Raw genomic sequence first — 230686 nt, 5'->3', positions numbered from 1 at the left:
CAGGATCAGCGCGGCGTTGGTCGCCGAGACGTCCGTGCGGATGGGCACGAGGGCGAGCGCCACGAGTGCGGGGGCCGCGAGGCCGGCGAGCAGGGCGGCGGGATCGCGGAGCCGGAGCCGGTAACCGGACATGTGGGGCCTCCCGTCCGGACGAGCCGATGCAACCAGCTTGCCCCCGTGCGCACACGGCGCAACGCTCGACGGCCCCTCTTGACGGACTTCATACGCTGGCGCCCGGCGTGGGCCGGTCTTGCCTCCGGCGGCGCCTCAATCGCCGGCGAGGCTGCTTTGCCCCTTCAGCCCCGCCGGCGTTTGAGGCGCCCCCGGAGGGAAAACGGCCCGCGCAGCGCACTCTGCCCGTATGAAGCACGTGAAGAGTGCCCGGGCGGGCGTATAGAACGCGCCAAGAGCGCTGTCCGTACGCCCGCGCGGCTTCGACGCTGTCTGGACTTTGCCCACTCGGAGGGACCGGCGACATGGCCATTCACGCAGGAAAACCGACCACAGCCGCCCAGGGGCCGGGCCAGGAGCAGCCCCCCGATCCGGGCGCCCCCGATCCGGGCGCCCCCGGGACGGGTGCGGCAGGGACGGGCGCTCCCGCGGCGGGCGACCGGCACCGGCTGACCGCCCTCCAGGGCCTGGCCGCGCTGTCGCTCGATGCGATGGCGTCCGTCGCATACGGCCCGGAGTCGGTCGTGCTCGTGCTGGCCGCGGCAGGCGCCCACGGCATGGGCTTCACCCTCCCGGTCACGCTCGCCATCGCCGCTCTGCTGGCGGTCCTGGTCGCGTCGTACCGCCAGGTGATCGCTGCCTTCCCGGACGGCGGCGGGTCGTACGCCGTGGCCAGGAAACACCTCGGCCGACGCACGAGCCTGGTCGCGGCGGCCTCGCTCATCCTCGACTACGTCCTGAACGTCGCGGTCTCCGTCACCGCGGGCGTGGCCGCCCTGACCTCGGCCTTCCCCGGCTTCCACGGCAGCCGGGTCTGGATCTGCCTCGCCGTTCTCGCCCTGGTCACCGCCGTGAACCTGCGCGGGCTGGTCGATTCCGCCAAGGCCTTCCTCCTTCCGACCGCGCTCTTCGTCGGATCGATCCTCGCGATGATCACCGTCGGGCTCTTCCGCGACGGCCCGGTCAGCACGGCGTCCGCCGCGGGACACGCCTCCGCGCTCGGCGAGGGCGCACTGGGGGACGGGGCGGGGGCCGTCGGCGCGCTCCTGTTGCTGAAGGCCTTCGCCGCCGGGTGCTCGGCGCTGACGGGGGTCGAGGCCGTCGCCAACGCGGTACCGTCCTTCCGCGCCCCGGCCGTGCGCCGCGCTCAGCGCACCGAGGTGGCCCTCGGGGCGCTGCTGGGCGTGATGCTGATCGGCCTGTCGGTCCTGATCGGACGCTTCCACCTCCAGCCCGTCGAGGGCGTCACTGTCCTCGCCCAGCTCGCGGATGCCTCGTTCGGGCACAACTGGGCTTTCTATGTGGTCCAGTTCGCCACCATGGTGCTCCTGGCGCTCGCCGCGAACACCTCCTTCGGCGGGCTGCCGGTCCTGATGAGCCTGCTGGCGCGGGACAACCACCTGCCGCACGTCTTCGCCCTCAAGGGCGACCGGCAGGTCCACCGGCACGGAGTGGTCTGGCTGGCGCTCGTCTCCGCCGTCCTGCTGGTCCTGTCGGGCGGAGACACCAACACCCTCGTCCCGCTCTTCGCCATCGGCGTCTTCGTCGGCTTCACCTTCTGCCAGGTCGGCATGGTCCGCCACTGGCACGGCGAACGCCCCAAGGGGTGGCGGGCCAAAGCCGCGCTCAACGGCTTCGGCGCGCTGCTGACCGGCGTCAGCGCGGTCGTCGTCACCGCCACCAAGTTCACCGAAGGCGCCTGGCTGATCGTGCTGGCCCTGCCGCTGATCGTCCTCGCCTTCGAGAGGATCCACCGCGCCTACGCCGAGATCGGCGAGCGCCTCGAACTGGGCCGTGTCCCGCAGCCGCCGCACCGGGCGCACTCGCTCGTCGTGGTCCCCGTCTCCGGTCTGTCCCGGCTGACCTGCCAGGCCCTCACCGCCGCCCGCTCCCTGGGCGACGAGGTCCTCGCCGTCACCGTCACCCACCCCACGGCCGAGGACCGGCAGGCCGCCGAAGCCCTGCGCCGGGACTGGGAGTTGTGGGATCCAGGCGTGGAACTCATCGAAGTCGCCTCGGAGAAGCACGCGGTGGGCCGCCCGGTGTCGGCGTACGTACGGAAGCTGGCGGACACCCACCCGGACGCCTAGGTGACCGTACTCATCCCGGAGACCGAACCCGCCCGTCTGTGGCAGCGGATGCTCCAGAACCAGCGTGGCTCCGTCGTCGCCCACGCGGTGCGCCGTGACACCGACGCGGTCATCTGCCGACTGCGTTTCCGCATCACCGGTGACGTGCGTTGACGTGCCCTTGGCGGCGGCTTGACGCTTCCCGTGCGCCGCCGTCAAGACGACGCCAATTCCCGCGCGCACAGGCGTGCCGGGCAGGCAACGGGCAGTAGTTTCCTGCCTGTTGCGCCGCCGGGGACCCCGCACGCTCACATGACGGCCGAGGGGGTCCATGGAGTGCGGTCCCCGGCGGCGACACCCCACTCCCGTACCGTCAGAAGGTCCCGCCATGCCTCCCGCCGCCGCGCAGCACGTCCCTCCGGGTCTCGGCACTCCTCCCGGGGCTCCGGTCAACCGGCCCTCCCGGAGACGTTGGGGGCACGCCCCTGCTGGTGGCGGTCCACGACTGGGACGGCCCGCGGGTGCTGGGCATCGTCCACCTCAAGGACGTGGTCAAGGAGGGCATCCGCGAGCGCTTCGCGGAGCTGCGCAGCATGGGGATCCGTACGGTCATGGTCACCGGGGACAACGAGCTGACGGCCCGCGCCATCGCCGCCGAGGCGGGCGTCGACGAATACCTCGCCGAGGCCACCCCCGAGGACAAGCTCGCGCTCATCAAGCGGGAGCAGGCGGGCGGCAAGCTCGTCGCGATGACCGGCGACGGCACCAACGACGCCCCCGCCCTCGCCCAGGCCGATGTCGGCGTCGCCATGAACACCGGCACCTCGGCCGCCAAGGAAGCCGGGAACATGGTGGACCTGGACTCCAACCCCACCAAACTCATCGACATCGTCGAGATCGGCAAGCAGCTCCTGATCACCCGGGGAGCGCTCACCACCTTCTCGATCACGAACGACGTGGCGAAGTACTTCGCGATCATCCCGGCCATGTTCACCGCGGCCTACCCGGGACTCGAAGCCCTCAATGTCATGGGCCTGAGCAGCCCGACCTCCGCGATCACCTCGGCGATCATCTTCAACGCCCTGATCATCGTCGCCCTGATCCCCCTCGCCCTGCGCGGCGTCCGCTACCGGCCCGCCTCCGCCCACGACCTGCTCCGGCGCAACCTCGGCGTCTACGGCCTCGGCGGGCTGATCCTGCCCTTCGTCGGCATCAAGCTCATCGACCTGCTGGTGTCCGCGATCCCCGGCCTCGGCTGAGGTCCTACAGGCCCGCCGAGTCCGCTGAGTCCGCCGGGTCCGCCGGGTCCGCCGGGTCCGCCGGGTCCGCCGGGTCCGCCGGGTCCGCCGGGTCCGCCGGGTCCGTGCGGTCCGTGCGGTCCGTCACTCCAGTCCGGACACCCGGAAGACCGTGTGGGCCGTCTCGCGGTCGATGCGCCCGGCGAGCCGGCGCAAGGCGGTCGCGCCGCACAGCAGCGTGCCGCGCTCGACGGAGGTGCGCGTATCGGCGTCGAGCCGCCGCCACATCGCCGGATTGCGGACGAGGACGGCCGGGTCGATCTCGACCCGGCCGCCCTGGGTGTCCCGCAGGACCATCCGCTGCGCCACCCCGTCGGACCATCGGACGGAGACGAGGCGGTCGGTACGGACGCTGCGCTCCACCAGCAGTCCGCGGGCGCTCAGCAGACCGGGGCGGGTCGAGACCCGGGGCGGCAGCAGGACCACGAAGAGGAGGACGGCCAGGCCGGACCAGAGGGCGCCACGGGTCACGTCGAGCCGCCCGGCACCCGCGTCCAGCACCAGCAGGGCGCTGAAGAGCAAAGAGGCCACGCCGAGCGCCGAACGCCGCTCACCGGCCCAGTGGGTGTCCTGTGCGGTCGGTCCGAGGGGCTCCGCGTGACCGGTCCGCGCGCCGTTCGCGGACGGATTGATGGGTCGGTTCATGCGGCCGACGTTAGGGCGGCCGGGGCCGGTTCCGGCCACCCCTGATGGATCGCTGACGCCGTACAGACGACATCCTGACGGGGCTCTGCCGGGGTGCTGGCGGGATTCTGACGGGCGAGACGTCATTTATGCTTCAAGGCGGCCACGGGGCGGTGGCGCGTCGGGGCCCGGGCCCGGACGTGGACCACATGACGCTGATCATGAAGATCTTGGGGAATCGAGTGCCTTCCGGCCTGCGTCTCTGTGGTGTGGGGCGCCCGGCCCCCGCCCGCCAACAGAAAACCCCCAGGGAGAAGTGAGGTATGTCAGTGATCTGCGTCGGAGGCATGATCGGGATCGGCAAGACGAGCGTCGCCGAGCTGCTCGCCAAGGAGCTGGGCAGCGAGGTCTTCTACGAGAGCGTGGAAGACAACCCGATCCTGCCGCTCTTCTACACGGCGAGCCCCGAGGAGATCCAGGCGAAGCGGTACCCCTTCCTGCTCCAGCTCTACTTCCTGCAGACGCGGTTCGCCTCGATCAAGGAGGCGTACAAGCAGGGCGACAACGTCCTCGACCGCTCGATCTACGAAGACTGGTACTTCGCCAAGGTCAACCACGATCTGGGCCGCATCAGCACCCTTGAGATGGGCGTGTACGAGGGACTGCTGGGCGAGATGATGCGCGAGATCGACGGCCTGCCCTACCGCAAGGCACCCGATCTCATGATCTACCTCAAGGCCGACTTCGAGACGGTGCTGCACCGCATCGGTCTGCGGGGCCGCGACTTCGAGCAGGACGACAGCCTCGTCGAGTACTACCGGGTGCTGTGGTCCGGCTACGACGACTGGGTGCACAAGCACTACTCGGCCAGCGAAGTCCTCGTCGTCGACATGAACCACACCGATGTCGTGAACAACCCCGAGGACGCGGCCCGCGTGGTGCAGGAAGTCAAGGACGCTCTGGCGGCGGCGCGGCGCCGGGACTGAACTCGTTCCGGGACACCGGGGCCGCCCTTAGCCGCTCCGGTGTTCCGTGAACATCACCGGGCGGTTACGCCTTGGGTCCCCACCCCGGACGGGCCGACAACTCGTCGTCTCCGCGGGCCGATTGGGAGTCCTTCTGTCGATTGTGGCGCGGGTCACGCGGTAAGAGAGTGGCCGCCTTCCCATCGGCTACCCGCCGCCAGCGCGAGAGGACGTCCATGTCCCACAGTCCCAGCGGTCAGGTCCATCGGCTCAAGGCGAACTCGGTCGGTCTGGTCGGGGTGGTCTTCATGGCCGTCGCCACGGCCGCGCCGATCACCGCGATGACCGGCAACCTGCCCATCGCCGTCGGTTTCGGCAACGGCACCGGAGCCCCCGCCGGCTATCTCTTCGCGACCGTCGTCCTGACGGTCTTCGCCGTCGGCTACGTCGCCATGGCCAAGCGGATCACCGCCGCCGGCGCCTTCTACGGGTACATCTCGCACGGCCTCGGCAGGATCGCCGGGATGGCCTCCGGGATGCTCGCCGTCCTCGCGTATATCGTCTTCGAGGCCTCCATCGTCGGCGTCTTCTCGTACTTCGCCAAGACGACCGTCCACGACCAACTCGGCATCGACCTCCCCTGGATCCTGTACGCGGCCACGATGCTGGCCGTCACCGCGGTCCTCGCGCACTTCGACATCAACCTCACGGCCAAGGCGCTCGGCGTGATGCTGGTCGGCGAGATAGCCGTCCTGTTCGCCGTCGCCACCGCCGTGCTGCTCGCGGGCGGCGGCCCGGACGGTATCCCGCTGGAACCGGTCAACCCGAAGAACGCCTTCACCGGAACCTCGGCCGGGCTCGGCCTGTTCTTCGCCTTCTGGTCCTGGGTCGGCTTCGAATCGACCGCCATGTACGGCGAGGAATCCCGCGACCCCAAGAGGGTGATCCCGAAGGCCACCCTGATCTCGGTCGTCGGCGTCGGTCTCTTCTACATCTACGTCTCCTGGATGACCATCGCGGGCAACGGACTGTCGAAGTCCGTCGAACTGTCCGCCTCCGCCAGCCCGTTGGACCTCTTCTTCGCGCCCACCCGGGAGTTCATCGGCACGTGGGCCGTGGACTCCTTCCAATGGCTGCTCCTCACCGGCTCCTTCGCCTGCGGCATGGCCTTCCACCAGTGCGCCGCCCGCTACCTCTACGCGATCGGCCGCGAGGGCTTCCTCCACCCGGCGCTCGGCCGTACCCACGCCAAGCACGGCTCCCCCCACGTCGCCTCCGTCGTGCAGAGCGTCATCGCCGTCCTCCTCGTCGCGGGCTTCTGGATCACCGGCCAGGACCCGTACATCCACCTCTACACGCTGCTCGCGATCCTCGGCACGATGGCGATCCTCATCGTCCAGACCCTGTGCTCCTTCGCCGTGATCGGCTACTTCCGCAAGAACCATCCCGAGGACCGGCACTGGTTCAAGACGTTCACCGCGCCGCTGCTCGGCGGGATCGGGATGAGCGCCGTCGTCATCCTGCTCGTCCTCAACATGAAGACCGCGGCCGGGCTCGCCGCAGACTCCCTCGTCTTCACCCTCATCCCCTGGATCGTCGCCGCCGTCTTCCTCGGCGGCCTCGGACTCGGCGTCTACCTCAAGTTCAGGGCCCCCGAGCGTTACGAGGTCATCGGCCGGATCGTCCTGGAGGACGCCGCCGAACGGAGCGACCCGAGTGACCCCGGCCCCGAGAGCGTTTCCCCCTCCGCCGCGAACGTCTGACACCCGAGGAGCCACCACCATGGCCCGAAGTTCCGTCATGCACGCGCTCAAGCAGTTCGCCGCCGAACACGCGGCCGCCCGCCAACTCGCCCTCCCCGTCTCCGATGTGCGGGGCCTGAGCCGCCGCGCCCTGCTGGAGCGTGCCGCGGCACTCGGCCTCGGCACCGCACTGGCGGCCGCCGCCACCACCGGCCCCGCCCGCGCCGAAGCGCTCCCCGACGGCAAGACGCCACCAGCCGGAAGCCCCCGCGTGGCCGTCGTGGGCGCCGGGATCGCGGGCTTGACCGCCGCCCTCACCCTCCAGGACGCGGGCATCGCCTGCACCGTCTACGAGGCCAACCCCGCGCGCGTCGGCGGCCGCATGTGGACCCAGCGCGACCACTGGGCGTACGGCCAGACCTCCGAGATCGGCGGCGAGCTGATCGACACCAGCCACAAGAAGATCCTCGAACTGTGCCGCCGCTTCAACCTCCCCACCGAGGACTTCCTCGGCGGCGGGCCCAACGGGGCCGAAGAAGTCCTGTGGTTCGACGGCGGCTACTACGCGCGCGCCCAGGCCGACGAGGACTTCAAGGCCGTCTACCAGGCACTGCGCCGGGACCTGCAGGACGCGGGCGAAGTCACCTGGAACTCCACCACCCCCGCCGGCACCACCCTCGACAACATGACCCTCTACGAATGGATCGAGACCCGGGTTCCCGGCGGTCACACATCGCGCCTCGGCCGGTTCATCGACGTCGCCTACAACGTCGAATACGGCGCGGACACCGTCGACCAGTCCGCACTCGCCCTGGTCCTCCTCATGGGCTACCAGCCCAACCCCGGCAATTTCAACGTCTGGGGTCTGTCCAACGAGCGCTACCACATCACCGGTGGCAACGACCGGCTTCCCCACGCCATCGCACAGGCCCTGCCCTCCGGCTCCCTGCTGATGGGCCGCGAACTCACGGCCGTCAGAGCCAACTCCGATGGAACACAGACCCTCACCTTCGACGACTCGGGCACCCTGCGCACCGTCATCGCCGACCACACCATCCTGTGCGTACCCCTGCCCGTGCTCCAGCGCATCGACCTCACGGCAGCCGGCTTCGACCCGCTCATGCGGAACCTCTTGCGCGACGCCCGCATGGGTTACTGCACCAAACTCAACATGCAGTTCACCAGCCGTCCGTGGCGCGGCACCGGCCCGTGGCCCGGCGTCACCGCCGGTGAGTGCTTCACCGACTCCGACGTCCAGCAGACCTGGGACACCACCAAGGTCCAGCCCGGCAACGGAGGCATCCTGCTCCAGTACGGGGGCGGCGCCCTGGCCGGCTCCCTCACGCCCGGGACTCCCTTCGCCACCGAGACCGACCCCTACGTACGGACCCTCGCGGCCCGGATGCTGACGGGCATCGATGCCTTCTTCCCCGGCACCAGGGCCGCATGGAACGGCCGTGCCCAGTTGTCGGCCTGGCACCGCAACCCGTACTCCCTCGGCGCGTACTCGTACTGGCCCACCGGCTACCTGCACCGGTACGCCCGCTACGAGGGCGCCGCGCAGGGGAACGTCCACATCGGCGGCGAGCACTGCAGCTATGACTTCCAGGGCTTCATGGAAGGCGGCGCCACGGAGGGCGAACGGGCGGCGAGGGAAGTCATCACGGCGGTGCTCTAGCCGGTGCGGGTGCGGTGCGGGTGCCGGTACGGGCGTGGCCGACGGTGGCGCCGCCCGCACCCGCACCCGCACCGGTCCGTCAGACGACCAGGCTGAGGGCCGCCGCCACCGCGAATCCGGCAACCGACAGGACGGATTCCAGGACGGTCCACGACTTGAGGGTGTCGCGCTCCGAGATCCCGAAGTACTTCGAGACCATCCAGAACCCGCCGTCGTTGACGTGGGAGGCGAAGATCGAGCCCGCCGAGATCGCCATGATGACGAGGGCGAGGAAGGGCTGGGAGTGGCCGCCGCCCTCGACCAGCGGGACCACGATGCCCGCCGTCGCGACGATCGCCACGGTCGCGGAGCCCTGGGCCACGCGCAGGACCACCGAGATCAGGTACGCCAGTACGATCACCGGCAGCCCCATCCCGTCGAAGGTGTCCGCCAGGGCCGCCGCGATGCCCGAACCCTTCAGGACCGCGCCGAAGACACCGCCCGCACCGACCACGAGCAGGATGTTGCCGACCGGCTTGAGGGAGGCGGTGGAGACCGTCTCCAGCGACTTGCGCGACCAGCCGCGGCGGATGCCGAGCATGTAGTACGCCAGCACCAGCGCGATCGTGAGCGCCACGAAGGGGTTGCCGAAGAACTCGATGCAGGACCGCGGGGTGGACGGGTCCAGCATGATCGAGGAGAAGGTGGCGGCCAGGATCAGCAGCAGCGGCGTACCGATGATGAGCAGGACGGTGGCCAGCGGGACCGGGTCCTCGCGCGGGGTGACCCCGGCGGCCCGCTGTTCCGCGGCGACGGCGGCCTTCGCCTCGTCGGCGGCGTCGACCATGTCCTGCGGTACGGCGACGAAGACGCGCCTGCCGATCCAACCGGCGTAGGCCCAGGCGGCGAGCACGGCGGGCACGCCGCAGACGATGCCCATCGCGATGACCCAGCCGAGGGAGACGTGGAACAGGCCCGCCGCGGCGACCGGTCCGGGGTGCGGCGGCAGGAAGGCGTGCGTCATCGAGAGCGCGGCCAGCAGCGGCATCGCGTAGAGCAGGATCGATTTTCCGGAGCGCTTGGCGGCCGCGTAGACGATCGGCGCGAGGACGAAGATGCCGACGTCGAAGAAGACCGGGATGCCGAAGATCAGACCGGTGAGACCCATGGCGAGGGGTGCGCGCTTCTCGCCGAAGAGGTTCAGGAGGCGGCTGGAGAGGACTTCGGCGCCACCCGAGACTTCGAGGATCGCCCCGAGCATGGTCCCGAGACCGATGATGATCGCGACGTGCCCGAGTATGCCGCCCATGCCGCTCTCGATCATCGAGACGGCGGCGGACTTCTGTACGGTGCCGAAGAGTTCGGTCACCGAGAGGCCGGCGCCCAGACCGACCGCGATGGAGACCGCCAGCAGCGCCACGAACGGCTGCAGACGGGTCTTGATGATCAGGACGAGCAACAGGGCGATGCCGAGGGCGGCGACGGTCAGGAGACCGCCCGTACCGCCGATGAGCGTCAGCATGCCCCCGGTGTGCGGTGTGGCGGGGGGTGTGGCGGCGACAGACAGCATGGGAACTCCGGTGTTCGCATGGGTGGGGCCCCGGCCCCGGTGACGGGCGTCGCGGGGCGGGGCGTCGCGGGGCGCGTGCCGTCAGCCGAGGACGGCGAGCGCGTCGATCTCGATCAACAGGCCGGCGGGCAGGCCGACATACACCGTCGTACGGGCGGACGCCGGGGCGGTGAGGCCCTGCTCCTCGAAGTAGGCGTTGTAGAGGGCGTTCATCTCCGCGAAGTGGTCCACGTCGGTGAGGTAGACCCGCATCATCATCACGTCGTCCCAGGTGGCGCCGCCCTCTTCGAGGATCGCGCGGACGTTGGCGAAGGTTTGCAGCGTCTGTTCGCGCAGGGTGGGGCCCGCCGGGGTCGGTGCCCGGCCCGCCACGGCGGGCAGGAAGCCGACCTGGCCCGCCACCTGGAGGATGTTCCCCTTGCGCACCCCGTGCGAGAACTTCGCGGGCGGGGCGGTGTGCGTGGCCGGGGTGATCGCGGTCTTCACGAGAGCGGTTCCGGTGGTGGCGGTGGTGGTGGCGGCGGTGGTGCTGTCGTTCATGGTGTGTGCCGTTCTTCCTTCTGGGAGTGGTGCTTCCGGGGGTGGTTCTTCTGGGGGTGGTCTTTCTGAGGGTGGGCGCCGAGGTCGGCGGCCCAGCCCGCCGCGAGGCGCAGCTCGCGCCAGGCCGGGGCGTCCAAGGCCGCCAGCCGGTCGGCCAGTTGGCGGGGCGGCGGCGCCGCGAGGTCCTCGGGGGAGGTCAGGACGGACGCGGCCGTGAGGTGGCCGTGGCGTATCCGCTCCGGTACGGGCAGCCCGCGCAGCCCGGCGGAGAGGAACCCGGCGGCGAAGGCGTCGCCCGCCCCGACGGAGGCGACGACGGCGACGGCGGGCGCGGGCTCGTGCACCACGAGGTCCGAGCCGTCCGGGCCGTCCGTTCTGTCCTTGACCGTGCGGGTGAAGACGGTGGCGCCGTCGGCGCCCTGCTTCACCACGAGCACCTTCGGTTCGGGCAGCAGGCGGCGGACCGCCTCCAAGCCGCCGCCCGTGCCCCACAGCACCTCGGCCTCGTCCGCGCCGACGAAGACGAGGTCGCTCGCGCGGGCGAGGGCGAGGAGCACCGGGCCGGCCGTGGCGGCGTCGGGCCACAGGTTCATCCGGTAGTTGACGTCGAAGGAGATGAGGGGGCGGCCGGGCCGTGGGGCGGTCAGGGCCCGCAGGAGGTCCAGGCAGCCGGGGGAGAGGGCGGCGGTGATGCCGGTGAGGTGCAGCACCCGGGTGGCGTCGAGCACGGTCGTGTCCACGGTGTGCGGGGACATGGCAGATGCCGCGGAGCCCTCCCGGTAGTAGGCGACCTCGGCCAGGTCCTGCGGCGGCAGATCCTGCCCCGGCTCGGCCACCGCTCTGGTGGCGCGCTCGCCGACGGTGCGGAAGTAGATCCCGGTCGGACGGTGCCGGTCCCGCGTCACGTGGGACGTGTCCACGCCCCGGGCGGACATCTCGCGCACCAGGTAGTCACCGAAGCCGTCCGCCCCGACGCGGCCGACCCAGCGGGCGCTGTGTCCCGCACCGGCGACACCGCAGGCGACGTTCGATTCGGCGCCGCCGAAGCCCCGGGTGAAACCCCCCGCACCGGCGAGCGGGCCGGGGGTGGTGGGCCGCAGCGCGACCATCGACTCACCGAGACAGGTCACATCGACGGCCCGGCCGTCCGGGGTTGTGGACACGCTGGACACGCTGGACTCCCTTGCGCTTCATGCCGGATCGCGCTGGTTGCCCGGTTCGCGGGCTCTGTTGACCTGGCGTTGATCGGGATGTTAGGCATCATGTAGCAAGTTACGCAATGAGCGTTGCAGAGGATGCAACGCAGGTCATTCGAGACCTTCGAGACTCTCGAGACCTTCGAGACTCTCGAGACCTTCGAGACCAGGGAGCGCCGCATGACTGCCGAGCACGTGACCGCCGAGGACGTGGCCGCCGCGCACGCCGACCCGACCGCGCGGATCACGGCCCTCGCCGACGAGCGCGTCGATTTCCGTTTCAAGGGGCTGCCGCCGGACGCGGAGGGGCTGACCGTCGGTGAACTCGCCGCCCAGCGCCGCAACCTCTTCACCGGCGGGTTCACCACCCCCGTGATGGCGCTCTCCGCCGAACGCGTCGAGCACAACCTCGCTCTCATGGCGGCCTACGCCGACCGCCACGGACTCGTCTTCGCACCCCACGGCAAGACCTCGATGGCCCCCGCCCTCTTCGCCCGCCAGATCACCCACGGAGCGTGGGGCGTCAGCCTCGCCGCCCCCCACCAGGTGCGCGTGGCGCGCGCCTTCGGCATCGAGCGGGTGCTCCTGGCCAACGAACTCGTCGACGCACCCGCCCTGCGCTGGATCTCCCGCGAGCTGGACGCCCACCCGTCGTTCCGCTTCGTCTGCTACGTGGACTCCGTACGCGGGGTCGAGCTGATGGACGAGGCCCTGCGCGCCGCCGCCGCTGTGCGCCCGGTCGATGTCGTCGTCGAACTCGGCGCCGGCGCGGGTGCCCGTACCGGCGCCCGTACGGAGGCCGGGTGCGCGGCCGTCGCCGACGCGGTGGCCGCCACCCGGACCCTGCGCCTCGTGGGCGTCAGCGGCTACGAGGGCGAGGTCCCCGGGGCCGACCCGGACAGCGTCCGGGCCTGGCTGCGCCGCCTCGTCGGCCTCCTCGCCGACTTCGATGCCGCGGGCCGGTTCAGCGCCCTGGACGAGATCCTGGTGAGCGCGGGCGGCTCCGCCTGGTTCGACGCGGTGGCCGAGGTCTTCGCCGAAATCCCCGGACTGTCCGCGCCGGTGCTCAAGGTGCTGCGCTCGGGCGCGTACCTTTCCCACGACGTCGGCCACTACCGGCGCATGACCCCCTTCAACCGCGTCCCCGGGGAGGGCCGTCTCGAACCCGCGTTCCGCCTGTGGGCCCAGGTCGTCTCCCGCCCCTCCCCGGAGCAGGCGTTCGTCAACGCGGGCAAGCGCGACGCCGCCTACGACCTGGACCTGCCCGAGGTACAGGCGGTGCGCTCGGCCCGCGACGGAACCCTCCGGGACGCGACGGGCATCACCCTGACCGCCCTCTCCGACCAGCACGGCTGGGTGAGCACCGCACCGGACGCCGCACTGGAGGTCGGGGACTGGCTGGGGCTGGGACTGTCACACCCCTGCACCACCTTCGACAAGTGGCAGCTGATCCCCCTCGTCGAGGAGGACGGGACGGTCCGGGACTTCGTACGCACCTATTTCTGACCACTCCGCCCCCGCCCCCGCCCCGGACACCCCCGCCCCGCACACCCCCAGGAGCAGCCCCCCATGGACCTGGTCATCCGCAACGCCCGCGTAGTCGACGGCTCGGGAGCGGACTCCGACCGCGCCGACGTAGCCCTCCAGGACGGCCGCATCCAGGAGATCCGGAGGGAGGGCGAGGGCCCCAGGCCCTCCGCCCGCAGGACGCTCGACGCCGACGGGCTCGCTCTGGCACCCGGCTTCATCGACATGCACGCCCACAGTGACCTCGCCCTGCTGCGGGACCCCGACCACAGCGCGAAGGCCGCGCAGGGCGTCACTCTGGAGGTCCTGGGCCAGGACGGCCTGTCCTACGCGCCCGTCGACGACCGGACCCTCGCCGAGGTGCGCCAGGCCATCACCGGCTGGAACGGCGACGGCGGTGACATCGACTTCGACTGGCGGACCGTCGGCGAATACCTCGACCGCCTCGACCGCGGATTCGACGGACAGGGCATCGCGGTCAACGCCGCCTACCTCGTCCCGCAGGGCACCGTCCGCATGCACGCCATGGGCTGGGAGGACCGCGCCCCCACCCCCGAGGAGCTGGACCGGATGCGCCAACTGGTCGCCGAAGGCCTCCAGCAGGGCGCCGTCGGCATGTCCTCCGGCCTCACCTACACCCCGGGTATGTACGCCCAGGACGGCGAACTGACCGAACTCTGCCGGGTGGTGGCCGCGTACGACGGCTACTACTGCCCCCACCACCGCTCGTACGGGGCCGGAGCGCTCCAGGCCTACCAGGAGATGGTGGACCTCACGCGCGAGGCCGGATGCGCCCTCCACCTCGCACACGCCACCATGAACTTCGGGGTGAACGAGGGCAAGGCGCCCGACCTGCTGGCCCTGCTGGACCGGGCGCTGGAGCAGGGCGCCGACATCACGCTGGACACCTACCCCTACACACCCGGCTGCACCACCCTCGTCGCGCTGCTCCCCAGCTGGGCGGGCGAAGGCGGGCCCCGGGCCGTACTGGACCGCCTGGCGGACGACGCGACGGCCGAGCGCATCCGCCGCGTTCTCGAAGACATCGGATCCGACGGCTGCCACGGCGTCCCCATCGCGTGGGACACGATCGAGATCTCCGGAGTATCCGACCCGGGCCTGGCCTCGTGCGTGGGCAAGACCATCGCCGAGTCGGCCCGTATGCGCGGCGAAGCCCCGTGGACCACGGCCCGGCGGCTGCTGATCGGCGACCGCCTCGGATCGACGATCCTGCAGCACGTCGGACACGAGGAGAACGTCCGCCTCATCATGAAGCACCGCGCCCACACGGCCGGTTCGGACGGCATCCTCCAGGGCTACAAACCCCACCCGCGCGCCTACGGCACCTTCCCCCGGTACCTCGGGACGTACGTCCGCGAGCTGGGCGAGCTGTCCCTGGAAGAGTGCGTGGCCCACATGACCTCCCGCCCCGCGGCCCGCCTGCGGCTGCCGGACCGGGGCCTGGTCCGTGAGGGCTACCGCGCCGACCTGGTCCTCTTCGACCCCGACACGGTCGCCGCGGGCTCGTCGTTCGAGGCGCCCCGCACCCTCCCGTACGGCATCCCGCACGTCCTGATCGACGGCCGCTTCGTCATCGAGGACGGCAAGCGGACACAGGCGCTCGCCGGGAAGTCGGTCCGCCGTACGGCATGAACCCGGCGCGCCCTCTCGCCCCTCCCAACCCCCTCACCGACGAATCCGGAGCCCCGCATGACGTGCCACCCCTACGCCGTGATCGCTTCCCAGCGCCTGCTGCCCGTGCTGCGCAACGCCGACGCCGACGAAGCCGTGCGCCAGACCACCGCACTGCTCGCGGCGGGCTGCCGCGCGGTCGAGCTGACCACCAGTACCCCGGGCTGGGCCGAGGCCCTGGCCCGTACGGTCCCCCTCACCGACGGCCGGGGGCGCCCGGCGGCCATCGGCCTCGGCACGGTCACCACCGCCGCGCAGGCGCACACCGCCCTCGACGCCGGAGCGGCCTTCCTCATCTCCCCGTACCCCGCGCCCGAGGTGCGCCGGGCCGCCCGGGAGCGCGAGGCCGTCTTCATCGAGGGCGGGTTCACCCCGGGCGAAGTGGCCGCCGCCGTCGGCGCGGCGGGCGCCGCCAAGGTCTTCCCGGCGCATGTGGGCGGACCCCGGTTCATCCGCTCGCTCAGGGCCGTCCTGCCCGAGGCCGTCATCATCCCCACCGGCGGCATACGCCCCGACGCCGTACAGCCCTGGTTCGACGCGGGCGCCACCGCGGTCGGCGTCGGCAACGGCCTGCCAGCCGACCCCGCCGACCTCGCGGCCCTCTTCGCCGAACTCGCCCGGCCCTGCTGCCCGGAGTGCGCCGAAACGGTCATCAGTTGATCTGAAAACGACAACTGCGAAGGTTTCCCGCGGTGGGTGGGCATTCGCTGGGACGATGTCGAGGACTTCGCTGTCCCGGTTGCCGGGCGGGGTCGGAAGGCTGTCGCGGCCAGGACGACGCCGTGACGGTGTGCGAGGGACGCGCCTGTGTCTGTGCGGTGCGTCCTGTGTGACCGCGCCACCGCCGGTTCCCGGGGGCCTCCGCTTCCCGCCGTCGTGCCGCGGCTCCTGAGGGGGGATCCAGCGTGTCCTCGATCAACCAGTTACGTCCGCACCCCATCCGCATGCGCAGACGGCGCCGCACGGCCGTGGCCGTCGCGTTCGCCCTCGCCGCGACCGGCCTGAGCGCCCTGGCGGCCACCCCGGCGGCCGCGGACGCGCCGACCGTGATCGCCACCGTGCCGCTGGGCGCGAACCCCGAGAACCTGGCCGTGGCACCGGACGGCAAGCACGTCTACGTCAGCAACTCCGGCGTCTACATGGGCACTCCAGGCAACACCGTCACCGTGCTGGACACCGCCACCAACACGGTCGGTGCCACCATCCCCGTCGGCAACGGCCCCGGCGGGCTCGCGGTCACCCCCGACAGCGCGCACCTGTACGTGGTCAACCGCGGCGCCGCCACGGTCAGCGTCGTGGACACCGCCACCAACACGGTGACGTCCACCATCACCGGGATCCACGACCCGAACGCGGTGGCGGTCAACCCGGCGGGCACCCGGGCCTACGTCGTCGACTCCGCCGGCCCCAACGGGTCGATCCGGGTCGTCGACACCGCCAGCAACACCGTCACCGCGTCGGTCACCGTCGGCCCGTTCCCGCGCGACGTCGCCTTCAGCCCCGACGGCGCGCGTGCCTACGTCACCAACCTCGGCGACAAGACGCTGGGTGTCATCGACACCGCCACCCTCACGGTGACCGCGAACGTGGCCCTGAGCAACCAGCCGTTCGCGGTCACGGTCAACCCCGTCACCGGAGCGGTGTACGTCAGCCACGGCCGCGACGACTCCCTCTCCGTGGTGGACCCGGCCACGCTCACCGTCACCAAGACCGTCACCACCGGGAGCAACCCCGGAGGCGCGGCGGTCAGCCCCGACGGCACGACCGCGTACGTGCCCAACATCGGCAGCAACACCCTGTCGGTGATCGACACCGCGACCAACACCGTCACCGGGAACGTGGCGGCCGGAGGCGGCCCCGTCGATGCCGGGCTGAGCCCGGACGGCACCCTGGCCTATGTCGTCAAGAACGGCAGCCAAACCCTCGACGTGCTGAGCGTGGGCGCGGCCGCGCCGGCCGTGACCGCCCTCAGCCCGGCCTCCGGCCCGGCATCCGGGGCCACCGTCGTGACGGTCACCGGCACCCACCTGACCGGCGCGACCGCCGTCACCTTCGGCGCCGCGCCCGCCACCGGCGTCACCTGCACCGCCACCGCCTGCAGCGTCACCGCCCCCGCCCACGCGCCCGGCACCGTCGACGTGCGGGTCACCACCCCGGGCGGCACCAGCCCGGTGACCTCGGCCGGCCAGTACACCTACCTCGCACCGCCCGCGGACATCGACGTCCGCCTCACCGCCCAGCCGCAGCTGAGCCTCCTGGTGCCCTACCTGACCTACACCCTCACCGCGCACAACACCGGCCCCGGCGCCGTCACCTCGGCGACACTGACCGCCGCGCTCCCGCCCGGCGCCTCCGCCACCAGCCTGTCCGCCGGATGCACGAGCGCCGCCGCCACGGTCACCTGCGCCTACGGGACCATCGCCGCCAACGCGAGCGCGAGCAAGACCTTCCGCGTCCCCCTGCACCTGCTCACCCTCGGCCCGGTCAAGGTCACCGGAGCACGCACGGCCTCCGCGCCCACCGACCCCAACCCCGCGAACGACACCGCGGCCGTCACCTGCACCGCGATCTCCATCGTCCTGGTGACCTGCCCCTGACCCATGGGGCGGGCTCCGTGCGCCGTTGAAACGATTCTGCCGTGGCGTTGGAGTGAACACCCGTTCCTGACAGTGCCCTTCGGGGGTTGGACAGGACGTCGCACCCATTCAAGGGGGCGTCGTTCTGTGCATCAATAGGAGAATCATGCGTATTCGTTCCGCTGTGACCGCGTCCGTCCTCGCCGCCGGCATCCTGCTGGGCGGAGCCGGCGCGGCCCTGGCCCACGACGGTGTCGACCTCGACTACTTCTCGGGCGGCCACGGCACCTTCTCGTCCAACTGCTCCTCCGCGGCCGCGATCCCCGCGCACTTCGGACCCGTCTGGACCTCGACCTGCGCGAACGACGGCGAGTTCGAGTGGATCAAGGGCGCCCACCTCGGCGCACGCTGACGGTCTGACAGACACCGCTGCCGCCACCGACCTCCGGTCGGTGGCGGCAGCGGCAGTCGTGGGGTCAGCAGGAGATCGTGACCCACGTGTGCCCGGGGTAGGTGCGGGTGGAGCTGTCCCGCACGCTCGACAGGATGTCCAGCTCGGCGCCGGTGGGCGGGGCGATCATCCGGAACGTCAGCCAGGTCTCACCGGTGGAGTCGGCGGTCGCGGACACTCCCGAGGTGTAGGCCTTGTGGCCGGGGATCCAGTAGTCGGCCCAGACCGGCCGTCCCGCGAAGGCGGCGGTGTCGACGGCGTCGTGCGACAGGTGCACGGTCACGTCCTCCGCGCGGACCCACAGCGGCCGGGTCCCGCTGCCGAGGTTCACGCTGGTGCACTGCTGGAAGACGGTGGTGTAGGTGTGGTCGTTCCACCGCACGGCCGCGCCGGTACTGTCCGGCGTGCAGTGGAGCAGGGCCTGGGTCAGTGTGTTGTTGTAGTAGGTGCCGTCGGTCCAGACGACCTCGTAGCTGAGGCTCAGTGTCGCGCCCGGGGGAGGGGAGCCCACCGTGTAATTGAAGGTGACGTTTCCCCTGGCCGGGTCGAACTGGCCGAAGAGGGTGCCGTATCTGCTCGTGCCGGGGATGGTGTAGACAGCGGTGATCTTGGAGTTGGCGGGGTCGTGCCCGACGGCCTCCAGGTTCAGGGTGACCCGGTCCACGGGTACGGCGATGGTCGTCGTACCGCTCCCGATGGTGTCCGTACCGCAGTGCTGGTCAAGGTAGGCCGCCACCGGCCCGTTCAGACCGGCGAAAGCGGGCGAGGTCGCGGCCGCGGTCAGGCCGATGAGTACGGCCAGACTCGCGACCAGCGCTCTGCAGGTTCTCCAAGTTCTCCAGGTTCTCCCGGCCATTGCGTGCTCCCCCAGTCGGTCGGTGCGTGACGGCACTCACTCCTGCGGCGGGAGAGACGCGGGCACGGCGCATCCGGTTCCGGCCCGGCCGGCGGGGGAGGGCGGCGTCCCTCAGTCCAGGCAGAATTCGTTCCCCTCGGGGTCGGTCATCATGATCATCCCCTCGTCCGTGTCATTGCCCTCCAGCCGGTACTCCCGCTTCGCGCCCAGCCGCTCCAGCCTGGCGCACTCCTCCTCCAGCATCGCCATCCGCTCGTCCCCCCTCAGGCCGGGCGCGGCGCGCACGTCCAGGTGCAAGCGGTTCTTCACCGCCTTGCCCTCCGGGACCCTCTGGAAGAACACCCGCGGCCCCTTGCCGTCCGGATCCGTGATGGCGGCCCGGTGGTTGTGCTGCTCGGGCGGAATGCCCCGCGCGGTCCATGCGGCCGTCCAGTCGGCGAAGCCCTCGGGCGGCGGCTGGGTGCGATAGCCCAGCGCCTCGGCCCAGAACGCCGCTTGCGCGCCCGGGTCGGCGCAGTCGTACGTCACTTGGAATTCCTTGGCCATGCCGCCTCCGACCACTCGAAACCTGCTCGTGTCCGCGCCCCGGGTGTCCCCGGAGCGCGTCGCCATCGTAGGCGGCCCGGTGCTGCGCCAACCGTTGTTCTTGAATGGTCGCTCATGTATGTTTTCCCCATGCCGAGACCTCGCGAGTTCGAGCCCGACGCCGTCCTGAACGTGGCCATGCTGCGGTTCTGGGAGCGCGGGTACCGGGCGACGTCCATCGAGGATCTGGTGAAGGCGACCGGGGTCAAGCCCGGCAGTCTCTACGGCGCCTTCCCGGGCGGCAAGCACGCACTGTTCCTGAAGTCGCTGGAGCGTTACTCCACGCTGGTCGTCCCCCAGAAGCTGGGCGAGCTGGAGGCTTCGGGCGCTTCGGTGGCCGAGATCCGCGGCTACTTCGACGGGCTGGTGCGCGACCTGCTCAGCCCTGAGGGGCGGCAGGGCTGCCTGCTCGTCAACACCGCGATCGAGAACGCCGCCGAGGACGACGAGGCGGCCGCCGTCGTGCGGGGCCACCTGGCCCGGCTCGAACGGTGCATGACGCACGCGCTGCAGAACGCGGCCCGCAGGGGCCAGGTGCGCGCCTCGCTGGACTGCGCGGGCAGCGCCAAGCTGCTGGTCGCCACCTGCCAGGGGCTGATGGTCGTAGGGAAGGCGAACCCCGACGAGGCGCTCCTGCGGGCGATCGTCGACAACGCCTTCGCCGCTCTCGCCTGACGGCCACAGCACCAGGCGCCGGGGCCGCACGCCCACGGGCCACCCACGCGGTGGCCCTTTTCTTCGCACCAATACTTGAATGACCCCTCAAGAACGGAGCTGGGACATGAAGGCCATAGTCATCTCCGCCCACGGCGGCCCCGAGGTCCTCACCCTCACCGAACTGCCCGATCCGGTACCCGCCGACGGCGAAGTGCTGATCCGGGTCAAGGCGTTCGGCCTCAACCACGCCGAGGCGTACATGCGCAGCGGCGCCTGGGGGAAGGTCGCCGACGTCCCCGGGATCGAGTGCGCCGGGCTGGTGGAGGCCGACCCGTCGGGCGAACTCCCCGTAGGGACAGCCGTGGTGGCGATCCTCGGCGGCATGGGGCGGACCCGTAACGGAAGCTACGCGGAGCTGGTGACCGTGCCGGCGACCAACGTGGTGGCCGTGCGCGCGTCGTTGGACTGGGCGGATCTGGCGGCGGTGCCCGAGGTGTACGCCACGGCGTGGAGCGGCCTGTTCGGCAATCTGGACCTCCGGCCGGGCGAGACCGTCGTGGTGCGGGGCGCGACCTCCTCGCTCGGCCAGGCCGCCGTCAACCTGGCGGTCGATCACGGGGCGACCGTGCTCGCCACGACCCGCGACCCGCGGCGAGCGCCCCTGCTGAAGGAACTCGGGGCCGCCGACGTGCTCATCGACGACGGCGCGCTCGCCGCCCAGGTCGCGGACCGGGAACTCGGGGTCGACGCGGTGTTCGATGTCGTCGGCAACAGCGTCCTGCGTGACTCGCTGGCGCTGGTCCGGCCGCGCGGCCGGGTGTGCCAGCTCGGCTTCCTGGGCGGATTCGAGCCGGTGCGGGACTTCGACCCGATCGCCGACCTCCCCAGCGGGGTCCGGCTCAGCTTCTTCGGCAGCGCCTTCGTCCTCGGCACCCCCGCGTTCCCGCTCACCGACGTGCCGTTGGACGCGATCTACGCCAAGGTCGCCGCCGGTGCCCTGCGGGCCCGGCCCACCCGGGTCTTCCCGTTCGAGGAGATCACCGAAGCCCACCGGGTCATGGAAGCCGGGGAAGCGCTCGGCAAGATGGTCGTCACCCTCGACTGACCAGGCAGCTCTTCGCGCCGCTGTTTCTGCCGGGCGGGTGACGGGAAGGGGTTTCGGGAATGTCGGCCCGGCCGGTGAGTGCGCGGTGTGACGTAGTCGTTCCATGATCACTTCTCCTCGCGTCAGGCGAGCAGGACTAGCCGTGCTCTGCGCGAGCGCACTCGCCTTGCCCCTGGCCGGGACGGCCCCGGCTGCCGCCCGCCCCGCCGCCGCTCCGCCGTACGGCGAGGACGTCGTGCGGTCCCGGACGATCGACCTCGACGCGGACGACTACCTGTGGCTGTGCGCCGAGCAGCCCTTCGGTGTCCCGAGGGAGCACACCTTCGACCTCTTCTCCGACGTCAAACTGCATGTGGTCGAGGACCGGCTGGACCGCGACGGAGCCTCCCTGACGTGGACCGGCCACCTCAGGGACGAGGCCTCCTCCAATGCCGTGCTGTCGGTCACCGGAGTGTGCGGTCCCGGCGCGGCCACCACACCGGCCTCCGTCGAGGGCCACTTCGACGTCGGGAAGCGCGTCTTCCGCCTGGCCGTCCCGCAGAACGAACCCGGCCGCCTGCGGATCACCGAAGAAGACCCGAGCCGCCGCAAGGAACCGGTCGGCGACGATGTCGGCCCCCTGTCGCGCTCCGACCCCAAGCTGCTCCGCGAAGGCCTGGAGCGGCTGAAGAAGCGCGCCGCGGTATCCGATCCGGTCATCATCGACATGATCGTCGGCTACACCCCGGCCGCCGTGCGCCGCGTCGGCGGCGAGCCGGCCATGCAGACCCGGATCAGGCTCGCCGAGTCCTACCTCAACCAGGCACTCGCCGACAGCAACGTCCGCGCGAGCGTGGACGTCATCGGCACCTACAACACCGACTACGACGGGGACCAGACCGCCTCCGTCATGCTGCCCAAGCTGTCCGCCCCCTCAGACCTGCAGCTCGGAGCCCGCGCGGCCCAGCTCCGCGAGGACTACGGCGTCGACCTCGTCTCGGTCGTCAACGACGTTCCCCAGGGCTCCTCCGGGCAGGCGAGCCTGCCCGTGCCCTTCCTCAAGCCGGGCGGCGTGGCCAACGACGGCGAGGCGTTCTCCGTCGTCGACGTCTCCTCGATCGTCAACTGGTACAACTTCGGCCACGAGATCGGACACAACCTCGGTCTGTGGCACGACCGCGCCACCCTCGACGAGCAGTCGGGCGGCCAGGACTACACCCCGTACCTGACCACCCCCTACAGCACCGGCTTCGTCACCCGGAACCGCGACTTCCACACCCTCATGGCCTACTCCAGCGCCTGCGGACGCCCCTGCTCGGCGGTGAACCAGTACTCCAACACGGAGAACACCGTCAACGGGCAGCCGCTCGGCAACGCCGACAACAACAATGCGGCCGTGGCCCGCCTGACCACCCCCATCGTCGCCGGCTACCGCGACCTCAAGATCGCCCGGCAGCGGTACCGGCTCACGGTCGAGGCGTCCCAGGGGGGTACGGCGCGCCCCAGCACCTTCGGCCCCTACCGGGCGGGCACCACCCTCAGCGTCAACGCCTACCCCGCGCCCGGCTACCGCGTCGCGTGGTGGGAGGCGGACGGCGTCCGCTACAACGTCACCAGCAGCCAGGTCACCGTCACCATGAACACCGACCACGCCGTCAAGGCGGTCTTCACCCGCACCTGATCGCTGATCGCGGTGGCAGTCGGGATCTTCACCTGCTCGGGCCAAGCGACGGCGGCCGGCTGCCGCGAATGGCCCACTGGCGGGGCACCGGGCAGGCCGGATGCCGGATGTGATGTCTAACGTCGCTGACGAAGACATCGGTTCGCGAAGCCTGTGGAGACGAGATGTCCCATCGACGCCGCCTGCTGGCGGGTGCCTGCGTGAGTACGGTCGTCGCCGCCCTGCTCGTCACCGGCGGCGTCGTCGCCGCGCCCGGGCCGCAGCGGGCGGCGTCCCATCGTGACGACGGGCCCGGGACCGCCGTCGGCGCCTATCTCCACTACGGCTCGCCCGGTGTCGACAAGATGGAGGAACTCTCGCGCTGGCTCGGGGGCACCGAGCTGCGCGCGGGGCACACCTATCTGCCGGGCGACACCTGGGCGAACATCGAGGGCGCACCCGATTCCCTGCGCAGTTGGGCCCGTTGGCGGGGCGAGAGGCCCGATCGGCTGTTCGTCCTGAACGTGCCCATGCTGGAGCACAACGAGGCGCACGTCCCCGACGGCCGGGTCGCCGAGCTGCTCCGCACCGGTGCGCGCGGTGCGTACGACCACCATTTCCGGCGGCTGGCCGAGCGCCTGGTGCGCCTCGGGGTGCCGGATACGGTGATCGTGCTCGGCTGGGAGATGAACGGCTTCAACTACACCCATCGCTGCCGGCCCGACCCCGAGAGCTGGAAGACGTACTGGCGCCGCATCGTCACCGCCATGCGCTCGGTGCAGGGGGAGCGGTTCCGCTTCGACTTCGCGCCCAATCGCGGCGGTGACGCGATCGCCTGGACCAGGTGCTACCCCGGTGACGACGTGGTCGACATCGTCGGCATGGACTCCTACGACCAGCCGCCGGGCCACAGTTTCGAGGACCAGGTCACCCAGCCCTACGGGCTCCAGCACCAGGTCGACTTCGCGCGGGCGCACGGCAAGCGGATCTCGTATCCGGAATGGGGGCTCTTCCGCAACGGCGACAACCCCGAGTACGTACGGAGCATGCTGGGGTGGATCTCCGAGCACGAGCCGGTCTACCACAGCATCACCGACTACTGCCCGCACGGCGTGTGGCAGTGCGGCCGCAACCCGCGCTCCTCACAGGTGTTCCGTGAGGTCCTCTCCACCGGCCGACGGTGATCAGTCGTGGGGGGCTTCGCCGCTGACCCGGTGGTCCGCGTGGCTGAGGGCCTCCTGGACCAGGCGGCGCAGGTGCCCGTCCCGGAGCCGGTAGTGGACGTACCGCCCTTCCCGGCGGGTGTCCACGAGCCCCGCCAGGCGGAGCTTGGCCAGGTGCTGGCTGACCGCGGTCCGCGAGGCGGCGCACCGCTCCGCGAGCGAGCCGACGTCCGACTCCTCCTGCGCCAGGAGCCACAGCAGGTGCAGCCGGGTCGCGTCCGACAGCATGGCGAAGACCTCGGCGGCCTCGGTGAGGCGGGCGGCGTCAGGTGCGCCCAGGTGCGCATCTCTCGCAGGTGGGACTGATTCGCTTATGGGCATGGGGACAGGGTAGGTCCCCGGGCCCGCGGAGCCGCAGTACCGGCACCCGTCCCGCCATCATGTGCACACATGCGCACATGATGTGTAATCTGGTGTGACCAGCCGCTGGAGTGACCAGCCGGCCAGCCCGCACCGGAAGGACGATCCGATGCTGTCCGTCCTGCGCAACCGCACCTACCGGCACCTCTTCCTGGCCCAGGTCATCGCCCTGATCGGGACGGGCCTGGCCACCGTCGCGCTCGGTCTGCTCGCCTACGACATCGCGGGCGCGCGGGCCGGGTCCGTGCTCGGTACGGCGCTGGCGATCAAGATGGTGGCGTACGTGGCCATCGCACCGGCGATCAGCGCGGTCGCGGACCGCATCCCGCGCCGGGCCCTGATGGTGGGCGCCGACCTGACCCGTGCCGGTGTCGCGCTGTCCCTGCCGTTCGTCGGCCAGGTCTGGCAGGTCTACGTCCTGATCTTCGCGCTCCAGGCCGCCTCCGCCGCCTTCACCCCGACCTTCCAGGCAGTCATCCCCGACGTGCTCCCCGAGGAGCGCGACTACACGCAGGCCCTGTCGATGTCCCGCCTCGCCTACGACCTGGAGAACCTGTTCAGCCCGGCACTGGCCGCGGCCCTGCTCGCCTTCATGAGCTACAACTGGCTCTTCCTCGGCACCGTCGGCGGATTCATCGCCTCCGCCGCACTCGTCGTCTCCGCCCTCCTGCCCACACCGGTCCCCGCCGCGAAGCGGGAAGGCAGCGCCTACACGAAGGCCACCGCCGGAAGCCGCCTCTTCTTCGTCACCCCGCGCCTGCGCGCGCTGCTGGCCCTCAACCTCGCCGTCGCCGCCGCGAGCGCCATGGTCACCGTCAACACCGTCGTCTACGTACGCGACCACCTCGCCCGCTCCACCACGGACGTCGCCCTGGCGCTGGGCTCCTACGGAGCGGGCTCCATGACCGTCGCCCTGCTGCTGCCCCGGATCCTCGACAAGGTCACGGACCGCGCGGTCATGCTCCGGGGCGCCCTGCTCCTCACCGTGGTCTTCGCCGCCCTCGGGATCGTCACCGCCGCGGGGGGAGGGGGCTGGCGCTGGCCCGCGCTGCTCGGTACGTGGGCCGCGTTCGGTGCGGCGTGCTCGATGGTCCTGACCCCGACCGGCCGCCTGATCCGCCGGTCGGCGCCGCCGCAGGAGCGGACCTCCGCCTTCGCCGCGCAGTTCTCCCTCTCCCACGTCTGCTGGCTGCTGACCTACCCGCTGGCCGGCTGGCTCGGCGCGCAGGCCGGACTGCAGGCCGCCGTGATCGCCCTGGGGGCCATCGCCTTCATCGCCGCGGTCACCGCCGTACGGCTGTGGCCCGCCGACGACACGGACGGGCGGCCGCGGGTCCGCTCCGGCCTCGACCCCGCCCCCTTCCACCGCGAACCGGCCCGCTCCGCCCGCTGAGCGACGGCGTGCGGGAGCGGGGGCGCCGGTTCGCCGCCACCCCTCGGTTGACTGAATGTTCAGTCAGTGCCAGAGTGGCGACACGTGGCCGCCCCGCCTCCGCGCTGAGCGGCCGTTCGCGGTGCGGAGCGCGCACGATGGTCCGTAGAGCCCGGTTCGTCGGTCTACGCGACACTCCCGCGCCCGCCCCGGCCCGGATGCACCCCATCCGCCGGCCCACGATCGGAGTCCTCCCGTGTCCTTCCTGCCCCACACCCGTCGGACCGCCCTTCGCACCCTCGCCGGAATCGGCGCCGTCGTCGCGGGCGCCTCGGCCTACGGCGCCTCCGCGTCCGCTGTCCAGCCGGACGCCACACCCGGCCGCGCGGCGGCGGGTGGCGGGCGCCGCCTGGGCGCCGAGTGGGAGAGCCACACCCGCACCTTCATGGCCTGGCCCGCCCTCAGCTCCGTCTGGAAGGGCGACCTGCGGTATGTGCGCGAGGACATCGCACGCATAGCCCGGGCGATCGGCGATTACGAGGCGGTGGTGATGATGGCCCGGCCGGACCAGGTGGACGCGGCCCAGCGGGCCTGCGGATCCCGGGTCGAGGTCGTCCCGCTGGCCGTGGACGACCTGTGGGCGCGCGACACCGTGCCGGTCTTCGTCGAGGAGGGCGGGGAGGTCATCGGCGTCGACTTCAACTTCAACGGCTGGGGCAACAAGCAGAAGCAGCACGCGAACGACGCGCTCGTCGGCCGCACCCTGCTCCAGAAGTACGGGCTCGCCCGGATCCAGGCCCCTCTCGTCGCGGAGGGCGGTTCCTTCGAGACCGATGGTGAGGGCACCCTGCTGATCACCGAGAGCTCGATCGTCAACGACAACCGCAACCGCGGCAAGAACCGGGACGCGGTCGAGGCGGACCTCAAGGCCACCCTGGGCGTGGAGAAGGTGGTCTGGCTGGCCGGAGTGCGCGGCCAGGACATCACCGACGCCCATGTCGACAGCCTCGTACGCTTCACCGCCCCCGGCGTCGTCCTGCTGGACCGCGCCCACCCCGGCACCCCGCCGGACTCCTGGTCCCGCTCCGCCGACCAGGCCAAATCGGTCCTCTCCACCGAGACGGACGCCCGCGGCCGCCGCTTCGAGATCATCGACCTGCCCCAGCCCGACCTCAACCGGATCAGGGGTGAGGGCGACGACTTCGTGTCGACCTATGCGAACTTCTACGTGGCCAACGACGCCGTGTTCATGCCCAAGTTCGGGGACCGCAAGGCCGACGACCGCGCCCGCGGCATCCTCCAGGACCACTTCCCCAAGCGGGACGTCGTCCCGGTCTCCATCGACACGATCGCCTCCGGAGGCGGCGGCATCCACTGCTCCACCCACGACCAACCCGGCAAACCCGCCGCCTGATCAACCCCACCCGCGCACCACCGGAGCCACCGTGTCCCAGTCCAGCCGCCCCTCTCCCACAGGTCGTCGCATCCCGCTGCTGCCGGGGCTGGTCCTGCTCGCCATCGTGGCGGCGGTCACCGTGGGGGCGTGGCTCCAGTTCGGTGAACGTCAGGCGCTGGACACCGTGTACACAGCGGGCCGGGCCGATTCCGACCGGGTGGACGTCGACGCGAGCGTCCAGCGCGTCGACGCCGCCGGGCGCGAGATGGTGCTGCGGATCCAGGTGAGACCACGGGGAGCGCTGGCCGAGGCCGGCGGGATCTCTCCCGTCGAGGACCTGACGCTCCAGACGTCGACCGCGACCCGGGGCGACCTGACGTTCAAGGCCCACCAGCGCATCTCCACCCTGGACGTACCGGTCGCGCTCACGGGCGGCTCCATCACCGACTACCCCTTCGACGCCTACGAGGCACCCGTCGAGTTCGGCGCGGTGCTCGGCGGCGACAAGGTTCCGGTCCGCGTCCAGCTCTCCAACAACGACGTGCTCTTCACCGCCTCGGTGGACACCGCGACGGCGAAGGACGGCACCGCCCTGCTCGACATCGGGCTGGCCCGTTCCAACAGCGTGCTCGTCTTCGCCTGCTTCATGATGGTCGCGATGTGGGCACTCGCCGTGTCCGTCCTGATCGGCGGATGGTTCCTCGTCACCCGCCGCAAAGGCCTCACCTGGCCCGCCCTCGGCTGGATGGCCGCCACCCTGTTCGCCCTGGCGGCCTTCCGCAACGCGGCCCCGGGCACCCCTCCGATCGGCTGCCTGCTCGACTACCTCGCGTTCCTCTGGGCCGAGACCATCGTCGCGTTCTGCCTCATCACCGTCGTCATCATCGGCATCCGGGCCGAACCCCGCCGCCCTTCCGCCCCACCGACGGACCCCGAACCCGCGCGGGACCCCGTCGGCCAGCCGTAGCCGCGGAACGGCCCACGGTGGCCGGCGCCCTCTCAGGACACGGGCATCTCATCGTCCCAGTCGGGCGGCGTCGTCTCGCCGGACAGCCAGTCACGACGCAGGATCGCGTATCCGACCGCGTCGTGGACCCGCCCCCGTGTACCTGGCCAAGCGTCCCGGTAGTGCGCTTCCTTGGCGTACCCGCCGGACAGGAACGTGCGGCGCATCGCGCGGTTGTCCTGGCGCGTGGTGCCCTCGATCCGCCCGAGGCCGGGGAACTCGGTGAACAAATACCCCGTCAGCCATGCGAGGCCCTGCCTGCCGAGACCTCGACCGCGGTGGGCGGACGCGATCCGGAGGTCGAACATCGGAGTGCCACCTTCCGGCACGTCAGCCAGATCGAAGAGACGGATCAGCCCGACCCTCCCGCCGCCCTCGACCATCCAGAAGGTCCGGCTTTCGCGACCCTCGTAGAAGCCGTCCTCGACCCGTCGCCGGACGACGTCGCGGTCCATCGCCGCCGGGCCGTGAAACGGCCACGCACCGTTGACCAGAAAGTCGGTCAGGAGGTCGGCGTCGGCGACGACGAGTCGCTGGTATCGGGTGTCCACGGACCGCACCTTATGGACTGAGCGCTCTGCCCGGAAACGATTTTTCGGAGCTGTCCGGCGTTCCCCACGAGCGCGGGCGCGCTGAATTCCCGGGCCGGGCCGGCCCGGCCCGGGACGGTGGGTCAGGACACCAGGGGAGGCGCGTCCGATTCGGTCAGCTTGACCGTGCACAGACCGCCGCGCTCGCTCTTCACGTCCGTCACCTTGAGCTGCGTGCCCGGCGCGAGGATGTATTCCTCCTCCCCGGTGAAGGCGGAGAACTTCCTGATCCCGACGGCCTTGGCGGACGTCACCTCGAAGAGCGTGCGCTTGCCGCGGCCGCCCAGGAAGGAACGGGCCACCTTCAGCTCGGAGGTGCACGAGGAGACGCCCCACCAGGTCACCGTCCGGCCCACCGGGTACTGGGCCCGCAGGTCCAGCGAGACACCGCGCCACAGCGGCTGCGTGTGACCGGGCAGCCCCGATACCGCGGAGAACAGCAGCCGCAGGTACGGCAGGTAGGGCGTGAGCCTGGCGCGGTCCGGGGAGCGCAGGACGGCGTTTATCTCGCGGTAGAACGCGGACTCGCAGGTGTAGAGGTACAGCGCGGCGATCGCGTCGGCGGACAGGCCGCCGGACATCTCGTCCGCCCGCCGCTTGCCGAAGTCGCGCGAGCGGTCGATGTGTCCGGCGAGCCCGGACAACGCGGCGGCGACCGGCGCGACGGCGCCCTGGAAGTCCATCAGCGGGGTGTCGAACACCCCGGTGATCGCGGGGAGGACCAGGCCCTCGTCCTTGACACTGGTGAGCCGCTCCAGGTACAGCTGGTGCAGGTTCATGGTCGACTCGATGAAGGCGCCCATGCGTGCCGCGACACCCCCGTCCCCACCGCCCGGTCCGGCCGCCGCGCCCTCGTTCCACCCCTTGCTCGGCAGCCAGTCGATCCCGTCGGCCCCCAGCGACGCGAGGGCCTCGTTGACCATGGCGAAGTGGTCGCCCTCGCAGAAGATGTCGCCCTGCGCCGCCGGGTTCGCGTGGTCGATGTGCCGGACGTCGACGTCCGGGTACTTCTCCTGGAGGCGCAGGACGATGCGCTTGAGGTTGCGGGCATGGGCGCCCCACCAAGCGAACACGACCCCGCGGTCCTCTTCGTCGGCGTCCTGCTTGCCCTTGAGGATCTCCTCGACGATCCGTTCGGCGACGGGACGCCAGAAGGCCGTGTGCTGGTCGGTGCCCATCGCCCCGTCGCCGCTGGCCGTCAGCGAGGCGTTCAGCAGCAGCACGCCCTGCGTGAGCATCGCCTGGAACCACTCCGGAGGCTGGACCGTGTCCCGCTCCTTCAACAGCGCGCGGACGTCGGCGATCGGCGTCTTCTTGGCGATGCCGTACTTCCACATCGCCGCCGCCTTGATGATGCAGCGGATGCTGACGACCCGGCCGAACTGGCTGTCCTTCCAGTCGTTGAAGGCGTTGTCGAACATGGCTATCCCGGTCGCGCTCTCCGGGCGCGGGTACGGGTTCTGGCCGAAGACGACGACCTTCCACTTGTGCGGCGGGTGGGGCTTGAGCGCCTGGAAGGTCAGCTCACGGACCGGGACGACCTCGGGGCTGCGGCCCTTCCCGATGAACCGGGCGGCATCCGGGTGCGCCTCGATGACAGGCTTCAGGAGCGGGAGCCAGGGCTCACCGCCGCCGTCGAACAGTCCGGCGAGGGCCAGGGGGTCGTCCGCGTCGGGCTGGTCCGAGGCGGGGGCGGGGGCAGGGGCAGAGTCGGGGGCGGGGGCAGGGGCTGCCGACTTCGGCGGCACGATGCGCACCCGCTCCTCGACCGGAGCGTCCTCGATACCGTTCAACTGCGTGATGATCGTGGCGCGCAGTTCGTCGTCGTCCTCGAAGCAGTGGTCGTGGAAGAGGGTGTAGCCGGTCCACATCAGGTTGGCGCACACCCTGGCCGGTACCCGCCCGGTCTGCGCACCCATCCCGACCAGCGCCACGGAACGGATGCTGCCCGGCACCTTCCGGTTCTGCCGGTGTACGGCCTGGAACGCGGCGGCGCACGCCAGGGCCACGTTCAGCGTGGCGCTCACGTTCTGCGAGGACTGGACCATGGTCGGCGTCGATATCAGGTACCGGGGGACGGCCGCCCCCGAAGGGACACACACCGCGCTGCCCACCGGGAGGGCCCCGGCGAACTGGTCGCGGATCGCCCGCTGTACGCGTACCTGGATGCCGGATCCGAGGTGCCGCTTGATGACGGCGTCGACCCCGCCGTCCATCCGGCCCAGGGAGTTGGTCGGGGTGACCCAGGCATCGACATCCTCGTCGAGGATCGAGCCCTGGCGGATCTCGATGCCGGGAGTGTCCGCGAACGCCGCCCGCCATGCCTCCACGACACGCTCGTTGACGTCTGTCACCACCACTCTGAGCGCGGGCTGCTCAATGCTCTCGGTCATCGTCCACTCCTGTCGGAATACGGTCCTTGCAACCCCTTGAACGTATCCGCAGCCACTGACAACGCCGCCCCGTGAAGGCGGCGTTGTTGCATTGCACACGCCGCATGGCTTACCGTGAACGCATTGTTCACTGGTTAACGATTGATGGGGCGTGGGTGTGGGTGTGCTTCCTTCCGTAGAGGACATGCGTGCGCAGTGGACAGCGCGGCATCCGGGCGTCGATACCTCCCCGATGGAGGTGATCGCGCTGATCCGGCGGGTCCACCTGCTGCACGAGCGGGCTTTGCGCCCGCTCCACGAGGCGGCGCCGGTGACCGCGCCGGAGCTGGATCTGCTCATTCCGTTGCGGCACGCCTCGGGGCCGGTGATCGCCAGCCGCCTGGCCGCGCATCTGGGGATCTCGCGCGTGGCGGTGAGCAAGAGCCTGGCCCGTCTGGAGGACCGTGGTTACATCCGGCGCGCTCCCAGCGCGGCGGACCGCAGAACGGCGGAGGTCGCCATCACCGAGACGGGCGCGACGGCCATCGACACGCTCTTGCCCCGCCTGCTGGAACGTGAGATCGAGCTGCTGGCCGGCCTCGGCGAGGACCGGGAGCAGGTTGTGGCCGCGCTGACCCGGCTGGCCGAGGTCCTCCAAGCCGCCGACCCCGACCGGTGAACCCCGACCGGTGAACCCCGACCGGTGAACCACGACCCGGCACGCACCCACCACTCGGCACGCCCCCATCACCCGACAGAGGGAGACAGGAACATCATGTCGAAGGACCGATTCATCAAGCTGCTGCCCGGCGAGCGCAGGCCCGGCCGCGTCACCCTGCCCCCGCCCATGGAGATCAAGGCGCGCACGGAGGACACCGAAGGCCGCCTCTCGCTACTGGAGGTCACCTTGGCCCGTGACATCCCGCGGCACACCCACCACCTCGCGGACGAGATGATCTACGTTCTGGAGGGCGAACTCGGCGTGCACTTCGACGGCGAGGACCTCACCTTCCCCGCCGGCTCGTTCGTCCTCCTGCCCAAGGGGGTTCCGCACGCGCTCAGCCGTGCCACCGACATATCGCCCCGCGTGCTGCAGATCTCCTCACCCGGCGGCTGGGAGTGCTACCTGGAGGACCTGGCCGAAGCCGGACCCGCCTCCCTCAACCCCGACGGGACCTTCAGCCCCGAGGCACTCAACCTCATCGCCTCCCGCCACGGCATCCGATACGAGGAATGACGCGGCTCAGCCGGAGGCGGCAGCGGATGACGCGAGGGCGGCGGGCCGGTCAGGGCTGACCGAGCGCCAGATCCGGTCGGGCAGTACCCGGGCGGCTTCGTCCATGTCGATGTCGCCCACGGTGAGCCAGCGGCGTACGACCGCGACGACCGGTCCGAGGACGAGGGACTCGATCATGGGGGCGGACAGGTCCGCGAGTTCACCGGCGTCCTGGTGTGCCTGGATCCAGAGGGCGATCGGCGCCAGCCGGGCCTCCTGGGAGTCACGGATCTGCCCGGCCTGTGCCATGCCCTCGCGATCCGCGGTGGCGGAGTGGATGAGGCGGGCCTCGGTCGGCTGGGTCCGCGCGAAATCCAGGTAGGCCAGGATGACGGCCCGGATGCCGGAGCGGGCGTGTGTTGTCTGGATCAGCGCCGTTCCGAGCGTGTTCAGGAGCTGGCCCAGCGAGCGCAGCGTGAGCGCGGTGACCACGCCGTCGAGACTGCCGAAGTGGTGGTAGATGCTTCCCGAACTGACCCCGCTGGCCTGGGTGATCGCGCTGAGGGTGAGGCCGCCTTCGCCCGACGAGGCGTAGATGCCGAGTGCCGTGTTCAGCACTTGTTCGACCGTGGCCTCGCCGCGTTGTTGTTTCGGGCTCATCGAGCAGTCGTCCTCGGTCTCATAGCGGCTGATCCACTTGTTTCCCGTTGCTTCCCGTCAAGGCCAGCCTAGAACATCGGTTCTGGACGCATTTTCCGCAGAGCGCGGCGCGCGGGCCCGTGGGCTCCCGCCAGGGGCCGGACGGCGGGCGTAGCCTGGGCCGCCATGCGGCAGATCATCCTCATGATGTCGATGTCCCTGGACGGATACGTCGAAGGGCCCGACCGGCAGATCGACTGGCACCGCGTCGATGACGAGGTGCACCGGCACGCCAACGACGAGGTCCGTGCCATGGGCGGCCTCCTCGAAGGGCGCGTGACCTACGAGCTGATGGAGAGCGTCTGGCCGACGGCCGATGCCGACCCCGCGAACGCCGGGCCGACGGCCGATTTCGCGCGCATCTGGCGGGACACCCCCAAATACGTGTACTCGCGCACCCTCCAGCGCGTCGGTGACAACGCCACGATCGTGCGGGACGTGGTCCCGGCGGAAGTGGCCGCCCTCAAGGCCGCCCCGGGCGGTGACCTCGGACTGGGCGGGGCCGGGCTGGCCACCGCGTTCCTGGCCCACGACCTGGTCGACGCGTACCGCATCTACGTACACCCGGTACGGATCGGCCGGGGCACCCCACTGTTCCCCCAACTGGGCGGCGGACCGGTGCCGCTGCGCCTGGAGGGTACGCACACCTTCGGCAACGGCGTCGTGCAACTCCGCTACGCCCGCCCGTGAGCCCCCGGCGCGTGCACGGGGGAGGAGGGGCCGGCGTCAGCTGAAAGTACGGCGGTAGGTGTGGGGGCTGACGCCCGTGGTCCGCTTGAACCGGTCGCGGAAGGCGGTGGGTGAGCCGAAGCCGACCTGGGCGCCGATCCGTTCGACGGAGTGGGGAGTCGTCTCCAGGAGGTGCTGGGCCTGGCGGACACGGGCGCGGTGGAGCCACTGGAGCGGGGTGCTGCCGGTCTGTTCGCGGAAGCGGCGGATCAAGGTCCGGGTACTGGTTCCCGCCTGGGCGGCGATGTCGGCGAGGCTGAGTTCGGAGCCGAGGTTCCCCTGCAACCAGAGCAGCAGCGGTTCGAGGGTCGAGCCCCGAGGGGTGGGCGCGTGGTTCTGCACGATGAACTGCGCCTGCCCGCCCTCACGTTCCAGTGGCATGACGGACAGCCGCGCGGCGTCGGCGGCGACGGCCGAACCGTAATCGCGGCGGATCATGTGCAGGCACAGATCCAGCCCCGCGGCGGCGCCGGCCGAGGTGAGCAGCCGGCCGTTGTCGACGTACAGGACGTTCGGGTCGACCTCGATGTCCGGGTACGTCGCGGCGAGGAGGTCGGACGCCATCCAATGGGTGGTGGCCCGCAGGCCGTCCAGGAGCCCGGTGGCGGCCAGCGGGAAGGTGCCCACGCAGAGGGAGGCGATGCGCGTGCCGTCGTCGGCCGCCGCTCGCAGCGCGTCGCGGACAGCGGGGGCGAGCGGAGCGGTGGGGTCGGCGGTACCGGGCACGATGATCGTGTCCGCACCCTTGAACCCCTCCAGTCCCCAGGGCGCGCGCAGGGTGAAGGAACCGGCATCGACCTCCGGCTGCTCGGCGCACACGCGGATCCGGTAGCCGGGGCGTCCGTCCGGGAGACGGGTGCGGGTGAAGACCTCGATCGGGGTGGACAGATCGAACGGGATCACCCGGTCCAGCGCGAGGACGGCAACGGTGTGCATGGCGAGAACATACCCGCTCCCAGCCGCCTCGGCTCGACCACGGAACCACGTGCAGGCGCTTGTTCCTACAGGTCATGGCCATGGCCGTGGCCATTCTCCTGTGATGGCGAGAATCCGTTGGCAGGTGTCATTAGTGCCACTGGGAGACGGGCCGGCAGTTGGTTAGCGTCGGGACCGTGACCAAACTCCTCCTCTCCCTGCACGTCCTGGCCTCGGTGCTGGCCGTCGGCCCGGTCGCCGTCGCCGCGAGCATGTTCCCGAAGGCGCTGCGCGGTTTCCACGGCGATCCGGACGACCGGGAAGCCCTCGCGACCCTGCGGACGCTGCACCGGATCTGCCGCGTCTACGCCGCGATCGGCGCCGCGGTTCCCGTCCTCGGGTTCGCCACGGCCAGCAGTCTCGGCGTCCTCGGCAGCGGCTGGCTGATCACCTCGATCCTGCTGACCGCCGCCGCGGCCGCCACCTTGGCCCTGCTGATCCTGCCCGCCCAGGACCGCGCGCTGGAGGCCGCCGATGCCCGTGGGGCCGCCCCGGACCGCCGCGTCGCCACCCGACTCGCGATGCTCACCGGCGTCTTCAACCTGCTGTGGGCCACCGTCACCGTGCTGATGATCATTCGCCCCGGTTCCACGACGGCTGCATGAGTCGACGGCGCTGAGCGGTCCGCTCAGGGGGTGAGCATGCGGTCCTGTTCCACCGGGGGAGTGCCGCCGCGCCAGTCCAGCGGCTTGCCGAAACGGATCAACTCGCCGTACAGGGAGGGGTCGAGGTGTTCGGCGAACACCACGTCCAGCACGGCCCGGGCGGCCTCCGCGGGCGACTGGGCGCCGCTGTAGCCGCTGAACCACGGGCGGGAGGTCGCGGTGTCCACCATGCCGGGACACACGGAGGCGATCAGGGTGCCGGTCGTGAGGTCGGTCTCGCGGCGCGCCGCGGCGACCGCGCGCACGGCGGCGACCTGGGCCACCTTCGAGGGCACGTTCAGCCAGCGGGGCCAGCCCGCCTCTTCGGCGGTGTGGTGGTGGACGGCGGCGCGCCAGGACTCGACGGCGTACTCGACTTGGTCGAGGCTCGCTCCGTCGAACAGGTGACGCAGGCCGGGCGTGAGGTGGCCGAGGGTGCCCAGGCTGCTGGCGACCACGAGCAGTCGGCCGCCCGGACGCAGGACGGGGGCGAAGGAGCGCAGGACCGCATGGGTGGCGCTGTTGGACACGTCGATGAACTCGTCGGCGCGCTCGGACTGTGACTCGTCCGGCAGCAGGCGGGCGACGGCGTTGGACAGCACCACGTCGACCCCGCCGTACCGGCTCCGCAGCTCCTCGGCGATGGCGGCGATGGCGTCGGTGTCGGTGACGTCGAGGACCCGCCCCCGCACCTGGGCGCGGGTGCCGGGCAGTTGTGCCACCTCGCGGGCGGCATCGGTGACGCGCCGTTCGTTGCGTCCGGTGAGCAGGACCAGGTCGCCGGGCCCCAGGCGGGCCGCGAGTCCTTCGGCGAGGGCCCGGCCCAGGCCCTGGTTGGCGCCGGTGACGAGGGCGATGCGGGGAGTGTTCATACCCGCAACGGTAGGAACACCGTGACCCATGAGTCCAACGAAACTTCCGCACGAGTGGTATGCGTAAACGTCATGGACTTCACGGATGTGTCGTTGACCGCGCTGCGGGTGCTGCGCGCGGTGTCCGAGCAGGGGACCTTCACCGCGGCCGCGGCGTCGCTGGGCTACACCCAGTCGGCGGTGTCACGGCAGATCGCCTCGATCGAGCGGGCCGCGGGCACGGAACTGCTGGAGCGTCGGCGTGGCGGCGTACGGCTGACCCCGGCCGGGCGGATCGTCATGACCCGGGCGACGGTCGTGCTCGACGAGATCGATGCCACGGCACGCGAACTGTCCGGACTTCCCGGGCAGGGGGGAACCGTGCGCCTCGGCTGGGTCCCCAGCGCCGGTACGACCCTGGTGCCCAACGCCCTCGCCGCACTGCGGCGCACGGATCCGGGCCTGCACGTGATCAGCCGCGAGGGAGGAACCGCCTCCCTCGTGCGCGCCCTGCGGGCGGGCAGCATCGACCTCGCGCTGCTGGCCTCCGGACCGCCGTTTCGCGCACCGGACGCGGAGTCACCGCCGCTGGCCCTGCAGACGCTCACCGAGCGCGCCCTGTGCCTGGCCCTCCCGGCGGCGCACCCGCTGGCCCGGGGAGACTTCGTGGACGTCGCCGACCTGCGCGGCCAGCGGTGGATCGCGGGTCCGCCGTCCGGCACGGAACAGCTCCTGGGCGTGTGGCCGGGCCTGGACGAGCGGCCCGAGATCGCGCACACGGCCCGGGACTGGCTGGCCAAACTGCATCTGGTGGCCGCGGGCTGCGGCCTGACCACCCTGCCGGGCGCGCTGGCCTCCGCCGCTCCGCCCGGCGTACGCGTCCTGCCGGTACGCGGCGGCCCGCAGGAACTGCGGCGCCTCCTCCTGGCCCGGCTGCCGCAGCCTCCGGCCGAACCCGCCGTCCGCCTCGCGGCGGCCCTGCGGGCCGCCGCCCTCGATGCCGATACCGTCCCGGACCCGTGACCTGTGACCTGTGACCCGTGACCCGTGACCCGTGACCCGTGACCCGTGACGATCGTGCGGGGGTTCTGGCAGCGGCATCGGGGAACGCCCGTGCCCGTGCGGGGTGTTAGCTTCTTTCCCGTGGTGGAACACCAGGACGAAACCAGAGCGGCCTACGACGGGGTCGTCGAGCTGTACGCGTCGATGTTCGCCGACCGGCTGGAGACACGGCCGTTCGCGCGGGCCATGATCGGTACCTTCGCCGAGCTGGTGCGCGGGACGGGCAACGCGCGGGCGGCCGACGTCGGGTGCGGGCCCGGACATCTGACGGCCATGCTGCGGGACCTGGGCCTGGAGGCCTTCGGGCTCGATCTCTCCCCGAGCATGATCGGTCATGCCCGGCGGGCCCATCCGGCGCTGCGGTTCGACGAGGCGAGGATGGAGGCCCTGCCCGTCGAGGACGCCGCGCTCGGCGGGGTGCTGGCCCACTACTCGATGATCCACACGCCCCCCGGCGAACTGCCCGCGCTGCTCGCCGAACAGGTGCGCGTCCTGGCGCCGGGTGGCTTGCTCCTGGTCTCGTTCTTCGCGACCGACGGACCGGATCCGGTCCGCTTCGACCACAAGGTGACGCCTGCCTACAGCTGGCCGGTGGACCGGTTCGCCGAGCTGCTGACCGAGGCCGGGCTCGTCCCGTTCGCCCGGCTGCTCCACGACCCGGCCTCCGAACGGGGCTTCCTCGACGCCCACGTGCTGGCCCGCCTGGCACCGTAGGCCGCCGCTTGCGCTAGCGTCCGTCCCGTGAACGCCCCCGATGCCATCGACGCCCTCGTCCGGCTGTGCCCGCCGCCCGCCGATCCGCCGCCCGCGGTGGACTGGGCACGGGCCGAGCGCGCCCTGGGCACGGCTCTGCCCGCCGACTACAAGCGGCTCGTCGAGACCTACGGCGACGGCGTCTTCGACGAGACGGTCTGGCTGCTCGTCCCCGACTCCGCCCACGGCGACTGCGACCTGCGGGCGCGAAAGGCGGAGCGGGACGAGGACCTGGACTACCTGTGGGAGGCGGGCGAGGCGAAGCCCGCCGCCCTGCTGGAGGCCGGGGCGCGGGTCCTGCCCTGGGCGAGCGAGGAGGGCACGGGGGCCTTCCTGTACTGGCTCGCGCGGCCCGGTCAGCACCCCGACGAGTGGACCGTGCTCTACAACGAGGGGCGCGGCCCACTGTGGGAGCACCACCCCATGGGGTGCGTCGCCTTCCTGCTGGCAGTGCTCACAGGGACCGCGGAGACGGCCTACTTCGGCCACCTCCACGAAGTGCTGAAGCCGGCGGAGCACCGCTTCGAGACGGCTGACCACACCCTCGGGGCGTCCCGGGACTGAGGCCGTCGGCCCCACCGGTGGCAAGGCCCGGGCGCGCGCCTTCTCAGCGCGCGGCGGCGAGTGCGGACACGTCGACCTTGTACGGCGCGAACCCGGCGTTGTTCTTGCAGCCGAGCTCCTCCCAGGTGCTGACCTTGGTCTGCGGGTCGGTGTGGGTGAGGTGGTACTTGCAGGCGCCCTTGATGTACTGGCCCTTGACTCCGCCCGCGAAGTCGATCTCCTTGTTCCACAGGTACGGCGAGTTGTAATTGTTCAGGCGTGCGGTGGCGTTCACGTCGATGCCGCCGGGCGCGTAGATCTCGTAGACCCAGCCCGTCTTCTCGGTCCCGTAGGTCGCGAACTTCTGGGCCACCCACTTCTCGCAACTGGTGCTCAGGTGGGCGCTGTTCTGCCCGCCGCCCTTGACGATGTACTCGGCGAGCGGGGTCAGCACATCGCCGCGCGGGGTGAAACCGGCCTTGAAGATCTCCTCGACGGTCTCCCGGGTGTCGCCGCGCCACAGGACGTTGGTGTCGTTGCGCCACTGCCACCGCTCGTCCGCCGCCCCCGCCGCGACGTCGAGGTCGATCCTCTTGTTGGTCGTGGTGCGGTACCAGTCCCAGGGCCGGTACTCCACGGTCGGCCCACAGGGCTTGGTCAGTTCGTCGTCGAGCGCGACGGGAGCGGTGGGAGTGACCTGAGCTGTGGGGGCGGCGGTCGCCGGGGCGATGGCGGCGACGGAGACGAGGGAAACGGCGGCGAGGATCCGGAGAGCTGCTTGCAACATGGTGAACATCCATCAGTTGACCGACATGACGGCCCTTTTATAGGCGTCAGCCGGCTCCCCGGTCGCCCTCGCGCCGGACTGTTCCACCCGCCCGGGTGGAACAGTCATACCGGGTAAAGGATTCGCCGATGACGGTGCGAGGGGACGAAGGGGTGAAGGGTCAGCTCATCAGCAGCAGCCGGGTGTTCGGTACGAGCTTGCGGTTGACGCTGGTGCTCTGTACGAAGATCGTGAAGTCGTCGTTGTGGTCGGGCTTCACGCGGGCCTCCGCGGCGGGCAGCCCGAGCAGGGCCCGGGCCTGCGGGCCCGTGTACACCCGGTCCGTCTTCTTCTCCAGCACCGCGATCTGCTTCCGCGCCTGGATCTTCTCCGTCTTGCTGAGCTGGTAGTACGCGCCACCGGTGCGGTAGGTGTGCCCGGATTCGACCACCCACTCCCGGATCGCCGCGTCACGGGCCACCGGGATCAGGTGGTACCCGGACGGATCCACCGGAGTGAGGCCGGCCGCCTCGATGGTGTCCTTGTTGACCGCGTCCGCACCCGTGGAGAACACCGTCCGTGACCCCCGGATGCCCTTGGACCGGCCGATCATGAACTTCTCGGTGGCCTCCTTGATGACCTGCCCGGCCTCCTCCAGACCCCGGGTGCTCGTGGCGTCCCAGACGGCGATGTTCTCCTTCGGGAAGCCGCACTGCATGGCCTCGCGCTTGCCCATCTGGTCCGGCACGAGGACGGCCAGCGTCCAGTTGTCCTCCTGGGTCGCGATCATCTCGGCGACCGCCTTGACCAGTTCACGCTGATCCCTGGCAGGGGCGTCCGGGCAGCGGTGGCTCGCGTTCTCCTGCCCGTCGGTCAGCACGAACGTCAGGAAGCTGTGGTCGCCGTACAGCTGGGCCGTCTGCGCCAGCTCCCGCTGCGACTTCAGCGAGGCCGCCAGCAGCGCCGTCATCCCACCGGCCCGGTACAGCTGCTTCAGGGACGGCATCCGCAGCACGTCCTTGTCGTAGATGACGCACTCCACCGTGTCGGCGAACACGTACACCGTGACACGGGTCTCCTGGTCCAGTTCCCCCGAACGGCGGGCGAGGTAGGCGATCTGCTGGTCAGCGACCTCGACCACCTTGCCGCTCAGGTGCGACATGGACGAACTCGCGTCCAGCACAAGAGCGACGTGGTTGATGTAGTTCTGGCTTCCGGACATGGCAGCTCCCCCTCGTTCCGAGCGACTTGATGTACCTACCGTCTCACCCACCACTGACAATCGATCTCGGCTCCCGAGCGGTGCGGCGCTGTGCGGTGCTGTGCGGCGCTGTGCGGTGCTCCGAGGCGCGGCGGCGCGACGCGGCGCACCATTTGACCCGGGGTGGTCTTCATCGCCCGATGATCTTACGTAAGCTCAGGAATGTTCGCCGTGTCCGGGGTTGTCTCCCGCGGCGGCCGCGCTTCGGCATGTCGTGCCGTTGCCCAGTCCTTGCCCCTGCCCTTGCACCTGCCCATTGAGTTGAGGAAATCCGTGCGCCTGTCCCTTGAGCGACGCCTGTTCGTGAGTGCTGCCCTGCTCGCCGTGGTAGCCGGCGTCGTCCCGGCCACAGCGGCCACCGCCGCGCCGGTCACCCCGCCCGCCCCCGCGGAGCCGGCCCAGCAGGCCACCCCCGACATGGAGGCCTTGACCAAGGCCCTCCAGAACACCCTGGACGCGGGAGCGCCGGGCGCCCTGGCCCGCTACACCGGTCCGGACGGGGTGAAGAGCAAGACCCTGGGCGTACAGGACACCGCCTACGGCACCCCGATGGACGTGCAGTCGAGGTTCCGGATCGGCAGCGTCTCCAAGACGTTCTCGTCCGTCGTGCTGCTCCAGCTGGTGAACGAGGGCCGCGTCGACCTCGACACCCCGGTCAACCACTATCTGCCCGGGCTGCTGCCGGACGACCGGATCACGGTGCGTCACCTGATGACCCACCGGAGCGGTCTGTCGGACTACACGAACGCCATGTTCGAGAACACCGTCCCCGGCTTCGAGGCCGTGCGCAACAAGGTGTTCAGCTACCAGGATCTGGTCACGCTCTCGCTCGCCGAGCCGCGCACGACCGAACCCGGCGTGTCGTACAAGTACTCGAACACCAACTTCGTGGTCGTCGGCATGATCATCGAGAAGGTGACCGGGAAGCCGGTGGAGAAGGAGTACGACCGCCGCATCATCAAGCCGCTGAAGCTGCGCAACACCTCCTACGTGCACCCGTCCACGGCCATCCGCGGCGAGCACGCCCACGGATACCTGCACCCGGACGAGGACGGGCAGCCGCTGGTCGACTCCACCGAACAGACGGTGTCGTGGGCGCAGACCGCCGGAGCGGTGATCTCCAACGCGGCCGACCTGAACACCTTCATGTCCGGGCTGGCCGGCGGCAAGCTGCTGCCCGCGCGCATGCTCGACCTGATGACCACCATGACCCCGACGGACGCGACGAACACCCGCTTCTACGGTCTGGGCCTGCGGCGCTACGACCTCTCGTGCGGCACGCAGGTGTTCGGCCACACCGGCACCGTGCAGGGCTTCTACACCTATGCCTTCGCCACCCGCGACGGCAAGCGCAGCCTCTCCGCCATGGCGAACACCTCGAACGACGGAGCGGCCAACACCGCCCTCGGCGGCACGCTGGAGGCCGCGTTCTGCGGCAAGCCGACGACGGCCCCGGGCAACACGAACGCCAAGGCGCGCAGCCTGACATCGAACCAGACCCCGGCCCCGGTCCTGGCCCCGGCCGAGAGGGACCTGCCGGAACGCCGCTGATCCCCCTAGGCTTGCTCGACCGCTCGCCGCAGGGCGTCCGGGCCGAAGTCGGCGTAGGCGAGGAGGGGACATGACACGACGCGAGAGCGCGGCAGAGGTGTTCGACGCACTGGGTGAGCGGTACGAGTCACTGTTCGGGCCGGTGCCCGGGCAACTGGCGGCCTTGGAATGGCTGGTGGAGCGGCTGCCCGCCGGTGCCCGGGTGCTGGACGTGGGCAGCGGCACCGGCCGGCCCACCGCGGAGGCGCTCGCCCGGGCCGGGCACGCCGTGACCGGCATCGACGTCTCGGGCGCCATGGTCGAGGCGGCCCGGGCCCGGGTGCCGGGGGCGCGCTTCGAGCAGGCCGACGTGCGGACGTACGCACCGGAGGCGAGCGGCGGCTTCGACGCCGTGTGTTCCTTCTTCCCGCTCCTGGTGATGGACCAGCCGGACATCGAGGCCGCCCTCGACCGGATGGCGTCGTGGGTCGCGCCGGGCGGTTACCTCGTGCTGGCCACGGTCCCGGGAGACATCCGGGGGCTGGACATCGAGTGGATGGGCCACCCGGTGACCGTCAGCAGCCTGTCCGCGGAGCAGCACCTGCGGCGGCTGGCGGAGGCGGGCCTGGAGGTGCTGCACCAGCACACCTCGTCCTTCGTCCCCGCCGACCCCCTCGCCGGACCCGAGGAGCACTTCTTCTGCTACGCGACCCGGCCCGCCTGAGCCTCCGGCGGACCGGGGAGTCGTCCTCGTGTGCGGTCAGCAGTGCACGTCGTACGGGCCCCAGAGCGAGCCGCCGTCAGCGTAGTTGTGGTCGGTGCCGTACGCGTAGCGGCCACAGCCGTCACTGACGTACGCGGTGGCGTACCACTCGTCCGGATTGGAGTCGTGGATGTTCCGGGCCCAGGTGAAGACGTCCTTGGAAGGGGTGCCGCCGGAGCCGTTGACGTAGTGGCCGTCCGCGCCCTGGGCGGTGATGTAGACGCTGGCGTTGGGGTGGTTGCTCTGGTAGCCGGAGGCCCACTGCCAGTGCGCCATGACATTGCCGTTGCAGGTGTTGTACTCCTGCTCGACCTGGCCGGCGTACTCGTTGTTGTAGCTCCAGTACGAGCCGGGAAGGCCGATGTTGATCCAGCCGCAGCTGAGGGTGCCGGTGGTCCGCGCCGGGGCGGCGGCGCTGGCGGTGGGTGCCGCGACGACGGCTGCGGCGAGCGCCGCCGTGGCGCCGACGGCGACCGCGATGGCTCGCGCCCGGCCGGTCCGGGAACTGGTTCGAGGTGTTCGCATCACGCGTCTCCTTCATCCGTGGCCCGCGAACGCGGGTCATCGACATGCGGGTCATGGGCAGGGGTGGCTCCGGCCGGACGGACCTCCGGGGCGGGCGGCCCACTCCTTCAGGCCGCGCGAGGGGGACTTCCGGCCCGAACCAGAGAACCGGGGCGCCACCTCCCCGGTCGAATGATTCGATGACGTTCGAAGGCCAGGGGCCAGGGGCCAGGGGCCGGGGGCCGGGGTCAGGGGGCTGACGTGCTGCGGTTGGACATGAACGGGTCGGCGCTGGCGAACACGCGGTTCGCGATCTCGCCGCTGCACACCGCGGTCGACGCGCTCTGCCTGCTCCGCGCCGACGTACGGTCCGGCGGAGGCGGCTGGGGCGCCCTGGTACGGGAGACGGTCCGTGACCGCAAACTCGCCCTGCTGGCAGCGCTGTTCGCCGGGTCGTGGGACTACGTGCCCGATCTCATCAAGCCCGAACTCCAGCGCGAGGAAGGCCACATCCAGGACGAGCTGCACGCGGTGGCCACCGTCAGCGCCGAGCGGCTGCGTTGGGAGATCGCGTCCATGATCCAGGGCAATCCCAGCGGGCACCTCTCGGGCCGCCCGGCCCCCCGGGTCCTCCTGGACCTCCTGGAGCGGGGCGAGAGCGCGGTCGCCGAACGGTTCGCCGCCGAGCTGCACCAGCTGTGGCGGGCCGTCGTCGGGCCGCACTGGGCGACGATGCGCGGGCGGATGGAAGCGGACATAGCCCACCGGGCCCGGACCACCGCCCGCCAAGGCCTGTCCGCCACGCTCGCCGGCCTGCACCCGCGGGTCGTCTGGAGCGACGACCATGTACGCCTGCTGACCCCGTTCGAGGGGCACATCCCGGGGACCACCAGGCTCGTGCTGACGCCGACGGTGTTCGAGGTCGACCTGCGGATCTCCATCGACCCCTTCCCCGGCCCGTTGCCCCGCCAGCCGATGCTCACCTACCCGGCCCGGCCCACGACGGACACCGGCCCGGCCGCCGCCCCGCCCTCGCACGCACTGCTCGGGGTCACGCGCGCGCGGCTCCTCTCGGACCTGCACGTCCCCCGGAGCACCGCCGAACTGGGCGAACGCCACTTCCTCGCGTCCAGCACCGTCTCCTACCACCTGGGCATCCTGCACCGCGCCGGCCTGGTGTCCCGCACCCGCACCCGCCGCCAGGTCCTGTACGCGCAGACCCACCGGGCCACCGGCCTCCTCGTCGGGGCGCCGGAGCCGCAGTGACCGGCTGCCCGGGCCCGGAAGCCGCCGCTGATGGGGGCGGCGGCGGCTTCCGGCGGTTCACTTGGACTACTTGGACTGCGTGCTGACGCTCACACCGCTGAAGTCCTGCGCGGCGGCGAGGCTGAAGTAGACCCAACCGGACGGCGGGTTGTCGATCGTAAGGGTCTCGCTGTTGCCGGCCTTGGCGGACTTCGCCTGGTAGCTGGTGGTGGTGGCGAAGCCGCGGCTGTCGTAGTACAGGTCGGCGTTGCCGGTGCCACCGGCACTGGTGATGGTCAGCTGCTTGGTGCCGGCCGGCAGGTACACGAAGTGGTAGCTGTAGTTGCCGGCGGCGGCCGCGAGGTTGTCCCGGCGGCAGTTCTTGTCGAACTGACGCGGGTCGCTGCTCGTGCAGAGCGGGGCGGACGTGGCCGGGGCGTCCGGCAGCGGGCCGCAGTCGCTGGTCGCGCAGGTGGTCGTCAGCCAGGTGTCGAATCCGGCGTCGTAGCTGGTGCCGATGGTCTGCTTCAGGAAGGTGCGGGCACCGTTCCAGTCACCGGCGCGGTACTTGTCGAGCACGGTCTGCATGTCGGCGGGGTGCGCCTGGAGCATGTAGCGGACCGCGAGCCAGCCCCAGCGGTAGATCCGGTTCGAGTTGACGTCGGGGTCTTCCGCCTGGTTGTAGACGGTGTCGAACAGGTCGCTGAGCTTGTAGGTCTTCTTGGCGGCCTCGTTGATCGCGTCGGTGTTGCGCACATTGCGGTAGCCGAAGGAGATGTTCTCGGCGATGCCCTCGACCCACCAGATGGTCGGCGTGGTCATGCCGGCCTCGAAGTCGCCGGCCATGTTGTAGCGGCCGTCGAGGTAGTGGGTGTACTCGTGGTTGAGGTTCCAGATCTGGAAGTCCGGACGCAGCCAGCTGGCCTCGTGGGCGATGAAGCGGGCCTGGTTGCCGGCGGCGGCCGGGTTGCCCTCTTCGTACATGCCGCCGTTGTCGACGTCGATGTTGTAGATGGCCCAGGCGTACAGCGAGTACTGGGTGTAGTCGTCGAAGACGACGACCTCCAGGTTGGTGTTCACGTCACCGGGGAGCGAGCCCTTGTCGCCGATGATCCGGTGGAAGTAGGCGTCCTCGCCGACCAGGCTGGTGCAGGTGGCGGCCAGCTGGCCGGGGGACATGTCCTGGGCGCGGATCTTCAGGGCGGGGTTGCAGGTCTGCTGGATCGGCAGGATCGCCGGGAGCACCCGCTCGCCCAGGTCGCAGATGGCGTAGGCCGCGCAGTTGTTCTTGTCGTACTGGCGCGTGTACCAGCCCAGGTTCATGGTGATCGGCGCGGTGGGGCCGACGTTCGGGTACCGGTTGATCAGGTCCTTCAGCAGCGGCCGGAGCCGGTCCTTCAGCTCGGGGACGTCAAGGGCGTAGCCGAGGAAGCGGCCGACGTTGCTGACGACGTCCAGGCGGTTCAGCTGGTCGCTGTTGCGCGTGATGAAGCCGGCCCAGGTGTCGAGGATGGCGGGGTCGGCCTTGAGGGCGGCCCGCCAGCCGCGGTCGTCGTTCTTGGCCTTGAAGCCGTTCTCGACGACCCACTCGACGTGCTGCATCGCGAGGTTCATCTGGCCGGGCCAGGTGCCGTCGTAGGTGCCGAGCATCCACTTGACGACGCCCGCGTAGCGGCCGGCCGCGTGCGTGCTGTCGATCAGCGTGACGACCTCGTTGAAGATCTCGCCGTTCGCGTCGGTGACGTCCTTGCTGTGAGGGGCGGCGAAGAACGCGTCCAGCGCGCCCTTCGCCGCACTGTCCAGCGCGGTGCCGTAACTGCCGACGTCGTTCGCGTGGTTGTCCTGCACGTAGTAACCGGCGCGCAGGAACATCACCAACTGCCCCACGGAGGCGCTGTTGTTGCCGGAGTAGGTGGTGGAGGCGTCGCGCAGGGCGTTGGCGACGGTCACCATCTGGGCCTCGCGGAACGCCTTCTGGGCGTTGTCCCCGGTGAGATTGAACAGCGGGTAGGTACAGCTGATCTGGGGGAGTGCCTTGAGCTGCTGGACCAGCGCGCCGCCCGTGGCGTTGATCACGCCGGAGAGGTCGCCGCACTCGCTCCCGGCGGCGGCCGAGGACAGGCTGTCGGCCCTGGCGGCCTTGTCGGGCTTGACGGCCGGGATGCTCGGGGCGGGCGGCGGGGTGGACAACGTGGCGCTGTCCTGCGAGGAGATCCGGAAGCGGGAGCCGTTGCTCATCGCGTCGGGCGACTTGGGGACCGGGATCGACCGCGGCGCCGGGGCCGCGGCTCCCCGTGCGTGCGCACCGGCAGGGGCTGTGGCGCCGGCGGAGGCGGCCTGGCTCTGCGGCGCGAACAGGCCGAGCGTGATGAAGACGGCCGCGCCGAGTGCAGGAAGTCTGCGCGCGTTGGCCTTCGATATCCGGAACGGATGCATCTGTGGGGGCCTCCGGGGCCGTTGTGGCCGCGTGTTGGGGATGCGGCGCATTGATGTGTGACATGTAAAATTGCACAAGTGGCCATCTTCGGGAAGAGTTTTGGCCAGATTGCGTGAAGGCCCTTGCCGCCGCACGGCTACGCCAGGGCGGCCGGGGCGCTCCGGGCCCACCTAGCACGTCCGCGCCGCCACATGGCCGGAAGTTCCGCCAAATCCGACTGACGTTCGCCTGGCGTATCCGCCGACGTCACGTCAGGCTCCCTGTCCGGTACCCCGCGCACGATGTCCTGGGGGCGCTCCACCACTTCTCGATCGAAGCAGAGGTCCCTCCCGCCATGGCAGATCTGAACCGCCGTCGTTTCCTCCAGCTCACCGGCGGCGCCGCCGCCCTGACCATGCTCAACGAGAGCATCGCGCGCGCCGCCGCCATCCCCGCGCAGGGGACGACCGGCAGCATCGCCGACGTCGAGCACATCGTGGTCCTGATGCAGGAGAACCGGTCCTTCGACCACTACTTCGGCGCGCTGCGCGGCATTCGGGGCTTCGGCGACCCGCGCCCGGTGACCCTGCCCAGCGGCAAGTCCGTATGGCACCAGACGGACAACGCGGGCAAGGAGACGCTGCCCTTCCGCCCGCCGTCCGACGACCTCGGCATGGAGTTCCTCCAGGGCCTCAACCACGACTGGGCGGGCGGCCAGAGCGCCTTCAACAAGGGCAAGTACGACAACTGGGTGCCCGCCAAGACGCCCGCGACCATGGCACACTTGACGCGCGACGACATCCCGTTCCACTACGCCCTCGCCGACGCGTTCACCCTCTGCGACGCCTACCACTGCTCGTTCATCGGCTCGACCGACCCCAACCGCTACTACCTCTGGTCGGGCCACACCGGCAACGACGGCAAGGGCGGCGGGCCGGTCCTCAACAACGCCGAGGCCGGGTACGGCTGGACCACGTACCCCGAGCGCCTGGAGGCGGCCGGGGTCTCCTGGAAGGTCTACCAGGACATCGGCAACGGCCTCGACGCCGCCGGTTCCTGGGGCTGGATCAGCGATGCCTACCGCGGCAACTACGGCGACAACTCGCTGCTCTACTTCAACAACTACCGCGGCGCCCAGCCCGGTGACCCGCTCCACGAGAAGGCCCGCACCGGCACCGACGCCCGGACCGGGGAGGGCTACTTCGACCGGCTGCGCGCCGACGTCACCGCGGGCACCCTGCCCCAGATCTCCTGGATCGCCGCCCCCGAGGCCTTCAGCGAGCACGCCAACTGGCCCTCCAACTACGGCGCCTGGTACATCGCGCAGGTGCTGGACGCGCTCACGTCCAACCCCGACGTCTGGGCCCGTACGGCCCTGTTCATCACCTACGACGAGAACGACGGCTTCTTCGACCACGTCGTGCCGCCCTACGCCCCCGCGAACGCCGGCCAGGGCCTGTCGACCGTGGACACCGCACTCGACGTCTTCCCGGGCACGGCCGGCTACGTCGCCGGACCGTACGGGCTCGGCCCGCGCGTGCCGATGCTCGTGGTCTCACCCTGGAGCACGGGCGGCTACTCCTGCTCCGAGACCTTCGACCACACCTCCGTCATCCGCTTCATGGAGCAGCGCTTCGGTGTGCACGAGCCCAACATCTCTCCCTGGCGGCGCGCCGTCTGCGGTGACCTGACCTCCGCCTTCGACTTCGCCCGCAAGGACACCGCTCCGGCGCCGCTGCCCGACACCGGCCGCTGGCAGCCGCAGGACCGCGACCGGCACCCCGACTTCCCGGCCACCCCGCCCGCCGTGGCGGCCATGCCGCGCCAGGAGAAGGGGGTGTGCCCGACGCGTCCGCTGAAGTACGCCCCGTACGTCGACGGCACGGCACTGACCGGCGAGGGCAAGTTCCGGCTGACGTTCAGCGGTGGCCAGGAGCTGGGCGCGCAGTTCTACGTCACCTCCGGCAACCGGACCGACGCCCCCTGGACCTACACCACCGAGGCGGGCAAGTCGGTCACGGACACCTGGAACACCGCCTACTCGGCCGGTGTCACCGACCTGACCGTGCACGGCCCCAACGGCTTCCTGCGCGGCTTCCGCAACCCCGGCACCACCGCCGGCCCCGAGGCCACGGCCCGCCACAATGCCAAGACCGGCAACCTGGACCTCACCCTCACCAACGCGGGAGCCTCGACCGCGACCCTCACGGTCACCAACGCCTACGGCGGCGGCCCGAAGCGGATCACGGTCGCCAAGGGGGCGACCGTGACCTACAGCGTCCCGCTGAAGAACACCCGCCGCTGGTACGACGTGACGGTCACCGCGTCCGGGACCGCGGACTTCGCCCGCCGCTTCGCGGGCAAGGTCGAGACCGGCGCGGCAGGCCTCTCCGACCCGGCCATCCTGACCAGCCAGTCCTCCTGACCGACCGCCACGCCTCCGCGGGCCTTCCCGGTCCTGCCCGCGGAGGCGTGCGGAGGCGTGCGGCGCGCCCGTGGGATCCCGTCAGTAGGCGCGCGGGCCGTCCTCGGTGGCGCGCATCGGCTGCGGGTAGTAGACCTGCCCGTCCTTCATGACCTGCTGGCAGGTGTACGTGGTGGGACCCATGGGCACCGTCACGGCCTCGGGTATGTCGTTGCAGAGGATGTGGTCCACGGAGTCGCCGCCGTTGCCGAAGATGATCCGCTGGACGCCTTCCTTGGACATGATCCCCTTGCGGGCGGTCGCGGTGAAGGTCACGTAGTTCTTGGACCAGGCGGGTGACTCGCCGATCGCGACGTCCCACTCCACCTCCGCTCCCTTGTAGCGGGAGGTGCACACGACCGTGGTGCCCTTCTTCGACGCCACGTCCTCGGGGCACTTGGCGGTGACCTCCCCCGTGGCGTTCGCCAGGGCGAGGGTCTTCTTGCGGAGCTCGTACTCCAGGTTCGCCGCGAACGGCGCGTCGGCGGCGGGCGACGGCTGCAGCTCGCCCTCCGGGCGCGGGGCCGGCCGGTCCAGCCTGTTCGGCAGTCGGCTGACGGACGGTTCGGGCTTGGCGGTCTTCGTGGCGGTGCCCCCGCACCCGGTGGCCAGCAGGCCCACGCTCACGACTCCCGCTATGCCGATGATGTTCATACGCATGATCGAATATTAGTGGGGATCCGTCGCCCTGCTGGTCACACCCCGTGCGGCGGGACCGGCCGCGCCCGCACGCGCGGTGGGCCGAAGCGACCGCCGCCGCGCCCATATCGTATGGGCGCCCGGGATGCCACTTCCGAACAAAGCGCATGCGGCCGAAAATTGACGGAATGACAGTTCGAATTCTCCTTCCGCATACGGGTCGACAGGCCGTCGACCTGCCACGACACCGCCGTCCGGTACGGGAGCACCCCGCTCCGGACGGAAATGCGCAGTCGTCAATGGCGGATAGCGGGTCCTCCGGTCCGATGAACTCCAACGAAAGTGCGCGTGAGGATAGTTGCGCGTAGTTAAGCTCCCGCCCACCGGTCAGAAGATTGCTTATACCGATGGTTCGAGGACGCCGATGGAGCAAAAAGACATTCCCCCCGAAGCCGTGCACCCGGAGGCGGGCACGAGCCCGATGCTCGCCGTGTTCGCGACCGTCACGGCCGCCTGCCTGATCGGGGCGCTGGCTTCCTCCTCGGAACCGGTCCGTACCGGCTGGATCGCCGCGGGCGCCGTCTGCACCGCCGCGGTCCTCGTCGAGGCGTTCCGGCGCAGCCGCGCGCTCACCGCCCGGCACGCCGAACTCGCGGCCCTGCGGCACACCCTGTCCCGGCAGGAAGCCGAGGTCGTGCGCCTGTCCGAGGTGGTGCTCACCGAGGCCATCGAGCGGCTGCGCAGGGGTCAGCTGCCCGAAGACGTACTGACCTCCCTGGGCGGGCGCGGCGGACAGGGCACCCGGTGGGGTGACGACAGAGCCCTGACCCCGACCTTCAGGGCCGCCCTCCAGGCGGTGCTGGCCCATGTGATCGACGCCGTCGACAACGAGGAGAGCCTGCGCGACTCGGCCCAGCGGGCCTTCGTCAACATCTCCCGCCGCGTCCAGGCGATCGTCCACCAGCAGGCGCACGAGATGCGGGAGATGGAGGACCGGCACGGCCGCAACCCCGACGTCTTCGGCGACCTCCTGCGCCTCGACCACGGAAACGCCCTGATCGGGCGGCTCGCCGACTCCATCTCGGTCCTCGGCGGATCGCGCCCCGGCCGCCAGTGGAGCCGGGCCGTCACGCTGTACAGCGTGCTGCGCGGCGGGATGTCGAGGATCATCGACTACCAGCGGGTGGAACTCCACTCGGTCACCGAGGTCGCCGTCGTCGGCCCGATCGTGGAACCGCTGATCCACATCCTCGCGGAGCTGCTGGACAACGCCACCCGGTACTCGCCGCCGCACACCCGGGTCCACCTCACCGCCGTCGAGGTGCAGTCGGGCGTCGCCGTGGAGATCGAGGACGGCGGCCTGGGCATGAGCGACGAGGCCCGCAGGCGCGCCGAGAGGGTCCTCGCGCAGGCACAGGCCGGCATCGACCTCAACGACATCGGCGAGACACCGAGGCTCGGCCTCGCGGTCGTCGGCCGACTGGCCCAGGCGTACGGGTTCCAGGTCTCCCTGCGCTCCTCCGCGTACGGCGGCGTCCGCGCCGTGGTCGTCGTGCCGCAGCACCTGATCACCATGGCGTCCGCGGCGACGGGGCTCGCCCACGGCATCGGCTCCTCCTCGGGGCCCAGGGCCCTGACCCCCGCACGGCGCGGGCGGTCCGCGGACCGCCATTCGTTCGACGGGCCGATGCCCTGGCCGACCGAGACCCCGGCCACGGCCCCGGCCCCCACGCCGGCGCCCGTCGTCGGCGGCCCGGCCGCCGAACGCACCGCCAGCGGCCTGCCGCAGCGGCGCCGCAAGGACCGCGCCACCATCTCCGACACCTGGCAGTCCGCACCGCCGCAGCCGAAGCAGGACGCCGGTCCCGGCATGTGGCTGGAGGCGTTCCACAGCGGACTGAACGGCGAGTCCGGACACGACATCGAGGGCCCCCAGGACGCGTCGGGCTCAGCGACCAGAGGGGCGTAAACGATGATGACTCAGCGAACCAGCATGGACTGGATGCTCAAGGACCTGGCCAGCGGAGTGCCGCAGACGCGGCACGTGATCGTACTGTCCGCCGACGGGCTCTGCGTCGCGCAGCACGGGGCCGAGACCGACACGGCCGACCGCCTGGCGGCGGCCTGCGCGGGCCTGCAGAGCCTCGCCGGAGCGATCGCCGCCGAACTGCCCCAGTCCGGCTCCGGGGGCAGGATGCGCCTCGTCGTGATCGAGATGGACGGCGGGTTCTTCTACCTGATGGCCGCCGGAGACGGCTCGTACCTCGCGGTCCTCGCCGACGAGGGGGTCGACGCGGGCCTGATGGGCGCACAGATGCGCGGCCTGGTGGCCCGGATGGGCGAGCACCTGAGCAGCCCACCGCGACATGACGGGCTACCCGAGTGAGTGAACCGCCCACACACTGGGACCACGCGAAGCCCGAACGGCTCTACGTCATCACCGGGGGACGCAGCGGACCTTCCACCGCCGCCGAGCTGGATCTCGTGACCCTGGTGGTGGCCAAGGAGCCCGCCCGGCCCGAGATGCAGCCCGAACAGGCGGCCATCCTGCGGATGTGCCAGGCACCGCTGTCAGTGGCCGAGATCGCCGCGTACGCCGGTCTGCCCGTGAGCGCGGTCACCGTGCTGGTCGGGGACCTGATGGCCGCTCGCCGTGTGCGGATCCGGCCGCCCGTTCCCGCCGCGCACCTCCCCGACCTTGCTCTGATCGAGGCAGTGATCGATGGACTTCAGAAACTCTGACGCGCCCGCCGGGCCGCGCGACGCGGACATACTGCCGCAGACGGCCGTGGCCGCCGTCAAAGTCGTCATCGTCGGCGGCTTCGGCGTCGGCAAGACGACGATGGTCGGCGCGGTCAGCGAGATCAAACCGCTGACCACCGAGGAGACGATGACGCAGGCCGGCATCGGCGTCGACGACACCCGGGGCGTGGCGCGCAAGACCACCACCACCGTGGCCATGGACTTCGGCCGCATCAGCGTCAACGACGAACTCGTGCTGTACCTGTTCGGCACACCGGGACAGGAGCGCTTCTGGTTCCTCTGGCGCGGGCTCTTCGAAGGCGCGCTCGGCGCGGTCGTCCTCCTCGACACCCGGCGGCTGGAGATCAGCTTCGACGTCATCGGACGCCTCGAAGAGCGGGGCGTGCCCTTCGTCGTCGCCGTCAACTCCTTCCCCGGCGCCCCCGACCACCCCCTGGAGGACCTGCGCCAGGCTCTCGATCTGCCCCCCGCCGTCCCCATCGTCGTCTGCGACGCCAGGCGCCGGGACTCGTCCCGCGACGTCCTGCTGACCCTCATGCGCTACCTGTACTCGCAGGCAGCGACCCAGGAGGCAATGTGAGCACCCACCCCACCCCTCCGCCCGAGTGCCCCGCCCACGCGGCGGGAGCCGGGAACGGCCTGTACCGCCTGCACGGCCCGGAGGCCCAGACCGACCCCCTGGGCCTGTACGAGAAGCTGCGGGCCGAGTACGGGCCGGTGGCCCCCGTACTGGTCAACGGCGACCTCCCGGCCTGGCTGGTCCTCGGCCACCGGGAGAACCTGGAGGTCGCGCGCACCCCCTCCCGGTTCGCCCGCGATCCCCGCGGCTGGCGCGACATGAAGGAGGGCCGGGTACCGCCCGACACCCCGCTCGGCCCCATGGTCACCTGGGTGCCCGTCTGCAACTTCACCGACGGCACCGCCCACGAGCGGCTGCGCGGAGCGGTGGTGGAGTCCCTGAACCGCTTCGACAAGCGCGGCATCCGCCGCTATGTGACCCGCTTCGCCAACCAGCTCGTCGACCAGTTCGCGGGCGACGGGTACGCCGATCTGGTGACCTCCTTCTCCGACCAGCTCCCCATGCTCGTGATGACGCAGCTCGTCGGGGCGCCCGACGAACACGGGCCCATGCTGGTCAACGCGGCCCGCGACATGCTCCAGGGAACCGCGACGGCCCTCCAGAGCGACCGTTACGTCACGGCCACGCTGGAGCACCTGGTCGCGCAGCGCAAGATCCTCCCGGCCCGCGACCTCGCCTCCTGGCTGCTCGAACACCCCGCGGAGCTGAGCGACACCGAAGTGCTGATGCACCTGCGCGTGGTGCTGATCGCGGCGTACGAGACCACCGCCAACCTGATCGCCAACTCGCTGCGGACCGTGCTGACCGACCCGCGCTTCCGGGCGAGCCTCTCCGGAGGCCACATGACCCTGCCCGACGCGCTGGAACAGGTCCTGTGGGACGACCCGCCCATCAACACGATCATCGGGCGCTGGGCCACCGGGGACACCCTGCTCGGCGACCAGCAGGTGAAGGCCGGTGACATGCTCCTGCTCGGCCTGGCCGCGGGCAACGTCGATCCGCAGATCCGGCCCGACCGCGCCGTCTCCGTCCACGGCAACCGCTCCCACCTGGCCTTCAGCAGCGGGCCGCACGAATGCCCCGGCCAGGACATCGGTCGGGCCATCGCGGACACCGGCATCGAGGTCCTGCTGGACCGGCTGCCCGACCTGGAGCTGGCGGTCGACGTGAGCGAACTCCAGTGGCGGGGGACCCTCATGTCGCGCCATCTGCTGTCGCTGCCGGTGGGGTTCGCCCCGCGCCCGGTGCAGGAAGCACCGCCCGGGCCCGAGGAGGCGGCCGCGCAGCCCGTACACCCGCCGCGGCACGCGCTGATCCCCCCGCAGCCGACGCGGGCACCCGCGGTCTCCGCCCGGCGGCGCGGCGTCAGCTGGTGGCGCCGGCTGTTCGGCCGCGGCCGCGCCTGACCCGTGCGCCCCCGGTCCCGGCCGCACACGCGGCCGGGACCGGCGGCGCTCCGCTCAGTCGCGCAGCTGCCGCCACCAGGAGGCGAGGGCCGGCAGGTCCGGCGGCCCGGTCCGGGTGTCACTGGGCCCGTCCGCGTACCGGATGTCGAACCGGGCCTCCGCGAGCGGGAGTTCGTACCGGTTGCGCGGGCTCGCGTACCGCGGGGCCCGGCTCTGCCACGCGATGCACCCGGCCACGTAATGCCCCAACGCCGCGAGGTGGCGGCGCAGTTCCTCGTCCGCGCCCTGCTCCAGCCGCGCCCGCAACGAGGTGAAGAGGACCATCACCCGGTCCCGCAGGGCCACCGCGAGCGGAACGGCCTCGGCGGGGGAGCAACCCTCCTGGTGGGCGAGGACGTTGACGAGGTTCACCTCGCGCGGCTCCAGGTGGTCGTCCTTGTCGTAGGAGAACAGGTCGTTGTCCGCGCTGACGACGAACCCCGCCGCATCCGTCAGCGCCGTCAGGGCGGAGGAGCGGAGCAGGTCCGCCGGCAGCCGGTCCCCGCGGGCGGCGTCGGACCACGTCAACGAGAAGCGCGTGCCGTTCGCCAACGGTCCCATCGCGACGAAGTCGTTCAGCGTCGGCATGGCCCCCGTCTCGGCCTGCGCGGCCCGCCAGGCCGCCCCCAGCAGCCAGTCCCGCGTCCCCTCGGTGAACCGGCGCAGCTCGGAGGGGGTGAGCACGGCATGGGTGCGCCGCACCAGGTCCACCAGCGCACGGGTCATGGGGCCCGCGGGCAGGAGGGACACCCCGGGGTCCTCGATGGTCCGCAGGAGCCGGACACCGTGCTCGACGACGGCGCCCGTTCCCACCTCGTCGGAGCCCGAATCCTGCCAGTCGTCCACGGCGTTGGCCCAGTGGTTCCACTCGGTGAACAGCAGCACGGCCTCCTCGCTCCCGGCGGGCACGATGCGGCAGGAGAAGTCGGCGCTGTGGGTGGCGAGACCCCATGCGCGCTCCACCGGATCGGGGTACAGGCCGAAGGCGTCCAGCCACTCGACCGCCCGGGCCTCCACCCGCTTCGCGCCGGGGTGGACGAGGTCGCGCTCCAGGGGGCAGTAGAAGGCCGGCAGGCGCGGACCGAGCAGGGAAGGACGCACGGCGGGTGGGGCGGGGCGCGGGTGCGCGGTCATCGGCCGCCCCCGATCCGGAAGCGCAGCAACCGGGTCTCCACCGCGTGGTCACGCCAGAGCCGGAAGAGCCTGCTGTGCGCGATCGTCGACTGTTCCAGCCGTTCCGTGCTCCAGGCGCCCGGCGCCCCGCCCCCGCCTACGCTCCCGCCCCCGCCTACGTCCCCGCCCGTCCGGAGACGGTCGAGTTCGGCGGTGTTCCATGCCATGGACTGCACCCAGAACTCCGCCACCGAGTCCGTCACGTCCTCGTCCTGCACCAGCTCGAATCCGGCCGCCTCGGCCGCGACCAGGTAGTCCTTCCGCGTGGCCAGCCGGGTCCGGTAGTAGCCGTCGAGGAAGTCGGAGTACGCCGTATCGCACAGGAAGTGTTCCTGGATCCCGAACCATCCGCCGGGTTCCAGCGCCCTGGCGACGACCTCGAAGAGACGGGCCCGGTCGGTGTATCCGCTGCTCTCGTTGGCGTAGGCGGCGTCGTACGCGCGGACGTCGTCCAGGTCGTGTACGTCCGCCAGCAGGGGCCTCACCCGGTCCCCGACCCCGGCCTGACGGGCGAAACGCCGGACGAGGGGGACGTGTTCCGCCGCGATGGTGAGACCGGTGACCGAAGACCGGTGCTCCTGCGCCCAGTAGAGCGAGGTGCCGCCCAGGCCGCAGCCTATGTCCAGGACCCGGCGGGGCGGGGAATCGTACGCGCCCCACGAGCGGGCCGCGTGCCCGACTATGCGTTCCTGTGCGTCGACGAGCCGCTGCTTCAGGGTGCTCTGCGCGAGGGTGGCGGGAGCCGGGGGCCCGTCCGGGTACAGACCCACGTGGAAGTGGACGCGCGGGCCCGGACCGTACTTCTGCAGGATCTCGTCGGTCTTGCGGCTGTAGTAGAGCCGCACCGGATCGTCGGCGGCCGAGCCCTGGTCGCCGGCTAAGGACGACGCGAGTGGTGTGACGCGCATGAGTGTCCGCCCTTTCGTGGGGTAGGGCTGCTCTCCGTGACGCGCTGGCGCCGCTCTCATCGCGTCCGGACCCGCAGACTGTTGAAGCCCGGATCATCGTGGCACCTGCTGCGCCGCACGTCAGCCCGCCGGACACGAGTCAATGGACCGAGTTGCTCCGGCGGACTCGCGGGCGCCACGGCGCGCGGAGTTCACACCTCGGTGATTTCACGCCCCCGCATTGCGCCCCGTCGCAGGTGGGGCGTGGCGCGCCCCGCGCACGGCGCAGCCCCGCGCCCCCCGGCGCAGCGGCGCGCGGGAGGAGGGGGACGCACACCGGAGCGCCCCCTCCGGCCGTTGCTCTCGCGCAGGTCCGGCTCGCCGGGGGAGCGGGAACGTACGGTACCAACGCGGCACCCGGGCCCGTTACTTGAAGGGGACGGCGTCCTTCGGGGCGGTGTGCCAGTTGGTGACGACCGGCTTGTCGACGGTGATGGCGGGGACCGGCAGGGAGACCGGGTTGGGGTCGTTGTCGCCGACGGCGACGATGATGCTCTCCAGTTCCTTGCCCCCGTTCGCCTTGGTGCTCTTCGGGTTCACCCCGGCGTAGGCGGTGGTGTTCCCGGTCAGCGTGATCTGCTTGCCGACGGCCTGCTCCGCGGGACCTGCCTGCGTGCCGTCCGAACCGAAAGCCACGGTGGGCAGCGCGGCCGGCAGGACGCAGGTGATCCCGGGCTTCGCCTTCGCGATGACCAGGATGTATCCACCGGCCTGGCTCTCGGACCGGGTGCTCCAGGCGATGTCATTGGCGCCGCAGACCTGTCCGACCGGCTTGCCGTCGCCGGCGCCCGTCCCGTCCTTGGTCCCCTTGTCCGTGCCGCCGGAGGCCTTGGCGGTCGGCTTCGGCGAACCGGACGGGGTGGCCGAACCGGCGGCCGGACCGGAGGCAGAACCGGCGGGCGAAGAGCCCTGCGCGGCGCCGGCGCCCGGCGCCGCGCTCGTGTCCTGGCATGCCGTCATCAGCATCCCTGCGCCCATGAGGGCCGCGGTGACGAGGAAGGCCTTGCGGCGGTTGCCAGACATGAGATGGGTCCCCTTGGGTGCGCGTCGTGGTCGTGGTCGTGGTCGTGGTCGCCGTCGGAGCGGTCGGGCTCCGGCGCCGCATGATCACTATGGGGGACTGCCGTCCGAGGGGACATCGGTGTCTTCGTTCCAGGACAACGCTGTCGCAGATCGGTGACATGACCCGTTGTCTCGTGGAGGGCGTCCGCGAGGCTCCGGTGGGCGCCCCCAGGTCGACGCGGACGGTCCCGCCGCGACCGCCATCCTCCGCCGGGGAATCGAAGCGTGGCTGAGCGACCTGAAGGCCGCCGCCGAGGTGGGTCAGGCCTGCTGAGCGTCGGCGCCGCCCACGGCGCTCTCGCCGACGGCGGCCGCGTCGAGGGCTTCCGTCAGGCGGCTCAGGCGGGTCTGGAGGTCGCGGATCTCCTCCAGTTCGAACCCCGTCGCCCGCGCGATCCGGCGGGGCACCTCCACCGCGCGGGCGCGCAGTGCGGCGCCCTCCCCGGTCAGGACGGCGTGCACCGAGCGTTCGTCCTCGGTGCTGCGCTCGCGGCGGATCAGGCCGGCCGCCTCAAGCCGCTTGAGCAGCGGTGACAGGGTGCCCGAGTCGAGGCGCAGGTGCTGACCGAGCTGCTTGACCGGCATCTCGCCGTGCTCCCAGAGCACCAGCATCACCAGGTACTGGGGATAGGTCAGGCCGAGGTCCTTGAGGACGACGCGATAGAGGCCGCCGAAGGCGCGGCTCGCGGCGTTGAGCGCGAAGCAGATCTGCCCGTCCAGGCGGAGGAAGTCCTGGTCGTGGAGGGGGTCGCTCTGCTGCTCGGTCATGGTGCCCAGTGTACCCGGAGAGACTTGCAAGCGATTGAGTTGTGCACAACTTAGTTGCGTCACATTCAACTGTGTGCTTTATTTATGGAGCGCGGCCGGGCACCGGCCGCAACGGTTCACCCCTCCGAGAGGACCCCCCGATGGACGCGCTGTACACCGCTGTCGCCACCGCCAACGGCCGAGAGGGCCGCGCTGTCAGCTCCGACGGTCAGATCGACCTGGCGCTCGCCATGCCCCCGGCGCTGGGCGGCAACGGCCAGGGCACCAATCCCGAGCAGCTCTTCGCGGCCGGTTACGCCGCCTGCTTCGCCAGCGCGCTCGGACTGGTCGGCCGCCAGGCCAAGGTCGACACCAGCGACGTGTCGGTCACCGCCGAGACGTCCATCGGGCAGGACGCCACGGGCTTCGGCTTGGCCGTGACCCTGCGCATCGAGCTTCCGGAAGCCCTCGCGGGCGAGACGGGCGCCCTGCTGGTCAAGCAGGCCCACGAGGTCTGCCCGTACTCGAAGGCCACCCGCGGCAACATCCCCGTCGAGCTCGTCATCGAATAACACCGCTGACGCCGCTGACGCCGCTGACACCGCGCGTCCGGCGCAGGTGGTAGGCACGGGTGACCACGGCGAGCAGCGGACCCCACGCCAGGACCGGGATGTAGCAGGCCCACAGCGCCCAGGCGCCCGGTCCACTCGTGGGGAACGCCTCGCCGGTGTCGTTCAGCGGCGGGACGAAGTGGAAGAAGTAGTTGAGGGTGCCGTAGGCGGACAGCGCCGTGGCGAGGAAGGCGCCCACCGAGGCGGGCACGACGACGGCGCGGACCGGCAGCGCGCGGCCGCCGACGAGCGGGACCCAGCCGGGGAGCCGCTCGCCCCACGGCCTGACCAGCCCGAGGGTGAGCAGCGCGAGGCATTCCGAGATCAGCGAGAGCGAAACGACGTAGGGGCGCTCGCCCGGAAGCCATGCGTGGCCCCCGTACCAGTCGGGCCATCCCGAGACGAGAGCGATGCGCCACAGCCCCGACGGCAGGGCGCAGAGCGGAACCGCGTGCGCGGCCCACAGGACCGCCCGTGACACCTGCGGCGTGCGCACTTCGGCGTCCACGCCGGTCGGGGCACCGGCCGTGACACCCGCCTCGGGCCGTGTCTCGCTCACGCTCATCGTGGTCGTCCGTTCGCTCGGGGGAGACCCGGGGAACCGGAGGAGCCCGGGAGTTGCTGACGTCTCCATCCTCGGGCGCCCGGCCGTGACTCGGCGTCGGCCCTCGGGTCGTGGCTCTCTCCCCCGTCCGGGGGAGAGAGCCACGACCTGCGACCGACCCGCAGGTCACCCGGTTGCCGCGCGGCTGTGACGGCGGACCTGTGCGGGGGCAGACATGCGGTGGGCTTTGTCCCGACCCGAGCCCGTTCCCCTGCCCCTGAGGAACCACATGTCAAGTGCTCCGCCCGCCGTCAGCACCGAACCCGCGCCGTCCACCCGCCGCGGCGGGTGGACGGCGATGATCCTGCTGATCGCCTGCGCCGCCCAGTTCATGGTCGTGCTGGACGTCTCGATCGTGAACGTCGCCCTCCCGGACATGAAGGCCTCCCTCGGCCTGAGCCCGGCCGGGCAGCAGTGGATCGTCAGCGCGTACACCCTCGGCTTCGCCGGGCTGCTGCTCCTGGGCGGCCGGGCCGCCGACCTGGTCGGCGCCCGCCGGACCTTCCTGGTCGGCCTCGGCCTCTTCACCGCCGCCTCGCTCGCCTGCGGCCTCGCCGCCGACGGCGCGACCCTGATCACGGCCCGGGCGGTCCAGGGCATCGGGGGAGCGATCCTCGCCCCCGCCACCCTGACGCTGATCATGACCACCTTCACCGAACCCCGCGCCCGTACCCGCGCGATGGGCGCCTGGAGTTCGGTCAATGCCGTCGGCGGCGCGACCGGCGCGGTGATCGGCGGGCTCCTGACCCAGTACGCCGGCTGGCGCTGGGTCTTCATCGTCAACGTTCCCATCGGGATCGCGATCCTCGCCGCCGCACTCCTCTACGTGTCCGGCGCGCACCGTGGCCACGGCGGGCTGCGCCGCCTCGACCTGCCCGGCGCGCTGTCGGTCACCGTCGGCCTGACCGCCCTGGTCTACGGGATCATCTCCACCGAGAGCTCTCCCTGGGCCTCCCCGAAGGTCTGGGGCGCCCTCACGCTCGGCATCCTGCTCCTGGCCGCCTTCGCCGTGATCGAGTCCAAGGTCGCCGCCCCACTGGTCCCTCTCGCCGTCCTGCGCCGCCGCACCCTGGCCATCGCCAACCTGGTCATGATCGCCCTCGGCTCCGCCATGTTCGCGATGTGGTTCCTGCTGTCCCTCTACGTCCAGCAGGTCCTCGGCTTCAGCGCCCTGAAGACGGGCATGTGGTTCCTGCCCGGCTGCCTCGCCGTCATCATCGGTACGAGGACCTCCACCCACCTTCTCCGCCGCACCGGCCCGCGCCCCCTGCTGGTCACCGGCATGGCCATCAGCACCTTCGGTTTCCTGTGGCTCTCGCGCATCGCCCCTGGCGGCGTGTTCACCACCGATGTGGCCGCGCCCTTCGTGTTCTGCGCCCTGGGCCTGGGAATGTCCATGCTGCCCGTCACCGCCGCGGCCACCGCCGGCATCGACCGGCGCGAAGCGGGACTGGTCTCCGGGCTGGTCAACACCTCCCGCCAGGTCGGCGGCGCCCTCGGCCTCGCGATCCTCGCCGCCATCGCCGCCCACACGGCTCGCGGCCACCTCAGCCCCGGGGTGCAGGCGCTCACCGCCGACTACGGCCACGCCTTCCTCTGCGCCGCCGTCTTCACGGCCTGCGCGGCCCTCGGCTCCCTCCTCCTCCCCGGCCGCCCGGCCACGGCGGTCCCCGGCCCCACGCCCGGCGGGGCGGAGTGACCGGCCCGTAGCCCCGCCCCCGTACTCGTACGAGCCGTACACGCCGTACCCCCGCACCTGGCTGCGGTACGGGGGTACGGGGGTACGGGGGTACGGGGGTCGGCCGAGGTCCGGGGGAGGGACCGGTCGCGAAGTCGTCCGGGTCAGACCGTTGCCAACTGCGGAATCAGCCGCAGGGCGTTCTCGCGGTAGATCCCTCCCAGTTGCTCGGGAGTGAAGGCCGGGTCGGCCTCCAGAGCGGGGAGCGCCAGGTCCATGACCGTGTCCGCGGGCGCGGCCGGCCAGTCGGTGCCGAAGAGGATGTGGTCGGCGGGCACGTGGGCGAGCAGCGTCGCGGCGGGCGCCATGGGCCCCGCCGTGTCGTAGAAGAAGCGCCGCAGGTGGCTGCGGACCGCGCCGGCATCCACCGGCGGGTCACAGAACCGTCCGAGGGCCTCCAGGCGAGGGGCGATGTAGGGCAGGAACCCGCCGGCGTGCGGCAGGATGACGGAGATGTCGGGGAAGCGGTCCAGGGTTCTCTGGCTGATCATGTTGACGGCGGCCCGAGTGGTGTCGAGCAGGAAGTCGCACATGAAGTTCGGGATGCCCGGTACCGTCATCGCCCCGGGCCTGCCACCCGGGAGATGGTGCGGGTGGGTGTCCACCACGGCCGCGTGGTCGTTCAGCTCGGCGAAGATCCGGTCGTAGACGGGATCTCCGAGGTACACGCCCCCGTAGTTCGCCGTCACGTTCACCCCGACGGCGCCGAGCTGCCCGAGCCCGCGGCGGACCGCCCACGAGGATGCTTCGAGGTCGTCCAGGAACAGCGGGACGTAGAACGAGAACCTCGCCGGATACTCCTGCGCCACGTGCATCATCGAACGCAGGGTGATGCTGATGGCCTCGCGCAACTGCGCGGACGAGCGGTAGCGCGCCGGCAGCATCGGCTTCAGCACGGCCGTCTCGATCCCCGCGTGATCCATGAACCGGACCGCGTCCTCGGTGCGGCGGTGCGCCCATCGGGGCAACTGCGCCGGATCGATCAAGCCGTGCTGCGCCGCCCACTCGCGCCATTCCGGCGCGCAGAAGTGGTGGTGCATGTCGATCTTCGGCCGGGACGCGTGGTCATGGTGCGGGTCGGCCGTCGCGTCGCCCCGTTCCGCACCCGCGTGTTCACCCGCGCCCCCGGCGGGGGCCGCCACCCCTCGCGCGGATCGTTCCTCGAAGTTCAGGCCGGACGTGCTCCCGCTCCCGGAATTCGGCATGCCACACCACCACCCATCGGGTTCGGCTACTTGACGGAGACCTTCGGCGCCGGGGCCGGATCACCGGCCGGCCGCGAAGGCTCCAGGACGACACGGAGCCGCTCCAGCCCCCGGAACGCCGCGAAGGGACCCTTCAGCCACGCGCCGCCGCTCTCCTCCTCCTCGGCCAGCTCCATCTCGGGGAACTCCCGCAGCAGGCACGCGAGCGCGATTTCGAGTTCGAGCCGGGCCAGCGGGGCTCCCAGGCAGTAGTGCGTTCCGTGCCCGAAGCCCAGGTGCGTCCCCTGGATGCCCTCGCGCGTCACGTCCAGGACGTCGGGGGACTCGAACTTCTCGTGGTCCCGGTTGGCGGAGGACAGCGCGATCTGGACGAGAGCGCCCTTGGGGATCACGGTTCCCCGGATGTCGGCCTCCTCGGCCGCGTACCGGAACGTCGACGTCTCCACCGATCCGTCGAACCGTACGAGTTCCTCGACCGCACCCGGGATCAGCGCCGGATCCCTGCGGAGCTTCTCCAACTGGTCGTGGTGGTGGAGGAGGCCCAGGACGGAGTTCCCGATCTGGAACGCGGTGGTCTTGTGCCCGGCGAAGAACAGAACCCACATCGACGCGATCAGATCCGCGTCGTCAAGAGCTTCCTCCGCGGTGATGAGGTCGCTGAGGAAGCAGTCCGACGGGTTGGCGCGCGTGTCGGCGACGAGCTGCCCCAAGCGCTTCTGCAGCCAGTCCTCGGCCGCCTTCAGTTCCGCCTTCAACGCGGGGTTGAACCTGGACCGTGTCACCACCCCGAACTGCTCCAGGATCGCGGGCCGGTCCGGTTCCTCGATGCCCATCAGCTCGCACAGCACCGCGATGGGCAGCGGGAACGCCAGGGAGGACATCAGGTCGACCGCGTTGCGCTTGCGGCATTCCCTCAGGAGCCCCTCGGTGATCTCCGTGATCCTCGGCCGCATGGCCTCCACCCGCCGCGGGGTGAAGGCACTCCTGAGCACGCGGCGGAGCCGGGTGTGGCGCGGCGGGTCCGAGAAGAGGACGTTGTCGTCCAACGCGTCGAAGAAACTGCCGAACACCGCGTGGTAGGTGTCGATGGCCCCGCGCATGTTCTTGCTGAAGCGCCGGTCCGACAGGGCGTCCCGGGCGTCGTCGTAGCGGGTGATCAGATAGGTCTCGACCCCGTGCGGAGGCGTCAGCCGGCACACCGGATCCTGCTCGCGCAAGGCGGCGTAGGCCGGATACGGGCATGCGCGGAACTCCGGCGCCCCCCTGGACACGGCCGACACGATGTCCTGCAGCGCCGGGCCGCCGGTCGGTGCCGCATGCTCCTGCGTCATGTTCCGTGTCCTCCGTGGCATCGGTGTTCCGTTGACTGGACACACCGGTTCCCCGTGCGGACCGCTCGCGAAACGGCCCTTGGTTCGTTCGAGTCAGGGGCTCAGCCGTCCGGTCCGGCCACCTGGCGCCCCCGCCGGACGCGGGCCATCCTGTTCCACACGATCCCCGTGTCGCGTCGACGACCGGGGCCGGGCGCGGTGGCTGCCGAGGACTATCCCGGTATGGCGCCGGGGACGGCGTCGGCCAGATCGCGGCTCGCGTCCCACAGGCGCGACGCGACGGACGTGTCGGCGAGGTGGTTCCACAGCGGTTCGGGTCGGGGCTCGCCGCGCAGGCCGAAGACGCGCGGTCCCCACAGCCGGCCCCCGTACACGGCCGGGTCGAGCACCGCTCGGACCGCGGGCCACGCGCCCGCGTGCTTGCCCTGGACGAGGAGGGCCGCGGGGGCGGCGCCCAGGCGTGCGCCGGTGGTGCGCACGTGCAGCGGTGGCCGTGACGGGGTGAGGGAGTCCAGCGCGCCACCGGGATGGACCACCACGCTCGACACCCTGCTCCCGGCGGCGCGCAGGCGGCGGTCGAGTTCGAGGCCGAAGTGCATCTGGGCCAACTTGGAGCGTCCGTAGGCGCGCTTCGGCTGGTAGTCCCTCCGGCTCTGCAGGTCCTCCAGGTCGAGCCGCTCGGACTTCGCCGCGAAGCTGCCCACGGTCACCACGCGGGCGGCAGGCGCGGCCGACAGCAGCGGCATCAGCCACTGGGTCAAGGCGAAGTGCCCGAGGTGGTTCGTGCCGAACATCAGCTCGTGACCGTCCACGGTCTCCTCGCGCGGCGGGTCGTCGAGCGCGACGCCTGCGTTGTGGACCACGGCGTCGAGGCGTTCCACTCCCAGCGATTCCACCGTTGCTTCCAGCGACGAGAGGTCGGCCAGGTCCAGGCGTACGGACCGCACCCGCGCCCCGCGGAGACGGGCCCGGATCGAGGCCGAGGCGACCTCAGCCTTGGCGGGATTCCGGCTGCCGAGCACGACGGTGGCCCCGGTCCCCGACAACTGTTCCGCGACGAAATACCCGATCCCGGCGTTGCCGCCGGTGACCAGGAAGACACGGCCATCGGCGCGGGGCAGCCGGTGGACGTTCCAGGGCGGGGTGGAGGATGAGGAAGACACGGCGAACGAACTCCCGGCTGGTGCGGGCGGCTGCTGACGGCCGCGGCCGCCCCCTTGGGCGGCTCGGCACCCACGGTTCCACCGGCCACCGACACCTCTCCGACGGCACCGACACCCCTCCTACGGATCGCCGACAGTGCCGTCGGCCGTCCGAGGCCCGGGGAAGACCTTAGCGGCCCGACAAGATCATGTCTACAAACTTGTAGACGTAGCGGCGTTGTGTCATGGTGCCGCTCATGACGACAGCTCAACTCCGCCAGCACGGCGGCCCGTCCGTGCCCGCCCGGCCGATGATGAACAAGGTTCCGCAGGTCACGGCACTGTTCTGGGTCATCAAGGTGCTGACCACGGGCATGGGCGAGACGGCCTCGGACTTCCTCGCCCACGTGATGGACCCGATGATCGCGGTCGCACTGGGCGCGGTGGGCCTGGTGACATGCCTGGCCGTGCAGTTCCGGCTCGACCGGTACGTGGCCTGGGTCTACTGGACCACGGTCGTCATGGTCAGCGTCTTCGGCACGATGGCGGCCGACGTGCTGCACGTCGGCCTGGGCGTTCCGTACACGGAGGCCACGCCCGTCTTCGTGCTCGTCCTCGCGGTGATCTTCGGGGCCTGGTACGCGACCGAGCGGACGCTCTCGGTGCACACCGTCAACACCCGTCGCCGCGAGGCGTTCTACTGGGCGACCGTACTCGCCACCTTCGCGCTCGGCACCGCCGCGGGTGACCTGACCGCCACCAACTTCGGCCTCGGCTACTTCGCCTCCGGCCTGGTCTTCACGGCGCTGATCGCCCTCCCGGCCCTCGCCCACGCCAAGCTCGGCCTGGGCGCGGTGGCGGCGTTCTGGTCGGCGTACGTCCTCACGCGGCCGCTGGGCGCCTCCTTCGCCGACTGGATGGCCGTCTCGCACACCCGCGGGGGCCTCGGCCTCGGCCTCGGCCCGGTCACCCTCGGCTGGACCCTGGTCATCCTCGCCCTGGTCGCCTACCTCTCGACCACCCGCCGCGACATCGAGGCGTGACTCACTGCGCGGCGGCGTCCTCGTAGGTCTCGCCCGGGTTCGCCGCGCCGCCGAGCAGCCAGTTGTACTGGCCCGGGAACCGCGAGTCGTTGTCCGGCCACCGGTGCACCAGGATCCGGCCCTCCGTGTCGCGGCACACTACGGTCAGAGGGATACCTTCGCGTCCCAGTCGATGTGGTGGTCGAACTGCCAGGCCGTCTTCTCCGGGTTGATCAGCTTCATGCCCACCGGCATCAGGAGGTCGCGCAGCACCCGGCCGACCGGGCCCGGTGCTTTGTTGCTGTTCGTGCGGGCGCCGAGCTTGATGATGCGTTCGACGCGGGGGCGGCGCAGCCGTTCGTACGCCGCGAAGGCCTGGTCGTACGGCAAGTCCCGCAGGCAGCGGGCCAGTTCGACGGCGCTTTCGGAGGCGATGGAGGCGCCCTGCCCCGAGCTGGACGACGCGGCGTGCGCCGCGTCGCCGATCAGGGCCAGGCGGCCGTGGGTCCAGGCCGGGACGCTCGGCATGTTCTCCATCGGGCCGGTGATCAGCAGCCGGCCGGGGTCGGTGGCGCTGATCATCTCCAGGGCAGGGGCACTGTCGTCGGCGAAGACGGTGCGCAGGGTGCGCATCCATTCCTCCACGCCGATCGCCTGGGCCTCGGCGACTGTCATCGGGGCGGAGCGCGGAAGGTTCACGAACCACATCGCCGAGGAGTCGTCGAAGACCTGGTAGCCGAAGAAGGCGCGCTTGCCGAAGCACATGTACATGACGCCGTCGGTGGAGGGCAGCGCGCAGGAGTCCATCCGGGCCCCGAAGCAGACCAGGCCGGCGTAGTGCGGCTGTGGTGCGGCCGGGTCGATCAGGGAACGCACCGTGGACCGGATGCCGTCGGCGCCGATCAGGATGTCGGCGCTCGCCTGCGTACCGTCCGCGAATCGCGCGGTGACGCCGGAGCCGGTGTCCGTGGCGCTGACCAGCCGCTTGCCGTGGTGGATGGGTACGGAGCGGCGCTCCGCCTCGTCGTGGATCTCCCGGTAGAGGTCGGCGCGCCAGACGAACTGCGGGACGGGCAGGCGCGAAGGCGGGGCGAACCGTCCGAGCTCCCTGCCCGTCCCGCTCCGCAGGGCCATGGACGTGACCGGGGAGCCGATGGCGCGGACGAGGTGGCCCGCGCCGATTGCGTCGAGGGCGTCCTGACCGTTGGGGGCGATGGTCATGCCGCCGCCGACCCCGTCCGCCGTGGACGCGTAGGACTCGTAGACGGTGGCCTCGATACCCGCCTGTCGCAGGGCCATCGCGGCGACCGGTCCTGCGATCCCGCCCCCGATGACGAGCGCGCTGCGCGCTGTGCCGGTGCGGGCCGTGTCAGTGCTGGTCATGACTGGTACCCCCTCGTGGGTCGTCGATCGTCGATCGTCGGTGCTCTTGCCCCGACGCTTCGATAGTTGCACTGAAACTAGTTTCTAGTCAACTAGTTCTGCTGTCGCTAGAATCGGGTCCGTGACCTCATCTGCCCCCCGCAGCTCCCCGCTCGCCCTGACCGTCCTGGCTCTGCTGCACTACAAGCCGCTGCACCCCTACGGCGTCCAGCGCCTGATCAAGGACTGGGGCAAGGAGCAGGTCGTCAACGTCAGCCAGCGCGCGAGCCTCTACCGCACGATCGAGCGGCTGGGCGCCGCCGGGCTGATCGCCGTCCGGGAGACCGGGCGTGATCAGCAGTACCCGGAGCGGACCGTGTACGAGATCACTGACGCGGGGCGCGAGATCGCCCGCACCTGGCTGGAGGAGATGCTCTCCGCACCGAAGCAGGAGTTCCCGGAGTTCCCGGCCGCGCTGTCGAACCTGCTGCTGCTCACGCCGCAGGACATGGCCGACGTACTGGACCGGCGGGCCGACGCACTCGCGGAAAAGCTCGACGGGCTGGAATCGGCCCTGGTCAAGGAGGCGGAGCAGGGGCTGCCGCGGATCACCCGGCTGGAGACCGAGTACCTGAGGGCCGTGACGGTCGCGGAGCTGGAGTGGGTGCGCGCGGTGGTCGAAGATCTGCGGACCGGTGGGCTCGCCTGGTCGCAGGAGCGCCTGGACGCGCTCGCGTCCGGACCGGCGGAGGAGTAAGGCCGGCGGCGGGGTGAGGCGGCCCCGGCGGCCGGCGTTAATTCGCGGCGTGGCACGGCGGTGGGGGTCTATCGTGCCCGCCATGATCAACTGGCAGAACATCGAGGACGCCGACTGTGCCGTGCCCGCCGACCGCCCCCTGGAGGAACTCGTCAGAGGACTCTCCCGAGCCCTGGCGGATCCCGATCCGCTGATCCGGGACGGTGCCGCCTACGGAGTCCTGTCGACCTGGATAGCCCGCGGGGTGATCGACGCGCCCCGACGCCTGGCGCTGGGCGACGAGATGGCCGCCCGCTTCCTCGACCGGGAGGTCCAGGCCCGTACGTTCGCCCCTCTCGTGCTCGACATGCTCGTGAGCGCGGGGGACCTCCGGGATGACTGGGTGGTCGCCTTCGAGCGGTGGTACCCGACGGAGCAGGACCTGCGCGGCTACGACGACACGCTCGGCTGGATCCATGCGGTGGCGCACGGCGCGGACCTGCTGGGCCGGTTGGGGTGCCTCCCCGAGGTGTCACCGGTGCGAATGCTGGACCTTGCCGGTGCCCGGCTGACGGCGCCCACCGACCACGTGTTCGACCAGCTTGAGGACGACCGTCTGGCGCGGGCGATCGCCCGTATCCTCACGCGGTCCGACATGAGCGAGCGCGACGCGACGGCATGGCTGGACCCGATCGGCATCCGCTTCGGAGCCGACCGTCTGACGACCCCGGTCCCCGCGCACCTCACCAACTGCCTGCGCACGCTGCGCATGCTGTACGTCTTCGCGGACCGAGGCGTACGGCCCGATGCCGCGTCGGCACCGGATGCCCTCCACCACCGCGAGGCGGTCAAGGCGCATCTGGCCGTGGTCCTCGATCTGATCGTCAAGCGGTAACGACGGCTTGCCGCCGGGCTCGACGGCGGAAGCCTGCCGTTCGCCGGAAGCGGCCATCCGACGGCCCGAGGTCGCTGGTCAGAGTGGACTTCGCCGCCGCCCCGTGCGTCCGGCCGGGACGGGAATCGCTCGCCTCCTAGCGTGGGCCGGAAACGATCCGGGCACACCGCCGCCAGGATCCCGGCCTTTCGGAGACGCAGAACCGTGACCGTTGACAACGCCGTGCTCACCGGGGACTACGTCCTCGACCCCGCTCACACCCGGATCGGTTTCGTCGCCCGCCACGCCATGGTGACGAAGGTCCGCGGCGCGTTCCAGCAGTTCGAGGGCACCGCCCACCTGGACGGCGCCGATCCGGCCCGGTCCTCCGCCCAGGTGGTCATCAAGGCCGAGAGCATCAACACCGGTGTCGAACAGCGTGACCAGCACCTGCGCACCAACGACTTCCTCGACGTTCCCAACTTCCCCGACATCACCTTCCGCACCACTTCGGTCGAGCCTCGCTCCGACACCGAATACCGCGTCACCGGCGACCTGACCATCAAGGACACCACCCGCCCCGTCACCGTCGAATTCGAGTACACCGGCAACGCCGTCGACCCCTACGGCAACCTGCGCGTCGGCCTGGAAGGATCCGTGGCCATCTCCCGCAAGGAGTTCGGCGTCACCTGGAACGCGGCGCTGGAGGGCGGCGGCGTGCTGGTCGGTGACAAGGTCGTCCTGGAATTCGACATCTCCGCGATCAAGCAGGCCCAGGCCTAGAAGGCACCTGGCAGGCACCGCGGCAGTGTCGGGCCGGGGATCCGGGCCCGGCGTCAGTGGTCGGCGGCCTGGTGGAGCGTGGTCCAGAAGTCGTGGATGAGCCGCGCCGAGTCCGGGGTGGACATGCCGACCTGGGTGAGCAGGATTCCGGTGATCCGGCTGCCCGGGTCGGCGTGGGCCGTGGTGCCGGTGCCGCCGTCCCAGCCGAACTGGCCGATGGGCGCGTGGTCGCCACGACGGGTCCGTACCGCCATGCCGAAACCCCAGCCGCCCTGCTGCCCCTGGCCGACCGTGAGGTGGGCGATGTTCCGGTACATGGCGTCCCGGGCTTCCTGTAGCCCGGGCGTGAGGCGGTTGGTGGTCATCAGCTCGACTGCGGCCCGGGACAGGATCCGTTCGCCGCCGTGCATGCCGTGGTTCAGCAGCATCCGGAAGTAGGCGTGGTAGTCGTCGGCGGTGGAGACCAGACCGCCGCCGGCGCCCTGGAACTCCGGGGGCCGACTGGTCCTTCCGCCTTCCGCCTCGTCCCACACGAGGAACTCCCCGGTCCGCGGGTCGGGCCCGTACAGGGGCGGCAGCCGGTCGATCTTGTCGGCGGGCACGTGGAAGGCCGTGTCCTTCATCCCCAGCGGATCGAGGACGCGTTCGCGCAGGAACGTTTCCAACGGCCGGCCCGTGACCCTGGCGACCAGCACGCCGAGCACTTCGTTGCTGAGGTCGTACTGCCACCGTTCTCCGGGCTGGTACGACAGAGGCAGCTCGCCGAGGCGGCGCATCCACTCGTCCGGCCCGGGCGCCGGCCCGGACACCACGCTGTAGTCGGTCCGCGCGAAGGTCGCGGCCCTGATGGGGGAGTCCATCAGATCGAAGTCCACTCCGAGCCCGAAGGTGGAGGTCATCAGGTCCCGTACGGTGATCGGCCGCCTGGCCGGCACGGTGTCCTCCAGCGGGCCGTCGGGCCGCTTGAGCACCCGGCGGTCGGCGAGTTCGGGCAGCCACGGGTCCACCGGCTCGTCCAGGCGCAGCCTGCACTCGTCGAGCAGGACCATCGCCGCCGCCGTCGTCACCGGCTTGGAGGTGGACGCCATCCGGAAGATCGTGTCCCGGCGCATCGGCGTACCGCCGTCATGACGCATCGTCCCGATCGCTTCGACGTGCGTCTGCCCGTCACGGCTGACCAGGGCGACCAGCCCGGGAATCCTCTTGGACTCGACGTGCCGGGCCAGTACCTCGCGCAGTCTGCGCAGTCCGGCCTCGGAGAAGCCGCTCTTGTTTGCACCCATCGTGAAACTCCATTCCGGATCGAAGAGGTGGGAAGAGGTGGACCGAGCCCCGTCCGGGGCTGCCACACGAGGAGCGTGCACCCTGACCCAAGGTCAAGGTCAACCTTCAGTGCGCGTTACCCTCGCTCCTGTGATCGACCGTGATGGGGAGGGGTGCTGACCGGATGGCAGACGGGCTCACGATCAGTCAGGCGGCGGCGTTCGTCGGCGTCACGGTCAAGACCGTTCGGCACTACCACCGGCTCGGCCTGGTCGCCGAGCCCGGACGTGACGGTTCCGGCTACCGGCGTTACGGTTCGGCCGACCTCCTCCGGCTGGTCCAGGTCCGGACCGTCGCCGGAGCCGGTGTGCCGCTGGCGGGGATCGGGGACCTGCTCGACGCCGGTCCGGAGCGGTTCGCCGCCACCCTGGACGACGTCCGTCGTCGGCTCACCGAACAGATCGAGGACCTGACCGCGCGACGCGACACCCTGCACCGGCTGGCACAGGGTGACCGGGCCCTGCTGCCCGACCGCGCCTGCGCGGTCCTCGACAGACTCGTGGCGCTCGGCTTCGATCCGGACTACGTGGCCACGCAGCGGGAGGCCCTGGTACTGGCCCGGGCGCTGGTTCCGGAGGTCTACGAGGCCTTCCTGGCCAGGCTTGAACACGGGCTCGGCGACCCCGAGTTCGTCGCGCTGACCCAGCGCGGCCTGGACGCGGCGTCCTGGGAACCCGACGACCCGCGGATCGAGGAACTGGCGTCCGCGCTGGCCGCCAAACTGCTGTCCCACGACGCTCCGCCGACGATGCCGACCGGACCGACCGGGCCGACCGGATCGCGCCGGCAGTCCAACGCCTCCGCCCGGTACGGACTGGTCAACCACCACCGGGAAGAGCGGGCGCCGTCCATCGCCCGGCTGAACACGCTGGTCGAGGCGCACCTGCGCGCCGCCGGGGTCGACATCCCGCACCAGTGATCCGCGTGGGGATTCACCCGGCGTCGGGACGCGTGCGGAGCCAGTACGAGCGGGCCGCGATGGTCAGGGCGATGCCGTAGACGGCGAAGGAGAGGAAGCCGATCCAGCCGACGAGCAGCACGTCGCGCAAGGTGTGGAAGTCTCCGAGCCGCACCGTCACCCTGCCGGCCGTGGCCAGGGCCAGGTATCCGACCCCCAGGACGCCGTACGGGGCGAGCGTCGCGGCGCCGAGCAGAGCAGGTACGAGCGGGAGCCAGCGCGGCACCCGTCGGCCGCGCAGGAACAGCGTCCAGCGCGGGTAGACCTGCCCCCACGGGCGGACCAGCCCCCAGAGCAGGAAAACGCCGAGCAAGGCCAGCAGCACGGTGGGGTCCAGACCCCACGACTCCAGGGTGAGGAAGATGCCCGAGGCGCCGTTCCGCTCCGAGGTCGCGAGCGCCTCCTCACCGGTGATCCCCGCGAACGTGCCGCCCGACGCCCAGATCAGCTTCATCGCCGCGTACGGGGCGAAGGCCAGCGTCCCCGTCCAGGCGGCCAGCTGGACGCGCTTCGGCGCGGTGGTCGGCGCGGGTACGGGACCACCGGCGGGCACGCGGTCGGACCGGGCCGTGGCCGCGAGCAGGATCGCGCCGAGCGCCGCCAGGGCCTTGTTCGCGGCAGAGGCCCGGCTGTCCACACCTTGACCGAACAACAGCGTGATCACGTCCATCAGCAGGCTGAAGGCCATGATCCCGGCCAGCCCGCACACCACCCAGAGCAGCGCCCGCAGCGGTGGCAACAGTCCGTGGCGCACCACCGAAGCGCCGGCCAGTGCCCCCAGCAAGCCCACCGCCATGACCGCCCACCCCAGCCCGGAGGCCCCCGTGCCGCCACCTTGGTAGCGCAAGGAGGCCCCGGTCAGCTCGCACGCCAGGCCGAACCCGGCGTACAGCACCGCCCACACCATCGTTGCCCGGACCACCCAGCCCGGCCACCGCTGTCCCCGAGCGCTCCGGGGCACATTGATCGTCCGTCCCACAGAAGTCATGTCCCGAACGTCCCATCGACCGCGGGCGGGTGGCATCGGCCACCGGAACGATCCACCTCCCCCGGGCGGGTGAGGGACCCGTTGACCCGCTGAGGTGGGGTCCGCGGAGGTGGGGAGGCTCAGGCCTCGCGGACGAACTGCGCGCAGTCCGGGCAGTCGTCCAGGTACCGATGCCGGCACTCAAGGGTGTGCTGCAGGAAGACGATGGCCTGTCGCGTGCGGACGACCTCGCTTTCGAGCGCGGCGATCTTCGCCCGCACAACGGCCTGCGCCGCCTCCTTCTTCGGCGCCATGGCAGCGATGACCTCCGGCAACGAGAGCCCGACGCGCCGCAGTTTCAGCACGGTGCGTGCCTGCTCAACGGCGTTGTCGTCGTAGAGGCGGTAGCCGTTGGCATCGCGGCGCACGGTGAGGGCCCCCACCTCCTCCCAGTGCCGCAGCACATGAGCCTCGACGCCGAGTTCCGCGGCTGCCGCTCCGACCGTATGCATCCGCATGCCTTGCCTTCATGTCGACCTGAACCCCTAGCGTCTCGATCATGCCTGACACCCCTCGCCCCACGGGCACCCATGACGGTCCATCGGTCCTGGTCACCGGCGCGGCCGGCAATCTCGGCCGTGAGGTCGTCGACCGCCTCCTGGCACAGGGCGCGCGCGTACGCCGCCTCGTGCACCGTCCCACCACCGGCCCCCGCTCCGCGGTCGAGTCGGTGGTCGGTGACCTCACGGACCCCGCGGTGTTCCGTGCCGCACTCCAGGGCGTCGACGCCGTCCTTCTCATCTGGCCGCTGCTCGACACCGACCCCGCCCACCACGTGGTCGCGGAACTCATCGCGGCCGCGCCCCGTGTCGTCTACGTGTCCTCGACCGCCATCGATGACGGCGCCGCCCGCCAGAGCGATCCCATCGTCCAGGTGCACGTCGACATGGAAGTCCTGCTGCGTGAGGCGGGGTTGCGGCCCGTGGTACTGCGCAGCGACACGATGGCCTCCAACGCCCGTGGTTGGGGCGCGCAGTTGCGGGTGGGTGACCTGATCGCGGGCCCGGACATGGCGCGCACGGCCGTTGTCGACGAACGCGATGTCGCCGATGCGGCGGTCACCGTACTGCTCGCGCCGGACCGCACCCAACTGGACCCGAAAACCTACCTGTTGACTGGACCCGAGGTGCTCGACCGCGGCGACCAGGTCGCTCGACTCGGCGCCGCACTCCGGCGCCCTCTGAGCTTCCGGCCGCTTCCCGTTGATCTCGCTCGATCGCGCATGCTCGCGGACGGCCGTCCGGAGCGCCTGGTGGAAGCACTGCTGGCCGCCTCGGTGCGCCGACCGGAGTCACACCTCATCACCGATCACGTCGAGCGGCTCACCGGCACACCGGCCGGTACCTTCGCGAGGTGGGCCGTCGACCACGCGGGTGGTTTCAGACGTGAGAGCAGTGACTCGTGATGTTCGATACCGGATATCTCAAGTCCGCTTATCGGTACGGAAGTTTTGTTGACGGTGTTGTCCAGCTGGGCAACACTGACTGGCGGTCGCGTCACGAGCGACCATTGCGTATTCAGTGAAGCCGCTCGACACCTGGTCACCAGAGGTCGTGGTGGCCTGTGGTGCCACTTCTGTCAGGAGGACTCTCCATGGAAGCTCCTACCGTACAAGCACCGCTGGGCGACACTCGCATCACCAACGAGGAGTTCGACCTCGTCATCGGTGAGCTGGAGCAGGATGCTCCGGAAAGCACCCGGGACATCGGGAGCTGTCACCGCGTCTACTGCATGCTGTAGCAAGAGTTCCCGGAGCTTTCCCCGGGAACGGCTCCACCCCGAACCACGTCGCGGTGCCGCCGGTTTCGGCGGCACCCGACTCGTGCTGTGCCACATCCAACTGTGCCACTTCTACCGTCAGGGGATATCGATGGAGACTTCGACCGTTCAGCCGCGACCGGGTGACACCCTCACCGCGGACGAGGCGTTCGACCTGGTGATCGGTGACCTGGAGCAGGGCGTCCCGGACCACCAGGAGACCAGAATGATGAGCTTCCCGCACTCGTCGTCCTGCGCGGGCGTCTACTGCTGCTTCTAAGTACGGCGCACATCACGACGCCGCGCGGCGCCGGCCCCGACCGGCCGCGCCGCGCGGCCGTTTTAATCGACCGCCTGGCTGGGGACTGAATGGAACTGCGCGATCCCGGCGGCGCCATCGGCGCACCCGAACTTCCGCCCACCACGCGGAGGTTGATGGCGGCCTTGGCCGACGGCAGGGCGGGCGGGGCGTTCCCGCCCGTGGTCCGCCCCGGGCCGGACGGCACGCTCGTCATCGAACGCCCATTGGGCGGCCCGTCCGACGCGCGGGCTCTGGCGCACGCACTGGCCGACGCCCGCTTCGCCCCGCTGCACGAGGTGCTGCGGCGGATCGACGCCTGGTCCGCGCGGGCCGACACGGACACCCGGCGGTTCGATCCGCAGGTGCTACGACCGGAGAACGCGGATCTGTTCGGGCCGCTGCTCACCGAGGCCCTGGAAGCCTGTGTGGACGAACCGCCCGAGCGCGCCGCCGCCTTCGTCGCCCAACGGGCCCAGCAGTACCTGGAGTTCCTCACCCTCTTCCTGGAGCGGCTGGCCCGCGACCAGCCCTCCGACCGCCGGGTCACCGGCCTGTGGGCGAACGGCGAGGAGACGCACAACGGCGGACAGCGGGTGCTGCGCGTCGAGTTCGCCGACGGCGCCCGGCTCGCCTACAAGCCGCGCCCGGCGACCGGCGAGATCCTCTTCCTGGCCCCCGAGGACTCGGTGTTCACCCTGCTCAACGGGCTGCCCCCGGCGTCCGGTCCGATCCGGCTGCCGATCATGAGGTGCTGGACGGGCAGTGGCCCGGACCGGGCCTGCTACTCCTGGCAGGAGTGGATCGAGCCGCCGGACGCCTGGGGCGTCCTGCGTACCGACGGAGAGCTGAGCCTGCGCGGCGCCGTCCTCGACCCCGGGGCCGCGGCCCGCTACTGGCACCGCGCCGGATCGCTGGCCGCCGCCGCGTTCGCGTTCGGGATCGCCGACCTGATCGGCGGCAACGTGCTGATCGGCCAGCGCCCGGGGGACGGCGAGCCGCTGCTGTTCCCGGTCGACCTGGAGGCGTACTTCGCCGGTCTGGACCGGCTGTTCGAGACCGGGCTGCTGTACGACCCCGCGGTCTCCGCGCAGCACCACACCGGCCTGGAGAACGTCGCCCGCTGGTGTGAGCTGGACGGCCCCGCGACCTGCTGGCGCCCCCAGCCGGACGGCTCGCTGCGACTGGAACGGCGGACCCTGTCCCTGACCCGGACCGAGACCCGCACGGTGGTCGGGGACACCGGGGGCCGCGCCGGATACGGCCCCTACCTGACGGCGCTGCTGCGCGGCATGTTCGACGCCTGGACGCTGATGTGCCGGGGCCGCGCCCGGATCGCGGAGTTCATCGGGGAGCGGGCCGCCGGGCACGTGGTGCGGTTGATCGCCCGCCCGACCGCCGAATACCCGCACGGCAGCGACATCCCGTTCACGGACGGCGAGTTGGAGCAGCTCGCCCGCGGCGACGTCCCGTACTTCTTCCGCGCGGCCGACGGCGGTCCGCTGCTGGCGATGCGGATGCCGCCCGGCCGCGAGCTGCGGACGTACCCGACCGACGCCCCCGGATGGGGCGAGGACCGGCCCTGGCCACCGGTCGCCGCCGTCCGCGAGGGCGGGAAGCTGGACCTCGCCGGGCTCGGCATCGCGCTGCGCGACGCGGTCGAGCACGTACACGGCGATCTGGACCCGGAGCGGAGCGAGCTGCACGACCCCGAGCACGGGGTACGGCTCAGGCTGCGCGGCCCGCGCGAGGGCGAGGTGTCCTTCGACTGGCCGGAGGCGGCCCGCCGCATCACCTATGTGTGGGACGAGGCGAAGCTGCGGCTGCGCATCGACTCCCTGACCGACGAGGCAGGGCCGGCGCGGACGGCCGCCGAGATCCGCGAACGTCTGCTGCGCCTGGGCCGGATCGACGCGTCGCTGCGCGCTCCCTGGGCCGCCGGGGGCTTCACCGACACCGAGCTGGAAGCGCGGCTCGACCGGCTGACCGGCGCCGGGATCTCCTGGCTGCGGGGCGTGGTCGCCGAGCACGGCTGGCCCGGCCGGAGCCTGGTCGGTGAGGAGGCCGCCACGGTGGCGAGCGCGCTGCTCCAGCACCACACCGGTGACCTCGCGTTCCAGCGCGAGTGCCTGGCCCTGATCGAGACCGCGGCCGAGGACGGCGACATGCTCCGGCGCGATGTCGCCCACCTCACCGACGCGCTGCGCCGGGCCGAGGGCCGCCCGCAGTTGTACGGCACGAAGTTCGAGCGGGTCGCGGGCGGCGCGCTGCGGCCTTGCCCGATCGAGGACGAGGAGCGGGTGGACGAGCGCCGCGCGGCCGTCGGCCTCGATCCGCTCGCCGACTACGCGGCCCTGCTGGCTGAGAAGTACCCGGCACCCGACACTGAAGGGGTACAGGCGTGATCGCGACCGACTGGACCGAACTCCTCGCCCGCGCCTGGGGCAAGGAGCCCGCCGTACTCCCGGCCGCGGCCCCGGCGGACCCGGCGCACGTCCACCGCACCATCGTCGCCGCCTGCGCGTCCTTCCGCGCCGGAACGGTGTTCCGGACCTTCCCGCAGGTCCGCTTCCACACCCCGCTCGGCTGGCTCGGCGCGCCGGGACGGCTGCTGCCCGACGCCGCCGACCCGGGCCCGGCCGCCTACCGGGACCGGATGCGCAGCGAGCCGACCGGCAGCGGGCCGGACACGGGATTCCTGCTGAGCGTCCGTCAGCCGCTGCACACCGACTATCCGTTGTGGTCCGCCGTTCGCGACCGCCTCACCGAGCTGTGGCGCCAGGTGGGCTGGCCGTGCCTGCCGGTCGAGGCCGAGCTGACCGAGGGGGACGACTTCACCCGGGTCCGGGGCCTGGCCATCGACTCCGAGCACGCGGTGCTGACCTGGGTGCTCGACGGCGTACTGGAGGCCGAACTGTACGGGGCGGACGGCGAGCCGCGCGTACTGCGGGCCGGCTCCGGCGAACTGCTGTACTGGCCGGAGGGCTCCCGCTGGCGCGAACACCACCTCGACGGCTGCGTGACGCTGCGTATCTCCGTCCCCCGTGCGCAGCGCCTGGCGACCGGCGCGGTCAAGAACCTGCTGGCCGAGGAGGTACGGGACCGCCTGGAGTACGACGGCACGGTGCCCTGCCTGCCCTACCCCCCACCCACCGGCGGACCGGCCGCCCCGCCCGCCCCCATGATCGCCGTCGGCGAGGCGGCCCGCGCGGCAGCCGGGGGCGCGGAGCTGCCCGCCGCGCTGCGCACCCGGTGGGCGGCCTGGTGCTCCTCTGCCGGGCTGGAACCCGCACCCGAGCCGCGCGCCGACGTCCCGCTCACCCCCGGGCAGCGGCTGCGCGTGGTGCGCGAGATCGTCCGGCTGCCGGACGGGCCCGGCCGCCGGATCTGGGCCGTCAACGGGCACGCCTTCCCGATCGGCGGGGCGGCGGGGGAACGGATCGCCCAACAACTGCGGCCCGGCAGCGAACTGACGGTCGGTGAGCTGTGCCGGGCGGTGGGCACGGACGAGGACAACAGCGTCGTGACCGCGCTGCTGCGCAAGCTCTACCGGCTGCGCGGGATCGAACTGGCCGACGCCGAGAGGACGGACGGATGACAACAGCACACGTGGGTGACCTGGCCGTCGTCCAAGGCCCCCTCGACTGGGACGAGTTCACCGCACACTACTGGGACCGGCGCCCGGTGCTGATCAAGGCCGTCCGCTCGGCACCCTTCGAGCTGCGCGAGGTCTTCGCCGCCACCACGCTCGCCACCCGGCCGCCCAGCTCGTACCTGATGCCGCCGAACGCGCAGTTCGCCGTCGGACGCTTCCAGCAGACCGAGCCCGCGGACTGGTTCCCGCGCACGGGTGACGGCACGTTCGACGGCTACCGGCGGCGGCTGGACACCGAGCTGGCGGCCTTCTCGAAGGAGACCCGGTACGCGCTGGTCGTGCACGCCTTCCACGCCTTCCACGCCGGACAGTGGGAGCGCGAGCGGGCGTTCTTCGAACCGCTGTGGGAGCGTGCCGGGCTGCCGCTGTCGGGGGCGATCACGACGCTCTTCCACGGCAACTACGAGCACACCCCGGTCGGCGTCCACAAGGACCGCTTCGCGACCTTCCTGTTCGCCCTCGAAGGCCGCAAGCGGATGCGGTTCTGGCGGGAGCGCCCCTGGACCGAGCCGGTGACCACCGTGCTCGACTACCAGCCCTACCTGGCCTCCTCGTTCACCGCCGAGCCCGAGCCCGGCGACCTGCTGTACTGGCCCGCGGACTACTACCACGTCGGCGAGAGCGTCGACGGCGGGGCCGCGACCAGCGTCAACGTCGGCGTGCCGCGCGAGGCGCACCGCGCGGTCTACGACGTGGACGACCTGCTGCTGGGCAAGGCCCCGGACGCGATGGTCGACCCGGACGCCGGCCTGGTGCGGCTGCCCGCCGCCACAGCCCCGCTGTCGGTGCCCGAACCGCCCGCGGACGGCGCACTGCCCGAAGCGCTGGAGCAGACCCTGCGCGTCTTCCAGGAGTACCGCGACCCCGACCGGATGCGGGACCGGGTCGCCTCGGTCTCGCTCCGCAACTGGAGCGCCTCCGGCCTGTGCCCCGTACCCCCGCCCGAGGTGCCGCAGCCCCTGGACGACGGCACGGCGGTACGAGCCCGCGCCCGGATCCTGCACGAGCGGGCCGACGGGGCGCTGCTGTGCGCCGCCAACGGGCACGTGGCGCGCACCGTCCTGACACGGCACCAGCTGGAACCGCTGCTGCGCCGGCTCGCCGACCGGGAGCCGGTCCCGGTCCGCGAGCTGCTGGCCGCCCTGCCCCCCACCGCCCACGAAGAGGCCCGCCGCCTGCTGGAGTCCCTGGAATCCTTCCGCGCCCTGACCCGTACATAGGCGGAAGGTGTGCAACTCGTCGTTCGAGGAGCGTTTCGACCCATCGATAGTCTGTGTCGTCATGACGCGCACTTGGATCTTGCCGATACTGCTTGTGCTCTGCGGCTCACTCGTTTCGACCGGACTGCTCTTCAGCGGGAGCCCCGGCGAAGCGGCAGCATTCCTGCCGGTGTTCGTGCTGCTCGCAGGCGTGAACTCGCCTCTGGTTTTCCCGAGATCGATGGGTGCGCTGGAGGCTCAGCGCCGCAGCGCGGCCGATGGCCGACCGGTCGTCTTCTGGCGGCCGGGCTGCAAGTACTGCATACGAATGCGTATCCGGCTGGGCCGCAACGCCCGCCGGCTGTACTGGGTCAACATCTGGCGAGACCCGGCAGCAGCCGCAGCGGTGAGGGCGGCCAACAACGGCAACGAGACCGTGCCGACCGTCGTCGTGGCGGGCCGGCCACACACCAACCCCGATCCCGCATGGGTGCGTGAACAGCTGGCCTGAGGGCGCCTGCGGCCGTTGAGGTCTGTGCGGGCGAGCCGGTGAGACATACTTCGCTGCTATTGGTCCAGACCTATTGACCAGCCGTGGTGACCCTCCTACGATCCGGTTCGGCACAGCCCCACATGTCCCCCCTCAACCCCAGCCCGGCGTCGCGCCCCCATGCGTCGGTCATGTCCATGACGCCAGGCCGGAAGGGAGCGCACCATGTTCCGTCGGAGATCACGCACGACCGACCGCGCCCAGCGCGGACCAACCGTCCTACGGCGTTCCCTCGCCGGGATGAGCGCGGTCGCCGTCATCGGTGCGGGCATGGCCGTGGCCGGGACCGTCACGGCCGGGGCGGTCACCACCAACCTGGTGGCCAACTCCGGATTCGAGAACGGACTGTCCGACTGGTCCTGCTCCGGCGGCTCCGGCGCGGCCGTCGGCAGTCCGGTCCACTCCGGCGCCGCGGCGCTCAAGGCCACGCCGACCGGCCAGGACAACGCGCAGTGCACCCAGACCATCAGCGTGCAGCCCAACTCGCAGTACACGCTGAGCGCTTACGTCCAGGGAAGCTACGTCTACCTGGGCGCCACCGGCACCGGCATCACCGGAACCCCGTCGACCTGGACGCCGAGCAGCCCGTCGTACGGCCAACTCAGCGTCGCCTTCACCACCGGGCCGAGCACCACCTCGGTGACCGTCTACCTGCACGGCTGGTACGGGCAGCCCGCGTACTACGCGGACGACGTCTCGCTCACCGGCCCCGGCGGCGGCAACCCCACGCCGACCGCGACCCCGCCGACCACCGCGCCGCCTACCACCGCGCCCCCGACGACGGCACCCCCCACCACCGCACCGCCCACCACCGCGCCCCCGACCACCACCCCGCCCGGCGGCAGCTGTCCCACGAAGCCCAAGCCGTCGGGCAAGGTGCTGCAGGGGTACTGGGAGAACTGGGACGGCGCCTCCAACGGCGTCCACCCCGGCATGGGCTGGGTGCCCATCACGGACAGCCGGATCGCCGCCCACGGATACAACGTCATCAACGCGGCCTTCCCGGTGATCCTCTCGGACGGCACCGTCCAGTGGCAGGACGGCATGGACGCCAACGTCAAGGTCTCGACCCCCGCCGAGATGTGCCAGGCCAAGGCGGCCGGGGCGACGATCCTGATGTCGATCGGCGGCGCCGCCGCGGGCATCGACCTGAGTTCCAGTACGGTCGCCGACCGGTTCGTCGCGACCGTCGTCCCGATCCTGAAGAAGTACAACTTCGACGGGATCGACATCGACATCGAGACCGGCCTGTCCGGAAGCGGCAACATCAACACCCTGTCCGCTTCCCAGGCCAACCTGATGCGCATCATCGACGGCGTACTGGCCCAGATGCCCGCGGGCTTCGGCCTGACGATGGCCCCCGAGACCGCGTACGTCACCGGCGGAAGCGTGACCTACGGGTCCATCTGGGGGTCCTACCTGCCGATCATCAAGAAGTACGCCGACAACGGGCGGCTGTGGTGGCTGAACATGCAGTACTACAACGGCAGCATGTACGGCTGCTCCGGTGACTCCTACCAGGCCGGTACGGTCCAGGGATTCACCGCGCAGACCACCTGCCTGAACAACGGCCTGACCATCCAGGGCACCACCATCAAGGTCCCCTACGACAAGCAGGTGCCCGGGCTGCCCGCCCAGCCGGGCGCGGGCGGCGGCTACATGGCGCCGAGCCTGGTCAGCCAGTCGTGGAACGCCTTCGGCGGTTCGCTGAAGGGGCTCATGACCTGGTCGGTCAACTGGGACGGCTCGAAGGGCTGGACCTTCGGTGACAACGTCAGGTCCCTCCAGGGCCGCTGAGCACAGTTCCTGAGCTGCCCCGGGAGTCGCCCCGGGATCCCGGCCGGTCGAAGGACCGGCCGGGATCACCGTCTCTATCTGACGGAACATCAAATCCGTTTGTTTGGAAGGTCTTTGACCTTTCTTGATCACCCCGTGTCCCCGGCATGAACCGTTCCTGGCAAGAGTTGCGCGGTACACGGTGCACATCGTGCCCCTCCGTGTACAGCTCGCGACAACTCCACCTCACCGCAGGGGATCACATTGAGAAGCACCCGCACGCGGCGCCGCACCCTGGGCGCCATGGCAGCGACACTCCCGCTGCTCACCGGCGCGTTCGCCCTCGCGATACCGTCCGCGCAGGCAGCCGGGCCGGTCCCCGGAGGGAGGGCGGCCCTGGAAGGAACCCAGCCCTCCTGGGCCACCGCCTCCGCCGACCAGGGCGGATCCGCTCCCTCCACCAAGGTGAACGCCCGGGTGTACCTGGCCGGTCGGGACGCGAAGGGCCTCAGCGCGTACGCCGCGGCCGTCTCGGACCCGCACTCCGCCACCTACGGGAAGTACCTGAGCCCCGCCGAGGCGCAGCAGCGCTTCGGGGCGACCGCCGACCAGATCGGGGCCGTCACCCACTGGCTCCAGCAGGCCGGCCTCTCCGTCACCGGCTCGAACCAGCACTACATATCCGTCTCCGGAGACGTGGCGGCGGCGGAGAAGGCTTTCGCCACCCAGCTGCACGACTACCGCAAGGGCGACAAGGTCTACCGGGCCCCCTCGAAGACGGCCTCCGCCCCCGGGGACCTGGCGGGCGCGGTGCTCACCGTGACCGGCCTGGACAACGCGCCGCACACGTCCACGCACCAGGACACCCTGCCCGGCCCGGGCGCCGGCTTCCGTAACGCGGGCCCCTTCTCCACCTACTTCGGGTCGAACGTCGCGACGACGCTGCCCGACGCCAACGGCACGAAGATTCCCTACGCGGTCAGGGGCTACACGGGCCAGCAGCTGCGGGCGGCCTACGGCGCGGGCGGGTACACCGGCCAGGGCGTGACCGTGGCCATCACGGACGCGTACGCTTCGCCGACCATCGCCCAGGACGCGCAGAACTACGCCCAGCGCAACGGTGACAAGCCCTACAAGGCGAATCAGCTCCGCCAGGTCGTGCCCGGCGACTACACGGCGACCGAGGCGTGCGACGCGTCCGGCTGGTACGGCGAAGAGACCCTCGACGTCGAGGCCGTCCACGCCGTCGCACCGGACGCGGACATCGTGTACGTCGCCGGTGCCTCGTGCAACGACCCCGACCTGCTGGACGCCCTGAACAAGGTCGTGGACAGCCGGCTGGCCGACATCGTCTCCAACTCCTGGGGCGACATCGAGGCCAACGAGACCCCGGACATCGCGGCGGCCTACGACCAGACGTTCAAACTCGGAGCCATCGAGGGCATCGGCTTCTACTTCTCCTCGGGCGACAACGGGGACGAGGTCGCCAACACGGGCAAGAAGCAGGTCGACACCCCGGCCAACTCGGCATGGGTGACCGCCGTGGGCGGCACCTCCCTGGCCGTCGGCAAGGGCAACACCTACCAGTTCGAGACGGGTTGGGGCACCTTCAAGGCCCCGCTGAGCGCCGACGGCGCCAGCTGGACGGGCTTCCCGGGCGCTTACACGAGCGGCGCGGGCGGTGGCACGAGCGGGACCGTCGCCCAGCCCTTCTACCAGCGGGGTGTCGTGCCGGACGCACTCGCCAAGGCGAACGGCGCCGCGCGGATGCGCACCGTGCCGGACATCGCGGCCATCGCGGACCCCAACACGGGCTTCCTCGTCGGGCAGACGCAGACCTGGCCCGACGGATCGGTCTCGTACGACGAATACCGCATCGGCGGTACCTCGCTCGCGGCCCCGGTCATCGCCGGCGTGCAGGCGCTGGCGCAGCAGGCCCGCCACTTCCCGATCGGCTTCGCGAACCCCGCGATCTACTCCCGGTTCGGAACCCCGCTCTACCACGACGTCACGGACCACCCGCTGGGCAAGGACCGTGACCTGGCCGTCGCCCGCCTCGACTTCGTGAACCGCGTCGATGCCTCGGGCGGGGTGCTGACCTCGGCCCGCAGCCTCGGCAAGGACAGTTCGCTGGCCGCCGTCCGCGGCTACGACGTGGTGACGGGCGTCGGTTCGCCGGCCTCGGGCTACGTCTCCTCGTACCGCAGGTAATTCTCGTAGGACTCGCCGACGTCTGCCGCCCGGGCCCCAGGCCCGGGCGGCAGACGTCCCGCGCGGTGCGGATGCGGAGGTGGTGTGCCCTCCGGGCATCACGGCCGTGTGGTCGGGACCTCCGGCGCCAGCGAGTTGCCCGCGGGGATCCGGCCGCAGTCGGACGGGGGCGTCTTGCCCGCGAACCTGTCGCCCAGCCAGCCCAGAGCGGCGGGCGCCCACGGAACGGCGGCGCCGACGTGGCTGAGCAGTTCGTACTGCTGGTATTTGACCGCGGTGTTGCCCTTGTCGCAGTACTGCCGGACCAGCGCGCGCACATCCCCCGCGACCATGACCCCGTCACCCCGGCCGATGCCCGGGAGGTTGCTGAAGGTGCCCTCGAAGACACCTCCGTTGCCCTGCACGATGAACCCGGGGGCGTTGGGGGTGGCGGCCGAGCCGAGGTTGAGCTTGTTCACGGCCTCGACGAAGGCGGGCACCGAATTGGGGTTCGCGTACTCCGGCTTCACCATCTGCTTCCAGGTCAGTCCCGGGTACTGGCCCAGGGCATTGACGATCGACCCGTGTTCGAGCTTCTTGAACACCTGCTGGCCGTAGCCGTTCAGGTAGGGCGTGAAGTCGATGTCGTAGGAACGCGCGGCTCCGAGGACGGCCATGGGCGCCACCCCGGCCCAGACGGAACTGCCGCTCACGTACTTGAGGTTGTGCGCGGGGTCCACGAGCAGCCCGCCCTCGGCATAGCCCACGAGTCTCTTGTCGACGTCCGGCGCGTAGCTCGGCGCGAGCACGGCCGCCCAGTGGGTGGCGATGGCTCCGCCGGAGTAACCGGCCAGGCCGATCCGGGTGTCGGCGTTCAGACCGGTCGCGGGGGACTGGCTCGCGGCCCGGATCGAGTCCAGCGTGTTCGTTCCGTATTCCGGCCCGGCCGCGAAGTCGGCGTTCTGCCCTTCGCTGTCCGGGATGATGACGTTGTAGCCCGACAGCAGGAGCGGCGCCAGGAGGAGCGACTCGCCGTTCGCGATCAGGCCACCGAGGGAGACGTCGCCCGCGATCGCCCGGGACGGCGAGTCCGCGGGATTGAGGGAATCGTAGAACGACTGGTACGACACGGCCTTGCCGTGGTCCCCGTTGGGACTGCGTACGATCGAGGTCACCCCGGCGGACGGGCGGCCCTGGGCATCGACGGTGCGGAACAGCAACTGCACCGCCTGCACCGGGGTCGGTATGCCGAGCACGTGGTATTGGAGCGTGCGGGTCTTGAGCACGGCGCCCGGTGCGTACGAGGCCAGCGGCGTGCTGCCGTCGTAGGTGTAGAACGAAGCGTCCGCACCGGCTGACGGCGAGGCGGAGGTGGTGGAGGGGGCGGAAGGGGCAGCCACAGCCGTGGCCGCTGAAACAGTGGTGACGGCGAGAGCGGTGGCAACTGCCGTTGCCAGCTTCCCCATGGCGATGCGGTGCATGGTTGCCTCGTATTCGTTTCGTTTCGTTTAGTGGATCGCGGGACACGTGCGTGTTACTGGTGGTAATAGCGTTGGAAGTTACCAGTAGGTAAGTGGCTTGAACAGACTCGCGGCACGGCTTTCCCTCCCCTGCTGGGGAGGTGTGACGGGCCTGAGCGCCCGAGGTCTTCGGGGAGATTCCGAAGCGCGTTCAACCTTTCCGTCCACCCGGCGCCTGTAGTGGGTGAGGCCGCGGCGAGGATCGCGGTACGACCCGGGACGGACGGAGTCAACTGGTGAGCGCCGAGGTGTGGATGGTCGTGATCCCCGCCCTGATCGGGCTGGTTGGCGTGGCACTCCGGTCGCGTGCCGGGGGATCGGGCCTGTGGGACGTGCTGCACGAACTGGCCCGGGGGCGGTCCAGGGCCGGCCTTGAACGGGAGCGTCGGGCGACCCGGGCGTGCGAGGCGCGCAGGCGCCAGGGGCTGAGCACCGATCCCCATGAGCTGCCGGACACGCAGGCCGACCGAGACGCGCTGGCTCAGAGAATGGACCGGCTGGCCATCCTGGACGCCGTCCGGAAGCTCCCCCGACAGCAGGCGACGGCCATGGCCCTGCGGCTCCAATTCGATTACCCACTCGGCGAGATCGCGCAGGTCATGGGAATTTCCACCGGCAGCGTGAAGACCCACCTGCACCATGCCCGGGCCACGTTGCACACGCTTCTGGCCGACACGGACGGAGGTGTCCGATGAACATCGACGACGCGCTGCGAAGCACCGTGGAAACGGTGAACGAGCTGTGGACCGATCCTGTCGACACCGCGGAGAGGCTGGCCCGCCTGCAGGACCGCATCGCCGCTCAGCCGGGCTCCGTCGAAGCCGCCGGGCACCTGCGCTGGCTGCTGGACCGGGTCGCGTTCCTCCTGGGGGCCCCGGTGGAGAGCATCGACCCGGAGGCCCGGCTCGTCGAGTGCGGCATGGACTCGCTCCTCGCTCTCCGCTTCCACGCTGACTTGCGCGAGAGGTTCGGGCTGGACGGCGGTCCTGCCCTGCTGTGGAAACACCCCACGCTGAAGAGCCTGAGCGCCTACCTCGCCACCGTGCTGCCCGCGGGGGCCTCCGGCGAGGTGCCGAAGATCCCGGCCGACAACGTCTCCGGCCGGGGCGCAGGGGGGACGTCTGCTGAGTGAAGTGCCCTTCCGGATGGGCGCGCTCTGTGCGTGCATCTTGACGCGGCCGTACCCTGCACCTTGAATCAAGTAGTGAACAAAGGGGTCCGGACGGCTCGATTCCGCGTTCACTCCCTGGCGGCGGCGCGCCCTATGGACTGTCATGGGCATGACTTCCGCTCACCCGCTCTCCGCTCTCCTCTCTGTCTCCGTATGTCCCCCCACACGGAAGCGAAGTGATGACCATGCACCCCACCTGGCACCGGCGCGCCCTCTTATGCGCCCTCGCCCTCGTCTGCTGGAGCGGTCTGGCCGCCCCGGCCACCGGTGCCCCGGATCCGGCGCCGCTGTCCGCCGCGGCCGTGACCTTCTCGGACGACTTCGACGGGCCCGCCGGAGCCGCCGTCGACCCGGGTAAATGGCAGGTCGAGACCGGCGACAACGTCAACAACCACGAGCGGCAGTACTACACGGCGGGCAACCGCAACGCCGCCCTCGACGGACAGGGCCACCTGGTCATCACCGCCCGCCGCGAGAACCCGGCCGACTACGCCTGCTGGTACGGCCGCTGCCAGTACACCTCGGCGCGCCTGAACACCGCGGGCCGTTTCACCCAGGCGTACGGGCACGTCGAGGCGAGGGCCAAGGTGCCGCGGGGCCAGGGCATGTGGCCGGCCTTCTGGATGCTCGGCAACGACATCGGCCAGGTCGGCTGGCCGAACTCCGGTGAGATCGACGTGATGGAGAACGTCGGCTTCGAGCCGTCGACCGTGCACGGCACCCTCCACGGGCCCGGCTACTCCGGCTCCGGCGGCATCGGGGCGGCGTACTCGCTCCCCGGCGGCCAGGCCTTCGCCGACGCCTTCCACACCTTCGCGGTCGACTGGGCCCCCGATTCCGTCGCCTGGTCCGTCGACGGTGTCGTCTACCAGCGGCGCACCCCCGCCGACCTGGGCGGCCGCAGCTGGGCCTTCAACAAGCCGTTCTTCCTGATCCTCAACCTCGCGGTCGGCGGCTACTGGCCGGGCGACCCCGACGGCAGCACGGCCTTCCCTCAGCAACTGGTGGTCGACCACGTCCGCGTCTCCTCGTACGACGGCGGTTCCGGCGGCCAGACCGGCCAGATCAGCGGACTCGCCGGCAAGTGCGTGGACGTGGCCGGCGCGAACCCGGCCAACGGCACACCCGTCCAGCTCTACGACTGCAACGGCACCGGCGCCCAGCGCTGGACCCTCGGTTCCGACGGGACCGTACGGGCGCTCGGCAAGTGTCTCGACGTCGCGAGCGGCGGCACCGCCGACGGGACCCCCATCCAGCTCTACGACTGCAACGGGACGGGCGCCCAGCGCTGGGCGGTGTCCGGGGCCCGTGACATCGTGAACCCGCAGGCGAACAAGTGCCTCGATGTCACGGGCGGCAATTCCGCCAACGGGACGCGGCTGCAACTGTGGACCTGTACCGGGGCCGCGCAGCAGAAGTGGACCGTCCCGGCGGCCTGACCGGGACCGAACCTGACCGGACCGAACCTGACCGGGCCTCACTCCGGACGCGGCGCATCCCGCAGGGGGAAGGCCATCACGCTGACGCCCACGGGGACCGTGCCCGGCGCGTGCGGGGGCCGGGCGGCGTCGTGGAGCTCGACGGCGAGCGCCGAGAGTCGCTGTCGGACGCTCTCCCAGGTCTGGGGGTCCACCCACAGTTCGGCGTCGACGGTCACGCCCTCGCTCGCCTCGATCCGGCGACCGGCGCGTTCCCGCAGGGCGTGCGCCATGGTCTCGGCCAGCAGCGCGCTTCCCTCGTGCTGGTCGGACAGCGGCGTGCCGTGGACCGTCCGGTAGCGGCGCTCCCTGCCGCCGCGGCGCATGCGTTCCTCCGCCAGTTCGACCAGGCCGACCGCGTCCAGGCGCCGTAGATGCTGGCTGGACAGCGCGTGCGAGATGTCCAGCTCGCGAGCGAGCTCCGCGGCCGACATGGGCCCCGGCCACATGAGGCTGAGCATCCGGAGCCGCAGGGGGTGGGCGAGCGCGCGCAGTACGGGGTCGGTATCGGTCACGTGAGCCAGTAAAGCGCATACCCGCCCCCCGGCACCCCTACCTCCAATCAATTAATTGGGGGTAGGGTCCGGTGCGATGCAAGATCATCGAAGGGGGAGAGACATGAGCTGGAACGCGCTCAAGGTCCTGCGGGACCGCAACGCGGGTCTGTATCTGGGCGGGGTGATCGTCTCCGGTTTCGGCGACACGGCCATGTTGCTGGCGGCCGGAATCTGGGTGAAGACGCTCACCGGGTCCGACAGCCTCGCCGCGCTCGTCGGCTTCTGCATCTGGCTGCCGACCTTCGCGGGACCCGTGATCGGCACCGTGGCGGACCGGGTGCGCCGCCGACCGCTCCTGGTCGTCACCAACCTGACCCTGGCCGCCGTCATGACCGTGCCACTCGCGGTGAGTTCGAAGGCGGATGTCTGGCTGCTGTTCGCGGTGCTGACCCTGGTCGGAGTGGGCATGGTGCTCAACGACGCGGCCGCGACGGCCCTGGTGGCCTCCGCCGTGCCGGACGAACTGCGCGGCGACTTCAACGGCCTGGTGCACACGGCCATCGAGAGCATGAAGCTGCTTGCACCGCTGGCCGGCGCGGGCCTGTTCACCGCGTTCGGCGGGTCGGCGGTGGCACTCCTGGACGCGGCCAGCTTCATCCTGGCCGCGGCGGCCTTCCGGCTGATCCGGGTTCAGGAAGCCTCCCCTGGAGCCCGTGTCAAGCGGGCGTGGACCACCGAGAGCGCCGAAGGCGCCCGCTACCTGTGGCGGCACCCGCTGCTGCGCTCGCTGGTCGTCGCAGGCGGAACGGCCATGGTGCTTTCCAGCCTGAGCAGCACGGCCACGTTCGCGATGCTCGACTCCGGGCTGCACCGGTCCCCGGCTTTCGCGGGCGTACTCACTCCGCTCCAGGGGCTCGGATCGGTCATCAGCGGGCTGGCGGCCGGGGCGCTGATGCGCCGGATGCCCGAACGGACCCTCGCGGCGGCCGGGTTGGCGCTCTTCGCCCTCGGCGTGCTCGCACGGGCCACTCCCTGGCTGCCCGTCGTCCTCGGCGGCGGTCTGGCGATCGGCCTGGGGCTGCCCTGCCCGCTCATCGCGGCGATGACGGCCATCCAGCGGGAAACCCCGGGCAAGCTGCTCGGCCGGGTGGCGGCCACCGCCGGCACCTTGATGTTCGCGCCCACCGGGCTCGCGCTGCTTCTGGGCACGGCCATGGTGGCCGCCCTCGATTACCGGGTGCAGATCATCGCCGCCGGCCTGTTCGGCCTGGCCGCGGCCGTCCTGCTCGCCGTGGTCGGCCGGGGCGGGATCACCGGGCGCGACCCTTCCCTCGCGGTCAGTGAGCACGTACCGTAAACGCGTGCAATGCAGCCGTTGCGGGGCGGACATCGACACCGGATCCCTCCTGCTGATCCGGGACCACGAGGTCGCGAAGACGGTCCAACTGCTCCGCGGGGAGCTGGACTTCCTGCGCTGCGCGGCGGGGGACCCCACCACCATTCCCGCCAAGGTCTTCTACTGGGCGTCCGCCGAGCGAAGCATGATCCTCTCTCCCGGGTCGCCCGAGATCGGGACGCCCGATGAAGTGCGGGAGCTGCTGCGCGAGCGGCTGGCACAGGGGTGGGACGGCGCGGAGCGGGAGGACGAGCAGCAGGAGGGCGAGGAGTGGGAGGGCGGGAGCTACCTCGCCGACTCGCCCGACCACTTCAGGGACCTGGTCGCCGCCCTCCTGCGGCTCCGGATCAAGGCGGTGCTCCCGTGGATCACCGAGGCGGACGAGGGGGAGTTCGACGCGCGCTGGCGGGAGCTGACCGGGGCGGTGTACTCCGCGCTGGGCGTCGCCGCGGCCGGGGCGCTGCCGCAGGTCGCCGTCGACCCCGGTAACGGCGTCACCGGCCTGGCCATCTGTCAGGTGCGGACGTGGCAGAACCTCTGCGAGGCGTGGGCGATACGGGCGCGCGGGCTGCCGAGGACCTTCGAGGAGGACCTCCGTACGTACGTCGACAGCTCACCGCCCATCGGCGACGCGCTCAGCCGGTTCTCCGCGGCCGTGGCCCGCATCTCGCGCACGGGGGCCAAGGGCGAGCGCGAGTGGTTCTACTGCGCCCGCGCCGTCGAAGCCGTCCTCCACCACCGGGCCGGCCTGCCGAACCCGGCGGCCTTCGACTGGGCGGTGGAGTACCTGCGCCTGGAACTGCGGCTGAAGAAGTCCTGGATCGGCACGTCGATCACCGAACGGATCCGGTTGGGCGGGCACCACGTACGCCCCACCGTGTCGGCCTTCGAACTCGGCCGCCTCATCGAGGTCGAAAAGGGGATCCGCATCAGCGCGTTCGACAAGCGGCCGCGCCGGGTGTCCAGGCGGTGGAACAAGACGGAGGAGCGCATCCACCAGGCGGCGGTCCGGGCGGGCCACCCGAACCTCGCGGTGCGGCTCGCCGAACAGGTCGTCATCCGCATTCCCCGGAACGAGTTCGCCACCACCCTGGCCCAAATGATCGACGAACTCGGCGTCAACGCCCTCAGCGTGATCCGCGCCCAGATCTACGCGGGACTCGCGCACCACGGCACGGACGCGGACTTCGACCTGGTCCACGACGCCCTGGTGCGGCAGATCGGGCCGGTGAACGCGACCGCGCTGCTGGGCGAGGCGCTCATCACCGCGAGAAACGCGGCGGGCACCCTGCGCCTGCTGGAACGCCTGCGGGACGTCGAAAGGCCAGAAGACTTCCGACGGTCGGACCTGTCCGACGTCCGGGCCCTCGCACTGACCCTCACCGGCCGCACCGAGGAGGCGCTCGCCGAAATCGGGGACCAGGACGCCTGGTTCACCACCGAGCGCCGGCTCACCGCGCTCCACCCGTTTCCGCACAAGCACGAGATCGCCACCGCCGTCGTGCTCCGCGAGTGCGGCCGGGTCGACCAGGCCCTGGCTCTGCTGGAGGAGCAATGGGCGAAGTTGCGGCCGAGCCTGCGCCCGTACGTCGCCGTGGAGCTGGCGCCGGCGTACTTCACCACCGGCCGGTTCGGTGACGCCGTGACGCTGCTGAGGCAGGCCCTGGCCCACGCGGTGGAATTCTCCTCGCTCATCACCCCGGTCGTCCGGGCGCAGCTCCAATACGCACTCCTCCGCGATCAGGGGGAGTCCGATGAGGAGCTGTGGGACCTGGCGCTGCACTCGCTGGACATCAGCGAACAGGGGCAATTCACGGACTCCGGCACCATGCCGTACAACCCGGTCGCGGACCTCTACGCCGCCATGGCCCGGCTGGAAGTGCTGCGCCGCGGGGCCCCCGGGGCCGAACCCGGCACCCTCGATGATCTGCCGCGCCTGCGCGCGCAATCCGCCACCCGTGGAGACTGCTTCGTCCACCTCCAGACCGCCCGGGCCGAGGCCCTGGCCGAGGAGATCCGCGGCGGAACCCCCGACTGGGCGGGCCTCGAACGGCTGGCCGCCGAACGGTACGGAGTCGATCCGCCGGTCGAATGCTTCCTGCGCCCCGCGGTCACGGCGGTCTCGGCGGTCGCGGCGGGTGCGGTCTCGGCCGTCGACGTCTCCGCCGCCGCGGACCCGGCCGCCACCGCGTTCCCGTCCGACACGCTCCAGAGCGCCCTGGCACTGGTACGGAAGGCCGACCGGCTCGTCGGCCGGGCGATGGAGAGGTTCTCCGACTTCGAGCAGGCCGCCGGCGTAGAGGTGGCGTACCCGGGAGACCTGCGGGAGATCCAGGGAGCCCTCCTGGCCGCCGCGGGACCCGGGGGACCCGTGGGAACCGGTGAACTGCAGCGGACCGTGGAGGAGTTGTGGCGGGACCCGGCCCGGCGGATGCTCGCCCCCGGCGGATTCGCCGACGACCGGGCGCTCACCGGTTTCTGTGACCGGACGGGCCTCGCCCGCACCGCCGTCCTCGAACAGGTCGAACACGGCCCCGACCGGCGGTCGCTGGTGCTGACGCTGATCGAGGCGGGGCATGCTCCCGTCACGGAAGTCGTCATGCCGCTGGACAACCTCGGCCCGCTCGCCGCCCGCCTCGGCACCCGCATCGCCAACTGGACGCCGAGCCGCCCCGGTGACCCGCTGGACGTCCCGCAGTGGCGGACCTTCACCAGCACGCTCCATGCCGTGCTCTCGCAGCGGCTCGGCGCCGACGACCACGTGGTCGTCATCGAGTCGCCCCAGCTGTACAGGCTGCCGTGGCACCTCGCACTCGGCCCGTCCTGGACGTGCTCCTACGCGCCGAGCTGGGGATCGCTCATGCTGCGGCCGGACGCCCCGGTCGCGCGCCCGGCCGTCGGTGCGGTGTGCGCACCGCGGTTCGGCGAGTCCCGGGCCGTCGAAGCGGCCCTGACGGCGTCCCTGGCCGCGAGCCGGGCCGAAGCGGCCGCGGCCGAGCTGGTCTTCGCCTCGGCGGACCGGGAACACGCGGACGCCGCCGCGCTCGTCCGCATCCTCGAAAGCTCCGACCTCTGCACACTGCTCTGCCACGGCATGGTCGACACCGGCAGCGCGTCGGTATCGCTCCTGCTCTCGTCCGAGGGGCGGCGGCCTCCGGGTGACTCCCTGGCCGCCGCCCGTTCCGGCCTCGCCGCCCACCGGTTCGACTGGCGGTCCGCGACGGCCGTCTCCCGGTCCCCGTCCGCGATCTTCTCCGCGGCGTGTTCGAGCGGCCTCAACCACCCCCGCGGCGGCCAGCAGGTCGGCCTGTTCAGCGCCCTGCGCCACCGTGGCCTGCGCACCCTGGTCGCGCCGCGCTGGGACATCCTCGCCGAGCAGGTGCTGCCGGTCCTCAACCGCTGCCGCGCCCTCGTACTGTCCGGCAGCCCGCCGGGCGTTGCCCTGCGTTCGTCCTGTCTGGAAGCGGAACAGTCCGGCGTACCCGGATGGATCGCCTGGTCGATGGCTCTGGAAGGTGACTGGTAGATGACCCTGGAAGGGACTGGCCGATGACTCGGACCCTGACGTCGGCACTCACGGAGCGGGAGGTGGACCCCGACACCGTCCACCACACCCTGCGCTACTACCTCAGCGAACGGCTGGACGACCCGACCACGGAGGAGATGCGCGCCGAACTCACCGAGGGCTGGGGCCCGGACTTCGCGGCCGACCTGGACCGGCTCGCCGCCGACCCGCTGCTCCTGGAGAACGCCGCACTCCTCGTCCTGTCGGGCGCGTGGGACGAGCCGGACCAGGCCGAACGGATCCTCCAGATCGCCGCCGACGCCAAGGCCAAGCTCCCCGTCATCGAGATCGGGATCATCAGCGTCGCCGCCATGTACGGCCTCTACCTCCTGCGCACCGGCGGCATCAAGCGTAGCCGGCGCACCACCATCCGCCGCAGGGACGGCTCGTTCGAGGAGCAGGAGACGGTCGACTACGCCGACCCGCTCGGCCCGATCGCCGCGCTGACGCGCTTCCTCGGCCGCATCCAGCCGCCGTCGTGATGCCGACGCTGTCGTTCGGTTCCTCGGTTTGTGCCGGAGGCCTCGGCTAGATTCCTGCCGTGGACTCGCTCACCGTCGAAGATCCGACGTACATAGGCCCTTACCGCCTGATCGCCCGGCTGGGCGCGGGCGGCATGGGCCTGGTCTATCTCGGCCGCGACGAGGTCGGCCGTACGGTCGCCGTCAAGGTCGTGCAGGCCGAGTACGCCGCCCATCCCGAGTTCCGTAAACGGTTCGCCCGCGAGGTGGCGGCGGCCCGGCGGGTGGGCGGCAGTTGGACGGCGGACGTCCTGGACGCGAACACCGACGCCGGGGTGGCGGTGCCGTGGGTGGCCACGCAGTACATCGCGGGCCCCGACCTGACCACGGTCGTCGCCCGGGACTTCGGCCCGCTGCCCGAGCACTCGGTCCGCGTCCTCGCCAGCCGCCTGGCCCTCGCACTCGAAGCCGTGCACGCGGCGGGCCTGATCCACCGCGACCTCAAACCGTCCAACGTCCTGGTCACGGTGGACGGCCCCCGCGTCATCGACTTCGGCATCGCACGAGCGATGGACAGCCTCGGCGGCGACAGCCTGCACACCCGCACCGGCATGCTGATCGGCTCGCCGGGCTTCATGTCACCGGAACAGGTCCGCGGCCTCCCCCTCACCCCGGCCAGCGACGTGTTCTGCCTCGGCGCCGTCCTCGTCTACGCCGCCACCGGACGCCTCCTCTTCGGCGCCACCGACACCGGCCTCAACGCCCACCTCTTCCGCATCGCCGAAGAAGACCCCGACCTCACCGGCGTACCGGACTCCCTCCTCCCACTCGTACGCGCCTGCCTGGCCAAGAACCCGGCCCAACGGCCCACCCCCGCCCAGATCGCCGAACACACCGCCGAACACACCGGCGGGGACGGGGGAGGGGTCTGGCTCCCGGGCGAGGTCCTGGTTCAACTGGGGCGGCACGCGGCCCAGTTGCTGGACTATGTTCCGGCGGCGCGGCCCGAAGCTGCCATCGCCACCCCGGTGACGGAGTCGGCCCCCGCGCGCACCCCGGCCCCCGGCTACACCCCGACCGCTCCGGACCGCGGCACCCCCGCCCCGGTGCCCCGGCGCCGGTGGCACCTGGCCGTGATCGCCCTCGCGCAACTGGCGGTGCTGCTCGGAGCGACGTATCAAGAGTCCTTCCGCGCCAGCATGGTGAGCTCGGACTTCGTCATCTTCTTCACGGTCCCCTTCGCGGCGCTGCTGCTGCTCGGCGGACACATCGTCGACCGCGTGGGGAGCAAACGGACGCTGGTCACGGGCTTGGCGGGACTCGCGGCGGCCTGTGCGCTCGGCAGCGCGTTCGGCGGTCTGCACTCCTGGCCGCTGTTCCTGGCCCGCACCCTGCAGGGCGGTTTCGGCGCGCTGGTGACCACGGCGGCGCTGGCCCTGGTGACCACCGGTCTTCCCGAACCGAAGGAACGGGTCAGGGCCTTCGGGATCTACGCCACGGTCAGCGTCGGTGGACCGATACTGGGGCTGCTCCTGGCCCGAGACCTGGGCTGGGGGCTGCCCCTGGCCATCTCCGCGCTCCTCGCCCTGACCGCCCTGGCCGGTACACGCGCCCTCCCACCCGACCGCCCCGACCGCCCCGACCGTACCGACACCCGCTTCGACCTGCCCGGCGCCCTGCTCAGCGTCCTCGGGATCGCCGGCCTGGTCTACGGCCCTCTCGAAGCGTCGGCGAGCCCCGACGGATCCGCCGCGGAGAAGTGGCGCGGCCCCCTGATCGTGCTCCCGATCGCGGGTGGCGTCATCCTGCTCCTGGCCTTCCTGCGGTGGCAGCGCAGCGCGTCGAACCCGCTCCTTCCGCGGTACGTCCTCCAGGACCGGGCAAGGCTCGGCGGGTTCCTCACCATGTTCCTCGCCGGGGCCGGCATCCTCTCCCTCACACCCGTCATGGCCCGCGGGATCGTGCTGAGCCACGGCTACTCCACGGTCAAAGCCTGGCTGGCGGTACTCCCCCTGATCGCCGCGATCGCCATCGGCGCCACCCAGATCTCCCTCCGCCTGCTGCGCCGGGGCATGACACCAGGCATGCTCATCGTGACGGGCCTGGTGATCACGCCGATCGGAAGCGTGCTGACCGTCGTCACCATCGAGGCCGAAGCCGGGTACCCGGCCATGCTCCCGTGCATGATCCTCGCGGGCCTCGGCATCGGCCTGGTCCTCATGCCGGTCGTCTCCGCCGCGACCACCGCCATCCTGCCCCAGCACGCGGGCGCGGCCGCGGCCGCCGTCATCGCGGCGCAGCTCGTGGGGAAAGGGATCGGCACGGCACTGGTCAGCACCATCCACGCGCCACCCTGGTGGGACATCGTCTGCCTGCTCCTCGCCGGCCTGACCGCCGCCAGGATGGTGAGGCAACGAAACGGGTGAGTGCCGAAATCGGGAGGCGGCTCACCGACAATGTCCGTGAAGGCCGTTCAAGGCGGTCTCCTGCACCGTTCGGAAGGAAGCCCTGCCCATGTCCCGTGAGTCCCGGCCCGGCGCCGTCCTCGACAATCCGGTCTGGGCGGCGCTCGACGGCCCGCACCGCGGCCTCGCCGAGACCGGGCCCGCCGGGCTCGCCGCCCGGTACCCCGCGGCCGTGTCGCCCTTCGCCGCGCTCGCCGATCCCGAGGACCCGCACGCCTGGGCGGATCTGGCCGCGCTGGCCGGTCCCGCTCAAGAGCTCTGGGTGACCGGGCTGCTGACCCCGCCCGCCGGCTGGGAAACCCTGATGTCACTGCCGGGCGTGCAGCTGGACGGCCGCGCGGTCCGGGGCAAGGAGGATCCGGAGGCGGTGATCCTGGGGCCCTCTGATGTGCCGGAGATGCTGGAGCTGGCCGGGCTGACCCGGCCCGGCCCGTTCGGTGAGCGCACCGTCGAGCTGGGCACGTACCTCGGGATCCGGCGCGAGGGCCGTCTCGTCGCGATGGCGGGCGAGCGGATGCGGCCGACGGGCTGGTCGGAGATCAGCGCGGTGTGCACCCACCCCGACCACCGGGGCGCGGGGCTCGCCGGACGGCTGATCCGCGCGGTCGTGGCGACCGTGGAGGACCGCGGCGACAACCCGTTCCTCCACGCGGCGGCCCAGAACACCGGGGCCGTGGGCCTCTACCTGTCGATGGGATTCACCCTCCGCCGCGAGCCGTACTTCATCGGGCTCCACACACCCGGCCGACCTGGATGACGTAGCGAGCACCGGTCACGCTGATCGACACCACCGAGGACACGGCCGGCGCGGTGGGCGAGCGAGATGCCGATCCTCGGCTTCGGCGTCTACCAGATCCCGGCGGAGCAGACCGAGCAGGCCGTCTCCGACGCCCTCGCCGCCGGATACCGGCTGCTCGACACCGCGGCCGCCTACGGGAACGCGGAAGCGGTCGGCCGCGCCGTCAAGGCCAGCGGCATCCCGCGCGGGGGACTGTTCGTCACCACCAAACTGTGGGTCTAGGACGCCCCCGCCCAGGACAACACCCGCCGCGCCTTCGAGAGGTCGCTGAAGAAGCTGGGCCTGGACGACGTCGACCTGTACCTGATGCACCAGCCCTACGGCGATGTGTACGGCGAGTGGCGAGCCATGGAGGCCGTCAACCGCGAGGGCCCGGCCAGGGCGATCGGCGTCGCCAACTTCCACCCCGACCGTCGACCACGAGCTCATGCGCGAGCACGGCGTGCGGCACCAGTCCTGGGGCGGATTCGCCGAAGGCAAGAACAACCTGTTCCCCAACCCCGTCCTCAGCGAGACGGCGGGGCACACGACAAGTCCGCGGCGCAGGTCGTACTTCGTGTCGCCTGGACAACTGACCACTTTCAGTTCCGCCGGTTCCGCACCGCCAGCACCGCGCTGACCAGCGCGGCCATGCCACCACCGATCAGCGGCACGGTCTGCGTCGAAGCCTTGTGGTCCACCGCGTAGAAGCCGAGCCAGACGAAGGCCACGCCGAAACCCATGACCATGACGTATTCAAGGAGGCGGAAGCCGTAGCCCGTCCACTGGTCCAGGCGCTCCTGTCGCAACTGGCGCTCCACCAGAGCGCGCCGCCAGGCCAGATGGTCGGGCTCGATGTCCCGCCACTTGAGTGCCTCATCCGCGTCGGGGAACGTCGGAAGGGAACCCATCGCCCGAGGCGGGGGCGGAGAGGACGTGGGGAACGGAGGGGACGGAGGCTCCGCCTGCTCGTTCCGGGCACCCGCTGACGCTGGGGAAACGGGATCCTGGTCAGTCATCGAGGGCCCCGTTCCGAGGTGAGCGCGGTGAGGCGGCGGCCAGTTTCTGGTCGATCCGCAGCAGTGCCGCGTCGACGGCCCGCTCGGCCGCGGCTCGGCGTGCCGCGCGTTCTTGCGGCGACCACGGTGTGGGCGGGCTCAGGGACAGGCCCAACCCCGATGAAGCCGGTGGACCGTTCTTGCGTACCGCGATACGCACCTGGTGGGCGAGTACGGCCAGCGCGAGCAGGAACGCCGTCCAGGGCAGGACGGTCATGAGGTGCGCGGCCGCCTGCGGCGAGGTGACATACGCCAGCACCGGTCCGGCCAGGACGAGGCACACCACCGCCAAGGCCAGCAGCAGTGCAACCTGCCGGAATCGAGCTCGCGGCACGTGGACGACGTACGGCGGTGGCCCGGCCGCCGATGGCGCAGCGCCTATTGGCCGTGTCGCCGCCGCGCGCTCCAGCAGCGCCGCGCCGTGCACCCGCACGAAGTCAAGGACGAACCGCCGCACTTCGGGAAGCGTGAGGCGTTCCTCGGGGTCCGTCCGCAACAAACCCTCGATCAGTTCCGCCAGAGGCCCTGCCCTTCGCATCGCTGGCCCCAGCTCGCCGCCGCGGAACGGCGGGTGCCCCTCGACCATCTCGTAAAGGGTCACTCCCAGGGCGAACAGATCGTCCGCGGGCATGGCCGTGTCTCCCTGGGCCAGTTGCGGTGAGGTGTACGGTGCCCGGGCCGGGGACGCCCTCCATGAGACCCGGGCGCTGGCTTCCTGCTGGGCAGCCCCCTCCGGATCGCCGAGCAGGACCACCCGACCGCCAGGGGTCAGGATCACCCCGGTCGGCCGGACACCGCCGTGCACGATTCCCGCGTTGTGAATCACCTCCAGCGCGGACAGCACGTCAGAGAGGATCCTGATGCTGTCCGCCGGGGGAAGGGGCCCCCGGGCCAGGAGACGGTCCGCCAGCGACTCCCCGTTGACCAGGCGCATGACGGTCCACATCGTCTCGCCTGCCCTCATCAGGTCGATGCCGCCGGCGACGTTCGGATGGCCGTCGAGCCGTCCGAAGACACGTACCCAGCGTGCGGTCCGCCCCAGCCACACTTCCCGCTCCCGGCCGGTCAGCCCAGGGGGCGGCAGTAACTCCTTGACCGCGACCTCGCGGTTCCAAGCTTCGTCGTACGCCAGCCAGGTCCGCCCCGATCCGTCTCCGCCCAGCCGGTGTTCGAGCCGGTAGCGGCCCCCGATCACCTCACCCGGACGTCTCGCCTCGGCCATGCGCCGCTCCCCGGCTCGCTCTCACCCCTGCGGATTCAGGCAGCGTACGCAACGCGACGATCCCGAGTTGAGGCTTGGCCGGAACCGGACCCCGGACAGGCGCAGTTCGCCGCCCGGTCGTCCGAGGTCCGAGGAGCGGCTGGGTGGATTCCAGCGAATCCGCCCGCGTGCTGTACGGCCTGCTGTACGTTCGCGGCATGGCTTCGAAACCCGTCACGATCCGAGTCCCCGAGGAACTCCACGCGCAGCTTCAGGAGCGCGCCGAGGCCGAGGGAACCACGGTGACCGCGCTGATCACCGAGGCCGCGTCCAACGCGGTGCGCGACCCCCGCCTCGAAGGAGCCGCCGAGGTGTTCCGCGCGTTCGTCGCGGACAACGCCGCCGCGTTCGACCGGGCGTTCCCCGACGACGCGCCCGACCGGGTGGACGCCGCGGGACGGGCCGCCTGACCGTGGAGCTCCACATCGACATCCGCTGGCTCCTGGAGCGCCAGGCGGAAGTCCTCCCCAAGGCGCCGGTCATCCACGACTTCAGCGCTCTCGTGGCGGCGGTCGGCCGCCACCGCGTCAGCACTCCGAAGGTCGGCGCCCTTGTCGACAACGCGTGGCGCGCGGCCGCCCTGATGCACTCGATCATCCGGCTGCGCCCGCTCCCGGCCCGCAACGCGCTGTTCGCCGCGGGCACCGCCGTGGCGTACCTCAACGCCGTCGGCGAAGGCATCGACGCGCCGGACAGTGCGCTGATCGACCTGGCCCGCGACATCGACGCCGGTCGGGCCGACGCGTACGACGCCGCCGACCGCATCCGCTCCTGGCGGATCTGACCAGCCTGGCCCGAACCACTGGAGGGGGAGTCCGACATGGCCGACGCAGAGGTACCCGAGGACCCGGCCGCGATCGTACGGGCGCGGTACGCGCTCTACGTGGAGACGCTCCGGGCCCGGATGCCCCAGGAGCAGTTCCGCCTCCTGATGGAGGTCATCCGCGAGTACGTGAAGGCCGGAGGCGGACGGTTCCGGCTCGACCTGGAACCAGCGGAGAGGGCGCTGTTCACCGCGGAGGTGCAGCAGGAGCTGCTCAACCTCCTCGGTCTGATCGGTGCGATGGAACCCGGCCACGAGGACCGGGCCGACCACGTCGTCGCCCGCCTCGGTGACGGCGAGCACGCCAAGGAGGTGATGTCGCTGGTGCCCCCGGACGTCGCGGACGACCCGGCCAAGCTGCGCGCGATGCGGGACAAGCTCGACCGCCAGCAGCACCAGCGCAAGCAGGACGAGCAGGTGGTGGAGGGCATCGCCCGCGCGAGCGGCATGGCTGACGGATGACGGCTGTTGGCTGACGGACTGACAGGGGTGTCCCCGCCCGGAATCAACCCCGGCTCTTGACCCTCACGTGGCGTCAGGCCGCATAGTCGGTGCCGTGGAAGATCACTGGACCGTGGGACGCGTGGCCGAGTTGGCCGGAGTGAGCGTCCGCACGCTGCATCACTATGACGACATCGGGCTCGTTCGGCCTTCGGCGCGGACCCCGGCCGGGTACCGGGCCTATTCGGCGGGCGACGTGGAGCGACTCAGGGAGGTACTGGCCTACAGGCGGCTGGGCTTCGGGCTGCGGGAGGTCGCGGACCTGGTCGGCGACCCGTCCACCGACGCGGTCGCGCACCTGCGCCGACTGCGCGGCCTGTTGCTGGAGCGGCGTGATCGCGCTGACGCCATGGTGGCGTCCATCGACAGGGAACTGGAGGCGCGGGCGAAGGGACTGAAGGTGACACCGGAGGAGCAACTGGAGATGCTCGGCGCACGGCTGTACGACGCGATCGGTGGTGCCTACACCGCGACACGGCGCACCGAGCCGCGGATCGCCGCGCAGATCTGGGACGCGCTCGCGGACGCGCGGACCGTGCTGAACGTCGGGGCCGGCACAGGCTCCTACGAGCCCACTGACCGCGACGTCACCGCGGTGGAGCCATCGGCGGTCATGCGGGGGCAGCGGCCCGCCGGCTCGGCGCCGTGCGTGGCCGCCGCCGCGGAGAGCCTGCCGTTCGAGGACCGCTCCTTCGATGTCGCGATGGCCGTTTCGACCGTTCACCACTGGGGGGACCCGATGGCGGGGCTGCGCGAAATGCGGCGCGTGGCCCGCCGCGTGGTGGTGCTCACCTTCGACACCGACGAGCCCGGATGGCAGGACCGGTTCTGGCTCACCCGCGACTACCTGCCCGAGTTCGCCGGCGTCCTCGCCGCATTCCCCTCGCTTGCCGGGATGGCCGACGCGATCGGCGCCCGCGCCGAGCCGGTGCCCATCCCGTGGGACTGCGCCGACGGCCTGTTCGAGGCGTACTGGCGCCGACCGGGCGCGTACCTGGAGGATCACGTGCGCCGTGCGATGTCGGTGTGGACGAGGGTCGGACCGGAGGCCGAGCAGCGGGCGGTACGAAGCCTCGGCGACGACCTCGACTCCGGCCGGTGGGCCGAGCGCAACAGCACCCTCGCCGACCTGGACGCCGCGGATCTGGGCCTCCGCCTGCTCGTGGCGTGAACGGGCGCGGGGAGATCCCCGACTCACACCGACCGAGCCCGCAGCACCCTGCCCGGGGAAGGTCCTTCAGCCGACGGGGCTGGTCGGGCGTCCGGCCCGGGCCCGGTCGCGGAACCACGCACCTGTCCCCACGAGCAAAGCGACTCCGACCCCGTACAGCGGCAGCCACAAGGTCGTCGTGGCGGACAGGCACTCGGCGACGGCCTTTTGGGCCTGGACCCGCTGTGTGAACTCGAGGGCAGCGGTGTCTCTGGCGGCCAGGTGTCCCAGCGCGGCCTCTGCCTGGAGGGTCTGGTACCTGCCCAGCAGCTCGCACTGGCTCCGCGTCCCCGGCATGGGGAACAGCCAGGACTGGCGCTGCAGGAGGGGGGCGAACGCGATGGCCACGCACAGCCCGATGACCAGCGAGTAGGCGATCAAGCCGCGCATGTACGCCGAGCGGATACGGGGCGTCCACCGCGCCCGTCGCTGGAAGGCGAGCATCACCGCGAGCAGCGTCACCCCGATGAACGTGGCGAACCACTGCCACGAGCCCTGGGCCAGCGCGAATGTCAGCACCGCGGCGAGTCCGATGCCGATGACACCCGGAGCGGGAATGTCCTCGTCCGCTCCGGCGGAAGTGGGCCGCGGGGTCACTCGGGGGCTGGGATCGCTCACGTACCTCTCCTGCCGAGGGGGACACCAACATCCCCGGCGGGGCGCCGCGGCCCCGGGTGCCATTCCGAACGGGCCGGGTATCCCGCCCGGATGGCCCGCTGAGCCGGCGCCGGTCCGGTTTCGTCAGCCGGCGTTCGTCAGTCCGCGTTCGGCTGGGTGCGTCGGGCGTAGGCGCGGGCGGCGCGGGCGCGGTCGCCGCAGCGAATGGAACACCAGTGGCGGCGGCCGTGGCGCAGCAGGTAGCGGTTGCAGGGGGCGGAACCGCACGCGGTGAGGCGGTCGGCGTCGGGGCCGGTGAGGAGGTCGGCCGCGTTGGCCGCGAGGGTCGCGAGGGCGCGGTCGAGGATCTCGTGGGTGGGGCACGGCGCCGCTCGGTAGGGGCCGTTCCTCTCGTCCCAGTAGAGCAGGGCGGCCGTGGGGGCCCTGCCCAGCGCGGCATTGACGGCGGACAGATCCGCGGGCAGGGCGGGCAGCCCGGCAACTCGGGCGGCGAACAGTGCCCTGAGGTGTTCGCGCAGCGAGCGCAGCTGCGTCGCGCACGTCTCCTGCACCCCGGCGTCGGCCGGAGCGAGACCGTGTGCGGTGAGCCAGTGGTTCGTCGCCCCTGGGGTGCCGAGGAGATCGATGAACTGCCCTCCGGGCAGCGCGGTGGCGCTGTTGACGAAGTCGAGGGCGAGGTAGTCCTCCGCCCCCGGCGCGGCCGGCAACACGGACTCGGCGGTCGGGGTCTCGCTCATGACTCTCATGGTACGGCTTGCGTCCGTCCGTGAGACACCGCTACCGTGCATCACGGATAACCCGCTACTCATCCGTGAGGTGCCTGGATGGCCAGTACCAGCACGACCAGCCACACGACCGGCGACACGACCACCGGTGAACAGATCCCCGTCCGCGTCTTCGGCGGCCCGACCGCCCTCTTCGCCTACGGTGGCCTGCGATTCCTGACCGACCCGACCTTCGACGCTCCCGGCGACTACCCGGTGCCGGGCGCCCGGCTGACCAAGACGGCACCCTCCTCCGCCGCACCGGCCGACCTCGGCCGCATCGACGTGGTCCTGCTCTCCCACGACGAGCACCCCGACAACCTCGACCACTCCGGCCGGGCACTGCTCGCCGACGTCCCGCTCACCCTCACCACCCCCGGCGGCGGGGAGCGTCTGGGAGGCAGGGCCAAGGGACTGGCCGACTGGGAGTCGATCGACCTCGAACGCCCCGGCGGCGGCACGATCACCGTGACGGGCGTGCCCGCCATCCACGGCCCCGGCGCCCGTGAGGACGTCGAACCGTTCACCGGCCAGGTCGTCGGTTTCGTCCTGACCGGCCAGGGCCTGCCCACGGTCTACGTCAGCGGAGACAACGCCTCACTCGACCTGGTCCGGGAGATAGCCGAACGCTTCGGCCCGGTGGACACCGCCATCCTCTTCGCCGGAGCTCCCCGCTTCCCCGTCCTCTTCGACGGCGCGACCATCGTCCTCGACAGCGCCCAGGCCGCCGAAGCCGCCACGATTCTCGGCGCCCGCCGGGTGGTGCCCGTCCACTACGACAGCTGGGCCCACTTCACCGAGGGCCGTGACGAATTGGTGGCCGCTTTCGCCAACGCCGGGCTGGCCGACCGCCTGGACCTGGGCGACCTGGGCGACCTGGGCGGCCTGGGCGACGCGGTCGGCTGACCGAACAGCCGGATGCCCGGGCCTGGCGCTGTCCGCCTCGCGGATGTACGCCGCTCAGGGGCAGGCCCGAGGGTTCGGATCGGCTGGTACGCCACCCTGTAGACTTGCAGAGTTATGCAATTTGCTAGTTGCTGATTCGGTGGAAGGGGGTCGCGCTGTGGCCGGGTTCGAGGAAGCGGCGCTGGAACGGGTCCGTATGGCGCGGGGCCATGGCGTGGCCGGGAGTGAGCCCCGGACCGTCCGGCTTTACGAGATCACCCGCCTCGGTACCGGTTCCGGGGCGGAGGTCCGTACGGTTGAGGCCGCCGAGGTCGCGGCCGTCATCCAGTACGCCGGGGAGCACGGCATGCGGGTCCGGGTCCGCCCCTGCACCCGCCCGCACGAGGAACACGGGAAGGAAGACGCGTCATGACGGACATCCCGCCCCAGAAGGGCACGGCGGCGGACCGGGAGAAGTGGAAGGAGAAGGGCGTCGCCCTGCGCGCCTTCTTCTACATCTTCGGCACGCACCTGTTCGCCGGGTTCATCTGGCTGCTGTTCTACCTGGGCCGCCATGCCCAGAAGTGAGAAGCGGCCGCCTTCCGGTGTCAGAAGCGCGTTGAACCCGCACTAACGGAAGACGGCCGCCGTATGGGGGGAGCGGGGGCGAGGCCCTCACAGGCCCCTAGCTGTGGCTGGTGGCGCGGAGGTCGGCCAGGAGTTCGGCCTGGCCTTCCAGGACGCCGGAGAGGATGCCGCGGGCGACCCTCAGGAGTTCGGCGATCTGGGGGTGGGTGAGCTTGTAGTACACGGTGGAGCCTTCGCGGCGGGTGACCACCAGGTTGGCCTTGCGCAGGACGGCCAGCTGCTGGGAGAGGCTCGCGGCCTCCACCCCGACCTCCGGAAGCATCTCGGCGACCGCGTACTCGCGTACGGACAGGAGTTCCAGGACACGGATGCGGACCGGGTGCCCCAGCGTTTTGAAGAACTCCGCCTTGAGCTGGTACAGCGGTGTGCTCACCTGGGTACCTCTGCCGTGCTTGTCCATTGCATCCACCCGGAACCGTTCCTGTGCAGGGGCAGCCATTCGCCCCTCCTCACACCTTGTGACCTCCACAATTGCAGATCCCTGCAACTCCTGGCACCCGTTGGGCGGCCTTCGTGACGTTCGTCCCGCCGCGAGCGGGTCCTGCGCCCCGTGGGCGGCCACGGACAGCACGGCTCGCTCATCACAGGGGGAGCGTGATCCAGATGGCCTTGCCCCGGACGTCCGCGTCAGCGCGTACGACGGCGGTGCCGCCCAGCTCCATCGTCATCTCCATCACCATGGCCAGGCCGCTGCCCGGGGCGGTGGCGAGCGCCCGGAACAGGGCGGGCTGGTAGGGGTGGCGGTCGTGGACGGCGAACGCGAACGCACCCGGCCCGTGCGCGTAGGTGACGGTGATGTTCGGGGAGAGGCAGGCGGCGTGGCGGACGGCGTTGGTGACCAGTTCGGCCAGGATCAGCAGGGCCGGGCCCACGCTCGGATGACGCAGCCCCACCCCGCACTCCACGAGGACGAGTTCGGTGGTCTCGCGGGCGGTGCGGACGGCCGAGCCCATGGCGGGTACGTCCAGCACGTGCCGGTAGGGCATCGTCTCGACTTGGACGCTCACCGGCCCGCCCCCGAAACCGTGCGGGCCAGGCGGAACCCGGACACCTGTTGCGGGTGCAGCCGGAGCAGGGTGTCGTGCGGGCCGTGGGTCCAGCCCGCGAGGGTGCGCCGGTGGTGGGCGGCCTCTGTGGGATCGCCGATGACGTCGGCCGGGCCGTGGACGGTGACCGTCCAGCCGGTTCCCGCCGGGCTGTTGATCTCGTCGACCTGGTAGGTCAGCGGGGAGCGGCCCAGCACGGCCGTGGACTGAACGGGTACGCGCACGATCAGGCGCCCGAACTCCATCACGTGCGTGGCGGGGCGGACCATCGCGATCTCCCGCTGGACGTAGACGAGGCGGCCTTGGCTGGAGCCTTCGAGGAGCCACAGGGCCTCGGTGCCGGAGACCTCGATGAGGTGGCGGTCGGCGGGGACGGTCATCGTGCGGCCTTCCGGATGCGGTGCGTTCGGGGATGCGGCTGGAGATGTGGTCGGTGATGTGTCCGGGGCAGCAGTCCCGCCTGCTCCAGGTGTTTGCGGGCCCCGGCGATGGCTTCGGGGGTGGTGGCGTATTCACGTTCCTCCTGGCGCAGCAGGTCCAGCGCGCCGACCGCGTCCAGGGCCCGGCGCTGGCCGGGCCGGATGCCGGAGGTCATGACGGCGATGCCGCGCCGGTTCAGCTTCTGAACGGCGTCCTTGAGGACGAGCGCGCCGGTGGCGTCCAGGGTGGTCACCCTGGACATGCGCAGGATCACCACCTTGACGTCGGCGACCTCGGAGAGTTCCAGGAGGAAGCGGTGGGCGCCGGCGAAGAAGAGGGGGCCGTCGATGCGATAGGCGACGATGTGCTCCGCCAGCAGGGCGTGTTCCTCCTCGCTGTGCTCGCCGGGCAGGTCCGGACGGAAGTCCACCTGCTCCATGCGCGCCTGGCTCGCGACCGCCTTCAGGGCGAGGGCTCCGGCGACGACGAGGCCGATGATCACCGCGTAGACGAGGTCGAGGAGCAGGGTGGCGGCGGCGGTCAGGACGAGTACGACGGCGTCCGAGCGCGTCGCCTTGGCCATCGCCCGCAGCGAGCCGACCTCCACCATGCGGATCGCCGTCGCCAGCAGCACGCCGGCGAGCGCGGCCAGTGGGATCTTCGAGACGAGGGGGGCCGCGGCGAACACGATCACCGCGAGCACGGCGGCGTGCGTGAGCGCGGCCAGTCGGGAGGTGGCGCCGGTACGGACGTTGACCGCGGTCCGCGCTATCGCGGCCGTCGCCGGGACGCCGCCGAACAGCGGGGCCGCCAGGTTGGCGATGCCCTGCCCGAACAGCTCCCTGTCCGGGTCGTGCCGCTGCCCCACCGTCATCCCGTCCGCGACGGTCGCCGACAGCAGGGACTCCAGCGCGGCCAGTGCGGCCACCGCCACGGCCGGGGCGAGCAGCGAGCCGAGGGCGGACAGGTCGAGGAAGGCGAGGGAAGGGGCGGGCAGGCCGGAAGGGAGGTCTCCGATCGGGGCCGCCGCGCCCAGGTGGAACACCTGCACGATCACGGTCGCGGCGATCACCGCGACGACGGAGAAGGGGACCGTCGGCTTCCACCGGGCCCCTGCCAGCATGACCGCCGCGACACCGGCCGAAAGACCGATCGCGGTCCAGTTCGGGAATGCCGTGAAGGCCACGAGTGCACGCCAGGCCACGAGCAGAACCTGTTCGCCCTCCGGCTTGGCCACCCCGAGCGCGCCCGGGATCTGCTGGAGGCCGATCACGCACGCGATGCCGAGGGTGAAGCCCTCCACCACCGGCGCCGGCACGTACCGCATGTACTGTCCCGCCCGCAGCAGGGCGAGACAGATCAGCAGCACACCGGCCATCAGCCCGACCGTCAGGACGCCGCCGGGCCCGTACCGGGCAACGATCGGGACCAGGACCACGGTCATCGCACCGGTCGGCCCGGACACCTGGAGGTTCGACCCGCCGAACACGGCGGCGAGCGCGCCGGCGACCACGGCGGTCGCCAGCCCCGCTTCCGCCCCCAGCCCGGAGGACACCCCGAAACCGAGCGCGAGGGGAAGGGCGACGATCGCCACGGTGAGCCCGGCCAGGAGGTCCCGGCGGGGGCTGCGGCCCATGACCGCGAAGTCGGCCCGAGCGGGCAGCACGGAACGGACCCGGCCGAGCGCGGAGGTCAGGACGGTCTGCACGGTCACGAGGCCGGAACCTCGGGCTCGCGTCAGCGGAACCGGCATGGCCTCGCACCCTTCTCACCACCCCGGGCAGCGGGGCAGACGGCTTGGTGCCGTGCCTGCGGCCACCCGCGAGCACAGCGCCCACAGCATCTATGAAATTGCAGACTTTTGCAATTCGTAGATCCTGTGGAGCCCTGCCCGATTCCGGGCCGGCCGGGGGTACGGGCCCGGCCGGGGACGCACCCCCGACCGGGCCCGTAAAGAATCCAGGCCGCGCAGCTACTGGCGGGCGCCCGCCTGTTCGGTGTCGAAGGTGTAGAACTTGCGGTGGTCCAGCATGTCGGCCGGCGTCACGTTGTTCCACGGCCGCATGGTGCCGTGCAGGTCGACCACGTCCGGCGTCGGGGTGGCGGGCAGGTACGTGGACTTGGGGTGCCGGTTCTGCCACTCGGCCCACAGCATGTCGATGAAGGCGTGGTGCAGCCAGAACACCGGCTCGTTGGGAGACGCCGCACTGGCCATCTGACCGCCCACCCACACGTGGACCCGGTTGTGGAGGTTGGAGCCGCGCCAGCCCTCCAGGTTGTTGCGGAAGCCGTTGGACGCGCTGTTCCAGGGAGCCGTGTCGTACTCCGCCATGTTCAGTACGGCGTTGACCTCGGCCTTGGTCGGCAGCTGGGTCCCGCCCGCGCCGAGCGCGCGCCGCAGGTACGTGCGCCGGTCCACCCCTACGGTGATGGCCCACTTGCCGCCCGCGTAGGCGAAGGGCCCGTCGAGCACCTGGCCGTCCCGGGCCCTCGCCGTGCCGCCGAGGAAGTCGGCGGCCCACAGGGAGGAGCCGGGCGTGCGGTCGACGGTCCAGTCCCAGTACGGGATCGAGACCTTCGGGTCCACGCGCTGCAGCTCCGCCTCGAAGTCGAGCAGGAAACGGCGGTGCCAGGGCAGGAAGGAAGGGGAGCGGTGGCCGACCCGCTTGCCGAAGTCGCTGTCGTTCATCAGGAAAGCGTTGTGGGCACTGACGAAGCGGTCGTAGGTGCCGTTGCGCTTGAGTTCGAGCAGCGCGTTGGTGAAGGCGCGCTTCTCGGCGGGAGTGAGCGCGGCCTGGTTCTTGCGGATGACGGTCATGCCGGATCTCCATTGGGGCCGAGCGGGACGAGGACGGCGCCCTGGAGGTCGCGGACGGCGGCCCGGGCGGCCGTGATGGGGTCGGCGAACGTCTCGTAGTGGTTGACCACGGTGATCCAGCTGCCGTCGGCATTGGGCATGAGGTGCAGCTCGTTGCCGTCGATGCGCACGGAGGGCATGGCGGGCATGTGGTGGCCGCCGTCGTGGTGACCGCCGGTGGCGAGCGATATCTGGATCCGGCGGCCCTGGTAGACCTCGTCGATGGGGGTGATGGTTTTGGACACGCCCGAGGCGCCTGGAGCGCCCGGGGCGGACGCGTCGGCCGCCGGGCCGGCGGCGGGTTTGCCGGCCGACGAGGACGAGCAGGCGGTCGTCAGTCCGATGGCAGTGGCTGCGCCGGCGGTCATGCCCAGGGCCTGCCGGCGGGTGATCTTCTTCATGGCTCGAAGAAGTATCAGAGGAGCGCGGAGAGTTGATCAGTGGCCCGGGCAACTAAAGGCGGGTCACCCACGGAACAAGTGGCTTTTCAGTCGATTCCGGGCTCCCCCGGGAGTCCCGTGCCCCGGGCGGCCGCCTCGGCGAGCGTGGCGATGCGCGAAGCGAGGGCGGGGGTGGGCGGCTGGGCGAAGAGGAACACCCAGGCGTACGCGGTGCCGAGTACGGCGGTGTGCACCCATGCGGGGTCTGCCGGTGTGGCCAGTTCGCCCCGTCGGTGGGCGCGTTCCAGCAAGGCGGCGATCTGTGCGCGTTCTTCGGCGATGAAGGTCTCCTGGAACCGCGCGGCGATGTCGGGCTGCTGCTTCAGATCCGCGAAGAGCCCGGGGGTGGCCGCGGCGGTCACCGGGTCGGAGAAGATCCCCAGGATCAGGTTCGCGAGCGCGGTGAGGTCGCCGGTGAGCGTTCCCGTGTCGGGCAGGGGCCGCGTTTCCCGCCCGTGGACGAGGACCGAGAAGACGAGTTCGCCGCGTGAGGCGTGCCGGCGGTAGATGGCCGCTTTGCCGATGCCCGCCTTGGCGGCGATGGCGTCCATGGTCAGGCCGGCGTATCCCACGCGCGGCACCAACTCGCGTACCGCGTCGCGGATCGCGTCGTCCACGCGGGTCTCGCGCGGACGGCCGGTGGGTTGCTTCGGAGGCTGCATTGCCCCATCATACGGAACTATGAGTATCGGAACTGCACGTCTCGAAACTGCTCCCGCGGGCGGCACCACTCCCGCCGGCGGCACCACTCGCGCCCACACCCTGACCCTGTGGGCAGGGCGCAGCGCGGTGTCCATCGGCGGCCTCCACATCGCCTTCTTCGCCGTCAAGGCCCGCCCCCAATGGGCCGGTTGGCTGTCGGGCGAACTGCACGGCGTCACCGACCCCGACCTCCACGCCGAGGCGGTGCGGCTGTTCTGGGCGCTGCCCGGAGGGTTCGCCGTGCCGCTGATCCTGCTCGGCCTGCTGCTGGCGCGGATGGCCCGCACCGGCCAGGAGGTCCCGCGCTACGTGGGCTGGGTCCTGGCGGGCTGGGTGGCGCTGGACGGGTGGATTCTGGCGCCGTCCGGGTTCCCGCTGGGCCTGGTCCCGGCCGCGCTGCTCATCCTCGCGTCCAGGGCCCGGCGGTCGTGAGTGCCGTGCCGGATCACCGAACGGGCGCACGCCGCCGGTTCCGGGACGTTTCCGCAGCCCTGGTGTGCGCGGGGTGACGCCCGGGCAGGTAGTTTGCTCGGATGAGTCTCCTTGATGATGTGGCCGAGCGTGACGGCTGGCAGTGCTGGGTGTGTGACGAACCGGTCGACCCCGACGAGTCCGTGAACGACCCGCGGGGGCCCAGCGTCGACAGCCGGACCGCCGACCGGAAGGCCAAGGTCACCGAGCGGCTCGCGCACCGCGGGTGCAACTCCCGCAAGGGCGCGGTCAAGGTGGTCATCGCCTGGCCGGAGCGCCTGTACGTGGCCGAACCCGCGCCGCTGATCACCGTTGCCGAGCGGCTGGAGCGCAAGGGCGGCCGCGAGATGGTGGGCCGCTGTCCGACCAGGAAGGACGCCCAAGAGGCGGCGGACTGGCTGGTGGACCGGTTCTCCCGCCTGGTACCGGGGCTGCCGGTGAGCGCCGACATCCAGGCCGGCGGCGGCCAGTTCCTCGTGGTCCTGTCCACCGGCCGCCGCTGACCGGGGATCGCCAGGTGCGTGTGTCCGCCCCGGCCCGGCGGCGGGTGGGTCAGATCCAGCCGCGGCGGGCCGCGACGACGCCGGCCTGGAAGCGGTTGACCGCGCCCAGGAGTTCGTGCAGGCGGCTCATGCGCCGGCGCATGGTGCGGACCGACCAGCCGAGCTGGCGGGCTATGGCTTCGTCCTTGAGGCCGCTGACCAGCAGGGTGAGTACGAGGCGATCCTCCTCGCCCAGCGGGTCCTCGGCGGGGACGTCGAGCGGCAGGGCCTGTTTCCAGCACAGCTCCCAGTAGTCGGTGAGGGCGTCCAGCAGGGTGGAGGGGCGGATGACCGCGGCGCGTACGCCGTCGAGGTCCAGGGAGAGCGGCATCAGGGCCAGCCGGCGGTCCGCGATGGCCAGTTTGATCCGCAGGCCCGGCATCACCCGGGCCTGCTCGCCATGGCGCACGAGTCCGCGGATGTCCTGGAGCACCCCCGGCCACTCCAGCGCCTCGGGGGCGTAGACCGCGCGGTAGCGCACACCGCGCCCCAGCGCCGTGCTCTCCACCGGGTTGGAGGTGGTGAGCGCGTACGGCGGCCGGTCCAGCGTCATGACGTCCTCGCGCGCCTCCTGCTGGAGGCGGACGAACCAGCGGCCGAGCGCCTCGCGGCCGGTGGTGATCTCCACCTCGTCCTCCCCGGCGGTGCCGGACTGGGCCGCCGCGAAGAGGCGGGACAGCTCGCCCGCCGCCGTACGGACCCGGTCCAGCTCCGCGGCCCTGGTCCGCACCAGGGACTCCACCGCGGCTCCCGGCTCGATCGCCGCGTACCGGCGCCGGACGCCCGCGAGCCGCCCGACGAGGCCGTGGTCGTGCAGCCGGTCCAGCGCCCTGGAGGCGCGGAGGGGGGAGCAGCCGAGGTCGGCGGCGAGCTCGGTCGGGACCGCCGTGCGCCGGGTCAGCACGGCCCGGTAGACGCTCTCGTCGAACGGATCGATGCCTGCGGCGGTGAGATCGTTCGTCATATCCGGATACTGGCCCACTTGTGCCAGCGGCAGCAATGGGCCGCCACGATCTGTTGTACGGAGAGTGACTTCGGGGCTAGGACTTCTCCCCATGGTCAACAACCCACGAAGTACCCGACGCCTGCTGGCGGTTGCGGTCACCACCGTCGCGCTGGCCGGGACGCTCAGCGCGATGCCCGGCACCGCGACCGCGCAGTCACCCGACCCGAACCAGCGGGTCATCGTCGAACTGTCCGGGGACGCCGCCGTCGCGGCGGCCCCCGGCGGCTCGCTCACCTCCCTGGCCGCCGGCACCACCTCCGCCGTCGGCGACGCCAAGCGGGCCCTGGCGACACGGCAGGACGCCTTCGTGGGGACGGTGCGGGAAGCCGGACTGCACCCCGCCTCACCCCGCAAACTCGGCCTGCTCGTCAACGCCGTGGCGATGACGGTGCCCGCCTCCGAGACGGCGCGGCTGACCGCGCTGCCGGGCGTCACCGCCGTCCGGCCCGACACCCGGATGCAGGTGCGTACGGACGCCAGCGTGCCGCTCACCGGCGCGCCCGAGGTCTGGAAGCGCGAGGACCCGGCCGGGGTGAAGGCCACCGGCAAGGGCACCGTCGTGGCGGTCCTGGACAGCGGCGTGGACTACGGCCACCCCGACCTGGGCGGCGGCTTCGGCAAGGGCCACAAGGTCGTCGGCGGCTTCGACTTCGCCAATGGCGACGACGACCCGATGGACGACAACGGTCACGGCACCCACGTCGCGGGCATCATCGCGGGCAAGGCGGCCACGAAGGGAGGAGTCACCGGCATGGCGCCCGACGCGAGCCTGCTGGCCTACAAGGTCATCGGCGCCGACGGCAGCGGCTACACCTCCGACATCATCGCCGGCATCGAGGCGGCGGCCGACCCGGCCAACCCCCACCGGGCCGACGTCATCAACATGAGCCTCGGCGGCCCCGGTGACGGCACCGACCCGCTGGGCCGCGCGGCGACCGCCGCCGTACGGGCCGGAGTGGTCGTCGTCGCGGCGGCGGGCAACGACGGGCCCGGCAGCGGCACCGTCAACACCCCGGCGTCGGCCGACGGCGTCATCGCGGTCGGCGCCTCCACCAGCGGGCTGCGGATGCCCAGCGCGTACCTGGCGGGCAAGGAGCCCGAACTGATCCAGACCTACCGGGGCATCCTGTCCGCGAACCCGCCCCGGGAACCGGTCACCGCGCCGCTCGTGGACGTCGGCGCGGGCACCGCCGAGGACTGGAAGCGGGTCGGTGACGTACGCGGCAAGATCCTGCGCGCCGACATCCTCGTCCCGCCGAGTACGGAGGTTCTGAGCGGGAGCGACATCGACTGGGCACGCGAGGCCGAGAAGCGCGGCGCGCTCGCCGTGCTCGGCGGCCGTCCGGAAAACAGCGGACCCGTGCTCGCCGCCACCCCGGGAACGGTCGAGGTCCCGGCGACCCCCGCCCGCCCCGACCTCACCCGGACCGCCGCCTCCGGCGACTCGTTGCGCATGGACCGCCTGGTCGTCATGGGCATCGACACGACCCAGTACGCCCAGCTGAGCCGTGAACTGGCCGCCGGCAAGGTGTCCGTCACCCTGCGCGGCACCGACTCCACCGACGAGATCGCCTCGTTCTCGTCGCGCGGACCCGGCACCGGCTTCGGCCTCAAGCCCGACCTGGTCGCACCCGGTGTGGAGATCCGCTCCACGATCCCCACCTCGATGTACGCACCCGGCGTCTACCGCATGTCGGGCACCTCGATGGCGAGCCCGCACGTCGCCGGAGCCGCCGCCCTGCTGCGCCAACTGCGCCCGGACCAGAACCCCGACGGGATCAGGTCCGCCCTGGTCGGCACCGCGAAGCAGCTCGCCGGCACCGGACCCACCGTCCAGGGCAACGGACGGCTCGACGTGGCCGCCGCGGCCTCGGCCGTCCTCAGCGCCTCCCCGACGGCCGTGTCGTTCGGCCTCGCCGACCTGACGGACAAGGCCGTCGGCGCCGCCGCGACGGTACGCCTGGCCAACCCCGGCAAAGAACCGCTGACCGTCACCCTCACCAGTACCGGGCCCACCACCGTGTCCCCGGCGAAGGCCGCCATCCCCGCCGGGGGATCCGCGACCGTCACCGTCACCCTGCGCGCCGACCGCCCGGCCACCGACACGGAGATCAGCGGCCGGATCACGGCCACCCCCGAGCACGGCCCGGCCCTGCGGGTTCCGTACCTGCTCGTCGCCCGGCACCTGGTCGTCCAGGCGTCCCCCGACCCGAGCGACGGCCGCTCCACCGTGCACGTCGCCTCCCCGGCCGCCCTGAAGGCGCCGCCGGAGATCACGGTCACCCCGCCGCACGGCAAGGCCTTCACACTGCCCACCACCATGAACGGCGCCGGCTACTACCAGGCCGACGTGACCGGGAAGGCGGCCGGCGCCTACCAACTGGCCGTACGGGCCACGACCGCTGACGGCCGGCGGATCACCGGAGCCGGCGCCTTCGAGGTCACCCCCGCCGACAGCCGCGGCGACCGCTGGGAGCCCATCGGCCCGAACAGCGAGGCCGGCCACCTCGCGCTCTCGCCCGCCCGGCCGAAGCAGGCCGTCGTCACCCAGTTCCGCAAGGCCGCCCCCTGGCTGACCACCGACGGCGGCGCCAACTGGCGCCAGGTGGGCAGGCTGCCGATCGCCGACGGCAACGGCACCGGATCGGTCGTGATCGACGCCCGCCGCCCCGACCGCTGGTGGTACGCCGTGAACACGGCCGCCGACCCCACCCGCCGGGGCACGATCCTGCGCACCGACGACAACGGCCGCACCTGGCGGGGGCTCGACGTGCCCGACGCGCACATCGACGCGTTCGTCGCGGACGAGCAGACCCGTACCCTCGCCGCGCTGGCCGGCGGCACGCTGCTGGTCAGCACCGACGCGGGCGACAGCTGGGCGACGTACCCCACCGGAGTGACCGGCGCCGTCCGCGACGCCACCCTCGTCGGCGACACCCTGTACCTGGCGACCTTCGACGGCGTCTGGCGGATCGACGGCGTCGGCAAGGGCGACCCCGGTACGGCGCACCTCGTCCTCGACGAGCCGGTGAACACCCTCCGCGGCCTGGCGGCCGACTCCACCGTCGTGGCGGCCTACGTCCCCGGTACGGGCATCCGCGGCTCCTACGACAAGGGCCGCACCTGGACCACCCTGCTGCCCCTGCCCGAGGGCGGCAACGGACTGTCCGCCTCCGGCGGCGACCTGTACCTGCGCGCCCTGTTCGGCGCCGGGCAGGTGAGCCGCGACCACGGCAGGACCTGGAAGCCCGTGCCCGCCCCCTCGAAGGCCGCCATCGCGATGGACTACGACCGCTGGGCCGACGGCTCGGTGACCGTGTCCAGCGAACAGGACGGCCTGTACCGCGGCTCGGCCGACGGCGCCGGCTACCGCAGGATCGGCGTCCAGGGCCTGACCACCTTGGCCCTCGCGGCCAGCGGAGACCAACTGCTCGCCGGAACCGTGAGCGGCACCTACCGCACCGCGATCCCCGTCGCCGGCCCCGAGTGGGGCCAGTCCGGGGCGGAGGGCAGGACCGGTCGTCTCACCTCGCACATCGCCGTCTCGCCCAAGGACACCAAGGTGGTGTGGCAGGTCCGGCGCACCGCGACCGGCCTCTTCGAGGTCTCCCGCAGTGGTGACGCCGGCCGGACCTGGCAGGTGAAGGGCACGTCGTCGGAGATACCGACGTCGATCCTGGTCCACCCGGCCGACCCGGACCGGGTGGCCATCAGCTTCAGGAGCATCCTCGGCGACGGGCTGTTCTCGACGACCGACGGCGGCAGGACATGGAAGAACCTCTTCCACGAGAGGTCCTTCGACGCCATGGCCGGTGACCCCCGGAATCCGCGGCGCCTCTGGCTCGGCAACTCCTCGGGTCTCTACCGCTCGGACGACGGCGGCGTCACCAAGACCAAGGTGGCCGAGGGCCCCGTCTCCGCGCTCGTGATGGACGGCCGACGCCTGGTCGTCGGCGGTTCGTCGGTCCGGGTCAGCACCGATGACGGCAAGACCTTCGCCGCCGCCGACACCGGCCCGCTCGCGGTCCACGTCTCGGACCTGCTGCGGGTCGGCGGAGCGCTCTACGCAGCTACCACCGGCTCGACCGCGTCCGGACTCGTCCAGGGCGGCCGGGGCGTACTGCGCAGCACCGACAACGGCCTGACGTGGGAGAACGTCTCGAACGGCCTGCAGAACACCGACACCACCAAACTGGCCGCCGCCCCCGACGGCCGCACGCTCTACGTCGGCACGGTCGACGGCGGGGTACACCGCCTGAAGCTGCGCCGCTGACCCACCCCGCGCATCACGGAGGCAGGTGGAGGCTGTCGAGGAGCTGCCGGTGCTCCTGGTCCAGGGCCTTCTCGTTCTTCGCGTAGGCGAAGCTCAAGGCCGAGACGCTGTAGGGGTCGTCGGCGATGTAGCGAGCGGTGAACAGGAGGCGCTGAGGGGGGTCGTTCTTGCCGGACGCGTGCAGGTCCAAGGCGGGGCGGCCCTCCACCTCGGTCTCCTGGGTGCCGGAGTCCACGTCGTTCCCCGCCTTCTTGCGGAACGCGTCGAGGGCTCCATCGGCCGTCGAGTAGAGGTAGTCCACCTTGTCGGTGCCGGGGATGTCGCAGACGGAGACGGTTTCGCTCGTCGCGGCGCTCGCGGCCGCGTACATGCGGCAGTCCGGCTTGCTGGTCCTGGTCACCGTGGGCCGTGCCGGAAGCTTGAACGTGATGCCACTGGGGTCGTCGGTCACATCCACCCAGTCAGCTGCCGGAAGGGTGCGTGCCACGGGGAGGCGCGGCATGACCGGGCCTGCTGCCCACGCGCGTGCGGGCAGCAGCGCTCCGGCCGCCGCCAGCGCGACGGAGGTGGCATGGATGACGAGGCGTCGTGGCAGCGAACGGTGAGTCATGGAGTCACCTCGGCTGGAAGCGCGGCTCCCGCGCGGTGGCGGCCGGGCGGCCGGGCGGCCGCGGCATGGTCGACGGCCGGGAGCACGGTGGTCGCGAACCCGGGGCGGCGCAGCGTACTCGGCCGCCGGGTCCCCGCGGACCTCACAGCCAGGTTCCACCTCACGCACGCCGCGGGCAAATCGGGCCCGCCGCCATCTCGGGGCCATGAATGGATCAGCCGCCGTTCTTCTGGATGTACTCGCGAGTAGCTACATTTCCGCCGTCCCCACCGCGCAGCACTCAGCGACCATCAGGAGCCCCCCATGCACGCGCCCCGATCCGCCCCCGCACTCACCGCTTTCGCCGCTGCGGCCGCACTCCTCGGGGGGACCGTCCTGCTCCAGGGCGCGGCCGCCCACGCGGCGCCCGCTACGGCAACCGCGGCAGCCACGGCTCCGACCCTCTCGGTCTTCGCGTGGAACGTGGACATGGGCACGGCGGTCGTCGACTCCACGCAGAAGGAGAAGGCGGCCGAGCGCACCCCGGTGGTCGAATCGATCATCCGTCAGCACAGCGCGGACGTCGTGATCCTGGACGAGCTGTTCAACCACACCTCCACCACCGACATCTCCGACAAGCTCGCCGACCTCTACCCGTACCGCACCCCGGTGGTCGGCCAGTCGTGTTCGGGCGGCGGCTGGAACGGGGTCAGCGGCAACTGCTCCAGCTCCTGGTTCGTGATCAACGGCGGGACGATGATCCTGTCCAAGTACCCCATCACCGCCCAGTACGCGCACATCTACGACGGCTCCACCTCCGGCACCTGGGACTACAACGCCAACAAGGGCGCCGCACTCGCCCAGATCGACAAGAACGGCACCAAGGCCTGGGTGGTCGGAACCCATCTCCAGGCCGACCAGTCCAACACCTCCACCGACACCACCCAGGCCACCCGCCTGGGCCAGCTCGGCGAGATACGCCACTGGGTGGACGGGATCGTGGGCTCGTCGGCGCCGGTCCTCATCGGCGGCGACCTCAACGTCGAGTACACGCACGGCCAGTCGCGCGGCGACTTCGCCAACGCCCAGTCCGCCGTGGGCGGTTCGCTCGGCACCCCGGCCCTCGGCGCCACGCCGTCCACCATGGACTGCACGGTCTCGGCGTGGTGCCGGTACATGGCCGACGTCGAGACCTTCCCCAAGGACTACCAGGACAACCTGGACTACCTCGGCTACCTCAACGCCCCCGGCCGCCCCACCCCGGCGGCGCTGCCCACCGTCAAGGCCGACTTCGACCCGCAGACGGGCTGGACGCCGGGACAGCTGGACACCCGCTCGCCCAGCGACCACTACCCGGTCGAGGCGACCTTCCAGCTCGGCTGATCCCGGTCCCGCGGGCCCCCGCGGGCCTGTGTGGGCCCGCGGGGGCAATTACCGGACATGGCAAAATATCGGCCCTTCGTGGAGCGTTCACGTGCGCGCCGCTGCCGGTACATCGGGCGCCCTCAGCATGACGTCTGCGCCGCACCGCGCCCTTCACCTGCCGTGATGTGCCAGCCCCGAGGGATCCCCGTGACTCGACGTTCCATCCGCCTCGCAACCGTCCTCGCCGCTGCCTGCGCCCTGGCGGGCGCGGCCACCGCCCAGGCCGCCACCGCCACCAACGGCGCCGATGCCGAAGGGCGGCACCGCGCGGCCGCCCAGCACGTCCTGCTGATCTCTGTGGACGGCCTGCACCAGTCCGACCTGGCCTGGTACGTCGCGCAGCACCCGCACTCGGCGCTGGCCCGCCTCGTCGGCGGCGGCGTGCAGTACACCAACGCCGCCACCACGAACCCCTCCGACTCCTTCCCCGGCATGATCGCCCAGGCCACCGGCGGCGGCCCCGGCACCACTGGCGTCTACTACGACGACACGTACGACGCGTCCCTCCTCCCGGCCGGCACCACCACGTGCGCGGGCGTAAAGCCCGGCGTGGAGGTGGACCTCACCGAGAACCTGGACAGGAACCAGCACGCCCTCGACGCCGGTCAGGGCCTGACGGGTCTGCCGGGCAGCATCCTCCAGATGACCGGCCACCCCTCCAACCTGCTGAACCCCGCCAAGCTGCCGGTCGACCCCAAGACCTGCGAGCCGGTCTACCCGCACTCCTACCTCCAGGTGAACACCATCTTCGAGGTGGCCCGCCAGGCTGGTCTGCGGACCGCGTGGTCCGACAAGCACGCGGCCTACGAGATCCTGGGCGGCCCCTCGGGCACCGGCATCCAGGATCTCTTCACCCCCGAGATCAACAGCGACGCCACCGGCTACCAGACCGGGGCCGACTGGACCAAGGACAACAAGGCCACCCAGCAGTACGACGGCTACAAGGTCCAGGCCGTCCTCAATGAGATCGACGGCTACGACCACAGCCGCACCCACAAGGTCGGCACGCCCGCGATCTTCGGCCTCAACCTCCAGTCGGTGTCGACCGCGCAGAAGCTGCCGACCTCGGACGGCGCCACGGGCGGCTACACGTCCAAGGACGTCCCCGGCCCGCTGCTGACGAAGAGCCTGGAGTACGTCGACGGCCAGATCGGCGCGCTGACCGCCGAGCTCCGCAAGAAGCACCTGGCGCAGAGCACCACGGTCATCCTGTCCGCCAAGCACGGCCAGTCGCCCACCGACCCCGCCGCGCTCACCCGGATCAGTGACGGCCCGATGCTGGACGGCCTCAACGCCGCCTGGAAGAAGCTCCACCCGGCCGCCGGAGACCTGGTCGCGCACTCCGTGGACGACGACGCCATGCTGCTCTGGCTGAACGACCGCTCCGAGGAGGCGACCGGCTTCGCCAAGAAGTTCCTGCTGGAGCAGAGCGGTACCGGCAACGACATCAACGGCAAGCCCAAGGCCTTCACCCAGGGCGGCCTGAGCGAGGTCTACGCCGGCAGGGCCGCGGCCGAGCGCTTCGGCGTCAAGCCCGGTGACGCCCGCGTCCCGGACGTCTTCGGCACCGTCCAGTACGGCGTCGTCTACACCGGCGGCAAGGGGAAGATCGCCGAGCACGGTGGCACCCACGCCGACGACCTGAACGTCCCGCTCGTCATCTCGGGCGCAGGCGCCCACGGCGGCAAGACGCTCTCGGCGAAGGTGGAGACCAAGCAGATCGCGCCGACCATCCTGAGCCTGCTCGGCCTCGACCCCAAGTCCCTCCAGGCAGTACGCCAGGAACACACGAGCGTCCTCCCGGTCCACTGACCCGGACCCCGCACCCACCCCGAGGGCCGCACACCAGCCGGCGTGCGGCCCTCACCGCGGCCGCTGACCGAACCAAGCACGGCTCTCCGGCTCCCCACGCGGCAACGGCGAGGACGAGCCCGCCAAGCGGTCACCCCCGTGCCTGCCTCATCTCCCGCAGGGCCGATTCCGCGAGGCGGTTCCACTGCCGGACCTCGCGGGGGAGGAGCCGCCTTACGTGTGCGATCAGTTCGCGGACCGTCTCGTCTGCCGCGGCGTCGTCGCCCTGGAGGACGAGGCTCGATGCCATGCCGATCCAGGCTTTGAACCAGCTCTCGGTGAACTCGGGGCGGCGCCGCTCCATGACCAGCAGGTGGTAGCTGTCGACGGCCTGCCGGAACCCGTGGTCGGCCGCCGCCTCGCGGCCGCAGTACATCGCGGCCATGCCCTGTGCCAGACCGGTCTCGGCGCTCAACTGGTCGATGCGGTCGTCCTGGTGGGCGGCGGCCAGCCAGGTGAGGGTACCGGCGAGGCCCTCCAGCAGCATCGACGCCTCCCGGGGACTTCCGGCCCGGCTGCCCGCCACCGCCGACTCGTAGCGTTCGCGGAGTTCGGACAGCCGGCGGGGCAGGTCGGCGGGACGCGAGCCGAGGGTCTCGCGCAGCTCGGCGGCCAAGGCACCGAAGCCGCGCAGTACGAAGGCACGCTCGCCCGGTGTGGCTTCCGGCGTGGTCGCGGCACCGGTCCCGTCGCCGGACGTGCCACGGGACGCAGCGCGTCCCGGCACCACCCGAGCGGCCCTGCGCATGCTCTCATCGCCCTCGGGAACCCCGCGGTAGGCGTCCAGTGCCTCCTCCAACGCCTCCAGCGCACCGCGCAGTGCACCCGACCGCTGCAGTGCGATGGCCAACGTCCCCCTGGTCCGGGCGGCCTCCGCGACCAGGTCCGAACGCCCTTGCCCGATGCTCAGGTCGTACGCCTCCAGGGACGCGCGCGCGGCGTCCGCCGCCGCGGCCGGAAGACCGTACGCCGTAAAGGAGTTGGCCAGCCGCTGGAAGGCATCGGCCAGGTCCGCGACGGGCAGGACCTGCTCACGCACCAGCTCCTGCGTCTGTGCCGCGATGACCTCGTGGGCCCGCAACGCCTCGCGGTACTCACCGGCGTCACCGAGCACGGCGGCGATGGTCTGCGTCGCGTAGAGGCGGGCGCGCGCCGCGTCGTGCCCCTCCGCGCCCTCCAGGATCTCCAGCGCCCGCGCACACGCGCGATGCGCCTCACCCAGGCGGCCTCCGCGCCGGTACACGACGCCCCTGGTCCGGTGCAGCATCGCCTCGGCCACGCACCACCGTTCGTTCCATCCCGGGTCGGCCACGACCTGGAGGCCGTCGTCGATCCGCTGCTCCGCCTCGTCGAGCAGGTCGGCCTCGAGCAGTGAGACCGCGAGCTTCTCCAGTGCGGCGGCGAGCCCCCCGCCCCACCGGGCGATCCCGTCCAGGCCCGTCAGCCGACGCCACATGTCGACGGCGCGCCGCGCCGGTTCGACCGCGCGCCGCGGGCCGTCCAGATCGCGGATGAGCGTCGACGCGTGGTCGTAGGACTCGGCGAGCTGGTGGGCGAGTTCGGCGCGCCCGTCGCGCAGCACGGCGTCCTGGAGCAGTTCGGAGGCCTCCTGGTACGCCGCGAGGGCCGCCCGGGGGTCGCCCCGGTGCTCCGTTCCGATGCCGACGAGGCACAGGGCCGTGCCCAGTTCCCCGGCGAATTCGTGCAGGCCCTGTTCGCGAACGAGGGGGCCGTAGAGGTCCACGGCCGCGGTGGCGCGGCTGAGCTGCTCCGGGGAGCGGGCGGGGGAGAGCTGGGCCCGGTTGAGCCGGATCGAGGCGCGCGTCGCCTGCAGGTCCCGCCGGAACGCGCCGCTGTACGCCGACAGCGTGCGGTCGACCTCGTCCCACAGACCGGCGGCGCGCTCCGGCCGGCCCTGTGTGTCCATCAAGGCGGCCAGCCCCGCGAGCGCCTTGGCCTCGCCCGAGGCGTCCCCTGCCGAGCGGAAGGCCGCCGCGGAGGCCTCGTACAGTGCCTCGGCGGCACCTTCCGTCCGCTCCAGCGTGTTCGCCTTGGTCAGCAGCGCCGAACCGAGCGCGGTGGCGCCCTCCTGGGGGTCCTCCAGCAGCCGCGCGGCGGCGATGGCACGGTCGGCGACGACCAGGGACTCCGGCTCTGCGCCGCCGCGGCGCAGAGCGATGGACAGGGAGATCAGGACCGGCGGGAGCGTGGTGCGGGTCGTCGCGGGCGGGAGGGCGTCGAGGATCCGCAACGCCTGGCGGTAGTGGTCGATGGAGGCCGCCACATCGCCCAGTTGCTGCTGGACCTCGGCGACGCTCCACGCGCACCGCGCGAGCGCGGCCGCGATCTCGGCCCCCTGGGCCGGGGCCCCGGCCGACGGGCTCGCGGACAGGCCGGAGAGCACCCGCCAGGCCTCGTTGAGGGTCCGCAGGTCCTCCAGCAGCCGGGACTGGAGGCCGCCCGCGCGCCGGGGCCAGAAGGCGACGGCCTCCCGGAGGTCGAGTGCCGCGGTTTCGTACGCGTAGTGGAGGAGGCCGCGGGGGTCCGCCCACTCCGCGCCGTGGACCGACCGGCGCTCGTACAGCCGGGGGCGTTCGCTGCCGGGAGCGAGCCGGGGCGGTGCGCCGACCTCCAGCGGTCCGCCCGTCTCCTCCCGGGCGATGTCCAGCAGTACGTCGGCGACCTGCCCCAGTGATCCGGGCCGCGCGGAGGGATCGTCCCGGAAGCACTCCCGCAGCAGTCCGGCCAGGCGCGGCGGTACGGGGAGCGAGCGGTCGGTGAGCCGTTCCCGGCACGCGGTCTCCAGCGCGAGCGCGGCCACGGTCCCGGACATCCAGGTGCGCTCCCCGACGAGCATCTCCAGTACGGTGACGGCCCAGCTCCACACGTCGGCGGAGGGCCCCACCTGCCGTCCTTCGGCCTGTTCCGGGGAGGCGTACGCCGTGGTCCGGCCGCGGGCCGCCGCGACGAAGAGGTCATCGGCGGGCGCCCCGCCGAACCCCAGCGCCCGGCCGAGCACCCCCTTGAAGGCTTCGCGTTCCCTGGCGTCCAACGACGGATCCGCCGCGAGATGGTCGAGCACCGCCTCCTCGGACAGCACCCTCTCCGTGTCCTGTTCCGGTACGTCCGCCAGCCCGAAGTCGGTGATCATCGCGGCCCCGTCGGCGCCGAAGAGGATGTTGGCGGGCTTGACGTCGAGGTGCAGCAGCCCCGCCGCGTGGGCCGTCTCCAGCCCCCAGGCGGCCTGTGCCGCGATGGCGAGCACCCGGCGCAGCGCGGGCGCGCCGCCGCTGCCGAAGAGCTCGCCGGACCGGATGCGGTCGTCGAGGGAACCGCCCGGCGCGTACGCGCTGAACACGGCCAACCGGTCGCCCACACTCCGGGTGAAGCGGCATTCGGTGATGTGCGGATGGGGAGGCAGCGCGATCCAGCGCTGTGCCTCGGTGAGCAGGTTTCCCTGGTGGACCGGATCCAGGCTGTGGAGCCGCTTGACGGCGTAGGGCTCGCCGGACCTGAGGTTGCGGACGAGCGCGACGCGGCCGAAACCGCCCTCGCCCAGAATCCGCTCGACGGTGAACTCTTTGAGTAGGAGGGCGCCTGGCTCCCAGTCCGCCATCGCCGCTGCCGTCGTCGCCATCCCGGCCTCCTCCATGTCCGCCGTGTGCCGTGTGCCGTGTGCCGTCTGCGGTGCGCGCCGTGCCGCACCGTGCCGTGCGTCGTAGGAGTGGGGCTCAGGTGGCCTGAAGGGCCTTCTTGAAGGCGTCAGCGGTGCGGAATTCCGGCTCGGGGCCGTCGCGCAGCGCCCGGTCGAGGACCCGTTCCAGCCGGTCGGGGAGCGGGACCCCCCGCTCCCCGACCGGCACGGCCGCCGTGGTGGTGACGGTCAGCCAGGGGTCGCGGCCGACGGGAAAGTCCCGGGGCGTGTGGCCCGTCAGAAGGAAGTACAGCGTGGCGGCCGTCGCCCAGACGTCCACATGGGGCTGGGCGTACTTGTAGTTGACGAGCTGTGCGCGGGGCATGAACGCGGGCGTTCCCGAGACCGATCCGGTCGCGGTCAGACCGCTGAGCCCCGCTGTCGCGTACGCCTTGGCCAGACCGAAGTCGGCGATCTTCGCCACCGGTCGGCTGGCCGCCGTGCTCTCCGTACCCGGGCCCAGCAGGATGTTCTGCGGTTTGATGTCGCGGTGCACGGCGCCCCGTACCTCATGGGCGTACGTGAGGCCGTCGAGTACGTCAACGACGAGGGGCACCGCCCGGGCCGCGGGGAGCGGCCCGCCCGTACGGACGAGATCCATCAGCGAACCGCCCTCGCACAGCTCCATGACCAGCCAGTGGACGGCGCCCGTGTGCCCGGAGCCGTCCAGACGGACCAGGTGGGGGTGCCGGAGTTCCGTGCAGATCCGGACCTCCCGCTCGAAGAGGGCGAGCGCCTCGGCCGACGGCTGCGGACCGTCGGAGCGCAGGGTCTTCAACGCGCGGCGCTCACCGCTTCCCCGGTCGAACACGGCGTAGACCACGCCCATGGAGCCGCGCCCCAGCTCCCGTTCGACCACCCACGCACCGAACGTCGCAAGACCCTCTTCTGCCACGACCGTTCCCCCTGACGGACCGCCAGACTGCTTTCCGTGCATACCCAACGTACTCAACTCGTGTCGTGGAGAAAGGAACCGGTCTGGAATCAGTCGTTCGCGACAGGGCATCATGGAGACGGAGACGCGGAGTGCCGCACCCGGTGACGCAAGGAGGTCGAATGCCGCAGCCAGAGTCCGCTGATCCGTTCAGCACCTTCCTCAACACGGCCGACCGTGCCAGAGCGGGCCGGTCGGACGGCTCGTCCGCGCAGAGCCCGTCCGCACAGAGCCCGGACGCGGTAACGGGCAAGGGCCTGAGACTGCTGCGCCTGCTCGCGGAACGGGGTCCGATGCGGCTGGAGGACGTACGGCGCGTGCTGGGGCTCAGCACCCTGGACATCGCGCAGGAACTGGTCCGCCTCACGGAGCGGGAACTGGTGGCACTGCGGACGGACGGCGCCGACGACATCGTGGAGCTGACCGAGCGCGGGGCGGGCTTCACCGAAGCGACGTAACGCGGCATCGCGGCGGCACGGCGGCCCGGTGGCGCGCCGGCTCAGTGGAGCAGGAGCGATCGAGGGGGACGATGTACGCGTACGCCGTTGTCTGGGGACTCGGAGTGCTCGTGGGAACAGCCGAGTTGGTGTCGCGCTACCGCGACACACCGTCAGCCCTGCTGACCGTGGTGAGCGCCTGGTTCTACGCCGGGATCAACGGAGCCGCCGCGGGGGGAGCGCTGCTGCTCGCACAGACCTTCCACTGGACCTTCGGCGCGAGCGACCCGGGCAGTGTGGCGGTCGCGCAGGTGGTGGTGGCGGGGTTCGGGGCGCTCGCGCTCTTCCGCAGCTCACTGCTGAACGTCCGGGTCGGCGACCAGGACGTCGGGGTCGGCCCGAGTACGGTGCTCGCGGTCCTGCTCACCGCCGCGGACCGCGGTGTCGACCGTACGCGGGCCGGGGCGCGCTCCCGCGAGGTCTCGACGATCATGCGGGACATTTCATTCGACAAGGCGCACCTGGCCCTGCCCGCCTTCTGCCTGGCCCTGCTGCAGAACGGCTCGACGGACGAGCAGAAGGAACTGGGCGAGGCGGTACGGGCGCTCGCGGACAGCTCCATGACCGATGCCCAGAAGTCGTACGCCCTCGGCATCCTCCTGCTGAACATCGTGGGAGCCGACGTACTGCGCGAGGCCGTGAACGCGCTCCGCGAGGAGATCACCCGCTCCGCCCCGGTCGCCGTCCGCCGCGAGCCGGACGCGGCCTGAGAGCCGCGGTGGGCGCCGCGTGGACGTGACCTTTGGGGCGCGCCCGGATTCCGATGATTTCGCTGTTCAGCTCGTGCGGGCCAACGGCTGCCCGGTGAAGCTCACGCCTGCCAGGCCGTGGGCCATGAGGTTGCGGATGTTGGCGTGATCCGTGCCGGTCGGCGTCGCCACCACACTGCGGTAGTGCTCACCGAACGCCAGCAGCGCCTCTTGGTCGCTCAGCCCTTCCAGCAGGGCCAGTCCCAGCGTCTTGCAGGAACCCTCGTTCTCACCCGCGGCATTCTCCACGTCCCCGTTGCGGAACGCCTGCGGCTGATACGCGTAGTGCGCGGAGACGAAGGCCAAGGTGTCGGCGAACTCGTGCTCACCTGACGCGAGGCTTGCCCGCAGCGAGTCCAGATCAGTCATGTCGGTTCCCCTGGGTTGAACGGACGATCCGATTGACGTCCGTGACCGGACGACGATACCCCTCTTGTGGTCAGCTGCTGAGAACTGCGCCACGCGTCCGAACGAGCGGCATCTCCGCAGGCCACGATGTGCACCGCGGCACGACGGGGTCGGGCGGCGGGCGTTGTCAGTGCGGGGCAGCATGATGACCTTCATGACCGAAAACAGTGCCCTGCTCTCTCCTGCCGCCTACGTCGAGGCCGTGACCACCGCCGTGACGGCGTCGGCCGCGTATTACGGCGACGGGACCACCCCGCTCGGTGACGACGAGTACGACGTGCTGCTGCGCGCCATCGCGGCCTACGAGGAGGCCCACCCTGACGAGGTGCTCGCCCAGTCGCCGACCGGGAAGGTGGCGGGCGGGGCCGTGCAGGGTGATGTGCCGCACTCGGTGCCGATGCTCTCCCTCGACAACGTCTTCGACGCCGACGAACTCGCCGAGTGGGCCGCGGGGCTGGAACGGCGTCTCGGGCACCCTGTGGCCGCGTGGTGTGTGGAGCCGAAGCTCGACGGCCTCGCGGTGGCCGCGCGGTACCGGGGTGGTCGCCTCGTTCAGGTCCTCACCCGCGGCGACGGCTTGGCCGGCGAGGACATCACCCACGCCGCCGACGCCGTCCTCGGCCTGCCGCCCGTACTCACCGAGCCGCTCGACGTCGAATTGCGCGGCGAGGTGCTGCTGACGACAGCGCAGTTCGAGGAGGCCAACCGGATCCGGCTCGCCCATGACGCCACGGCCTTCGCCCACCCGCGCAGCGGAGCGGCCGGTACCCTGCGGGCCAAGGACCGCCCCTACCGGATCGAGTTGACCTTCTTCGCCTACAGCGCCATCGGCCTGGATGGCCTCGGCCATGTCGCTCTGCTGGAGCACCTGGCCGCGCTCGGCGCGAACACGGCCGTCGGCACGGCCGTCGCCCCGATGCGGTGCGAGACGGTGGAGCAGGTGCAGGAACGTATCGACATGATCGCCGGCCTGCGCGCAGAGCTGCCGTTCGGGATCGACGGTGTCGTCGTCAAGGCCGACACGGCCGAGGACCAGCGCCAGGCCGGCAACGGCTCGCGCGCCCCGAGGTGGGCGGTGGCCCGGAAACTGGCGGCCGAACACAAGGTGACGCGCCTGCTGGCGGTGGAGTGGAACGTCGGCCGGACCGGGATCATCGCCCCGCGCGCTGTCCTGGAGCCGGTGGTCATCGACGGAGTGACGGTCACCTACGCCACGCTTCACAACCCGTCCGACATCACCCGTCGCGGGCTCATGATCGGCGACCAGGTGTTCGTGTACCGGGCCGGCGACGTGATCCCCCGGGTCGAGGCACCACTGGTCGACCAGCGCACCGGCGCCGAGAGCCCGATCGCCTTCCCCGAGGCGTGCCCCCGCTGTGGCGACGCGATCGACACCTCCGAGCAGCGGTGGCGGTGCGTGCGCGGCCGGAGCTGCCAGACCGTGGCCTCGGTGATCTACGCGGCCGGCCGGGACCAGCTCGACATCGAAGGTCTCGGCGGCACGCGCGCGATCCAGCTGGTGGAGGCCGGTCTGGTCCAGGACGTCGCCGACCTGTTCACGCTGACCCGCGAGCAGCTCCTCGGTCTGGAGCGGATGGGGGAGACCAGCGCCGCCAACCTCCTGGCCGCGATCGAGACCGCCCGCGGGGCCGCATTGAGCCGCGTGTTCTGCGCCCTCGGTGTCCGCGGCACCGGGCGCACGATGTCCCGCCGGATCGCCGCGTACTTCGGCTCGATGGCCGCGATCCGGGCCGCCGACGCGGACACGCTGGCCGGGGTCGCCGGCATCGGCACCGAGAAGGCCCGCGTCATCGCGGCCGAACTCGTCGAACTCGCCCCGCTCCTCGACAAACTCCAGGCCCAGCAGGTCGGCACACAGGTCACCGAGCCGCAGAAGCCCGCGACGACCGACCCGAACGACGTCGAGGACCCGCCGGGCGGCCCGCTGGCCGGACAGGCCGTCGTGGTGACCGGCTCCATGACCGGCCCCCTCGCGGTGTTGTCCCGGAACGAGATGAACGAGCTGATCGAGCGGGCCGGCGGAAAACCCTCGTCGTCGGTGTCCAAGCGCACCACGCTCGTGGTGGCGGGCGAGAAGGCCGGCTCAAAGCGCACCAAGGCCGAAGAACTGGGCATCCGCATCCTCGACCCCGAGGAATTCGCCGTCCTCGTCGCCGATCTCCTCCCCACCTCCTAGTAGGGACTCCGTTAGGTCTTCTGGTTCGGGCTGCTCTTGGGCGGTCTGGTCACGGCACCCGGTCGGTCAGACCGTGGCCTCCGAGATGAGGAAGTCCAGGAAGCGGTCGGCCAGTGGTTCGCCCAGGAGGGGCTCCAGGAAGAGGAACTGCCCCTGAGGGTTGACCTCCAGCCATACCGGTTCGCCGTCGGGCGTCAGTTTGATGTCGATGATCCCCATGCGCAGGCCGAGCCGCCGCAGGACTGCCGTGACCCGCCGGGCCAGTGGTTCCGGGACCTCCCACTTGGAGATGGGGACGTTCAGGTCGGGGCGCCAGTCGAGGCTGTCCGTTTCGATGAGGGCCGCACACATGTCCTCACCGAAGCAGTTGAGCCTGATGTGACGCCGGCCAGGAATGTATTCCTGGTAGACGGCGGGGCACACCCGGAAGGACTCCTCGGGAATCGAGGACGGGTCGTCCAGGTACTGAGTGAACATCAGCGGCCCGCTGGCCCCCAGCACCGGCTTGACGATGACCCGGCCGGTGTGGCGGACGAACTCGATCACCTCCAGGCGCGACTGCGACACGAGGGTGCGCGGTACCCGGAAGCCTTCCGCGCGTGCCACGGCGAGCTGGTAGAGCTTGTCCGCCGCACGGTCGGTCGCCTCCGGGGACGACACCCACCGGCCTGCGAAGGCGGCCGCCAGCATGCCGCTGAGCGCTCCACGGCAGTCGTTGTTGACCAGCCGTCGCTCGTGGTCGCTCGCCGCGGGGGCGGAGGTCTGCTGGTTCGCCCTCATCCTCCGCCACCACAGCACCGAGACGTCCTCCAGCGCTACCGCGGTCCCTTCGGAGGTCAGAACCGTGGCGGGCGAGTCCCCGTGTGAACTCCAGCTGAGGCTGGGCTGTCCGCTGATCCGGTCGCATTCGACGACGTGGAACGGCCTGTAGTGGCGGCGGGCAGCGGCCTCCCGGATGGCGAGTGTGTGCAGATCGTCCTTGATCGAGACGGTGAGGATCATTACTCGGGACAGTCCACGCAGCAGTCATCGCTGCAACCGCACGAACAGGACTCGGATGCCGAGCCCGCCATGGCGCTGGCATCGATCCTGAGGCCCGTCGTGGCGCGAACGCCTTCTTCCCAGGCCCGCAACTCTTCCGGGGTCTGGAGGCGGATGTAGGACTCGGGCTGGACACGCAGGACGACGGGGGGCGCCGCCGCCGCGGACCCGGAGGAGAACTTCGTCAGTCCCCTCCGCTCCTGCTCAACGGGATCTCCGAGCTTGAAGGAAGCCATTGCGACCATCTCCACTGGTGCCTTGGTTGGTCCATCACTCTTCCTTCCATCACAGCACCGCCAACTCGTCGCCGCATCCTGAACTAGGCGCAGATTCAACTTCCTTGGCCGTACGGACCCGGGCGCGACCCGGAATCCGGTGCACTGTGCGCCACCGCTACGACGGCGAGGCCTCCGGGCGCGGGCACGGCGGCAGGGTGGTGAGGAAGTCGAGCAGTACGGCGTTGAAGCGCTCGGGCTGTTCGGCGCCGGGCAGGTGGCCGGCCTTCTCGATGACGGCCAGGGAGGCGTGGGGGACCAGGCGCCGGATCGCCTCGGCGTCCGCGACGGTGGTGTACACGTCGTCCGCCCCGACGACGATCAGTACCGGCTCCCGGACGGCGGGCAACGTGTCGCGGTAGTCCCGACGTTCAGCCCGCCCGCGCAACGCGGCGGCGGCGCCGCGGGGGTCGGTGGCGCGCATCATGGACAGCACGCGCTCGGCCACGTCCGGCATCGTGTCGACGTTGTACGCGGCGAGCATCTTGTCGATCACCTCACCCGCGTAGCCGTCCATGCCCTCGGCGAGGAGCCGGTCGGCCAGGCGATTGCGGAACTCCTTGCCGTCCTCGGTCTCGGCGGGGGCAGAGGTGTCGGACAGGACGAGGGCGCGCACCCGCCCCGGGTGACGATGGCGGAACTCCATGGCGATCTGACCGCCCATCGAGACGCCGCCGACCACCGCGCGGTCGATGCCCAGGTGGCCGAGGAGCGCGGCGAGGTCGTCGGCGAAGTCGGAGAGCAACACCTTGCCCGGGGTGACCCCGCTGAGCCCGTAGCCGCGCAGGTCCGGGGTGATCACCCGGTAGCCGGCCCCGCTCAGCGCCTCGGCCTGGGGCGCCCACATGGTGCGGTCGAAGGGGTGGCCGTGAACCAGGAGCACGGGCGCACCTGTTGACGGTCCGAAGTCGTCGTAGTGGAGGGTGGTACCGCGCAGGGTCATGGCGTTCATACGGGCACCCTAACTCCATGATCCGCGCGGTGTCGGCGAAGAACTCCGCCATCTCTTCTCTCTCATGATCATCAAGCGCAGAATGTTCTGCATGACGATGACACGAGTGATCACACAGCAGGCCATCGGCGGCTCCGACGTGCTGGAACTTGCCGAGATACCCCTTCCCTCGCCGGGCCCCGGTGAGGTCCTGGTGCGCGTACGGGCCACCGGTATGAACCCTGCGGACTGGAAGGTCCGCATCGGCAAGGTGGACTTCTTCGGCCCGCCGCCGTTCGTTCTCGGCCACGAGTTCAGCGGCACGGTGGAGGGCATGGGCGAGGGCGTGACCCGCTTCGCGTTGGGCGAGGAGGTCTACGGCTGGACCGTCCCGCCGCAGGGCAGCCATGCCGACCACGTGGTGGTGACCGAAGACCGGATCGCGCCCAAGCCGCGCACCCTCGACCACGTCGGGTCCGCCGCGCTGCCGATCTCCGGCTTCACCGCCTACCAGGCCCTCGTCACCCTCTCCGACGTACGGTCCGGCCAGCGGGTGCTGATCCACGGCGCGGCCGGCGGCGTCGGCCACCTCGCCGTGCAGATCGCCAAGGCCCGGGGAGCGTACGTCATCGGTACGGCTCGCGCCGCCAAGCACGACTACCTGCGCGGCCTCGGCGCCGACGAGCTGATCGACTACACGGTGGAGGACTTCTCGGCCCTGCGCGGCATCGACGCGGTGCTGGACACCGTCAGCAACGACTACGGCCCGCGTTCCCTGCCCACCCTCAAGCGGGGCGGCATCCTGGTCGACGTTGTCGGTGTCGGCGTGGACCGCACCGAGGTGACGGCCCGAGCCGCCGAACTCGGCGTGCGATTCGTGGAGTTCTTCCTGGAACCCACCCCGGCCGTGCTGACCTCCTTCGCCGAACTCGTCGACACCCACGGCGTACGCCCCACGATCTCCGAGACCCTCCCGCTCGCCGAGGCCGCGAAGGCCCATGACCTCAGTGAAACCGGCCGGGTCCAGGGCAAGATCGTCCTCGTGCCGTAGTCCCGACGTCCCCGGCCGGGTGCCCGGTTTACGTATGTCCATGGCGTTGGCCCCGACCAGTCGCAGCGGGGCGGGGCCGACGCCGTCCGGGGTCGGACTGCCCGCAGTCACGGTGACGCGCTCTACCGGAGGAGAAGCCTGGTGACCTGCCGGGCCACGCCCTCGACGTCGGCGTCCGGCGGCAGCGGGAGCGTGCCGCTGAGTCGCAGTGCCGTGAACCCGTGGACCAGTGACCAGGCCGCCAGCGTGGCGATCTGCTCGTCCCCATCCTCAGTGCGGGCGGCCAGGAGGGCTGCGCCGCTGCGCAGTGACTCGGCCGCGCGGGCCCGGGCGGCGGTCAGGTCGGCGGCGTCCGTGCGGCACAGGGCGGGCTGGAACATCACCTCGAAGTGCCCGCGATGGGTCAGCCCGAACCGTACGTAGGCGACGCCGACCTCGGCGAAGTCGCCGGTTCGTTCCCAGGTGGCGTTGAGCGCGTCGGTGAACAGGTCGAACCCTTCGACGGCCACTGCGGTGAGCAGGCCGGCCTTGTCGCCGAAGTGGTGGGCGGGCGCGGCATGGGAGACCCCGGCTCGTCGGGCAAGGTCGCGCAGGCTCACCGCGGTGGCACCGGATTCCTCGATGGCCTCGACAGCTGCGGTCAGGAGCGCGCGGCGAAGGTCGCCGTGGTGGTAGCTCTGACGGTCTGCGTCGGGGTGGGATGCGGAGTCGGGGGTTGTCATGGGATCGAGCCTAGCCTGGATCTAGGCATTGACAAGATGGGCGCGGTCCGTGAATCTTTCCAGTGTCAAGATTGTGGAATCGGAAGGATGGACACGCAATGGCTCCCTTGATCGTGCTCGTCGTCGGCTGGATCCTGGCCCGCCTCGCCGGCCTGCTCGGCCTCTCCGCCCTGGACGGCTGGCAGCCCGCGTTGTGCGTCGCGTTGGCCTTGATGTTCACGCTCACCGGCGTTGCCCACTTCACGGGCCGCCGAGCCGAGATGATCGCCATGGTCCCGCCTGGGCTGCCCCGGGCGGACCTGCTGGTGACGGCCACCGGCCTGCTCGAACTGGCCGGAGCGGGCGGCCTGCTGCTTCCTGCGACCCGTTCCCTGGCTGCGGCCGCGCTCACGGTCATGCTGCTGGCGATGTTCCCCGCCAACGTCCACGCCGCCCGGTCCGGGCTCACGCTCGACGGGAAGCCGGTCATGGCACTGGTCCCGCGGACGTTCCTCCAGGTGGTGTTCGTGGCAGTGTGCGTCCTCGCCGCCCTCTGACCCGCGTCAGGGCAGCGTCCAGAACACCTCCGTCACGAGGTAGAAGACGACGGCCCAGAACAGGAGCAGCGCGGTGACGACGGCGCCGCCGACGAGGTTGGTCCTGACGCGCGATTCGCCCGGTGCGGGCCACAGCCACCGCCTGAGCAGCCGGTTCACGTAGTGGGGCATGGTGAAGAAGCTCATGATGAAGCTCGACAGCAGGTTGCCCACCAGCAGCCCGAACCAGAACGGCATGCCCAGCGGGTGCAGGGCGAGGGACAGCAGCACGACGGTCGGGTACAGGCCGACCCAGACCGCGATGGCGGTCTTGGTGTCCGAGGGCGGGGGCGCCTCCTTGCCGTTCTCCTCGAAGGCGAACCAACTGCCGAACGAGTTGTCGATCGTGCGCAGTCTGAAGTCGTCGAACTCCTCCCCTTCGGCGAGGATCTCCCGCCGCTTCGCCGACGTCAGCCAGGCGTCCAGGTGCTCGGCGTTGTCGTAGCGGTACAGCGTGGTCCACTCGTCCTGAACGCCTTCGACGGGACGGAATATCTCCGTTCCGCGAAAACCTGCGAACTTGCCCTCCTCCTGGCTCATGCGCTCCTGCCACGCGAGGAAGTCGTCGACGTGGTCCGGGTGGACGCGATGGCTCACCACCACGGTCACGAGCGGGTCCGTCGGCTGCGTGCCGCCCCGGATCACCTGCTGGGTGGCGGGACCGTCGAAGTAGTGCGCGCCGACGTCGAGGAGCTTCTGCCTGGTTGCGCCGTTCATCCATGCCTGCAGATGGGCCACGGAGTCGAACCGGTAGACGATCACCCACTCGGGCTGCAGGGCGGTCGGCTTGGTCACCTCGGCGCCGAGATGACCGGCGTAGCGCGCGGCGGCGGAGTTGACCTCTTCCTGCCACTTCTCGTACGCCCGCTCCATGCCGGGGCGGACCTTCCGGCCGATGATGACCGTTGCCGCCGCGTCCGCCTGCCGTTCGCCCGTCATCGCCGCGTGCCCGTCCGCGCCGACCGGCTCTCGACGAGCCTGCCGTAGATCCGTTCCGGAGTGAGGGGCAACTCGCGGTAGCGGACGCCCGTGGCGTCACGGAGCGCGTTCGCCAGCGCGGGGGCCACCGGGTTGATGCAGCACTCCGCCATCCCCTTCGACCGCATGGCCCCGACGGAGTCCGAGGAGCCGACCAGGAGCACGTCGGTGCGCGGCACGTCGGCGTAGGTGGGGATGCGGTAGTTGCGGAGGTTCGGGTTGGCGATGACGCCGTCCGCGTCGATCTGGAAGTTCTCGGTCAGGGCGAAGCCGATGCCCTGGGCGACACCGCCCTCCACCTGCCCCCGCACCTGTTCCGGGTTGATGAGCACACCGGCGTCGGTCGCCTGGACGCTGTACAGGACGCGGATCTCGCCCGTCACCCGGTGGACGGCGATGCGGAAGCCCTGCGTATTGGAGGTGATGCTGCGGGGCGATCCGTACGCCTTGCGGGCGGCCGTGAACCGGATGCCGCGCGCCCGGGCCGCGGCGACCAGCGTGGCCAGCGCGACGCGCTCGTCCCCGCACATGACGCCGTCGTCGTCCATCGAGCACATCACGACGTGGACGCCCGTGTGCGTGGCGGCGAAGTCCAGGATGCGGTCACGCACCGCGTTGGCCGCCCGGAGGACCGCGTTGCCCGCCACGAAGAGTCCCGCACTCGCGAAGGCGCCGGTGTCGAATCCCGTGCGGTCGGTGTCGGACTGCACCAGGCGGATCCGCGACGGCGTCGTACCCAGCTGGTTGGCCGCGATCTGGACGTGCGCGGTCGAGGTGCCCTCGCCGAACTCGACGGTGCCGACGGCCAGTTCGTACACGAGATCGTCGCCGAGCGTGACCCAGGCCTCGGAGACGTGCTCGGTCGGGGGCGCGGTCTCGTGCATCGAACTGGCGACGCCGACCCCGACGAGCCATCCGGGGCCGGGGGAGGGCTGGTCGGCCGTACGGGCCAGCTCGCCGGCCACGAGGTCGATGCACTTGCCGAGCCCGTCCTCGTGGAACACCACGTCGTCGGGCCCGTCGTGCAGGGCGACGAGCGGCTCGCCCGGGCGCACGATGTTGCGGCGTCGCAGTGCGAGCGGATCCATGTGCAGGGCGAGGGCCAGCTCGTCCATCGCCGATTCCACGGCGAAGGCCGGCTGGGTCATCCCGTAGCCGCGCAGGGCGCCGCTCGGAACGGTGTTCGTGTAGACGGAGAAGGCGTCGTACTTCTTGTTGGGGCAGCGGTAGATCATGACGGCGGCGCCGCCCGCGTACAGGGTCTCGCCGCCATGGTTGCCGTAGGCGCCCGTGTTGGACACGTTGCGGACCTGGAAGGCGGTGAGCGTGCCGTCGGCCTTCGCGCCGAGTTTGACCGTCAGCTTCATCGGATGCCGGGGCGACGCCGTGGTGAACTCCTCCTCGCGCGTGTACTCGAAACAGACGGGCCGCCCGGTGTCGAGGGCGGCGAGCGCGGCCAGGTCCTCCGAGATGACCTCCTGCTTGCCGCCGAAACCGCCGCCGACGCGCTTGCAGAACACGCGGAGCTGGTCCGGGCGCAGCGCGAACAGGTAGGCCAGCTTGACCTTCGCGATCGACGGAGACTGCGAACTGGTGCGGACGTTCAGCCGCCCGTCCTCCATCCACGCGATCGAACCGTGGGTCTCCAGATGCGCGTGCTGCACGCGCGGCGAGAAGTACGTGCCTTCGTGGACCACGTCGGCCGCGGCGAAGCCCGCGTCGACGTCGCCGATGTGCGAGTGGATTTCCAGCAGGAGGTTGTGGACGTAGTCGCGGGCGAACGGGTCCTCCGAGCCGTGCAGTTGCGGTGCCCCGTCGGCCATGGCCTTCTCGGGGTCGAAGACCGCCGGCAGCACCTCGTACTCCACGGCCACCTTCCGGCAGCCCTCCTCGGCCGCCCCGACCGTGTCGGCGAGCACCGCGACGACGCGCTGGCCGACGAAGCGGACCGTGCGGTCGAGGATGTAGGTGTCGTCCGGATCGACGAGGTGGTCGGTGTGGATGGCCGTGGTGAAGCGCCTGCGCGGCACGTCCTCCCAGGTGTAGACGCGATGGACGCCGGGGACCGCCAGCGCGGCGGTCTTGTCGACCGAGACGATGCGGGCGTGCGCGTGCGGCGAGTGCAGCACTTTGAGGTGCAGCATCCCTTCCATGTGGGTGTCCATCGTGAATTCGGCGCGACCGGTCACCACGTCGTCGGCCGCCGGCGCACCGACGCTCGTTCCGACGGCCCGACCCGGCGCGGCACTCTCCACACCGACGACGCCCTTCACCGCGTCCTCGATCGCCCGGTAGCCGGTGCAGCGGCAGAGATTTCCCTTCAACGCCCGGGGCAGGTCAGCCTTCTGCGCCTCGGTGAACGTCGCCGAGGTCATGATCATCCCGGCGGTGCAGAACCCGCACTGGAAGCCCGGGGCGTCCCGGAACCGGCGCTGCGCGGGATGCAGGTCGCCGGGTGAACCGAGACCCTCGATCGTGGTCACCTCATGGCCTTCGGCGCGGAAGGCGGGGGTGATGCAGCTGTGGACCGGAACGCCGTCCAGCCACACCGTGCACGCGCCGCAGTCGCCGGAGTCGCAGCCCTTCTTGACGCCGAAGTGGCCGAGCGCGCGCAGGAACGTACGCAGACACTGGCCGGGGTCCGGTTCCTCGGAGAAGCTCCTGCCGTTCACGGAGTACGTCATGCCGCGCCCCCAGCCATGAGCTCGTGACGGATCTCTTCAGCGAAGTGCAGGGTGAGGTGGTGGCGGTGGTCCGGGGTCCCGTTGGGGTCGGCGAACCAGACGTCGGCGGGGATGACGTTGATGCTCTCCTGAAGCGTGCGGGCATCCGGCACGGTGTCGAAGGCGATGCGCACCGGGCGGGTGGTGCCGGCGGTGACGGTGAGGAGCAGGTCGCCCGTTCCCGGCGTTTGCGTACCGACGAGGAAGACCGTCGAACGGCCCAGGCGGGTCAGCGTGAAGAGGCGGTGGGCGGTGCGCCCCCGCAGGGCACGCGCCGGAATGCGGACGCGCCGCAGGATCTCCCCGGGAGCGAGGACGTTCCGGTTGTTCCCGGTCACGAAGTCGAGGGCATCGACGGTGCGCACGGACCCGTCGGGGGCCCACAGCTCGTACGTGGCCTCAAGCGCGACCGTCAGCGTGATCATGGGACCGGCCGGCAGGGACATGCAGATGTTTCCGCCGACGGTCGCCGAGTTCCAGACCTTGAACGAGGACAGGAACGCCTCGCAGCACCGCGCGAAGAGGGGGCCCGCGGTCCAGTCGGCCGGAGGCGTGAAGGCGTACAGGTCCCGGATGGTGCACGTGGCGCCGATCTCCAGGCCCGCGCCGCTCGGCACGAGGGGATCCCAGCCCAGCGCGGTCAGGTCGACCAGGCGGCGCAAGCCGGGCTGCTCGGCGGAGAACAGCCACGTCCCGCCGGCGAGCCAGGCATCGCCCTCGCGCCAGTCGGCGCCCGGCCGGTCGGCCGGTCGCCGGACGACTTCGCTGATGGTGTTGAGGTCCATGGAAACACCTGCCCACTACGTGCAGGGGCGGCCGCCGCCTTGAACGGCAGAATGCGCTGCGGCCGCTGGGGCCGACCCGCTCGGAGCAGGGTCGGCTGGCGCAAAGACTCCTTTCCAGCGTACCGAGAACGGGCCTGCCCCGCCAAAGCAGCGCTCCGGACCGCGGCTGTGCAGAGCCGTGCGCGCCGCGAGCCCTGGCGGCGTCGCCCAGGTGGTGGTCAGTGCGACTGCCCACCACCCTCACGGGCGAGACGGAGGGCGAGTTCCTGGAGGATTTCGCCGGTACCGGGCTCCGTGTCGGTTTCGTCGTATGCGTCGGCGACTGCCGCGAAGGCGGCGATGAAACCGTTGACGAGAGCGCTCAGCGGCGCGGAAAGCTGATCGAGCACGGCGCCGCCGATCTCCTCGGGGCCGCCTTCCGCCGGCACCAGGAAGCGGCTGGGGATCACCTCGGCGAGGAGTTCGGAGGCGAGGTCTTCGCCGACATCCGAGCGCAGGGCGGTGAGCGCCGCGATGGCTTTGAGTTTGATCTCGTTTTCGTGCACGGCCCGAGACTACGGGCGGGCAACGGCCCCTGACGGCTCCCGCTGTTGAGGCTGTGCGACGACCACGGGAAGCCCTGGGTGTCGAAGGTCCGGGGAGCGACCACGGCCGCCTCCAGGCGGTTGGCCCGGGCAGGGCGTTGTCGGTGCCGGGCGCTACCTTCTGGCCATGACGATTTCCGTACGACTGCTCGATTCGGTTCCCCTGTCCGGCGGGGACGGACTGACCAACGGCTTCGCCCTGGAGTCGCGGGGCGACGGCCGGCGCCGCGCGCTGCTGCGCTGCGGCGACGCGCTGGAGGTGTACGACCTGGACGCACTGTGGGCGGGGGAGCGGGCGCCGGTCGCCGCCTTCCCGGTCCCCTGGCCGGGCTGGACCCGTGGGGAGCACTCGGTGAGCCCGGACGGCTCCTTCGCCGTCTTCTCGGGCCAGCGGTCCGTACGGGCCGTCGGCGCGGACGGCGTGACGCTCTGGGTGTACGGACACGGGTGCTGGGACCAGGAGGTCGGGCACGCCCACTCCGGCGATGAGCAGCAGATATGCCGGGACTTCGAGTCCGGTTCGTGCCGGGTCTCGGACGACGGGCGGCTGGTGTGGGCGCATGTCGTCGCGGAGGGGGAGTACGAGGAGTGCTGGGTCGTCCTGGACGCCCGGGACGGGGCCGAGCTGGCCCGGGTACCCCTGGACAGCGTGACCTCCGGCTCGAACCACCTCTCCCATCCCGACGGGGTCCACATGGGACTGGGCATCGGCATGGGCCAGGACGGAGTCCTGCTGCACTGGGCGCGCTGGGACGGGCGTACGGTCACCAGCTGGGACCTGAACGAGACGATGGACCGGATCCTCGCCGATGTCCACCCGGAGCACGGCGGCTACCTGACGCTCGAACACTACGGCTACGACATCAGGCTGCACGCGCTGGACGGCACGGTACTGGCCACCGGGCAGCCCTCGGCGGCCGACGCGGCCGACGCGGCCGACGCCGAGGACGCCGAGGACACGGACGACGCCGAGGACGCGGACGACTTCGAGGACGAAGACCTTCCGTGCTGGGACTACACCTGCGGCTTCGTCGACGGCGACACCGTCATAGCCACGACCACCGAGTACGACGAGGACCCCGACCTCGCCCGGCACTGGCTTCTGGACGCCCGCACCCTGCGGGTGCGCGGTCAGGTGGCCTACCCGCAGCCCGTAGACAGCCTGGCCCGCCCCCTGGGCGACGGCACCTGGCTCACCTACGACGGAAAGGCCGCCGTCCTGCACCGCTGGGGCATAACCGGCGAGTAGGACACGGCGTGCGCGTCACCGCAGGCACCCCACGATCTGCACCGAGATCCGCGCGCTCCCGGTCAGCCCGGCGGCCGTGTCGGTCGCCGAGAAGACGAGCGGGTAGGTCCCGTCCGCCAGCAGCGGTACCAGGAACCTGCCGGAGGCCCCGGCTCCGAGCGTGACCGGCCCGTTCGGGCCGATGATCTGCCAGGTGGTGGCCTGCGGATCGGTGATGGACCGGTTGCCCGGGCGCGTGTGTGCCGTACCGGTGAAGGACTCTTCGCAGCCGCGCCGGAGCTTCCCGCCGCCACCGGGCTGGTCGATGGTCACCGACGGGGCCTGCGGCTGCGCGGACGGCGAGTTGCCGGGCTGTGTGGTGGGCGGGTGGTTCGGGTCGCTCGGCGTCCGGCCGGGCGTGGTCGGCGTACGGGTGGTCGGGGAGGCGCCCGGCGACCCGCTCGGGCTCGTCGACGGGGAAGCGCCGGAGGCGCCGGGGCTCGGGGTGGACGAGGGCGCGGGAGTGCCCGTGGCGGGCCCGATGTCCACGGCGGGCGGCAGCACCGGGTGGGTGAGGGCGGGCGGCGCGGCGCCCTTGTCCGGCGAGGTGGGCTCGGCGTCGATGGTGCCGCACACGGCGCTCGCGACCATCCGCTGGCTGTCGGGTACGGGGACGATGCGCACCTCGTTGTCGCCGGCGCCGTGCGCGTGGTTGTCGAAGTAGCCGTCGCCCGTCAGGGTCTCGCCGTCGGAATGCTCCAGCCAGACCGTCTCGTGGTAGTCGCTGCCGGCGTGTTGCTGGTTGTGACCGGTGACGTGCCAGTCCTTCACGGGCCGGCCCGACGTCCCCGGCGTCGGCCCGTCCGCCGACGCGTACAGCCAGCCGTCGCCGAGGAAGCGCTGCGGGCCGTTGCCCTGCTCGTTGTCCGCCGGGAACAGGAAACCACCGCCGAGTACCAGCCGGCCCTTGGGACATTTCACGGTGGCGTCGGCGGTGCCCCCCGCCCCGACCGCGACCGTGGCGGTGGCGATCGAGACGTCGTTCAGCCTGACGCAGACCGGCCGCAGGTCGACCGCGTAGTTCGCCTGCGGAGGCTGTGGGTCCAGGATCCGGGTTTTGCGCTCCACCGCCTCGGAGTTGAACAGCCGGAACGAGTCCGTGCTCAGTTCCGTACCCGGATTGACCGAGATGCTCCAGGTCGCGGGCATGGGCTTCCCGGCCACCTGGTAGGTGGCCTGCTTGTCCATGGGTACGGGCGCCACCGCTCGTCCGGGGACGTTGCGGGCCGCCCGGAACTCGACTCCGACCATCGTGAAGCCGCCCGGGCACGTGGGCTTCGCCTCCGCCTTGCGGAACGCCTCCGCGAACGGGCCGTCCGTCGACAGGTCGTGGATGGGACCGGCGTCGTTGTTGGTGATCTTCGCCCCGTTGTCCTTGAAGGCGTGCGCCCGGTCCGTGAACTCCTTGTGCGGTGCGAATTCCGGTTTGGCGTTCACACACAACGCGTACGAGGTGAGGGTGACGGGCGCGGCCCCCGGGTTGTACGCCGCCGCCAGCCACGCCGCACCGACGAACTCGCTGGTCGTCGCGAAGCCGCTGCCGTCGACCGCGTACCCGCCGCCGAGCGCGGTCTCGTGCTTCTCGCACCCCGCCACGATTGCCTGTTCGCCGCCCGCTGGCACCTGAACCGAAGCGCTGCGCTGCACGACCGTGACGTGCGGCCCCTGAGCGGCCAGATACACGCCCGCGCCCACGCCCCCGCCGACCACCAGCACCCCGGCAGCCAGCAAGGCCGCCGTCTTCCCGCTGATCGCCCCGCCGACTTTCCCGAAGACCCCAGAGCTCATTTCCCCCGCCCCTCCGACTCCTGCCCGCGCGCGCACGCACGGGGCCGTGGGCAATGTAGCGGCCGAAAGTGTTCCCTCACAGGGGTACGGAGCGTCCTGAAGGTCCCAACTCTGTTACCGGCCGATCCGGAGCACCGCCGAGACCAGTCGCATACCGGAGGCGCACCCGCTGATGCAGCTGCAGCTGCATCAGCGGGCGCCGCTGCACGAACTGCCGCAGCCCCGCCACCCGCTCACGGCCGGTCAGTGCGCGTCCACGACCTTCACGGTGACCGGGGTTCCGGCTTCCACCGTGCGGCTGACCGTGCAGAGCTTGTCGTGGGAGGTCTTCACGGCGCGCGGCAGGATCGCACGGGCCCGGTCGCCGGCCTCGCCTTCGGGGAAGCGGACGGTGAAGGCGGCCTCCAGGTCCGTCATGAGGTTGCCGCCCGCGCCCTCGACCTTGTGTCCGTGGACGGCGACGGAGAACTCGGTGGGTTCGGCGTGCCGGGTGGTGGCGACGTCCACGTCGGCCGCGGAGCAACCGCCGATCGCAGCGAGGAGGAGTTCGACGGGGGTGAAGCCCCCGTCGGATCCGGTGCCGAAGGTGATCGTGTCGCCGCGGGAATTGGTCGCGGTGAACATGCTCGGACCGGTCCGCTCGACGGTGACGGAGCGCAGGGAATCAGGAGTCATGACATCGACGGTAGCCCCGCCTCCTCGCCACCGCCGGTCCGGTCCGGCCCGGGTTCAGGTTCAGGATCAGGTCGCTGTGGATCTTTAGGCTTGAAAGTCGCTTTCCGGATCCGATGGGCGACCCGTAGTAATGGCTTCTCGGCCTGACCGGCCGTTCGTGATCAAAAGGAGCCACCACCCATGACTCGCCTTCGCACCACAGGTATGGCCCTCGTCGGCGCCGCAGCGATGTTCGCCCTGACCGCCGCGCCTGCCCACGCCGCCCCCGGTGACGTCACCACGTCCTGCGCGAGCGTGCTCACGCCGACCGGCTACGTCGACGTCAGCTGGGGCTACAGCAGCAGCTGTGGCACGCAGAGCTTCAGCCCGAACATCAAGCAGATAAAGCAGCTCACCGGGCTGCCCGTCGGCACAGTGGTCCAGGCCTGTGCATCCACTTACCAGCCTGCGGGTTGGGTCCAGACCGGCTCGTACTACAGCAGCAGCTGCGTCTACTCGTCGAACCCCAGCTTCAACAACAACGCCTGGCAGCTGAAGCGCGTCTCCTGATTCTCCTGATCCAGGACCGCGGGATGGCTTGAGGGGAGAGTGCCGTACGGATCGACGGCTGAGGTCGACCCGTGCGGCTCGTCCGGAGCCGACCACCTCGGTGCCCAGCAGCCGATCCCGGGTCAGGGAGGCGGTCGCCCCGTTGAGGGGTGCGCGGTGGCGTCGATGCTGGGATTGCCGGAGGCGCGGGAAGCGGCTGCCCGTGAGCGGGTCGAGGATCTGCGGGAGGAGGCGGACCGGGCGGCTCAGGCGCTGGAGGCCGCCGAGATCGAGCTGGACCGGCGGGTGATCGCGCGGGAGGAGCTCGCCGAGGCCCTGGCTGTGTCCGCTGCCCAGACCACCGCCGTGACGGAGGCCGAGGGGGAATCGGCGCCCGCGCCAGTGTCGGGGACGACGGTGCCGCCCTGGCGGGAAGTGCTGCCTGCGACCCTTCTCTCGCCGGACTACCAGCGGATCCTGGGCGTGCTGGAAGACCGGCCGGGGCGGGGGCAGGGGCCGGTGCGGGCCAAGGACATCGCGGTGGCGCTGGGGCTGGAAACGTCGCCGGCGAAGGTCGAGGGGGTGCGGTCGAAGGCGAAACGCCTGGCGGAGCGCGGGTGGTTGGTCCAGGAAGCGTCGGGGATGTTCAGCGTCGGCCGCCGGCCCGTGGCCGGGCCAGTCGGCGGCCTATCCGCGTGATCATCGACCATCGGATCATCGCCGCGCTGGCGGCGGGCGTACCCGGTCCGGATGATCGGCCGCGTTCCCGTACACGTGCGCGAGGCAATCACATGACACGACGGTCGAGTTGAAGTCAACGTGCGCGGGCGCGTACAACAACAAAGGGGCCTCCCGACATCGCTTGGTTCGATTTACATCCCCGAGCTACCGAGAGGCCCTGTCTTCATGCGCGTACAACCGGAAGATCACCTGACCAGGAACTCTGTTTGACCCGCAGCTTCCAAGATCGGCTGAGATGCGGCTTCTCATGCCAGCTCCGGAGGCCGGGCGCCCCGTTGCGCGGCCACAAACACGCAATGGGGGAGGGGCTCCGAGTCGGGCTCGGGCAGGAGATGCCGGACAACGGCGTCCGGTGATCGACTCGTGTCTTCCCTGAGCTCACGCCCCAGCGGGTAGCACTGCGAGTGCGTCGATCTCGACCCGGAACGCGGGATGGACCAGCCCGGCGACCTTGACGAGTGAGCAGGCTGGCGGGCGGGCCGTGTCCAGGTACTCGTCGCGCACCTGGCGGAAGGTGTCCAGATCGGCCAGGTTGGTCAGAAATACCGTCAGTTTGACCACGTAATCCATGGCGGCACCCGCCGCCTCCAACGCGGTGACCAGGTTCGCGAAGACCTGGCGTACCTGGGCCGCGGTATCCCCCGCGCCCACCACCCGCCCGTGGGCGTCCACCGGGACCTGTCCGGAGACGGCGATCATCGGCCCCGTGAACGCCACGGCATGGCTGTAGCCGTTGACCGGAGGGGTGCCGTCGGGTCGGACGAAGTGCTGCATCATGTCTCCTGAAAGCGGGCGGTGAACACGCCGGGGTGTTGTGTATGGCTTTGGACTGTCGGCACTTGACGAGGTGCCCCCCGCCGCCGTCGGTACGGGCAGGTGTTGCTACTGATTTGCTGTGGGAACCAGCTCTGCGACGAGACGTGCGGTAATCGGGGTCTCGATCCTGTGAGTGGCCGCGGCCCGTAGGACAGCCCCGCCGATGGCGTCGAGCTCGATCGGGTGGCCGTTCTCCGCGTCGCGCTGCATCGACGACTTCATCATCTCGGGGGCCCGGTCGAAGAAGGAGAGCACGGCCTCGGCGGTCACCGGTGTGCCCGCGGCGCGGGCCACGGCAGTGATTTCGTCGAGTACGGCAAGCAGTTCGGACCGCCGCTCGTCGCGGATGGCGCCCACAGCGGACTGGTAGCGCGTGCTCAGCAGGGCGAACGGGGCGAGGAAGGAGAGTTTGTCCCAGAGCATCGTGCTCTCGTCGGTGCGCAGGGTCACGTCGAGGCCGGCGTGCCGAAGGTGGGATGCGAGGTCGGCGAGCGGGGCGGCCAGTTCGAGGGCGGTGAAGGGGCTGGTGTGCGCGATGCGTCCGGGCGAGGTGCGGGTGGCCTCGACCCTGATGGTTCCGGCCACGACCTGGCCGGCCGGATAGTGTCGGCGCAGTGCTGCAAGGTGGTCGAGTCCGTTGAGCAGCGGTACGACGATACCGTCGCCGAGGACCTGCGGCGGAACACGGTCGAGGGCGGCGGGCAGGGCGGTCTGCTTGACGGTCACGAAGGTGACGTCGACCGGTTCGCGCAGCAAGGTGTCAGCTTCGACCGGAGTGGTGAAGCCGCCGTACTGCGTGCTCTGCACTCGCAGGCCCTCGCGGCGCAGCACGGCGGTGGTCTCCTCGCCGGCCAGGCAGACGACGCGGTGTCCGTCGCGGGCGAGCAGCGCGCCGATCAGGCCACCGACACCGCCCGGCCCGAGGATGGCCACCGTCACGGTGTTCGTGGTCATGTGCGCTCCTGTTCTTGGGAGACCAGTGCCCGTTGGCCGGTCTCGTTGCTGAATGCGGTCAGTTCGTCGACGGGATCGCGTCGGCAAGTGCTGGTGGTGGAGCCTTGGCCCCGGCCGTGTGTGGTTGCGCCGGTCATCGACGGGAGCCGTTGGCCAGGCGGTCGCGCCAGGCCGGGGCAAGGGCGGTGAGCATCAGCGCGGCGGTGAGGGTGAAAGCCAATGGGTAGCCGGTCTGGCCTGCGAGCACCCCGAACCCGACGGCGCCGACGCCCATGCCCGCGTCGTAGGCGAAGTTCCACAGGGCGCTGACGGTGCCGTAGCCGGACACGGGGACACGCGCGTACATCAGCGTCAGCGTGGCGTTCTGGGTGACTCCGAAACCGACCCCGAACAGGGCCACGCCGACGACAACGGCGACCGGGCTGTGGGTCAGAGAGGTGAGCAGCGTCCCTGCGGCGGAGACAACAAGGCCGGGCAGGACGAGTGAGGCCGGTCCGTGCCGGTCGCCGTGTCGGCCTGCGACCCAGCGGGCCGCGGTTGATGCCGCGGACTGGACGAACAGGGCCATGGCGACGACTCCGGTAGAAGCCGACGGGACGGCAAGGGGGAGGAAGGTGACGGTGATTCCGGCAGCGAGCGCAGTAGCCGAGAAGACGACGGCGGGCCGCAGAAGAGCGGCCGTCCGGAACCCGGCCAGCACCCCGATCGACCGTCCCGAGGCTGGCTCGCGGTCCGGCAGGCCCGGCACCGAGACGATAGCGGCCAGCGCGGCCACTGCGCCGGCAATGCAGACCGGTACGTACCCCACGTGCCCTACCAGCCACACCCCCAGCGGCAGGGCCACCAGCGACGGAACCCCGGACATGATGCCAACCAGTGCCAGCCCCTCACCACGGCGCTCGGGCGGGATCAGCGACGCCGTCAAAGCGCCACCCGCGACGACCGTGAACGCGAAGCCCAGACCCCGCACGACACAGACCGCCGTGATCCAAACCGTGCTCCCGGAAGCGGTCAGCACCAGCGTGGGCGTGCCGAGGAGGACCAGCCCTGCCACCAGCGCCAGGCGGTAACCGAAGCGGGCAACGAACCGGGGAGTGGCCAGCCCGCCTCCGACCGTCGCCAGCATCAGCGCACCCGTGGCCAGTCCCGCGGCATAACGGCCTCCGCACACCTCGGCATAGAGGGGGACGACCGACAACAGCAGGTAGAAGCTCGTCGAGGCACCGATGACCGAGACGAAGCGCAGCAGCAGGGGCCGCGTCACCAGCGGCGGCCGCGAACCGGCGCCCTCAGCTCGAGAGTTGATCATCTTGGTCACACGACGAAGCTAAAGGCCAAGCGGATCGCCAGTAAGATCCAATTCCATGCCTCTGGAGTGGTCCGGTCTGTCACCCGATCTGCTGCTGGTCATCGACCGGGACAGCGGCGAGCCGCTGCGATCCCAGCTGGAACTCCGGCTGCGGGACGCGATCCGGACCGGGCGGCTGCAGATCGGCGAACGGCTGCCGTCCTCCCGTGAACTCGCTCGGATGCTCGGGCTGTCGCGCGGGCTGGTGCAGGACTGCTACGCCCAGCTCCAAGCCGAGGGATACCTCGTGACACGCGTCGGCTCAGCCACCCGGGTCGCCGCCGGCGCGGGCGCACCGCCAGCGCCCACGTCACCGCCCTCGGCACCTCCACGCCTGGTGGCCGACTTCAAGTGGGGCGTCCCGGACTTGAGCAGCTTCCCGCTCGCCGACTGGCTGTGGGCCACGCGCGAGGCGGCACGCACCATGCCGACGGCGGCGCTTGATTACGGAGACCCGCGCGGCAATGTGGCTCTGCGCGAGGTCATGGCCGGATATCTGCGGCGGGTGCGCGCCGCCGCAGCGGATCCGGAACGGATCGTGATCTGCTCCGGCTACGCGCAGGGCCTCGGTCTGGCCCTGCACGCCCTGGCCCGGACAGGTGTCCGTACGGTGGCGTACGAAGACCCCGGCTCACCGGCCACGATCTCCTCTGCCGCGTCCTGGGCGGGCCTGTCGGCGATCCCGGTACCGGTCGACGAGCGCGGCATCGACGTGCAGGCACTCGCCGCGACCGACGCCCGCGCCGTCGTCATGACCCCTGCGCACCAGTGGCCCACCGGTGTCGCTCTGGCACCCGAGCGGCGGCTCGCCCTGATCGAGTGGGCCAGGAGCCGGGACGCCGTCGTCATCGAGGACGACTACGACGCCGAATTCCGCTACGATCGGGAGCCGCTGGGCGCCCTGCAAGGACTCGCCGCCGACCGCGTGATCTCCATAGGCACCGTCAGCAAGTCCCTCGCGCCCGCGCTGCGCATCGGGTGGATGCTCTGCCCGCCCGCGCTCACCGAGCTGATCATCGAGCACAAGCAGCTGAACGACCGCGGGTCGCCCACACTCGATCAGCTCGCCCTCGCGAGAATGATCGAGTCCGGCCGCTTCGACCGGCACCTGCGCCGGATGCGGACAACCTACGCGGCACGGCGCACGACCCTGGTGGCGGCGCTCGCCGAACATGCCCCCGAGGTCAGGGTGACCGGCCTCGCGGCGGGCTTCCACGCGGTGGCGCACCTCCACGGACCGGCCGACGAGCAAGACCTCATCGCCGCCGCCCACTCCCGATCCGTGGGCCTCTACGGAATGAGCACCTGCCGTTCTTCGCATGCGACAGAGCCAGTGCAGCTGATCCTGGGGTTCGGCAACGTCGGTGAACGCGCCATCACGGCAGGCATCACGGCGGTCGGAGGCCTGCTGAGGGGCCGATATCCCGCGTCGCAGGTCCGTCCGACGCTCGGCGACGACTACCCCGCCACTACGGTACGAACATGCTCGACATAATCGAGGAAGTCACCCGCTCCGGTGCCAGGATCACCGCCACCCTCGACGCGCTGACCGACCTGGAGATGCGTGCACCCTCGACGCTGGCCGGCTGGACCCGCGGCCACGTCATCACCCACCTGGCCCGCAGCATCGACGCCTATGGGTGGTTGCTCGCCGTGGCCCGAACCGGCATCGAACGCGCCCCGAGGACGGACGCCAAGTCGCTCGCCCGTACTGTCCGTGAAGGCGCCGACCGCCCCGCGGCCGAACTCGCCACCGACCTGCGCAGCCGCCTTGCACACCTGGCCGAAGACGCCACATCGATGCCCGTGGAACGTTGGGACACCCTGGTCACGGCACTGGCGGGCTGGCGGCACCCGGCCTGGTACACCCTCCACCGCTGCTGGCGCGAACTCGAAACGCACCACGTCGACCTGAACGCCGGCTACCGCACCACCGACTGGCCCAGCACGTACGTGACCTGGGCACTCGACGACACCATCACAGCCCTCGCCGCACTCGGCTTGCCCGTCGCCCGGGTCAATGCCTTCGACATCGGCCGATCCTGGACCCTGTCCCCGACCGGCCCCAACATCACCGGCTCCGGCCACGCCCTCCTCGGCTGGCTCAGCGGCCGCGCGCTCGACCCCCCGCTCACGTCCGACCATCCACTGCCGGTCCCGCCCGACTGGCCCCTACCACCAGCCCCCGGCTGGAGCTGATCGCGAAGACCTCCCTACGGGTAGTCGAGTTGTTCGGAAGGCCCCTGCCTTCATGCCCCGACCACGGGAAGATCACCCAACCGGGAACCCTCGTTCGACCGCCAAGCGAACCTCTCGGTACTACAACGGCTTCTGACGGCAAAGGCCGCATTCAAATCGCCCGGCCGCCCGTGGTTCAGGGGCAGCCGTTGGTGATGTTGATCTCCACGACGCCGGAGCCGAGGCCGAAGGTCTGGCCGGGGCGGATCTGGTCGACGTATCCGCTGGCGTATTTCAGGTAAGCGCAGTCGTCGTGGCGGGCGTTGGTGACCCAGCGGGCGCTGCGGGTCTTGGAGCTGGTGGTCTGCCAGCCGGTGTCCTTGTACATCGTCAGGACGTTCTCGTTGGAGTCGAGGAAGCACACGTACGGCCACGGGCACGACGAGGCCGCCGCGGCCGGGGTCGCGGTGACCGCGGTCAGACCAGTGGCTGCGAGGACGCCGGTCAGTGCGACAGAAGCCAACTTCAGGCTCTTGAACATGGTGAACCACCTAATCTTGAACTGAGTGGGGGTGAACTATCACCGCTTGCCCCATGGGGGTGAGCCCCTCTCGGCTGGGCGCGTCGGTCCCGACTCGACTCTCGGCGGACGCGCAGGTCATCATCGATGCTGACACTCGCCTGGTGGTCGCGAGCGCCCGGCCGCACCAGGCAGCCCCACAACACCCTTTACTGGCTCCGGCGCCTCAGGGTGACGATTTGGCAGCTATTGCTGACGGCTGGTCACTTGTCCTTGCTCGCCTGCGTAGCTGCCTGAATATCCGCCTGGGCGCGGCGCCCGGCTCGCGGTACGGTCGGGGTCACGGTTGTCGACAAGGGGGGACTGCGCATGCTGTCCGAGGCGCTGACCGCGCTGGCCATGTCCGGTGGGACGGCGGTGATGACCGCGGCGGGGACTGCGGCATGGGAGGGGTTCCGAGGCCGGGTGGCCGCCTGGTTCGGGCGGGGGAACACCCAGCGTGAGAGTGCCGAGCTGGAGCGGCTGGGCCGCACTGCAGCCGAGCTCGCGGCAGCTGAGGGCGGGCAGCTGGAGCGGCTCCGGATCCGCCAGGAGGCCTCCTGGCAGGCCCGGTTCGAGGCGTTCCTGGAGGACTTGGCGGAGGATGAGCGCGAGCGCGCCGGCGAGGCGCTGCGCGAGCTGCTGGCTGAGAGCGCGGCCCAGGCCCAGGTGTCGGCCGGGGACGGCGGGATGGCGGTCGGCGGAATCGTGCACGTCAGCGCGCAGGAGGGATCGGTCGCCGCCGGTGTGATCCATGGGGGCGTGCAGATCGGCCACCCTCAGGTGCCGGATCCGTTCCAGGGCTGAACGGACCGGCTACGCCAAGCCCGTCACGAACCTCGCCACCGCCGCCGCTCACAGGGGTGCACGCGAGCAACCACAGCTTCGCCGTCGGCCACGCCGACCAGGTGGCCTACTACGCCGGCCGGCATGCCCCGGCCGCCTGGCCGCACCAGGTTGGGGCGGTGCCCAACACCGCGCACTGCTTCCAGCGCCGGGTCGTTCCCGATGCTCCCGACGCCCCTGCGCGCTGCCGGATACTGGTCGGCGCCGCCGGGGCCGGCAAGACCCAGCTGGCCGCGAACGAGGCCCGCACTGCCTGGCAGGCCGGGCAACTCGACCTGCTGGTCTGGGTCGCCGCCGGCAGCCGCGCGGCGATCCTGACCGCCTACGCCCAGGCCATCGCCGAGATCACCGGTAGTGACCCGGCCGATCCGGAGCAGGGCGCGCGGGAGTTCCTGGCCTGGCTCCGGCCGGGCGGGGCCGGGGAGACGGTTCGCCGGCTGATCGTCCTGGACGGTCTGGTCGACCCCGACGACCTGCGCGGACTCTGGCCGCCGGACCAGCCCGAGGGGCGGACCCTGGTCACCACCTGGCGCCGGGACCTGGCCCGCGAGGGGCTTGGCCAACAGGTGCTCACCGTGCCGTCGTTCAGCTCCGCCGAGGCCTTCGGCTACCTCACGGCGGTGCTCGCCGCGTCCGGCCGGGTCGAGCCGCCTGAGCAACTGGAGGTGCTCGCCCGCGAGCTGGGACACCTGCCGCTCGCGCTCGCGCAGGCGGCCGCCCACCTGGGCAGCACCAGTCTGAGTTGCGCCGACTACCTGCACCTGCTCGGCGACGACGGTCGGCGGCTGGCCGACCTCGTGCCGGACCCGGGTGGACTGCCGGACGAGCAGAGCCTGCCGCTGCCCTACGCCTGGGACCTGGCGCTGGAGCGCGCCGACGCCCTGGCGCCGGTCGGGACGGCGCGGATGCTGCTGGAACTGGTGGCGCCGCTGGCTTCCGACGGCATCCCGGCCGCCGTGCTGATCGCTGCGGTCAGGTACCTCGACCGGCAACGGACCGACCGCCCGGCAGAGGACGCGGAGCCGGACGAGCGCGCCGACGAGACGCTCGCGCTGCTGCACCGGTGGAGCCTGCTCGACTACGACCCGGCGGACCAGGACCGGTCGGTGCGGGTGCACCCGATGTTGCAGCGAGCCGTCCGCGAGGGCCTGCCCGCGAGCCGGGCCGCAGAGCTGGCCGACGTGGCCGCCAACCTGCTCTTCGTCGCGTCACGGACGTCGGCGGACGAGGCGAACTCGATGACGTTCTTCCTGGTTCCCCCGAGGGATCGGGCTCCGCACCCGCGTTCGCGCGCCCTCGATTTCCCTCCGGACGTGCTGCGCTCCAACGTCGAGGCGCTGACCCGCAATGCTCCGGCCATGATGCTGGGCTCCGGCGAGCCCGGGCTTCGGTACGGGTGGAGTACCGGTCAGCAGCTGCACGACCTCGTGCTCCGGGTGGGCGACACGCTGGCGGACGACGGCCGGCCACAGGCCGCACTGGAGTACTTCGTAGCACTGCTGCCGACGACGGCCGACCGGCTGGGAGCCCGGCACGAGTCCGTGACGCAGCTGCGCGGCCGGATCGCGCGGCTGCGGGCGGAATCCGGCGACCTCGCCGCTGCGATCACCGAGTACCGTCGGATGATCGACGACCTACTGGCCCTGCTGGCCCCGGAGTACGAGCTGTACCCCTCCCAGCGGATCCGCCTGGTCGAGGAGGTCACCGAGCTGCGCCACCGCCTGGCCCACTGGCTCGAACAGGCCGGCGACCTGCCGGGCGTCGCACGCGTCTACCGCGACCTGCTCGCCGATGACGGCTACATCGCGGCCGTCGACGGACGGACGGGCCCGCCCGACTTCACTCTGCGCCGCGACGCCGCCGAGTGGCAGGGAAGGGCGGGAGACGCGGCCGGGGCAGTGGCCGTGTACCGCCAGCTCGTCAACGAGCAGTTCCGCACGCACGGGCCGGAGAACTCGGGCACCTTCGACACCCGTTTCCGCTTCGGCCACTGGCTGGGCGAATCGGGCGACGCACGAGGGGCCGTGACCGTCCTGACCGACCTGCTCAACGACCAACTCCGCCTCCTCCGCCCAGACCATCCCGACCTCGCGACCACCCGGCGGGCACTCACGTACTGGCGGGAACAATCCCGGGGCAGGGGGTGGCTGCGAGGGATGTAGCGCTCGCAGGCCGCTTACCCCGGTGGCGGCTGGCGCGGGCAGCCGGACCGGCAGCCAGAGTCGGTGAGCCCTCTTCAGCCCTGCGGACAAGGAGTGGTTGGCTGTCGGTAGACGGATGCACTTGTGTCTCCACTAGGGGGAGACACGAAGGTGGGGGCATGCACGACGACACGCTTTACTCGATCGGCGAGCTGGCCCAGCGGACCGGTCTCACGGTCAAGACCATCCGGTTCTACTCCGATCGCGGAATCGTGGCGCCGACCGACCGGAGCCCGGCCGGCTACCGCCTTTACAACATGGATGCCGCTGCACGCCTGGACCTCGTGCGAACCCTGCGCGAACTGGGACTGGACCTTCCCACGATCCGGAAGGTCATGGACCGGGAGCTCTCATTTCCCGAGGCCGCCGCAGCGCATGCCGAAGCACTGGCGGTACAGATCAGTACCCTGCGCCTGCGGCGCGCGGTGCTGACGGCGGTGGCCAAGCGCGGGTCCACGCCCAAGGAGACGGATATCATGCACAAGCTTGCCCAGCTCTCCGAGGACGAACGCCGACGTCTGATCGGCGATTTCCTCGACGCCGTCTTCGGCGGTCTTGACGCCGCGCCCGTATTCGCGGGGGCCATGCGCTCGATGACCCCCGAGCTGCCTGACAACCCGGAGGCGGAGCAGGTCCAGGCGTGGGTGGAATTGGCCGAAATGTCCCAGGATCCGGATTTCCGGGCCAGCCTGCGGCAGATGGCCGAGGACCAGGCAGCCGTGCAGGCCCGAAGCGACACCACGGGGCCGCGCCGCGACATTGCCGCAACCGTCCGTGACCAGGCCGGCCCGGCCTTGACCGCGGGCATCGACCCGGCCTCACCCCAGGCCGATCCAATCGTCGCGGCGCTCACGGATCACTACGCGCACCTCCTCGGCGTCCCCGACGACATCGGGCTTCGCCGCCGGCTGGCGACTCGGCTGGAGAGCGTGAACGACCCCCGCAGGGAGCGTTACCTCCAGCTGCTCGCAGTGGTCAACGACTGGCCGGCCCCGGAGAGTCTGGCTCCAGTGTTCGAATGGTCCGTCCGGGCTCTGCGCGTCCGGACACAGCTATGACGGGGCGATCGCAAGGCGGCATAGGTCGGACGCGGCCGGCGTCGGGTGAAAACGCCGCCGCAGATGATCGGTTTATGAATGCCCCCGTCATGCTGCAGGCGGGAGCGACGCCGTCCGCTCCCGCTCTTGTCCTTCGGCCCTGGCGCATGGAGGACGTTGCCGCACTGGTCGAGGTGAGCCGGGATCCCGCATTGCGTCAGTGGGCGAGCTCTGTCGTGGACAACGATGCTGACGGGGCACGGTGGGTGCAGGCCCAGCAGCGGAGCTGGGCAGCAGGGGACCGGTTCGGCTTCGCCGTCTTTGAGGCACAACCCGGATCACCTCACGGACAGTTGGTCGGCAACGTGGTCCTCAAGGAAGTCACCTCCGGCAAACCTGCAGCCGAGGTGGGCTACTGGACCGCGGCGCACGCTCGCGGGCGGGGCGTGGCCCCCGCGCTCTGGAGGTTCTCACCGGCTGGGCCTTCGACACCTTCCGGGCCGCCGGGCTGCAACGTCTCGAACTCCTTCATCAGGAGGACAATCTCGCGTCGTGCCGCGTTGCCCAGAAGAGCCGGTACGAGTTCGGCAGAGTCCTGCCCGCCGCGCCGCCCACCTTCCCTCTCGATGGCCACCTACACATACGGCGCATGGACGTCTGAGGTCCACTCGGCGCCCGCGGATCGCTTGAGGCCGCCTATCGATGGGATGTGTCGTGCGCAGATGAATCCAGTGCAGTGCTCGGAGGGGAAGTCGAAGAACGCCAGCAGTTCCTCTTCGTCGTCGACCAGCCGCTTGACCACCTTGGAGTACTTTGCGCCGCACTGACCGGCGAACGCCTCGACTGCGGCGCGGGCACGATCCTTATCCTCGGCGTTGTAGACGTCCTGGACAGCCCGCCTGGCGGCTTCCCCGGCCGACCTCCGAGCAGACCACGCACCGCGGCGTCGGTTCTGACCCTCATGTGCGCCCACGGGCTGCCCATCCTGAGTGTCCGCAACATCGCCATGATCGAGGCGGTCACGGAACTGCCGTCGGTCATCGTGAGCGACCTGTCAGGCATCGCCGCCTCCATCGCCTGTCGGTGGGGCCGGCTAGGAGCGTGGGTGGGTCGGTAGTGAACAAGCAGCCGGGGGTGCGCGACGGGCGTAGGCGGCGCGTCCGGGCTTGGTCCGGAGCTTGCGGGCCATGCGTTCCCGGGGTGTCGCCGCGTCCGGGATACGTCCGCGCGGGGCTGGATGTAGGCGCCGTCGCCGTTCTTCATGATCGCGAATTGCGGGTCGGTGAAGTTGGCCTGCGCCTTGTCCTTCGGCCGCGCGGTATCAGCAGCCCGGGCTCCGGCGGCTTCGACAGCCTCGGGGTCGTCGGTGCCGGCGCGGTCCTGGCGGCGGGCCTCTTCCTCCTGGGCGTGCTTGCGGGCCCGCTCGGCGGCCCCGGCCTCGATCTGCGCGCGGGCGGACTGCGGCTTGGCCGGGCGCTTCTCCCGCCGGTCCAGCTCGCCGGGCAGGTCGACGTCCTTGCCGTTCGCGCCGAACACCTGGTCCCCGGCTCCACCACGGCTGCCGGCTCCACCTCGAACAGACCTTCCCCAACAGGCGTACCAAGATCTTCCCATGTGGGATCACAGGTCTTCGGTGGTCATCGCGGTTGCTGTTCCACGATGACCGCCCAGTCGTCCGCCCCGCGGCCGTCGGCGATGGCCTGATCGAAGACGGCCCTTAGCAGTTCACCGGTCGGGAGCGTCATGTCGTGGTCGTTCGCCGCGTCGAGCGCGAGGTGGAGGTCCTTGCGGCCCAAGACTGTGGTGAACCCGGCCGGCTGGTAGCGCCGTTCGGCGATCGCCGACCCGTAGCCGGTGTAGACGGCTCCCGGGAAGAGTGTTGAGGTCAGCAATTCGACGAACTGCCCGGAGTCGACACCGGCGCCTTCCGCGAGACTGATCGCCTCGCCCAGCGACTGGATCGCGCAGGCGATCAGGTAGTTCCCGAGGATCTTCACGATGTTGGCCTGCTCCGGACGATCGCCAAGTCGCCAGGTTCGCGAGCCGATCACGTCGAAGAGCGGCTGCACGCGGTCGATCAGCCCCTGCTCACCCGCCGCAAGGATGTTGAGTGCTCCGGCTTCGGCGACCGGAACACGGCCGAAGACTGGTGCCGCGACGTACCCGACACCATGCTCGGCGTGCGCTGCGCCGGCCTGGTGGGCCAGCCTGGCGCTCACCGTCGCGAGGTTGACGTGAACAGTTCCGCGCGGGGTCTGGGCGAGAACACCGGAGTCGATGAACGTCTCGGCGACGGCCCGGTCGTCGGCCAGGACCGAGAAGACCACCGGCGACTGCATGGCCTCTGCGACCGACGCGGATCGGCGAGCACCGGCTGCGACGAGTTCGTCCGCAGGCCCGTCGGAGCGGTTCCACACCACGACGTCGTGCCCGGCCTTCAAGAGGTTACGTGCGATGGGTTTCCCCATCGCTCCAAGACCGATGACCGCGATTTCGCCCATACGAAGAACCTTCTCTCTTGAACCTTCTAAGACGGTTCAATGATGCCCTAGGGTTACCATCATGTGGAACCGGCTAAGAAGGTTCGCGGAGGTATCGTCGCCGACTGTGGAGGTTGGAATGGCCGAGGAGGTACACCGTGTCTTCCGGATGGACAACGAGGTCCTGGCGTTCCGGTTCACTGCCACCGTCAGCGATCGAGCCGGCATGGCGCCGCGAGAGCGGCTGACCGATCCCACACGACTGAAAGCGTGGCTGCGGGCAACTGGGCTCGAGGTCACGGACGCTTCGCCGGCCGATCTGAAGAACGCCGTCGAGCTGCGCGAGGCGATCTATCGAATCGGGTCGGCGATCGCCGCAGGTGAACAGCCTGATTCGAAGGCTGTCCGCATCCTCAACACGGCCGCGGCCGCCGGGCACGCGAAGCCGGCGCTTGAACGCGGCCTCGCGGGATGGCACCTGACCGAGATCACGCCTGTCGGTGATGCCCTCGGGGTCCTGGCCATGGATGCCATCCACATCCTCGGAGGTCCCGACCGCAGCCGCATCAAGAACTGCGAAGGTCCCGGATGTGCGGGGCTCTTCCTCGACACCAGCCGTGGAGCCAATCGCCGGTGGTGTTCCATGAACACCTGCGGCAACAGGGTCAAGAAGATGCGAATCGCCGAGTCCTGACCCAACAGCCGCAATCAAGCCAGGCAAGCCCGACCACCGGCCACCCGCGCGCAGGACTGGATAGGACAACCGTCCGGTTATCGGCGATCACACCTGCCTCGTGAGTCGCCCGATACTGACCCACGCTCCTGGCAAGTGAGAGCTGGGCCGGCTGCCTCGCTGCCCGCAGCGCCGGAGCCCAGGAGGGATGAGCATCGCGCCGGGCGGCCCGCGTGTTCCTGATCGAATTCGTCCTGGGCCCCTGGCCACGCGGTAGTCGGTCTGGGAGTGACGGGGTTTGGCCCGAAGGTGCCCGGCGCCTGGCCGGCGTCGGGCACTGCCAACGCCCGTGCAGCTACCTCGCATTCACTCGCGCGGATGCTGCTGCCGTCGGGTGACCGCCAGTTGGGGCAGACACCCAACGCATCATCGCCGTGCAGTACTGGCACAGGGCGTCGTCCACTGGGGTCCTCTCGTAGGGGCAGGCCCGGACGGGCCGGCCTGCCCTGAGCAGTCCTGTCGCGGTGCTCTGGTTTCGTAGCCCGTTGGGGGTGGTTTCGCGCGGTGGCTCCGGCCCGCATGCAGCACATGTGCGGGCCGGAGCCGTCAACGGTCCGGCCGTATGGCCGGGGGTCCCGAGGGCGAGTTGTCCGGCTTACTGCCCGGTGCGGCCGTTCGTGAGGGGCCATTCGCGGTTGAGAGTGCCCAGCGGGATGCGGCGTTCCAGGACCGGCGTGCCGAACAGCGACAGTTCCAGGTGCAGTTGTCCGCTGAGGCCGAAGCCGCCGTACAACGCCCAGGAGCCGTTCACCGAGGTCTTGCCGTCGGTGGACGCGCTCGCCTTCACGTCTCCCTCGCCGCGCAGGTAGGGGGCGAAGTCCGCGGTGACGCCGACCGCCCCGTACAGACCGACGGAGGCTTCGGCGCCGAGTGCGCTCTTGACGCTGCCGGCGGCGGTCACGCTCGCCTTCACCGGCGTACTGTGCACGGACGAGGTACTGACAGGTGTCCAGCCCTTGCCCACCGCGTAGCTGCCGCCGACACGGAAGTCGCCCTTGACGTCCTGCTGGACATCGAGGGTGACGCGGCCGTCCGCCTCCACCTGGATGTAACAGGTCAAGTTGAGGTTAACGACGACGGGCACCGGGCCCACCTGGACGACGGGGTCGCTGTGCAGCTTGGCGAACGGGATCCGCTTGGGCGCGCCGGTGCTCGCGGCGGCGCGGCCCTTGAGCTCCCACCGTGAGGACCAGTCACCGCTCATGCCGAGGAAGGCGGAGTGGGGGCCGTGGCCGCCGCCCGGGCTGCCGTCGTAGGAGAACTCGACCTCGGGGGCGAGCTGGACGAAGCCGGACACGGAGGCGCCGGCCGACGCGGGGGCGTCCTTGGCGGTGTCCACCGCGGCGTCCACATCGAGCCGCAGGTTCCCGAGGGGGAGAGCCGCTCCCTTGGGACCGAAGCGCACGCCCTGGCTCTTGGCCCAGGAGAAGGTGACGCCCTTCATCAGCGGCTCGACGGTGACCGAGGCCGGGTCGACCGGCACCTTGCCTTCGGCCTTGTCGTCGTTGAGGGCGGCGGCCAGTGTGGTCGGGGCGGTCTTCACCTCGGTGCCGCGGCCGGTCTTGCCGACGACCTCCGTGACCTTCGCGAGGAGGCCGTCGGGGGCCCCGGGCGCCGGTGCGCTGGCGATGACGTCGCCCACCGCGACGGGCTTGTCGGGGGAGGGGGAGGGGGAGGACGAGGGCGAGGACCTGGTGGAAGGTGCGGACGAGGGGGAATGGCCGGGCGGGCCGTTGGATATGACGGCCCGCCCGCTCGCCTTGTCGTAGGAGGCGACCGTGAGTTGGGACTTCTCGGGGCCCTGGCCGGTCCGGGTACGGGCGATGGCCGTGGGAGCGGACGACCCCTGCGGCGCAGCGGCCACGTCGAGCTGCTGCGTTCCGTCGGCCGTGGACGCGGTGGTTTCGGGGCTTCCCGGCGCGGCCGCGCCCGTGTGTCCAGGGGAGGAGCAGCCGGTGGCGGCGAGCGTCAGTGCGGTGAGGCCGGGCAGCAGGAGGCGTCTGGCGAGCGTGTGCACGTAGGTGTGACCTTCGAAAATGGTGGGAGAGAGGCGCTACTGATAAGTAACGTGAAGGTCGATCATGCCATTCGCGCGCGGCGGCAGTCATCTTGACATCAGGCCAACTCGCCAGCCGACCGCGGTGGTTGAAGCTTCATGTATGCCGGTGTTGCCCCGGTCGCCGAGCAGCTCGGCCAACACCGGCCGCTCGCCTGCGGCACGCGTTCCACCGGCCGGTCGGTCTTGGGGCGGGAGTGGCGCAGGGGCCGCGCGGCTGTCGCACGGGGTACCGGCCGCAGACTGCCGCGGGGGTCCGGAGTCATCGAGATGCCGTCCGTGACGTACTGGATCCACCTGCACTTCACGGAACGGCGGGACCTCACCCACTGACACGGACTCACCATCACCGGCCCCCACGCGCTTCCGGACAGGCCCCTGCCCGCGCGTTTCAGGTGCGTTGCGTGGGGATGGTCAGGCCGGGTGAAGCCTGGTGGTGCGGGGTGTCGGTTGCCGGCGTGCGGCGGTCGCGCAGGTGTCGGGTGATGAGCGTGGCCAGAAGGTCTCCGGAGGACATGCCTGCCGTGAAAGCGGCCTGCTGGAACTCGGTGTACCGAGTTTCCTTCATGATCATTCCTAACACTGTGCGCGAGTCCGGGTGCTTCCATCCGCAGCAGATGCGGCGCGTGCAGGTGTCTTGGCGCATCGGGTCGACGCTGGGCGTCGTCCACGGTAGGTGGGGGTAGCGTGTAGTCGGCACGCCCGATTAGACCCGCGGCACCCCCCAGAGCACGTCCGCGTTCATCCTCATCGCCTCGACCGGCATCTCCATGAGTGGCTGGTACTTGGCAGCAGTGCTCTCGGCATCGTCGGAATCGACGACAGGGTCGCCGCCGTCGCCCTCCGCCCAGAAGCCTTGTTGGATTGACCGGAGCACGCGTCCGCCAGTTCCGCTTCCGGCGGCTCGCACCACACCTCGAAGCCCCAGCCACGGGAGAAGACCACCTCGCGGGCCCAGCCCAGCGCGAAGGTCACCTTCGGCCGGGTCAGCAGGTGCCGGGGCTTGACGTCGACGACCAGCGGAACACCGGCCTTCCTGAGCGCGAGGAAGTCCGGTACGTGGCGGCGCCGTCGCTCGTCGACCGTGGTGGACAGCAGGAACGGCTGGGCGAAGACCGCGCTCACGTCTTGATCAAAATGTCCCGTCTCAATTGATCTGGTCCATGAACAGGCATGTGACCTGGAACGACCAGATCGGTTGAGACGCCGAGCCATCAAAAATCCCAGGCCACCTGGCTCCGGGAGGCCGGGCTCCGGCGTTGTATCAGCTGATCTGCCCCCCCGGTGGCCCGAATGCGGGTGCCCGGACACCAGCGGTGCGGGCTTGGGTGTACTGAAGCCCACAGCAGTCCAAGGCCGGAACCGGGGTCGTCTGCTCGCCACCGGTACCGGGTGGGTGCGCCATTATTCCTGGTGGGCCACCGGCTTGTCCGAGCTTCATCAAAGCCTCCGCGCGATCACTGGGCACGGGTCGAGGATGTGCTCCGCGGAGCACTCGTTCCGTGCTCCGTAGTCACCTACCCCCGAAAGAGGCGATCTTGAGCGAGACGACGGACGGCCTGCCGGCCCTGGCCGACATTCTGGCTTCGCTGGCCGATGCCCCTGTCACCTTGGAGCTGGTGGCCTCGTGGGTGGGCAACGGGCCCAACGAGCCCTTGACCGCCGACGTACTGCTGGCCCACATCGACCCCGACCGACTCCAAGCCCTCGCCACGCAGGCGGGCACAAGCCAGCAGGACGCCGCCGTGCAACTGGCCTCCGCCATCCCCCAGCTCATCGACCTCAGCACCCCGCCGCCGACCCAGGAACTGGAGGACGCCGACAACGAAGGCGCGATCGCCGTCTTCGCCGCCGCCATCGACTACCTCTACACCAACGAGATCACCACCACCGGGGCACAGGCCCCCCAGGCGCGCTCCGGCCCGGTGAACGTCATGACGGCGATCGACGCCAACTCCTCCATCGCGAAGATCGACGTCGCGATCCAAGCCGTAACCGACCAACGGTCCAACCTCGGAGCGTTCTCCAACCGCCTGCAGTCCGCGATCCGCAGCAGCGACTACGCCGTCGAGAACCTGACCGCCTCCGACTCCCAGACCCGGGACACCGACATCGCCGGAGAGATGGTGGAGTTCACGAAGAACAACATCCTGACCCAGGCATCCCAGGCCATGCTCGCCCAGTCCAACCAACTCCCTCAGGGCGTGGTCCAACTCCTGCGCTGACCAGCCCGCGGAGCAGGACGACGAAGGGCCAGCACTGGAACGGCCTCCCGAACCTGAGCTCGCCGACCGCCGACCGCCGACCGCCGGCCCTGGGCTTGATCCTCTCGTTACTGATCTCGGCCCTTCAGGGTGAACGGGTGCGAATAGTTGCGGTCCAGGGAGTGCCGCTGAGATTGATCATGATCGGCTGGGCGGTGCGCCGCCTGACCGTGCTCCGGTGATCACCCGACAAAGGCGGTGCGGGGAGTGTCGGGTGATCGGGGCCGGTGTCGCCGCACGATGGGGGCATGGATGACACGACCTTGGTATCCCGTTTCCTGCGCGACGGTTTCGTGAAGTTGGAGGGCGCTGTCGCGCCGCGCGTGGCCGCGGACTGCGCGCGGCTGCTGTGGCGGGAGACGGGCTACGACCCGGACGACCCTTCGACGTGGACGCAGCCCGTGCACTGGGTGGGCGGCATGGCGCAGGGGCCGTTCGCCGCCGCACCGAACTCCCCTTCGCTGCATCATGCATACGACCTGCTGGTCGGTGCGGGACGCTGGGAGCCGCGCTATTCGCTGGGCACGTTCCCACTGCGCTTCCCGCACGAGGAGGAGCCGCACGACGCGGGCTGGCACATCGAGGGGAGCTATCTGCCGGAGGGCGAGAGCTGGTACTTCACGAACCTGCGCTCCCAGGGCCGGGCGCTGCTGATGCTGTTCCTGTTCAGCGAGGTCGGTGAGGAGGACGCCCCGACCCGGATCCGGGTCGGCTCGCACCTCGACGTGCCGAAGGTGCTGGAGAAGTGCGGGGAGGCCGGCGCGAGCGGGCTGGCCCTCGCGCCCGATCTGGTGGCGGCGTCCGACCACCGGCCACTCGCCCTTGCCACCGGGTCCCCGGGCGACGTCTTCCTGTGCCATCCGTTCCTGGTGCACGCGGCGCAGCCGCACCATGGGGCGCGACCGCGCTTCATGGCCCAGCCGCCGCTGCTGCCGGCCGCGCCGTATGAACTGGAGCGGGCCGACGGCGCGTACTCACCCGTGGAGATCGCGATCCGCCGGGGCCTGGGACAGGACACCCCCGGTCCGGACGGGGACGGCACCGACCGCAGCGCAGCGTAAACGCGCCTCACGGCCATCGCTGGCAAAGTGGCCGTGAGGGAAGAGGAAGGAGGCCGGGCATGCTGGAGCGGCTGAACCAGGCCATGGAGCACATCGAGTGCCATCTCGACCAGGACCTCGACGTGGCCGAGCTGGCACGCATCGCGGCCACTTCGGAGTACCACCTGCGCCGGATGTTCTCGGCGCTCGCGGGCATGCCGCTGTCGGAGTACGTCCGGCGCCGTCGGCTCACCCTCGCGGGCGCCGAAGTACTCGCGGGACGTGAGACGCTGCTGGTGATCGCGGTGCGCTATGGCTACAGCTCCGGCGAGGCGTTCGCGCGGGCGTTCCGTGCCATGCACGGCATCGGACCGGGCGAGGCCCGGCGTACCGGCGCCGCGCTCAACTCACAGTCCCGGATGGCCTTCCGCCTCATCATCGAAGGGAGCAGCAGTATGCGATACCGCGTCGTGGGCAAGGCGGCCTTCAACGTCGTCGGACTCAAGACCCGGGTACCGCTGGTGCATGCGGGGCCGAACCAGGCGATCATGGACTTTGTCCGTGGGATCGACCCGCGGACCCTGGAGCGCCTGGAGAAACTGTCGGACCAGGAGCCGCACGGCATCGTCGCGGTCTGCGACGACCTGGACCCCAGCCGCGCCGAGGGCACTGAACTCGACTACCGCCACGGCGTGATCACCTCCGCGGCCGCTCTGGAGGGCACGACCACGTTGGCCGTCCCGGCCGGCACCTGGGCGGTCTTCACCACGTCCGGGCTGGCACCGCAAGCCATCCAGGAACTGTGGCGGGACGTGTTCACCGAGTGGTTCCCGTCGAACCCGTACCGCACCCGCACCGGCCCTGAGATCCTGCGCATCCACCTGTCACCGGACAAGACCGAGGCTGACGCCGAACTGTGGCTCCCGGTGGAGCCCGAGCACGGCTGAACACAGCGGTAGGCCCCCGGGCAGGCACGTGCGCGCCATTCAGTTGGCCTTTCGCGCCAACCGAACCAGTCGGACTCCGGAAAGATCAATCTCAGCGGCACTTCTTGTACCTCACCTACACACCCGCTGAAGTCGGCTGGACGCGGTCATGTGAGTACGGCGTTCATGACTGCTTTGGCGATGGGCGCGCCGAGTCGCCCGCCGCCGATGTCGGAGCGTGAGATGTCCATGTCCTTGGGGTCGATGAACACGGCCACGGCGACGGGCGAGGTTCCGTCGCGGTGTTTGGCGTAGGCGACGAACCAGGCGTAGGGGCGTTCGTCGCGCACGTCGCTGCCGTGTTGGGCCGTGCCGGGTTTCGCTCCGACGGTCACACCGGGGATCTGGGCTCCGTCGGCGGTGCCCTCGCGCACGGTGTGCTCCATCATGTCCTGCACCTTCTTCGCAGTGCGTTCGGAGACGGCCCTGCCGTGCGCCTCGGGGGCGGCCTTCTCGATTACGGACATGTCGGGTGCCTGGATCTGCTCGACCAGGTGGGGTTTCATCACGGTGCCGTTGTTGGCGATGCCCGCGGCGACCATGGCCATCTGCATCGGTGTGCTGGTCAGGCTTCCCTGACCCATGCCGGTGAGTGCGGTCTGCGGCCTGTCGAGCCGCTCCGGGTAGGTGCCGGCGGAGGTGCGGACGGGCAACAGGTGTTCCTGGTTGAAACCGAACTTCTCGGCGGTCTCGCGCATCTTGTCGCCGCCCGTCTTCAGCGCCGCGTCCAGGAAGACGTTGTTGCAGGACCACTGCATGGCGGTCTTCATCGAGACCTTGTCGCACTGGGCGTCGGGCACCACGTTGCCGATCTTCGTCGAGCTGTCGGGCAGCTGGTAGGGGGCGGGGACGTGGGAGGGGGCGCCGATGTCGGTGACCGTGCCGTGTTCGAGGGCGGCCGCCGCGGTGAGGATCTTGAAGGTGGAGCCGGGCGGGTAGGCCTCGCGGATCGCCCTGTTGCTCAGCGGCTTGTCCTTGTCCTCATTGAGGCGGGTGAACTCCCCGCCCTCCTTGCGAGAGTTCCCGGCGAAGACGGACGGGTCGTAGGACGGGGTGCTGGCCATGGCGAGGATCTTCCCGTTGCGGGGGTCGAGGGCGACGACCGCGCCCTTCGCGCCGAGGTCCGTGAGCCCTTTGTAGGCGGCCTTCTGCGCGTCGGGGTCGATGGTGGTGACGATGTTGCCGCCGGCGGTTTCCTTGCCGATCAGGGAGTTGAGGACGCTGCTCCGCAGCCGCGGATCCGTGCCTGACAAGACATCGCGGTGGACGCCTTCCAGCAGGGTGGCGCCCTGGGCCTGGGAGAGGTAGCCGGTGACCGGCGCGTACATCGGCCCGTCGGTGTAGGTGCGCTTGTACAGCAGGTCGGAGCCCGGGGTCTGTATCGAACCGGTGATCGGGCGTCCGGCGACGATGATGTCCCCGCGCGGGCGGCCGAACGCCTCGATCAGGTTTCTGCGGTTGTTCGGGTCCTTGGCCAGGCTCTCGGCGGAAACGGCCTGGATCCAGGCTGCCCGGCCGAGCAGGGCGAAGAACAGCACCCCGAAGAAGACTGCCGCATGTCGGAGGGTCTTGTTCATGTTCACTTTCGGAGAAGGACGCGCCGCGGGTGAGCGGGCGGGGGGCAGGTGCCGGTCAGGAAGGGTCCGCTGGGACGGCTTCCAGGAGGTGGCGCACGACGGGTACCGCGGACGATCCGTCGGTGAAGCGGCCCTCGACGACAACGGCCACGGCGACGTTGCCGCGGGTGGCGACGACCCATCCGTTGTTCGGAGCGCTCTCGCTGACCTCGGCGGTGCCGGTCTTCGCACCGACGTGCCCGGGCAGGCCGGCCAGTCCTCGCGCGGTGCCTTCGGTGACCGTGGCGCGCATCAGGGCGCGCAGCTGGGTGACGACCTTGGCGGGTGCCCCGTCCTCCTGGCGGCGCACGGGTATCCGCGAGTCGTAGGACCACGTCCCCAGACCTGGGACCGGCATCCTCGCGGAGAACGCGACGGTGACGGCGCCGTCCTTCGCCGGACTCGCCGCGCCGACGGTCAGGGTCGGCTTGACGATGCCGAGCCCTGAGGTGAAGTTCCGCAGAACGCTCTGTGCCTGGTCAGGAGTGGTGGTGCGGGCCCCCGCGCTCTCGGCGCGGCCGCCTGCCCAGTCCACCAGGAACCCCCTGCGCCTGGGCCACGGCGGCCGGATCGGTAACCGGTTCGTCCGGCGAGAACGGTCCCCACTGCGCGGCGTACGTTCCGGCCGCGGCGACGGTGGCCGCCGCGGCGACGGTGGCCGCCGCGGCGACGGTGGCCGCCGCGGCGGCAGTGCTGAAGAGGCGCCAACGTCGGCGCCGGTCGGGGGCAGGGTGTTGAGGCTCAGGCATCGAACGGTCCTTCCGTATCCAGCCGGCGCTCAAGAGCCGGTGCGCACGCCAGGGCGCAGGCGCCCACGCCGACGGCGAACAGAAGGAGGAGAAGACCGACGGCGTGACACGTTTGCGTGGGCATGTCCCGAGATCAGCACCTGCACCGGCACCATGTCCAATATCAGAATCAAATCCGCAATGATGTGCTTCTGATATCGTTCCTGATCATGGACATAGTCGGACATGTGCGGTGCTTCGTCGCTGTTGCAGAGGAGAGACATTTCGGTCGAGCCGCCATCCGGCTGGGCATGGCCCAGCCACCCCTCTCCCAGCGCATCCAGCGCCTGGAGAAGGAAATCGGCGTACGGCTCTTCGAACGCACCAGCCGCCGGGTCACCCTCACCCAGGGCGGCGCACTCCTGCTGGAGGAAGCGCGCGCTCTCCTCGCCCGTACCGACACGTTCCTTGCCGTGGCCTCCCGCATCCGGGACGGCCGCAGCGGCCTCCTGCGTGCCGCGCTCCCCTCCGGCATCGCCGGGGAGCCCGTCGCCGCGATCCTCGCCGACCTGCGCCGCCACCAGCCCGGCCTGGAGGTGGAACTCCACGAGCTGTCCACCGCCGAACAACTCGCCCGTATGTCCTCCCACGAACTCGACGTGGGGCTGATCCATCACCCCTGTGACACCACCGGGCTCGAACTCGGCCCGGTCCTGCGCCGGGAACTGGGCGTGCTCCTGCCACCGGACTCGCCCCTGGCCGCACGCGTCGATGTGCCGCTGTCCGCCCTCACCGGGTACGACCTGATCCTCTTCCCCCGTGCCGATGCCCCCGCCCTCTACGACGAGCTGCTCACCACCTGTGCCCGCGGCGGGTACACCCCCGACACCGTCCGCCACGGCCAGGGCGACAGCTTCATCCGAGGCCTGATTCACTCCGTCAACGCCGTCGCCTTCGCTCCACCCGACCCGGGTCAAACGGCCGACGACGGCGGTCCGGGCATCATCTGGCGTCCCCTGGCAGGCACCCCGCTCGCCTGGCGCTTCTCCGCGGCCTGGCCGAAGGACCGCAACAGCGGCGCCGTCACCGCCTTCGCCGACACCGCCCTCAACGTCCTGCGCACCACCACAGGGGTGTCCGCCGACCGTCCCCAGCACCCCCTCCACCTGCGTCCGGCATCGGAGTACTGGCTGTGAACCCCCTCCAGCGCATCCACAGCGCCTTCGCCGAAGCCGGTGCCACCGGCTGGCTCCACGCCACCGACATCGACACCGGCGCCGAGATCAACGCGGGCGCCGACCGTACGGTCGCAACCGCCAGCGTCCACAAGCTCTGCCTGCTCCTCACCCTCCACCAGCAGGCCGAGCAAGGCCTCCTGGACCTGACCGAACAGCTCGAATGTCATTCCGCCGGACGCACGCCAGGACCGACCGGGCTGGCGGCCATGCTCGACCCCGTCCGGATTTCCCTGCGCGACGCCGCCTACCTCATGACGGCCGTCAGCGACAACGCCGCCGCCGAACTCCTTCTGGAACGCGTCGGCCTCGACGCCGTCAACACCACGACCCGGCGCCTCGGACTCACCGGTACCCTCGCCCCGCACACCTTCGCCCAGACCCTCGCCACCATCCGGGAAGACGCCGGCCCCGACGGCGCACAGGCCCTGACCGACCCCCGTGTCATCGCCCGCCTGCGCGCGCTGGACCCCGCCCGCACCAACCACAGCACCCCTCGCGACATGACCCGCCTCCTCAGCGCCATCTGGCGCGACGAAGCCTGCACACCCGAACACGGCGCCGCGATCCGCCGCCTCCTCGGCCTCCAGGTATGGCCCCACCGCATGGCCTCCGGATTCCCCTTCGACGACGTCCACGTCGCCGGAAAGACCGGCACCCTGCCCACCCTCCGCAACGAGGTCGGCGTCATCGAATACCCCGACGGCGGCCGCTACGCCATCGCCGTCTTCACCCGCGCGGACAACCCCGCCGCCACTCTCCCCGCCGTAGACGCCGTCATCGGAACCACCGCCCGCATCGCCGTCGACGCCCTCCGCACCCGATAGGCCAACGGGTGCGGGGGCGTTCGGCCGAGAAAGGAGAGCCGTTCCGTGCGCTCGGGGTTGGCTAGTGGAGCGTGCCGAACGCCTTCGTGAAGGCCAGCGGCTGCTGCGTGATCGAACTGCACGTCGGGTCGGCGTGGTTCACTTCGCCCGCCGCGCACTGCTGGTCACGGGTCGCGGACCACATCGCCAGCCGCCCGATCCCCTTCGACTTCGCGAAGTCCACGAGCTGCGTCGCGTCGGAGACGGTGTAGACCTCGCTCGCGACGTCGTTGACGCCGATCATCGGCGTGACGGCCACCGCCTTCCACGCGGCCGCGTCCGAGAGCCCCAGCACCCCCTTGATTTGTGCCTGCGTGGCCGTGGCCGCCTGGATCGCGTACTGCCCCATGTCACCGCTGTACGCGGGCCCGTAGTCCATCGCCATGATGTTGACGCCGTCGATCCGGACTCCGGCCCGCTTGGTGTCGGCCAGCAGCGCCACACCCGGCTGGGTGAGGCCCTCCGGCATCACGGGCAGGGTGAACGCCACGTCCAGGCCAGGGTGCGACTTCTGCAGCTTGGCGATGGCCTGGGCGCGGCGGGCGTTGGCCGCGGCATCGGGCAGGGCGGCGCCCTCGATGTCGAAGTCGACTTTGGTCAGCCGGTACTGGTCGATGACCTTGCCGTACGCCGCCGCCAGTTCGTCGGCGCCCGCGCAGTTCAGTGCCAGCTCGCGCCCGGCGGCGCCGCCGAAGGAGACACGTACGTCGCCGCCCTTGGCCCGCAGTGCGCCGATCTGCCCGGCGACTTTGTCGTTCGCCAGGTCGGTGACACCGCCCCACAGAGGCGCGCAGCCGCCGCCGGAGGTGATGAAGGCGAGGTGGAATTCCTTCACCCCCGTCTTGGCGGCGGTGTCGAGGAGGTCGTAGGCGGGGTACAGGGAGGTGTCCACGTACGGGGCGAAACGTGCTCCGCCGACGGCCGGGGTGCCGGTGGAGGGCGGGGGAGTGGCGGTCGCGGTCGGCGTCGGCGTCCCGGTGGGGGTGGGCCGGGTGGATGGCGTGGAGGGGGTGGGGGCGCTCGCGGTCGCCGTCGGGGCGGTGGTGGGCCGGCCGCCCGGCGGGGGCGTCGCGCCCTGGTCCACCGAGCACTTCACCCCGTTGATCCGGCAGGCCGTCGGGTTGCCGGGGTTGGCGCTGCCACTCGTACTCGTCACGAAGCCCACCGTGACAGAGGCCCCCGCGCCCAGCTCCTTGTTCCATTGTGCGGGCTTCACGGTGACGTGCTGACCGTTGACGGTGTGAGTGCCGTTCCAGAGGGAGCCGATCTTCGTCCCGGCGGGCAGATCGAACTGGAGGGTCCAATCCGGCTGGGCCTGCCCGGTGTTGTTGGTGATGACGTACTGCCCCGTGTAACCGCCGCTCCAGGAAGTGGACTTCGTGTACACGGCTCCGACGGAGGCGGCCTGCGCGGTACCGGTGAAGGCGAAGGCGGCGCCACCGATCACCGCCGCCACCGAGATCGCTCCGGTGGCCTTCGCCTTCTTGCTCGTCGTGCGCCGGTGGCCGGTCGTAGTGCCCATCGCGTGCCTGCCTCTGGGTTTCTCGGGGGTCGGGTGTGGCAGCACGCTATCCGCCCCGAAATGGACAATCGTTCGATTCGGGGCGGCGGATGTGAGTCTTAGGTTCCGCTTAAGGGAGAGGTAAGCGGGGCCTCAGGTAACGCGCTCGCGGAGCTTCCCTCCGACCCCACACGGGCACCCTCGCAGGGGCACTGGGCATCATCGGGGAAGTGGCGGCCGAGGCGCGCGTCGGCCGGTTCCCGTTCTGGCTGGGCGCACACGGTTCTCCCCGGCGGTCCTCACCCTTTCTTAGCGGGACGTTAGATCTGTGGGGCAGTCGTTGTCCGGGGATCGGGGAGGACGCATGCTCTGGGCACTCCCCGCCGTCGGGGCCGCTCCCGCCCCCTTGTCAGGGGTCTCGCCTGGAGGCGTCATGTCCTCGTCCGTCGCCGTCCCCGCAGCACCGCTCGCGGACGAACGCAAGAAGCGCCGCATCGCCCTGGTCGGCGGATCGCTCGGCAACCTCGTCGAGTGGTACGACTGGTTCGTCTACGCCAGCTTCGCGATCTACTTCGCCGACTCCTTCTTCCCCGGGGACAACCCGACCACGCAGCTGATGAACACCGCGGGGATCTTCGCGGTCGGCTTCCTCATGCGCCCCGTCGGCGGGTGGGTGCTCGGCCGGGCCGCCGACCGGCACGGACGCAAGAGCGCGCTCACACTCACCGTCACCATGATGTCGGTGGCCGCCTTGCTGATCGCCGTTGCCCCGACCTACGGGCAGGCCGGGTACTTCGGCGCCCTGGTGCTGCTGCTTGCCCGCCTGCTCCAGGGCATGAGCATCGGAGGCGAGTACGCGGCCAGTGCGACCTACCTCACCGAGGCCTCGGCCCGGAACCGGCGGGGCCGCGGCTCCTCGTTCCAGTACGTGTCGATGACATGCGGCCAGCTCCTCGGCCTGGGCATGCTCATCACGTTGCAGCACACCCTGACCACGGCACAGTTGGGCAGCTGGGGATGGCGGATCCCCTTCGTCCTCGGGGCGCTGTTCGCGGTGGTCGTCTTCTGGATCCGGCGGCGCCTCCCGGAGACCGACGCGTTCAAGGAGGAGTCGGCGGGAGAGGGCGCCCGCGACGACAGCGCGCGCGGCACCCTCAAGGTCCTGTGGCAGCACCGGCGGCAGGCGGGGCTGGTCATGGCGCTCACCCTCGGCGGGACCGTGGCCTACTACACGTACACCACCTACCTGACCAAGTACCTGGTCGGCAGCGCCGGGATGCCGAAGACCACGGCGACGCTGGTCAGCTTCACCGCGCTGGCGCTCTTCGCCGTGCTCCAGCCCTTCGCCGGGATGCTGTCCGACCGGATCGGGCGGCGCCCCCTGCTGATCACCTTCGCCGTGGGCTGCACCGTCGGCACGTACCCGATCATGACGGCCCTCGGGTCGGCGTCCTCGTACTGGTCCGCGTTGGGTCTGTCCTTGCTGGCCCTGGTGATCGTCACCGGCTACACCTCGATCAACGCGGCGGTCAAGGCCGAGCTGTTCCCGACCCGGGTGCGGGCCCTGGGCGTGGCTCTGCCGTACGCGATCGCCAACGCGCTCTTCGGCGGCACGGCCGAGTACGTGGCCCTGTGGTTCAAGAGCAGTGGCCACGAGAAGCTGTTCTTCTGGTACGTCTCCGGCTGTGCGCTGATCTCCCTCGTGACGTACTTGCTGATGCCCGACACCCGCGATGCCGTGCTCAGCCGCGCCGAGGCCGAGGCCGATGGCGAGGGCGAGGGCGAGGGCCGCGAGCCGGAGCGGGGGCGGCCGGAGGCGTCCGTCGAGGCCGCGCGCTGAAAGCGGCACCGGTGACCCGGGGCGGGCCCGCACGTAAGCTGCTGCTCCAGGATCGGGATCAGGGTCAGGACTGTCTATGCACGCGCTTCTCGTCGAGGACGACGACCGCATGGCTCAGGCCCTCGGCACCGCTCTCGCCCAGCGCGGGCACACCGTCCGCCGCGTCGGCCGGGCCCTGGACGCCCTGCTGCACCTGCGCGAGGCCGAGTTCGTCCTCCTTGACCTGGGCCTGCCCGATCTGGACGGGCTCGAACTGCTGCGACGGCTGCGCACGGTCTGCGACGTGCCGCTGATCGTGGTGACGGCGCGGTGCGAGGAGCGCGACGTCCTGCAGGGGCTGCGGGCGGGCGCCGACGACTACGTCGTCAAACCGTTCCGGATGGCCGAGCTGATGGCCCGTATCGACACCGTACGCCGCCGCTCGGGCAGGCGTTCCGGCCGCCTCGACGCGGACGCCGGGCGTGGCGGCGGCCGGGCCGTGCGCACCGGGGACGTGGAGGTGGATCCGGCGGGCCGGACCGTGACCGTGTCGGGAGTCGAAGTCCGGCTCACCCGGCGGGAGTTCGACGTACTCGCCTTTCTTGCCGCGCGCCCGGACGAGGTGCACGCCCGCGAGGAGATCCTGGACCGGATCTGGGGTGATGCCTTCCTCGGTACCTCCCGCTCGCTGGACGTGCACGTAGCCGGGATCCGTGCCAAGACCGGGCGCCCACAACTGGTGCGCACCGTGCACGGGTTCGGTTATCAGCTCGGCTGTCCCGCCGGCGCGGACCCCGCGCCGTGAGGCGCAGGCTGCTGGCCGTGCTGCTGGTGCTCATGGGCGCGGCGATGCTGCTGCTCTGCCTGCCGCTGGCGGACGCCTACGCGCGCGGACGGACCGAGCACATGCTGCTGCAACGCCGTTCGGAGGCCGTACGGTTCGCCGAACTCGCCGAGCGGATGCGTACCGAGGCCGACCGCTCCGAGCTCTCCGCGGAGATCGGCCGGTACGCGCAGCTGTACGGGGCCGCGGTGGCCGTCGTCGACACCTCGGGCCGGACGGTGGCCCGGGCCGGAACGGCGGGGGCCCTGGCGCAGGGCGCAGGCTCGGAGCCCTCCGCCGCGGTGGCGGAGGCCCGGGGCCGGGCACTCACCGGCCGCTCCACCGAGCGGCTGCCGACCATCCGGCCCTGGGGCCCGGGTTCCGTGGTGCTGGCCGAGCCGGTGGGTCGTGACGAGCGGGTGAGCGGGGCCGTCCTGATGGCCCTGCCGACCGCGGCGGCCCGCCGGGACGTCACGGCGCGGTGGTCGCTCATCGCCGCCGGGGCGCTCGCCGCCTTCGCGGCGGCCGCGCTGGTCGCGGCGGGGATCGCGCGCTGGCTGCTGCGTCCGGTCAGCGACCTGGACCGGGCCGTGGAGGGGCTGACCGCGGGCAGGCTCCAGGCGCGCGCCGTCTCCGACTCCGGACCGCCCGAACTGCGGAACCTGCGACGGCATTTCAACACCATGGCGCAGGACGTCGCCGATTCCATGGGCCGCCAGCGCGACTTCGTCGCCGACGCCTCCCACCAACTGCGCAATCCGCTGGCCACGCTGGTGCTGCAGATGGAGAACGTCGAGCCGTACATCGCCCCCGGGCCCGGCCTGGCCGAGCACACCCGCGCCCTGGACGAGGCGGCGCGCCTGGAGGAACTGCTCGACGGGCTGCTGGCGCTGGCGCGGGTGGAGTCCGGTACGGCGGAGCCGAGGGACCAGGACGCCGCGCGGGCGGTACGGGACAGGATGGCGGCCTGGGGTCCGGTGTTCCGCGACGCCGGGCTGCGTCTGGGGCCGACGGGCGGCGGCCTTCCCGGGAGCCTGGTGGTGCGTGCCCTGCCGGACGCGGTGGGCCGGATCCTGGATGCCCTCCTCGACAATGCCGTGAAGTTCGTTCCGCTCGGCGGCAGCGTCGAGGTGCGGGTCTCGCGCGCCGCCGACGGGGGTGTCGTGGTGCGGGTCAGCGACGACGGCCCCGGCGTACCCGAGGACCAACTACCGTTGCTGATGCGCCGCTTCGCGCGGTCTCCGGAACATCAGAACGTACGGGGCAGCGGGCTGGGGCTCGCCATCGCCGAGGAGATCGCGCGGAGCAGCGGAGGCGGGCTCCGGGCCGCCGGGAACACGCCGCACGGACTGGTCCTCGAACTGCGGCTGCCCGCCGCGTGACGGCTCAGCCGTACACCGAGCGGTAGTAGGCCGCCGCGCCCGGGTGCAGCGGTACCCTGCCGGTCGAGATGGCGAACCGGGGCTCCAGCCGGACTCCCGCCGTGACCTCGCGCAGCAGGTCCCGCCACCGGTCGAACACCACCCGCAGCAGGGCCTCGACGGTGCTCCGCGGCAGGTCGTCGCGGGCCAGGAGGTAGTTGCCGACCCCGATGGTCCCCACCGGATCGGTGAGCCCGTACACCCCGGCCGGAAGGGTGACGGCTGAGTAGACGGGACCGTAGCGCTCCCGTAGCGGACCCACGTGGCTGTCCAACGGCAGGAATCTCAGCGGCAGTTCACGGGCCAGGTCGGCGAGCGCCGGCGTCGGCACGCCGCCGGACCAGAACAGCGCGTCGACCCGGCCCGCACGCAGGGCGTCCACCGACGCGGCGAGACCCAGGGGCCGTTCGTCCGGCGCGGCGCCGCCGCCCCGCCCGGTGGCCCGCAGCACCCTGCCCGCGACCACCTGCACTCCCGACCCGGTGGCACCGGCCGCGACCGGACGGCCCGCGAGAGCGCCGACCTCGCGCACGGGGCCGTCGGCCGGGACGACGAGGTGCGTGTAGTTCACGTAGACCCGGGCCAGCGCGCTCACATGCGTGGCGGGGTGGGTGAACGACTCCCGTCCCAGGGCCGCGTCCTCGGCGGTGTCCGCCATCCCGAGGGCCAGTTCGACGGTGCCCTCGTCCAGCTGCCGCAGGTTGTCCACGCTGGCCGCGGTGCTGACGGGGACGATCTCCGGGCCGCGCCCGTCGGCGGCGAGGGCCTGTGCCAGGGCCTTCCCGAAGGCGTTGTACGGACCTCCCTCCGGCCCGGTCGCGAGCCGCAGCCGCCGCACCGGAGCGGGCTTGCCCGAACATCCGGCGAGCGCCGCCGAGGCCGCGACGAGCCCGGCACCGATGATCCGCCGACGGCTCGTCCCTGCGCTGGTCATGGCGACAGCCTAGCCAGAGCGGGCGGAGCGTCGCCCCGGAGACCGGAGACCAGAGACCGGAGACCGGAGACCGGAGACCGGAGACCGGAGACCGGAGACCGGTGTTGGCGGTGCGGCACGCACCGCCCGTGTCGTGCGTGACAGATTGTGACGAATCTCGTACGTTTGATCACGTACCGTGATTCTGCTCTGTCTTTGCGGGCCCGGCCCGCGACCCACGAGGTCGCACACGCTCGTCTCCTCCCCGGGCTTGCCACCGCTAGGAGATGCCGGTGATCGACCGAATCTGGCTCCATCCACCGCTCGCCATCGCCCGGTTGGGGCCTTCCCCCGTGCCGTGCGACAACTACAGCTGGGGACCGAGCGACCTGTCGCCGCGCGGTTCCGGCAAGACCACCGTCGTCCCGGCCCCCACCCTCGACCTCGCCCCCGACGGCACCCTGACCGAGCGCATGCCCGAAGAAACGCCCGAGGGGCTGCCCGCTCCGGTGCTCTTCAAGGACCAGGACGGCTGGCGGCCGGTGTGCCCGTACTTCGAGCTGCACGGCAGCTGGACCTTCGGCGGGAACCGCGGGAGCGGGCCGCTGACCCGGGCAGTGCTGACGGAGTCCGGGCTGACCCTGGCGGATCTGCAGTGGAAGGTCGCGGTGGCCAATCACAAGGCGCACCACTACACCCAGTCCGACGGTGACCGGGTCGAGGCGCTCGTGGAGGTGCGGGGCGACGACCACACCCTCCGTCCGCTGGCCGGGGGTTCGCCGCAAGGCGTCGCGAATCCGTTGGTACCCCTCGGCCACAGCCTGCCGCTGGGCTCCGTACAGGTGCCCACGCCGAACGCCGCCCTCCCGGAACTCCGGCTGCGGTTCAGGCCGGGCGTCGGCGCCGTCTACGGACCGACCGATCTGCAGACCCGCGCCGCGGACACCGACTACGAGCTTCCGCCGCAGCGGCTGATCCTCAATTCGGACGCCAAGTGGTGCGGCTTCCCGCTCCAGGACACCAGCGACGACCCGAGGACCGTCCCGGGCGGCCTCTTCGCCGGTGCGGAAAACCGGAAGAGCCTGGGGCTGGTGGACGACATCTGCGACGGCACGGTCACCGTCACCCTCCCCGGGGGCCTCGAAGCCTCGGCCCGGATCGTGGTGAGCCCGCCCGACTTCGCCCCGGACCGCAGGCCCTTCGTCTCGCTCGCCGACGGGCTGGCGGACCGGGTCCAGCGCGCAGAGGTCAAGGACCCCGCGTACCTGGCCCAACAGCAGCTCACCACCCTGGAGATCCGGGACCTGTTCGAGCGGATCCTGGAAACGGTGGGGAACATCAACGTTGACGTCCAGAACGAGCGCGTCCGCGACGTGTACGGCGAGGACCGCGACGGAGACGGCGTGAACGACCGCGGCCCGCTCACGGTCCCCGAACCGCTGACCGGTGTCCTGCTCGCGCTCACCGACGGCGGTCGGCGCCGTCACCGGCGCTTCGTGGCGCTGGAGGTGCTGGAGGACCTGCTGCGGGAGCAGCCCGACCTGATCCGGCGGGTGGTCCGCGAACCGGTCGAGGACGCACCCGACTACCTCGACGGCCGTATGCCCGTCGCCATGCGCGGGGCCGACGCCGGACCGCTGCACCTGACCCGCCGCCAGTACGACCTGCTCACCGGATGGGCAGACTCCTTGCGCGAGAACACGGAGCCCGGGTCATGACCGTACTGCTGCAGATCGGCCGCCGCCCGGCCGAGCCGCCTCCGGCGGACGCGGTGACCGCTCGGACCACCCCGGATCCGCGCTCCGAGGTCCGGGTCTTCCGCAGCGCGCACGGTGCGCATCTCTTCGTCGCGGACGGCAGCCGGGTGTACGACCTGCCCGAGCAGACCGCCGCCCGGCTGGAGCGGTGGACGGCGGCCCCGGAGGGTTCGCTGGAGGACCTGGCCCGCGAGCTCGCGCTGCCCCTGTGGGCGGAGCGGCGCATCGACGGCACGCCCGCAGAGCCGCCGCCGCTCGCCTCCCTCTCGCTCAATGTGATGCAGGCGTGCAACCTCAGCTGCGGGCACTGCTACGCGGACGAGGGCAAGTTCGGCGGTGCCGCCCGTGCGATGCCCAGGCGCACGGCGTTCGAGGCGGTCGACCGGCTGCTGGCCGAAGCCGCGCCCGGCGCGGACGTGGTGGTCGGCTTCATGGGCGGCGAACCGCTGCTGGCCCGGGACCTGCTGCACGAGGTGGTCGCGTACGCCGAACGGGCCGGATCCGCGGCCGGAAACCGGGTCCGCTTCGCCCTCACCACCAACCTGACGACCGTACGCCCCGAGGACGCCCGCCTGTTCGCGGGCCACCCCTTCACCGTCACGGTCAGCCTGGACGGTGACCGCGAGGGCCACGACGCGCTGCGGCGGGCACCGGGCGGAGGCAGCGCGTACGACCGTCTGCGGGCCGGACTGGAGGTGCTCGCCCGGCACGGACGGCCCCGCCACCTGGCCGCGCGGGTCAGCGTCACCCCGCACACCGGACGGCTGCTCGACGTACTGGAGCACGGCATCGGCCTCGGCTTCGACGAGGTCGGCTTCGCCGCCGTGGTCAGCGCGCCCGATCCCGCGTACGAGATCACCACCGAGGCCTTCACCGGGTTCCTGGACCGGATGGTGGAGTGCGGCGAGAAGGCGCTGCGCGAGCTGTCGGCCGGGCGCGCCTACCCCTTCGGCAACTTCCAGACCGCGATGCACCAACTGCATCGGGGCACGCACCGCCCGTACCCCTGCGGTGCGGGCGCCGGATATCTCAGCGCCTCCGCCGATGGAGGCCTGTACGCCTGCCACCGGCTGGTCGACGACCCGGCCTTCGCCATGGGTTCCCTGGCGGAGGGCTCCGACGTTGCCGCCCGCGCCCGGCACTTGGCGCTGCGCCATGTCGACCGTCAGGAGCCGTGCCGGTCCTGCTGGGCCCGCTACCTGTGCGGCGGCGGCTGCTACCACGAGGTCAGCCGCCGGGGACGGCCGGGCTGTGAGTACATCCGCGGCTGGCTGGCCTTCTGCCTGTCGGCCTACGTCGAACTCTCAGCCGCCGCACCCGAGTTCTTCGCCGCGTCCGCCGACTCCGGCCCCGCTCTCGTCAGCCCCGCCAGCCCCGCCAGCGCCGTCTGAAGGAGCCGTCCATGCCAGACCTTCCGTCCCCCGACGGGAAGCTGTTCCCGCGCAACCTCACTGCCCGGGCCGACTACGTCGTGCGCGGCAACCCCTCGGGCACCCGCCCGGAAAGCGGTGTCGACAACTGCTTCCCCGGCCTCGAATTCGATCAGCGCAACCTGGACAGGGCGTTCTTCCCGGGCCTGACCGTCGACTTCCAACGCGGCAGCGGTTCCAGGGTCGTGACCGTCGACGGCGGGGCCGCCTCGGCGCAGGGCCTGACGGCCGCCGACGTGAACGACCCCGACACCCCCCTGTACATCTGGGCGCTGTGCGGACGCACGACCGTGGATCAGACGGAGTCCCAGGCCCCCGTGATCGACTGCCGCGGGCTGGACGGCCTGGACGTCTGGCGGCGGGTGCGCGATCTGCTGCCCGGCCGGATCGCCGTTCTGCTCGGTCCTGGACCCGGCAGGTGGTCGGACGGCGCCCTGGCCGTCGGGGACGTCAACGGGCTGCGGCGCAACAACGCGGGCTTCGTGCGGCGCGGCCCGAACGGCGGTTTCAAACTCGCCCTGCTCATCGCCGACCGGGCCCGCTACCTGGACCCGGACGGCGTGATCGACCCGGACGTGTACCAGCCCGGCGACCTCACGCGCAGCCTGTGCGCGCCGTGGCAGTACGACTTCCGCGACTGCGGGTGTTTCTACTGGGCAGCTTCGAAACCCGACGTCACCAGCAGCTCGGACGGCAGCGTCCCCCAGATGAACTTCCTGCGCAGGGACCGTACGCCGGTATCCGACCTGGACACGGACGCGGCCGACGCGGCCTCCCCACGCGGAGTGCGCACGGCGCTGGAGTTCACCTACCCGGGGCTGATCGCGAACTGGAACGTGCTGCCCGTGGTCCTCAACGACCGCGAGGACGACAGCAAGGGCATCCCGGGACCTTCGTCCGTAAAGCCGCTGGACCGGCCGACGGTCATCGAGAAGCTGAAGACGCTGGCCACGGTCGAACACGCGCTGTGCGTGGAGTACCTGTTCGCCCACTACTCGCTCCAGGCGCCGATGAGCCTGCCCGCGAACCCGAGTGACCTCACCAGGAAGGTGTACGCGGCCGCACAGGAGGTGTTCGCCGTCGCGGTCGACGAGATGCGGCACCTGCGGTGGGTCAACGAGGCCCTCGGAACACTGGGGGAGCCCGTCGTCCTCGGCCGTGCGGTCACGATCGAGCGCGACGGCGCACACGACTTCGCACTGCGTCCGCTCGACGCCGCCCAGCTGCAGTGGTTCATCGACGTCGAGGCACCCAGCCAGCAGGTGGACACCGGTGTGGACGGGATGTACGTCAAGCTGCACGAAACCCTGGTGAAGCGGCCCGACCTCTTCCCGGAGTGGGAGCGGCTCGCCCACCTGATCAAACTGATCATCGACGAGGGCGGCGACCACTTCAACCGCTTCAAAGCCGTCAAGGGCCATCTGGCGCCGTTCACCGCCGACCGGTACCTGCGCGACCTGGGGCCGGGCGACGGAGGCGCCCTGCACACACGGCTCCTGGAACTCGGCGACCTGTACTATGCGATGCTGCTGGGAACGCTGCGGCCCACGTTCGCGCTGGGCGACAGCGCGGGCGGAGTGCTGATCGAGCAGTCCCGCCGTACGATGGCCAACCTGCACGAGATCAACCACATGCTCGCCGCACGCGGGGTGGCACCCCGTTTCACGCTCCCGGCATGGCTGGCGGGGCCCGCCCCCGCGGGCGGGCCGGCCCTCGCCGACGGGCCGCTCACCAGGGCCGCGGCCCTCGCTGCCATGCGGGCCCAGGAGGCGCTCTTCGGCCTCGTCGAGGTGGGCGAGCGGAGGATGGTGGTGCGCCACTACCGTGACACCGAAGCACTGCTCGGCGCACTGACCATGCACGACGGCGGCGGCAACGGGTGAGCCCCGTCGCGATCTCCGGATCGGGGCTGGCGGAACTCACCTGCGCGTGGCTGCTGCTCGGGCGCGGGCACCGGATCCGGCTCGTGGCGCCGGGCCCGGGGGCGGGTCCCCGGCCCCTCTTGCTGACCGGGCCGACGCTGGAGCTGCTCCGCTCCGTTTGGGGAGACGGACTTCTCGACGATGCGTGGGAGTTGACCCACCGCCGGGTGCGGTGGGGGGACGGGGCCCGACCCACGCGATTCGCACAGGCGGGACGGGTGGTGGACGGGGCGCTGCTGGCGGCTCGGATGCGGGAGCGGCTCGGGGCCCGGCCGACGCCGGACACGGGCGGCCCGGCGCGGTGGAGGGTGACGGCGCAGGCGGTGGACGGCGCACCGCCGGCCCACCACGCGGTCGGGCGACGACGGTTGCTGGCCGGCACCGCACCGCTGCGGGAGGGCCGGGACGAGCGGACTGCCGTGCTGGACACCACGGGTCTGGGCTGGGTCCAGATCACCCCCCTTGGTGCGGGCGACTGCTTGGTGCAGGCCATGGTCCCCGGTCCTGTCGAGGACCCGGCCGGGCTGCTGGCCCGGCTGCTCGCCGAGTCCGCGGCGGGCGACGTACTGCGCCGCCCGCCCGGTACGGTGGCCGCCATCCCGGCAGCCCCCCGGCTGCACCTCGCCCCGGCGCTGGAGCCCACGAACGAGTCGCCGTCCGGGGTGCTGACCGTCGGGGCGGGCGCCATCCGCTACGACCCGCTCAGCGGCACGGGAACCGCACAGGCCCTGCGCACGGCAGTCCTCGCCGCCGCCGTGATCGACGCCGACGCGGGCGGGACCCCGGTGGCCGCCCTGTGCAGGCACTACACCGCCCGGCTCCGCGCCGCGTTCGCCGAACACCTGGCGGCCTGCGCCGAGTTGTACTGCTCAGCCTTCGCCTCCAGCGCCTGGCAGGACGAGCTGGACGCCGCCCGGCTCGGCCCCCGCACGGCGGGCCGTCCGGTGGGCGTCGGCGGCCCGGCGTGATCACGGCAGGCGGGCTGCCGCCGCGCGCTCAGCACCGCCCGGTCGTCCGCGCGCCGGGCCAGGACCGCTCACCCCCGAAGCTCCGCTGCACATCCCGCCGTTTCCAGCGACGCATGGGAGCGCGGGGACGGGCACCTTGGTCGCCCAGGCCGGATCCGGCAGCGCCAGCCGGACCGCTCATGGGCGTGCCCGGTCCCGGCTGGCTGCCGGGGCCGGGCACGGGGTGACCGGGGACTGACGGGTGTACGGGGCTGGGCTCAGCGGGTGCTTGTGCGCCGGCGTCGCCGGAGTACGACGGCCCCGCTCGCGAGGGCGAGTGCCGCGGCGGAGCCACCGGCCAGCAGCAGGGCGGAGGACGAGGTCTCGTCGGTCGTGGAGGTCTTGGAGGTCGTGGACTGGAGGCTCTGGAGGCCGTAGCCGCTGGAGTAGCCCTTGGTGGCGTATTCCGAGCCGGGTTGCTTGTCGGCGTAGCGGGCCTTGACCAGCTTCTGGTAGTCGCTGAGCGACGCCGAGGCCCGGCCGTCCAGTCCTTGGCGGGCCTGGTCGTTGAGCGGTTCGACGGTGGTGAGCTTGAGCTGGTACCAGCCGCGGATCTGCGGCTCGGTGAAGACCAGCGTGCCCAGGGTGGCCTTGCTGGCGTACGTGGCGTCGCTGTCGCCGTCGCGTACGGCCGCCAGATGCCAGCCGCCGCCCTGGGTGGGTGCGAGCATGACGGTGGCGTTGCGGCCGTTGACGGTGGCGCTCAGCGAGGAGACCAGCTGTGTCAGAGCGATGGCCTCGGTGGGCAGGGGCTGGGCGGTGCCCGCGGCGAACCCGGGGGTGATCTCGTTGCGTGCGACCGGGTCCTTGATGGTGAAGGCCGGCAGGCCCTGGCAGGGCTCGGCCGTGTCGGGGATGGTCTGCACCGGCCCGCCGGCGCCGCCGGCGGCGGGCAATGGCGTGCGCAGGAAGCGGCAGACGGTGTTGAGGACGTCCGGGGACTTCACGGCGTCGAGGGCGGCCTGGTAGTCGGGGATGTCGGCCGGGAGCGGGTCCTTGGCCGGTTTGTTCGCCGAGGCCGTGACCGGGGCTGAGTGAGCCGGGTGGGCCGCGTGGGCCGGACCGACGACGCACAGCAGTGCGGATGCGCTCAGTGCGATGACGATGGACAGACGGGAGAGGCGAGAGGTGGTGTTGCTGGCGTTGCCGTTGGTGCCACTGGTGTCGCGCATGTCGCCTGCCTTAGCGGGAGATGCCGATGCGGGAGTGGGTCCACTTGGAGGAGCTGTTGCTCACGTAGTCGCTGTAGTTCCACCACGTGTACGTGGTGGTGTCCGGCCACGGGTCGGCCACGGCGATCTTGGTGTTCGAGGTGTCGAAGCCGTAGACCACGTTCATGTGGCCGCCGCCGGAGGACCACCCGATGCGGGCGCCGATCGGCCGGGCCGCCTTGACGTCGGTGTACACCTGGTCGAACGTGGCCGCGCTGCTCAGCGCCGAGCCCAGGTGTGTCATGCCGAGGCTGCTCCAGCCCCTGGCCATGTCGTCGAGCGTGGCGGGCTGGTTGTTGCAGCCGTAGTAGGGCTGGGCCCGGGTGCAGAAGTCGGCCTGCGTGGAGCCGAAGCCCTGGAACTTGGCGATGGTCAGCCCGGAGGCGACCCAGCACCACTGGGTCTTCTCCTGCTTCAGCATGGTGATGGTGTCCTGGCCGGCTTCCGCGTGGGCCGTGCCTGCCGCGGAAGCGAGCGATCCCAAGGCGGCCAGCGCGATCGCCGATGCCGTGGTTCCGTACCTGAATTTGCCCATTTTCCTGCCTTCCCTGATGGGTGCGACGAGATGAGCGGGTCAGACCTGGCAGGAATATGACAACGCAGCGTGCCAATGTCACATAGGGGTCGCGCGGGAAGTTAACCCCTACGGATTATTTGTCTGCTCATCGTGCAAGTTGGGAGCGGTGGTGTGTCGGTGGCCGCTGAGAGCATCGAGTCATGCCGCCCACGCGCCGAACAAAGGGTCTGCCGCACGATCGGGGGCCACGTTGCTGGGCGCCGACGGCGTCGCGATCCCGTTCTTGCGCTACCTGCCCGAGAACCTCGGCCCACTCGGTGCATGCGTCGGGACGGCCCTGCGTGAGCGGCTGGCCGAAGCGCCCTCCTTCGAGGGCTACGACATCATCGTCATCCTCGCCGATGTGCTGCGTTCTCAGCCGAGTTCTCACGGTACGGACCGGGCGCGCATCGCCGAAGCCTGGCCGCGCGTCGCAGTCGAGGGCACCCGCGGGAAGATCTGGTTCTCCCGTACGCCGGGCATCAGCGTGTGGCAATGGGCCTGGGCGCCCGTCCAGGTCGTTGACCGGGATCCGGTAGATCCCGATCGCTTCCGAACGCGGGTGAAGGACCGGTTCGACTTCGTGGCTCACGAGCTGGGTCACGCGCTGCGCGTGACGCATTCGTTCGGCGACCCCGCCTTCAAGGATCCCGGTGAGGACTACGGCGGCTACGCGCACCCGTACTGCGTCAAGAGCGCGATGGCCTACGGCGGCATCGGCGGCCCGTACTTCCCAGCCGCCCCGCGAGGCGGCCGGCCGGAGTATTCGGGTCTCGGCCCGAGCCTGAACGCGACCACCGCGCTGCGCCGTGGATGGCTCCATGCGCGCACGTATGATCCGGCCACCGCGGGCCCCGCCGTGTTCACCCTGCGCAGCCGGCACTGGCGCGGCCGGGATACCGGCCTGCCTCCGCAGGCGGTGGAGGTGCTGGCCCCAGGCGGGCGGAACTACGTCTACCCGCCCGCCGACGTACCCGTGACGGTGGCGTGGACCGTCGACGGCGAGCCGCTGAGGCGGACGTCCGGGCAGCTCGTCCTGTCGAAGCGGGTGCAGGTCGCGAACCCGGGGCTCGACCCGCGGGAGGACGTCCGTTCGGTCGTCGTGTCCTACACGGTCGAGGCCCTGCCCGCGGGGGCGCGCCTGCGGCTGGCCAACCGGCCGGACGACGAGACGTTCTGCTGCCGCCGGACCTGTGGCGGAAAGTCAGGCCGGAGCGCGTCGAGCGGGTGCGGCAGCTGACCGACCTCCTGGCCTACCTGCGCACCAAGGGGAACGAGGCGGCCTACCAGGAGGTGGTGGGCGAGCTGGGAACACTGGTCCACGACGCGCGCGTCCGGCCGTTGCTGGTCGCGCTGGACTCGGTGGCGCACGTACCCGTTCCGGACGGGCTGATCGCACCGCCGGGCCGTGAGGTGCTGCCCTGGAACCAGTGAGGTGGCCGACCGTGGCCGACCCGATCTCTAATAGTTTATTTGGACTGATAGAGTTCGACTATGCCTCGACGCGCTCTCGACAACCCGATCGTTCTGGCCGTGCTGGGTCTCCTGCTCGAACAGCCCTCGCACCCGCACCAGATGCTTGCCGAGCTGCGCGAGCGCAGTGATCACCACGCGGCCGCGATCACGCGGGGCACGCTCTACAACTCCGTCGCCGCCCTGGCCGAAGCGGGATGGCTCGCTTCGCAAGGACAGGAACGCGCGGGCAACCGTCCGGAGAGGACCGTCTACGCCCTCACGCAAGCGGGTTACGACGAACTCGTACGGCGGCTGGACTCCCAGATCCGCAACCCGGAGCGGGAGTTCTCGCGGTTCCTGGGCGCGGTCACCTACCTCGGCGCCCTCGGGCCGAGCGGCGCGGTGGCGGCCCTGGGCGAGCGTGCCGAGCGCCTCCGGCAGCGCACGTCCGCCGATGAGAAACGCCTCGCGGACGCCCTGGCGGCCGGCGCACCCCGCCTGCACGTCATCGAAGCCGAGTACGCGTTGTGCCTCGCCCGCGCCGAGACGGCATGGATCGACTCGGTCATCGACGACGTCCGCACCGGCTCACTGACGTGGCCGGCCACCGATGCCGCGACACCTCCCGCACACACCGCAGAACACTGAACCCAGAGGAATCGAACACGTGACGCTGACGGCGACGCAGGACGGCATGCTCTTCGGGATCTACCCGGGCGGAGTCACCGGCGATGACACCGGGGGTCTGGCCTCCGGCCCGCCCGATGACCCGGCCCTCGTATCGAGTGCACTCGACCGCCTCCAGGGCCGACCGGGCCGCCCGTTCCTGGTGCGCGCCTACATAGGCTTCGACGACACCACCCGCCCCGGCGAGCCGCACGCGACCGCGACACCGGCCACCGCGGCTCAGTACGCTGTGCGGGGGCGCCACCTGGACCTGGTGGCGCAGTACCGGTCCACGGCCGGGAACGTCGACGGATACTGCGCCTTCCTGCGCGAGCTGGTCGAGCAGTACGGCGCGGTCACGCGCACGTTGCAGGTGGCGGAAGAGCCCAACATCACGTCGAACCCGACGCTGGACGGCTACTACCCGGCGGTGCGCGAGGCGATCGTCCGTGGGGTCCGCGCCGTGAAGGCGCGAGCACGCGAACTCGGGCACACACACCTGCACGTCGGGTTCAACACCACTCCGCTCTTCGGCCCGGCCACCGCCTTCGTCACCGACCTGACCGACCGTGGGGGAGAGGACTTCATCGCCGATCTGGACTACGTGGGCCTGGACTTCTTCCCCGACGTCTTCCAGCCCGTCGCCGCATCCGATCTCGCGCACGCCGTCGAGGGACTGCTGCGTCACCACCGTGACGCGGCGCTGACACCCGCCGGCTTGGGGCACCTACCGCTGCACATCACCGAGCACGGCTGGCCCACCGGGCCCGACCGGCACCCGCACCGGCAGGCCGACGTCATCGAGACCGTGATCGGGGTGATCGCCGCCCAAGCGAAGCGACTCCACCTGAGCGGCTACACACACTTCGCGCTGCGAGACGCCGACAGCTCCCAGCCAGGGTTGTTCCACCGATTCGGGCTCACCACCGACGACTACACCCCCAAGCCCGCGTTCGACACCATGAGGACACTCGTCGAACGCTTCAGCGCCTGAAGGGAACCCCGAAGAGACCACTGAAGAGAAAACCGGGGCCGCTGTCGGCGGAGCCGTGTCAGGATGCTCGGCATGTCTGGTCGCGCGCTGAGTTTCGGAGTGATGGCGGAAGCATATGAACGGTTCCGGCCGGGGTATCCCGTGGAGCTTTTTGACAGGGTGATCGGGTACGCGGGCCATCCGGTGCGGACAGCCCTGGAGATCGGGGCCGGGACGGGCAAGGCGACCCGGCTGTTCGCTCAGCGGGGGGTCGCGGTCACCGCGACCGAGCCTGACGGAGCCATGCTCGCCGAGCTGCGCAAGCATGTACCGGCTGCCGGAGTCACGACGGTGCGCGCCGCGTTCGAGGACCTCCGGCCGGGGGAGCGGGAGCGGTACGGGCTGGTGTACGCGGCGGCGGCGCTGCACTGGACAAACCCGGAGGGCCGGTGGCCGCGCGCGGCCGCGCTGCTGGAGCCGGGGGGCGTGTTCGCCTCGTTCGGCGGTCCGGTCGAGCTGGCCGACCCAGCCGTGGCGGGCGCCGTACGTACCGTGCGGGCACCGTTCCTGGAGAGCGACGACGTCCCGTCCCCGGACGGGACACCTCCGGGGTATGACATGCAGTGGCCGGGTACGGAACTCCGACGCTCCGAGTGGTTCACGGATGTCCAGCAGTCCGTGATCGAGCGGCGCCTGACGATGAGTGCCCGCGAGTACGTCGGCCACCTCTCGACCGTCTCGGCCTACCTCGTCCTGCCGGCCTCGGACCAAGAGCGGGTGTTCGACCGGATCCTGCGGGTGCTGCCCGGGACGGTCGAGATCGCCGCCGACATCACGGTCCATCTCGCGCGTCGGCGCTCCGAGCCGTAGCGCCCCGGCCGATACAATTCGACCGGCTAACGGGGGCGGTCCACGATGCTGTCGCGCAGGTCCAAAGCCGAACGTCGAGGCGCGAACGTGCACATCGTGATCGACCTCATCCACGTGCTCGAATACCTCTGCAGCGCGGCCTGGTGCCTGCACGATCCGGCCGCCGAAGCCTGGGTCGCCCGCCACACCCGCACCATCCTCGGCGGCGCCGAACAATTCGCTGCCGCACTCCATACCGCTGCCCGCGCGCCCGGTTGAAGAAGAACCGACGCAAGGGCATCAACGACCCCATCGGCTACCTCCGTAACAAGGCCCGATACCTGCGGATTGACCGATGTCATGGACGCCGTTGACGGCGGGCGTTCCCGCCGGTTACCCATGCTTGTCCGGTCTGGCGTCGGCGAAGGCGCGGTATCCGCCGAGATCTCGGGCAGAGCGAGGACGTCGCCGCGGTGTACGACTCGGACCGGACCCGGGGCCGTCACCGGATGCTGATCCGCCGTCGTAGCGAGGTCGTGTCGGACATTCAGCAAGACCGCCGTCGTCATCACCGCGAAGTCCGCCGGGCGCAAGGTCTTCGGCCTCGCCACCGCAGGGGTCCGTCTCGCTTGACCTCTTGCGCGTCAGTCCGGCAGCCAGTGCAGCTCGTGCGCCAGGGTTTTGGCGACGGCACGGATGCGGCGGTGTAGTGGCGACTGCTCGCGGGGGAGGACCAGGTGGATCGTCAGGCTGGGCGCGCCCCGCAGCGGTCGCCAGGTGAGACCGGCCGGTTGTGCCGTGGCCGCGGCTTCTCCGGCCGGGGCGAGGGTGACCCCGTCGCGCAGGTCGCGCTGGGACATGTCGAAAGAGACTGCGGGCGTGTGGAATCGGGGGTGTGGTCGGGTGTCCCGGAACACTGCGGACAGCTGATCGTGGATCACGGGGTTGGCCGCACGGTCCGGGAGTCGCAGCGGATACGCGGCCGCGTCGGCGATCTCGATCTCCGGGTGTTCGGCCAGCGGATGGTGCTGCGCCAGCTGCACCCCGACGCGCATACGGCGCAGCAGGAACCGGCGCACGCCACGGCCCGGCTGTTCACCGCGGGTGATCCCGGCATCGATGCGGCCGTCGGCGACCGCGGGGGAGATCTCCGGTGTCGCCATCGGGACCGCGCCGACCTCGAGTCCGCTGTTGCCGCGAATCAGCCTGTCCACCAGGGCCGGTGCCGTCTCGGCCCCGGTGCTGAGGCTGTATCCGATACGCAGCGTGCCCAGTTCACCGGCCGCTGCGCTCCGGGCGGTGTCCCATGCCCGGTCCAGCGCCGCCAGCGCGGCCGGCGCGGACTCCGCCAAAGCCGCACCGGCCGTGGTCAATACGACGCTACGCGTGTTGCGGACCAGCAGGGCCGTACCGAGTTCCGCCTCCAGTCGGCGCATCCGGGCGCTGAGTGCGGGCTGTGCGATACCGATCCGTGCGGCCGCGCGGGTGAAGTTCAACTCCTGTGCCAGCACCAGGAAGTACCGCAGGCTCACCGTGTCCGGCGCCACGTGCTCTCCCTGCCGATTGATAACGATCCGTTCTGAGTCTATCCCGTACCGGTCTTTCCCCCGACCGCACATCAAGCCCTAACCTGCGCATATGACGATTCGACTGACCGCAGTACCCGTCGCCGGGATCGATAGGTCTGAGTGTCAATTCGGAGTCGGAGATGTCCGTCCCAACACAGGAGGTTTCCATGGCTAAGGGCTACTGGGTCAGTGTCTACCCCGCCATCTCCGGCCCTGAGGGGCTGACTGCCTACGACAAGCTGGCCGGTCCGGCTGTCCAGGCCGGGGGCGGGCGCGTCCTGTCCCGGATCCCGTCCCGTGGCGGTCGAGTCGTCGCCCACGAGGCCGGAATCACGCAACGCGTCGTTCTGATCGAGTTCGACAGCTTTGAACAGGCCGTCGCGGCATACGAGAGCGAGGCATACCAGAAGGCGCTGGCGGCCCTCCCCGACGGCGTCGAGCGCGACTTCCGCATCATCGACGGCATCGACTGACCGGTGGGCCCGGCCGCCATCGCTGAGCATCCGTCACCTGACACGCACACACGGTGCTGAACGACGACTCACGAGACGAGTTCGAAACCATGCCCCTCGTCCCAGTTCGTCGTCGACGTCCTCGACGGCCTGATCGCTGTCGGGCGGATCGGAGAAGTGACGCGACGTCCGGGCCTGCTGGACTGTCTCGCTGGCCTCGTCGACGAAACTCACCATCGCCCGAAGCGAACCGCGAACCGCTTCTCACACGACAGATCGCCCTGCTTGCGCGAACTGGCCGACCTGAAAGTCGGCCATGCGGCCGTCGAGGCATGAGCCCATCGCCGCACCTCATGCACGCCCGTCACGGGGCCGCGCCGGTGCGACAGACTTCCGACCACCGGGCCAGCGGCCCCGACGGGGAAAATATCGGGAACTTCCCGATTTAGGCGGGTGTGCGATGCCAGCAGGACACCTCATCGGCGTCGCGGCGTGATGGCCGGTGATTTGCGAAAGCCCCGAGGTGTGCCACAGCCTCGCCCCCTGGGGCGCGAGTCGGTCGTCTGCGAGTTCACCCACCGGACCCGCAAGGAACTCGGCATCGCCGCGGTCTGCTCTCTTCAATCTCTGCGCCACAGTCTGGTCCGCTACGACGGCACGGCGACGGGCACGGACCCGCAGGCCCTCATGGCCGCGGTGCTGTCCGGCATCGGCCGCGGCAAGCCCTACGGTGCCGGGCTGCTGACACTGGTCCCGGCAGCCGCAGCATGACGGCCTCTTCAGGCGAGAGCGGCCAGGCCCGTCGGCGTCTTGCCGCCCCGACACTCGCCATGCTATCGCGCGTGGCCGACTCCTTGTCCTTCCTCTATCTCGATATGGTCCGCGTCGTGCAGGACGACACCGGGGTATGCGCGCAGATCCGCGTGGACGAGAACTGCACCGACCTGGTCTGCATCCCGACTGCCGCGCTGTCCTGCCTCCTGCTGGGCCCCGGAGTCTCCATCGCCACACGCGCGTTGGCGACGCTCGCCCGCCATGGAACCAGCGTCGTGGTGACCGGGGCGGGAGGCGTCCGCCCTACGCGTCGGTGCTACCGGATTCCCTCACCACCACCTGGCTCGAACACCAGGTCCATGCCTTCTCCGATCCTGAGCGCCGCCTACCGGTCGCCGTACGCATGTACAAGATGCGCTTCGGCGACGAGGTTCCGGCAGGAGCGGATCTTGGCCAGCTCCGCGGCATGGAAGGGCAGCGGATGAAGGCCCTGTACCGCCTCCTTGCCCAGCAGCACGGCATCGGCCGCTTCCGCCGCAACTACCACCCCGACCAGTGGCACGAACAGGACCCGGTCAACCTCGCGCTCTCGGCAACCAACACGTGTATGTACGGAATCGTGCACGCGGCCCTCCTCGCGCTGGGCTGTTCACCAGCGCTCGGCTTCGTCCACGCGGGAACACAGCACGCCTTCGTCTACGACATCGCCGACCTCTACAAAGCGCAGACGACCCTCCCACTGGCCTTCTCCCTCCACGACTCCCCGGACCCGGAACGGGACGCCCGCCGAAAATTCCGCGAGGACCTCCGGCTTCTTCGGCTGCTGCCCCGCATCGTGCGCGACGTCCAGTCCCTCCTGAACCCGAACTCGCCGGCCTCGGAGGAGACTCACCAGAGCGGGGGTGCAGGGACTCGGGACACCCCGGAAACGACGTGTGGTCTTCACTTCCGAGCCGGGCATGCCCGTCGATCACACTGATCCACCCGAGAATCCCAAGATCCCCGGCAGAGTCCCTCACTGCAGTAGTGCGTCCATTCCGCCCCTCGCGATTTGGATCGTCAGCAGCCCCAAGGTGTGCTTCAGGGGGAGCGAACGGGCTGGTCAGAAGGTTCGGGGCCTCCGGGATCGCCCAGGCCGCTTTTCGCCGAAGCCGGTCAGCAGCCGAGGGGGCCGACGAGCATGCCCGGCTCAGTCCGCCCGGGCGCTGCCGTCACCGGGACGGGGCGGTCCGGGCGTCCGGGCCGTCCCCCGATGTGGGACGCATCGACCAGGCGAACACCGCCGCCAGGCCGACCGCGGCGACGGCCATCAGCAGCCCCGAACGGACGCTGAAGGCGGCGGTGACGAACCCTGCCATCATCGCGCCGCCAGGGGCTCCGATCCCGGAGGACAGCATGCGACGGGTGGCGTTCACCCTGCCCTGGAGGGGTTCGGGAGTTACGGACTGGGCGTAGGTCACCGTGTTCACGATGATCATCAGGTAGACCGTACCCCACGCCGTGATGGTCGGCAGCGCGAAGCGCCAGTCGTCCATCGTCGTGGTCAGCAGTCCGAGACCCGCGCTGGCCGGTAGCGCGACCCGCATCACGTGCATCGCGTCGACCTTCCGGAGCAGGCGGGGAAGGGCGATCGAGCCCAGGACGCCACCGACGCTCCAGGCGGTGAAGAGCAGTCCGATCCGGGAATCGGACTCCACCAGGCCGAGATCGCGATCGGCGAAGATAACGAGTTGTCCCAGGAACGCGCCGCCTGCGAAGGACTGCAGACATCCGCATACCGTCATGATCCGGAGGGCCGGCTGCCGCCACAAGAACTGCACCCCCTCCTTGATCGACTCCAGGATCCGAAGGTTCTCGGACGGAGCCGTGCGAACACCGGTCGGCATGGCCATGGCACCGACCAGAAGCGCGGAGATGAGGAAGGTGACCGATTGAAGGGCGAGTGCGCCGGTGGTGCCCAACACGCCGATGAGTAAGCCTGCCATGGCCGTGCCGATGATCCGTACCGTTGTTTCCCCGCCCCAGATCAGGCTGTTGGCCTGGGCGAGGCGCTCCCGCCCAACCACAGCGGGCACCACTCCGTACCCGGCTGCGTCGAAGAAGACGTAGAGCGTCGACGACACGAAGGCAACGGCCACGATGTGGACCGTGGTCAACGAGTGGGTGGCCGCCGCCAGCGGGACACTCGTCAGGCACACGCTGTTCGCGAGATCGGCAGCCACCATGATGCGGCGCCGGTCCAGCCGGTCGGCGAGCGCTCCGGCCAACAGTCCGAAAAAGACGTACGGCATGGCCTCGCCGGCCGCCACGAAGGACACCAGCAGCGGGGAATGTGTCTTCTCGTACACCAGGACGGGCATGGCGACGTACGCGACGGCCGATCCTGCCCCGGATAGGATACGAGAAAGCCAAAAAAGGCGGAAGTTGCGGACGTAGCGCAGCGGGCGAGGCCTCTCGTCGAGGCTCACGCCCTCCGAATTCGGTGAAGTCATGAGAGTTTCTAGGCACATCGGACGCACCCTTGTCAAGGGTCCGCTACGCCGTGACGTGCTCAACCACTTCCCGGGTCGGATTTGCCGCCTGGTCGACCAGGGATCCGATCCGGCGGCGGCGATGGCTTTCGGTCATCTCTGCGGATCCGGCCGGTGTGCCAGTGGCCGAATCTATGAACCTCACCGGACGAGTGGCGCCAACACTCCGCCAGCGATCGTTCGCGTCCCAACTCGGTTACGCCCTACACGGATTCGATCAGATCGAAGGATGCCACCGATTCGATCCGGCCATCATGGGGATTCCTCTTGATCACCACCTGGACGTGTGTTCGAATTGCGCCGATCAACCGGTACACATTCGAACGGGGAGCAACAAGTGCAGGTCACGCCATTACGGGAGGCCCCCGAAGATATCGGCCTGGCGAACGCCGCCGAGCACTACTACCCACAACTCTCCGCAACACTGAATCTGCTGCTCAGTCGAAGCGACAAAGCATCGAGTGAATTCAATCCGGGAACGCTTCTCCCAGAATTGACCCCCCGGGTACGCGATTTCTTCTCCGTTTCCGGACTAGCGTTCTCACGACTTGGCGAGTACAAGGGGAAGCATCTTTCGCTGCTCAACCTGGCGCAGAACCCCGGCACCCGTACGACGAAGACGCTCGCCTCTTTGGTGACGGTCGCCCGGGCCGTCCGGTTCATCCAGGACACCGGTGAGCGGGTCATGATCCTGACGCCGTCGTCCGCCAACAAGGCCACTGCCATGCGCGACGCGGTGCTGCGCGCCGTGGAAGCGGGGCTCGTCACACCGGAGCAGCTGAGCGTTTCGGCCGTCGTCCCCCGGAGCTCGACGCCGAAGCTCTGGGCGTCCCGGCTGAATGACGATCCCGAACTCCAGGCACGGAACCCGGTCGCGGTGTTCCCGGGTGCAGAGCCGTCCGATGTGAAGGCATTGGCCCGTCACGTGGTCGACCATTACGCCGCACCGCTCAAGGACGCCACGGGAGTCAACCTCTGGTACACGCTCGACCTCGACAACTACATGGCCGCCGACGTCATGCGCGCCTTCGCTGAGGCCGAGCTGTTCCCCGCCACCACGTCGCGCTTGCACGTCCATGCCGTCTCGAGCGCCTACGGCCTGCTGGGGCACGCGCGAGGGCATGAGCTGCTGGACGAGTCCCGGCGCAAGGAGCTGCCCGAGCCCCACTACCTCCTGGTTCAGCACCTCGGCACCCCCGACATGGTGTTGAGCCTCTACCGCGGGGGCACGGACCGGGACCTCCTGCCCACGTACCACCATGACGACCGGCTCGGGCTTTTCGTCCAGCACGAGGACCCGAGGTTCCCCTCCACCACCCTGGACCCGGACGAAGTCCTCGACACCACGTTCTACACCCGCAAGCCGCCCACGTCGGCCCGGATGAACGAGCTGATCCGCACCCAGGGTGGCGGAGGCATCGTCGTTTCCCTGCACGAGTGCCTCACGCGGTACGCACAGAGCCGGGCGCTCCTGCGCCAGGGTGGTGTGACAGTGCCGGCGGATCCCCGGGCCCTTCGAGAGTGGTCGTTGGTCATGGCGGTGACCGGGCTGCTCAACGCCATCGACCGCGGCCTCGTTGCCGAGGACGACGTCCTGGTGCACGGCTCGGGGTGCTATGGCGTCGACGACTTCACCCCGCTGGCACCGGCGGCGCTGCACACCGTGCACGACGGCGACATGCTGCGGGACGTCGTGTTCAAGGCTGCCGAGGCATGAACGACGACTGGGTGACGCTGCCCTATTTCGCCCTGCGCATGTCCGGGTTCCCGTTCGAGCTCCTGGAACGGCTGTCGTCCGTCGCGACGGCTGACGCGGCCCGCCGGCTCGTCCTGTTGCGAGACGAGATCGAGCGGACCGTGGCCGCGTCCCACTCCTCGGAGGTGTTGTCGATCGCCCGCTCCCGCGCGGACGGCGCCGTCCTGCGAGCGATTCGGAAACGGAAGTGCCCGGCCCCGCAGATCATGTCCGAAGTCGCCCAGACCGGGATCAGGACGATGGGGGACCGGTTCACCGCTCTCCTTGACGACGAGGTCCGGGCCGAGCAGGAGTTCCTCGAGCTCTACCCGACCGAGGAGCTCAGGACATCGGATCGCCTGGTCGGGCTCTTCCAGACAAACGCGGACCTGCGGGACGCGCTGCTGGTGTCCAACGAGAGCTCCGAACCCGTACTCAGCCGGTGGGTCGAGAAGACCAGGCAGCCCGAATGGCGCTGGCACAAGGACGACCGGTCCAGGGTCGACACCCTGGTCCGCCATCTCCAGCGGGCTTGCGCGAAGAACGACACCACCTCCCACCTCGGGCCGTACGCCCTCGGCACCTTCGCCTCCGACTCTCTGGGAGTCACCGCCGAGCCCGTCCGCCTGACCCGGCTCCCGCTGCTGTCGCGCTGGGCGGGCGAGGCGATCGCCACCGCCATGCGCGATGACCCTCGGGTCGTCGCGCAGTGCCGTCCCCGGAGGGCACCCGGCGCCCTGCTCTCGCACGGCGTCCTCCAGGTGTTGGCCATTGACTCCACCGCACGGGTACGGGATATCAGGGACGCGACCCAGGTACGCCCCCCGGTCGAGCTCGGCCCCTACGACCAGGCTGTGCTCGCGCTGTGCGACGGCGCCCGGACAGTGGCCCGGATCTCGGAACTGGCCCCGCTGGCCGCGCCCGGCGAGCACCCGTCGGGCGACGTCCGGGAGAGCTTGCTCCGCCTCGAACGGCTGGGCGCGATCGTGGTGGGGCCGGAACTCCCGTACGGATCGGCCGATCCGCTGGCCGAACTCGCGGCGTACGAGGGCGACCAGGAGGCCAACGCCTGGCGCGGTCTGCTGCTGGAGGCACAGCACCGGCTTGCCGAGTTCGGTGCTGCTGACAGCACGACTGCGGACCGTCGAAGCGCACTCGACTCACTCAAGCAGAGTTTCGAGGCCTACACCGGTGTCCCTGCCGAACGCGGCAGCGGAAGGTTCTACGGAGACCGGTCGGTGCTCCACGAGGACTGTTCGGGTCGCTATGCCGACCTGTCCATCGGCAAGCCGCTGACCGACCATATCGAGGAAGTCCTGCCGCTCGCCTACGAGCTCACTATGGCCGTGCCTCAACAGCGGTACGCCGCCGAATCCCGGCTGCTCAACTCATGGTACGCGAAGCGGTTCCCCGGGCGGATGGAGGTGGGCATCCACGAGTACCTCACCGCGTTCATCGAGGACTCAGACGGACTGGTTGCCGACTACGCGGAGATCGACGCCCATGAGGCCGCGTTGCTCGACCGGATCGAGACGGCGCTGATCCCGTCGGGCTCGTATGACGCCTCGGCCGTATCGGTGGAGGCCACGACCGTGCGGCGGCTGGTGGCGGCGATCGGGGACGGCAGCCCGGTCCTGTGCAATCCCGACCTCATGATCGCGGCCGCGTCCCACGCACACCTGGCGTCCGGCGACTTCTCTCTCGTGATCAGCGAACTCCATGCCAATGAGGAGTCGTTGAGCCACGGCCTGTTCGGCCCGGTGCTCGACGAGCGGTATCCCGGCTTCACCTCGGCGGTCACCGGCGCGTACCGCCGGCTCCTCGCCGAGGACGAAGACCTCGCCTCTGTGACGCTCGCCCACCGGAACAAGTCCTACATCCGCACGGCATTGGACACCGTGGAGATCGAGGCCATCGGGCGATCGCCGCTGCCCCGCGAACGGGTCCTGGTCCTGGCCGACCTGCGGGTGATGGCGGCGGAGGGCACTCTGAGGCTGCGGAACCCGGAGACCGGCAGGTTCCAGCGCATGGCCGCGCTGCCGTACGCCTGGCTGGGCGTCCGCCAGAACCCCTTCGTGCCCTTCGGCTTCGCCCGGCACCAGGGAGGGAGGCTGCTCCCCGGATCCCGTCATCCGCACCTGCCCCGGATCACGCTGGACTCCGTCGTGCTGCAGAGGGAGCACTGGCGGGTACCCGCCGAGGAGCTGTCGGCCCGCCATAGACGCGACGCGTTCCTGAAGGTCCAGCAGGTCCGCGAGGAGCGGTGCCTTACCCGGCACATGTATGCCAAGGTCCCCGGGGAGACGAAGCCCCTCTACTGCGATCTGGAGAGTCCGCTCCTGGTCCGGCAGCTCACCCGGATGGCCGCGCTGTCCTCGGAACCCATAGACCTCTCCGAGATGCTGCCGGGCCCCGAGCACTTGTGGGTGGCGGACCCTCGTGGCCACTACACATCCGAGCTGCGCTACGCCGCCTTCTCGAGCCCACGACACTGATCGACCGACCCACGAGGACTGAGCCGCTGTGCGCGTCATTCCCCCACCCCGCTCTCCCCTGCCCCACAGGCTGCGCATGCACGCCGGCTACCACTGGCGCAACAGCGGCCATCCGATCGTGACCCGGCTGCGCACCGCCGTGGACATCCGCGGCGGAGCGGTGTTCCCCGCGATCCGCTCGGAACTGGGCGGATTGTCCGTCACGTACGCAGGCCTCGCCGAAGGGCTCGCCTACACCTTGGAATTCACCGAACTACGCCGAGAGTCGGAGGACGGCGAGAGCGCCCGCCGCACCGCCGCCAAGCTCACGGGGAAGACCCTCAGGTCACCGGCCGCCCTGCCAGACGCCGACATCGTCATCGTGGGCACCGGCGCCAAACAGGCGCGGCGGTTGCCGAGGCAGGCCTCCCTGATTGTGCCGATGCGCGTCCACTTCGTCGTCGCCACCGACGAGGCTCCCGACCTAATCCGGCAGAGGATCTCCAAGCGCGAACGCTCGCAGTTCAACCGTGACATGCGGATCCATGACTGGACCTGGGCCGTCGAAACCGAACCGGCCTGGTTCGACTTCTTCTACGACCGCCTGTACCGCCCGACCATGCGCGAACGTCATGGCGAACGCGAACGAACCGAGAGTAGGGAGGTCTCCTACGAGTGCCTCTTCCGCGGCGGTCGGATGTTCAGTCTGTCCCAGGACGGTGAACGCATCGGCGGCGCCCTGTGCCACTGGGACCCCGAGTCCTGTGTGCTGACCCTCCGTCTGCTCGGCGTGGTCGACGGCGCCAAGCAGCACTACGACAGCGGTGCCTTCAAGGCCATCTACCACTTCCTGATCGACTGGGCCGCGCACAACGGTGTCCGCCGGGTCGACTTCCAAGGCACCGAGCCCTTCCTGAGCAAGGGCACCTACCAGTGGAAGCGCCGGTTCGCGACTGAGGTGATCCTCCCGCCGAACCACTTCGGGGAGAAGCGGCTCTGGCTTCAGGTCCGACGCGACACACCCGCCGTACGGGACTTCCTGGTCGCCAACCCGCTGCTCGCAGAGGCGGCCGACAGGTCGTTGGAGGCGGTGTACTTCCACGATTCTGCCCGGCCGCCCCAGCTGGACTACTCGGCGAAGTCGCCCGGTGTCTCCCGTGTGCGCGAGGTCAACCTGGATGAGTTCCTCGCCCCACGTTCCGCCGCACATCTCAACCGAAGGACGCGCCCATGACCACTCAGTGGTACGCAACCGACCCCCTGCCGACCGGCTCGCGCGTCGCGGTCCCCGCCCTCGTGGAGGGCCTTACCCGGGCCATGGACGACATCGCGTTCCCGATGGATCCCGCGTCCCTGCGACCTGTGGTGCTCTCCCAGCAGTCCTACGGCGAGCTGTTCACGGCGGCATCGGCACTGCTCCGGCTGCTGCGCAGGACACTCCTGGAATCCGCGCCGGCCTCGGCCGGCCGCATCGCCGCGCTCGGCGCCGACGAGCACCTGTACCCGCTCTTCATCGACGGCGAGGTCGAGGAGGCCTTCGCCACATGCATAGCCCGCCCCGATGTCATGGTAGACGCCACCGGGCCGAAGTTCGTCGAGTTCAACATCGGGGCTGGCATCGGCGGCGTGGTCGACACCGCGTTGAACTCCGCGGCGTGGACCGCGGCGTACGGCGGGCCCGAACTGGCACCGTTCACCGGGCCCGACCCGCTCGCCGTCCGGGACGAGATCTTCGTGCGCGCGGTGCGGGAGCTCGGTGTCGCACCGGCCGTCGCCATCGTCGGTACTGCCCGAGACCTGAACGGCAGCAGGACCACCCGCTACTACGACGTTCAGGTCGACTCGCTCCGGAACCGGGGCATGAAAGCCGAGTTCTTCGAACCGGAGGACCTCCTGGAGGGCCTCGGCCTGCCCGGCCGACCCCGCTACGAAGTGGGTCTACGCCACTTCACCATCCCGGAGTGGCGTGGTCACGGAATCGACCTGGCCCCCGTCCGCACCGCGCTCGACGCGGGGTGCACTCTCATCTCCACCCAGACCGCCTATCTGATTTCCAACAAGAAGGTGCTGGGCTGGGTCTCCGAGGGCCGGCCCTGGATGACGGAGCAAGACCGCGACATCGTCGACCGGTACCTGCCCTGGACCCGTGTGGTGAGCGACCGCGCCACGCGGTGGCAGGGATCCTCTTACGTGCTTCCCGAATTGTTGCTCGACCGCCCGGAGGAGTTCGTCCTGAAGCCCGCCGTCGGCATGAAGGCACAGGACGTCCTCGTCGGCCGCGACTGCGACGCGGAGCTGTGGCGTCGGACGGTGACCCGGGCCGCGGCGCACGAGGACCACATCGTCCAGCAGTACGTGGTACCTGTCGCGTGTCCCATGGAGTTCGCCGACGCGGACGGCGACACGTACGAGGCGGACGTCCTGCCAGTCTTCAGCCCCTATGTGTTCGACGGCAAGCCGGGTGGCTGCATGGTCCGTTATCTACCGCCGGGGGGACACGGCGTGGTCAGCATTCACGGCCACGGCGCCCTTCCCTCGGTGGCTCTGGCTCGCCGCTGATTCCAGGGCCGCCCGACACGCGACGGCGGTCTCTCCGAAGGAGTTGCTCGATGTATCTCATCACCATCTCTCCACAAGATGCGGCTCATGCCCGGCGCTTCGTGGGAGACCTGGCGCGACGCTACCCGTCGGTCGACTCGGAGGAATTCCTCGCAGACGCCCCGGTGCTCGCCCAGGAGCTGCCGAGGAACCTTCGGGCCGCGCTCAACGAGTTCCGCCTCCGGGAACCGGCCGCCGCGTGTGTCGTCGACGGCTTCCCCGTTGACGACGACAGGATCGGCTGCACCCCCGACCACTGGAACACGCTCCTGGCCGCCTCGCCGACGCTCGAGGAGGAATTGTTCTTCCTGCTCTGCGGGCAGCTCCTGGGCGATCCCATCGCCTGGGCGACTCAGCAGGACGGGCGCATCCTGCACGACATCATGCCGATCAAGGGCCATGAGATCGGGCAGTTGGGGACGGGGAGCATCACCCCGCTCGAGTGGCACACCGAGGACGCCTTCCATCCCTACCGGGCTGATTACGTCGGCCTGATGTGCTTGCGCAACCCGGACGCCGCCGAGACGACCTATGTCGGAATCGAAGACCTCTCGCTGGACGAGGGAATGCGGGTGCTCCTGGCCGGCGCGCACTTCCCCCTGATCCCCGACGACGCGCACCGGCCCGAGAACCGCGCCGAACAGCGGCCCGGTTCACCGGTCGCCGCGCTCCAGGAGCGCAGTTACCAGCGCATCCGCCGCATGCTCGAGGCCCCGGAGCCGATTCCCATCCTGTCCGGCGATCCCGCCGACCCCTACGTCTGCGTACACCCTTACTACATCGCCCCGATCGACGACGACGCGGCCCGCCGCGCCATGGCGGCCTTCTGCGCGGAAGTCGAGGCACGCATGCGCACGGTCGTCCTCGAACCCGGCCAATTAATCTTCATTGACAACTTCAAGGCCGTCCACGGACGTCGCCCCTTTACCGCCCGCTACGACGGGACAGATCGCTGGCTGAAGCGCGTCAACATCGCCCGCGACCTCCGCAAATCACGCGATGCGCGCCTCGCCGCACACGAACGCGTCATCTACTGAGCCCCTTCTCCCTGACCACCCCCCCCACGACGGAGACGTCCATGACCAGTTACTCGCAGGCGCAGTACGGATCGATCGCGGTGTCCTACACGGCGGAACTCGACGGTGGCGGCAATACCTTCGGGCGCGCCTACGTTCCCTTCGTCGAGGAGCACTTCGGACGGGTGGAGAACCTCTTCGAGTGGTGCGCGGGGCCGGGATTCATCGGCTTCTCGCTACTGGCCGCCGGTTGCTGCGACGCTCTGCACCTCGGTGACGTGAACCCGGCGGCCCGAGCCGCGGTGGAACGGACAGCGCGTGAGAACGATCTCGCGGACCGGGTCCGCTTCCACCTGTCCGCCGGGTTCTCCGGGGTGCCGGCGGACAGCCGCTGGGACTTGATGGTCGGCAACCCTCCGCACGTCAACGCGGCGGCACCGGCCTCGGAGTATCAGCACGCTCATTCACCCCTGATCTGGCAGGACGAGGACTGGGGGATCCACCGCAACTTCTACGCAGATGCTCCTCGTTTCCTGCGTCCCGGCGGGTCCGTCGTGATCCAGGAGAACCACCGGTTCTCCACTCCGGGAGACTTCACTCCGATGGTCAAGGAATCCGGTCTCGAGATTGTGGGCGCCTTCGAGTGCGGGCCCGGGTTCGAGGACTACTACTTCCTGTGGTCCAGGCTGCCGGAGCACGCCGGATGAGCCTTGCTGAACGGTTCCTCGAACAGTTCCTGCGCACCCGGCGATTCCAGCTGGGCGTGCCGACGTCCTTCACGGTGTCGCCGGACGGGGGCAAGGTCCTCTTCCTGCGCTCCCGGAGTGGCACCGACCCCGTCTCCTGCTTGTGGCGGCTGTCCGCGACGACCGGCGGGGAGTCTCTGCTCGCCGATCCCTCCGCGGTCTTCCCGTCCGACGACGGCGAAGCCCTCACGGCCGAGGAGTGGATGCGCGAGCGCACGCGCCAGCGCTCCCGAGGCATCACCTCCTTCGCCACCGACGCGGCGGTGACCTCAGCAGTGTTCTCCGTCAACGGCAGGATCGGCACGGTCCGAGTCGACTCGGGGCGCACCCGCTTCCTCGACGGCCTTCCACCCGCGTTCGACCCGAGGCTGTCGCCCGACGGGACCCGGATCGCCTACATCGACAACGGGGCGCTCCGTATGGTCCGCGCCGACGGTTCCGGCGACATGCTCCTCGTCGCCCCCGAGAACCGGGACGTCGCCTACGGCGTGGCGGAGCACGTGGCCGCCGAGTCGATGGAGCGAACGCGGGGCTTCTGGTGGTCGCCGGACAGCGAAAGTCTGCTGGTCGCGCGCGTCGATACGGCCGCGGTGCAGCGCTGGTACCTCGCCGATCCAACGCAACCCGCCGTGCCGCCACGGGAGATCGCCTATCCGGCGGCCGGGACGACGAACGCCGATGTCTCCCTGTGGTTCGTCGGACCAGGCGGTGCCCTCGTTCCCGTGCGGTGGGACCGCGAGGAATTCGAGTACGTCGTGAACGTCGAATGGTCGGCGGGCGAGCCGCTCGTCGTCGTCCAAGACCGCAGCCAGCGCCGGATGCGCGTGCTGGCAGTGGATCCCGCCTCCGGCAGTGCTCGGGTGCTGCACGAGGAATCCGACTCCTGCTGGGTCCCAGTGGTGAGGGGAATCCCATCGCGGACCCCTTCCGGACAGCTCATCTGGGTAGGCGACCGCGAGGGCAGCCGTCGGCTGCTGATCGACGGGGACGTCGTGACACCGACCGGACTCCAGGTACGGGAAGTGGTCGGCACCGACGGAGCGACGGTCTTCTTCCGCGCGTCCCGCGAGCCGACCCAGACTCAACTGTGGAGCTGGAACCCTGACAGAGGGGCCCGGCGCGAGACCCGAGCAGCCGGGGTCTGGAACGGCGCCGCCGGTGGCGGCACGCTGGTGGTCCACGGCCGCACCATGGACCGCGCCGGCTGGACAGCCACCGTGCGCGATCGTTCCGGCCACGAACGGGACATCCGCTCCCTGGCGGAACGACCGGTTCTTACCCCGAACGTCCGGCTGCTGACCGTCGGCGAGCGCGAGTTGCGCGTCGCTGTCGTGCTGCCGACCGAGGCGGACAGCACCACCGCGTTCCCTGTCCTCATGGACCCGTACGGCGGCCCCTATCTCCAGCGCGTCACCGAGGAGTTCGACGCGTACCTGCTGCCCCAGTGGCTGGCGGAACAAGGGTTCGCCGTCGTCATCGTGGACGGCCGCGGCACCCCGGGGCGCGGCCCTGCCTGGGAGCGGACCATCCACCGGGACATCGCCTCACCCGTCCTCCAGGACCAGGTCGACGGGCTCCGCGGTGCGGCCGCCGCCCTGCCGTGCCTCGACCTGAACCGGGTGGCAATCCGCGGCTGGTCCTTCGGCGGATACCTGGCGGCGCTGGCTGTGCTGCGCCGCCCCGACGTGTTCCACGCAGCCGTGGCGGGCGCCCCGGTCACAGATCAGGCTCTCTACGACACGCACTGGCGCGAGCGACACCTCGGACACCCGGCCGACCATCCCGACTCCTACGCGCGGTCGTCCCTGATCAACGACGCGCCGAAGCTGACCCGGCCACTCATGCTCATACACGGGACGACCGACGACAACGTGGTCAGTGCCCACACCTACCGCCTATCGGAAGCGCTCTTGCGGGCCGGCCGGCCCCACACCGTCCTGCCCCTGCCCGGCACCTCGCACATGGTCGAGGATCCGGACGTGCAACGGAACCTCCTACGGCTCCAGGTTCAGTTCCTCAAGGACGCGCTGTTCCGGGACAACACCATGACGAGAAAGGTGAACTGAATGACGACCCCAGCCGTCGCGGTCGATGCCGTCTCAGCCATGACCAGGGAACTTACCGGGAACGCTTTCGGCCCCTTCTTCGCGACACCGTGCGGAATCCTCGCCCCCCTGCTGACCGAACTCGAGTCGCGGGGCGACCTCGTCACGGTATCGAGGGAGGACAACGCCGTCGGCCTCGCGGCAGGTTCGGCACTCGCCGGACGAATGCCGGTGGCGTTGATGCAGAATTCCGGACTCGGCCAGTCGGTGAACGCCCTGGCGTCCCTGATCGTCCCGTACCAGATGCCAATCCTCCTCGTCATCAGCCTGCGGGGGACCGGGCTGGACACCACCGCCGAGAACCTCCCCATGGGCAGGGCCACACTTCCTATCCTGGATGCACTCGGCATCGCGCACGAGACCTTCGCCGCAGAGCATGCGGCGGAACAGCTGGCCCGGGCCCGAGACACCCTCACCCACCTGCGCCGACCGGCGGCGCTCCTGATCCGTCCCGACGCCTTCGGCTGGGAGGCCTAGGCACTGTTTCTCGGATCATGTTCGGAGCCAGATGATGAGGGCGGCGAGGGTGATGGTGCCGAGGTAGATGTAGGCGCGTTTCTCGTAGCGGGTGGCGACCGCGCGGAAGCCCTTCAGCCGGTTGATGGCTCGCTCGACGGTGTTGCGTTTCTTGTAGTGCTCGCTGTCGAAGCCGGTGGGCCGGCCGCCTCGGGACCCGCGGTTCTTGCGGTGTCTTTGCTGGTCGAGGCGTTCGGGGATGGTGTGCCGGATTCCGCGTCGTCGCAGGTAGCGGCGGTTCTTTCGGGACGTGTAGGCCTTGTCCGCGAGGACATGGTCGGGTCGGGTGCGGGGCCGGCCCACTCCGGTCCGGGGCACCGATATCTGCTCAAGTATGCGATCGAGTTGGGGGCCGTCACCGTAGTGGCCCGGCGTCAGGACGAGGGCGAGGGGCCGGCACCGTCCATCGGCGGCGAGGTGGATTTTGGTGGTGAAGCCGCCTCGGGAGCGTCCCAGGCATTCGCCGATCTGACCACCTCCGCCAGCCGGACGGCCAGTTTCTGCAACACCGGATCGACCCGGTTCGTCCCCTGCAGACTCCCCTTTTGAGGGATCGCGGTGGGCGGTGTCTTCCTCGCGCCGGCGGCGTGCTGGTGGGCTCGCACCGCTGTCGAGTCCACCGACACGTCCCAGTCGATCTGGCCCACAGCGTCCTCGGCCGCCTGGACGCGAGACAGCAGCATCTTCCATGTTCCATCCGCTGACCAGCGGCGATGCCGCTTATAAGCCGTCTCCCAAGGCCCGAAGCGCTCCGGGAGATCCCGCCACTGCACACCCGTCCGCACCCGATAGAGCACCCCGTTGATCACCCGACGGTGATCACTCCACCGGCCCCCACGCGCACCACCACGAGGCAGGAACGACTCCAGCCGATCCCACTCCGCGTTCGTCAGATCTCCACGACCCATACGGCCAGCCTGACCCCAACATCACACCCGCGTCAGGAGATCCGAGAAACAGTGCCTAGAGCGGTACAACGCGACCGCGTCTGCCTTGAACTCGGCGGGGTAATGCTTCATCCCCACAGGGACTCCGTTCTCCTGGACCATCAAGATCCAAGTGTCTCCGGTGTCCAAAACCCAGGGTCAAGGCCCGACCACGGGAGCGGCGGCTGGACCGAGGCTGAGTGTCCGTCTCCTGCCAACCGCCCCCGTCCTGGTTCCCCAGTCCAGGACGGGGGCGGTTCCGCGCTGGCAGCTTGCTGTCCGGGGGCGTTCGGGGCAGTGGCGGCGTGGCCAGACTGATCCGGTAAGTACCGGATCATAGTGAGGAGTCCTTCATGCGCCTGTCCATCGCCAAGGGCGGGGCCGTCGCCGCCGCGGCGTGCGCCACGCTCGTGCTCGGTACCGCTCCGTCGGGTGCCGCGACGAGTACCCTGCAGCGGGCCACCTGCGAGGCCAACGGCACGCAGTTCTACTTCGTCGCCCCGTTCAGCGGCACCACCTGTTTCAAGGGCCACGGTGACCTCGACTATCCGATGACGCTGCCCATGTGGAAGCCGGGCCCCTGGGGCGCCGGGCCGAACACCGGCTGGTTCAGCTACAACGACGCCAACGGCGTGGAGCAGCGGGTGTACTTCACCAAGGGGCAGGCGGGCGACGCTCCCTACATGTACATCAAACACCTGCACATCGACTGACAGGTCGGCTAAGACGCGACCAACCCGAACGGCGGTGGCCTCGGCAACATCGTCGTTCGGGCTGAGCCGGACCGCGTCCAGCAGCTGGCACCACGAGGTGCGGCCAGTCTCCAGGGCCGCGCCAACGAGTACGGCCAGCCGGGAATGAACTGGTCGCTGGAGCGTCCGTTCAGGCCGTAGACGTGACAGAACAGCCCCTCGGGACTGTACGGGGCGTCCGACCGCGGCCAGTCGGTCATGGCGACCGCCAGGACGAGGCGGTTGTCCGCTGCCTTGGGCTGCGGCAGCATCGCCAGCGCGTTGCCGCAGCCCGGGCACCTCGATGCGCCCGCAGTTCAGCACATGCTTCGATACTCGATGTGAAAGTCGCAGTTTGAGTCAAACCTGTACCCGGGCCACGCAGGCGGACTCGAGGACGAGGCGGAGGATGCGCGCCGCTACCTCGTACCTGAGTCCGGTGGCCGCATCCACGTCCTCGTCGCCCCCGGATGGCTCGAACGAACCTGATCCGCATGGCCATCAGGTCGGCTACACCTGGTCCGTCGACGTGTCACCGTCCTGGTGGGCAGCGCGGTAGCGAGGCCCGGGCGATGCCTTCCTCCTCATCCGCCTGCCGAGCCCCGAGGGGCCGGCTTTCGTCCGCGGACAACAGCCGGGAAGGAGCGGCGTCACTTCCGCCGGACGGGCGCTCGGTGAGTTGCTGCGGGAGGAGGATGAGCATCAGCTCAGGCGCCGTGCACGGCAGGACCGGGTTCGGTGAGTTGGTGACGTGGCGGCGCCTGTGCATCGTGCGTGCTGCACGGAGATGGGAGTCATGGCCCTGCCTATCATGCACATCGAACCAGGCCTGCGACGCCTGGACAGGGCCTGCCAGTTCAGGCGTGCCGGGCTGCTGTAGAGCAGGCTCGATGTCAGCGCCCGCAGCGCAGAACGCCGGGACCTCCTGCGCCGGCCTGTGGGGCCCGCTTCGGACGGAGGAGCGGACAGACCGAGGGGGAGCATGAGGGGGAGAGATCACCCACCCGGCCAGACGGCGTGAGGCAAGGTCGATGAGCTTGACGTTTATGCACCGGTAGCTGGCGAAGGAGTTTCGTTGCCGGTGGCGAGGGTGACTTGGGCGGTCCATGACCAGGGCTCTTGGGGCGGATCCCAGGTCACCTCGACGTCGGTGTCATGGAAGGCGCGCGCGAGTTCCGTCACCATCACCACTGCCGCGGCCCGCGCGTCTTGTGGGTCGGTGTTGATCGGCATGTCCAGGCGCCCGCAGAGCATTCCGCCTTCCATGGTGAGGACACTGGTGCGCCAGCCCTCCGGCGTCGCCAACAGGACGATTCCCTTCGGAATGCCCCAGGCGGGCCGCTTCTTCTTCTCCTTCTTGCGTCTCACCATGCCGCTATCCAACATCGCCGTGTTCACGGCGATGGGTTCGGGTCACCACCGCGCCGCGGTTTGGTTCCTGTCTTGTGGTGTGCTGGGCGCGTGTATGCCTCGCCGGTGGCGAGAACGCGTCCGACGTCGTAGCGGGTGGCTGGCCGCCGGTTCTTCGAGCCGAGCGGGCGGCCGGGACCGGGTCGTGTGGGTTTTGGTGCACCGGCTGGCGTGCCGGGAGGCTGTCGCACAACTGCCGCCCGGCAGCGTTCAAGACCTTGTTCTGGCCTTGTGATCGAAGAGTTTGTTGAGGTTGTGGACCGCACCGAGGAGTTTGATCTCGGTGTCCACGCCGTCGTGGCCGCGGTAGTTCAGCCGACGTCCGAACCTCTGGAAGAGTTGGGCGAACCCGGGCTCGACCAGGGCACCCCGTTGTCTGTACTGCTCCTTGCCCAGTGGTGTGGCGAGGCGGGCTGCCATCTCGTGCTGGCCACCCCGTGGACCTTCGCGTTTCGCCTCGAAGCCTGCCTGGTGGGCCTCACTGGTCACCGAGACAAGGAGTGGAAAGTCAGCGAGTGCCTCGAAGGCTGAGGTCGAGGCATATCCACTGTCGGCGAGCCAGAGCTGGATCGGCTGCTCTATCCCGGCGGCAAGGCAGTTGACCTGCGTCTTGTTCACCATGGGGACGAGGGCGGTCATGTCGGACGGGTTGTCTTGAACCTCGATCGCCAGGAGAAGCTGGCGGCGGGCGCAGGCGATCTGGATGTTGTAGCCCTGGACGAACCCGCCGCGCTTGCAAAGCATCATCCGAGAATCAGGATCGCTGAGCGAGGCCTGAGCAGTTGAGGAAGGAGCCGGCCTCGGGCTGCGGGCCCGCTCAAGCCATGCCTGGGCGTTGACCAGCCGTTTCCGTTGCCGGATCAGTACAGTCTTGTGCTCCATCGGCACCGGTGGCCGGCCGTTGGCCCCGCGAAGCCCCGCCGCCAGGTCCGCACGGGTCCGTTCGGCGTACTTCTCCAGCTTCTTCCTGTGGGCCTCAGATTCTGAGTTCAGTCGCCTCTCCGCCCGAGCCACCATGCGCTCGGCCGCCTCCACCTTGAGCCGAATCTCCCCAGCCGAGGGAAGAGCACGCTCGAAGAGCTTCTGTCTGGCCGCGACCGCCCGGTTGAACCGGTCCAACAAACGCGAAAACCGCGGCCACTCATTCGGCACCACGTCGCTGTCCGAGCCTGTTCCCTTTGACCCCCCGTCCCGGCCCACGTCAGGTTGCAGGGATCCGGCCACCATGTTGTCGATCTCGGCTTCACACTCCGAGATCACACGGTCAATCCGCTGCAGGCGCTGGTTCGAATCACGTGAGGCATTCGCCTCCATCGGAGAGCCGTCCACTGCAACGGCCGCGAGGTTAAGCAGTCCTTTTTGACGACTGCACATCGCCAGGACCTGCACAAACAACAGCTTTAAAGCCTCCCGATGACGTCGGACGAAGCGAGCGAGGGTGGAGTGGTCGACTCTTCGGTTCGCGGTGATGATTCGGCATCCCACGTCATCGAAGCAGGCCTGTTCGATCTTGCGGGAAGAGCGGATTCCCTTGCTGTAGCAGTACAGAAGCAGCGCGATCAGAGCCTGCGGAGGATAGGCCGCTCGTCCCTGACGGTCATCGCGGTAGCTGTCCACGAACTCCGACAAATCAAGGTGATCAACGACGTCGAGCACCTTCCAGCACAGGTGGTCGGGTGGCAGCCACTCCCGCACGTCCTGCGGCATCTCAAGCACACGGTTACGGTCACACAGGAGAAAGTTCCGCCCCACAGATCCAGGCTCAGACGCCCCACAGAAGACCGGAACCGAACATCGGCTCGCACTTGACCACCAGTGGGCGGCAGTTGTGCGACAGCCTCCCCGTCTTCGCGCGCAGGTTCCTGAACCCCCGTCGGACCCGGGCCGGGGTGAGTCTGTTCGGTTCCGCAGGCCTCTCCCACGGCCGTCGCAGATCCCGTGCGAGAGGTCGAGCCAGGCGGAGCTGAGCATGCGCGGCCAGGACGAGCCAGGTCCAGCGGTCAGCTGCCGCCGAGTCCCGCAGCTTCGGCCGGGTCCATCCGAGCGTCTGCTTGAGGAGCCGGAAGGTGTGCTCCACGTCGAAGCGACGGAGGAAGGCCTGCCAGCACCGGTCAACGTCCTTCGGACGGGCGCCGGTGCCCGACCACCACAGCCAGACGGGCTTGTTCACCCCGCCGCTGGGCAGCTTCTCGACCGACAGGCGGATCACGGTGCCCTCGATGACCGGCAGCGGGCCCTCGTGGTCGAGCCACGCGGCCCGACGAGTCAGTCTGGGATGGAGCCGGTCCCAGGCCTGCGCGGTCGCCGTCCCGTACCGGTCGGTGTGGGTGACGGTCACCGCGGTGACCTCGCCCCAGGTCTCGGGCCGGCCGAAGACGAACTCACCTCCGTGCTTGGGCGGGCGGCCGCCCTGCGGCGGGCAGATCCACGGCACCGGAGCGGGCTTGCGCATCACCCGGTCCGAACGGAGCCGACCCAGCACCTCGACGGGCAGGTCGGCGAGGAGGTGGGCGATGCGGGGTGCGTCGTATCCGGCGTCGAGCACAACCAGGACATCCGGGTCGCTCTCCCGCCACTGGCCGGCTTCCATGAGGCGTTCGACTACGTCGCGGACCTGATCGGCGGTGACCGCGGCAACGTCAGCGCCGGGCTCCAGCCGGATCGCATCCAGCAGGGCCGTCCATGAGGTCCGGCCCGTCTCCAGGGCGGCGACGATTGAGTAGGGCCAGCCGGGGACCATTTGGTGCTTGCCCAGGCCACGGCCGAAGGTGTGGCAGAAGGACCGGTCTGAGCTGGTGTCTGCGTCCGGCCGAAGCCACGGGGAGACGTCCACGGCCAACACCAGGCGGCCGTCGCTCGCCCGGGGCAACGGCACGTCCGCCAGAGCGCGACGGAGGCGGGCGACGTCGATCCGGCCCTGGTTGATCCCGGAGTACAAGGCCCCGTGCCCACGTCGGTGTTCCGGCGCAAGCGCCAGATCCACGAGGGTACGGACCGGTCCGTCGGTGCACAGCAGCGCGTCACACAAGTCGAACAGCGCATCCGCCCTCGACGTCAGGCACGCGTACAGCTCCGACCGGAACTCCGACACCTTCGTCAACTCGTCTCGTTGGACGCTGTGCTCGACCAGTCCCACGATCCCGGCCTCCGTGCTGGATCAACCCTGAGCACAGGATCGGGGCCCGGCCTCACGCACGTCCGGTGAACTGGGGAAACCCCGAACAAGTTCGAGCTCAGTTCGACGCCGGTGGATAAACGGCAAGCTGAGGAGTTGCCGAGCGGGCCGCATCGGACTGGGGTGTGGGTCGTGAACCAGAAACAGCGCCGCGACCGGCTCGACGCCGGGCAACTGCACGCACTCGCCGAACTCGGAGTGGACTGGGCGCAGGAGGGGCTGTGTGAAATCCCGAGAACACCACAACCCCCGAGCCGGACCGCGGACTGCTGTTCTCAATCCACCTGCGGGACTCTCATCCAACTTGCGGCACCGCAGCTCAAGACCCCTCCGACACCAGAACCACCCATCACCGACCGCCTCAACGACCCGCAGCATCACAGGTCAAAGAGACAGCCCGTCAACAGCCACACCGCACCATGAACGAGAACGCACAGATCGGCGACGCACCCGACGACGACGGCGAAGAGGCCCGGCTGCTGCTTCGCTTCGCGGCGCCCCGCGACCCCGCGCTCATCGCGAAGTGGATCACTTACGCCGTCTTCGACACCGAACGCCAGGACTGGAACCGCGGCTACGAAGCCGCCTGGCGGTACCGAGGGGACTGTAAAAGGAACGGCTCTGTCTCAGATTCGGTGGTGACGCTGAGTGGCGGAGGTCGTTGTTGTCGGTGTGATGGATGTCAACGAGCTCGTGCAGATGGTGTTTTCGGGGATATCCCCGCTGGTCATCGAGGATGTGGTCGATGACGGCGGGCGGGTCGTGGTGAGGGCGCGGGCTCCGCAGGAGCCCGCGCCCTGCCCGGTGTGCGGGGCACCGTCGGGGCAGGTGCACGGCTATCACTGGCGGAAGGTGGCCGATGTGCCGGTCGACGGCCGACGGGTGGTGCTCCAAGTACGAGTGCGGCGCCTGGTGTGTCCCACGCGCGGGTGCCTCCAGACCTTCCGTGAGCAGGTGCCAGGGGTGTTAGAGCGCTATCAGAGGCGCACTACCCGTCTGACCAGGCAGGTCAAGGCGGTGGTGAAGGAGTTAGCGGGCCGGGCGGGAGTCCGATTGCTGGCGGTACTCGCCATGGGTCTGTCCCGTCACACGGCCCTTCGTGTCCTGCTTGGCATCCCCCTGCCGGTCGGGCAGGTGCCGCGAGTGATCGGGGTGGACGACTTCGCTCTGCGACGACGGCACCGCTATGCCACCGTGGTGATCGACGCCGAGACCCATGAACGGATCGATGTCCTGCCCGACCGCACCGCCGGCACGCTGGAAGCGTGGCTGCGTGCCCATCCGGGGGTCGAGGTCGTGTGCCGTGACGGATCGACTACCTACGCGGAAGCCATCCGCCGGGCCCTGCCGGACGCCGTGCAGGTCAGTGACCGCTGGCATGTGTGGCACAACCTGTGCGTGCGCCACGAGGCGCTACGAATTCGTGTGGAGATGAAAGGGCTCCACCGCCGATCTGTCGCAGCGGATTGGCAGAAGCTGGAGGCAGCCTGACCTGGGAACCGACAGGAAGGGCGGTAAGCAGCCTCGACAACGCCGGGACGGATCGGCACTGCCAGACGATTCGGGTTCGGCTAGCAAGGTCAGAAGGCGTAACGCAAGTGAATCAGTGTCCGAAGCCCCGTAACAGTGCCTCCCAGCTCCAACCTGGTGGATATGGGCTGGGTTTGCAGTGCGTGGCCCGATCTCATTGGGCAGGGCCAACTCCAATACCGTCTGCATGGGCCGGTTGGAGACCACGTTGAAAGCCTGCGGCGTAGGCGTGGTGATGCTGCCGGGGTACAGCTGGACGCCGACCTGACCGAACGATTCGTAGTGAACGTGGGAACCACCCGCGGTTGCCCTCCCGCCGGACATCCAGTCCGGTGACGGGCAGGCCCGGTGTCGGCCGACGGCCGTCGGGTGGGGCGGAGGGCCCGTAGTAGTCCGAGCGCGCGAGAGGCGCGTACACGGCGAAGGGGCCCAGCAACTCAGCAGTAAGGAGATTGGAATGCCAGGAGGACGTTGGTGAATACCGACGAGCTGGAGTGGGTCTTGATGAAGGCCGAACGCCGGGTACTGGAGATCCAGACCAAGCTGCACCGTTGGGCCGTGGATGATCCTCATCGGCGGTTCTGCGACCTGTTCAACCTCGTAACCGACCCCGCCTTCCTGCTCATCGCATGGGATCGGGTTCGGAGCAACAAGGGTGCCAAGACTGCCGGGGTGGACGGCCGTACGGTCTCGTCCATCACGCTGGGGCTGGGCGTCGAGGAATTCCTCGACATTCTGCGAACCTCACTGAAGGAGCGTAGTTTCCAGCCATTGCCGGCGCGGGAGCGACTGATCCCGAAACCGGGGACGGCCAAGCGCCGCCGCCTGGGGATCAGCACAATCCGCGACCGGGTGGTGCAGGCATCCATGAAGCTGGTGCTGGAGCCGATCTTTGAGGCGGATTTCCTCCCGTGCTCCTACGGGTTCCGTCCCAACCATCGGGTCCATGACGCGGTGGCCGAGGTGCGACACCTGACGTCCCACTCCTATGAGTGGATCGTGGAGGGTGACATCCGGTCCTGCTTCGACGAGATCTCACACCCGGACCTGCTTGATCGGGTTCGAAATCGAATCGGAGACAGACGCGTCCTGGCGCTGGTGAAGGCGTTCTTGAAGGCTGGCATCTTCACAGAGGAAGGCGAGTTGAAGGAGAGCTACACCGGCACTCCGCAGGGTTCGATCTTGTCGCCGTTGCTCAGCAACATTGCCCTCGCAGTCCTGGACGAGCATTTCGCCCGGACGCCGGGAGGCCCCGTATCTACCCATGGCGAGCGGCGCAAGCGCCGACGCCACGGTCTGCCCAACTACCGGCTGGTCCGGTACGCGGACGACTGGGTGCTCGCTGTGGCGGGCACGAGGGACGATGCCCAGGGCCTCCGGGAAGAGGCTGCCCAGGTACTGGTCCAGATGGGCCTGCACCTGTCGGAGGAGAAGACCCTGATCACCCATATCGACGAGGGAATGACCTTCTTGGGCTGGCACATCCAGCGCCACCGCAAGAGGGGAACCGACCGGTTCTACGTCTACACCTACCCGTCCAGGAAGGCGCTTCGCGCCGTCATGGCGAAGGTCAAGACGCTGTGTCGGCAGGTCAGTGCGAACGAACCGCTGGACGAGCTCCTGCGCCGGATTAATCCGGTCTTGCGGGGCTGGTCTGCGTTCTTCCGCCCGGGGGTGTCGAGCGCGACCTTCCAGTACCTGAGCGCGTATGCGTGGCGCCGGGTGATCGGATGGATTCGTCGCAAGCACGACCGGATCACGTGGAAGGAACTCCGGCGCCGCTACTGCGACGGCGGATGGTGGCCAAGAGGGCAGGAGCGAGAGCTGTTCCAGACCGGGACGGTGCGTACGACCCGGTATCGCTATCGCGGATCAGTGATTCCCTCACCCTGGCCACTCGCATCAGCATGAGGGCCTAAATCTACGGCTCTGTACGGGAGTTGTGGAGAGCCCGTTGCGAGGACGACTCGCACGGCGGGTTCGGGAGGCGGTCCGGGGAGACGGGCTGGTCGAAAGGCCAGTACCGCGCCCTGGGCCGACCTTACGTGCGCCACGAGGCGCTACGAATTCGTGTGGAGATGAAAGGGCTCCACCGCCGATCTGTCGCAGCGGATTGGCAGAAGCTGGAGGCAGCCTGACCTGGGAACCGACAGGAAGGGCGGTAAGCAGCCTCGACAACGCCGGGACGGATCGGCACTGCCAGACGATTCGGGTTCGGCTAGCAAGGTCAGAAGGCGTAACGCAAGTGAATCAGTGTCCGAAGCCCCGTAACAGTGCCTCCCAGCTCCAACCTGGTGGATATGGGCTGGGTTTGCAGTGCGTGGCCCGATCTCATTGGGCAGGGCCAACTCCAATACCGTCTGCATGGGCCGGTTGGAGACCACGTTGAAAGCCTGCGGCGTAGGCGTGGTGATGCTGCCGGGGTACAGCTGGACGCCGACCTGACCGAACGATTCGTAGTGAACGTGGGAACCACCCGCGGTTGCCCTCCCGCCGGACATCCAGTCCGGTGACGGGCAGGCCCGGTGTCGGCCGACGGCCGTCGGGTGGGGCGGAGGGCCCGTAGTAGTCCGAGCGCGCGAGAGGCGCGTACACGGCGAAGGGGCCCAGCAACTCAGCAGTAAGGAGATTGGAATGCCAGGAGGACGTTGGTGAATACCGACGAGCTGGAGTGGGTCTTGATGAAGGCCGAACGCCGGGTACTGGAGATCCAGACCAAGCTGCACCGTTGGGCCGTGGATGATCCTCATCGGCGGTTCTGCGACCTGTTCAACCTCGTAACCGACCCCGCCTTCCTGCTCATCGCATGGGATCGGGTTCGGAGCAACAAGGGTGCCAAGACTGCCGGGGTGGACGGCCGTACGGTCTCGTCCATCACGCTGGGGCTGGGCGTCGAGGAATTCCTCGACATTCTGCGAACCTCACTGAAGGAGCGTAGTTTCCAGCCATTGCCGGCGCGGGAGCGACTGATCCCGAAACCGGGGACGGCCAAGCGCCGCCGCCTGGGGATCAGCACAATCCGCGACCGGGTGGTGCAGGCATCCATGAAGCTGGTGCTGGAGCCGATCTTTGAGGCGGATTTCCTCCCGTGCTCCTACGGGTTCCGTCCCAACCATCGGGTCCATGACGCGGTGGCCGAGGTGCGACACCTGACGTCCCACTCCTATGAGTGGATCGTGGAGGGTGACATCCGGTCCTGCTTCGACGAGATCTCACACCCGGACCTGCTTGATCGGGTTCGAAATCGAATCGGAGACAGACGCGTCCTGGCGCTGGTGAAGGCGTTCTTGAAGGCTGGCATCTTCACAGAGGAAGGCGAGTTGAAGGAGAGCTACACCGGCACTCCGCAGGGTTCGATCTTGTCGCCGTTGCTCAGCAACATTGCCCTCGCAGTCCTGGACGAGCATTTCGCCCGGACGCCGGGAGGCCCCGTATCTACCCATGGCGAGCGGCGCAAGCGCCGACGCCACGGTCTGCCCAACTACCGGCTGGTCCGGTACGCGGACGACTGGGTGCTCGCTGTGGCGGGCACGAGGGACGATGCCCAGGGCCTCCGGGAAGAGGCTGCCCAGGTACTGGTCCAGATGGGCCTGCACCTGTCGGAGGAGAAGACCCTGATCACCCATATCGACGAGGGAATGACCTTCTTGGGCTGGCACATCCAGCGCCACCGCAAGAGGGGAACCGACCGGTTCTACGTCTACACCTACCCGTCCAGGAAGGCGCTTCGCGCCGTCATGGCGAAGGTCAAGACGCTGTGTCGGCAGGTCAGTGCGAACGAACCGCTGGACGAGCTCCTGCGCCGGATTAATCCGGTCTTGCGGGGCTGGTCTGCGTTCTTCCGCCCGGGGGTGTCGAGCGCGACCTTCCAGTACCTGAGCGCGTATGCGTGGCGCCGGGTGATCGGATGGATTCGTCGCAAGCACGACCGGATCACGTGGAAGGAACTCCGGCGCCGCTACTGCGACGGCGGATGGTGGCCAAGAGGGCAGGAGCGAGAGCTGTTCCAGACCGGGACGGTGCGTACGACCCGGTATCGCTATCGCGGATCAGTGATTCCCTCACCCTGGCCACTCGCATCAGCATGAGGGCCTAAATCTACGGCTCTGTACGGGAGTTGTGGAGAGCCCGTTGCGAGGACGACTCGCACGGCGGGTTCGGGAGGCGGTCCGGGGAGACGGGCTGGTCGAAAGGCCAGTACCGCGCCCTGGGCCGACCTTACGAAGCCGCCCTGGACGAGGTGAAGGCACACAGCAACTGCTGGGCCACCGTGCTCGACGCCCCTCTCTATGACGGGCCCCGAGCCAAGACCACGCTGGAACGTTGGCACCAAGTCCACGACCTACTCAACCAGGGCGTGGGCCTCCTCGAATGCGCCCGCCGCCTCCAACTGGCCCTGAACACCGTCAAACGCTATGCCCGCGCCGACCGGCCGGAGCGGATGCTCCGCGTCCCCAAATACCGGTCCAGCCTCGTCGATCCCCACCGCGAGCACCTGCGCAGACGCCGGGCTGACGACCCTGCTGTTCCCGTCCAGCACCTCTTCGAAGAGATCAAGGCCCTAGGGTTCACAGGCTGCCTCAACCTCCTGCACAAGTACATCAACCAAGGTCGCGCGGACGCCGACCGCAGCCACATCTCCCCGCGCAGGCTCGCCCGGATGCTCCTGACCAGGCCCGAGAGCCTTAAGGCAGGACATCGCGACCTCCTGGACCAGCTGACCGCTGCCTGCCCCGAGATGACCCACCTGTCCGCTGCCATCCGGACTTTCGCCCCGCTTCTGAAGCCTCGGCCCGAGAACGCCGACGCGCTCGGACTCTGGATCGCCCAGGTCCGTACTGCCGACCTGCCGCACCTGCACGCCTTCAGTCGCGGCCTCGAGCGAGACCGCGACGCTGTGATCGCCGCGGTCACACTTCCGTACAGCAACGGCCCGACCGAGGGGATCAACACCAAGACCAAGCGGATGGCCCGCCAGATGCACGGACGAGCAGGCTTCACCCTGCTCCGTCACCGCATCCTTCTCGGATAACACCACCCTCCGTCACCACCGAATGTGAGACAGAGCCGTTTACTGGACAGACCCGATTCCGACTGTTCCGCCGAAGAACTTCTCCGTCTTGAGTCAGTGCCGGCAGAACGGGCTGCGAAGTGACTCGCCGCCCCTGCCCTTGAAGGAGCACCACAAGATCCCCGACAGAGCCGAATAACGAGAACGTTCACAACCTGTGAGGCTGTGGGTCTATGAGGCGGTCCGTGATGGGTTGTTTCCGGTGTCGGAGGGGTCTTGACCTGCGGTCCCGCAAGTTGGATGAGAGTCCCGCAAATGTATTGAGAATTGCGGTGGGCGTTTGGGGCTGTCTGCGGGCAGTCCCGGCATCCGGTCCGAGTGTCCGCAGACCACGGCCGGTCTGCCCCGGCCGTCGTTGGCGCGGACTATGGCGGACCGGGAGCCGGTCGATGCGGCTGTTGAAGGCGATCGACGAAGCCGCTGACGACGGCCTCGGGCGGGGCGGGGAGCTGTCGGAGTTCGAGTGGATCGTCCTCTACGGCGTCGCCGAACTCCCCGGCCAGGAGTACCCGCCGCCCGGCCACGAATACCCGCGTGTGTGAACCGGACGGCTGATCGGGGCTGCCTGTCTGCAGCTGTGCGTCGATGCAGGTGTCGAGGACGTACCGCGGCTCGGGCGGGGGGCGTCCTGTCTGCCGGGTGACCGGCTGTTGCGGGGTGGGGTGCTGGTAGAGGCTTTCGCCGGTTCACCCGCCTCGTGGAGGGTTGTTCGGGGGCGGGTGATGGTCCGGGATGCATCGGCCCTCGGGCTGAGGGGCCCTATGCGTGTTCTTCGGAAAGGCGGGGGCCTAGGGAGTCCAGGCAGCGGACGTAGCCGAGCCTCAGGCAGGGGAGAACGACGCCGTAGTCGGCGACGTCGGTGGGGCTTTCGCCGTAATACCGCGTGCACTGTGCACGGGGAACGCAGGGGATTGCGGTGTCTGTGAGGCATGGTGCGGCCGCGGGCGCCGGGGAGGCGGCTGCGGGGCTGATCATGGCCGCTGTGGCGGCTGTGGATTCCTGGGTTTGCTGCTGTCTTTCTAGGTCTCTGATCTGCTGAGGTTGTGGGGATCTCGGGATTGCTGGTGCGCTGTCAGGGGCTATGTGGTTTGGGGGTTCTGGGGGAGGGGTGGCTCTGGCCTGTGGGTGTAGGTGCGGGTGTGGAAAGTTGTGGAGATATCGGGATTCCTATTGCGTGGGGCTGCAGCGCGGACGGGGAGCCTGGGTTGGATCTTGCTGTGCGGGTACGGGGCGTCTGGTTGTCGGTGGGCGTCTCGGCGCTTGATGGTGTCCGCCGTCGCTGGGTGGTGATGGTTGACAGGGGTCGTGGGCGCGGGCCTTGGGCGGTAAGTGGGAGCGCCCGGGGACGGCACGGGCGGGGCCTGGGCTGGAGGAGCGTGTGGTGTCAGTGGGGGATGGGACACTCTGGATATGGCCTTGCGTACACCGATCTACCTGGATACGGATACTCTCTTCGCTGAGGCGGACTACCACGAGATCGATGTGCCGCAGCGCGAGGAGATCGTGGAGAAGACGACCCGGCGGCGTTCGGGCGGGGGCAAGCTCAAGCTCGGTGTGGGAGCGGCGGCCGCCGGTGTCGATGCCTCGCGGGGAAGCGATGTCGAGCGGCAGAGCACCTACAGTCTTGATCCCAGCCTCAAGGCGAAGGTCAGCAGAGTCATCGACACTCTGATCGCGGACGGCGCGGTCAGGACCCGGCCGGGAGCGGACGGTGTTCTGGCCCGGGATGACCTCGTGGAGGTCGAGGGGATCACGAGGATCACGGCTGCGAGTCACTTCGGGAAGCTGTTTTTCATCCTGCGCCGGGTCCTGGAGGACGCGAACCTGGAGGACTTGGGCAACCTGCCTGCCACGCTCAGTGGGACGGACCCCCGTCTTCAGGAGCAGATGAAGCGGGTGTATCTGCACAACGAGCTTCCGCCTGTGCCGGTCCTGCTTGAGCTGGAACGTTCCGGGCTGCCATGCAAGGTGTATGTCAACGTGGACCCGAACCATTTCATTGACGATGCCTCGGCGGATCGTGTCGAGGGCGGTCTGCGAGTGCTCGGTACCGTGTCGCGGATCATCGATGGTTCCCCGGACGGGTATTTGAGCGCGGAGGAGTGGCTCCTGTCGGGCTGGGAGTACATGTTCCGGCGGACGGTCATGACGCAGGTGGACGACGTCTTGGCGGAGCTGCGCAGGGCCTGGGCCGATGTGGGCATTGCTTTGCCGAGCGGCGATGTGAACGCCTACATCAGCGGACCTGCCGTTGTGGTGAATGCCATCGCTTTGTACTGAGCCCGGGTCGTGTGCTGTCCGCTGCGGGATGCTTGTGCGGTTCGGCGTCCGGGGGGACTCGCGGATCGTTGTGTTCGCGTGGCGGCGGCATGCCGGGGGTGGTTGGGCGGGTTACCGGGCCCTGATGTTGATGGCCCTGAGGTCGGCGAGGGTGATGTTCTCCGTTCCCGACACGATCGCCTGGACGGCGGCGGTGCAGATGAGCTGGGACAGGAGCGCGATGTGGCCGTCGGTGATCGCGTGGAGCTGTGTGGCATGGCGGGTGAGTGCGTGGTCGTCGAGCTTGTACAGGCTGAGGTCTTCCTGGAATCCGGCCAGGACCCGGCGGAAGGTCTCCGGATCGTCCTTGTCCAGGGGGAGGGGGAGCATCCACGCGACAGGAAGGCCAGGGGAGCGGTATGCCGCAGTATCCGGCATGCCGCGGGGGGCTTCGGCCGCGCGCAGGGGTGCTGTGTGGACGCGGACCTGGTTGTCGGCGCGGTGGCGGGCCTGGTGGATGCGGGCGTTGGCACCGGTGCCGCAGAAGATCGTGGTGATGCCGAGCTTGTTGCGCAGGTAGTCGAAGTACGGGAGTACGCAGATCAGTTGGTCGGGGGTGGCGGTGTCCAGGCCGTCGACGAGAAGGAGCCGTGTCTGCACAACTTCCAGTACGTAGTTGACCGGTTGGGACAGGTCGGGGTGTTTGCGCCAGTCGAGCAGCTCGGTCTTGTTCTTGGGGGCCGGGTTCAGGCCGAGGAAGCAGGCGATCTCCCAGACCCATGCCGTCTTGGACTCGGCCTCGTCGGGAGCGGTGATGTGCACCACCGGAACGACGTTCGCGTCGTGCCCGCGCTGGCCTTTCTCCACGTCCTGCTGCACCCGTCGGCCCACCGCGCGAAGCAGCGCGCTCTTGCCTGTCCCATGCGGGCCGTCGATCACACGGTCCAGCAGTCCGTCACGGCGCCCGCTGTTGAGGTGGACCGCCTGTGCCACTTCATTGATCACCTTCTCCATTGGGGTGGTGAGGACCATCCGCATGTGCCGGTGGTAGGCGATCCGAGCTGCCCGTACTTCCTCGGAATCCGCCAGGGCGTCAGCGCCAGGGGCCAGGGAGTCGTGCGGGCGGTTGACCTCTTCGCGGACGAACTCGTCCCACCCGCTGCGGTAGAGGAGATTGAGCGGGCGCATCGGGGTGGCGCGCATCTGCATCTGCAGTCGCTGCTCGCGGTTCTTCTGCGACTCCACGGTGGCCTTCATGGTTCCTCTTTCGGGGCGTTCACGTGCAGGGGGCGGCCGTGCCGAGCACTGGTGGGCATGCGGCGCGGGATCGGTGGCGGCGGGGCGGTCAGCTGGGCGTTCCTGTTTCCTCCTCGCCCTCCCACACGTCGGCGTCCCACACGTCTGTGTCTTCCGGTTCTTCCAGGTCCAAGATCTCGCTGGCGTAGCCGAGCGATGCATCCAGGGAGCTGGCTTCCTCCTGATCGCTGTCCGCGGCCCCCTCGGTGGCGAACAGCGCATCCAGCATGGAGAGCGCGTCGGCCCCCGCCCCCTCACCGGTCTCCTTGCCGGACGATGGAGCGGGAACCGAAGAGGTCTGCGAGGCGGGGGAAACGGGCAGGGACGGGTACGGCCTGAGCGTCGACAGGTCGATCACGGGTAGATCGACGTACCGGTCCCCAGGGCTGTGATCGTCGACCTGGAGAGGCAGACCCTGAAACGGCTCGTCGGACGTGCGGCGCTGAGGGGGCGGCTTGCGAGTGCGCCGTCGCCGCTGCTCCAGCGCGAGGGCGATCGCGGCCTCCTCACCTGGATCGCCGCCAGCCCCGGTGTGGCGTTCAGCGGCCTCCTGCCACATGTCCGCTGTCCACTGGCAGGTCAGCAAGGACCGGTGGATGAAGTCGGTCTCGACCCAGCCGTCACGTGTGTGGTCATACAGCCAGGCCCGCTCGGGCCGGTACGGGTTGTACCGGCACTCCCAGCGGCCGTTCTTGCCGGGGCGGCCGGAGGGGCCGCGCAGGAGGATCTCCTCGTAGCGCGCCAGGTCCTTCCGTGTGGGCTGGTAAGTACGGTGGCCGACCGTGAACCCCTCTGTGCTGGGCTTGACCCAGGCTGCCAGGAGGAACTTGCGGCTCTCCCTTGGTGCCAGCGGCAGCGGCCGATAGCCGCAGCGCGCGACCTGTACCGCATACATGTCGTTGGGGGACAGGTGCACCCTGGGCAGGAAGGGGCTGCGCAGGCCCCGGTGGAAGGACTGCTGGTACTCCAACGCGACCCATTCCTGGGCCATGTGCTGCAGCTCGTCGATGGTGTACAGCGCTTTGCGTTCCACTCCCCGGCCGCGGGTGTGATGGCTGCGGCCTTGCCAGCCGTGCGTCACGTGCTGGCTGAATCGGGTGGCCAGGGTAGTGAAGAAGCGCTCCACCAGTGGCTTGTCCGTCGGGGTGCCCTTGCGGGCAGGGCGAAGGGCGATCCGCCGGCGGGCGCACACCTCATGGAAGTGACTGCTCGCATAGGGGCTTCCCTGGTCGTAGACGATCATCTCGGGGTGGATGACCGGGCGTGCCGCGGTCGCCTCGGTGAAGCGGGGGTCGGCGGCCTGGAGGGAGGCGAACGGGAGGCGGGAGAGCGCGGCCGCGGAAAGAGGGTCCCATCCGGGAAGCACCGGCCACGGCGCATAGCACTGCGCCAGCAGCAGCGTCAGATCGACCGCTCGCGTCGCCCGGCCGCCACCGGTTTCGCCCTTCCTCGCCGTCGGAGTGATCATCAGGGCGCACATGGAGCGGGTGGAGACACAGACCAACGTGGTCATTTCCACGCTCACCGGCTTCCCGTCGTCGCCCCGGGCCACGATCCGCAGCGGCGTGGTGTCGATCTGCGTCACTTCGCCCGGCCGTCGGGGGCGCATGAAAGTGCTGCCGTGGGGGAGGGCGGGCTTGGCCGCCCTCGCCGTACGCCGGCGGGTGGTGTCGCGTAGCTGCTCCGCGAGCCCGGTGTCCTTCATACGCACGTAGAAAGTCGTGCGCGGAACCAGCAGGGCCTTCGCCTGGACGGGATCCTTCATTTCGCCGGGGTAGCGAGCCTTCAGAAGCTGGATCACCTTCTCGAAGACGGCGTCCTCGGTCACGTCCGACTTGCGCGCGTAGCTGCTCACCACCTCCTGCATGGCTGCGAGGACCCTGCGGTCGGTGCGGCCTCCCGGAACGCGCCCGCGTTTCTTCGGCAGCAGCACCGCCGCGTTCTCTCCGGCGGCCTTCCAGGCCCGTCGCTTGTCCGCCAGCGTGTGGGCAGAGACGGTGACACCGGCGTCGCCAAGCCGCACCGACATGGCGGCGCACCGCTGGCCCAGATTGGTGGTGCCCGGGTCGAACTCGGGCCGCGCCCGGGCCGCACCCGGAGCGAAGCCGGTATCGATCTCCACCAGGCGCTCATGCCAGATCCGGGCCTGCTCCTGGTCAGCACGAGACAGTCCCTCCAACGCCCCCGGAGCTGTGACCTTGCTGGGAGACATCGGCTCATTCTCGGTGTCGAGCAACGCAAAGTCAGCCGCGCCCGTCAACCATCGGTACAGCACCGCCTGCGGCAGACCGGCGCCAGGGAACGGCTCAAGCGTGACCAAGGGCCCTGCCAACGTGACCACCGTCCAGCGCTCACCCTCCCACCGAACCCGCGTCCCCAGACGCAGGACCGCGACCGTGCCTCGGTCCGCTCCACGCTTTGCCATGGAGTGCTCCTCAGCCGGCCCAGGCGAGTGAATCGGGCAACAGCAGCCGCTGCCAGTCGATGTGCAGCCTTCGCTGCCAGATCATCCGGTACGCCAAGTCCAGCGCGGCCAGTGCAGGCAGACCACTGGCCGCACATCCCTGCCGCAGCCCGATGGGCTGGCCGAAGGCGCCCAGCAGCGCCTCGCGTTCACCTGCTGCTGCCGGGGAGGGGAAGCGGTAGCCGGCCAGCCATCGCAGGTTCTGCGTCTGAAAGGTGGAGGGGTCTGGCACGTGCCTGATCTGCCACCCGGCTGCCTGGGCGACCTCGCCGAGCACGCGCAGCCGGTCGGTGTGCACCGCGGACGGCGCCCCTGCAGGGAACGACAGGAGCAGGACCTGGCGCTCCCCGTCCCGGGTACGGGCTACGAACGGGGGCCGCCACCGCATTGACCGCTGACCGGCTCGCCAGCGCAGTTCCAGTGGCTCGCAGCTGAACGCATCGATGTGCTCGTCGAAGTCCAGCGCGAGCGCGATGTGCCACATGCGTAGCGACCCGCATATCACCGTCCGCCCGTTCGCGAGGGGCCAGTAGGTGATGATGCCTTTGCGGCCCCGGTAGGGCACCGGCTCGCTCACCGGCCCGAACTCTTCCAGCGCCACTTCTCGAAGCCCCGCCGCGTCGCAGACGCGCGCCGGTCCGTACGGTTCGCGGTACCAGGCCACGACATCCCGCTCCAGGCCCCGGACCGTCTCACTCTCCGGCAGGCCGCCGGGACTCTCCACCGCGCTCATGCCGCCCGTTTCCCGCAGAAGTGTCGCGCCGCTGCGCACACCAGACCGCCGGGGAACGCCACTGCCCGTTCCCGTATCCTCCGCGGCATCGCCGCCCGCAGAGGACGCCGTCGCGCCGCCGGGTTTCACATCTCGCATGCGGGCTGTCCCAGTTGCCAGGGGAGGCACGATGCCGCCTGAAGGACCCCGGTGGATTGTGCCGCTCGTGTGTGTCCGGCTGGCAGTCGCAGGTCCGGCACCTGCCGTGGTTCTCCGGCGGCCGGTCCGCCGGCACGACCAGGTCGCACCGGCGGTGCCGTTTCCACGGCAAGCCCGCCGGTGGTGTCCGGCGCCCGGGCGGTGGGGGTGCTGTGTCGTTGCAGCCAGTCCATCAGCGCCAGCCGGCCGACGGGGAAGTCGACGCCCCACCGGTCCATCTCGTCCCGCAGCCTGTCCAGCCATCGCGTACGGGCCTGCCCGTCCCGCCGGTCCGCCTGCTCGAAAGCGGCCAGCCGCTCCGCCAGGGCCGCGGCCTCCGGCATCAGCACGAGCGGCGCGGTAGACACCGCCCGCGCCGTGAGGTCCGCCTCCCGTGCCCGCTGTATCCAGCGTGGGGTGCCGGGGAGGTGTGTCCACCAGTGCACCGTGATCTGGAAGGCGTCGGCGAACAGCTCCCGGCCGGCTGGCCCGTACCGACGCTGGAGGGCTTCCCGCTCCTGGTGCGCCCGTGCCGTCTCCGGCAGCAGTTTCAGCGACAGCCCGCGCTCGCCCCCGGTGCTGTCGTTGTCGGTGAACCGCCCATGTTCCCCGCACACCCGCCAGCGGTCCGCACTGAGCATCCACACCCTCTCCCGCACCCCGCGGTCGGCGGCGCAAGCCCCGCACAGCGGCACCAGGTGACCCTCGCGCACCAGCCACGGCCACTTCCACACCGGTGTGCTTTCGGCCTTGAGCAGGTGCGCGGCCGCCGTGCTGGGCAGGGCCTCCTGCAGCGCCCGCACGGTGCTCCCGGCAAGTACCGCCAGGTACTCAAGTCCCTGCTCGTTGACGTACATCTCGGTGGTGGAGGGATAGGCCCGAACCCGCACCGGATCGGTTGAGGCCTGTCCGAAGCCCACGCGCTCCAGCAGCTCTTCCAGCTGAAGGCCCTGGCCGTGTGCGAGCCGGCCGACGAAACTGCCCGTCGACTCGCCTTCTACCGGCACGACCCGCACCGGCAGCGGCCGGCGAGGGCCGAACCGCCAGGGCACCGCTCCCTGCCCGTTCACCTTTCCCCTCTCCGGAGCTGCCCCGCTGCCGACACCGCTGTCGAGAGCACGGCTGCCTCATGCTGCTCCGCACCGTGCCGCCGAAACCTGCCTGCCCGTCGGATATGCCCGAAAGTGTGAACCGGTCGGCGAAAAGGAAACTGGGCACGGTTTCCTGCGCGGACCATGAGGTTCCAGGCATGCGATCGCAAGGGAGCCACCGGTGCCCGGAACCGTCACCGAAGAACAGCTCGCCACCCCGCTGCGCGGCCACCAGGCCGTCGCCGTCGACAACAGCGTCTCCGCGTTCCTCGACCATCACGCCCGCATCAGCGTCGTGATGGCCACCGGCACCGGCAAAACCCTCGTCGCCCTCCACATCGCCCACCGGATCGCCCCGCACGGCAACGTGGTGCTCTTCGCCCCCAACATCCAACTGCTCTACCAGACCGCGCAGGCCTGGCAGAGTGAAGGCCGCCGGGGCCTCTACCTGATCATCTGCCACGAGGAGGCTGGCAGCACCCTGCCCGCCGGTGTCCTGCGGGTCGGATCATCCGCGGAACTGGCCCACCACGCCGCCAGGGCTGCGGCCTTCGGCCCCCTGAATGTCTTCTGCACCTACCAGTCACAGGAGAAGATCGAAGAGGCCCACCGCGACCACCACCTCGCCCGCTGGGACCTCATCATCTGCGACGAGGCCCACCGTACCGCCGGTGACGGCAACCGGCCCTGGGCCCGTGTCCTTGACGACGCCCTCTTTCCCGCCCGCAGGCGCCTGCACATGACCGCCACACCCCGCGTCCTCGCCCCCGGCACGGACGGGGACACCCTGGGCACCGACGTCATCGCCTCCATGGATGACCCACGCCTGTACGGGCCGGTCGTCTGCCGTCTCTCCCTGGCCGAATCGATCGCCGAAGGCCTTCTGGCCGACTACGAGATCGTCGCCGTCGAAGTCACAGAAGAGGACCTCAGACGAGCCCTGCGCCATCCCGGACGAACCGACGCCACCAGTGAGGGACTGCGCCTGGCAGCCGCACAAGTCGCCCTCCTGCAGGCCCAGCACCTCTACGACCTCAGGCGGACCCTTACCTTCCACACCTACATCGCCGATGCCTCTGTCTTCGCCGAAACCCTCGCCGAGACCGCGCAGTACATGCCCCCGTACATGCGCTGCCGTCTCTCCAGCAACGTGGTCCACAGCAACCTTCGCGCCATCACCCGCCGCACGGCACTCCAGGAGTTCATCGACACCCCCACGCATGGCCCCGCGGGAGAGGATCTTCCGCGCAGAGCGGTGCTCAGCAACTGCAACTGCTTCACCGAGGGCGTCGACATCCCCGCTCTGGACTCCGTCCTGTTCGCCGATCCCAAGAGCAGCCCCGTCCAGATCCTCCAGGCCATCGGCCGAGCCCTTCGCCAGATCCCCGGACAGGGCAAGATCGCCCGCATCATCGTCCCCGTCTACCTCAGCCCGAACCAGAAAATCGAAGACGGAGTCAAAGGCACCAATTTCCACCTGCTGCACCAGATCCTCATCAGCCTCAGCATGTGGGACGAACTCGTCTTCGACCGCGTCATTTTCCACAGTGGCGACCGCACCCAGCGCCCCTACACCCTTGCCCGGCCGCTACGGGCCGACGAACTCATCGGCCTGCTCCGCCCCCGGCACGTGTCCGCTCCCAACCAGATCTGGGACACCGCCTACCAGCACGCCCAGGCCTACTACGACACCCACCACCATCTGAACGTTCCCAGCCGCCACCAGGCTCCGGACGGCTTCTACCTGGGCTGGTGGGTCGGCAGGCAGCGCTCCATGAAACAGCACGGCATGCTCCTGCCACAGCGCGCCCAAGACCTCGAACGCCTCGGCATCCGGTGGGAACACCCGCCCACCAGCATCGAGTTCACTCTCGACATCGCACGCGACTACACCGGCCGCCATGGCCACCTTGCCCCCGCCCGCACCGAAACCCATCACGGGGTCCGTCTGGGTATGTGGCTCTCCCGACGCCGCGCCGAAGCAGACCGCCACACCCTGCCCTACTGCTATCACCGCGCCCTCAACGAGATCTACCCCTGGTGGAACAGCCCTTGGGACCCGGGCGGGCAGTGGCGCCGTACCTACGCGGCCGTCCTCAGTGCCGCACGCCGGAACAAGGTTCCCTTCCCCGACCTCGGTCCCGAACAGGCCACCAACCCCTACAGCCACTGGCTGGCCGATCAGATAGCCGCTCTGCCCCACCTCACCGCCACCCAGCACGAACTCCTCGGCCAGATCCCTCTGCGCCACCCCCTCGCCCACCTGCTGGACCGGCCTCGCGGATACTCGGCCTGGGCCTTCCACAGAGGGCTGCGCGAGGCCTACCTGTTCTGGCGCACCCATCAGCACCTCGCTGTCCCCACCGCCTACCGCGGCGACGATGCGGGCGACCCGCTCCTGCTGCGCCGCTGGCTGTGCGAACGGCGCCGCGATCCCGCCCGGCTCACTTTGCGGCAGATCAACGCTCTGGAGGCCCTGGACATGCGATGGTGCTGATGGCTCCTGTGTTCCCCGGGTGACGCCCCGCGGTGGCGGGCAACGGGGTTCTGGATGCCAGCGTGCTGGGGTTGCGCGGCAGTACGGTCGGCGATGCGGACAGGCCGTTGTTTACAGAACTGCTATTGAGCTACCCCTGCGTCTGGCTGCGGGCCGAGGTCCCCCTGATATCCACCACTGCGCGCGGCTACGCCCACCGCATCCCGGCCTTGGACAGCTGCTCGACGCGTTCCGGTGCGAGGGTGGCGGCCCGGGCGCGTTGGTTGGCGATCCACGCGCCGAGCTTCAGCGCCACGTCTTGTTGCTTCTGGTCCTCGCTGTCGCCGCCGATGGTGATCGTCTCGATGTGCTTGCGGGGCACAGCCAGGTGCCCCTCGCGCTCGAAGAACTGGGTTGCGGCTTCGTAGTGCATCGCCCACTTGTTGGCCTGGCTGGTACGGGGTTTCGGTTTCTTGTTCTCGGTCGCGGGTGTGATGCCGAGGATCTGCGTGCACATCCACTGCTGCACGTTGGTGAGTTGGCTCCATCCGCGCCGGACTGAGGTGACCCACCGGCTGAGGTCCTCGCCCTGGCGCATGACCTTGCTTGCCGCGGTTGGTAGTGCCTGGCCGGTGTTGAGGTGGAGTCGGACGAGGTGGAAGCAGCGCTGCCATGTCACGGGCCAGTCCGGGCACCAGGAGGGGTCGATGTCCTCCAGCTGCTTGCGGCGGTCCTGTGTCATCGTCCAGGCCGATGGCTGGAGGGGCAGTCCCTCGGAGTGCCGCTGCTCGTTCTCCGCCGTTCTGCGGGCGGCGACTCGGGCGTTCTTCAGCCAGATTCCCACTGCCGTGCCCTGGTAGGTGGCGTCTCGCGGGGCCAGGAGGTGGCCGTGTTCGGCGGCCCAGCCGCGTGCGGCGGCCAGGCCTTCTTCCCACGCGACGTCGTGGTGGGACCAGATCATGCCGAGTTTCTCCAGCTGGGTGACGCGCTCGGCGTTCATGTGTCCGCGGGTGTAGCGCTTCCTGGCGTCGGCGGTCCATTGCCCGAGGGGGAAGTTGGCGAGCGAGGCTGGCCAACCGGACGCTTTCGTGTTGTCCGCGTCCGGAACGCGGAAGGTGGATGGGACACGGAGGTTGCCGTGGGTGCGGGCGTAGATGACGGTGGCTTCTACCCCGCGGCGCCAGTGTTCGTGTTCGGGGTTGAGGATGCGCAGGTTGATGAACGCTGCGAGCGCGGCCGGGTCGCGCGGTGTGGAGAACTTCAGCAGGGTTTTGGCGGGGGCGCTGACGCTCCCGGAGCCGCTGCCGGACCCATTGCCGTTCTTGCTGCTGCCGCGTTCGCTGACGGGCTTGTAGCGGCTCGGCGCTTGCTGCTCGGCGAGGGTCTCCACGATCCGGGCGTCGTGGGCTCGGAGTGCTTCGAGGAGTTTGGCGAGTCCGTCGTACGCCCGGCTGGTGAGCATGTTGTCCGCTGTCTCGCCGGGTCCGAGGAGGATCGGCACGACGAGGGAGGCGACTTTCCCTTCGTCGGGCTGCATGCGGAGGGCGCGGCCGAGGGCCTGGACGAGGTCGGGCATGGAGCCGCGGACGTCGGCCCAGTAGACGGAGTCGCAGGTGCGGGTGTCGACGCCTTCCCCGAGGACCTTTACGGAGGACAGGTAGGCCTTCTCCACGGCGGTGCCGTCCGTGGCGGTGCCGTCCGCGAACTCGGCGAGGACGCGGCGCCGGTGGAGTGGCCTGTGCTCGCCGCAGAGCCAGTCCGCCCAGATCGTGGCCGGGTACAGCTTGGGGTCCGTGTCGTTCAGCTGCGCGGTGACGTCGGGGAGGCCTGCGGCGAAGGCTTCGGCCTCTTTGACGACGTGGTGGAAGACGAGCGTTCTGCGGAAGTCCTCTTCTGAGGATGCTTTCACCAGGGCGGTCTGCAGAGCGGCGAGCCGGGCCCCGCGGATCTCCTCGGAGCGGGCTTCGGCGCCCAGGAGTTGTGCGGCCTGGAGCTGGGGGTCGGTGATGTCCACGCATACGACCTGGTAGGGGGCGCAGATTCCCCTGTCGATGGCTTCCGCGAGCGTCAGGGTGAAGCAGCGGCTGCCGAAGGGCCCGTCCGGGTCGTCGTCCATGCTTGCGACCAGCTCGCCCGGCGAGCCGGCCTGTTCCTCGTCCCCGAGCTGCCACATCCGCGGCGTGGCCGTCATGTACAGTCGGCGCAAAGCCGGGATCCGGGTGTTGTCGTGGATCACCGCCCACGGCTTTCCGATCCGCCCGGACGTCCGGTGCGCCTCGTCCACGACGATCAGGTCCCAAGCTGAGAGGCCGGCGTTGTGGGCCTTCTCCAGGGTGCCCAGGCCGAGGGAGGCGTACGTGGCGTAGACGGTGACCTTGTCCAGGCTTCGCGTCCACTCCACCAGCTCGTGCACGTCCGTGGTGTTGGGGAAGGGGACTTCCTCACCGCGTAGCGAGGAGATCCCGATCATGGGTCCTCGACGGCCGCCCTCGCGCCATGCGGCCTCGGTCTGGGCGAGCAGGTCCAGCGAGGGGACGAGGACCAGTACACGGCTGGCATGGAGCTTTTCCGCGCTGTGGATAGCCACCCGGGTCTTTCCCGATCCGGTCGCCATGATCACCTGTGTCCGGAGCCCTCCCTCGGGCGCGTGCGCTCTTGTAGGCGGTTCCAGGGCGCGGAGAACTGCGTCAATGGCTTCTCGCTGAGCGGCCTCGCGCTGGTCGACGCGGTTTGTGATCGGCATTTTGGCCTGTCTCCTCCTGGGTGGGCCGGTCGATTTCGAGGAGGCGGGGACGGTCGACCCGTACGTAAAGGTGATGGGACGTGAGGGCGATGGATGGCCTGGGTACCTGGTCATATTGGCCCCATGAAGAGCCACCAAGGGACTACCCATTGGTGCGGGGCGCAGATGCGCCGATCCACACGATGCGGTGAAATTCGCCCAACTACCGTGCACTACTGGGCCGTGTCCGCATTCGCCGCACACGGGGGACCCGGCCGCTGCACTCGGAGCGCTGCAACGGATCCGTTCCCATATCTATCCTGGCTCTATAATGAATCAGGTGGGGTAGAGCGAAGCCCGGGCCGGTTGGACGGCCTCTCGGGCCTGGAAGAGTCATGGACTGTAGCGGGATCCCAAAACCAACCACGAGCCCTACCGGGGGGACGCACCTGAGTGGGGGATCCAAGGTCCCTGCTCTCGGTTGGCTCTCACTGGCCGTCAGCCGAAGAGAGGCCGCGGCCTTCCCGCTGCTGCCAGCAGGGGACCGCGAAGCGGGCCCCTATGGTCCTGAAGGCGAAGCCGGAAGGACCAGGGTGGGAGCGAAGCGAACACCCCAACAAGCCGAAGGTCTACACCCCGTGAAACGAGGTCAGCTCCCGCGCGAAGCAAGGGAGTTCTCTGGGCCCGCGCAGCGGGCCAGTCCGGATGGAGCGCAGCGGAATCCGGACAGTCCGAAGCGAAGCGTAGGACCCCGGCCCAAAGGGCCGGCTCTGCTCCGCGAAGCGGAGCGGTTCTCTCCTGAGCGCGCAGCGCTCAGGTAC

196 protein-coding genes and 17 pseudogenes (1 of these 213 cut by a window edge) are annotated in these 230686 nt (G+C 70.4%); 123 read left to right on the top strand and 90 right to left on the bottom strand.

Translation table 11 applies throughout. From position 1 onward, the window contains the following. A protein-coding gene (locus OHS33_RS01065; RefSeq protein ID WP_330328461.1) for a DUF4118 domain-containing protein crosses the window boundary here: on the bottom strand, positions 1 to 132 show its 5' portion. 627 nt of this gene lie to the left of the window's left edge; only the first 132 of its 759 coding nucleotides appear in the window; it begins with the start codon at positions 130 to 132; its stop codon lies beyond the left edge, outside the window. Between the two features lie 344 nt (positions 133 to 476). Here OHS33_RS01065 and OHS33_RS01060 point away from each other — a divergent pair. Further along, positions 477 to 2414, top strand: a pseudogene (locus tag OHS33_RS01060) (APC family permease). Positions 2415 to 2713: 299 nt separating this feature from the next. Beyond that, a pseudogene (locus OHS33_RS01055) lies at positions 2714 to 3499 on the top strand (HAD-IC family P-type ATPase); the annotation flags it as partial. A gap of 4 nt (positions 3500 to 3503) precedes the next feature. Here the strand turns inward: OHS33_RS01055 and OHS33_RS01050 are convergent. Together OHS33_RS01050 and OHS33_RS01045 are read right to left on the bottom strand one after the other, a co-directional pair. Next, positions 3504 to 3626 (bottom strand): hypothetical protein, encoded by a 123-nt coding sequence (locus OHS33_RS01050; protein ID WP_330328460.1) that lies wholly within the window; start codon positions 3624 to 3626, stop codon positions 3504 to 3506. Beyond that, the gene (locus tag OHS33_RS01045) at positions 3623 to 4183 is read right to left on the bottom strand and encodes a hypothetical protein (protein ID WP_330328459.1); all 561 of its coding nucleotides are present in this window, start codon (positions 4181 to 4183) and stop codon (positions 3623 to 3625) included. Before OHS33_RS01045 ends, OHS33_RS01050 begins: the two co-directional genes overlap by 4 nt. Positions 4184 to 4485: 302 nt before the next feature. On the opposite strand from OHS33_RS01045, the gene OHS33_RS01040 reads away from it, so the two are divergent. The 3 genes from OHS33_RS01040 to OHS33_RS01030 all read left to right on the top strand — a co-directional run bounded on the left by OHS33_RS01040 (position 4486) and on the right by OHS33_RS01030 (position 8547). Then, complete coding sequence (locus tag OHS33_RS01040) at positions 4486 to 5148, top strand: deoxynucleoside kinase (protein ID WP_330328458.1); 663 nt, start codon at positions 4486 to 4488, stop codon at positions 5146 to 5148. 215 nt (positions 5149 to 5363) lie between these two features. Then, a complete protein-coding gene (locus OHS33_RS01035; protein ID WP_330328457.1) occupies positions 5364 to 6890 on the top strand; it encodes an APC family permease in 1527 nt (508 codons plus the stop codon). Between the two features lie 19 nt (positions 6891 to 6909). After that, entirely contained in the window at positions 6910 to 8547 is a 1638-nt protein-coding gene (locus OHS33_RS01030; protein WP_330328456.1) for a flavin monoamine oxidase family protein, read from the top strand. A 79-nt stretch (positions 8548 to 8626) separates the two neighbouring features. Here the strand turns inward: OHS33_RS01030 and OHS33_RS01025 are convergent, their stop codons facing one another. The 3 genes from OHS33_RS01025 to OHS33_RS01015 form a co-directional block, all read right to left on the bottom strand. After that, complete coding sequence (locus OHS33_RS01025) at positions 8627 to 10096, bottom strand: GntP family permease (protein WP_330328455.1); 1470 nt, start codon at positions 10094 to 10096, stop codon at positions 8627 to 8629. Between the two features lie 81 nt (positions 10097 to 10177). Then, positions 10178 to 10636 carry a RidA family protein gene (locus OHS33_RS01020; protein WP_330328454.1) on the bottom strand — a complete coding sequence of 153 codons (459 nt, stop codon included), beginning with the start codon at positions 10634 to 10636 and terminating at the stop codon, positions 10178 to 10180. Further along, positions 10633 to 11799, bottom strand: a complete 1167-nt coding sequence (locus OHS33_RS01015; RefSeq protein WP_330328453.1) for a sugar kinase — start codon at positions 11797 to 11799, stop codon at positions 10633 to 10635. The genes OHS33_RS01020 and OHS33_RS01015 overlap by 4 nt, the downstream gene beginning before the upstream one ends. Before the next feature lie 213 nt (positions 11800 to 12012). Here OHS33_RS01015 and OHS33_RS01010 point away from each other — a divergent pair, with 213 nt between their 5' ends. From OHS33_RS01010 to OHS33_RS00990, 5 genes are all read left to right on the top strand, one after another. Next, on the top strand, positions 12013 to 13338 hold the full coding sequence (locus tag OHS33_RS01010) for an alanine racemase (RefSeq protein WP_330328452.1): 1326 nt from the start codon (positions 12013 to 12015) through the stop codon (positions 13336 to 13338). 63 nt (positions 13339 to 13401) lie between these two features. Further along, positions 13402 to 15012 (top strand): N-acyl-D-amino-acid deacylase family protein, encoded by a 1611-nt coding sequence (locus OHS33_RS01005; protein WP_330328451.1) that lies wholly within the window; start codon positions 13402 to 13404, stop codon positions 15010 to 15012. 57 nt (positions 15013 to 15069) lie between these two features. Then, positions 15070 to 15711: a bifunctional 4-hydroxy-2-oxoglutarate aldolase/2-dehydro-3-deoxy-phosphogluconate aldolase gene (locus OHS33_RS01000; RefSeq protein ID WP_330328450.1), complete on the top strand. Its 642-nt coding sequence runs from the start codon at positions 15070 to 15072 to the stop codon at positions 15709 to 15711. A gap of 245 nt (positions 15712 to 15956) precedes the next feature. Next, a complete protein-coding gene (locus OHS33_RS00995) occupies positions 15957 to 17648 on the top strand; it encodes a YVTN family beta-propeller repeat protein (protein WP_330328449.1) in 1692 nt (563 codons plus the stop codon). A gap of 145 nt (positions 17649 to 17793) precedes the next feature. Beyond that, the gene (locus OHS33_RS00990) at positions 17794 to 18039 is read left to right on the top strand and encodes a hypothetical protein (protein WP_330328448.1); all 246 of its coding nucleotides are present in this window, start codon (positions 17794 to 17796) and stop codon (positions 18037 to 18039) included. Positions 18040 to 18103: 64 nt separating this feature from the next. Here the strand turns inward: OHS33_RS00990 and OHS33_RS00985 are convergent, their stop codons facing one another. After that, positions 18104 to 18934 carry a hypothetical protein gene (locus tag OHS33_RS00985; protein ID WP_330328447.1) on the bottom strand — a complete coding sequence of 277 codons (831 nt, stop codon included), beginning with the start codon at positions 18932 to 18934 and terminating at the stop codon, positions 18104 to 18106. Between the two features lie 111 nt (positions 18935 to 19045). Further along, on the bottom strand, positions 19046 to 19480 hold the full coding sequence (locus OHS33_RS00980; RefSeq protein ID WP_330328446.1) for a VOC family protein: 435 nt from the start codon (positions 19478 to 19480) through the stop codon (positions 19046 to 19048). Positions 19481 to 19609: 129 nt separating this feature from the next. Between OHS33_RS00980 and OHS33_RS00975 the strand changes: the two genes are divergently transcribed. The 4 genes and pseudogenes from OHS33_RS00975 to OHS33_RS00960 form a co-directional block, all read left to right on the top strand. Beyond that, on the top strand, positions 19610 to 20194 hold the full coding sequence (locus tag OHS33_RS00975) for a TetR/AcrR family transcriptional regulator (protein WP_330328445.1): 585 nt from the start codon (positions 19610 to 19612) through the stop codon (positions 20192 to 20194). A gap of 106 nt (positions 20195 to 20300) precedes the next feature. Then, the gene (locus OHS33_RS00970) at positions 20301 to 21281 is read left to right on the top strand and encodes a zinc-binding dehydrogenase (protein ID WP_330328444.1); all 981 of its coding nucleotides are present in this window, start codon (positions 20301 to 20303) and stop codon (positions 21279 to 21281) included. Positions 21282 to 21423: 142 nt separating this feature from the next. Then, a complete protein-coding gene (locus OHS33_RS00965) occupies positions 21424 to 22941 on the top strand; it encodes an InlB B-repeat-containing protein (protein ID WP_330328443.1) in 1518 nt (505 codons plus the stop codon). A 164-nt stretch (positions 22942 to 23105) separates the two neighbouring features. Next, positions 23106 to 24089 (top strand): annotated as a pseudogene (locus tag OHS33_RS00960) (glycoside hydrolase family 26 protein); the annotation flags it as partial. A gap of 15 nt (positions 24090 to 24104) precedes the next feature. Here the strand turns inward: OHS33_RS00960 and OHS33_RS00955 are convergent. Beyond that, entirely contained in the window at positions 24105 to 24464 is a 360-nt protein-coding gene (locus OHS33_RS00955) for an ArsR/SmtB family transcription factor (RefSeq protein ID WP_330328442.1), read from the bottom strand. Positions 24465 to 24612: 148 nt separating this feature from the next. Between OHS33_RS00955 and OHS33_RS00950 the strand changes: the two genes are divergently transcribed. The 3 genes from OHS33_RS00950 to OHS33_RS00940 all read left to right on the top strand — a co-directional run bounded on the left by OHS33_RS00950 (position 24613) and on the right by OHS33_RS00940 (position 28238). Beyond that, positions 24613 to 25896, top strand: coding sequence for an MFS transporter (locus tag OHS33_RS00950; protein ID WP_330328441.1), 1284 nt, complete (start codon positions 24613 to 24615; stop codon positions 25894 to 25896). A 235-nt stretch (positions 25897 to 26131) separates the two neighbouring features. Then, the gene (locus OHS33_RS00945; protein WP_330328440.1) at positions 26132 to 27289 is read left to right on the top strand and encodes an agmatine deiminase family protein; all 1158 of its coding nucleotides are present in this window, start codon (positions 26132 to 26134) and stop codon (positions 27287 to 27289) included. A 31-nt stretch (positions 27290 to 27320) separates the two neighbouring features. Continuing rightward, positions 27321 to 28238: a DUF4436 family protein gene (locus OHS33_RS00940; RefSeq protein ID WP_330328439.1), complete on the top strand. Its 918-nt coding sequence runs from the start codon at positions 27321 to 27323 to the stop codon at positions 28236 to 28238. Positions 28239 to 28270: 32 nt separating this feature from the next. Here the strand turns inward: OHS33_RS00940 and OHS33_RS00935 are convergent, their stop codons facing one another. Together OHS33_RS00935 and OHS33_RS00930 are read right to left on the bottom strand one after the other, a co-directional pair. Further along, entirely contained in the window at positions 28271 to 28828 is a 558-nt protein-coding gene (locus tag OHS33_RS00935) for a GNAT family N-acetyltransferase (protein ID WP_330328438.1), read from the bottom strand. Positions 28829 to 28950: 122 nt separating this feature from the next. Further along, positions 28951 to 31260, bottom strand: a complete 2310-nt coding sequence (locus OHS33_RS00930) for an ADP-ribosyltransferase domain-containing protein (RefSeq protein WP_330328437.1) — start codon at positions 31258 to 31260, stop codon at positions 28951 to 28953. Positions 31261 to 31444: 184 nt separating this feature from the next. Here OHS33_RS00930 and OHS33_RS00925 point away from each other — a divergent pair, with 184 nt between their 5' ends. Beyond that, positions 31445 to 31918 carry a MarR family winged helix-turn-helix transcriptional regulator gene (locus OHS33_RS00925; protein WP_330328436.1) on the top strand — a complete coding sequence of 158 codons (474 nt, stop codon included), beginning with the start codon at positions 31445 to 31447 and terminating at the stop codon, positions 31916 to 31918. Between the two features lie 96 nt (positions 31919 to 32014). Further along, entirely contained in the window at positions 32015 to 32476 is a 462-nt protein-coding gene (locus OHS33_RS00920; RefSeq protein ID WP_330328435.1) for a cupin domain-containing protein, read from the top strand. Positions 32477 to 32482: 6 nt separating this feature from the next. Here OHS33_RS00920 and OHS33_RS00915 read toward each other — a convergent pair whose 3' ends face one another. Continuing rightward, a complete protein-coding gene (locus OHS33_RS00915) occupies positions 32483 to 33115 on the bottom strand; it encodes a TetR/AcrR family transcriptional regulator (protein WP_330328434.1) in 633 nt (210 codons plus the stop codon). A gap of 165 nt (positions 33116 to 33280) precedes the next feature. Between OHS33_RS00915 and OHS33_RS00910 the strand changes: the two genes are divergently transcribed. Next, on the top strand, positions 33281 to 33844 hold the full coding sequence (locus tag OHS33_RS00910; RefSeq protein WP_330328433.1) for a dihydrofolate reductase family protein: 564 nt from the start codon (positions 33281 to 33283) through the stop codon (positions 33842 to 33844). Positions 33845 to 33880: 36 nt separating this feature from the next. Here the strand turns inward: OHS33_RS00910 and OHS33_RS00905 are convergent, their stop codons facing one another. Then, positions 33881 to 34819, bottom strand: a complete 939-nt coding sequence (locus OHS33_RS00905) for a GlxA family transcriptional regulator (protein WP_330328432.1) — start codon at positions 34817 to 34819, stop codon at positions 33881 to 33883. 176 nt (positions 34820 to 34995) lie between these two features. Here OHS33_RS00905 and OHS33_RS00900 point away from each other — a divergent pair, with 176 nt between their 5' ends. Continuing rightward, on the top strand, positions 34996 to 35463 hold the full coding sequence (locus OHS33_RS00900; protein ID WP_330328431.1) for a DUF2269 family protein: 468 nt from the start codon (positions 34996 to 34998) through the stop codon (positions 35461 to 35463). A gap of 23 nt (positions 35464 to 35486) precedes the next feature. On the opposite strand, the gene OHS33_RS00895 is transcribed toward OHS33_RS00900, so the two are convergent. Then, positions 35487 to 36374: an SDR family NAD(P)-dependent oxidoreductase gene (locus tag OHS33_RS00895; protein WP_330328430.1), complete on the bottom strand. Its 888-nt coding sequence runs from the start codon at positions 36372 to 36374 to the stop codon at positions 35487 to 35489. Between the two features lie 72 nt (positions 36375 to 36446). On the opposite strand from OHS33_RS00895, the gene OHS33_RS00890 reads away from it, so the two are divergent. The 3 genes from OHS33_RS00890 to OHS33_RS00880 all read left to right on the top strand — a co-directional run bounded on the left by OHS33_RS00890 (position 36447) and on the right by OHS33_RS00880 (position 38732). Next, positions 36447 to 37376, top strand: coding sequence for a LysR family transcriptional regulator (locus tag OHS33_RS00890; protein ID WP_330328429.1), 930 nt, complete (start codon positions 36447 to 36449; stop codon positions 37374 to 37376). 120 nt (positions 37377 to 37496) lie between these two features. Beyond that, complete coding sequence (locus OHS33_RS00885) at positions 37497 to 38129, top strand: class I SAM-dependent methyltransferase (protein WP_330328428.1); 633 nt, start codon at positions 37497 to 37499, stop codon at positions 38127 to 38129. Between the two features lie 27 nt (positions 38130 to 38156). Next, positions 38157 to 38732 (top strand): SMI1/KNR4 family protein, encoded by a 576-nt coding sequence (locus OHS33_RS00880; RefSeq protein WP_330328427.1) that lies wholly within the window; start codon positions 38157 to 38159, stop codon positions 38730 to 38732. A gap of 43 nt (positions 38733 to 38775) precedes the next feature. Here the strand turns inward: OHS33_RS00880 and OHS33_RS00875 are convergent, their stop codons facing one another. Both OHS33_RS00875 and OHS33_RS00870 read right to left on the bottom strand, forming a co-directional pair. Further along, positions 38776 to 39498 carry a scabin-related ADP-ribosyltransferase gene (locus OHS33_RS00875; protein ID WP_330328426.1) on the bottom strand — a complete coding sequence of 241 codons (723 nt, stop codon included), beginning with the start codon at positions 39496 to 39498 and terminating at the stop codon, positions 38776 to 38778. 160 nt (positions 39499 to 39658) lie between these two features. After that, positions 39659 to 40699 carry a vWA domain-containing protein gene (locus tag OHS33_RS00870; RefSeq protein WP_330328425.1) on the bottom strand — a complete coding sequence of 347 codons (1041 nt, stop codon included), beginning with the start codon at positions 40697 to 40699 and terminating at the stop codon, positions 39659 to 39661. 312 nt (positions 40700 to 41011) lie between these two features. Between OHS33_RS00870 and OHS33_RS00865 the strand changes: the two genes are divergently transcribed. Both OHS33_RS00865 and OHS33_RS00860 read left to right on the top strand, forming a co-directional pair. Further along, positions 41012 to 42289: a serine hydrolase domain-containing protein gene (locus OHS33_RS00865; RefSeq protein ID WP_330328424.1), complete on the top strand. Its 1278-nt coding sequence runs from the start codon at positions 41012 to 41014 to the stop codon at positions 42287 to 42289. Positions 42290 to 42359: 70 nt separating this feature from the next. After that, positions 42360 to 42992, top strand: a complete 633-nt coding sequence (locus OHS33_RS00860; RefSeq protein ID WP_330328423.1) for a class I SAM-dependent methyltransferase — start codon at positions 42360 to 42362, stop codon at positions 42990 to 42992. A gap of 36 nt (positions 42993 to 43028) precedes the next feature. Here the strand turns inward: OHS33_RS00860 and OHS33_RS00855 are convergent, their stop codons facing one another. Next, positions 43029 to 43556 carry a hypothetical protein gene (locus OHS33_RS00855; RefSeq protein WP_330328422.1) on the bottom strand — a complete coding sequence of 176 codons (528 nt, stop codon included), beginning with the start codon at positions 43554 to 43556 and terminating at the stop codon, positions 43029 to 43031. A 240-nt stretch (positions 43557 to 43796) separates the two neighbouring features. Between OHS33_RS00855 and OHS33_RS00850 the strand changes: the two genes are divergently transcribed. After that, complete coding sequence (locus OHS33_RS00850; protein ID WP_330328421.1) at positions 43797 to 44801, top strand: ArsR/SmtB family transcription factor; 1005 nt, start codon at positions 43797 to 43799, stop codon at positions 44799 to 44801. Positions 44802 to 44867: 66 nt separating this feature from the next. On the opposite strand, the gene OHS33_RS00845 is transcribed toward OHS33_RS00850, so the two are convergent. Then, positions 44868 to 47216: a M9 family metallopeptidase gene (locus tag OHS33_RS00845; protein ID WP_330328420.1), complete on the bottom strand. Its 2349-nt coding sequence runs from the start codon at positions 47214 to 47216 to the stop codon at positions 44868 to 44870. A 335-nt stretch (positions 47217 to 47551) separates the two neighbouring features. On the opposite strand from OHS33_RS00845, the gene OHS33_RS00840 reads away from it, so the two are divergent. After that, positions 47552 to 49621 (top strand): phosphocholine-specific phospholipase C, encoded by a 2070-nt coding sequence (locus tag OHS33_RS00840; protein ID WP_330328419.1) that lies wholly within the window; start codon positions 47552 to 47554, stop codon positions 49619 to 49621. 81 nt (positions 49622 to 49702) lie between these two features. Here the strand turns inward: OHS33_RS00840 and OHS33_RS00835 are convergent, their stop codons facing one another. Then, the gene (locus OHS33_RS00835) at positions 49703 to 50320 is read right to left on the bottom strand and encodes a hypothetical protein (protein WP_330328418.1); all 618 of its coding nucleotides are present in this window, start codon (positions 50318 to 50320) and stop codon (positions 49703 to 49705) included. A 403-nt stretch (positions 50321 to 50723) separates the two neighbouring features. On the opposite strand from OHS33_RS00835, the gene OHS33_RS00830 reads away from it, so the two are divergent. The 5 genes from OHS33_RS00830 to OHS33_RS00810 are packed head-to-tail and all read left to right on the top strand — an operon-like array spanning position 50724 to position 55048. Continuing rightward, on the top strand, positions 50724 to 52268 hold the full coding sequence (locus OHS33_RS00830; RefSeq protein WP_330328417.1) for an ATP-binding protein: 1545 nt from the start codon (positions 50724 to 50726) through the stop codon (positions 52266 to 52268). 3 nt (positions 52269 to 52271) lie between these two features. Beyond that, positions 52272 to 52685 (top strand): roadblock/LC7 domain-containing protein, encoded by a 414-nt coding sequence (locus tag OHS33_RS00825; protein WP_330328416.1) that lies wholly within the window; start codon positions 52272 to 52274, stop codon positions 52683 to 52685. Beyond that, on the top strand, positions 52682 to 53041 hold the full coding sequence (locus OHS33_RS00820; protein ID WP_330328415.1) for a DUF742 domain-containing protein: 360 nt from the start codon (positions 52682 to 52684) through the stop codon (positions 53039 to 53041). Before OHS33_RS00825 ends, OHS33_RS00820 begins: the two co-directional genes overlap by 4 nt. After that, on the top strand, positions 53022 to 53642 hold the full coding sequence (locus OHS33_RS00815) for a GTP-binding protein (RefSeq protein ID WP_330328414.1): 621 nt from the start codon (positions 53022 to 53024) through the stop codon (positions 53640 to 53642). The genes OHS33_RS00820 and OHS33_RS00815 overlap by 20 nt, the downstream gene beginning before the upstream one ends. Continuing rightward, positions 53639 to 55048, top strand: coding sequence for a cytochrome P450 (locus OHS33_RS00810; protein ID WP_330328413.1), 1410 nt, complete (start codon positions 53639 to 53641; stop codon positions 55046 to 55048). The genes OHS33_RS00815 and OHS33_RS00810 overlap by 4 nt, the downstream gene beginning before the upstream one ends. A gap of 54 nt (positions 55049 to 55102) precedes the next feature. On the opposite strand, the gene OHS33_RS00805 is transcribed toward OHS33_RS00810, so the two are convergent. The 4 genes from OHS33_RS00805 to OHS33_RS00785 form a co-directional block, all read right to left on the bottom strand. Next, positions 55103 to 56221, bottom strand: a complete 1119-nt coding sequence (locus OHS33_RS00805; RefSeq protein ID WP_330328412.1) for a terpene synthase family protein — start codon at positions 56219 to 56221, stop codon at positions 55103 to 55105. After that, complete coding sequence (locus tag OHS33_RS00800) at positions 56218 to 57168, bottom strand: SAM-dependent methyltransferase (RefSeq protein WP_330328411.1); 951 nt, start codon at positions 57166 to 57168, stop codon at positions 56218 to 56220. The genes OHS33_RS00805 and OHS33_RS00800 overlap by 4 nt, the downstream gene beginning before the upstream one ends. A gap of 405 nt (positions 57169 to 57573) precedes the next feature. After that, a complete protein-coding gene (locus tag OHS33_RS00795; protein WP_330328410.1) occupies positions 57574 to 58230 on the bottom strand; it encodes a DUF4232 domain-containing protein in 657 nt (218 codons plus the stop codon). Between the two features lie 300 nt (positions 58231 to 58530). Next, positions 58531 to 59037: a MarR family winged helix-turn-helix transcriptional regulator gene (locus OHS33_RS00785; RefSeq protein ID WP_330328409.1), complete on the bottom strand. Its 507-nt coding sequence runs from the start codon at positions 59035 to 59037 to the stop codon at positions 58531 to 58533. A gap of 140 nt (positions 59038 to 59177) precedes the next feature. On the opposite strand from OHS33_RS00785, the gene OHS33_RS00780 reads away from it, so the two are divergent. Beyond that, the gene (locus OHS33_RS00780; protein ID WP_330328408.1) at positions 59178 to 59588 is read left to right on the top strand and encodes an organic hydroperoxide resistance protein; all 411 of its coding nucleotides are present in this window, start codon (positions 59178 to 59180) and stop codon (positions 59586 to 59588) included. Here OHS33_RS00780 and OHS33_RS00775 read toward each other — a convergent pair. Further along, entirely contained in the window at positions 59578 to 60186 is a 609-nt protein-coding gene (locus OHS33_RS00775; RefSeq protein WP_330328407.1) for a hypothetical protein, read from the bottom strand. The genes OHS33_RS00780 and OHS33_RS00775 overlap by 11 nt on opposite strands. A gap of 274 nt (positions 60187 to 60460) precedes the next feature. Here OHS33_RS00775 and OHS33_RS00770 point away from each other — a divergent pair, with 274 nt between their 5' ends. Continuing rightward, on the top strand, positions 60461 to 61930 hold the full coding sequence (locus OHS33_RS00770) for an MFS transporter (protein WP_330328406.1): 1470 nt from the start codon (positions 60461 to 60463) through the stop codon (positions 61928 to 61930). A 143-nt stretch (positions 61931 to 62073) separates the two neighbouring features. Here OHS33_RS00770 and OHS33_RS00765 read toward each other — a convergent pair whose 3' ends face one another. From OHS33_RS00765 to OHS33_RS00755, 3 genes are all read right to left on the bottom strand, one after another. After that, complete coding sequence (locus tag OHS33_RS00765; protein ID WP_330328405.1) at positions 62074 to 63174, bottom strand: amidohydrolase family protein; 1101 nt, start codon at positions 63172 to 63174, stop codon at positions 62074 to 62076. Between the two features lie 26 nt (positions 63175 to 63200). Beyond that, complete coding sequence (locus tag OHS33_RS00760) at positions 63201 to 64505, bottom strand: cytochrome P450 family protein (protein ID WP_330328404.1); 1305 nt, start codon at positions 64503 to 64505, stop codon at positions 63201 to 63203. 212 nt (positions 64506 to 64717) lie between these two features. Beyond that, a complete protein-coding gene (locus OHS33_RS00755) occupies positions 64718 to 65668 on the bottom strand; it encodes an SDR family NAD(P)-dependent oxidoreductase (protein ID WP_330328403.1) in 951 nt (316 codons plus the stop codon). A gap of 236 nt (positions 65669 to 65904) precedes the next feature. Here OHS33_RS00755 and OHS33_RS00750 point away from each other — a divergent pair, with 236 nt between their 5' ends. Beyond that, entirely contained in the window at positions 65905 to 66690 is a 786-nt protein-coding gene (locus OHS33_RS00750) for a COG4705 family protein (RefSeq protein ID WP_330328402.1), read from the top strand. Between the two features lie 4 nt (positions 66691 to 66694). Here the strand turns inward: OHS33_RS00750 and OHS33_RS00745 are convergent. Further along, a pseudogene (locus OHS33_RS00745) lies at positions 66695 to 66835 on the bottom strand (NUDIX domain-containing protein); the annotation flags it as partial. Then, complete coding sequence (locus tag OHS33_RS00740) at positions 66835 to 68052, bottom strand: FAD-dependent oxidoreductase (protein ID WP_330328400.1); 1218 nt, start codon at positions 68050 to 68052, stop codon at positions 66835 to 66837. The pseudogene OHS33_RS00745 and the gene OHS33_RS00740, both read right to left, overlap by 1 nt. Positions 68053 to 68173: 121 nt before the next feature. Between OHS33_RS00740 and OHS33_RS00735 the strand changes: the two genes are divergently transcribed. The 3 genes from OHS33_RS00735 (at position 68174) to OHS33_RS00725 (ending at position 70424) form a co-directional block, all read left to right on the top strand. Next, a complete protein-coding gene (locus OHS33_RS00735; RefSeq protein WP_330328399.1) occupies positions 68174 to 68788 on the top strand; it encodes a PadR family transcriptional regulator in 615 nt (204 codons plus the stop codon). A gap of 82 nt (positions 68789 to 68870) precedes the next feature. Then, positions 68871 to 69662, top strand: coding sequence for a DUF2785 domain-containing protein (locus tag OHS33_RS00730; protein ID WP_330328398.1), 792 nt, complete (start codon positions 68871 to 68873; stop codon positions 69660 to 69662). 204 nt (positions 69663 to 69866) lie between these two features. Further along, on the top strand, positions 69867 to 70424 hold the full coding sequence (locus tag OHS33_RS00725; RefSeq protein WP_330328397.1) for a YceI family protein: 558 nt from the start codon (positions 69867 to 69869) through the stop codon (positions 70422 to 70424). 53 nt (positions 70425 to 70477) lie between these two features. Here OHS33_RS00725 and OHS33_RS00720 read toward each other — a convergent pair whose 3' ends face one another. Further along, entirely contained in the window at positions 70478 to 71707 is a 1230-nt protein-coding gene (locus OHS33_RS00720) for a serine hydrolase domain-containing protein (protein ID WP_330328396.1), read from the bottom strand. A gap of 164 nt (positions 71708 to 71871) precedes the next feature. Between OHS33_RS00720 and OHS33_RS00715 the strand changes: the two genes are divergently transcribed. Further along, positions 71872 to 72666: a MerR family transcriptional regulator gene (locus tag OHS33_RS00715; protein WP_330328395.1), complete on the top strand. Its 795-nt coding sequence runs from the start codon at positions 71872 to 71874 to the stop codon at positions 72664 to 72666. Between the two features lie 13 nt (positions 72667 to 72679). Here the strand turns inward: OHS33_RS00715 and OHS33_RS00710 are convergent, their stop codons facing one another. Then, entirely contained in the window at positions 72680 to 73693 is a 1014-nt protein-coding gene (locus OHS33_RS00710) for a hypothetical protein (protein WP_330328394.1), read from the bottom strand. A 119-nt stretch (positions 73694 to 73812) separates the two neighbouring features. Then, complete coding sequence (locus OHS33_RS00705; protein ID WP_330328393.1) at positions 73813 to 74190, bottom strand: MerR family transcriptional regulator; 378 nt, start codon at positions 74188 to 74190, stop codon at positions 73813 to 73815. 41 nt (positions 74191 to 74231) lie between these two features. Between OHS33_RS00705 and OHS33_RS00700 the strand changes: the two genes are divergently transcribed. From OHS33_RS00700 to OHS33_RS00655, 9 genes are all read left to right on the top strand, one after another. Further along, entirely contained in the window at positions 74232 to 75137 is a 906-nt protein-coding gene (locus OHS33_RS00700; RefSeq protein WP_330328392.1) for an NAD(P)H-binding protein, read from the top strand. A gap of 188 nt (positions 75138 to 75325) precedes the next feature. Then, positions 75326 to 75472, top strand: a complete 147-nt coding sequence (locus OHS33_RS00695) for a hypothetical protein (RefSeq protein WP_330328391.1) — start codon at positions 75326 to 75328, stop codon at positions 75470 to 75472. Between the two features lie 130 nt (positions 75473 to 75602). Next, positions 75603 to 75770 (top strand): hypothetical protein, encoded by a 168-nt coding sequence (locus OHS33_RS00690; RefSeq protein WP_330328390.1) that lies wholly within the window; start codon positions 75603 to 75605, stop codon positions 75768 to 75770. 89 nt (positions 75771 to 75859) lie between these two features. Then, entirely contained in the window at positions 75860 to 78193 is a 2334-nt protein-coding gene (locus OHS33_RS00685) for a DUF4135 domain-containing protein (RefSeq protein WP_330328389.1), read from the top strand. Then, positions 78190 to 79386: a hypothetical protein gene (locus OHS33_RS00680; protein WP_330328388.1), complete on the top strand. Its 1197-nt coding sequence runs from the start codon at positions 78190 to 78192 to the stop codon at positions 79384 to 79386. The genes OHS33_RS00685 and OHS33_RS00680 overlap by 4 nt, the downstream gene beginning before the upstream one ends. Beyond that, a complete protein-coding gene (locus OHS33_RS00675) occupies positions 79383 to 80663 on the top strand; it encodes a JmjC domain-containing protein (protein WP_330328387.1) in 1281 nt (426 codons plus the stop codon). Before OHS33_RS00680 ends, OHS33_RS00675 begins: the two co-directional genes overlap by 4 nt. A 61-nt stretch (positions 80664 to 80724) precedes the next feature. Then, positions 80725 to 81153, top strand: coding sequence for a glutaredoxin domain-containing protein (locus tag OHS33_RS00670; RefSeq protein ID WP_330328386.1), 429 nt, complete (start codon positions 80725 to 80727; stop codon positions 81151 to 81153). A gap of 279 nt (positions 81154 to 81432) precedes the next feature. After that, positions 81433 to 82989, top strand: a complete 1557-nt coding sequence (locus OHS33_RS39750) for a carbohydrate binding domain-containing protein (RefSeq protein WP_443065173.1) — start codon at positions 81433 to 81435, stop codon at positions 82987 to 82989. Positions 82990 to 83271: 282 nt separating this feature from the next. After that, the gene (locus tag OHS33_RS00655) at positions 83272 to 85179 is read left to right on the top strand and encodes a S53 family peptidase (RefSeq protein ID WP_330328385.1); all 1908 of its coding nucleotides are present in this window, start codon (positions 83272 to 83274) and stop codon (positions 85177 to 85179) included. Between the two features lie 98 nt (positions 85180 to 85277). Here OHS33_RS00655 and OHS33_RS00650 read toward each other — a convergent pair whose 3' ends face one another. After that, positions 85278 to 86639 carry a lipase family protein gene (locus tag OHS33_RS00650; RefSeq protein WP_330328384.1) on the bottom strand — a complete coding sequence of 454 codons (1362 nt, stop codon included), beginning with the start codon at positions 86637 to 86639 and terminating at the stop codon, positions 85278 to 85280. Between the two features lie 275 nt (positions 86640 to 86914). On the opposite strand from OHS33_RS00650, the gene OHS33_RS00645 reads away from it, so the two are divergent. From OHS33_RS00645 to OHS33_RS00635, 3 genes are all read left to right on the top strand, one after another. Further along, positions 86915 to 87373 carry an RNA polymerase sigma factor gene (locus OHS33_RS00645; protein WP_330328383.1) on the top strand — a complete coding sequence of 153 codons (459 nt, stop codon included), beginning with the start codon at positions 86915 to 86917 and terminating at the stop codon, positions 87371 to 87373. Beyond that, the gene (locus OHS33_RS00640; protein WP_330328382.1) at positions 87370 to 87810 is read left to right on the top strand and encodes an acyl carrier protein; all 441 of its coding nucleotides are present in this window, start codon (positions 87370 to 87372) and stop codon (positions 87808 to 87810) included. The genes OHS33_RS00645 and OHS33_RS00640 overlap by 4 nt, the downstream gene beginning before the upstream one ends. A 224-nt stretch (positions 87811 to 88034) precedes the next feature. Continuing rightward, the gene (locus OHS33_RS00635) at positions 88035 to 89288 is read left to right on the top strand and encodes an RICIN domain-containing protein (RefSeq protein ID WP_330334855.1); all 1254 of its coding nucleotides are present in this window, start codon (positions 88035 to 88037) and stop codon (positions 89286 to 89288) included. Between the two features lie 38 nt (positions 89289 to 89326). On the opposite strand, the gene OHS33_RS00630 is transcribed toward OHS33_RS00635, so the two are convergent. Next, on the bottom strand, positions 89327 to 89842 hold the full coding sequence (locus OHS33_RS00630) for a helix-turn-helix domain-containing protein (protein ID WP_330328381.1): 516 nt from the start codon (positions 89840 to 89842) through the stop codon (positions 89327 to 89329). Between the two features lie 103 nt (positions 89843 to 89945). On the opposite strand from OHS33_RS00630, the gene OHS33_RS00625 reads away from it, so the two are divergent. The 6 genes and pseudogenes from OHS33_RS00625 to OHS33_RS00600 form a co-directional block, all read left to right on the top strand. After that, positions 89946 to 91181, top strand: coding sequence for an MFS transporter (locus OHS33_RS00625; RefSeq protein WP_330328380.1), 1236 nt, complete (start codon positions 89946 to 89948; stop codon positions 91179 to 91181). Between the two features lie 4 nt (positions 91182 to 91185). Next, positions 91186 to 94746, top strand: a complete 3561-nt coding sequence (locus OHS33_RS00620) for a tetratricopeptide repeat protein (RefSeq protein WP_330328379.1) — start codon at positions 91186 to 91188, stop codon at positions 94744 to 94746. A 23-nt stretch (positions 94747 to 94769) separates the two neighbouring features. Continuing rightward, positions 94770 to 95267, top strand: a complete 498-nt coding sequence (locus OHS33_RS00615; protein WP_330328378.1) for a hypothetical protein — start codon at positions 94770 to 94772, stop codon at positions 95265 to 95267. A 59-nt stretch (positions 95268 to 95326) separates the two neighbouring features. Further along, positions 95327 to 97672 carry a bifunctional serine/threonine protein kinase/MFS transporter gene (locus OHS33_RS00610; protein WP_330328377.1) on the top strand — a complete coding sequence of 782 codons (2346 nt, stop codon included), beginning with the start codon at positions 95327 to 95329 and terminating at the stop codon, positions 97670 to 97672. 88 nt (positions 97673 to 97760) lie between these two features. Further along, on the top strand, positions 97761 to 98468 hold the full coding sequence (locus OHS33_RS00605; RefSeq protein ID WP_330328376.1) for a GNAT family N-acetyltransferase: 708 nt from the start codon (positions 97761 to 97763) through the stop codon (positions 98466 to 98468). A gap of 66 nt (positions 98469 to 98534) precedes the next feature. Continuing rightward, positions 98535 to 99068: pseudogene (locus OHS33_RS00600) on the top strand (aldo/keto reductase); the annotation flags it as partial. 23 nt (positions 99069 to 99091) lie between these two features. Here OHS33_RS00600 and OHS33_RS00595 read toward each other — a convergent pair. Continuing rightward, on the bottom strand, positions 99092 to 99400 hold the full coding sequence (locus tag OHS33_RS00595; RefSeq protein WP_330328375.1) for a hypothetical protein: 309 nt from the start codon (positions 99398 to 99400) through the stop codon (positions 99092 to 99094). Between the two features lie 100 nt (positions 99401 to 99500). Then, on the bottom strand, positions 99501 to 100769 hold the full coding sequence (locus tag OHS33_RS00590) for a serine/threonine-protein kinase (RefSeq protein WP_330328374.1): 1269 nt from the start codon (positions 100767 to 100769) through the stop codon (positions 99501 to 99503). Between the two features lie 143 nt (positions 100770 to 100912). Here OHS33_RS00590 and OHS33_RS00585 point away from each other — a divergent pair, with 143 nt between their 5' ends. From OHS33_RS00585 to OHS33_RS00570, 4 genes are all read left to right on the top strand, one after another. Next, positions 100913 to 101218: a ribbon-helix-helix protein, CopG family gene (locus OHS33_RS00585; RefSeq protein WP_330328373.1), complete on the top strand. Its 306-nt coding sequence runs from the start codon at positions 100913 to 100915 to the stop codon at positions 101216 to 101218. Between the two features lie 2 nt (positions 101219 to 101220). Next, positions 101221 to 101592: a toxin Doc gene (locus OHS33_RS00580; protein WP_443065172.1), complete on the top strand. Its 372-nt coding sequence runs from the start codon at positions 101221 to 101223 to the stop codon at positions 101590 to 101592. Between the two features lie 36 nt (positions 101593 to 101628). After that, a complete protein-coding gene (locus tag OHS33_RS00575; protein ID WP_330328372.1) occupies positions 101629 to 102093 on the top strand; it encodes a hypothetical protein in 465 nt (154 codons plus the stop codon). Positions 102094 to 102205: 112 nt separating this feature from the next. Beyond that, positions 102206 to 103303 (top strand): MerR family transcriptional regulator, encoded by a 1098-nt coding sequence (locus OHS33_RS00570; RefSeq protein WP_330334853.1) that lies wholly within the window; start codon positions 102206 to 102208, stop codon positions 103301 to 103303. Positions 103304 to 103369: 66 nt separating this feature from the next. Here the strand turns inward: OHS33_RS00570 and OHS33_RS00565 are convergent, their stop codons facing one another. Further along, positions 103370 to 103960 (bottom strand): hypothetical protein, encoded by a 591-nt coding sequence (locus tag OHS33_RS00565; RefSeq protein WP_330328371.1) that lies wholly within the window; start codon positions 103958 to 103960, stop codon positions 103370 to 103372. A gap of 137 nt (positions 103961 to 104097) precedes the next feature. Continuing rightward, positions 104098 to 104697 carry a CGNR zinc finger domain-containing protein gene (locus tag OHS33_RS00560; RefSeq protein WP_330328370.1) on the bottom strand — a complete coding sequence of 200 codons (600 nt, stop codon included), beginning with the start codon at positions 104695 to 104697 and terminating at the stop codon, positions 104098 to 104100. Positions 104698 to 104784: 87 nt separating this feature from the next. Here OHS33_RS00560 and OHS33_RS00555 point away from each other — a divergent pair, with 87 nt between their 5' ends. The 3 genes from OHS33_RS00555 to OHS33_RS00545 all read left to right on the top strand — a co-directional run bounded on the left by OHS33_RS00555 (position 104785) and on the right by OHS33_RS00545 (position 106197). Next, a complete protein-coding gene (locus tag OHS33_RS00555) occupies positions 104785 to 105630 on the top strand; it encodes an MBL fold metallo-hydrolase (RefSeq protein ID WP_330328369.1) in 846 nt (281 codons plus the stop codon). Between the two features lie 157 nt (positions 105631 to 105787). Then, a complete protein-coding gene (locus OHS33_RS00550) occupies positions 105788 to 106042 on the top strand; it encodes a hypothetical protein (protein WP_330328368.1) in 255 nt (84 codons plus the stop codon). After that, positions 106039 to 106197: a DUF6126 family protein gene (locus tag OHS33_RS00545; RefSeq protein ID WP_330328367.1), complete on the top strand. Its 159-nt coding sequence runs from the start codon at positions 106039 to 106041 to the stop codon at positions 106195 to 106197. The genes OHS33_RS00550 and OHS33_RS00545 overlap by 4 nt, the downstream gene beginning before the upstream one ends. Positions 106198 to 106294: 97 nt before the next feature. On the opposite strand, the gene OHS33_RS00540 is transcribed toward OHS33_RS00545, so the two are convergent. The 7 genes from OHS33_RS00540 to OHS33_RS00510 form a co-directional block, all read right to left on the bottom strand. Continuing rightward, positions 106295 to 106630, bottom strand: coding sequence for an ArsR/SmtB family transcription factor (locus OHS33_RS00540; protein ID WP_330328366.1), 336 nt, complete (start codon positions 106628 to 106630; stop codon positions 106295 to 106297). Positions 106631 to 106838: 208 nt separating this feature from the next. Next, positions 106839 to 107264 (bottom strand): ATP-binding protein, encoded by a 426-nt coding sequence (locus OHS33_RS00535; protein ID WP_330328365.1) that lies wholly within the window; start codon positions 107262 to 107264, stop codon positions 106839 to 106841. Next, positions 107261 to 107683, bottom strand: a complete 423-nt coding sequence (locus OHS33_RS00530) for a pyridoxamine 5'-phosphate oxidase family protein (RefSeq protein WP_330328364.1) — start codon at positions 107681 to 107683, stop codon at positions 107261 to 107263. Before OHS33_RS00530 ends, OHS33_RS00535 begins: the two co-directional genes overlap by 4 nt. Further along, positions 107680 to 109359, bottom strand: coding sequence for a SulP family inorganic anion transporter (locus tag OHS33_RS00525; RefSeq protein WP_330334852.1), 1680 nt, complete (start codon positions 109357 to 109359; stop codon positions 107680 to 107682). The genes OHS33_RS00530 and OHS33_RS00525 overlap by 4 nt, the downstream gene beginning before the upstream one ends. A gap of 336 nt (positions 109360 to 109695) precedes the next feature. Next, complete coding sequence (melC2, locus tag OHS33_RS00520; RefSeq protein ID WP_330328363.1) at positions 109696 to 110541, bottom strand: tyrosinase MelC2; 846 nt, start codon at positions 110539 to 110541, stop codon at positions 109696 to 109698. Next, positions 110538 to 110981: an apotyrosinase chaperone MelC1 gene (melC1, locus tag OHS33_RS00515; protein WP_330328362.1), complete on the bottom strand. Its 444-nt coding sequence runs from the start codon at positions 110979 to 110981 to the stop codon at positions 110538 to 110540. The genes melC2 and melC1 overlap by 4 nt, the downstream gene beginning before the upstream one ends. 86 nt (positions 110982 to 111067) lie before the next feature. Continuing rightward, complete coding sequence (locus OHS33_RS00510) at positions 111068 to 111682, bottom strand: TetR-like C-terminal domain-containing protein (RefSeq protein ID WP_330328361.1); 615 nt, start codon at positions 111680 to 111682, stop codon at positions 111068 to 111070. Between the two features lie 19 nt (positions 111683 to 111701). Between OHS33_RS00510 and OHS33_RS00505 the strand changes: the two genes are divergently transcribed. After that, positions 111702 to 112154, top strand: coding sequence for a DUF6463 family protein (locus OHS33_RS00505; RefSeq protein ID WP_330328360.1), 453 nt, complete (start codon positions 111702 to 111704; stop codon positions 112152 to 112154). 101 nt (positions 112155 to 112255) lie between these two features. After that, the gene (locus OHS33_RS00500) at positions 112256 to 112696 is read left to right on the top strand and encodes a hypothetical protein (protein WP_330328359.1); all 441 of its coding nucleotides are present in this window, start codon (positions 112256 to 112258) and stop codon (positions 112694 to 112696) included. Between the two features lie 49 nt (positions 112697 to 112745). Here OHS33_RS00500 and OHS33_RS00495 read toward each other — a convergent pair whose 3' ends face one another. Beyond that, positions 112746 to 113699 (bottom strand): helix-turn-helix domain-containing protein, encoded by a 954-nt coding sequence (locus OHS33_RS00495; RefSeq protein ID WP_330328358.1) that lies wholly within the window; start codon positions 113697 to 113699, stop codon positions 112746 to 112748. A 91-nt stretch (positions 113700 to 113790) separates the two neighbouring features. Here OHS33_RS00495 and OHS33_RS00490 point away from each other — a divergent pair, with 91 nt between their 5' ends. Next, complete coding sequence (locus OHS33_RS00490; RefSeq protein WP_330328357.1) at positions 113791 to 118014, top strand: S8 family serine peptidase; 4224 nt, start codon at positions 113791 to 113793, stop codon at positions 118012 to 118014. A gap of 13 nt (positions 118015 to 118027) precedes the next feature. Here OHS33_RS00490 and OHS33_RS00485 read toward each other — a convergent pair whose 3' ends face one another. Beyond that, positions 118028 to 118624 carry a hypothetical protein gene (locus OHS33_RS00485; RefSeq protein WP_330328356.1) on the bottom strand — a complete coding sequence of 199 codons (597 nt, stop codon included), beginning with the start codon at positions 118622 to 118624 and terminating at the stop codon, positions 118028 to 118030. 303 nt (positions 118625 to 118927) lie between these two features. Here OHS33_RS00485 and OHS33_RS00480 point away from each other — a divergent pair, with 303 nt between their 5' ends. Together OHS33_RS00480 and OHS33_RS00475 are read left to right on the top strand one after the other, a co-directional pair. Continuing rightward, positions 118928 to 119986, top strand: a complete 1059-nt coding sequence (locus OHS33_RS00480; protein WP_330328355.1) for a sphingomyelin phosphodiesterase — start codon at positions 118928 to 118930, stop codon at positions 119984 to 119986. 189 nt (positions 119987 to 120175) lie between these two features. After that, positions 120176 to 121840, top strand: coding sequence for an alkaline phosphatase family protein (locus tag OHS33_RS00475; protein ID WP_330328354.1), 1665 nt, complete (start codon positions 120176 to 120178; stop codon positions 121838 to 121840). A 130-nt stretch (positions 121841 to 121970) separates the two neighbouring features. On the opposite strand, the gene OHS33_RS00470 is transcribed toward OHS33_RS00475, so the two are convergent. Then, a complete protein-coding gene (locus OHS33_RS00470; protein ID WP_330328353.1) occupies positions 121971 to 125516 on the bottom strand; it encodes a serine/threonine-protein kinase in 3546 nt (1181 codons plus the stop codon). Positions 125517 to 125610: 94 nt separating this feature from the next. Continuing rightward, a complete protein-coding gene (locus OHS33_RS00465; protein WP_330328352.1) occupies positions 125611 to 126468 on the bottom strand; it encodes a serine/threonine-protein kinase in 858 nt (285 codons plus the stop codon). Between the two features lie 161 nt (positions 126469 to 126629). Here OHS33_RS00465 and OHS33_RS00460 point away from each other — a divergent pair, with 161 nt between their 5' ends. Next, positions 126630 to 126965 carry a hypothetical protein gene (locus OHS33_RS00460; protein WP_330328351.1) on the top strand — a complete coding sequence of 112 codons (336 nt, stop codon included), beginning with the start codon at positions 126630 to 126632 and terminating at the stop codon, positions 126963 to 126965. Between the two features lie 110 nt (positions 126966 to 127075). Then, positions 127076 to 127714 (top strand): hypothetical protein, encoded by a 639-nt coding sequence (locus OHS33_RS00455; protein WP_330328350.1) that lies wholly within the window; start codon positions 127076 to 127078, stop codon positions 127712 to 127714. Positions 127715 to 127780: 66 nt separating this feature from the next. Here the strand turns inward: OHS33_RS00455 and OHS33_RS00450 are convergent, their stop codons facing one another. Then, positions 127781 to 128122, bottom strand: coding sequence for a HopJ type III effector protein (locus tag OHS33_RS00450; protein ID WP_330328349.1), 342 nt, complete (start codon positions 128120 to 128122; stop codon positions 127781 to 127783). A 193-nt stretch (positions 128123 to 128315) separates the two neighbouring features. Between OHS33_RS00450 and ligA the strand changes: the two genes are divergently transcribed. Continuing rightward, positions 128316 to 130358 (top strand): NAD-dependent DNA ligase LigA, encoded by a 2043-nt coding sequence (gene ligA / locus OHS33_RS00445; protein ID WP_330328348.1) that lies wholly within the window; start codon positions 128316 to 128318, stop codon positions 130356 to 130358. A 66-nt stretch (positions 130359 to 130424) separates the two neighbouring features. Here the strand turns inward: ligA and OHS33_RS00440 are convergent, their stop codons facing one another. Both OHS33_RS00440 and OHS33_RS00435 read right to left on the bottom strand, forming a co-directional pair. After that, positions 130425 to 131360: an ATP-grasp domain-containing protein gene (locus OHS33_RS00440; RefSeq protein WP_330328347.1), complete on the bottom strand. Its 936-nt coding sequence runs from the start codon at positions 131358 to 131360 to the stop codon at positions 130425 to 130427. Positions 131361 to 131792: 432 nt separating this feature from the next. Beyond that, complete coding sequence (locus OHS33_RS00435; protein ID WP_330328346.1) at positions 131793 to 132626, bottom strand: alpha/beta fold hydrolase; 834 nt, start codon at positions 132624 to 132626, stop codon at positions 131793 to 131795. 91 nt (positions 132627 to 132717) lie between these two features. On the opposite strand from OHS33_RS00435, the gene OHS33_RS00430 reads away from it, so the two are divergent. After that, on the top strand, positions 132718 to 133656 hold the full coding sequence (locus OHS33_RS00430; protein ID WP_330328345.1) for an NADP-dependent oxidoreductase: 939 nt from the start codon (positions 132718 to 132720) through the stop codon (positions 133654 to 133656). A gap of 122 nt (positions 133657 to 133778) precedes the next feature. Here the strand turns inward: OHS33_RS00430 and OHS33_RS00425 are convergent, their stop codons facing one another. Beyond that, complete coding sequence (locus tag OHS33_RS00425; RefSeq protein ID WP_330328344.1) at positions 133779 to 134378, bottom strand: TetR/AcrR family transcriptional regulator; 600 nt, start codon at positions 134376 to 134378, stop codon at positions 133779 to 133781. Positions 134379 to 134476: 98 nt separating this feature from the next. Here OHS33_RS00425 and OHS33_RS00420 point away from each other — a divergent pair, with 98 nt between their 5' ends. Next, on the top strand, positions 134477 to 134914 hold the full coding sequence (locus OHS33_RS00420) for a DoxX family protein (protein WP_330328343.1): 438 nt from the start codon (positions 134477 to 134479) through the stop codon (positions 134912 to 134914). A 6-nt stretch (positions 134915 to 134920) separates the two neighbouring features. Here OHS33_RS00420 and OHS33_RS00415 read toward each other — a convergent pair whose 3' ends face one another. The 4 genes from OHS33_RS00415 to OHS33_RS00400 form a co-directional block, all read right to left on the bottom strand. Continuing rightward, complete coding sequence (locus tag OHS33_RS00415) at positions 134921 to 135892, bottom strand: antibiotic biosynthesis monooxygenase (RefSeq protein ID WP_330328342.1); 972 nt, start codon at positions 135890 to 135892, stop codon at positions 134921 to 134923. Then, positions 135889 to 138615 carry a molybdopterin-dependent oxidoreductase gene (locus OHS33_RS00410; RefSeq protein WP_330328341.1) on the bottom strand — a complete coding sequence of 909 codons (2727 nt, stop codon included), beginning with the start codon at positions 138613 to 138615 and terminating at the stop codon, positions 135889 to 135891. The genes OHS33_RS00415 and OHS33_RS00410 overlap by 4 nt, the downstream gene beginning before the upstream one ends. Next, positions 138612 to 139439 carry an FAD binding domain-containing protein gene (locus OHS33_RS00405; protein ID WP_330328340.1) on the bottom strand — a complete coding sequence of 276 codons (828 nt, stop codon included), beginning with the start codon at positions 139437 to 139439 and terminating at the stop codon, positions 138612 to 138614. Before OHS33_RS00405 ends, OHS33_RS00410 begins: the two co-directional genes overlap by 4 nt. A gap of 218 nt (positions 139440 to 139657) precedes the next feature. Beyond that, positions 139658 to 139984: a hypothetical protein gene (locus OHS33_RS00400; protein ID WP_330328339.1), complete on the bottom strand. Its 327-nt coding sequence runs from the start codon at positions 139982 to 139984 to the stop codon at positions 139658 to 139660. Between the two features lie 166 nt (positions 139985 to 140150). Here OHS33_RS00400 and OHS33_RS00395 point away from each other — a divergent pair, with 166 nt between their 5' ends. Beyond that, the gene (locus tag OHS33_RS00395; protein WP_330328338.1) at positions 140151 to 141272 is read left to right on the top strand and encodes a hypothetical protein; all 1122 of its coding nucleotides are present in this window, start codon (positions 140151 to 140153) and stop codon (positions 141270 to 141272) included. Positions 141273 to 141287: 15 nt separating this feature from the next. Here OHS33_RS00395 and OHS33_RS00390 read toward each other — a convergent pair whose 3' ends face one another. Together OHS33_RS00390 and OHS33_RS00385 are read right to left on the bottom strand one after the other, a co-directional pair. Further along, entirely contained in the window at positions 141288 to 143099 is a 1812-nt protein-coding gene (locus tag OHS33_RS00390) for a hypothetical protein (protein ID WP_330328337.1), read from the bottom strand. Positions 143100 to 143342: 243 nt separating this feature from the next. Next, positions 143343 to 143774, bottom strand: a complete 432-nt coding sequence (locus OHS33_RS00385; protein WP_330328336.1) for an OsmC family protein — start codon at positions 143772 to 143774, stop codon at positions 143343 to 143345. A gap of 180 nt (positions 143775 to 143954) precedes the next feature. Between OHS33_RS00385 and OHS33_RS00380 the strand changes: the two genes are divergently transcribed. Together OHS33_RS00380 and OHS33_RS00375 are read left to right on the top strand one after the other, a co-directional pair. Further along, positions 143955 to 144323, top strand: coding sequence for a hypothetical protein (locus OHS33_RS00380; RefSeq protein WP_330328335.1), 369 nt, complete (start codon positions 143955 to 143957; stop codon positions 144321 to 144323). 165 nt (positions 144324 to 144488) lie between these two features. Next, entirely contained in the window at positions 144489 to 145001 is a 513-nt protein-coding gene (locus OHS33_RS00375; protein ID WP_330334851.1) for a hypothetical protein, read from the top strand. Positions 145002 to 145421: 420 nt separating this feature from the next. On the opposite strand, the gene OHS33_RS00370 is transcribed toward OHS33_RS00375, so the two are convergent. The 3 genes from OHS33_RS00370 to OHS33_RS00360 form a co-directional block, all read right to left on the bottom strand. Continuing rightward, complete coding sequence (locus tag OHS33_RS00370; protein ID WP_330328334.1) at positions 145422 to 145820, bottom strand: RidA family protein; 399 nt, start codon at positions 145818 to 145820, stop codon at positions 145422 to 145424. Positions 145821 to 145925: 105 nt separating this feature from the next. Beyond that, on the bottom strand, positions 145926 to 146813 hold the full coding sequence (locus tag OHS33_RS00365) for a ketopantoate reductase family protein (RefSeq protein WP_330328333.1): 888 nt from the start codon (positions 146811 to 146813) through the stop codon (positions 145926 to 145928). A 133-nt stretch (positions 146814 to 146946) separates the two neighbouring features. Beyond that, positions 146947 to 148122 carry an MFS transporter gene (locus OHS33_RS00360; RefSeq protein ID WP_330334850.1) on the bottom strand — a complete coding sequence of 392 codons (1176 nt, stop codon included), beginning with the start codon at positions 148120 to 148122 and terminating at the stop codon, positions 146947 to 146949. A 55-nt stretch (positions 148123 to 148177) separates the two neighbouring features. Between OHS33_RS00360 and pdxR the strand changes: the two genes are divergently transcribed. Together pdxR and OHS33_RS00350 are read left to right on the top strand one after the other, a co-directional pair. Further along, complete coding sequence (pdxR, locus tag OHS33_RS00355; RefSeq protein WP_330328332.1) at positions 148178 to 149656, top strand: MocR-like pyridoxine biosynthesis transcription factor PdxR; 1479 nt, start codon at positions 148178 to 148180, stop codon at positions 149654 to 149656. Continuing rightward, complete coding sequence (locus tag OHS33_RS00350) at positions 149644 to 150360, top strand: maleylpyruvate isomerase family mycothiol-dependent enzyme (RefSeq protein WP_330328331.1); 717 nt, start codon at positions 149644 to 149646, stop codon at positions 150358 to 150360. Before pdxR ends, OHS33_RS00350 begins: the two co-directional genes overlap by 13 nt. Positions 150361 to 150535: 175 nt before the next feature. Here the strand turns inward: OHS33_RS00350 and OHS33_RS00345 are convergent, their stop codons facing one another. Then, on the bottom strand, positions 150536 to 150880 hold the full coding sequence (locus tag OHS33_RS00345; RefSeq protein WP_330328330.1) for a hypothetical protein: 345 nt from the start codon (positions 150878 to 150880) through the stop codon (positions 150536 to 150538). 348 nt (positions 150881 to 151228) lie between these two features. On the opposite strand from OHS33_RS00345, the gene OHS33_RS00340 reads away from it, so the two are divergent. The 4 genes and pseudogenes from OHS33_RS00340 (at position 151229) to OHS33_RS00325 (ending at position 155643) form a co-directional block, all read left to right on the top strand. Next, positions 151229 to 151705 carry a hypothetical protein gene (locus OHS33_RS00340; RefSeq protein ID WP_330328329.1) on the top strand — a complete coding sequence of 159 codons (477 nt, stop codon included), beginning with the start codon at positions 151229 to 151231 and terminating at the stop codon, positions 151703 to 151705. 56 nt (positions 151706 to 151761) lie between these two features. Continuing rightward, a complete protein-coding gene (locus OHS33_RS00335) occupies positions 151762 to 153906 on the top strand; it encodes a tetratricopeptide repeat protein (RefSeq protein WP_330328328.1) in 2145 nt (714 codons plus the stop codon). Positions 153907 to 154064: 158 nt separating this feature from the next. Then, on the top strand, positions 154065 to 155003 hold the full coding sequence (locus OHS33_RS00330; RefSeq protein ID WP_330328327.1) for a MerR family transcriptional regulator: 939 nt from the start codon (positions 154065 to 154067) through the stop codon (positions 155001 to 155003). Between the two features lie 146 nt (positions 155004 to 155149). Beyond that, positions 155150 to 155643, top strand: a pseudogene (locus OHS33_RS00325) (GNAT family N-acetyltransferase). On the opposite strand, the gene OHS33_RS00320 reads toward OHS33_RS00325, so the two are convergent. The 3 genes and pseudogenes from OHS33_RS00320 to OHS33_RS00310 form a co-directional block, all read right to left on the bottom strand. Next, positions 155617 to 155955: a transposase gene (locus tag OHS33_RS00320; protein WP_330328326.1), complete on the bottom strand. Its 339-nt coding sequence runs from the start codon at positions 155953 to 155955 to the stop codon at positions 155617 to 155619. The pseudogene OHS33_RS00325 and the gene OHS33_RS00320 sit on opposite strands and share 27 nt — an antisense overlap. Before the next feature lie 165 nt (positions 155956 to 156120). Next, positions 156121 to 156530, bottom strand: a pseudogene (locus tag OHS33_RS00315) (hypothetical protein); the annotation flags it as partial. Positions 156531 to 156619: 89 nt separating this feature from the next. Beyond that, positions 156620 to 157483 carry an NAD(P)-dependent oxidoreductase gene (locus OHS33_RS00310; RefSeq protein ID WP_330328325.1) on the bottom strand — a complete coding sequence of 288 codons (864 nt, stop codon included), beginning with the start codon at positions 157481 to 157483 and terminating at the stop codon, positions 156620 to 156622. 118 nt (positions 157484 to 157601) lie between these two features. Here OHS33_RS00310 and OHS33_RS00305 point away from each other — a divergent pair, with 118 nt between their 5' ends. Continuing rightward, positions 157602 to 158156 carry a CGNR zinc finger domain-containing protein gene (locus OHS33_RS00305; protein ID WP_330328324.1) on the top strand — a complete coding sequence of 185 codons (555 nt, stop codon included), beginning with the start codon at positions 157602 to 157604 and terminating at the stop codon, positions 158154 to 158156. A 634-nt stretch (positions 158157 to 158790) separates the two neighbouring features. Here OHS33_RS00305 and OHS33_RS00300 read toward each other — a convergent pair. From OHS33_RS00300 to OHS33_RS00290, 3 genes are all read right to left on the bottom strand, one after another. Continuing rightward, positions 158791 to 160212: a hypothetical protein gene (locus OHS33_RS00300; protein WP_330328323.1), complete on the bottom strand. Its 1422-nt coding sequence runs from the start codon at positions 160210 to 160212 to the stop codon at positions 158791 to 158793. A 430-nt stretch (positions 160213 to 160642) separates the two neighbouring features. After that, positions 160643 to 160819, bottom strand: a complete 177-nt coding sequence (locus OHS33_RS00295; protein WP_330328322.1) for a hypothetical protein — start codon at positions 160817 to 160819, stop codon at positions 160643 to 160645. Between the two features lie 179 nt (positions 160820 to 160998). Beyond that, the gene (locus OHS33_RS00290) at positions 160999 to 161376 is read right to left on the bottom strand and encodes a hypothetical protein (protein ID WP_330328321.1); all 378 of its coding nucleotides are present in this window, start codon (positions 161374 to 161376) and stop codon (positions 160999 to 161001) included. 413 nt (positions 161377 to 161789) lie between these two features. On the opposite strand from OHS33_RS00290, the gene OHS33_RS00285 reads away from it, so the two are divergent. The 3 genes from OHS33_RS00285 (at position 161790) to OHS33_RS00275 (ending at position 164502) form a co-directional block, all read left to right on the top strand. Next, entirely contained in the window at positions 161790 to 162476 is a 687-nt protein-coding gene (locus OHS33_RS00285) for a flagellin (protein WP_330328320.1), read from the top strand. Between the two features lie 287 nt (positions 162477 to 162763). Then, complete coding sequence (locus OHS33_RS00280) at positions 162764 to 163576, top strand: phytanoyl-CoA dioxygenase family protein (RefSeq protein WP_330328319.1); 813 nt, start codon at positions 162764 to 162766, stop codon at positions 163574 to 163576. A gap of 59 nt (positions 163577 to 163635) precedes the next feature. After that, entirely contained in the window at positions 163636 to 164502 is an 867-nt protein-coding gene (locus tag OHS33_RS00275; protein WP_330328318.1) for an AraC family transcriptional regulator, read from the top strand. Positions 164503 to 164648: 146 nt separating this feature from the next. Here the strand turns inward: OHS33_RS00275 and OHS33_RS00270 are convergent, their stop codons facing one another. From OHS33_RS00270 to OHS33_RS00260, 4 genes and pseudogenes are all read right to left on the bottom strand, one after another. Beyond that, entirely contained in the window at positions 164649 to 166118 is a 1470-nt protein-coding gene (locus OHS33_RS00270) for a peptidoglycan D,D-transpeptidase FtsI family protein (RefSeq protein WP_330328317.1), read from the bottom strand. A 55-nt stretch (positions 166119 to 166173) separates the two neighbouring features. Continuing rightward, positions 166174 to 166443: pseudogene (locus OHS33_RS39745) on the bottom strand (penicillin-binding transpeptidase domain-containing protein); the annotation flags it as partial. A gap of 66 nt (positions 166444 to 166509) precedes the next feature. After that, a pseudogene (locus tag OHS33_RS39740) lies at positions 166510 to 166692 on the bottom strand (penicillin-binding transpeptidase domain-containing protein); the annotation flags it as partial. Continuing rightward, complete coding sequence (locus tag OHS33_RS00260; RefSeq protein WP_330328315.1) at positions 166637 to 166906, bottom strand: hypothetical protein; 270 nt, start codon at positions 166904 to 166906, stop codon at positions 166637 to 166639. The gene OHS33_RS00260 and the pseudogene OHS33_RS39740, both read right to left, overlap by 56 nt. 209 nt (positions 166907 to 167115) lie before the next feature. Between OHS33_RS00260 and OHS33_RS00255 the strand changes: the two genes are divergently transcribed. Beyond that, positions 167116 to 168081 carry a LysR family transcriptional regulator gene (locus OHS33_RS00255; RefSeq protein WP_330328314.1) on the top strand — a complete coding sequence of 322 codons (966 nt, stop codon included), beginning with the start codon at positions 167116 to 167118 and terminating at the stop codon, positions 168079 to 168081. Then, positions 168078 to 168947, top strand: coding sequence for a serine hydrolase (locus OHS33_RS00250; RefSeq protein ID WP_443065170.1), 870 nt, complete (start codon positions 168078 to 168080; stop codon positions 168945 to 168947). Before OHS33_RS00255 ends, OHS33_RS00250 begins: the two co-directional genes overlap by 4 nt. A 61-nt stretch (positions 168948 to 169008) precedes the next feature. On the opposite strand, the gene OHS33_RS00245 is transcribed toward OHS33_RS00250, so the two are convergent. Beyond that, entirely contained in the window at positions 169009 to 170508 is a 1500-nt protein-coding gene (locus OHS33_RS00245) for a cellulose binding domain-containing protein (protein ID WP_330328313.1), read from the bottom strand. A 412-nt stretch (positions 170509 to 170920) separates the two neighbouring features. On the opposite strand from OHS33_RS00245, the gene OHS33_RS00240 reads away from it, so the two are divergent. From OHS33_RS00240 to OHS33_RS00230, 3 genes are all read left to right on the top strand, one after another. After that, a complete protein-coding gene (locus OHS33_RS00240) occupies positions 170921 to 172327 on the top strand; it encodes an MFS transporter (RefSeq protein WP_330328312.1) in 1407 nt (468 codons plus the stop codon). A 76-nt stretch (positions 172328 to 172403) separates the two neighbouring features. Beyond that, positions 172404 to 173111: a response regulator transcription factor gene (locus OHS33_RS00235; RefSeq protein WP_330328311.1), complete on the top strand. Its 708-nt coding sequence runs from the start codon at positions 172404 to 172406 to the stop codon at positions 173109 to 173111. After that, positions 173108 to 174511, top strand: coding sequence for a sensor histidine kinase (locus OHS33_RS00230; RefSeq protein WP_330328310.1), 1404 nt, complete (start codon positions 173108 to 173110; stop codon positions 174509 to 174511). The genes OHS33_RS00235 and OHS33_RS00230 overlap by 4 nt, the downstream gene beginning before the upstream one ends. Positions 174512 to 174515: 4 nt before the next feature. Here the strand turns inward: OHS33_RS00230 and OHS33_RS00225 are convergent, their stop codons facing one another. Next, complete coding sequence (locus OHS33_RS00225) at positions 174516 to 175484, bottom strand: TAXI family TRAP transporter solute-binding subunit (RefSeq protein WP_330328309.1); 969 nt, start codon at positions 175482 to 175484, stop codon at positions 174516 to 174518. Between the two features lie 272 nt (positions 175485 to 175756). On the opposite strand from OHS33_RS00225, the gene OHS33_RS00220 reads away from it, so the two are divergent. Genes OHS33_RS00220 through OHS33_RS00205 form a run of 4 tightly spaced genes read left to right on the top strand, consistent with a single transcriptional unit; the run spans position 175757 to position 181540 of the window. Beyond that, positions 175757 to 177181: a hypothetical protein gene (locus OHS33_RS00220; protein WP_330328308.1), complete on the top strand. Its 1425-nt coding sequence runs from the start codon at positions 175757 to 175759 to the stop codon at positions 177179 to 177181. Beyond that, entirely contained in the window at positions 177178 to 178611 is a 1434-nt protein-coding gene (locus OHS33_RS00215; protein ID WP_330328307.1) for a radical SAM/SPASM domain-containing protein, read from the top strand. The genes OHS33_RS00220 and OHS33_RS00215 overlap by 4 nt, the downstream gene beginning before the upstream one ends. 11 nt (positions 178612 to 178622) lie before the next feature. Beyond that, complete coding sequence (locus OHS33_RS00210; protein ID WP_330328306.1) at positions 178623 to 180533, top strand: ferritin-like domain-containing protein; 1911 nt, start codon at positions 178623 to 178625, stop codon at positions 180531 to 180533. Continuing rightward, positions 180530 to 181540: a hypothetical protein gene (locus OHS33_RS00205; RefSeq protein WP_330328305.1), complete on the top strand. Its 1011-nt coding sequence runs from the start codon at positions 180530 to 180532 to the stop codon at positions 181538 to 181540. Before OHS33_RS00210 ends, OHS33_RS00205 begins: the two co-directional genes overlap by 4 nt. A 257-nt stretch (positions 181541 to 181797) precedes the next feature. Here OHS33_RS00205 and OHS33_RS00200 read toward each other — a convergent pair whose 3' ends face one another. Together OHS33_RS00200 and OHS33_RS00195 are read right to left on the bottom strand one after the other, a co-directional pair. Further along, positions 181798 to 182751 (bottom strand): LPXTG cell wall anchor domain-containing protein, encoded by a 954-nt coding sequence (locus OHS33_RS00200; protein WP_330328304.1) that lies wholly within the window; start codon positions 182749 to 182751, stop codon positions 181798 to 181800. Between the two features lie 10 nt (positions 182752 to 182761). Beyond that, positions 182762 to 183325, bottom strand: a complete 564-nt coding sequence (locus tag OHS33_RS00195) for a papain-like cysteine protease family protein (RefSeq protein ID WP_330328303.1) — start codon at positions 183323 to 183325, stop codon at positions 182762 to 182764. A 226-nt stretch (positions 183326 to 183551) separates the two neighbouring features. On the opposite strand from OHS33_RS00195, the pseudogene OHS33_RS00190 reads away from it, so the two are divergent. The 6 genes and pseudogenes from OHS33_RS00190 to OHS33_RS00165 form a co-directional block, all read left to right on the top strand. Next, positions 183552 to 183902: pseudogene (locus OHS33_RS00190) on the top strand (ABC transporter substrate-binding protein); the annotation flags it as partial. Between the two features lie 671 nt (positions 183903 to 184573). Further along, complete coding sequence (locus OHS33_RS00185) at positions 184574 to 184780, top strand: hypothetical protein (RefSeq protein ID WP_330328302.1); 207 nt, start codon at positions 184574 to 184576, stop codon at positions 184778 to 184780. Between the two features lie 60 nt (positions 184781 to 184840). After that, positions 184841 to 185449, top strand: a complete 609-nt coding sequence (locus OHS33_RS00180) for a PadR family transcriptional regulator (RefSeq protein WP_330328301.1) — start codon at positions 184841 to 184843, stop codon at positions 185447 to 185449. Positions 185450 to 185495: 46 nt separating this feature from the next. Continuing rightward, positions 185496 to 186461 carry a hypothetical protein gene (locus tag OHS33_RS00175; RefSeq protein WP_330334848.1) on the top strand — a complete coding sequence of 322 codons (966 nt, stop codon included), beginning with the start codon at positions 185496 to 185498 and terminating at the stop codon, positions 186459 to 186461. A 141-nt stretch (positions 186462 to 186602) separates the two neighbouring features. Next, a complete protein-coding gene (locus OHS33_RS00170) occupies positions 186603 to 187310 on the top strand; it encodes a class I SAM-dependent methyltransferase (RefSeq protein ID WP_330328300.1) in 708 nt (235 codons plus the stop codon). 87 nt (positions 187311 to 187397) lie between these two features. Next, positions 187398 to 187568: a hypothetical protein gene (locus OHS33_RS00165; RefSeq protein WP_330328299.1), complete on the top strand. Its 171-nt coding sequence runs from the start codon at positions 187398 to 187400 to the stop codon at positions 187566 to 187568. A gap of 365 nt (positions 187569 to 187933) precedes the next feature. Here the strand turns inward: OHS33_RS00165 and OHS33_RS00160 are convergent, their stop codons facing one another. Beyond that, positions 187934 to 188836 carry a LysR family transcriptional regulator gene (locus OHS33_RS00160; RefSeq protein WP_330328298.1) on the bottom strand — a complete coding sequence of 301 codons (903 nt, stop codon included), beginning with the start codon at positions 188834 to 188836 and terminating at the stop codon, positions 187934 to 187936. Positions 188837 to 189024: 188 nt separating this feature from the next. Between OHS33_RS00160 and OHS33_RS00155 the strand changes: the two genes are divergently transcribed. The 3 genes and pseudogenes from OHS33_RS00155 to cas1e all read left to right on the top strand — a co-directional run. Beyond that, a complete protein-coding gene (locus tag OHS33_RS00155; protein WP_330328297.1) occupies positions 189025 to 189330 on the top strand; it encodes a DUF1330 domain-containing protein in 306 nt (101 codons plus the stop codon). A gap of 504 nt (positions 189331 to 189834) precedes the next feature. Beyond that, positions 189835 to 190080 (top strand): type I-E CRISPR-associated protein Cas6/Cse3/CasE, encoded by a 246-nt coding sequence (locus OHS33_RS00150; RefSeq protein ID WP_443065169.1) that lies wholly within the window; start codon positions 189835 to 189837, stop codon positions 190078 to 190080. Positions 190081 to 190139: 59 nt separating this feature from the next. Beyond that, positions 190140 to 190954 (top strand): annotated as a pseudogene (cas1e, locus tag OHS33_RS00145) (type I-E CRISPR-associated endonuclease Cas1e); the annotation flags it as partial. Between the two features lie 340 nt (positions 190955 to 191294). Here the strand turns inward: cas1e and OHS33_RS00140 are convergent. Continuing rightward, positions 191295 to 192551, bottom strand: a complete 1257-nt coding sequence (locus OHS33_RS00140; RefSeq protein WP_330328296.1) for an MFS transporter — start codon at positions 192549 to 192551, stop codon at positions 191295 to 191297. Positions 192552 to 192951: 400 nt separating this feature from the next. Between OHS33_RS00140 and OHS33_RS00135 the strand changes: the two genes are divergently transcribed. The 9 genes and pseudogenes from OHS33_RS00135 (at position 192952) to OHS33_RS00100 (ending at position 203765) form a co-directional block, all read left to right on the top strand. Continuing rightward, entirely contained in the window at positions 192952 to 194331 is a 1380-nt protein-coding gene (locus tag OHS33_RS00135; protein WP_330328295.1) for a DUF6002 family protein, read from the top strand. Continuing rightward, positions 194328 to 196844 carry a lantibiotic dehydratase gene (locus OHS33_RS00130; protein WP_330328294.1) on the top strand — a complete coding sequence of 839 codons (2517 nt, stop codon included), beginning with the start codon at positions 194328 to 194330 and terminating at the stop codon, positions 196842 to 196844. Before OHS33_RS00135 ends, OHS33_RS00130 begins: the two co-directional genes overlap by 4 nt. A 76-nt stretch (positions 196845 to 196920) precedes the next feature. Next, positions 196921 to 198057, top strand: a complete 1137-nt coding sequence (locus tag OHS33_RS00125; RefSeq protein ID WP_330328293.1) for a hypothetical protein — start codon at positions 196921 to 196923, stop codon at positions 198055 to 198057. Continuing rightward, positions 198054 to 199382 (top strand): hypothetical protein, encoded by a 1329-nt coding sequence (locus tag OHS33_RS00120; RefSeq protein ID WP_330328292.1) that lies wholly within the window; start codon positions 198054 to 198056, stop codon positions 199380 to 199382. The genes OHS33_RS00125 and OHS33_RS00120 overlap by 4 nt, the downstream gene beginning before the upstream one ends. A 50-nt stretch (positions 199383 to 199432) precedes the next feature. Next, a complete protein-coding gene (gene gntD / locus OHS33_RS00115; protein WP_330328291.1) occupies positions 199433 to 200458 on the top strand; it encodes a guanitoxin biosynthesis L-enduracididine beta-hydroxylase GntD in 1026 nt (341 codons plus the stop codon). 41 nt (positions 200459 to 200499) lie between these two features. Further along, the gene (locus OHS33_RS00110; protein ID WP_330328290.1) at positions 200500 to 201144 is read left to right on the top strand and encodes a methyltransferase; all 645 of its coding nucleotides are present in this window, start codon (positions 200500 to 200502) and stop codon (positions 201142 to 201144) included. Continuing rightward, positions 201141 to 202268, top strand: a pseudogene (locus tag OHS33_RS39735) (DPP IV N-terminal domain-containing protein); the annotation flags it as partial. The gene OHS33_RS00110 and the pseudogene OHS33_RS39735, both read left to right, overlap by 4 nt. Before the next feature lie 288 nt (positions 202269 to 202556). Further along, positions 202557 to 203249: pseudogene (locus tag OHS33_RS39730) on the top strand (alpha/beta hydrolase family protein); the annotation flags it as partial. Further along, positions 203250 to 203765: a hypothetical protein gene (locus OHS33_RS00100; RefSeq protein ID WP_330328288.1), complete on the top strand. Its 516-nt coding sequence runs from the start codon at positions 203250 to 203252 to the stop codon at positions 203763 to 203765. Positions 203766 to 203780: 15 nt separating this feature from the next. Here the strand turns inward: OHS33_RS00100 and OHS33_RS00095 are convergent. Further along, positions 203781 to 204712, bottom strand: a protein-coding gene (locus OHS33_RS00095) for an IS5 family transposase (RefSeq protein WP_443065168.1) whose coding sequence is annotated in 2 segments (ribosomal slippage) — positions 203781 to 204362 and positions 204365 to 204712 — 930 coding nt in all. Because the reading frame shifts where the segments join, the coding sequence is not laid out codon by codon here. 371 nt (positions 204713 to 205083) lie between these two features. On the opposite strand from OHS33_RS00095, the gene OHS33_RS00090 reads away from it, so the two are divergent. After that, positions 205084 to 205443 carry a hypothetical protein gene (locus OHS33_RS00090; protein WP_330335344.1) on the top strand — a complete coding sequence of 120 codons (360 nt, stop codon included), beginning with the start codon at positions 205084 to 205086 and terminating at the stop codon, positions 205441 to 205443. Here OHS33_RS00090 and OHS33_RS00085 read toward each other — a convergent pair. The 5 genes and pseudogenes from OHS33_RS00085 to OHS33_RS00065 form a co-directional block, all read right to left on the bottom strand. Further along, positions 205444 to 205812 (bottom strand): annotated as a pseudogene (locus OHS33_RS00085) (transposase); the annotation flags it as partial. Between the two features lie 693 nt (positions 205813 to 206505). Further along, positions 206506 to 206859, bottom strand: a complete 354-nt coding sequence (locus OHS33_RS00080; RefSeq protein WP_330328287.1) for a hypothetical protein — start codon at positions 206857 to 206859, stop codon at positions 206506 to 206508. Continuing rightward, positions 206856 to 207041 (bottom strand): annotated as a pseudogene (locus tag OHS33_RS00075) (NF041680 family putative transposase); the annotation flags it as partial. The pseudogene OHS33_RS00075 and the gene OHS33_RS00080, both read right to left, overlap by 4 nt. A 40-nt stretch (positions 207042 to 207081) precedes the next feature. Next, on the bottom strand, positions 207082 to 208578 hold the full coding sequence (locus OHS33_RS00070; RefSeq protein ID WP_330334846.1) for a transposase: 1497 nt from the start codon (positions 208576 to 208578) through the stop codon (positions 207082 to 207084). A 121-nt stretch (positions 208579 to 208699) separates the two neighbouring features. Next, positions 208700 to 210007: pseudogene (locus OHS33_RS00065) on the bottom strand (NF041680 family putative transposase); the annotation flags it as partial. 714 nt (positions 210008 to 210721) lie between these two features. Here OHS33_RS00065 and OHS33_RS00060 point away from each other — a divergent pair. The 6 genes and pseudogenes from OHS33_RS00060 to OHS33_RS00035 all read left to right on the top strand — a co-directional run bounded on the left by OHS33_RS00060 (position 210722) and on the right by OHS33_RS00035 (position 218927). Next, on the top strand, positions 210722 to 211537 hold the full coding sequence (locus OHS33_RS00060) for an ISL3 family transposase (RefSeq protein ID WP_443065397.1): 816 nt from the start codon (positions 210722 to 210724) through the stop codon (positions 211535 to 211537). Positions 211538 to 212050: 513 nt separating this feature from the next. Then, positions 212051 to 213487, top strand: coding sequence for a group II intron reverse transcriptase/maturase (gene ltrA, locus OHS33_RS00055; RefSeq protein ID WP_330328286.1), 1437 nt, complete (start codon positions 212051 to 212053; stop codon positions 213485 to 213487). A 740-nt stretch (positions 213488 to 214227) separates the two neighbouring features. Then, a complete protein-coding gene (ltrA, locus tag OHS33_RS00050) occupies positions 214228 to 215664 on the top strand; it encodes a group II intron reverse transcriptase/maturase (protein WP_330328286.1) in 1437 nt (478 codons plus the stop codon). Between the two features lie 134 nt (positions 215665 to 215798). Continuing rightward, positions 215799 to 216608, top strand: a pseudogene (locus tag OHS33_RS00045) (transposase); the annotation flags it as partial. Between the two features lie 428 nt (positions 216609 to 217036). Next, positions 217037 to 217189, top strand: coding sequence for a hypothetical protein (locus OHS33_RS00040; RefSeq protein WP_330328285.1), 153 nt, complete (start codon positions 217037 to 217039; stop codon positions 217187 to 217189). 868 nt (positions 217190 to 218057) lie between these two features. Continuing rightward, a complete protein-coding gene (locus tag OHS33_RS00035) occupies positions 218058 to 218927 on the top strand; it encodes a DUF6414 family protein (RefSeq protein WP_330328284.1) in 870 nt (289 codons plus the stop codon). Positions 218928 to 219038: 111 nt separating this feature from the next. Here OHS33_RS00035 and OHS33_RS00030 read toward each other — a convergent pair whose 3' ends face one another. From OHS33_RS00030 to OHS33_RS00015, 4 genes are all read right to left on the bottom strand, one after another. Further along, positions 219039 to 220163 carry a TniB family NTP-binding protein gene (locus OHS33_RS00030; RefSeq protein WP_330328283.1) on the bottom strand — a complete coding sequence of 375 codons (1125 nt, stop codon included), beginning with the start codon at positions 220161 to 220163 and terminating at the stop codon, positions 219039 to 219041. A gap of 88 nt (positions 220164 to 220251) precedes the next feature. Next, complete coding sequence (locus OHS33_RS00025; RefSeq protein WP_330328282.1) at positions 220252 to 222627, bottom strand: transposase; 2376 nt, start codon at positions 222625 to 222627, stop codon at positions 220252 to 220254. A gap of 10 nt (positions 222628 to 222637) precedes the next feature. Beyond that, the gene (locus tag OHS33_RS00020; protein ID WP_330328281.1) at positions 222638 to 223399 is read right to left on the bottom strand and encodes a TnsA-like heteromeric transposase endonuclease subunit; all 762 of its coding nucleotides are present in this window, start codon (positions 223397 to 223399) and stop codon (positions 222638 to 222640) included. 125 nt (positions 223400 to 223524) lie between these two features. Next, the gene (locus OHS33_RS00015; RefSeq protein WP_330328280.1) at positions 223525 to 224646 is read right to left on the bottom strand and encodes a TniQ family protein; all 1122 of its coding nucleotides are present in this window, start codon (positions 224644 to 224646) and stop codon (positions 223525 to 223527) included. Positions 224647 to 224848: 202 nt separating this feature from the next. Here OHS33_RS00015 and OHS33_RS00010 point away from each other — a divergent pair, with 202 nt between their 5' ends. Further along, complete coding sequence (locus tag OHS33_RS00010; protein ID WP_330328279.1) at positions 224849 to 227164, top strand: DEAD/DEAH box helicase; 2316 nt, start codon at positions 224849 to 224851, stop codon at positions 227162 to 227164. A 187-nt stretch (positions 227165 to 227351) separates the two neighbouring features. Here OHS33_RS00010 and OHS33_RS00005 read toward each other — a convergent pair whose 3' ends face one another. Beyond that, complete coding sequence (locus tag OHS33_RS00005) at positions 227352 to 229886, bottom strand: DEAD/DEAH box helicase (RefSeq protein WP_330328278.1); 2535 nt, start codon at positions 229884 to 229886, stop codon at positions 227352 to 227354. Positions 229887 to 230686 lie beyond the last annotated feature (800 nt).

Origin of the sequence: Streptomyces sp. NBC_00536 (assembly GCF_036346295.1) — a bacterium.
In the GTDB taxonomy this organism is placed as follows: domain Bacteria; phylum Actinomycetota; class Actinomycetes; order Streptomycetales; family Streptomycetaceae; genus Streptomyces.
The sequence above is the reverse complement of the archived record's forward strand: the minus strand, read 5'-3'. Positions and strand labels throughout refer to the sequence as shown.

Coding starts and splice junctions, on each gene's coding strand:
- OHS33_RS01045 (WP_330328459.1), bottom strand. CDS start 4,183: ATGAACCGACCCATCAATCCGTCCGCGAACGGCGCGCGGACCGGTCAC.
- OHS33_RS01040 (WP_330328458.1), top strand. CDS start 4,486: ATGTCAGTGATCTGCGTCGGAGGCATGATCGGGATCGGCAAGACGAGC.
- OHS33_RS01035 (WP_330328457.1), top strand. CDS start 5,364: ATGTCCCACAGTCCCAGCGGTCAGGTCCATCGGCTCAAGGCGAACTCG.
- OHS33_RS01030 (WP_330328456.1), top strand. CDS start 6,910: ATGGCCCGAAGTTCCGTCATGCACGCGCTCAAGCAGTTCGCCGCCGAA.
- OHS33_RS01025 (WP_330328455.1), bottom strand. CDS start 10,096: ATGCTGTCTGTCGCCGCCACACCCCCCGCCACACCGCACACCGGGGGC.
- OHS33_RS01020 (WP_330328454.1), bottom strand. CDS start 10,636: ATGAACGACAGCACCACCGCCGCCACCACCACCGCCACCACCGGAACC.
- OHS33_RS01010 (WP_330328452.1), top strand. CDS start 12,013: ATGACTGCCGAGCACGTGACCGCCGAGGACGTGGCCGCCGCGCACGCC.
- OHS33_RS01005 (WP_330328451.1), top strand. CDS start 13,402: ATGGACCTGGTCATCCGCAACGCCCGCGTAGTCGACGGCTCGGGAGCG.
- OHS33_RS01000 (WP_330328450.1), top strand. CDS start 15,070: ATGACGTGCCACCCCTACGCCGTGATCGCTTCCCAGCGCCTGCTGCCC.
- OHS33_RS00990 (WP_330328448.1), top strand. CDS start 17,794: ATGCGTATTCGTTCCGCTGTGACCGCGTCCGTCCTCGCCGCCGGCATC.
- OHS33_RS00985 (WP_330328447.1), bottom strand. CDS start 18,934: ATGGCCGGGAGAACCTGGAGAACTTGGAGAACCTGCAGAGCGCTGGTC.
- OHS33_RS00980 (WP_330328446.1), bottom strand. CDS start 19,480: ATGGCCAAGGAATTCCAAGTGACGTACGACTGCGCCGACCCGGGCGCG.
- OHS33_RS00975 (WP_330328445.1), top strand. CDS start 19,610: ATGCCGAGACCTCGCGAGTTCGAGCCCGACGCCGTCCTGAACGTGGCC.
- OHS33_RS00970 (WP_330328444.1), top strand. CDS start 20,301: ATGAAGGCCATAGTCATCTCCGCCCACGGCGGCCCCGAGGTCCTCACC.
- OHS33_RS00955 (WP_330328442.1), bottom strand. CDS start 24,464: ATGCCCATAAGCGAATCAGTCCCACCTGCGAGAGATGCGCACCTGGGC.
- OHS33_RS00950 (WP_330328441.1), top strand. CDS start 24,613: ATGCTGTCCGTCCTGCGCAACCGCACCTACCGGCACCTCTTCCTGGCC.
- OHS33_RS00930 (WP_330328437.1), bottom strand. CDS start 31,260: ATGACCGAGAGCATTGAGCAGCCCGCGCTCAGAGTGGTGGTGACAGAC.
- OHS33_RS00925 (WP_330328436.1), top strand. CDS start 31,445: ATGCGTGCGCAGTGGACAGCGCGGCATCCGGGCGTCGATACCTCCCCG.
- OHS33_RS00920 (WP_330328435.1), top strand. CDS start 32,015: ATGTCGAAGGACCGATTCATCAAGCTGCTGCCCGGCGAGCGCAGGCCC.
- OHS33_RS00915 (WP_330328434.1), bottom strand. CDS start 33,115: ATGAGCCCGAAACAACAACGCGGCGAGGCCACGGTCGAACAAGTGCTG.
- OHS33_RS00910 (WP_330328433.1), top strand. CDS start 33,281: ATGCGGCAGATCATCCTCATGATGTCGATGTCCCTGGACGGATACGTC.
- OHS33_RS00905 (WP_330328432.1), bottom strand. CDS start 34,819: ATGCACACCGTTGCCGTCCTCGCGCTGGACCGGGTGATCCCGTTCGAT.
- OHS33_RS00895 (WP_330328430.1), bottom strand. CDS start 36,374: ATGAACACTCCCCGCATCGCCCTCGTCACCGGCGCCAACCAGGGCCTG.
- OHS33_RS00890 (WP_330328429.1), top strand. CDS start 36,447: ATGGACTTCACGGATGTGTCGTTGACCGCGCTGCGGGTGCTGCGCGCG.
- OHS33_RS00875 (WP_330328426.1), bottom strand. CDS start 39,498: ATGTTGCAAGCAGCTCTCCGGATCCTCGCCGCCGTTTCCCTCGTCTCC.
- OHS33_RS00870 (WP_330328425.1), bottom strand. CDS start 40,699: ATGTCCGGAAGCCAGAACTACATCAACCACGTCGCTCTTGTGCTGGAC.
- OHS33_RS00860 (WP_330328423.1), top strand. CDS start 42,360: ATGACACGACGCGAGAGCGCGGCAGAGGTGTTCGACGCACTGGGTGAG.
- OHS33_RS00855 (WP_330328422.1), bottom strand. CDS start 43,556: ATGCGAACACCTCGAACCAGTTCCCGGACCGGCCGGGCGCGAGCCATC.
- OHS33_RS00845 (WP_330328420.1), bottom strand. CDS start 47,216: ATGCATCCGTTCCGGATATCGAAGGCCAACGCGCGCAGACTTCCTGCA.
- OHS33_RS00840 (WP_330328419.1), top strand. CDS start 47,552: ATGGCAGATCTGAACCGCCGTCGTTTCCTCCAGCTCACCGGCGGCGCC.
- OHS33_RS00835 (WP_330328418.1), bottom strand. CDS start 50,320: ATGCGTATGAACATCATCGGCATAGCGGGAGTCGTGAGCGTGGGCCTG.
- OHS33_RS00830 (WP_330328417.1), top strand. CDS start 50,724: ATGGAGCAAAAAGACATTCCCCCCGAAGCCGTGCACCCGGAGGCGGGC.
- OHS33_RS00825 (WP_330328416.1), top strand. CDS start 52,272: ATGATGACTCAGCGAACCAGCATGGACTGGATGCTCAAGGACCTGGCC.
- OHS33_RS00815 (WP_330328414.1), top strand. CDS start 53,022: ATGGACTTCAGAAACTCTGACGCGCCCGCCGGGCCGCGCGACGCGGAC.
- OHS33_RS00805 (WP_330328412.1), bottom strand. CDS start 56,221: ATGACCGCGCACCCGCGCCCCGCCCCACCCGCCGTGCGTCCTTCCCTG.
- OHS33_RS00800 (WP_330328411.1), bottom strand. CDS start 57,168: ATGCGCGTCACACCACTCGCGTCGTCCTTAGCCGGCGACCAGGGCTCG.
- OHS33_RS00795 (WP_330328410.1), bottom strand. CDS start 58,230: ATGTCTGGCAACCGCCGCAAGGCCTTCCTCGTCACCGCGGCCCTCATG.
- OHS33_RS00785 (WP_330328409.1), bottom strand. CDS start 59,037: ATGACCGAGCAGCAGAGCGACCCCCTCCACGACCAGGACTTCCTCCGC.
- OHS33_RS00780 (WP_330328408.1), top strand. CDS start 59,178: ATGGACGCGCTGTACACCGCTGTCGCCACCGCCAACGGCCGAGAGGGC.
- OHS33_RS00770 (WP_330328406.1), top strand. CDS start 60,461: ATGTCAAGTGCTCCGCCCGCCGTCAGCACCGAACCCGCGCCGTCCACC.
- OHS33_RS00765 (WP_330328405.1), bottom strand. CDS start 63,174: ATGCCGAATTCCGGGAGCGGGAGCACGTCCGGCCTGAACTTCGAGGAA.
- OHS33_RS00760 (WP_330328404.1), bottom strand. CDS start 64,505: ATGACGCAGGAGCATGCGGCACCGACCGGCGGCCCGGCGCTGCAGGAC.
- OHS33_RS00750 (WP_330328402.1), top strand. CDS start 65,905: ATGACGACAGCTCAACTCCGCCAGCACGGCGGCCCGTCCGTGCCCGCC.
- OHS33_RS00740 (WP_330328400.1), bottom strand. CDS start 68,052: ATGACCAGCACTGACACGGCCCGCACCGGCACAGCGCGCAGCGCGCTC.
- OHS33_RS00730 (WP_330328398.1), top strand. CDS start 68,871: ATGATCAACTGGCAGAACATCGAGGACGCCGACTGTGCCGTGCCCGCC.
- OHS33_RS00720 (WP_330328396.1), bottom strand. CDS start 71,707: ATGGGTGCAAACAAGAGCGGCTTCTCCGAGGCCGGACTGCGCAGACTG.
- OHS33_RS00715 (WP_330328395.1), top strand. CDS start 71,872: ATGGCAGACGGGCTCACGATCAGTCAGGCGGCGGCGTTCGTCGGCGTC.
- OHS33_RS00710 (WP_330328394.1), bottom strand. CDS start 73,693: ATGACTTCTGTGGGACGGACGATCAATGTGCCCCGGAGCGCTCGGGGA.
- OHS33_RS00705 (WP_330328393.1), bottom strand. CDS start 74,190: ATGCGGATGCATACGGTCGGAGCGGCAGCCGCGGAACTCGGCGTCGAG.
- OHS33_RS00700 (WP_330328392.1), top strand. CDS start 74,232: ATGCCTGACACCCCTCGCCCCACGGGCACCCATGACGGTCCATCGGTC.
- OHS33_RS00695 (WP_330328391.1), top strand. CDS start 75,326: ATGGAAGCTCCTACCGTACAAGCACCGCTGGGCGACACTCGCATCACC.
- OHS33_RS00690 (WP_330328390.1), top strand. CDS start 75,603: ATGGAGACTTCGACCGTTCAGCCGCGACCGGGTGACACCCTCACCGCG.
- OHS33_RS00685 (WP_330328389.1), top strand. CDS start 75,860: ATGGAACTGCGCGATCCCGGCGGCGCCATCGGCGCACCCGAACTTCCG.
- OHS33_RS00675 (WP_330328387.1), top strand. CDS start 79,383: ATGACAACAGCACACGTGGGTGACCTGGCCGTCGTCCAAGGCCCCCTC.
- OHS33_RS00670 (WP_330328386.1), top strand. CDS start 80,725: ATGACGCGCACTTGGATCTTGCCGATACTGCTTGTGCTCTGCGGCTCA.
- OHS33_RS39750 (WP_443065173.1), top strand. CDS start 81,433: ATGAGCGCGGTCGCCGTCATCGGTGCGGGCATGGCCGTGGCCGGGACC.
- OHS33_RS00655 (WP_330328385.1), top strand. CDS start 83,272: ATGGCAGCGACACTCCCGCTGCTCACCGGCGCGTTCGCCCTCGCGATA.
- OHS33_RS00650 (WP_330328384.1), bottom strand. CDS start 86,639: ATGCACCGCATCGCCATGGGGAAGCTGGCAACGGCAGTTGCCACCGCT.
- OHS33_RS00640 (WP_330328382.1), top strand. CDS start 87,370: ATGAACATCGACGACGCGCTGCGAAGCACCGTGGAAACGGTGAACGAG.
- OHS33_RS00635 (WP_330334855.1), top strand. CDS start 88,035: ATGCACCCCACCTGGCACCGGCGCGCCCTCTTATGCGCCCTCGCCCTC.
- OHS33_RS00625 (WP_330328380.1), top strand. CDS start 89,946: ATGAGCTGGAACGCGCTCAAGGTCCTGCGGGACCGCAACGCGGGTCTG.
- OHS33_RS00615 (WP_330328378.1), top strand. CDS start 94,770: ATGACTCGGACCCTGACGTCGGCACTCACGGAGCGGGAGGTGGACCCC.
- OHS33_RS00605 (WP_330328376.1), top strand. CDS start 97,761: ATGTCCCGTGAGTCCCGGCCCGGCGCCGTCCTCGACAATCCGGTCTGG.
- OHS33_RS00595 (WP_330328375.1), bottom strand. CDS start 99,400: ATGGGTTCCCTTCCGACGTTCCCCGACGCGGATGAGGCACTCAAGTGG.
- OHS33_RS00590 (WP_330328374.1), bottom strand. CDS start 100,769: ATGGCCGAGGCGAGACGTCCGGGTGAGGTGATCGGGGGCCGCTACCGG.
- OHS33_RS00575 (WP_330328372.1), top strand. CDS start 101,629: ATGGCCGACGCAGAGGTACCCGAGGACCCGGCCGCGATCGTACGGGCG.
- OHS33_RS00560 (WP_330328370.1), bottom strand. CDS start 104,697: ATGAGCGAGACCCCGACCGCCGAGTCCGTGTTGCCGGCCGCGCCGGGG.
- OHS33_RS00555 (WP_330328369.1), top strand. CDS start 104,785: ATGGCCAGTACCAGCACGACCAGCCACACGACCGGCGACACGACCACC.
- OHS33_RS00545 (WP_330328367.1), top strand. CDS start 106,039: ATGACGGACATCCCGCCCCAGAAGGGCACGGCGGCGGACCGGGAGAAG.
- OHS33_RS00530 (WP_330328364.1), bottom strand. CDS start 107,683: ATGACCGTCCCCGCCGACCGCCACCTCATCGAGGTCTCCGGCACCGAG.
- OHS33_RS00525 (WP_330334852.1), bottom strand. CDS start 109,359: ATGGGCCGCAGCCCCCGCCGGGACCTCCTGGCCGGGCTCACCGTGGCG.
- melC2 (WP_330328363.1), bottom strand. CDS start 110,541: ATGACCGTCATCCGCAAGAACCAGGCCGCGCTCACTCCCGCCGAGAAG.
- melC1 (WP_330328362.1), bottom strand. CDS start 110,981: ATGAAGAAGATCACCCGCCGGCAGGCCCTGGGCATGACCGCCGGCGCA.
- OHS33_RS00510 (WP_330328361.1), bottom strand. CDS start 111,682: ATGCAGCCTCCGAAGCAACCCACCGGCCGTCCGCGCGAGACCCGCGTG.
- OHS33_RS00505 (WP_330328360.1), top strand. CDS start 111,702: ATGAGTATCGGAACTGCACGTCTCGAAACTGCTCCCGCGGGCGGCACC.
- OHS33_RS00500 (WP_330328359.1), top strand. CDS start 112,256: ATGAGTCTCCTTGATGATGTGGCCGAGCGTGACGGCTGGCAGTGCTGG.
- OHS33_RS00495 (WP_330328358.1), bottom strand. CDS start 113,699: ATGACGAACGATCTCACCGCCGCAGGCATCGATCCGTTCGACGAGAGC.
- OHS33_RS00490 (WP_330328357.1), top strand. CDS start 113,791: ATGGTCAACAACCCACGAAGTACCCGACGCCTGCTGGCGGTTGCGGTC.
- OHS33_RS00485 (WP_330328356.1), bottom strand. CDS start 118,624: ATGACTCACCGTTCGCTGCCACGACGCCTCGTCATCCATGCCACCTCC.
- OHS33_RS00480 (WP_330328355.1), top strand. CDS start 118,928: ATGCACGCGCCCCGATCCGCCCCCGCACTCACCGCTTTCGCCGCTGCG.
- OHS33_RS00470 (WP_330328353.1), bottom strand. CDS start 125,516: ATGGCGACGACGGCAGCGGCGATGGCGGACTGGGAGCCAGGCGCCCTC.
- OHS33_RS00460 (WP_330328351.1), top strand. CDS start 126,630: ATGCCGCAGCCAGAGTCCGCTGATCCGTTCAGCACCTTCCTCAACACG.
- OHS33_RS00450 (WP_330328349.1), bottom strand. CDS start 128,122: ATGACTGATCTGGACTCGCTGCGGGCAAGCCTCGCGTCAGGTGAGCAC.
- ligA (WP_330328348.1), top strand. CDS start 128,316: ATGACCGAAAACAGTGCCCTGCTCTCTCCTGCCGCCTACGTCGAGGCC.
- OHS33_RS00440 (WP_330328347.1), bottom strand. CDS start 131,360: ATGATCCTCACCGTCTCGATCAAGGACGATCTGCACACACTCGCCATC.
- OHS33_RS00435 (WP_330328346.1), bottom strand. CDS start 132,626: ATGAACGCCATGACCCTGCGCGGTACCACCCTCCACTACGACGACTTC.
- OHS33_RS00430 (WP_330328345.1), top strand. CDS start 132,718: ATGACGATGACACGAGTGATCACACAGCAGGCCATCGGCGGCTCCGAC.
- OHS33_RS00425 (WP_330328344.1), bottom strand. CDS start 134,378: ATGACAACCCCCGACTCCGCATCCCACCCCGACGCAGACCGTCAGAGC.
- OHS33_RS00420 (WP_330328343.1), top strand. CDS start 134,477: ATGGCTCCCTTGATCGTGCTCGTCGTCGGCTGGATCCTGGCCCGCCTC.
- OHS33_RS00415 (WP_330328342.1), bottom strand. CDS start 135,892: ATGACGGGCGAACGGCAGGCGGACGCGGCGGCAACGGTCATCATCGGC.
- OHS33_RS00410 (WP_330328341.1), bottom strand. CDS start 138,615: ATGACGTACTCCGTGAACGGCAGGAGCTTCTCCGAGGAACCGGACCCC.
- OHS33_RS00405 (WP_330328340.1), bottom strand. CDS start 139,439: ATGGACCTCAACACCATCAGCGAAGTCGTCCGGCGACCGGCCGACCGG.
- OHS33_RS00395 (WP_330328338.1), top strand. CDS start 140,151: ATGACGATTTCCGTACGACTGCTCGATTCGGTTCCCCTGTCCGGCGGG.
- OHS33_RS00390 (WP_330328337.1), bottom strand. CDS start 143,099: ATGAGCTCTGGGGTCTTCGGGAAAGTCGGCGGGGCGATCAGCGGGAAG.
- OHS33_RS00385 (WP_330328336.1), bottom strand. CDS start 143,774: ATGACTCCTGATTCCCTGCGCTCCGTCACCGTCGAGCGGACCGGTCCG.
- OHS33_RS00380 (WP_330328335.1), top strand. CDS start 143,955: ATGACTCGCCTTCGCACCACAGGTATGGCCCTCGTCGGCGCCGCAGCG.
- OHS33_RS00375 (WP_330334851.1), top strand. CDS start 144,489: ATGCTGGGATTGCCGGAGGCGCGGGAAGCGGCTGCCCGTGAGCGGGTC.
- OHS33_RS00370 (WP_330328334.1), bottom strand. CDS start 145,820: ATGATGCAGCACTTCGTCCGACCCGACGGCACCCCTCCGGTCAACGGC.
- OHS33_RS00365 (WP_330328333.1), bottom strand. CDS start 146,813: ATGACCACGAACACCGTGACGGTGGCCATCCTCGGGCCGGGCGGTGTC.
- OHS33_RS00360 (WP_330334850.1), bottom strand. CDS start 148,122: ATGATCAACTCTCGAGCTGAGGGCGCCGGTTCGCGGCCGCCGCTGGTG.
- pdxR (WP_330328332.1), top strand. CDS start 148,178: ATGCCTCTGGAGTGGTCCGGTCTGTCACCCGATCTGCTGCTGGTCATC.
- OHS33_RS00350 (WP_330328331.1), top strand. CDS start 149,644: ATGCTCGACATAATCGAGGAAGTCACCCGCTCCGGTGCCAGGATCACC.
- OHS33_RS00345 (WP_330328330.1), bottom strand. CDS start 150,880: ATGTTCAAGAGCCTGAAGTTGGCTTCTGTCGCACTGACCGGCGTCCTC.
- OHS33_RS00340 (WP_330328329.1), top strand. CDS start 151,229: ATGCTGTCCGAGGCGCTGACCGCGCTGGCCATGTCCGGTGGGACGGCG.
- OHS33_RS00330 (WP_330328327.1), top strand. CDS start 154,065: ATGCACGACGACACGCTTTACTCGATCGGCGAGCTGGCCCAGCGGACC.
- OHS33_RS00310 (WP_330328325.1), bottom strand. CDS start 157,483: ATGGGCGAAATCGCGGTCATCGGTCTTGGAGCGATGGGGAAACCCATC.
- OHS33_RS00305 (WP_330328324.1), top strand. CDS start 157,602: ATGGCCGAGGAGGTACACCGTGTCTTCCGGATGGACAACGAGGTCCTG.
- OHS33_RS00295 (WP_330328322.1), bottom strand. CDS start 160,819: ATGAAGGAAACTCGGTACACCGAGTTCCAGCAGGCCGCTTTCACGGCA.
- OHS33_RS00280 (WP_330328319.1), top strand. CDS start 162,764: ATGGATGACACGACCTTGGTATCCCGTTTCCTGCGCGACGGTTTCGTG.
- OHS33_RS00275 (WP_330328318.1), top strand. CDS start 163,636: ATGCTGGAGCGGCTGAACCAGGCCATGGAGCACATCGAGTGCCATCTC.
- OHS33_RS00270 (WP_330328317.1), bottom strand. CDS start 166,118: ATGAACAAGACCCTCCGACATGCGGCAGTCTTCTTCGGGGTGCTGTTC.
- OHS33_RS00260 (WP_330328315.1), bottom strand. CDS start 166,906: ATGCCTGAGCCTCAACACCCTGCCCCCGACCGGCGCCGACGTTGGCGC.
- OHS33_RS00255 (WP_330328314.1), top strand. CDS start 167,116: ATGGACATAGTCGGACATGTGCGGTGCTTCGTCGCTGTTGCAGAGGAG.
- OHS33_RS00245 (WP_330328313.1), bottom strand. CDS start 170,508: ATGGGCACTACGACCGGCCACCGGCGCACGACGAGCAAGAAGGCGAAG.
- OHS33_RS00240 (WP_330328312.1), top strand. CDS start 170,921: ATGTCCTCGTCCGTCGCCGTCCCCGCAGCACCGCTCGCGGACGAACGC.
- OHS33_RS00235 (WP_330328311.1), top strand. CDS start 172,404: ATGCACGCGCTTCTCGTCGAGGACGACGACCGCATGGCTCAGGCCCTC.
- OHS33_RS00225 (WP_330328309.1), bottom strand. CDS start 175,484: ATGACCAGCGCAGGGACGAGCCGTCGGCGGATCATCGGTGCCGGGCTC.
- OHS33_RS00215 (WP_330328307.1), top strand. CDS start 177,178: ATGACCGTACTGCTGCAGATCGGCCGCCGCCCGGCCGAGCCGCCTCCG.
- OHS33_RS00210 (WP_330328306.1), top strand. CDS start 178,623: ATGCCAGACCTTCCGTCCCCCGACGGGAAGCTGTTCCCGCGCAACCTC.
- OHS33_RS00200 (WP_330328304.1), bottom strand. CDS start 182,751: ATGCGCGACACCAGTGGCACCAACGGCAACGCCAGCAACACCACCTCT.
- OHS33_RS00195 (WP_330328303.1), bottom strand. CDS start 183,325: ATGGGCAAATTCAGGTACGGAACCACGGCATCGGCGATCGCGCTGGCC.
- OHS33_RS00180 (WP_330328301.1), top strand. CDS start 184,841: ATGCCTCGACGCGCTCTCGACAACCCGATCGTTCTGGCCGTGCTGGGT.
- OHS33_RS00175 (WP_330334848.1), top strand. CDS start 185,496: ATGCTCTTCGGGATCTACCCGGGCGGAGTCACCGGCGATGACACCGGG.
- OHS33_RS00155 (WP_330328297.1), top strand. CDS start 189,025: ATGGCTAAGGGCTACTGGGTCAGTGTCTACCCCGCCATCTCCGGCCCT.
- OHS33_RS00130 (WP_330328294.1), top strand. CDS start 194,328: ATGAACGACGACTGGGTGACGCTGCCCTATTTCGCCCTGCGCATGTCC.
- OHS33_RS00125 (WP_330328293.1), top strand. CDS start 196,921: ATGCACGCCGGCTACCACTGGCGCAACAGCGGCCATCCGATCGTGACC.
- OHS33_RS00120 (WP_330328292.1), top strand. CDS start 198,054: ATGACCACTCAGTGGTACGCAACCGACCCCCTGCCGACCGGCTCGCGC.
- gntD (WP_330328291.1), top strand. CDS start 199,433: ATGTATCTCATCACCATCTCTCCACAAGATGCGGCTCATGCCCGGCGC.
- OHS33_RS00110 (WP_330328290.1), top strand. CDS start 200,500: ATGACCAGTTACTCGCAGGCGCAGTACGGATCGATCGCGGTGTCCTAC.
- OHS33_RS00100 (WP_330328288.1), top strand. CDS start 203,250: ATGACGACCCCAGCCGTCGCGGTCGATGCCGTCTCAGCCATGACCAGG.
- OHS33_RS00090 (WP_330335344.1), top strand. CDS start 205,084: ATGCGCCTGTCCATCGCCAAGGGCGGGGCCGTCGCCGCCGCGGCGTGC.
- OHS33_RS00070 (WP_330334846.1), bottom strand. CDS start 208,578: ATGCCGCAGGACGTGCGGGAGTGGCTGCCACCCGACCACCTGTGCTGG.
- OHS33_RS00060 (WP_443065397.1), top strand. CDS start 210,722: ATGGATGTCAACGAGCTCGTGCAGATGGTGTTTTCGGGGATATCCCCG.
- OHS33_RS00040 (WP_330328285.1), top strand. CDS start 217,037: ATGCGGCTGTTGAAGGCGATCGACGAAGCCGCTGACGACGGCCTCGGG.
- OHS33_RS00035 (WP_330328284.1), top strand. CDS start 218,058: ATGGCCTTGCGTACACCGATCTACCTGGATACGGATACTCTCTTCGCT.
- OHS33_RS00030 (WP_330328283.1), bottom strand. CDS start 220,163: ATGAAGGCCACCGTGGAGTCGCAGAAGAACCGCGAGCAGCGACTGCAG.
- OHS33_RS00025 (WP_330328282.1), bottom strand. CDS start 222,627: ATGGCAAAGCGTGGAGCGGACCGAGGCACGGTCGCGGTCCTGCGTCTG.
- OHS33_RS00020 (WP_330328281.1), bottom strand. CDS start 223,399: ATGAGCGCGGTGGAGAGTCCCGGCGGCCTGCCGGAGAGTGAGACGGTC.
- OHS33_RS00005 (WP_330328278.1), bottom strand. CDS start 229,886: ATGCCGATCACAAACCGCGTCGACCAGCGCGAGGCCGCTCAGCGAGAA.